The following is a 226,488-nucleotide window of genomic DNA, read 5'->3' on the forward strand; positions in this document are numbered from 1 at the left end:
ATTCGTAAGCTGCAAACCAAGGGTTGGTCGCATAGGTATTACCTGTTGTAAACGGAAGCTCGTACCCGTTTTCTTTCTTCCAAGGTTTTAAATCGTTCACATTGACACTCGTCGGCAGGAACATCGCGTTAAAATTAGCATTACCTGACATATCGGATACCATGGGTCTATTTTTTACTTGCTCCAGGATCATGTTATAACGCGCATCAATGGTCAATCTTTTCAATGGTTCAAAGAGGCCGACCAAATTAAATGATTGTCGGTTTAGGCCCGAATTGGGAACAACAGAATTGTTTTTAACATCTGTACCCGAGAAACGGATTGAACCGCCCTCAAATGTTTTATTCAAAGCCAAGGTATTTGTCCAAGTTGAACCTGTCCGATAAAAACGTCCCAAATTACCCGATTGGTAGGAATATGGTCGCGATACCCCGTCAAACTGAGGCACCTGGCTGCCGTCCAATTTCGCGCCCCAGCTAGATCCCCCAACCTGTGCAGCAGCCTTGCCATCGGCAGGTTTTTCACCGTTTGCCCCCTGGCCGTAGATTTGTTGCCAATTCGTTTGGTCGATAATTCTTTCCGCTACATAATTGCTGTTAAAATCGATGGAATTCCCTTTTCCGGATTTGGTCGTAATTAAAATAACCCCCGCTTTAGCCCGCGAACCGTATAATGCGGAAGCCGCCGCTCCTTTCAATACCGAAATACTTTCGATATCATCAGGATTGATATTGCTGATTGCATCGCCCAGATCCGGTGCATTGTCCCATTGACTTCCCGAGTTTCCCCTAGAATTCGCATTGCCAACACCCACGGGCTTGCTTTCCATTGGAATACCATTGATCACATATAAAGGCTGATTGGACTGCGAAATACTGGAAACCCCACGTATGGTAACATTCGATGCAGCCCCTGCTCCGCCTGAAGTAGCACTGATGTCCAAACCGGCGACTTTTCCGACAAGCGAATTCATCACATTATTTTCACGTGCTGTGGTCAGCGATTCGCCCGCGACTTGTGTCACGGAATAGCCCAAAGAACGTTTTTCCTTTTTCATGCCCAATGCCGTCACCACCACCTCATTTAACATCCTATTGTCTTCAATTAAGATGATTTTCATAACGCCATCCTTCGTCACGGGCACTTCCTGTGATCCATAGCCTGCAAAAGAAACAATCAAGGTATTACCGGTAGCAGCATCGATGGAAAACCGACCATTCGTATCCGTCGCACGCCCTACAGCAGTACCTTTAACACGTACGCTCGCTCCTGCTAAGGGATTTCCCTTATCGTCTGTTACGATACCTGAAACAACGACTTGCTGTTGTTGACTAACCACCACAAGCCCCTCTTTGGAAACCGAGTAAACCAGTCCACTTTTATTGAATAGCTTCGCCAAAACATCCAATACCTTCGTATTATTGACGTTGACAGACACTTCTTTATTTAAATTCTCGTTTGTCGAATTATAGACAAAATAATAATCACTTTGCTCTTCGATCAGTTTAAGCACCTTGCTTAGTTTGGTTTTTTGAACATCCAAGGACACTTTTTGTTGGGAAAATACAGATGCTGAAACATTGATTACAGCACACGTAGTCATAATTAAGGCTAGTTTCATCCGGATAATGAATCTAAAATGCACAATATATCCATTGCGCATTTGCAATAAGCAATTTTTAATCATATTTTAGTGTTGGTTAAAATTAATATTAAGCAGCACGCCCCAATGTTGCTGCTTTTGGTTAATCATTTTTTCAATGAAGGATGGTGTTGGTCCACCATCCTTTTTATTTTTCTGAGATAGTTATTTTTTTCCCATACAATTCAAATTTAAATGGTTCGACTTTCTGTAAAGCACTCAATACCTGAGTAATATTCTCCTTGCTAAAGGTTGCCGTGAAGCGATATTTTTTTAATTGGTCACTTTGAAGCTGAATGTCCACATCATACCAGCGTTCCAATGTTCTTCGTAAAGACTCGAAATCTTGGTCCACGATTTCTAATCTATTTTCCTTCCATGCGATATCGGGGATTTCGGTAGTATTTGACTCCACGACGGGAATATTTTCGATGGCAATTTCCTTAATGGGCAACTTACTTTGGCCTGGCTTATTCCCTTTGCTTACATTGACCGCAAGCTCAGCTTGGTTTTTAAATATGGTAATTTTTTGATTTGGCTTGATGATAACAGAATTCTCCCGCTGCCCTTTGCTTTTCATCTCAATAGATCCCTCCACCAGTACAGCTTCAGCGGTCGGCTCTTCGGGATAACTTTTCACATTGAAGGTCGTACCCAAAACTTTGATATCAAAATCAGAAGCTTGCACCATAAATGGTTTTTCCTTATTCTTTGCGACCTGAAAATACCCTTCGCCAACTAATCGCACCTGACGCAAATCCGCGTTAAAATCCGAGGACAGCTCCAGTTTACTCGCCGAATTGAGGGTAACGGTGCTCCCATCAACAAGCTCAAAGGTCTTCTTTTCACCCTTTTTTGTCTGATAAACCTGGCCAATATGTGTCATTGGCTGTGAAACAGCGTCATCCACAGGCCTCGAATAATACCATAATCCCACGCTCACGAGAGCAACGAACACCGCAGCAATAGCTGCCCACTTTTTCCAGCTCATCTGGCGGATAGGTACAGTTTCTATTGGCGCACGTTGGAGATCTGTCTTCAATCTTTCCAGCTGTTCATGGATAGATTTACGGTTTCCAACTAAAATTTGATAAAGACGTTTTGCTTTTAAGATTGTTTCGGCCTGCTCCGGATGATTTAAGCAGTATTGTTGCCAGTAAAGGACACAGTTTTTATCTTCTCCTGAACAATACTTTTGAAAAGTATCATCTATCAAAAAATCTTCTAACTGTTTATAATCTTTTTGGCTCATTCTAATGGGTATTTATCCTATAGTGCCCAAAAGCTGACCTTTTTCCTAAGAAAAAAATAAAATATTACACAAAAAACTGATATACAGTTATTTATTTTTTTTAAACAAAAATGAAATCGGATATTCCGCAGTTTCCTGGACTGTTCCTCGCAAAATGATTTTGATTTATCCTTCAGTCCTTAAATATCCTTCAGCTCTTCCCGCAATATTTTTAAGGCATCGTAAAGCGTATTATATGCTGTTTTTACCGACATCTGCGTGATTTCTGAGATCTTTTCGTACGAATAACCTTCAAAAAATTTAAGGTTAACCAATTGTTTTTGACGAAACGAAAGTTTCTCCAATGCTTCTTTTAAACGGATCTGAATAATCTCATTGGTTTGCACCTTGATCACAAACTCTTCATAAGGCATTTCAATCCATTCATCCTCCGCTTTTACATTCTGGAGTGCCGTATTGATCTTATGTTGCTTTTCGATTAAGCGTAGCATACGCCTTTTTAGGAAGGTAATGAGGTAGGACTGTACATTTTCAACGCGTTCAAGCTGCGTTCTTTTTTCCCAGATCTTGACAAAAACCTGATCCGTCGCTTCGCTTGCTAGGTCCGTATCCCCGCAGGTACGAATACCAAAATTAACAAGCTCCTGATAAAGTGCTCCGTACAGATCAAAAAATGCGGCCTCGTCTCCCGTACGAATACGCTCCCACAACAAGCGGTACCCCATTTTATTTCTCATAACAAAAGCATATCATCCGTATTAAAGCTAATATAAGTCCCTATTTCCAAAAGTATAAACTTAATCCGTAAAAGGAAAAAGTTTTTATCTTTAGGTATACTTATCTTGTATAGGCTCCTAAATTGTCATTGCCAAAACCATATCGCTCATCTGGGACAATAATCGTAAATTAGTCGCTTCAAAATCTGACAGGGTAAAATTGATATGGGAGTATCAGCAGATTAACAGATTAAATAATCAGGCTCCTTGGAGCCAATTAAAGTATATTCAATGAAAACCATTTTCGCAATCATCGGTAGCGCGAGCGCACATTCATCCAATCATCAGCTCGTACGTCATCTCCAACATAAAGTAAACCCCGGGGCCAATCTGGTCCTCTTTGACCGCTTGAAGGAACTGCCACATTTCGATCCTGAAGAAAGCACCTCGCAACCACCCATCGAGATCGTTGCCTTGCGTCAGGTCATTCAGGACGCAGATCTGGTACTGTTTAGCAGTCCGGAATACATTTTCAGTGTACCCAGCGGTTTGAAAAATCTACTCGAATGGTGTGCCGCAACAACCATTTTTACAGAAAAGCCAGTCAGCATTATTACAGCTTCGGCACAAGGGGAAACGGGACATGCCGAACTACAACGCATTATGCAGGGACTTGGAGCCCAACTTGATCCCGAAAGAAACCTCCTTATTCAGGGCGTCAAAGGAAAACTGGATGCGGCGGGAAATATCTGGGATGACAAACTTGAGCAACAACTTGATCAGCTGGCAAAACAGCTTACAAAATGCTAGCTTAAATACCACAGGATGATATCAAATCGCATAACATTGGAGTAAAAAGCAATTTAAAATAGACAAAGATTGCTAACTTTACAACATGCAAGAACAAGTCAACAATCCCTTACATGGAAAACGGTTGGATACAATCATCGAATATTTAGTGGAATATTATGGATGGGAAGAATTGGGGCAAAGGATATCTATCCGATGCTTTAATGAAAATCCAAGCATAAAATCCTCACTAACTTTCCTAAGAAAAACTCCTTGGGCCCGTGAGAAGGTTGAACAACTGTATCTAAAAACCTTAGGTAAAAAATAATCTTATTTTCAGGATAATGCAAATAATCTGATTATTAAGCATATCTTTGCAGCCATGAAAAAAATTGCCGACTACCGTAAGTTGTTAAATGTGGATAAATCAGTGGATCTCAAAACCCTAAAATCCACCTATCGGACGATTATGAAAGAATGTCATCCGGATAAATTTGTCAATGACGAAGAAGGTCGTTTGGCTGCAGAAGAAAAGAGTGTGGAAATGATTGAAGCCTATCATTTTTTAGTCAGCATCTGTCCAGAGACAATTGAACAACAATTACCCATCTATACTGAGACAATCACAAATTCAGGTATTCAGGATATCGATTGGAAAGCTCAAGTTTTAACGATCACTTTTCACGATGGTAGCCAATATGAGTATTTTGGTGTCCAACGAAACGACTATATAAAATTTGTCAATGCAGATTCATTGGGACGGTTTGCACGTAGACATGTTTTCCATTCCTATCCTTATCGGAATGTGTTGAAGACTGCCACAGTTGTTGCGTAGTTAAAGCGTAATTCCAAATGATCATTATACATACGAGTCTATAGCCTCTGTATGGGTTAACGCATCAGCGCCCTTTGTTGTTTCAACAAAGGGCGCTGATGTAAAATGTTAAATGTTTAAAAGCTACTTATATAACAACGGCACATACCAAATAGTTTTAATTTTATAATTTTAACATTAACCCCGCTGTTCCACCACCATAAAATGTGTTTCTCGCACGGTCTCTTCCCCAGGCCTTCCAACGGGTACCACCACCTGATATAACATCTTCATCCCGCTCAGCATAATTGAAACTGGGCGCCACAAATAGAGACAAGGCATCCGTCAACTTATACGAAGGAATGACACGGAAGGAAGATCGGTGATTGTCCAACAATTTAAAATTGTCCGTTAAATGATTACGTGACGTAATTTCCGTACGAAGTGCGAATTTGGACCTATTCAATAGCACAGCCCCCAGACCTACTTCAAAGAAATATTTCGAAGGTCCATCATCCGATAGAGCCGCACCTACCGATAGGACACTATAGAGCACACGACCTCCGGAACGAAACTGTAGCCCAAGATAACGATCGGCGTCTATGGCCAATGCAAGGCTTTTTTCTCCGTTTTTGATTAAATTTAATAGCCCGATCGGGTAATCACTACTATCGGCAATATTAACTATTCCTGCCAGCTGAAATCCCTTTACTTTTTTTGCCCTATTGACGATACCTGCTATTTGGATCCCCACATCGCCGCTACTATTGTTTATTACCCCCGCTATCTGGGTTGTTCCGCTAGCTTCCCGCACCGTATTGGCAACTCCTGCAAGCTGGACGCCTCTTACCGTATCGGCCTTATTCAATACGCCACCGACCTGAATACCGCTGACAGCACCAAAGACCCGATTGCCCACCCCTGCTAGCTGTACACCGCTTACATGGCCACCTACGGTATTAAACACCCCTGCCACCTGAAAGCCCTGCATATTATACTGGTTGATATTGAAGACCCCGCCAAGTTCAACGCCTTTCACCCCCGCGGTTGCACCGCCTATGATATTTAATGAAAACTTATTGACAATCTGTGACCGTATAAATCCATGTGAGCTTAGCCCCGGTGTCATGGATATCTGATAAGGACTATATAAGAACATTCCACCAAGATTCATGTTCTGTATCTGCTGGGCAGGCGACAGGAATATCCGGCCGAAAAAAGATTTATAAAGGCCATGATCTTCTTCATAGCCTTCAAAATAACCATATTCACGTTTCTTTTTGTCCCCCGTCTGTGCTTCAATAGGAAAAATAACCATCACACTGGTATCCCGAAACATCTCTTTACTCACATTCACCGCGATCAGATTACTTCTTTTCTTGACATCCAGTTCAAAATAACCATTTTTGTCCGTCAATGTAGATAATAAAGCACTACGGTCAAAAATACTTGCATTCGAAATTGGATTATTCGTTCGGATATTTTTGATATATCCGGTAATCACAACCTTATCTTTCCTCGGGGTCTTTACCTCAAAATCAACCGACATCCTTTGCGGTGTATATTGAACGATAATATGTTTGCCTAATTCCTTAAAACTATACTCCTTCCCCAAAATACCATCGAGATAATCATATAGATTTCCCTTATAAGCCCGGGGATAAATAACACTATCCATCTGTAAAATATTCCCATTGAAGGAAAACAATACATCCTGCCGTTCTTTTAATAGCTGAAAGACCTCGCCGACCGTTATTTTTGAGAAAGCGGGCATCTGAACTTCCGCGGCGAGCTTTTGCTGCGCTAGCCCCCAATGAAAGGAGCATAGCAGGGAGAATAGGAGATAAAACCTGATTCGCTTTATAAAAAATAGTATCATGATGCTATCTGTACAATTTTGTCTCGAAAACATGTTATCGCTTTTGGTTATTTGTTAAGTGAATTTCTTTGCCCTGAACCTCGACCTTTAAGTCTAGGCTCTTTGCCATCACCTTGAGTATTTCTGTCAGGCTATTTCTTTCAAATTCGGCTGTATACGGTATTTCTTGAAGGCTAGGATCATCGATGATAACTTTATAGTCATACGCACGGGTAAGCAGCTGAGCGACATCCTTCAGGGGGGTATTTACAAAATTAAACTTACTGTCGACATAGTATTTATAGAATTTATCCTGAACAGGCTTCTTTTGCACTGTTGCGGTATCGGCATCCCTTATCGTAAGCATCTGATCAGGCCGTAGGAAAATCTCTTTGTCGGCATAGGCTACTTTAACCAGTCCAGTCGCGACAATGACTTCCGTTGCTTTGGGAATACGGCGCACATTAAAACTTGTCCCCAGTACCGTAATTTTCGAATTCCCTGTGGCGATCACAAAAGGGTGCTTTTTATCCTTTTTCACCTGAAAAAACACCTCCCCCTTTTTCAATTCCACATTTCTATTTTTATTGCTCCAGGTACTCGCATAAGCCAGCTCCGTATTTCTATTGAGTGTTACTGTAGACCCATCTGGCAATGAATCCCTAAGCACAGCTTCTTGGCTCACAAGATGCATTTCCTCGCGCTGCGAACGGTCAAACACATAGAATCCTACCATACAGACCAGCAGAATGCTCGCCGCAGCCCACCAGTTCCATTGAATCACTTTTGTTTTCATTGTGGGGATTCCAGCCAGTTCCGATGCTCTCCTGTCCCTAACAATTTTAAAATCCATCCAAGCCTTATCCACATCCACTTCTGGAACTTCCAGAGGCTTAGGCAAGCTATCCCATAACTTTTTCATTTGCAAATATGCCTCCCTATTATTAGCGTCTTTTTCCAACCATTCCTCTACGATCCTACATTCGGCTTCATTCGTTTCCCCGACCATATACCTTTCCAGTAATTCCTTGTTCATCGCATATAGATAAGATAGAAATACGTTCTTCACTTTTAAATATTCCGCTCTGTTGGCAGGATCCTGCTCCAACCAGCCTTGCACCAAATTATTCTCCGATTCATTGGTCTTCCCAACGATATATCTTTCCAGTAATTCCTTATTCATAACATATAGATAAGATAGAAAATAATCAATGTTAAATAATCCATAAGTTCAATCCGTAGGTGACGCAATGCTTTGCTCATATGCCCCTCAACTGTTTTTATCGAAAGATCCAACGTAGTCGCAATATCCTTGTATTTCATCTCCTGAAAACGGCTCAGTTCAAAAACCGTCCGACTCTTTTCGGGCAGTTCAGCCAGAGCCACCCTGAGTTTCCTATCCAGATCTTTGCTGCTTTCGTCTACAGCCGGTTCCCATTCCTGTCTGTGCTGTTCATAAGACTGATATTTGAGCTTACGTTGCTCCTTTTTAAGAACATTCATGCTTTCATTATAGATCGCACGATAGAGGTAAGCTTTCAGCGAAGTGTGAACCTGCTCCTCCCAATCCTTCTCCCATAACCGCAGAAATACTTGCTGTACGACCTCCTCGGCTCCATCGCTATCGCCCAGATACCTGAAAGCATAACGATGTAATTCCTTGTAATGCGCCCGAAAAAGCTGCTCGAAATTCTTTTCTTTATTTTCCGACATTGGTTAAATCTACCATTTGATTAAACAATCTACTTTATACTAAGACAACACAAGTAATCTTTACCCTTATTTATTTTTTACTTTTTTTTCTGCCGATAATAATATCCCATCAACTTTCGAATAAACAGCCAGCCCAAGTTCATCCTTCAACTATATACAGCCCGCCGGAATTAAAGTACGACAGTGATCGATCAGCTATCCAAAATCGGAACTAAAGGTAATTATCTAAAAATAGAAAAATGTTTTTTTTCTAAGGGTATACTGATTTTCCGTTGTCATAGTATAAAGCGACACGAAAAACTAGATAATAAAAAATAGTATTAAAGATGAAAACAACACTCAAAGCGGCCTTAGTGGCATTGACATTATTTGGAATAACAGGTACAGGACAAGCACAGGAGGTCACCTATGGTATACAGGTCGGGAGCAACTATCACATGACATCCTTTGGCAACAAGTCCGTTAAAGACAATAACGGTAAAGTAGGGGTTTCTGTTGCCGCATTCGCACGCGTTGGAGATCGCGTCTTCTTTCAACCCGGCATCGGAGCTAGTCTTTTCCGAAAAGAGTATACTTTCGAAGGTGGCCAAAAGACCCCTAAGTTTTATCAGATCAATCTTCCACTCCAGGTTGGCTATACATTTTTACAAAATGGTGATTTCAGTTTTCGTGGTCTATTGGGACCGCAATTAAATTATGATCTGAAGACTGTCAAATCCAGTCCTACTACAGATTATAAGAAGTTCTCCTTTGACGGTAGAGCCGGAATCGGCATTGATGTCAGTAGCTTTACAGTAGATGCCTATTATAGCCATGGGTTCACCAGCGTGGATAAAACACTGGATGCCAAGAATAAAACCGTCGGCATTATGGTTGGTTATAAATTCTAACGGCGGTTTGCAAAAAACAGCTTCAGAGGAAACCATAAAAAATACAAATGTCTCCTGACGATGGAAAATAGCGTACGAAGGTAGACAGGGGTAGAAGTAATAAGAGAATGTCCGAAATTTAGTCCCTCAAAATTTCAGGCATTCTCTTTTTTGCAATTAGATTTTATTTTTTGTCAATAATTACTATTTTAGCGCTACCAAAAATTTTTCCTAAAAAAAAGGGCTTGGGATCATCCGATCTCACGCTATTTGGAACAATTCGGGATGTAGCGTAGCCCGGTATCGCGCCAGCATGGGGTGCTGGAGGTCGTCGGTTCAAATCCGGCCATCCCGACAGAAAAAGAAAGACCACTTCATTTTAAGCATGAAGTGGTCTTTCTTTTTATCGCCTAGGATTCAAACACAAACTCAAGCAAACCCTTCAATACATCAAATTTCGGTCACGATCAGTTTCTGTTCCAACATAAACGTAACTATCCATTTCTTTCCGATTTTAAAGGCGCTTAAATTATTGGGTGTATTGTCGCTGGATTCCGTTTCCAATGGTATATACGAATAAACAAGCTCGGGTTCTCCCGCTTGCTTAAATGTAGAACCATTGATTAAAACCGTCTTTATGCCATGCGTGAACGTGTCTCCATATTCATAAAAGAAACGATAATTATCTCCATCCGGAAGCATGATATACCGATCAAAAAGATGATCCTGTAGTTTGATCGATGGTATGGACTCTTTTTGACTGATCGGATAAAACCATAGTTCATTATCGGTTTTATCAAAATAAAACGCCCGATTATCAGCAGCTAGATAGCTCGGATGCCATGGTAAAGTAGCCGGCAGCTTCACTGTTTCAACAGGTACCAATTTCGCGTTAAGCGATAGGTGATAGGTGACCTCGTTTAATTTAAACAGCAACGGAAAGTCCGGAGAAGTGCCATTCATTATTGCAGTGGGAAGGTATTCGATTTTTCCTTTGGCAATATGGGCTTCTGTCAACAACCTATCTACAGTTTTTTGCGCTATTATCGCCCCTGTCCTACTGTTGATACATAACATTTCATAATTTAAGGTCCGGTCCTTATGATAAAGGATATAACTATGCTCCGGAGTCATATAAGTATGATCGATAATCATATCCCGTACCAACGGCAACAACTTTTTGGAAGCCTGTTCTTTATAAAATGTGGTCTTTTCATTGCTTGGTTCCGCACTGTATTGCCCCCATTGGAATTGCTTATTGATGCTGAATAGCGTTCCATTTTCAACCCTAAAATCAACGAATTCCGCGGCATTTGGTTGTTGTGAAGAAGCAATTTTACCGACCTGTATACTACTGTCAGCAGGATTGATAGACAACAGCTGCTGATCCTTAAAATTCAGGTAATTTGGCTGTGGATGTAAGCGGATGATCTTGCCCTTTGTTTCATCTAAGGCAAATAGCCCCTTTGTGTTTTCTTGAAAGGACTTCGTCCATACTTTTGCACCCGCTTTTGGAAACTGATCTTTAGGATCAAGACTGATAATATGATCTAACCAGGCTTTCCATTCATGCTGTGAAGCCTCGGCCGTCGGTACGCCCAAAGACTCCATCTGATTACTGACATCATTCAACCTTTTTCTCGCAAGATCAGCCACCGTAGTGGGCCTGTAATCATGTATGGCGTACCCCCCATCAGTTGTTTCAGCCCAGCCAACATAGTGAACGATAAGCTGCTGGCTATTGTCTAAGTGATCTATCCACTGTGGTATATGGCGCAGGTCGCGATAATCAGAGAAAATCGACCATTCGATCGTATCTTTTAATGTAGGCTGGTTAAAAATAGTGGCTGCATAACGTTCATTTTCTGAAGCAATCTTGTCTTTATTATGTGCATTGAAAAACCTAACATTCTTTGTATAATAACAGTTTTCCATACCCGGGACCGCAACGATCTCAAACGTAAAATCCCGATCATAGGTAAAAAATAAGTTTTCGCTATCGGGAAAAAGAGGAATCAATAAAATATATGCTGTCCCCAGCCTCTTGGCATCCGCTTGACTTAAATGGAGGTAAAAACCATTTTCAGGAAGATAGATGTCACCTTTATTAAGCACAAAAAGTAAGTTTTCCATTGCATCACTTAACTGAATAACCTGGTTATTCGACTTGAACTGCCCCGTAACAGATTGCACTTTTTCCGATGTATCCACCCTTGACTGAAGTTTTCCCTGATTTTCCATCGTATTGCTATTGCCATGACATTGACAAAATGCTATGATCAACAATACCAAATAGAACTGCCTAAAGATCATTCTTACCATTTATTTCATCTCTTGTATAATTAATTCAATTTACATCTTTTTTATCGAATACAAAATACCATAAAACCAATCTGCTTTTACCGCTGTCAACAACAAAGAGAGTTAAAACATACGTTGGTCTTGCTCAAAATAAATGTGCTGGATCAACGCTGGCCAATATGCTGTTAGGTTATCTTTTTGTATCTGATCAAAAAAAACAGCATCTGACTGATCGATCCCTCGGACAGTTTGCCCGCTACGGACAATAATTCCCTTATTCGTTAATTGTTGTATAGCGGCCTGTTGAAGTAGAAATTCGTATGGATTCTTCGGTTGCTTACGCTGGCTTATCTGCTGTAGAAAGTTGGTTTCCCCACTACTGTTCCCTATTTTCTTTTGTATATAAGCTGCGAGCCAATCTGCCAGAATTTCATTTTTAACTTCCGGATAGGGTTCGCCTACCCCCAGTTGGGCCGGCCAGGCCCTTGATTCTTCGACCTTCAGATTTGCTTCTTTATATTTTTTTTGTTGTAGGTAGTTATAAGCCAGCATTAATTTGGTCTGTACATAGTAGTTATGTCCTTCTGTTGCCCCTTCAAAAGGAAGGATTTCGACCGCTTGCAATTCACGTTCGGCAAGCAGATATTCTTTATTTAACAACAAAGTCCGTACATGGGCTAAGGTTAGGATATAGTTTTTGGGAAATGCCCAATGATACTTTCTGCTAACTTCGAGTGCCTGATCATAATATTTCCCTTTATTTAACAATTCAACCAAACGAAGGCCATAGCGCCATTCATGTGGTTCCGCTTTCATCGCTTGTTTCATCGCTGTAACGGATTGATCGAACTGCTGATCTTCTTCAAGATTAGATTTCAACGCAAAGTAAGCTCCAAAATCCGATGGTTCAGTCCTTACCGCATCCAAAAGCTGCTTCGCTTTCCCCCCCTGATTTCGGAAACGATAAAGTAATGCCTGCAAATAAGCGACTTTCCAATTTTTCAGCTGCTCGCCTGCCCATTCAAACACCGGCCCACTTTCCTCACGAAATGGAAACACAAAGGCTGGATTGCTTGCTACGGCTCTTGCCAGATATTCCTGACTCACTGTAGGATTGGTTTTGGTCAGCCAGGCCAGCCACAATAACATCTCTGTATTTGGCTTATTTTTATTGAGTACAGTGACGGCACGTTTATATTCGTGTAGATCGGCATACCAAATGGCCAGTTCAAAACATTTTTCCGACGCAAATTCCTGCCTGGATAGCACTTCATTTTTCGCTTCAAATTGGATAAAGGCATTGAAGGGATCGTTGCGAACAATCCGCTCATAGGATGTCGTGTCCAAACTTGTTCCTTGCCGCTTTTGGATGAGCAGCCGCAATTGCAATGCGTCTATATTCAGCCCATTCGCCACCAATGCTTTCTCCACATAGGCCAAAGCCGGATCATCCTGTTTGATCCGGTAATGGTACTTGGCAAGCTGTAAATAAGCCGCACTACGCCAGCTAGGATCCAGCGAAGCTACTTCAAAGCCATCCAGTGCATCATGCGTTCTTTCAAGCTTGACTGCGGCCAAACCGTAATAATAATTGGCTGCAGCATCATAGGTATCAATCGCCAATGCCTGACGTGCATAATCGTAACATTGCCTATAATCCATTTTGAACCAGGCAAGTTTGGCCTTCTCCAGCAAGAAATCCAATTGGGGCACTTGCTTTTCGGTCAAGCTGTTTAACAAAGTTTCAGCTACTCCATATTGTCTAAACCGGAGCAAATCCCGTACTTCAAATAGTTTGGTTTGATTGCTATCGATCATCGTACCACGGCTTGATTCAGTAGGTCGATCCAAGGTAGTAGCAATATCATGCTGTCGTAAATCAAAATAATCCCGTCCTAGTTTGAGATAATAGGGGCTGTCATCGCTGTTTAATTCTAAAACAAGCTGTTTTACTTCCCCCACTCGAGCGGTTAGATAACTAGCTCCCAGGGACAAGCCATTCTTATCGAGTGCAAAAATACTATCTTGTAAAGGTCGTTTGGGATCAACGGTCAACAGGAGCTTTTTGCCTTCTAGTTTCACCTGTAGCGCAGCCGACAACTGAAAATCTTTGGGTTGACCTATCCCTGCGAAAGGCATCCAATACTCCGTCCATGAATCGCTCTGATAAGGTGCGAATCCAATTTGCTTGAATGGCGTTAAACTACTTGACGGCACGTTCTGATTGAATAATCGACCGCTTTGGATCTCCACATATTGACCGCTCCGGTCGGTCAGCAACTTCTCCCAGATCTGCCCATCTCCGGCCTGTGACCACAGAAATATTTTCTTACCCAATTTATCTTCACGCAGTGCATATCGGGCCATCCCATGATCGCGTTCCTCATAATATACCCCAAAGGCCTTGCTATGTGCCCCCAGCACATGATACGATTTCGAACTCCCAAATGCATTCTCCCGGTAGTTGGACAGGTCACGGCCTTCGCCATCAATGGGCCATGGATGCGCATCCCCGTCGTGGCCGATATACCGGTTGCCCGGATATAGAAACTTCAAATCCTCGCCGGCCGCGACCCCCAGATTCATCCAGGTATAATAAGGCTGCTCAATGGCATTGCCATTTGACCAGAAAGAACGTGTCGAAAAATAACCCTTGTCTTTTTCCAAGCGAATTTCCAAGGTCCAGTTGCTGCGGCTCAAAAGATCAAAAGCATGGATAAAACAACTTGCACTTCCATCCGCATGTTCCTGCAGTAAATAATCCACCGCTGTAGACGTGTTGGGAGTATGACCAATAATTCCATAATTCGCTTCAATACCACCACTTGTCCAAGGCCCTCGCATTGCGATATCTCTGAATTTCACGACGCCGTTGTTATAGATATAATCCCGCTTTCGTACTTTATCATAAGCAGACCAGATCTTTCCCCCTATTTCCGGCATAATCTGAACCCGGATATAATCGTTCTCTAAGATCACCGTCTTCCACTCCTTTTCAATGGCGGTATTTGTGAAACCATCAAATCGAAAATAAGGATACAATTTCTGTGCTGAAGCGATTGGGTCCGGGTCCGAAAAAGGATAGGTTGTATACCGTTTTTTTACCTCAGCGATCTTTGTGGGGTTCTGCGCCAATACAGTTAATATGGCATGCCCCAATAGCGCTAACACGAGCCATTTTTTCATTGAAATATGTATTTATTCACTAATTAATAATTAACGGGAGCTTTCAGATAAATGCACCAATTCCAACAATACGAGCATTCCACATCTTCTCCAAAGAACCCGGACTAACTCCCTGGGATATATAGGCTACTAGCTATTATTCTATGAGCAAAATGATCCCTTTATTCTTCGCAATAGGAATTTTATCGCCCCTGTTATATGCTGTACCGGATTGGAAATTGGCTATTGCAGGAATCGATAGTTTGGCCTTTTTGGGATCAATCCCTAGTTTGTCCCAATCAATAACTAGCTGTACATCGACATCTGTATCAGCCCAGCTGGCTATCGCAACCATCGCTCTTCCGGGTTTGGTATAAACCGTTGCCAATACTTTCTCGTTATCCGTTTTTACTGGAACGTTTGGTGACCAATAACCGATCATATTGCTTCCTTTGATACCGAAGTTATCCCAGGTCTTCCACAAGTCCTTCGGTGTCAGTTTTTGGTAGGGCATCCGATTGGTCATTCCATAGATCATTCCGCGCCAAGGATTCCCACCATCCTGAAGCATTTCGCCCATCAGTCCAAAGGGGATGCCACTCACTTCTGTTAAAAAGAAGTCAGGCTGGTTATTTTCATAGTCAAAATATTCGCCAAACCATAATCTATTCAGATAAGGAAAATGTTCGAGATAGAGATTCGCACTGTTGTTAAAGCCATCGTTTTTATTATATTGATTCGCTGAATGCAAATCAATCAGGCCCGATTTTCCATTTTTGGTCAACACGCGCTTGATACGCTTCATTGTCACCCGGTCAAAAGCAACATCATCCAGATAAATCCCATCAATACCAATATGGTCAACCAGCCAGTTCATGCCCTCCACATAATAGTTGTGCCATCTGTTCATACCACTGTTGATTATGGCGGCATCTTTAAATTCCGGCACATACCAAGCCGCAATGTAATTTTTCCCCAGATGTTCCTGCAACCAGGAATAACCGCCGCCTTTGCCCGGTGAAAACACTTCAGTACCTAGACTTCTTAGTGGATAAAGTTCATAAACTCTATTGGAGACCTCCCGTACCGTATTGTAAATCTTCACTTTTAGTCCAGCTTGATGCGCCTGATCAATATATTGCTTCATCTCTTTGGTCGCAATAAATGGATAATTGATATAGGGATTGATCACATTGGCATGATGGATATTGATGACGTTTGATCCACTGGCCACGACCGAATCGACTGGTTTATAAGCGTGATAATAGCGTTCGTTCCATTGTGCTTCGGTATTTATCGGATGGAATGGGGTAATTAATAGGTTAAAATTATAATAGAGTACCGCTCCTTTTTTAAGCTGACGTTCACCACTATAGCTATTGACCAAGACCGATTTACCTTTGAGGCCGATATCTATTCCACCTTTATTCTCATTGCCCCAGGAAGTTGGCAGCACCAACGGTTTTTGAAGATAGAAATTTGTGTTCAAGGGTCTTGAATAATGCTCATCGCGTAGTGAGAACTGCAGTCCCGCATTTACAGCACCAATCCAGCCACCATCCTGATTCTTATTCGCTACATCCCATTTCCAGACAAGCTGTTCCGGGCGCTTTCCTCCCTTCTGTCCCAAGCCCATAAAATAGTTTGCCTTGTCGGGCATAACCGGGATATGCATATTGACATCTTTTAAACTGATATCATTTAATGCGGTTAGCTTAACCACATAATGTAAATAACCATCAAATTCCAGTTTCCCTTCCACTTCCATAGTAAGGTCGGTCGATTCATTTTTGGCTATCCAACGGTATTCGCCCTCATTTTTTTCTTTAAATTGTACACCCGCGGTTTTCAAGAGGATCTCCTTACCATCCGAGGCACGATAAAAATGAAAATGCACCGGTTCATACAACAATTCATTTGGCTTTGTCGAGATCGATGTCATTTCAGGCGTAAAAAAAGTACTGATCTGTTTGGGCAGACCACTTGCGCTCAGCTTAACTTCACGCCCCAGGAGCTGTAAGGTCGAATCAGCCGTCAACACAATCGGCGTATATGGTGCAATGACTGTATTTTTTTGCGCCAATGTTGAGTTAAGCCAAGGCAGCCGCGTCATTTTCCAGGGCTGGTCAACACTAGCTAGTCCACTACCATTTTCCGAAACATGAAAGATAAGCTGTACCTTCTTCGCTGTCGCATTCTTTGGTTTGACGGTCACGGTGCCCGTATAAGTCCCCACCGGAATATTTTCCGGTACCTGCATGCCACACCATAGGGCTTGTACCCTATTCGGAGGTACATTCACGGTCAGGTGCATGGGCTCTCCGGTATAGGCCGTACCCTGGGTATTCAAACAGTTCAGGCTATTGGCAGCAATTATTGTCCCATCGCTGGACTTAAAATCCGAAAATGATACCTGAAGCGCTTGAAGATCTTGCTTCGGCGACCAAAGGCCCAATTGAAACGCGTAATACTCACCTTTTTGGGCATTTCCTTCAAGCTGAGCCGGGGCTTTTGTTTTCGTCATCCACAATCGCGGGAGGTTATTTTCCATTTTTATGGGCGACTCCCTTCGTTCAGGGAAAACAAAATAATCTTCTTTAGCATTGCGGTTTAAGAAACTTTTGACTTCCGCTCCGGTAGCCAGCACTTCCATCGGATCATTGCTATTGTACTGATCCACGGCATCAAAGCGTTCGACATGAACTCCTTTGGAGTTTATGTTTCTATTTTTTGCGGCTTGCGTCGGTGCCGATGTTGTATTTTTCAGATAGATTGCATCCGGATAATTGCGGCTCCGCCCGCCCATTTTATACGGTAGATAATAGACATAATATATTCCTCTGCCTGAAGCCGGATGAAAACGCAAGCCTCCCGATTCGGCATTCATCCAGAGATAATCAATCGACCCGATCTGTTTATTGCTGGCGCTGTCCACGATAATTACCTGTTGATTGGCCTCTACCCATCGGTTACGCCAGGGAATAGCTACCTGCACTTCTTTTTGGTCCGTGTTTACTTTCAATACCGCACGGTGGTTACCAAGCTGATCTGCATCCCATTTTTGCTTTTCAGGCGGATAGGCCAGCTGCGCATGGACAGCATTTACTAAAAATGATACGGCAAGGACTGTTGCTAACTTAGGGTTGGCTGTTCTTTTCTTCATCATATAAGCTGTTAGGTGTACACAAAAGCCGGTACACGTCAATATTTATTAATTATCCCAAAAATCATCTTGAGCTAATGCGGCATATGCACTTTCACTCAAGATGACCTTCGTTTTTTTTATGCCTTAGTTTTTTCGATATTTATTCCAAATTTCTTCTGGAACATACAGGGCCCGATAAGGTATAAAATAGGCGTTTAACTCCCAGAGCACCTTACCTTTTCTATCCGTTATCAATACCGATCCCGTCTTGGAACTTGTTTGCAGCAGATGACCATTCGCTAGTTCATAAGCACTTCCCATCCGCGCCGTGAATTGTTTTTTGGGGATGGGGGCCGCATAAGCCAATGTTGCCGTTTTGTTCTTTTGGTCGAGATTGAAAGCAATGGCACGGGATTGTTTGTTGGCCGTTGTACTATCGCGCGGGGAGAAATCACCATTGTCAAACAGCAGGAGTTCGCCCGTTTTCGTGATATGTGGTGCATGCTGAAAATAGAACAGGTCGCTCTCCTTCAATTTAAAGTCACCGTCCTTTCCTAATTTCCAGAGAATATCGCCCGTTTTCGCATCAATTTTCCAGACCTGATTTTCAATTGGCGACGAAGTGATGTAATTGCTGTCCCGATCAAAAGAAATCGTATTAAAGTGGAATCTATCGTGCTTCAGGCTATCCAGTTTTTTGTCCTTGAGAATATCCCATTTTTCCCAGGGGGACCATTTTTTTAAAACATTCCCTTTGGTATCCATGGTTAAGATCGCATCTCCCCACAGTGTATCTTTGGGATGGCCAGGTCGGTCATCTATTCTAAAATCCCTGACGATGCCGACAATATTATTCCGCTTGTCCATCTGTACATCGTGGTGCATCACGATCCCTTTTTTATCCAGGTCAATTCGATTAATTTCCTTCCCTGTCAGATCAATCTCCACCAAGACGGTCCCGCCTACAAAGCCGATCCTTCCGCTGCGAAGATAATAGCTTGCATTCGTGGATTTTTTACTTGGTTGATTGGGCTTATTGAACTCATCTTTGCTTGCAGGAGCCAGTAAGGCTAAAACTGTTCCCCTTGGGGTTAATGAAGCTAGGCGAACACCCAATTTCTCGTCCTGCCAGTACCAACGGATCGTTCCCTTACCATCGACCATGGCCATATAGCCAGGATAGCCACGGTAGCACAATAATACAAGACCATTCCCAAGTGCTTTTTCATCGTGTGGATGGTCGGATTTGATCCAATCATGTACCATCCATGGGGATTGCGGTCTTGTCTTAAAAGACTGTTCACTGGATTTGATCGGAATGGCCCGGTCAATGACCACCCGAAATTTGTAACTGCTATTCGGTTCCAGCGTCAACAAGTGAAAAGTATGATTCTGTACCGATTTTGATGTCACCGTCCGCCGAACATCCCCATTCCCCTCTTTCCAGTACTCAATATACACATCCGCGGGTTGATTGAGACGCACGTGGATGTCTTCATCCAAGGGGAGGTTATTCGGAGAGGTCAGTTCAATTGTGTCGATTTCGACCTGATTTGTATAATAATAGTAACCAGCGAAAACTGCCGCTACAACAGCTAGTACAATAATTGCTTTGAATAATTTCATCTGCATATTTTTTATTCGCTTTCCTTATTATTTCGGTAGTCGTGATGGATTTGCCGCTGTCATTTCCTGATGCAGGCGCGCTTCTTCCAATGGATAAGGGAAATAACGCATTGCTCCGGTCACATTTTCTTTCAATCCACGGCCTTTCAGATAGGCATTGCTTACCTTTTCATATCTGCCCAATCGAATCAGATCCTGACGTCTTTTATATTCAAAGACCAGCTCAAAACCGCGCTCATCGACCAACGCATCGATCATACTTTCTTTGCTCGTCGGAACGGGAAAATCAGGATGCTCTCCATACGCTGGCGCACCGGCCCGTTTACGTATTTCGTTGAGGTAAGGCAATGCGGCCGCAGGTCCATTCAAGGCATTTTCGATTTCCGCTTTGCACAGAATAACATCCGCTAGACGAAATACCTGGATGGTCCGTCCATCAAGATAGGAGTTATTGATCATGCCATAGGAGTATTTTTTTGTAGCGACATTTTGCAAAAATTTGACCGTATCGCTAGGCGGTGTTGTTTGTCCTTTGGCAGGTAACATATAAAAGAACCCATGCTTTGTATTCTTATCCCTCGCTGCCTTGCCCTCATAATTGTAGTAAAAAAACTGCTTACGTGGATCTAGGTCACTATATTTTCTCCAGAAATCGAGTGAAACACCATAATATTGCCAACGGTCAGGCACCTCCCGATTATCGGTTGGTCCAAAGTGATTTGTAATCTCCCCGCCATTGAGTGTTGGTTCATGTAAAACACCAAATATCAGGCCCATATCCATTTTATTGTCATCAGACCATTCGTTTTTGAAGTCAGGATTTAATTTATAGATACCCTTTTTCCGCAGCTCCAGTACCTGATCAATATAAGTCTTTGCCTTATCATAGCTATGCGAACGCATATACATTTTACCCATCAGCGTAAGCGCGGCTCCTTTTGTCGCCCGTCCTAGATCAGCGGACCACCGTTCAGGAAGATTATCGATGGCATATTGACAATCTGCCGCGATCTGCGCGTCGATTTTTTCCACCGCAGCCAAAGGTTCATTATAGCTTTCGGTCGGATTTTTCACAGTCGTAATTAGCGGCACAGGCCCCCAGGCGTCCGTTAGATCCATATACGATAATGCTCTCAGAAATCTTGCCTGTGCAATAATCTCCTTTTTTCGATCCTCCGGGATCGTCACATTGTCAATGCGGTCAATCAGCATATTGGCATTACTGATGACCTGATACATATTTTGGTAGTTAAATTTAAAATATCGGTTATTGTCATCATAGGTAAAATTGCTCATCCGGGTGGGATCTCCGGCCGCAGTCGAAAATCCCATATCGGTCGCATAATCCGTAATCATCACCAGATATCCCGCATAATATAAATAAGCATCACCGGGATAAGGCGATAAACTGGTATAGATACCGGTCAAAGCCGCATTGATATCACTTTCGGTCGAATAGGCATTTTTGGTGGTCAGATCGCTGTACAATTTCGGTTCAAGTTTGGTACAGCTCTGCAAACTTCCGGTAAGAATGGACGCTAGTCCGGCTAGCCCTAGGATATATTTAAAATTACTTTTAATCGTCTTCATGTCATTTAAAATTAAGGTATTACCTGTTAAAATGTGGCACTTACGCCAAAAGTGAAAGAACGCATGGACGGATAGGAATTAAAATCCAGTCCCACACCGGCATTGGCACTTTGGTTGTTTCCAGCTCTATTTTTGACCAAGGCATCATTTTCATAACCCTTTGTGTCAACTTCTGGATCCCAGCCCGAATAATTGCTAATGGTGAACAGGTTTTCAGCCATGCCATAAACACGTATCGATTGAATTGCTTTCGTTTTCAATGGAAATGTATAACCCAAGGTCAAATTCCGCAAACGTAGGAAAGAAGCATTTTCAATAAAGTGATCGTTAATATAGCCGCCATAGTTCATATAATAGAATCCATTTCGTGGAATATCCGTATTGGTATTGTTCGGAGTCCAGCGATTTAATGCCTCAATTCCGCGCTTCCATTCGATGTTCATACGCGTCATGTTGAGCAGGTCATTGCCGATATTTCCGTAGACAAAGGCCGTCAGATCAAAATGTTTATAGGTAAATGAATTGGTCATACCAAAATTCAGTTTCGGATAGCCGCGTCCGATAATTGTGCGGTCGGCTGAGTTGATCGTACCGTCCCCATTGACATCGGCAAATTTCGGATCTCCAGGTTTCGAATTGGGCTGAGGCGCATACTTTTCTCCCTGCTGAATGACACCAAGGTATTTATAACCAAACAAAGAACCCAACGATTCGCCGACACGAATTACAGAGTAGGCCTCTTCGGAGACATTACCCATCGGTTTTGAAGATGTGAGTAGCTGCTCAGGTTCACCACCAAGACTGGACACCTTATTGCGGTTCATGGCAAGATTTAATTTTGTCTCCCAGGTGAATTCCCCGGTCATATTCTTGCTCGTTACGGAAAACTCGAGCCCTTTATTGTTCATAGAACCTAAATTACGCTGTCCGGAAGTATATCCCGTATAGTAAGGTAGAATACTTCTGATCAGCAAATCATTTGTCTTCTTGTAATAGGCATCCAAGGTAAACGCCAATCTATTTTTAAAGAACGAAAAATCAATCCCGGCATTATACTGGGTAGTCGACTCCCATTTCAGTTTGTCATTTTCAGGATAGGTCGGATTTTGCTTTACCCCACCGGCATTATTGATACCGTCAAAAGTATAATGTCCGTTGTCCATTAATCCATAAGAAGCATAATCGGCCACCCTATCATTTCCGGTCTGTCCATACCCCAATCTAAACTTGAGGTCCGAAAACAACTGCTGTCCCTGCATGAAATCCTCGTTGTTTATTTTCCATGCAAAAGCTGCTGAAGGAAAAGTTCCCCAACGATGATTCGGACTAAAACGTGAAGAGCCGTCCCGACGTAAGGTTGCTGTCAACAGGTATTTATCGTCGTAACTGTAATTCACACGACCAAAAAAAGAGATCACCAGGTTTTCCGATTTGGCAGAATTCACTCCGGTAATACTTGAGGCCATTCCAAGATTATTATATTCCAATAAGTCGGTCGAGAAACCTTTGACATTGATGCCCTTGTTGTTACGCACATATTTCTCATAGGAATATCCCCCCATCACATTCAGATTATGCTTTTCATTAAAGACCTTGGCATAGGTAGCATAAAAATCAATCAGATTATGTGTTTCATTATAATCTGCCTGGCTGGCGACCCCGCCATCAATCCCCCCCTGATAAGAATCCCGGGTCAGATAACTACCCAATTGGTCATGGGTAATTTCCGTTCCGGCATTCATACGTAAAGTCAATTCCTTGATCGGGTTGACTTCAACAAAGATATTACCGTTTAACTTATCCCTTTGCACATCGTTGATTCGCGAAATCAGGTTGGCTAAAGGATTGTCTCCCTGTCCGCCCGGAGGTCTTCCAAAACTACCATCCGCATTATAAACCGGAATAGTGGGATCATAAGTCAATATACTATACAATACGTTCGAATTCAATATATTGCCATCATAAAGCTGCATATTGGATTTCTCCCGTTGAGCAGATATGGTTGCACCTGTTCGAATATAATCATTGACCTTTTGATCCACATTGATACGACCGGATATCCGATTAAAATCGGTGGTCTTCAAAATACCTTTTTGATCAAAATAGCCTAAGCTTGTCAATACTTTCGTTTTCTCACCACCGCCCGAGAACTGTAGATTGTGATTTTGCAAAACACTGTTACGCATGGTCTCCTTTACCCAATCGGTATTGACATCCGATTCGAGCTGCGATTTGGTGTACACCGCGTACTCCTGATTTTCCTGTCCTTCGATCTCCTTATATAGCGCGTTTGCCAGGTTCATATATTGCTTACCGTCCAAAAAAGTGAAGGGATTGATCGGGTTTTGTGTCCCTACGTAACCACTATAGGTGATGTTATTCTGATCAGTCTTGCCACGTTTCGTTGTAATAATGATCACACCATTCGCTCCTCTGGATCCATAGATCGCCGTGGCAGAGGCATCTTTAAGAATATCCATGGAAGCGATATCTTCTGGATTAATATTTATCCCGTTATTTGTAGGGAATCCATCGATCACATAGAGAGGATCATTACTGCCACTAATGGAGTTCGTTCCCCGGATCCGAATGGATGTGCTGCCTCCTGGTGCTTTCGAATTCTGCGTGACCACTACCCCGGATGCTTTACCCTGCAATGCCTGCCCGACATTACTGACCGCACCACCTTTTGTCAGCTCATTGCTGGAAAGCGAAGCAATGGCCCCCGTCAGGTCACTTTTTTTCTGTTTACCATATCCAATGACGACTACATCTTCCAATTGATTGACCTGATCTTCTAAGATAATGGATAATGTCGTTGTTCCTGAGGCGGATACCTGCACATTTTTTTCTACATAAGTTTGATAACCAATATAGGAGAAAGTCAATTCGTAGCCTTTGGCATTAGGCACTTCCGCAAAACGGAAACTGCCATCGGCTGCACTGGAACCGCTTGTCGAAAAATTGCTTCCTGCATTTTTCAACATAATGCTGACGCCAGCTAGCCGCTGCCCGGCGGCATTCTTGATGACACCATTGATCGTTCCAGCCAGACCATGAATAGATATCAGTGTCAGAAGCAGCAAAACAAAAAATGGTTTCTTGGTTAAGTTGAATTTTACCATAATTCTATTTTTTAGGTTTGAGTATGTATGTGTTCTGTTGTTTTTCCAGTTTAAAGGGGTTCACTTCAACGATCAATTGTAGGATGGATTCAGCCAACTGGGTTTTATCCTTTAAATCCATCAACCTATTCTTGCGGAAACGTCCTTTTAAACGATAGTTCCTGACCAGCAGCGAGTCATATGACACCGGCATATCTAATTCATGATTGATATATTGAATGATTTCCGAGACGGATGTTTCGTCTAATTGCAACCAGTCATCCGATTGATGCATTGTTGTCGGATAGGTATATACATTCGCATTCTTCACAACGGCGCCGCTACGCTCAATCGTATGAGGAGCACTTGCGTGAGCATACTGGCCAAAATCTGAAAGAATAAATTGTGAAGGTGTGGCAGCATAAACCTGCTGTCCAGGTTTTAAAATTTTGGCTATAGTCTCATCAACAGAGGCCACACGGACCTTCCCTTCGTATAATTGAACAGTGACCTGGGCGGAGCGGCTATTATAGTCTACTGTAAACTGTGTCCCAAGTGCGGTCGTCATCAACTGATTGCTTTGTACAACAAATGGCTTTGATGGATCTTTCGCGACGTGAAAGCGGACCTTTCCTTCCAATACCCGGACCTGTCGGAGATCCAAGTTTGGTTTGATGTAAACTGCAATGAAAGCCCCGGGCTCAAGAAAAATATGGGACTCATCCGCTGTAATGATTTCTTTGGTCCGTAGCGATGGGTTATAATAAATTTCCTTGATTCGATTTGCTGATGTTATCGTCCGTTGGTTAGCGGTATCCTGAAGCAGGTTTGAACAAACAAATAATAGTCCAAATACAAAAAATACGAGCAGGCTCTTTAACAGAAAATCCCCCTGCCGTTTGTTGCTTTTTTCCCGCGCGATATAAGCTGACCAATCATCTTCCGAAATCAGGTCATCCAACAATTTCGGATTCTCGTTGAGCCAGGAGAATACAAGCTTAGCCTCCTCCGCTGAACATTGGTTTGCCAGGAATTTCTTTAATAATTGCTTACGATTCATAACAGTTGTTACCCGATTGCGAACGGGTATTTAACTGTAATACGAACAAAGCCCACTGTATCCCCTAAAGCAATTTGAAAAATTTTTTAATGAATTTTAGACCAATGCTGATGTGGTTTTCTACGGTCTTAGGCGAAATGGATAACTTGACGGCAATTTCTTTGTAGCTCAACTCTTCAAACTTATGTAGATAAAAGACCTGCTGTCGCATAAAAGGCATTTGAGCGATCAAGCCCTTAACATATTCCAGTTCGTTTTTGTAGGCAATCCTACGTTCCATATCTTCGTACTGGCTCAGTACAAAAGGCTTTTCAAAATCAATATACTTTCTGTTCAAAGCCCGGCGCCGAAGCTCATCAATCAATTTGGTACGTGCAATCTGAAAGAGCTGTGTACTAAATAACAATTGTTGATTCGATTCATTTTTACGTTCCCAAACGATCAGAAATGTCTGTTGGACAACATCTTCAGCAAGATCCGAACACTGTGTTTTCTGATATAAAAAATAATATAATTTTCTATACCAATAACGATAAGCTAAAAAAAACTCTTTTTCGTTTGTCGGTGCCCGTTGTAGGATTTCGTTAATCATAATCTACATTTAGATAGTCTTGCTTCCCTGCAATCATTGTTTACAATCATTACATCGGAACTTGGCCCTTGAGAGACGCTTAAGTTTCGCCCATCAAACCACCAATCTTTTTTGGCTAGTTATCCACAACTAAAGTGACTATTTTTTATCAAAAAAACAAGATAATATTTTCATCTTCAAGAAGTCACATCAAAAAGCGTTAAAGAAGGTATTCCATTTGTCTATTTGTACAATCATTTGGAGGTCAGCCGATCGATTTTATATCCAAGAGTAAAAATCGTTATAGATATTCTTTACATAATTATTGATAAAACTAAATAATTTTAATTTATAATATATATATTCCATCTAAACAGACAGAATTAAAAAACATATAGATTATTTTTTAGTACAAATAAATAGCTTATATAAACAGAGTCCGTGTCAAAACGTGTTATTGCAATTCATTCGGGTCCGCTCCGTACCTGCTATGGCCCTTTTTCGGGGCATGGAGGGGGTTTGAGCGAGGTAAGAGCAGTTTCGCTACGTGGTGAATCCGTGTCTAACTCGGACTCACCACGGACTCAGCACGGACTCATGACGCAGGCATAGCGAAGCGATTAAGACGCTAGCCCGAAGGAGTCTTAGTCGTAGTACCAAAGGTTGTCGAGCATTCCGCACTTTAATATACTGATTTAACCAAATGAAAAAAGGTCTTTAGATGAGCAGGAACACCTGCTCATCTAAAGACCTATGATACAAAATCCAAACGGATTAAGCGGCGGTTTTTACCGCAGCTAAAGCAATTTTTTATTAATAACCTGGATTTTGTTTCAAGTTAGGATTTACTGCGATCTGCTGGCTCGGGATAGGATACAGCAATGTTTTCGGATCCGGATCTGCAGCCTTTTCCTGCCAGGCCTGCAAGAACTTACCGAATCGGATCAGATCCTGTCTCCGCCAGCCTTCCCAATACAGTTCACGTGCGCGTTCATCCAATAGATTGTCCAGTGTCAAGCTGGTTAAATTTGTCACACCACGATTTATCCGAATGCTATTGACCAAAGCCAAGGCCTCACCTGCCGCACCGGTACCACCTCTCAAAATCGCTTCTGCTTGCATCAGTAGCACATCCGAATAACGGAACACCACCCAATCGTTGTTGCGCTGTCCTGAAGCAGCATAATCAAATGCATACTTCATTGGACGGATCCCTGCGGTCTCCAGCGTTGCTCCAGAAGTACGGATAGTAACCTCTCGGGTAAATGACAGCGGAGCTGTTGAAGGGTTGCGGGCCATTAACGGTTTGTTCGTACTCCAATTATATTGTTGTCCGGCAAAAAAGCCTACATTCTGACGTGCAAATCCTTTTTTTCGATTGGAGGTTGTGTCCGCTGCATATTCGTAATAAATCCCTCGACGTTCATCGGATGCCGAAAACTTATCATAATAGTCCGAGAGGGTACACCAGCCGTTCCAACCACTTGGATTCATATTATAATGCGCAATAGTATTCCAGGTCCGATCCACATTTCCGCCTCTTTCACCATTCTTGTTTAATAGCGTAAAAATATTTTCGGTCGACTTCACATCATTATCAGGTGCGAAATTGTCAAAGTATTTGCCTTTGCCCGAGACCATATATCTTCCTGTTAACGTAATTTCTTTTGCCAAGGCTATGACCTTATTCATATCCTCTGCCGCAAAAGTTGGGGCTTGCCGATTGACAAAAGCACCTTTATTCAGATAGATCTTCATGAGCAAGGTTTTAGCTGCATTTCTATTTGCTACATAAGCCGCCCCGTCTGCTGGAAGACTGCTTAGAATATCGTTCAGATCTTTGACGATATAATCAATGGCTGCCTGTGGCTGCAAAACCTCTGGAGCGATCCTAAAATCCTCCATTGCTTCACCTTCCCGAATAGGAACGACACCGTAAAGATCGAGCAAATCAAACATTGCCAGTGCCCTAATAAATTTTGCCTCCGCAGTTTGTTGTGCATTAGGCTTGTAACGCAACACATTACTGGCGTTATAAATCGCAGTCCCCAAACTTACAAAGGTATTATTCATGTAAGCGTTATCCGCATTCCAGGTGTGTAAATGAATTGCACGGTGCATTCCATTATCATCCCAGTCTCCCCCTCTTGTAGGCGCCATCGCTGCATCGGTCGAAATTTCTTGCATCACCCAGCGCTGTTCCTGTTGATAAGGGGTATTCAGTGAGATATAGGCGGTCGTCAATAAGCCACCTGGCTCGACTTCAGAAGTTCCCTCCTCCAATTCACCTTTAAACTCTTCTTTCAGTTTGGTGCAAGAAGATGTACTTGCCGCAACCGAAGCCATTAATCCGATATATAATAAAGTTCTTAATTTCATCTGTCTCATATTTTTGTTTATCCAATGACAATATCTCTTAGTCTAAAGTGAAAAATTAACACCCAATAAGATATTCCTCGCAGGCGGGTAAGGTAAATATTCAATACCCAAAGAAGGGATTCCATTCGTAGAACCGTCTGTATTCACTTCGGGATCAAATCCAGTATATTTTGTTATAATAAAAAGATTCTGTCCTGTGAGTGACACATTTAAATTCTTTAATGTTTTGCCTACGTTTCCTACACGATAACTTAATGTCAGATTGGCCAATTTTAAATAATCTCCTTTTTCCAAGAAACGTGAAGACGGCGCTGCCGAATTCGAGGTAGACTCTTTAACCGAGGTATCAAAAAATTTGGATCCAATGTTTCGTGAAGACAGATTGGTCAATCCCAAACCTGTAGCAGCGGTATTGTTAAATAAGTAATGACCAAAAGCACCGTTCATATTGGCCGCTAGTGAAAATTTCTTATAATTTACATTTGTAGAGATACCTAACAAGGTTGTCGGATTCGGGCTATTCATGTAATACTTATTGACGGCCGGATCGTTGTTGGTACTTATGCTACCATCCAATCCCCGGTACATACTCGTTCCTGTTTGTGGATCTATCCCTTGGTAGTCGGCTAAATACCAAACATTCAATGGCTGTCCGTTCACCATGCGTTGTCCCAATACCCCGGAGAAACCCTGTCCTCTTAAAGCACCTGTTTCGTAGTAACCGACAAGTCCACTGACGCTGTTTTTAAGAAAGGTCGCGTTACCGGTCAAATCCCAGGTCCAGTTATCATTTTTGACGATGGTACCCGTCAATGCTATTTCAACGCCCTTATTAACGATTTCACCATCCAAATTTACCCAGATACGGCCTGCTGGCGCTGGTTGAGCGAGTGTCTGCTCAAATAAAGCATCGGTTGTCTTTTTATTAAAATAATCAATAGAACCATATAATCGGTTGCCAAGGATGCCAAAATCGATCCCCGCATTGATGGTGGTCGATGTTTCCCATTTAAGGTCGGGGTTACCGTAATTCGCCTGACTGATACTCTGATTGTTAAAAACAAGTCTATCTAATGAGGCACCAGAAGGGAATTCCTGATTTCCGGTTTTACCCCAGCCAAGCCTCACTTTCAGCTGATCAAAAATGCCACTTGACTTTAAGAAATCTTCCTCTGCCACGTTCCAGGCAACAGCAAGTGAGGGGAACACGGCATATTTATTATTTGAACCAAATTTGGTCGACCCATCCCTTCTTACCGTCGCTGTCAGTAGATAACGGTTCAAATAATTAAATCCTCCACGTAAAAATAGCGACTGCAATTGATTGGTTGGACTTCGATAGGATGCGATTTCCCTATTTGCAGGTTTGGTGTATTGCATATAGTCGAAATAATCCAGTCCCATATATTTGAACCCACGTCCAAACATGATATTATTATTAAAGTTATAGTCCAAATATTCATAGCCCGCAACCGCATTGACGCTCCAGTCTTCGTTGATCTGTTTATTATAGGATAACATATGCGTCATCTGTAGGTTTGTCTCGCCATTATTGGAGATAAATGCTTGCTCATCTTCGCTATTGGACGGCTCGATCAGCCCTGCACGATACATTCCCTGACGATTACCTGTCTGACGCATGGCGCTATAGATAAAACGATATTCCAAATCATCCGTAATCTTATAATATGGGGCCAAATTGATGACGAGCGTATTGGTTGTCGCTAAATCCTTAAAGGCTTCAATACTCGTCAATGGATTTCGGGTGGTTGTACTGACAAAAGTCAGATTACCTTGGGCGTCCCGTAATGGACGGGTTGGATTCCACTGTAAAGCCTGTGAAATAATGTTACCTTCTGAGCCTACCGTCGCATTGATCGGTGCATATTTATTGTCCATCTGTGTCAAAAATAGCCCAAAGTCAAGTCCCAGTCTCTTGTTTTCCAAAAAGCGAAAATTTCCACTGAGATTGGCAGTATATTTTTTCAGCTGCGAACCGCGGATAATACCGTTCTGATTTAAATAACCACCAGAAAGGCGATATTTTCCATGCTCAGTACCACCGGCCACATCGGCATAATAGTTCTGCGTAACCGCTTTTCTCGTGATCGCTTTAAATGCATCTTCATTCCCACCAAAATCTGCGTCGTCGACTTCGTTTGGCGTATAGTATTTCAATGCTTCTCTAAACCGCGAAGCATTCAGTACATCCGGATATTCACGCATTGTCGACACCCCCGTTGATGCACCGATTGAGACTTCCGGCGAACCTTCTTTGCCTTTCTTCGTGGTAATAATCACAACGCCGTTTGCACCCCGCGAACCGTAGATAGCCGTTGCTGAAGCGTCTTTCAAAATATCCATGCTCGCGATATCACCTGGGTTCAAATAGGTCAGTGGATTCCCTCTGTCCGAAGAAAATCCGCCTCTTCCCTCTGGCAATGGCGAGTTGCCGGACATCGGCACCCCATCCAATACAAACAGGGGATTATTGCTCGCCCGGATGGAGGAGTTACCACGAATACGTACCGTGGTCGATCCCCCAGGCTGCCCGGTGTTATTTATGACCATGACACCGGGAGTCTTTCCCTGGATCAATTGATCGGGGCTTGTCATAATACCCTTGTTGAAATTTTTGGCGCCGATAGTAACCATAGATCCCGTCAGGTCTTTTTTCCGGGCAGTACCATAACCAATGACAACCACTTCCTCCAGCCCCTGATTGGAACTCGGTTCAAGTGCAATAGTCATATCATTACCTGCAATAGGCACTTCCTTCAATGCATAACCGATATAGGATACCTCAAGCGATTTGGCATCACTGGTTATATTCAGTGAAAATGCCCCCTCAGCATCGGTGGTTGTTGCTGTGGTACTGCCTTTTACTTTAATTGTCGCGCCAGTCAAGGGACTTTGGTGCTCATCTACAACCTTTCCTTTCAGCACCCTGGTCTGGGCTACCGCAATAAAGGTGGTGAGCAGTAATGCTGGCATCATTACACATTGCGCAAGTAGTTTGTTTTTCATACGCTTTTAAATTGGTGGTTTAATTGATTCTGTATTTCCGAGCAATTTCTCGCTCAAACAAAAATGTTAAGTGATTCAATGTTTTCAGTCCAATAACAGACCGGGATCTCCGCAGTTCTCCATGCAACTATCGATCGGGCTAACTACAGGTCCATTTGCAGAGCCTGAAAACCGTTGCCGCATACGCTTGTATCGCACTATAGACTGATAAGTAACTCGCTTTAAAAAAAATAAGAATACAGCTATCTGCTGTCATAATTTTAGGGCAAGGCATAAGTTTACTTTTTGGTTATTTCGTACTATAAAAATCGCTAAATCCATGTTGCGACCCCAATCATAGCGTCTCAATTTTATATCAAAACGTATCAACAGCGCTCTTTTTTTTCTTTTTTATTGCCTATTTTTAGCAATACATTATCAATTTTGCGCGGAATAACCTTTATACCTATCCTCTATCTCCTACTTGTATGGACCAACCTACAGGCGCAATCCTTCTATTTTAAAAATTATCAACCCCACGATGGTCTCTCCAATAGTTCCGTCAAGTGTATTACGCAAGATACCCAAGGCTTTCTTTGGCTAGGGACAAGGAATGGTTTGAATCGTTTTGATGGCAATCAATTTAAGATATTTAGGCATAATGCCTCAGATTCTACAAGCATCGGAAGCTCATCTATTTTAAGTATCCTTACCGATAGCAAGGGTACGCTATGGGTGGGAACGACAAGGGGGATCTATTGTTACAATCCGGTTAAAGAAAACTTTAAACCATTCCATAACATACCGATCGGCGAGGTAAACGCCATACATGAATACGCCGGTTTTATCTGGCTGCTTTCCAATGGTAAGCTCTATCGGTATAATCCTTATACTACGGAAATCGTTTCTTTTGATCAAAACAAAAATACACTCGTAGCTATTACCAGCAGCAAAAAAGCCGGACTGTGGACAACAGATATTAACAGTACAATCGAAAGGTACCAGGTTCACTCGGGCAAATTTGTTCAAATTGCACTCAAAAAAACCGATCGGAAAGCACTGGCCAACACAAAGACCGTCTACGCTATCAACGACTCCCTGCTCATGGTCGGCACCATCAATTCAGCCTACCTGTTTGATTTTAAAAACGGAACATTAAAAAACTTATTTGCAAGCCATTACCCCAACAAAGTCATCCAGGCAAATTGCATTATCCAACAGACAGAGTCGGTATACTGGATCGGAACAGAGACTGGAATATATACCTATGACATCCATACAGGCCAGAGCCAACACATCAAAAAAGATCTGCTCAATCCATTTGCCATATCGGACAATGCCGTTTTGAATTTCTATCGGGACCGTGAAGATAACATTTGGTTTGGGACATTTTTTGGCGGTTTTAACCAATACAGCAACCAGTTCGACAATTTCAAAAAATACCTATATGGATTTGGAAAATCTGCATTATCCGGGAATATCGTACACGATATAAAAAAAGATAACTATGGAAATTTCTGGATAGGAACAGAAGATGGTGGCCTCAACAAAATAGACGCTCAAACACAACAGATCCAGCATTTCGTTGCCAATGGAAAAAAAGGAAGTATTGCACATAATAATGTCCATGGATTGGCAACCATCGGCGATGAGCTTTGGGTAGGCTCCACAACACATGGACTGGATGTACTCGACGTTAGGACCGGAAAATTAAAAAAGCACTATGACCGCATCGGCAGCGGCCCCTTACAAAGCAGCTTCGCCGTTTGCCTCTTTAAGTCCAGAGACAATAACATGTTTGTGGGGACAGACCGCGCATTATATGTCTACAATAAATATAGCGATAGCTTTAACCTCCTTCCTATCAAAGCCTGGATACAAGGAATTTACGAAGATGACGATGGTATACTTTGGGTCAATACCTATGGCAGCGGAGTTTACCAATACAATCGGGCTACGGGCGAGATAAAACATCTACGCTCCGAGCAAGGTAAACAAAATACGCTCGTCAATAATTACGTCAATGGCTTATTCGAAGACAGCAAAAAAAATCTGTGGTTTTGTACCGAAAGCGGCCTTTCAAAATACCGCCGTGATGGGCATTTCACCAACTATCTGACTGAATCGGGTTTACCTTCCAATCAAGTATTTAAAGTATTGGAAGACGACAACAACAGCATATGGATATCAACAGGTGGTGGCCTGGTCAGACTGGACGGCCATCTTCCCCATAGGGTCATCTATACATCCCGAGACGGGTTACCGGCCGATCAGTTTAATTACAATTCAGCATTTAAAGATACGGACGGTACATTATATTTTGGTACCATAAAAGGGATGGTAAGTTTTAACCCCACAAAATCCATTAAGAATAACTTTATTCCGCCCATATTCATTAGCGACATTCAGATCAACAACGAAAGCATTCCAGTTCGTGAAGATGGTATACTGAAACAATCCATCTCGCTATCAAAAGAGATTCAGCTCTCCTATAATAGTTCCAATATCAGTTTTAATATCGCAGCCTTGAGTTTTGTTTCCCCAAAAAGCAATCCCTATCGCTATATCATGGAAGGTTATGACAAAGGCTGGACAGATATCACCGGCGGTCAAAAAATTTATTACAATAAGCTTCCTCCCGGAACCTACACCTTTAGATTTAAAGGGGCAAACAACAATGGAATCTGGAACCCGGCGGAAAAACAACTACGTATTGTCGTCTCTCCCCCCTGGTGGTCATCCAGCTGGGCGTATACCATTTATTTCATTACCTTTAGTACAGTTGTTTTATTGATTTTGAGGTATTATTTTTTGCTGATCAAAGCAAATAACGCGCAAAAAATGGATAGCTATGAACGTAAAAAAGAACAAGAAGTCTATAATCTTAAACTTGAGTTTTTCACCAATCTCGCCCACGAAATCCGTACACCGCTGACCTTAATCAAAATGCCCCTGGAGAAACTCATCCGGACACATCAATTTGACGCTAATGACACGGTAAATGACCTTGCCTTGATCGAAAAAAACACAACAAGACTGATTAGGTTAACTAATCAACTTTTAGACTTTAGAAAAGCAGAAACAAATAATATGAGCCTTATCTTTACAAAAACGGACATTAACAACTTATTACTTGACGTATTCAATGATCTGAACAGCCTAGCAAAGGAAAAGATGTTGCAATATGATCTTTCCTTGCCCCGGATTACACTCACTGCCCAAGTCGATGAAGAAGCTTTGCGGAAAATATTCACCAACTTGATTCATAATGCCATAAAATATGCCGCTCATCAGGTACATGTCAAATTGCTTCCGTTCAACAGTGATGATATTATGTTCAATATCGAATTTCGAAATGATGGTGATATCATTCCCTTCGATAAAAGGGAAAAAATCTTTGAACCCTTTTATCGGCTAAACGAATCGAACAAAGATACCGGAACGGGTATTGGCCTTCCTCTCTCCCGCTCCCTAGTCGAACTCCATCAGGGTTCATTATCGCTGGCTTATACGGAAGAAAACCGAAACATCTTCCTGCTCTCGCTCCCCATCCTGCAGGAACAGACCTTGGACATCAAACCTATCCTCGAAGAGACGGTCGTTCCACATGAAGATCAACGAAACGCAAAAACAGATCAAAACGCCGAAAGACCTGCCATCCTTATTGTCGAGGACAACAAAGAAATACTGGCCTACCTCAATAAGGAACTGAAAATTGATTATACAATTCTCCGTGCCAGTAACGGAGCTGAAGCGCTTGAAATATTGGATCAGGACAATGTGCAGCTCGTCTTAACAGATATCATGATGCCTATTATGGACGGCATCGCTCTTTGCAAACGTATTAAGAGTGACATCCTGTACAGCCATATTCCGGTCATCTTCCTCACGGCCAAAAATGCACTTGATTCTAAAATTAATGGGCTGAAAATTGGTGCCGATGCCTATATCGAAAAACCCTTTTCACTGGAATTCCTTACTGTACAGATCAGAAATATTCTTAACAACCGTAAGATCATCAAAAATTATTTTACAAATTCTTCCATTTCTAATCTGACGGATATTAATGTATCGGCCCCTGACAAGGATTTTATCAGTCAGCTCAACACCGTGATCTATGATAATATTTCGGATATCGATCTCAATGTGGATGAGCTCGCGCGCTTAATGAATATGAGCCGACCAACACTATACCGTAAAATTAAAGGCTTATCCGACCTGACACCCAATGAACTGATCAATATCTCCCGTTTAAAGAAGGCCGCCGAATTGCTCGTTCAAAAAAAATATAACATTACCCAGATTTCCACGATGGTGGGTTATACCGTACAGTCCAATTTTTCAAGAGATTTCCATAAACATTATGGCATGCCGCCAAGTGTTTACATGACCGAAAACAGCTGATTGTCCTAAGGAAAGTAAAGAAAAATTTCAGAAGTGGTCGTGATCAAGATAGTACAAAGGACCCGGTCAATGAAGAGGCTAACTCAGCCGAACAAATCCAGGAATAACCTGCTCATATTCATGGGCAAGTCGTCATAACGACTGGGGCAGACAAAACTGCATGTGTCCTCTTTGGGCCACATGCAGCTGTCAAATCTATTGCTTGCTTTTGGGAACAAAAAATGCGGCCAAAAACATAAATATGCCAGCAAGCAGTAAGCCATAGATCGATTGGCTCTGGAAGATAAATTTAATAATCATTCCTCCGAAAAACCCACAGACGATCTGCGGCAGCGTGATAAAAAAGTTAAAAAGCCCCATATAGACCCCCATTTTTGTGGGGGGTAAATGATCGCTCAAAATAGCGTAGGGCATAGCTAATATGCTGCCCCAGGCGATACCGATCCCAAGCATGGGTAAAACAAGCATGTTGGCGTCTTTTATGAAGAACAACGATATTAACGAAAGTCCACCGACGATCAAGCCAAAAGCATGGGTTTTACTGCGCCCATACCGTTTAGCGATCCTGGGAATAAATAACGCATAAATAGCCGAAACACCATTGTAGATCCCAAATAGCACACCTACCCAATTCGCGGCTTCCATATAGAGATCCTGACGGTTTCCAACTCTCGAATAAAACACCGATTCCGCAATAGCTGGTGTTGTATATACCCACATCATGAATAGGGCAAACCAGGAGAAAAACTGTACCCAGCCCAATTTCTTCATCACCAGCGGCATGACCTTAATATCCCGTATAATCGTGCTTAAGCCAAAAGCTGCAGCATTATCCACAGGCTCAACGGAATCTTCAGCAAATGATTTTAGTTCCACCGGACTATATTCTTTCGTTTTGAACACAGACCATAATACCGAAAGCAATAAAATAAGTCCACCGATATAGAATGAATAAATCACATTATTAGGCACATGTCCTGGCTCCGCTGTACCGGAAAACCCCAAATAATTGGTCAGGATATAAGGCAATAGTGACCCTACGACCGCTCCTATACCAATGAGAAAGGTCTGTACCGAAAACCCCAGGCTACGTTGGCTACTGGATAAATTATCACCTATCAATGCCCGAAAGGGTTCCATCGTTACATTGATCGAAGCATCCATAAACATCAATAGTCCAGCCCCTATCCACAGCGGCGGAAGCAATGCCACAACCAAGGCCGCATTGGGCATGAGAAACAAGGTCAATGTGGTCAGTAGTGCACCGATGAGGATATACGGGCGACGACGTCCCAGACGGGTCCATGTCCGATCGCTATAATGCCCAATAATGGGTTGAACAATCATGCCAGTGATCGGTGCCGCTAGCCAGAATAACGAAAGATGCTCCACATCGGCACCAAAAGTTTGAAGGATACGTGAAGCATTACCATTCTGTAAAGCAAAGCCCATTTGTATTCCCAAAAATCCAAAACTCATGTTAACGACCTGGCTTATACTCAATTGAGGTTTATTCCCCATAATTAGCTATCAAAATTTAAGACAAAATACAATTTAATTACCAATTCAGCGATGTGCAAGTGCAGAAGCCCTCCACACTTGCGCATGCGAATTTATCTGGCTTGGGAAACCTCTTTTCGGCTTCCTCCGGCCAACACAAATATGTCGGTCGTAGTCGCTATATCAACATTTGTATCGCTGATGTTATCGACCGTATACCCATCGCCATGTACTTCAATCAATAGAATAGCACCGCGAAAGAGAACGCGGAACTTATACCCTTTCCATTCCTTAGGTAACATGGGATTTAAATATAGTTTTCCTTCTTTTACACGCATTCCGGCAAATCCTTCTACAATTGTCATCCAGGTACCTGCCATCGAGGTGATATGCAGACCATCTTCGGTGTCGTTATTATAATCATCCAGATCCAGGCGCGATGTTCGTAAATAGAACTCATAAGCCTTATCGGTTTTTCCAAGCTTAGCTGCTAATATGGCATGTACGCAAGGAGAAAGCGAGCTTTCATGTACCGTAAGCGGTTCGTAAAATTCGAAATGGCGTCGCAGGGTATCGTTATCAAAACATTCCTCAAGAAAATAAAAGCCCTGGAGCACATCCGCCTGTTTAATATAACAGGACCGTAAAATGCGATCCCAGCTCCATTTCTGATTGATAGGACGCTGTGAAGGATCCAGATCCCCTACTGCAATCAGCTCTTTATCCAAGAAACCGTCCTGTTGCAAAAAGATCTGCCGTTTTTCATCATACGGATAGTAAAGGTTATCGATGATATGCTGCCAGCCATTGCGTTCTTCGTCGCTTACACCCAGTCGGTCAAACAGTGCATTAAAAGAGCCCGGTTGAGCACGCTCAGCATCTTTCAGGCAGTTCAGGGTATATTCCAGACTCCAGGATGCAATCCGGTTGGTGTACCAGTTGTTATTCACGTTGTTCTCATATTCGTTAGGTCCGGTTACGCCTAACATCACATATTGCTGTTTATCTGTACTCCAATTAACGCGTTGGGCCCAGAACCTGCTAATGGCCACCAAAACATCCAATCCATGCGACCAGATATAATCCGTATCTCCGGTATAACGAACGTAATTGTAAATGGCAAAAGCGATGGCACCATTGCGGTGTATTTCCTCAAAAGTTATTTCCCATTCGTTGTGGCATTCTTCACCATTGATCGTCACCATCGGGAAGAGGGCTGCGCCATTGCTGAAGCCCAATTTTTCCGCATTTTCAATTGCTTTGCCCAATTGTTGATAGCGATACAGCAAGAGGTTCCGTGCAATCTCTGGCGATTGTGTTGCCAGATAAAAAGGGATGCAATACGCCTCGGTATCCCAGTAGGTTACCCCTCCGTATTTCTCGCCCGTGAAACCTTTTGGCCCAATATTCAGTCGGGCATCCTCACCGGTATACGTTTGGTTCAGCTGAAAGATATTGTAGCGGATGGCCTGCTGAGCAGCCACATCACCAAAGATCTCGATATCACTTTCAGCCCAGATTGCCTGCCAGGCTTTGGCCTGTTTTTCCTTCAATTGGTCAAACTGCAATGGGGCCAACTCCGTCAGGCGCGCTGTCGCAACTGCCTGCAAGTCTGCGGCCGCGTGGTTTTCGGATGTTACGATCGCGACTCTTTTTTCAATGCAGAGTGTTTGTGATCTGGCCACGCTCGAGCGATAACGTTGGCCTATATAACCATTTTCCGAAATGATGTCTCCTGCGCTAATCATGCCATCCGCTCCTGTAACACGCGTTTCGAGCTCCGCACAGGCTTCAAAGCCGGTTTTCTTTGTCCGTGAGCAGACAAACAGGTTGTCTCCCTGCATTCCCTGCGACAAAGGCTCCCAAAACTTCTCATCGTAATTGCTGTCCCTGTTGACGACCTCTGCGTCCAAAAATGAAATAAGCTCGATCGTAACGTCGGCTGTCAGTGCCTGGATAGTATATTGTAAGGATGCTGTTTCAGAAGCAAAAAGATGATACATACGACTGGCCTCTACTTTTACTTCTGCTCCATCGGGCATCACCGCAACAAAACTGCGCTGCAAAATACCCCTTTGCATATCCAAGCGGCGTTCAAATGATTTTACCTTAACCTTTGCCAGATCCAGTGGCTGACCATCGATCATGATGGTCAGTCCGATCCAGTTGAAAGAGTTGATTACCTTGGCAAAATATTCGGGGTAACCGTTTTTCCACCATCCCACTCGGGTTTTATCTGGATAGTAAATGCCTGCCAGATAAGAGCCCTGTAACGTTCTTCCACTAAACTGTTCTTCAAAATTGGCCCGTTGTCCCATGCGTCCATTACCAATGGAAAAAATACTTTCCGAAAATTCGTTATGATCAGGTCTAAACTCATCTTCAATAATTTGCCAAGGGTCATGCTTGATATATGTTTTCATACGTTAATTGCTACTATAATTTAAAATTTATCGACTAATGCAGCTAAATTGGCCACGATGTCATCCGCTCCTTTTAGGTTATCGGCCTCTCCAACACCAATAACCTGCATATTGGCAGCCTTAGCGGCATCAATGCCCGCTTGGGCATCTTCAAGTACCAGACAATACGAAGGTGCCACCCCCAAAGCCGCTGCTCCTTTAAGGAATACTTCAGGATCCGGCTTAGATGCGCTGACGACATTCCCGTCGATCAATGCATCAAAATAATCCACGATCCCAGTTTTCTGAAGGATGTTCAATGCATTTTTGCTGGCCGATCCCAATGCGATCAAAATATGCTTTTCGCGAAGCTTATTGAGCAGGTCGAGGCTGCCCGGAAGCAGCTGCCCAGGGTTGAGCTGTTGGATCAGGGCCAGGTACCACTGATTCTTCTGAATCAGCAACTGCTCTTTTTCCTGTTCGGATTTTTCCAATCCGGCCCATTTCAAAATAAGTTCCAGCGATTCCACCCTGCTCACACCTTTCAGTTGCTCATTATCAGCCACAGAAAAAGAATAGCCCAGACTCGTAGCCAGTCTATGCCAAGCTTGAAAGTGGTAGATTGCCGTATCCACCAACACACCGTCCAAATCAAATATTACGGCTTTTACAGTAGTATAATTAATCATTGAAAAAATGAAATTTAAAATATCGCGTTGTATTAAAATTTTAGGTCAAGTACTTTGGTCTCGTAAGCCGCCAACTTGACTTTATGATCACTTGGTTTCAGTACCTGTTGACTGATGACATCCACATAAGCTGTTGCTTTTGCGTTCCGTTCAGCAAAGCGGTCAAGCTTCACTTCCTTTTCCTGATCGTTGCAGTTCATCATCACCATGACAGTTTGCTGCTCATTGTAGCGGAAATAGACGTAAACGCCATCTTCCGGCACATACTGCATGGTTTTTCCCGATTGCAGGACAGGATGCTGCTTGCGGTAGTTGGCCAGGGTACGTACAAAAGACCACATCTCCTGCTCGGCTTCCGTCCGGCCTGCTACGGTAAATTTGTCCTTCTTGTCGCCATCAAAACCACCCTGAAAATCTTCGCGCAACAGACCATCCGGATTGGAAAAGTTCTTCATCAGGATTTCGGCTCCATAATACAATTGGGGGATCCCCCTTGTCGTCAGCAGCCAGGCCATTGCCGATTTATACTTTTGGATGTTTTCGCCGACCACTGAAAAGAACCGATCTTTATCGTGGTTATCCAGGAACAACACATTTCGTTCCGGTTGCGGATACTGATAGTCGGACGCTAAGGTGGAATACAATTTTGTTGCTCCCGCTGTCCATTCGCTCTTTTGATTGAGCGCATCGCCAATCGCGTAATTCAGCTGAAAATCCGTCACCCCCATCAGCTTCGAATCGACCTCCTGCCCCACACGCTTCCCGCCTAGGAAATAAGCTTGGTTGGCAACACCCTGCACCCAGGTTTCACCAAAAAAAGTAAAGTTTGGATACTCCTTTTGAATGCGGTCGGTCCATTTTCCCATAAAATCCAGATCATTGTAAGGGTAGGTATCAATACGAAATCCGTCAATGGCTGCCGTTTCTATCCACCAGATATGACTTTGTGTCAAATAGTTCTGTACATAAGGATTTTGCTGGTTCATGTCCGGCATCGTCGGCACAAACCAGCCTTTGACCATTTTCTTTTTATCCGCTGCGGAGGCATAAGGATCGAACACAGTCTGATCCTTATAAGAGGTTTGGGTATATTCCGGCCACTCATTGAGCCAATCCGCCATGGGTTTGTCTTTCACCGTCCAATGGTAACTGCCGATATGATTGGGCACGACATCAAAAATCAGTTTCATCCGACGTTTATGCAGCTGCTCCCCCAATTGGACATAAGTATCATTGCTTCCAAAACGCGGGTCAATATGATAAGTCTCGGTATTGGCATAACCATGATAGGAAGCCAGGGGCATATCGTTGGTCAATACGGGTGTCATCCAGAGCGAGGTCACCCCCAGATCCTGGAGATAATCCAGTTTACCGATGATCCCTTCCAGGTCACCTCCATGCCGCAAATACATGGAATCCCGGTTCAAGCTCATATCCAACATCCCCTTTACCTGATCATTTGCCTTATTGCCATTCGCAAAACGGTCGGGCATAATCAGGTAGATCAAGTCCGCGCTGGTTACTCCCTGTGCTTTGACACGTTGATCCCGTTTTTTGAGTTCATAGCGATAGGTCAGTTTCTTCTTTCCCTGACTAAAGGTAAAGGTAGACCAGCCCGGTTGAGCTGCCGCTGTGATCTTAACATCCAAAAACAGGTAATTGGGATTTTCTGTCCGGTTCACCCGAAGGAGTTCGATGCCTTTGTCGTCAACCTGTACCTCACTTTTCCCAATCTGAGGGCCATAGACTACAAGCTGCAAGCTTGGGTTTTCCATTCCTACCCACCAATTCAGAGGTTCTACCCGCTGAATGGATTGCCCCTTTAAGGGGCTCCATCCAAGCGCTGTTAGTGCCACAATTCCTGTGGTAAGTCGTATCGTTGTTTTTAATATGGTCGGCATTATTTCTTGGTTAAAGTGTATGTATTCGCATTGAGATCAAGGACGATATCGTAAGTTCCCGCATTTGCTACTGCGATATCGGCGCCACCGGCGACAAGATTTCCATTGGCACCGCCAAAATTGGTCCCCCAGTCATGATTCTTGCGGAACTTGATCGCGCCGGCTGTTAGGTTGACCCTGAGTTTCCACAATTGGTTGGCATTATCGTATTTCATGTCTGTGTCTGCATCCCATCCTTTAGGTGTAGCACTTCCGATGATACCCCAACTATGGTCTTTGAATGTGATGGTATTCGCTGTTGTATTGACTTCAATTTCGAGGTTGCCTGCGCGCGGTGCTTTGATGTTATCCCCACCGTTGTAGGCAATTTTACCCGTTGCTGTCTGTCCATAGGAATTTGCCCAATTGCGTTCGGTGGTCAGCTTAAACTCCGAATTCGCCTCCGGGAAGGAAATAATGCCCGTGTAGATGCCGTTACTCGTCGGCGAGACAATTAATTCAGCAGTAGCCGGATCCCAGCCTTGGTATGCGCCGGGTACATACAAATAGCTTGTTGATGCATAAGGAACAGCTTTAAGGCTAGCTAAAGCAGAAAACACAGCCGCAATTTTTGTATTGATACTTGACTTAAGCCGAACATCAAATTCAGAAGCCGTTCCTGTAGGAACGCCAAGAGAAAGCAAGTAACTATTCAATTCGTAGCCTGTGAATCCCATTACGCTGCGTCCATTGGGAATAACTACTTCCTTTACCGTTTTAAAGTTGTCCCCTTTAAGGCCAAACTGAAGCACATTGCTCACTGCAGCCTGAAAACCAAAGTCAGGCTGGATCATACGAAGGTGCAATACCGTATCATTCGCATTTGCTTTGGACAAGGTCAGGTTCGTCTTGTCAAGCGTTAAAGTCGCCGGTTTTACAGCGTCAGTACTCGCCAATCTTGCTTGCGTTTCGTCTTTTTTACAACTTTGGAAAGTCGCCAATAGCAGTAGCACCAATCCTATATAATGTATAATTTTCATTTCTAAACATCTATTTATTAATCACTTAAAACAAACTCTCCTACCCAGATTTTAATCCTTCTATCCTAGCGATAGAAGCCCTGGGATCAAAGTTTGATCCGCCGGTTAATTGTAGCCAGGGTTCTGTACTAGATTCGAATTCGCTATAATATCCGAAGCAGGTAACGGAAACAGCGATCTATACCCTGCAACTGCCTGACCGCCAAGCACGCCCCCTTTAAAAGGCCAGAGGTAACTATCCCCGGTAAATTTGCCATAACGGATCAGATCCGAACGTCTAAATCCCTCCCAGTAGAGTTCCTTCACACGCTCGTTGAGAATATCGTCCAACGAAAGGTTCGTCAAGTTGCCCGTATTGTTACCATAGGCACGTACACGTAATTTGTTAATGTAATCCAATGCCTTTACTAAAGTACCACCAGCACCTCCGCGTAGAGTCGCTTCGGCATAGATCAAATTCATTTCTGCCAGACGGATCAATGGGAAATCTACAGATGCAACGAAGCCCTCGGCAGCCGGAGGAGCAGTCTTCCCATCCTTGTTGACATTGCGGAATTTGGTCACTGCCAATCCCTGTTTATAGACAGCGATATCTTCAATTTTAACACTTGAGTTCAGGTGAAACATTGCCCGCTTATCTGTTGCTCCGGAATAGTCGCCAAAAATAGTTGCGATATTATCACGAGTTCTATTACCGGCCCAACCTCCACCCGGTACACCAAAAGATGTCGGGTTCATTGTTGCATCAATCGCTGCATTGATCAGGTAAGTTGTTCCCCCCTTGCTCTGCGTCTTGGTTCCATCGTAAGGCAGATAGAAAATAAACTCGGGGTTGTTCTTATCGTTATCGGCATAGAAAAGCTCGCGATAATTTGCCCCCAGGCGATAAGCCGAATTCAATACTTTTTCCGAATAGGTGATGGCTTCAGTATATTTTTTATTCCCGGCACCTAGGTACACTTCGGCATTGAGGTATAAACGAGCCAGCAATCCCCATGCTGCGACCTGATCCACCCGACCATATACATTCTGCTTAGGTCCCTTTAGCTGTCCTGCTACTTCCAACAACTCTTTCTCCACATAAGCGAAAAGCGCTGGTCTTTTAATCTGAGGAGGAGCCACTTTACCTACAGGCGTTTCTTCGGTCACAAATGGCGGATTTCCGAACAAATCAAGTAATACCCAATAATTGTACGCACGTAAAAATCTTGCTTCGGCGCGGTAATAAGCGATTTCAGCTTTATCGGCATCCGAAATTCCGCGGGCGCTTAATTTGGCATCGGTACTTTCTCTTAAAAACTCATTGACCAAGGTCGCGCTATAGATGCAACGGGTGTAGAGACCACGGAGCATAGGATTGCTATCGTCGAAATTGAGATAGTCCAGACCACTGATGCCCGGGTCGTTAAGCCATGCACATGCTGCCTCATCGGTCGTGAGTTCCTGCGCATTCCAAAAAAGGCGTAAAAAATCCGAGGTTCCGGCATCCAGGCCACCTAGATCCGAATTGTTTGGCCCCGAGGTACTCGTCAGCACCAACGAACCATATAATCTGGCAAAGGATGAAGTATAACCCTTAAAATCCTGGTAGGCAACATCTGCTGTAATATCATTGGTCGGTTTTAAATCCAGATCCTTATGGCAGCTGCTCGATGCAATGGCCAGTAAACAGATGCCTATATATTTATTTAAACTTTTCATTGTTATTCATTTAAAAATTCACATTTACACCCAATACATAGGTACGTGGTCTAGGATAGAAACGGTCGTCTATTCCATTCGAAATCTCGGGGTCAACGCCTTTATATTTGCTGATCGTAAATACATTCTGTACGGTTGCTGAAATCGACATAGACGCCTTGCTGTTCCGTATAAATTTTCCTAGATTGTAGCTTAAATTGATATTATCCATCTTTAAGAAAGAAGCATTCTTGATGTAATAATCACTTTGTAGCTGCTTGAGGAGAAAATTGGTATTTAGAAAGTCCACCGGCGCATTGTTAATAACCAAAACTGCCTGATCATTTATGTTGGCACCACTTCCCAGATTAGAGGAAACATTGTCGTACACATAATTATCCAGATTGGCACGCAACACCGTGGATGCGGACCATTTTTTGTAACTGTAGGCTGCCGTAAAACCTAAAAGATATTTAGGCAATGGAGATTTATATAAATACCGATCATTATCACTAATCACGCCGTCGCCATTACGATCGACGTAAACCCCTTCAACCGGATGCCCCTGCTCATCATACACCTGCTTGAAAACATTGAAGCTATTGGGCATATAATTCACCTTATGTGCCTGAATATTCCCACCTGTTCCGCCACGGATACCTCCTGTCTCCACGATAAAACCAGGATCATCGCTTTGCGTCAGGTTAGTCACCTTGCTTCTGTTGTAGGTAAAATTGAAACCCAGATCCAACGAAGAATGCTCTGATTTTAAAGGAATATAGTGAAGGTTAAACTCCAAGCCCTGATTTTCCATATTACCGATATTGGTCAATAGGAAATTACTAAAATTAGATCCCACCGGAATCGGGATAGTACTTAACAAGTCTTTGGTCTTTTTGGAATAGTAATCTATACTACCATAGAATCTATTATCCTGAAAACCAAAGTCAATACCTGCATTATAGGTTGTGGTACTTTCCCAACGAATATCGCGGTCGTAAACCAAAGGTGAATTCAAGTAATAGTAGGTATCACCGAACCGGTACATGGATTCATTACCACTGATGGAATAATTAGGCATGTAGGAATAATTCGCAATACCATCTTGCTGTCCGGTTTGCCCATAACTCAGGCGAACCTTCAGATCCGATACGGCATCCAGCTGTTTTAAGAAGCTTTCATTTTTAGCACGCCAGGTAAATCCGACAGATGGGAAATATCCCCAGGCATTATTATTTTGACGGTCAAACCGCGAGGAACCATCAATACGTAGGGTTCCGGAAAGGATATAACGGTTGTCAAACGAGTAAATCAAACGGCCATAGTAGGATATCAGCAAATTTTCGGGTTTGTCAAAGGCGCGCGTTGGTTCATTTAAGACCTTATCCCCTTCAGCGTTGGTCCGGTTGAAATTATAGACTTTACTGCTGTTTTTATAATAGCCATATCCCAATGTTGCATCGATATTACTTTTAATTGCAGCAATCTCCTTATCGTATTTTAAGTAAAATTCCAGCGTTTTGTTGTTGATATCGGTTTTATATTCCGTGCGTTCTCCGCCCTCATTAAAATTACGTGCTGCAATGGCCGGTGTAAATGTATTCCCCTTGGATCGCGCGAGATCGTAGCCTACATTTAAGTTAGCATGTAGTTCCGGCAAGAAGTGAAAACTATAATCCAACTTTGCGTTACCGATGCTACGGAACACATCCCCTTTATCTTTACGGAGCTCCAGCAAGGCCAGCGGGTTGCGGGGCGCATTGGGGTTGGGTTTTCCCCCTTGTATCCACTCATAATATCCACCAAAGCTATTTTTATCGTCTACATAGACGGGCTGTGTTGGATCGAACTGTATAGCCGAACCGATGGCATCCTGTGTTGCAAATTTGGACTTTGACCAGGTTCCGCGTACATTCACATCCAATGAAAGGTGATTGTCGAGAAATTTCGGTGTCAAGGCCAGCGCCGCTGTTGTACGTTTGAGGTTATCGTTTTTCAGCACGCCGTCCTGATTCATGTATCCAGCCGAAATACGGTAAGGCATGTTTCCTGCTTTGGAAGCAATATTGATGTTGTTATCCGTGGTAAAAGCATTGCCATAGATCACATCCTGCCAATCGGTATTGGCCGTACCCAGCAGCTTTTTCATGACATCGGTTCCATGTGTATTGACATAGTCCCGGATCTGATCAGCAGTCAGCAGATCTACCTTTTTACCTACGGTGGCCAAGGAGTTTTGTGTCGAAAAATTGATTTGCGTCCCCGAACGACTCCCTTTTTTTGTGGTGATCAGGATAACACCATTGGATGCACGCGAACCGTAAATGGCTGTCGCATTGGCATCTTTCAGGATGGTGAAAGTCTCGATGTCATTGGGGTTGATCAAGCTTAACGGATTGGCCACGCCCGATACCGATCCACCGGCCAAGGGGATACCGTCCACAACGATCAATGGATCATTGCTGGCATTCAGGGAGGCGCCGGTACGGATGCGGATGGTACTACCTGCACCCGGCTGTCCCCCACTTGTGGTGATCTGTACCCCCGGTACCTTACCCGTAATCAATTGTTCGGGCGAGGAAATCTGCCCTTTTTGAAAGTCTTTGGAAGTAACTGTGCTGATCGAACCGGTAAGTTCACTCTTTTTCTGCGTTCCATAACCGATCACAACCACTTCTTCCAATTGGCTTGCATCCGATTTAAGATATAAGTTTAAAGGCTTATTACCCTCTTGCACCTGGATCAGGGTATCGAGTGTAGCATAACCTACCATACTGACTTTCAGACGCAATTTGCCCGCTTTCAGTCTATCCAAGCTAAAATCCCCGTTTGCATTGGTAGACAGCGATCGCTGAATATCCTCGAAGCGCAGCGTTGCACCGCTCAAGGAAGTTCCTTTCTGGTCCATTACTTTCCCCTGAAGCGTGGCCTGCTGTGCGAATGCCGAAGCACTCACCCCGAGTAACATGTTCAAGGCCCAAAATGGACGTAATAGCTGTTTGTTCATAAAATAACTGTTTATTTATTTAGTTTAGTTTTGCTGACCAGTAGATACTCTCCCGGCTGAAGACTGACCTTTGTCTGCTTGGTCCAATCCAGGGTATTCCCTGTAAAATTATTTTGCCAAACGGTACGTATAGCCTGTGGCAGTGCAAAATCAGTGGTTTCCACACCAAAATTGCCAAGCACCCCTACCTGCTGCCCCTCTTTCTCCAACAGAAAATATTTCATGGCCGCTTTCATTCCCGATTCTACAAGCTTTCCATCCCGGAAAATGCTGTTCTTTATTTTGAAACGTATCAGTGCGGCATAGACCTCAAAAAGCTGTTTACGCTTATCCTGTTTCAGGTAATCCCAAAGGATTGGTTTCTCCCCGGTACGTCCATTTTCGTCGATGGAGATATCATAACCGTATTCGCCAAACTGCCAGATCATCTTGGGACCTGGAGCGGTCAATAAAAACAGGGCAGCCTGCTCCATGCGTGCCAAGGCGGTATTTAAATTCTTTACGCTGTAATTTCCTGATGCATTTCCATAATTGAGGCATTTGAACAACAGGCGTTGTTCGTCGTGACTTTCCATATAGGAGACAAATGCCGGCTGTGACATGCCATGACTGCTGGCAAAGAGACGACCGAGGTCAGATCCGTTGTTACTGTTCCAACCCATCGCAGCCTCGTTAAAGACCGCATTCATATTATTCCAGAGCAACATGCCGGACTGCGCCAATTCCATTTCCTCCTGCTCGCCACCCAGATGTTCCAAAATCACATAACAAGTTGGATCTAGGTTGTGGATATGCTGCTGGTACTGCTTTAAAATCGCAATACGCGAGGCATCATAGGCATTCCAGGCCGATAGATCGGTCTCCGATGTACCCGAATTTTTCTGTGTAAAACCTTTCGAGAGATCAAAACGAAAACCATCGATCTTATATTCTTTTAACCAATAGCTCAACATATCTTTGACAAAGGTCTGCGTGTAGGCACTCTCATGATTAAAATCAAAGCCCACGTTAAAAGGATGTCTGGCAATGGTATTAAACCAAGGATTATCACTGGAAACATTCGTGTTTTCGGCATACAGCTGTACCATTGGCGATTGGCCAAAGGCATGGTTAAATACCACGTCCAGGATAACAGCAATGCCATTTTCGTGACAGGCATCAATGTAAGCCTTAAAGTCATTCTTTGATCCATAGTACTTATCCAGTGCCCGATGAAAAGAGGGATTATAGCCCCAGGTCGAATTGCCCTCAGACTCCTGTACAGGCATCAGTTCAACCGCATTGACCCCTAAGCGTTTTAGATAGGACAGCGAATCCTTGAGTGTCGCATACTGATGTTGCTTGACAAAATCACGTACCAGGAGTTCATAGATCAGCAGATCCCCGGCGGCAGGTTTAACAAAAGAGCTGACCTTCCAGGGATAAGGTTTCGCAACAAGGTCTAGTACCGCAACAATTCCGCGCCCCCCCTGTGGATACGCGGGCAGATTGGCGATGTTAGTTCCCAATGCAGCATCGTTTCGCGGATCGAGAACCAGTTCGGCATAGGGATCGGCTATATATTGCTGACCATCGATCAGAAATTGATAGGTATATGGTTTTGTAAAGTCCAGATCCGACAGGGTTATCCACCACGTTTTTCCATCTGCTGTCTGGCTCATCGCATATGCCGACGTTGCCTTATAGCTGTTAAAATCGCCTAGTAGGTATACATTCTTTTTTAAGGGTGCGGTGAGCGCAAAACTCACCTGCTTTTTTGTTCGGTCAATCGTAACCCCATTTGGATTGATTCCGGCCGGCAATGCAGCGATTGCAGGTTTTGCCTGTGCCAGTAACTGCATTTTACTGCTCACAACCTTACCATTACTTTCGAGCCGGGCTTCAATTTCATGCAGGCCATCGATTTGCAGGCTTAGCTTTTTTTCCAGCAAGGACACGTTGTCTTCCAGGGCAATTTGCACACCGTTATCCCATAAGGTCATTGTCCCGGCCTGACTGCCTTGCACTTTGACCGTTAACAGGTCGCCAACACGATAGTTAACTTCTGCCAGCAATGGACTTGTGGGTTGCGCCACCGGAGAAAGAAAGCGGATAGCGCCATGCTCGCCGGCCAGTGGCAGAAATAAATCCGAACCATCACGGTTGCGTTGGACCAACGATCCGTCCGCATTACGCACCAGCAGTGCGATCTGACCAAAACCGGTACCGTTGCTACGCTTAAAAAATGTTGCCGGATTAAAGGTGAACCGGTATTTACCAGTGGATACAAATTGCAGTTTATAGGCATTATCGTTCCTATTCCAATCGGTCGGCACATGTTGCCAGTCTCCTCCGCTATTCGCAATTAATCCGGCATGCAGGTATAGATCGGCTGAACTTCCTTTTAAGGCTCCGTTACCTTTCGAAAAATCAAATTGCAGCCTAATATCCTTATCCCAAAAGATAAAGGACGGAGAAGTATATACTAGACCGGTAGCATCGAGCTCAGTGATCGACGGTTGTTCGGGATCAACGATGTCCTTTTTGTTGGCGCAAGAAGACAACAGGATGAGTATCCAAAAATACCCTAAGTAATAAATGATATGCTTGCCCATCGATAATTAGCTTTGCTTGGCCTGTTTTTGGGAACGTTCCCGAAACTAAGGAAAAAAGAAATCGCCTGTTGCGATTTGCCTATTAATTCCCTTCCAATGTTTTTACAAAATTGATTATTTAAATTCTTCGGGAATGTTCCCGAAGTGAATCAAAGCTAAGTATTGGGTATATTAAAAACAAATATTTTTTTACTTATTTCTGGCTGGATTCTTGAAAAATAAGCTGGGAATCAAGATAAACCGAATTAGCAAACTTTTCGTTATCGGGGTCATCCATCTTCTCCAAGAGTAGTTTTGTCACTAATTCGCCCATTTCGAACGCAGGTTGTTTGACGACACTGAGAGCCGGATCGATCAGGTCCGCAATATCGAGACAAGAAAAACAGATTATTTTCAGCTGTTCCGGAATCCGTATATTTAATTGCTTTGCCACCCGGATACTCGAGATTGCCAAACGTTCGACCGCCGCAAATATAGCATCCGGTTTTTCTGTTTCAATGAGCTTTGCGATATCCTTCATATTCTGTTCGGCATCGTTGACGGTATCAAGTATCAATTTGGGATCAATAGGTAATCCGGCTTCCGTCAGGGCTTTCTCGTAGCCTTCCTTGCGCACTTTACCAATAGATATATGGGGATTTATTGCTAGGTATGCTATTCTTTTACAGTCGTTTTCAATCAGATGTTTCGTCGCCTCGTAAGCCGAATCCTGGTCATTTCCCGTGATATAACCACCCTTCCAATCGTCATAGGTCCGATCAAAAAACATGACCGGAATTCCCCGCTCCTCAAGCAGTTGGATATGGGAATGATCTTTCCCCTCCCCTGATGCCGAGATAATAACCCCATCCACGCGACCATTGACCAAGGAACGGACAATCGATGCTTCATTTTGTACCTGATGATCTGTCACATAGATCAAGGTATGATACCCTTTTGACCTTGCCACGGCTTCGATGCCCTTAATGGCCTGGGAGAAAAACTTATTTCCAAATTCGGGAATGATGATTGCAATTGTCAGGCTTTTATTTGCCTTAAGGCTGCTGGCATACACGTTGGGTGAAAAGCCGATTTCTTCGGCCATTGCCAGGATACGGGCCTTGGTTGCGGGATTGATGTCCACATTGTCCCGAAATGCACGGGAAACGGTTGATTTTGATAAACCTAGTTTTTTGGCCAGATCGACGATTGTTAATTGAGACATAGCGGTTGTTCCCTCTGCTGTTAAGCGCTTAATAATTGCGTTATGCAAATAAAGCAATTATCTTTCCAGAATAACAAATTTTCTTTTTGTTCATGGTCAAATTTCAGTCTCTCTCAGCAGCCCTAGTGCTATGAATGCACTTGATACTGCATTTTGTCTCTGCGATAAACGAATGACCGCATTATCAAAAACAGCCCCAACTTGAAGCAAGTTGGAGCTGCCGAGCCTGTTATAACAGGTATAGATGATAGAAATAAGCGCCGGATGCCCTGGTTAAAACTTCCTGAAATCCCATTCACCACGATAAGGGCGGCTACGCAGGAGATTGGCATACTCATTATCAAATTCTTCTTTTTTAGGATCCCATTTCAGATCTTTCTGGAGCTCATAGGCGATATTGACCGCATTGCAGACCGTACTGGTCCGATGACCAATTTCCACATCACAGATTGGTTTGCTTCTTTTCTTAATGGCATCCACAAAATCCTGGTAATGGTTGTCACTATAATAAAGACGTCGATCAGAAGCAGACAATTTCATATTAGCAAGATTTTCGGGACTGGAACGTATAAATTCGCGGCTCACCTCGATCTTCCCCTTTTCACCTATAAACTGAATCGCATTGTGTACACCCCAAGCGACATGATTGACTTTCACCCCATTGGCATAAATAAACGAGAGCCCGCTACTGCTGTTGGCTTGTTTGGGCGGTAGAAATTGCGTCGGCCCTGAATTATCCATGCCCAATGCCCACTGTACGATATCAAACATATGTGCACCCCAATCGGTGATATATCCCCCTCCAAAATCACGGTAGCCACGCCACCAGGCCCATTTATCATCTTCGATAGGTGGGCTCAAAATTGGATTATAACCGCGGTAAGGTGAAGGCCCCACCCACATATCCCAATCCAGATAATCCGGTGCCGGCATGGAAGGCAAGTCACATTGTTTGACGGGTTCACCGACAGAAACATTAATTTCTTTTATTTTTCCAATATAACCATTCGAAACCAATTCCGCTGCCTGTCTAAAATTGTACGATGAACGTTGCATGCTCCCCGTTTGGAATACCCTTTTGAACTTACGTGTCGCATCCACCATGGCACGTCCTTCGGCAATGGTGAGTGCAAGTGGTTTTTCACAGTAAATATCCTTTCCGGCTTTAGCAGCATCCACAGCAATCTGGGCATGCCAATGATCTGGTGTCGCGATCACCACCGCATCAATATCTTTCCGCTCCAATAGCTCACGGTAATGCCTATAACCCGTCACCGTACTTTGCGTCTTTCCAAGTTCCAGCTGCTTTTTTGTTGTACCTACAATAAATGCCTGCAATTTTTTACGGTCTACATCGCAGGCTGCCAAACTAGCGATTTCCTTGCAACGGTTGAGCCCGTTCATCAGGGTATAGGATTGTTTTCCGACACCAATAAACCCCAGATTAATGCGGTCACTTGGTGCTAAAAATCCATTTCCCCCCAACACAGCGCGCGGAACAATGGTAAAGGCCAGGGAAGAAAGTACACCCTTGGCTATAAATTCTCTTCTTTTCATGTCTTAAACTTTTGGATGGACCTTATCCCTATTTAAAATTCATTCAGCGGAGTCAGCTGGCTATGATTTTAAATAGGGCGGTCCATAAGGTGATTTGTAATTTTTTGTTTAGGTTTTCCTATCCAGCTTTATTCTTTTATCGGAATCAGGGTAATGGATGCAATTTCTGGCAGCGCGTCGCCTTTGATTTCTGTTGCCTGTAAATTCATCCGTGTACTCGGTTCGCCGATTACCTGTTGCGACACCTCGAGTGTTCCCAATTCAGCGTCTTTAAAGCCGCTTCCGTTTTCAACGCCAAAAACAAACGGGAACTTCTGACCAAGTGCCGAAAGCAGTAATGTGCCTGTATGTTTAGCATTTGGCAGGTAATTGATCAATACACGGTATTTGCCCGGTTTTTGGATTTTGATATCCCAATAGATCCGGTCATTAGGATCTTTCCATTGCCCTAAAGCATTTGGACGATTGGGATCATGGGTATTGGCACCGATAATCTTCAGTCCTTTGGCCTCTTGCAGGTTCGCATTATTGGCATTCATAATAATGCGTCCATCGGCTTGGGTCTGTGTCAGGTTTTGTTCCACTAGCGGTTTACCCTGGATCTCGACTACGATCACCTTGGGGCCACTTTCAATAGTAAATGCATCCACCGGAATCTGGGGCTTTCCAGCCTTTGTCTCCACTTTCAGCCTAGTTTTGGGAGCAGCCAATCCGTAGGCTGCTAGGACCTTATTTTTAATGGGCAGATCAATGCTTCCGCCTGCTGGCCGATCAAATACATGCAAGTATAATTTACCTTCCTTTTGTGTACAATACCCCCAGTCCAAAGCTTGAAATGGGCTTGCTGTTGTCCCATAAATGGCCTCGCTATTGATCTGCATCCAATCCCCGATACGCTCCATTATCTCCACGGCCGGTGCAGGAATAGCCCCATCTCCATCAGGTCCCACATTTAACAGGAAATTCCCTCCCTTGCTGACCGTTTCCACAAACAATTGCATGATTTTAGGGAAACTTTTCCAATTTTGATCGTGCGCACTATAACCGTAACTTTCGTTCATGGTATGGCTGACCTCCCAATCCATCCCCGGAAGCCCTGTTGGTGGAATGTATTTTTCAGGTGTTCCGATATCGCCGTTTTTATTTTCCAGCCCCTCCCAAAACCGATTGTTGATAATGATATTCGGCTGCCATTTGATCAAATCTGTCAATATACGCTTTGTTCCCCATGCCTCACCTTGGTGCTGTTTGCTGCTAAAGTCAGGCCATAGCATATCCAGTTGACCGTAATTCTGCGCAAGTTCCTTAATCTGTCCATAGAGGTATTCCTTATAGCGGTTATGGTCAGGCTTGTGGTTATCGGGATTCGGATTTAAATTAAAAGCTTCATAGGAATCCGGATGCTGCCAGTCGAGCAATGAATAATAAGCACCTACTTTCAATCCTTCCTGACGAAATGCACTCATGATTTCTTTATATAAATCCCGGCCTTTTGGCGATAAGTTTGCACTGCCAGTAATGTCATTCTTTACAGCGTACGGCTGCTGGCTATTAAATAGGCTAAAACCTTCATGATGTCTGGACGTCAAGACCATATATTTCATTCCAGCTTTTTTGGCCAGACGTGCCCAGGCTTTGGGTTCAAATGAACGCAAGGTAAATTTTGGTTTCAGCACCGCTGCATACTGCTTGCTGGGGATTTTACCCCAGGTCTGGATCCATTCGGCATAGTGCTGTGGATATTGTTTTCCTTCGAAACTTCCACCAGCCGCACTGTACAATCCCCAGTGGATAAAAAGGCCAAAACGTGCTTCTCTAAACCATTCCATCCGTTTGTCCTGGCTTTCGGTCCATCCGGGCACCCCCTCATAAGGCTGTGATTTTGTCTGGGCAAATGATCCCTCGGTCATACACAGCAGCATTCCCAGTGCCGCTGCACATTTCCATTTTAAAAAGTTAATTTTCATTCTTATTCAGTTTATACATAAAAGTTCAGTTGAGATCGGAGCATAATGCTGCAATTTCCAGTTGCAGCTGTTGATAGATCCGTTGCGCTTCTGCTATAGGGCGACCTTTAACCATACCAGGGCGTTTGTGTCCGATATGAGTCAGCCAGGCATCTTTCATGATCGTCTGCCTTTTGAGTACCAAAGGATATATTTTTTGGAGTTTTGGCAGGCTTTTCAGCTCCTGCTCCCAAGTAGGTGCAAGTGCTGTTCCGGGCAACAGATGTGCAATAATTGTTTTGGCCATCAGCCAATGTCCCAAGGTTTCCGGATGAATACCATCGGATGCTAATTTAAATGTGCTATCCAATTTTAGCTGTTCTTCTAGATAAGCTTTCATCGGAAAATGTAGGTCGACTACTTCCCACTGCTCCTTAGCCGCTTTTGTCTGTAACCACGAGGCGTAGCTATCCAAGACTTGGTTATAACCTTGAAGACGTAACTTTGGATCATCATGTACAGGTGGAGTCAGCCAAATGATACGTTTCACACCTGCATGTTGTAATCGGTCATGCAAGCGCATTATACCAGCTTGATAAGCTTCAAATCGGCTGCTATCAAAAGGGAGGTAGATACCATCATTCATCCCATAACACACAAACACCAATCGAGGCTTAACCTTGTCCAGTAGGGTATCCAGGCGATCGAAAAGGCATGGGCGGGGAAACTTTCCATTGGCGTGATTTGGTTCACTTAATCCGGATACCGTTTCACTGGGCAATCCCAGGTTGATAAACTGGCTTTTGCTTTGGTCTTGCGCCATCAGCAACAAGCTTTCGGTCATCGCTACGTATTGGCCCGCGTAAGTGATGCTATTTCCCAAAAAAATTACCGGTCCGGCATCGCTTCCTATCGGCTGGACGACATTCGTTTGTCCATGCAGCGGAATATTCCCTATACTTAGGCAACAGAGGAAAAGGAAGCAAATTAGTTTTATTCGGTTTAACATGCGTTTATTAAGGTTTTATATTGATTCTTCAATCCTAATTTTAAGTGCATATCCCAACGTATTTTGTGACATGCCCTGTGGAAGGCGCAGATGCAGACCTTCCTGATCTTGTTGGAAAACTACATTGCCGCCGCCAAGAATTTCCACGGAGCGCACCCGAGCGGTATGTTGGTTCAGGCTGCGCAAGCTGACTTTACCATCAGCCGGAGCTACCATGGCCAGCGCATACACGGCATCCTGTTTTTGGGTAAACCAAAAATCAGACGCTGTAAAATTGGCTTTAAAACCTTCCTTTTCCCGCTGTTCGGTATCTGTAATCTGGATTGCTGTAGGTCCTTCATGCTGTACTATCCAGGGCTTGCTGCCGTATATCGCTTCGCCGTTGGTCTCGAGCCAGTCCCCTAATATACTAAGATTTTGTTTAACCTGTTCAGCAAGTTGCCCCTGGGCATCGGGTCCAATATTGAGCATGTAATTGCCTCCTTTGCTGCAGATTTCCAAGAGCCAATACCGCAATTCGTCGATGGATTTCCAATCTTGATCGTAAGATTTATAGCCCCAGGAATGATTAAATGTACCGATCGCTTCCCATGGTTTGTCAAAACGTTCGTTGGCCGCCGGAATACGGTTGTCACCCGGAATAACATAATCACCCATCCCATTGCCGATACGCTCGGATACAATAACTTCTGGATTAAGATCATACACGGTCTTGTAAAAACGGAAGCTCTGTTGTGGGGTCATCAATCCTGGCATATCAAACCAGATATATTTTAACTTTTTATAGCGTTGCAGCAGTTCCACTACCTGTGGAATTGCTTTTTCCTGGAGGTAAGCGGCAAAGGAATTTGGACTAGGGTCCCAGCGGTTGGCCCCAAAGGCATCCGTCTTTCTATTCAGCTGGGCATCATGCGCTTTGGTCAGGGCATACTGTGCATCGCTGCCATCTTTCCAGTCAATGTTATGGGAATAATATAATCCAAAGTCGAGTCCCTGACGCAGACAAGCATCATACAGTTCCTGAATCACATCTCTTTTGAAGGGTGTCGCCTTCACGATGTTAAAAGCACTGACCTTAGAGTCATACATGGCAAAACCATCGTGGTGCTTGCTGGTCACGACCAGGTATTTCATACCGGCCTGTTTAGCCAGTCTCACAATTTCATCGGCATCAAAGGCGGCCGGATTAAATTGCCTGGCCAAATTTTCGTAGCTAGACCGAGGAATTTTAGCCACGAGCTGGATCCACTCCGCTACTCCCGGACTGCCCATCGCTTCAATTTTCTGTCCATTCCAGATTCCGCCAGGGATAGCATAAAGTCCCCAATGGATAAACATGCCAAATTTTTGCTTTTGAAAATCAGCGCAGGCGGCAGCTTTCTTCGCATGCATTGCTTTCCATTCCCGCATGATTTTCTGCTCTGATTCGTTGACCAATTTATTCCAGCGCAACAAGGCTTCCAGATAATAATAATCCGCATAAATTAGGGGCACATCGATTTCACCTTTATGCGGAATACTTCCCACATTATGCTTTAAAAGAAGATAACCATTTTCACCTACCTTGCTGGAGTAATGCTCGGATGCCAGCGACTCAAGAATGGTCTGAGCAAGCTGCGAATAAGTCTGCTGCTGTTGGGGCTGTACATAACCCACGAGCTCAAGCAATGCTGAGGCTGTTACTGCGGCTGCCGAAGCATCACGTGGTACCGATGCAAAATCGGTCTTGCGATAGTCCCAGTTTGGCACAAATCCGGGCTGGTCAACGTCAAAATCCCATAGTGGAACTTTATCGTTAGGAAGCCGCGGGTGTTTGCTGTAAAAATCTGCCATTTTTATAGCGGCCTGCAGATATTTCGGGTCCCTGGTTTCACGGTACATCACCGTAAAACCATAGAGTCCCCAGGCCTGGCCCCTAGCCCAGGCCGAGTTGTCGGAAAAGCCCTGCGCCGTTTCCCTGCTCAGAACCTGGCCCGTCTCAGGATCATAGTTGACCACATGATAGGAACTAAAATCCGGGCGGTACTGATTTTTCAAAGTGGTCTCGGCATGCCGGACAGCGACCTCCCGATAGACAGGATTACCAGAAAGCTTTGAGGCCAGGAAAAGCAGTTCCAGATTCATCATATTATCAATAATGACCGGAAAGCTGTAGCTATGCACGCCATCCCAAGAGGCAAAACTATTCCAGGATTTGATCGCGCCAACCTTTGGATTGAACCGTGTGAGCAAGGACTTTGCGCTCTGAATCAGAATGGCTTTAAAAGTGGTATCTCCGGTCAGGCGATAGGCATTACCATAACTACAGTTCATCACAAAACCGATATCATGGTGATTGGTATTGAACTGGTTCTCACGCAGGGAGTTGGTCCATTTAAGTGCTGCATCACGCCATTTATCTTTAGCAGTATATTCAAAAACATACCAAAGGCATCCCGGCCAGAAACCTCCGGTCCAATCGCTGATGCTTGTAAACGATGTTTTTCCATTCGGATCAGCCGAACGTGGGTACAAGCTGAGATCTTTATGTTCATTAAAAAGCAAATCATACTGTTTTTCCGCAAGCTGAAAGCCTTTTTTCACCAGAGCACTGCTATCAGTGCCTGTCGCCGCTGAGCAGAAAAAAGGTACTATAAGGAGCAGCAACAAATAAGGTATTCGTATCATATAATGTTAGGTTTGTCTGATCAGAAGCCAAAGATCATCCACACGATATGGGATCGCTTTGACTTCTGATAATCTGTAAAACTAATCTATCCAACCCGGATTTTGGGTCAGGTTGACATTCATTTGTCTTTCTGATGTCGGGATGGGCCATACATCGAGGAAGTCACCTTTATAACTGTAATTGCTCACATTTGTTCCCCACACCTGTTTTCGGCCATTGCCCGGTTGAAATACTTTTTCTTTCCAGGTGCCCCAGCGCAGTTCGTCAAAATAATTGATGCCTTCATTGGGAAATTCCACCCGGCGTTCATTTTGGATGCGACGGCGTAAATCCTCTTTGCCGGCCACCGCAGTTGCGGCATTGGAATTGAGCAGTGCCACACCTGCGCGCTGGCGGACTTCATTGACCTTGGCAAGGGCTGCATTGAGCTGACCATCTTCATTCAGGGCCTCAGCCCACATCAGCAATATATCGGCATACCGGAATATCGGGAAATCGATGGGACCATAATTACGGTCTATCAATTCATTGGTTCCTTCGGCCACAAACTTACGGTAGAAGTAAAAGAAATTGATCTGCGTATCGCTTTGGATATCCCCATCCACCTGAGCCTGCCCACGGAAAGGCCAGCGCATCACCTGAGTGCTCTCCACATTTGTAAAGTTGTATGCACCCCGAAAAGTAGCATAAGGTGTCACAATATTGGCCTGCAGGCGTGGGTCTCTATTTTCGTACGCTTTCTTAATTCGTTCTTCATTGCCCTGCGGCAGGTATAAGCTCATCTTAGCGCCCCGCTGAGCCGCTGCAGCCTGTTCTGCTGCTGTCAGATTATTGCGCAGAAAAAATACCTCCCGCTCATTCTCTTTTAAACTTGAATAACCCGGAATGACTTTATCCCATTCAAACTTCGAACCGTCCTTGTTTTCGTATAGATCAACGAGATGTGGGGAGGGCATATAATAGTTCCAGCCACGCGAGTAGACCGACGGCCACCCGCAGAACAGCTGCATATTATTACCATAACCGGATTCACCCCTATGCTGAATGGAAAAGATCATTTCTGGACATTGTTCATTTGCCTCTTTAAACAGGGCTTTATAATCTCCGAAAAGGCTGTGTCCGGCATCTTTTACTTTCTGAAAGTCTGCAGCAGCCTTTGCCCATTCCTTACGGTAAAGAAATACTTTACCACGCAGGGCATAGGCCGCGGCTTTCGTTGCGTGCCCATAGTTCGCATTGCCCGCAGGATAGCGATCTGGAAAATTGGGCTCAGCGATACAGTCATTGAGATCTTTCAGGATCTGATCCCACACTTCAGCTTCCGAATTACGTGCCTTGATGGCTTCGCTTGCCGTAAATGGTTCAAGGTAAATTGGTACGCCTTTGTACAATTGATTGAGCCTGAAGTAAAAGTAGGCGCGCAAAAATTTCGCCTCCGCTAAGTATCTGGCTTTCTTTTCTGCTGTTGAAGGTGACTTGAGCGGTATATTTTTCAAGGCATCGTTGGCCCGCTGGATTCCTTCGTACTGGATCTGCCACACTTTTAAAAATAAAGGATCACCAGCAGTGATGGTTCCCGTTAGTAGCGGTTCGTCAAAACGTCCCTGTCCGGTAAACGAAAAACGGTCAAACTGGTACAGCTCATAGGGTGAAATCAAACCGCTATGCCCCATGAGTAGTCTGAAGGAACCATATATCCCAGCTACCCCCAGGTCAGTCAGATTATCCGTTGTCCACATCGTTGCCGTGGATACGGATGAATAGGGTGAAGTATCCAACAGATCCCGCTTACATCCAAGTAATCCCGAGATCAATAAAATCGCTATAATTTTTTTCATGTTCGTTCAAATTAAAAAGTAAGGTTAAGTCCCAACGAATACTGGCGCATAGTCGGATAATTGACAGTGGAAGCGTTGATTAACGAAGGATCATTGCTAGCAGGTCCGATTTCGGGATCCAGTCCGGGGAATTTTGTCCAGGTCAGCAAGTTTTCACCCGCCAAAAAGATGCGCAGCTTAGCGATTGAAAACCGGCTGGCCAAACGCTCGGGAAGGCTAAACCCTATCTGCAAATTGCGCAACTTGACAAAAGAAGCGTTGTACAGATAGAAATTGCTGGTGCGTCCGTTCTGCGCATCGGTCACTCCCTTCAAGCGCGGATAATAGCCGTCGATCCGATTGTTGGGATCAGCGGGATTGGCGGCATTGTAATAATAGTGATCATTGGCCACCAAAGCTGGAACGGACTTGCCCTGTGCCACAATAGAAGAATTGAGGTACAGTTCATTCCAATAATAAGAAACACCGGAAGAGGCTGACCAAATCATCGCCGCATCGAAGTTTTTATAGGCCAGGTTGACACTTAAGCCATAATTGAATGCCGGCGTTGCACGTTTGCCCATAAATTTTTGGTCATAGACATTACCGTAAATGCCATCCCCGTTCAGGTCCGAATAGATCAGGTCACCATACCAGATTTTCGTTGGATCTATTCCATCTGCTGGCTGAAAGGAGTAGCCGGCGGCTGCCATTGCCTTTAGCCATTCCATATCCTGCTCGGTGCGGATCATCCCATCGCGGGGTCCACCATTTTTATCTACCGAACCATCTGCCAAAAAGTGACTGCCCGAACCACGATAGGTATTATATAAATAATACTCATTGATTTCATGCCCTTCGATCACACGTTGATTGGCGCCGGCGGACACCAGACCAATATTGGACTGGTACACCCGATTGCCGGCAGCGTCAGTCACATAGCCCTCCGAAAGCAGGCCCTTGTATTTCTCCACCCGGTTGGTATTGTAGGCAAAATTTCCAGATAGGCTATATTTGAAATCATTGACACGCCCCTGATAGCCGAGACTGAGCTCCAGCCCCCTCTTGCTCACTTCAGCGATATTCATCGTTGCCGGCTGGGCTGTCCCTACCGTCGCCGGAATATTCGGAACATATAAGATACCATCGGTGTAAGCACGGTAGACATCAAATTCCAGGCTCAACTTACCCTGTAATGCAGTACCGGTAAAACCTAGATTGGTTGTGGTGGTAGTTTCCCAATGCAGGCGGTCATTACCTAATTTGGTTTGGGCCAGACCACGGATAGCCTGATTGTTGAACGAATAATTAACCGAACCATAAGAAGGTAGGTGATCATAGTTGCCCGAGGCATTGTTTCCGGTCTTCCCCCAGGAGGCCCTGATTCGCAAGTCATCCACAACGGGTTTTATAGCTTCCATAAAGGATTCTTCCGAAATGCGCCAGCCTGCTGAAAATGCCGGAAAGAAACCCCAGCGTTTGGCGGCACCGAAACGGGACGAACCATCGTAACGCAATACCGCTTCGGCGAGATATTTATTTGCATAGGCATAATTGGCCCGGCCAAAGAACGAACGCAGTCCATAGTCAAATTCGTCGCCGTTAATCGAACTCATGGTCGTCGCAGAATTAAAGGTTGTCAGATCCGGATGTACGAGCCCCAGTTTGGCTGCCCCTGTATTGTATTGATTGAAGTATTGCTCGTTATAGCCTACAATACCGCCAACATCATGTTTTCCAAAAGAGCCGTTGTAGCGTAGCACATTGTCTACGATGACATTGTAACTCTTGGTCATATTATATTGTGTAGTCAGCTGTCCTGGGGACAAGGCTGCCGTACTTAATTTGTTCGTCGCAAAATTCCATTTTTCATAAGGTACCAGATACCAATTGTTTTCAGAATAAGCCTGATTGTAATTGATCTTGGACTCAAACTCCAGTCCCTTCATCAGGTTTACTTTCGCAAAAATCGTTGTATTGAAGCGGTTCACCTGGTTTTTACCATCCATGCTGTTCAAAAAAGCCAGCGCATTGTTGGCCGTAGCCGATTCTTCGGCAGCAGCCGGGAATCCGTAAACCCCATTGTAATAAGGGTACACGCCGGGGACAGTCTGGGTGAGGTAGGCATAGGCGGTACCGACATCCGCTACACTTAAATTTTGCATGTCCCCAAAGGTCTGTGTTCCCACCGTCAAAAATTTCGCTACTTTGGATTGCAGATTAATGCGCATGCGGATTTTATCGGCTCCTGTTTTTGGCATGGTACCCGGATTATTGAAGTAACCCACGGAGAAAAGGTACTGCGTATTTTCAGTTCCGCCATTGAGTGAGAGGTTATGGTTTTGCAGGAGCTTACGCTGCCCGAACAGCACATCGCCCCAGTCCGTATTCGGATAGGCGACTTTATTGGGTATCCCGAATTCTGTCAATCCTTCTGGATCTTTCTTTGCGTCTTCCCACAGCTTGATTGTCGCATCGGTATATACTGCCGCTTGCCCCAGGTTGGTAAAACCCTCATTGACCAGCTGCATATGTCGCGGGTAATCGGTAATAAACTCGGGCACATTATTGGGTCGCAACATGGAAACCATTCCACTATACGAAAGATTATTTTTTCCCTTGGCACCTTTCTTTGTTGTGATGACAATAACACCGTTTGACCCAAGTGAACCATAGATGGCCGCCGTTGCCGCATCTTTTAACACCGAAACAGACTCCACGTCATTGGGGTTTACGGCATCTATGGATCCAACGATACCATCGATCACGACCAATGGAGCGGTATTATTTAGCGTTCCTTTACCACGGATAAGGATCGTGGCGCCGTCTGCTCCTGGTTTGCCGGTAGTAGTCTGTACATTTACCCCCGCAGCCAGGCCTGCCAAGGAGGAGGACAATGTCGAAGTTGACCTATTTTCCAAAGAACTTCCGTTCACGGTGGACACTGCACCGATCACATTGGCTCGTTTTTGACTGCCATAGCCTACCACGACCACCTCCTCTAGACCACTAACTTCCTCCTGTAGGACAACCTGCAGCTGGTCGTCATCGCTGACTGTCTTTTCGAGTCTTTGATAGCCTACATTTGAAAAAATCAGGGTATTGCTCCCTGCCGGAAGCAGAATGGTAAAACTACCGTCCTGGGCGGAGTTTGTGGAGACGTTGGTTCCCTTTACCGTTACGGTGGTTCCCATGAGCGCTTCGCCCTTGCTATTAACCACACGCCCGCCTATGCTGCGCTGCTGCGGCATCTCGTCGACCGCATGATCCTTTCGTCGCGGTTTTAAGATAATGACCTCATCCTTTTTAATCCAATCCAGCTGGAGCGGTGCGGCAATCGCATTCATGGCATCCTCCAATCTGGCATTGCGTATATTAACCGATAGCCTTGACTGCGCCAGAGCCTTACCATTTAAAAAAAAGTTGAGTCCGCTTTGCTGCTGAATGCTGCGCATGACCTGGTTTAAAGTCACATGTTTTGCGGTAAGATTGATAGTTTGTGCATTTCCTTCAGCAAACACCTGCATTATAGTCAGCAAGGAAATGAGTATAATCAATTTCATAATCAGTATACTGCGTATCGTTAAACTCCACGGATGTAGCCTAACAAATGGATAAAAAATCATATGTTTGTATGGTTTTGTATTTATTTATAAATGGTTATCAACATTTTTGCCCTCGGGCATTTAAGTAGGTACATGCAGCCATTCGAGACAGTGCCCCCCAGCACTGTCTTTTTTATACGGCATGTATCCCTTATTCCTGTTTAAGTAGGTTTCATTAGCCGGTTTGTTTTCATGGTTATTTGGGTTTTTAGTTTAGTTCCTTTTTCAATAGGTGGATCAAGGCTGCGCAGTTACCAATAGCACGCGTTTGTCCCGGGCTTTAACAAGTTCAAAACGTAGTCCCCCCTCGGCAAGTACCTCCAGCACTTCCCCTAGCGGCTTGTCACGCTTTATGCGACCATAAAAATGAGTTTGTGGTACAGAAGAACTGTATTTCACCTCAACATCGTACCAAAGTCCGATTTGCCGCAATGCTTCGGCCAGCGGTGTTTCATCAAAATAAAATAGTCCCTCTTTCCAGGCGGTAAAAGCAGCGGGATCCACCTGTGCGACCCGAATGATACCGGTGGCGTTGGTGCTGGACTGCTGCCCTGGCTGTAGGTAGACCGCCGCGATGGCCGGATTCTCATTGGATAATTTAATCCGTCCGTTGACTAGGGTCGTTTTGATCAGTTTATTATCTGGATAAGCATTGACGTTGAAAGCAGTCCCAAGTACCTGCACTTCCTGTCCCTGACTCAACACCTTAAATGGTCGTGCGGTATCTTTCGTTACCTCAAAGAAAGCTTCACCTTTCAACGTTACTCTGCGCTCATGCTGTGCAAATCGCGCTGGATAGTGCAACGAGGATGCTGCGTTGAGCCAGACCTTCGTTCCATCGGGCAATGTAATCTGGTACATTCCCCCGACTGGCGTGCTCAGTTCCAACATCACCTTGCTCAGGTCATTTGTTTCTTGATTTCGCCCCATCTTTCCGCGCTGCAACGGTTGACCATTGGCATATGTAATTTCATCGCCCATAATGATACCGGATTGCTGATCGTTGAGTTGAACGAGAGAACCGTCCGCCAAACGTAATGTTGCCCGATTACCGCCCGGCGGCAGTTCTTCAGGCAATATCTGTTGCCGTACAGTATGCTTGGTGAGCTGCGGCACGGTATCTGGGTGTTGATTCCGGATCAATAGGGTCAAGAGCGAAAGGAAAAGAATCCCTGCAGCTGCCCAATAGGGCCATCGCATGAGGCGCAGCGAACTTTTTTTCACCTGCTGCCCAGCAATCTGCCTTTTAATATTCTCAAGCGCTTTTTCCAAGTGGGATTCACTTGCATTCAGCTCGTCGACAGGCTGTAGCAGGCTCTCAATGATAGCCTGGTCCACATCGGCTTCGGGATCGGCTTCGGCTAATGCCGTCCGCAGCCAGGTCATTTCCTCGACCGTACAATTTCCCGCTTTATACTTTTGAAGTAATTGGTCTATTTTAGATTTACGATTATCCACCGTGCTGTAATTTTAGGTAAATACACACGAGATAAAATTAAGGTCTGCTCGATCGGTAATTTTTTTTTATTTTCCTGAAAAAAGCAGTAAGGCAAACATGAATGCAGAAAAACCATTGTCCTGTAAGGCAGCATTGCGGATAAATTTGTTGGCTTTGACGATATGGTCACGGACTGTGGAAACCGAAATCCCCATTTCCTGGGCGATCTCCTGATAGCTCTTTCCCTCTAGTTTAGAAAGTCGAAATATTTTTTGCCGCTGCTGCGGTAATTTGTGCAGGAGTTGTTCGACCCATTGCTGCGCTTCCTTTGAATCCAACATTCGGTCGATGGAATTTTCCCCTTCCACTGCCCCCTGCGCCAGCTGAATGGCTGACTCCAGCTCCAATTTTAGCCTTCTCCTAAAATTAAAGGTGATATTGCGCGAACAGGTGTATAAAAAAGCGGCAAATGACTGTTCGGGATCTATTTTTAACCTATTCTCCCATATCCGGACAAACACATCCTGAAGCAGATCTTCGGCAACAGTTTTATCCTTGATGAATTTAAGGATATTGGCGTAAATGGTATGGCTGTAACGATGGTATAAGACATCAAAGGCCTGCATATCCCCACAACGGAGTAGGCGCAAGAGTTCATTCTCAGGCATGCAGTGATAGGTGTCCATAATTGATTATTTCAACATGAAGTTAGCGACTTCAGCGCAATAATTCAAATCATTTTATGAAACGTTTCCTATACACTATTTTCTGAGAGCCTTTCTGATTACGCAGAAAGGCTCATTAGGTTACAACGCTTATTTATCCTTAAATGCCGCGATGTCTATATCCTGGAAGATTAAGTTATCCTCTCCTACAATACGTAGCCGGGTCATTGGCTCCTGCGGAAAAAACAAGCCGGTCATTGCCGTTAATCCACCATCAGCAAAGAGCTCTACAGAACTAACGTCAATATATAGACTTAAGGATAATGATTCATTATTGGATAATCTTTTCGCCGTACTTGTTTTTGGGAAATCGGCATTGAAAGCAATTTCTCCGGATTTTGAGCGGTCAATATAATATGCTTTTTGATCTTTGTCATACCCTACAACAAGCTCATTTCCAATAGTATTTGACAAAATCACCTTAAAATTCTGTTGTTTTAACTTATTGATGTCCAACCGAAAAGCTTGCGGCAACTGTTCCTGTATACTGAGCTCTTTGGATTGATTTGCCCGATATTTTTTTACCGGCCGAAATGCTTTGGCCAACTCCGGTGCCGCTGAGCTGCTCACATAATATTTCTGATCTACTTTTTGCAAAGCTAGATCACGCGGAATTGTGGAAGATGAACGCCAACGTGTCGTCGGCACCACATTGGCATATTGCCAATTACTCATCCAGCCGATCATCAGCTGCCGCGCGCCGAGATTACTCCAGGTTACTCCCGCATAGTTATCAGGTCCCCAATCTAACCATTTAATTGATGTGTCTGCCGGCTGAAATTGATGCCCATCAAAATCACCTACAAAATACTGTGTCACCGAACCACCATTGGGACCTCCCGGATTGATGCTCACCAATAGTACCCATTTCGTCTCCCCTTTGTATTTCATTGGAATCAGGTCAGGACATTCCCAGACTCCGCCATGTGCGCCCACTTCCTTGCCGAATTCGCTCTCCTTTTTCCACTCTTTTAAGTTTTTGGACGAATAAAAGGTAATGCAATCTTTGGTTGCCAGCGTCATAATCCAGCTTTTTGATTTTTCGAACCACATCACCTTGGGATCCCGAAAATCCCAAATCCCGGGATTTGGTAGCACTGGGTTACCTTTGTATTTGGTCCAGGTTGCGCCCTGATCCAGGCTATATGCCAAACTCTGATTTTGGTGCAGACCGGTTTTCCGGTCTTCTTCCTGATGATTGTGGTGCGTAAAAATAGCGACCATCGCCCCCTTTCCAAAACCAGCGGTATTATTTTTATCAATCACCGCACTTCCCGAAAAGATCGTCCCCAAACTATCGGGATACAAAGCAATTTTTTGCTCGTCCCAATGAATCAGATCTTTGCTGATAGCGTGCCCCCAGTGCATAGGCCCCCAAACTGATTTTTCAGGGTTATGCTGAAAAAAGAGGTGATAATTTCCATTGAGATATACCATGCCATTGGGATCATTCATCCAACCCTGTTTGGGTGTAAAATGGTAGCTCGGCCGGTATCTTTCCAGCTGGTCATTGCTGCCCTGCTGTCCTACCTGCGCAAAAGCTGAGCTCAGCATACCCGCAAAAAGCATGACTGTTCCGTATTTCTTTATTCTATTCATAGCTTAATTAGTTTAATATTATTTATCCCATTTCACCTGAGTTCTTAAAATAATGATAATTCTTATGATTTTTCGATTTTCATCGCATTGACTTTAATTGTTCCCTGATCGGCATAAATAGTCCAGGGATTTTGATCCATTTTATAGATCCGATTGGTAAAAGCAACATTATTATTCACATAGACCACACAGATCGATTTCTCTATGACAATTTTCACATCAAAAACCTTATCGGCAGGCACAATCAGCGGGGTAAAATTAAGTTCTGTTTTACCGCCTGTTCCCCCGGCATCACTTTCCCGGTTCATAAAAAGCGAAGGCATGTTCCAACGGTTTGTGGCTGTCAGGTCAAAGGCAATGCTATACTGTTCCGACGGATCGTCGCAGGCGCCAAAGGAAAAACCGAAATGGTTGGATTGAGAAGCATCTATTGTTAGTGATATTTTAACTGCGCTTGTATTTCGGTTGAATCGCGCGTAACTTCTCGCTCCAGACTGTGCCGTTATACTATATTTTTTATTGTTTTCAGCGACGTTTCCGACGGCATTCAGTTTTTCAAAAACCACTTCCTTGTTAAACTTGTCGTTGACTGCCACAGGAATGGCTGGATACAGTCTTCCTGTAGGTCCCTGAACTAACTTATGCGAGATCAAACTGCCTGACCAGGGTAGTTCATTGTTGCTATTCACTGTTTGGCCTGTTGAACACCAACCTGAGAGATAGCGTGTTGTTCCGTCCGTGGCAGTCTTGCCCGCATATAGATATAAGCCGTCGAAAGTTTCATGATGGCCATCTGCATCACGACAGATCTTCCAGGGGCCATCAGGCGAATCCGCGATACGATAAAAAGTCTTTCGGTGCTCATCCCGATTGATCCGTGAAAATGTTAAATACCATTTATCACCTATTTTAAAGATATCAGGACATTCCAGTATTTCAGCATCCGTTTCAATCTCATATTTCCCTACGGTGGGTGCAACTGTAGCCAGCATAGGTGTTATGGCAGACCAGCTGTTGAGATCCGCCGATACATATCGTGCTATTGCCCCTTTACCGTCCTTACGGGTGGTAACGAGCATCACATAACTGCCCCGGCTCTCATCCCAGTATACTTGTGGATCACGAAAATTATGCTGATCATAGCCAGCTACAGCCTGTATTGTCGGTGCTGGCTGCTTCGTCCAGTTCAGCAAATCTGTTGATGTCGCAACCATCACTTTTTCGGCTGGATCCAGATTACCATTATGACCGGTATAAAAACAGTAGTAGGTTTGATCTTTTTTAATAAAACTACCTGTTCCTATCCATTCGTCCTGACTTCCGGTAGTTCCGGCAGACAAAATTCCGGTAAACCCCTCAAATGTAGCATAGTCGCTGGTTTTGGTTACATAAATTGGATGGCGATTGGCATTTTCGTATAGATAAAACAGATAGTACTTTTTGTCATCGGCATTATAATACGGCATGGGATCACCGACAAATCCTTGCTGTGGCTTATAGAAAGTCTGAAACGGGCCACCTTCCTGCACCGAAGTACAGGAGGTAGACCGATCTACTGAAACCGTATCCTCAGGGTTGTCGACAGGTAAAGTCTGCTCCCCGCTCTTACAGCTCGTCAGTAGTACCATAAAGCATAATGCCGGAAATAAATGTAAGTTAGTTTTCATTTGAAATATCTTAATACCCTCGTTAGGTACCTTTTTGCTAAGCTATGGTTCCTACCGCAGCGCCAACCTTAAATGACATGAGATCTACAGCTGCGTTTAGGTCAAGCGAGTTTCCAACATCTTGTTTACAGGCTGCAAACAAGCCTATAAACAGCAGGATAAGCCCCAATCCGATATATTTTAATGTTCCCATTGGTATAAATTGGTTATTGTGTTAGTTAATATCCCGGATTCTGTTTGTAGAGGTACTTACTCAGTCTTATCTGCGCTTCCGGGATAGGCAGATATTCATTCTTATCTGCTGTAAAATGAGCTGATGCGTAATAAGAACGACGTGATTTCTCAGTTTCATAATATGCATTCATATTCTTATCCGCTATTCCCCATCTGACCAGGTCAAAGAAGCGGCCGTTTTCCATCGCCAGCTCCAGGCGACGTTCCCATCGCAAAGCCTTACGGGCGTTTTCCTCGTTCCATATGATGTTCTCCCCATTTTTATAGGTTTCTATCAGCATCTTATCCGTAGCATAACCGGTCATTGAAGCGCTATTTTTTGCACGCAAACGTACCTGGTTGATCAGTGGTAATGCTTCGGCCGACCGGTGCAGTTCAATCAGCGCCTCCGCGCGCATCAATATGACGTCAGCAACACGCAAGACAATACGGTTTTTTGTATTTGCAAAGAATGGAGCCATTGGGACAAAGCAATCGCAATCCGGATCAACATTCTCCTTCAACGAAGCATACACCGAATAATCCGCAGGATTACGGTTCCAGCTCTCCTCATAGATACGTTTGCTGTTATATTTGTAAGGAAGCCCTGGAATTGCCACCGTATGGAATAACCTTGGATCATATTTTTCTGATGCATTGAAGGCATTCAAGCTATTGTAATTATCGAGTGGCACACCCTTTCCTGTTGTGCGGAATGCATTCACGAGGTTCTGGCTGGGTTTGTTGAAATCACAACAGCCCAAGCCCATTGGTACAGAAAGCAGATCCGAGAAATTCACACGTCCGAATTTTGTCCCGTCATCTTTTGAAAACTGGATGGAAAAGAGGGCTTCCGTACCATTCTCATATTTTCCGGGCAGAAAGTTGAATGCAAAATCTGCTTCAAGGGCATGGTTCGAGGCAAGTACGATCTCTGTATTTTGTAAGACTTTTTCGAGATCGCCCGAATTGATCCCGGTTACGGTATGCCGTTCTTCGTTGTCCTGGCGATAGGCTTTGTACAGGTATGTTTTCGCCAGATAGGCTGCTGCGGCAATCCGGTTGGCACGGCCGACTTCAGCTTGTACAGCAGGCAAATGGTCTACTGCATATTGAAAATCGTCAACAATCTTTTGCCAGAGCATGTCATTATTCAATGCCCTGTTCGATACGGTTTCATAACTATCTACTGGTACAGTTTCATCGATATAAGGGACATACTTAAAAAGCGTTTTGAGCATGAAATAAAAATGGCCTCTCAGGAATTTTGCCTCGGCCAATTTGCCTTCTTTACCCTCGAAATTGTCCATTTCCTGAATTGTTTTTATTGTCGTATTGGCACGCGAAATCGCTACGTACAACTGAAACCACAACTTATCTATTTCTGCGAAATTGGTCATCATATTGCTGGACACTTCCAAAAAATGAAATGTCTGGATATCCTGTGGTCCCGAACCGCCTTTATAGGCGTCATCGGACCGTACCGTACTATAGGGCCATAAGCTAAAAGGCACATCATAATGGTCATTGCCTAAAGCTGCATAGGTGGCTGTGAGTAATCGTTCCGGTTCCTTGACCTGATCGGAGCTCAGAACGCCATTCGGTGTCTGGTCCAAGAACTTGGTACATCCGGACAGCATACCGGCAAGTACCATCATTATCGCTATTTTATTGGTTATTTTTTTCATTGGAATTCTATTTTTTAATAGTCTATATTTCCATGGATTTATTGTTTTGGTTCCGCTTCTTATCCTTTAAGGTTTTCGATCCCTTCTATTCGATCCCACTATTAAAAGCCGATATTTACACCTGCAGTCCATGTCGTCGGAATCGGGTATCCCCAGCCTACATTCTCGGGATCCACACCTGTGAAATTCTTCGATTTTGCCGTAAACAGGTTCTGTCCGGTCACATACACGCGTAAGCGGCTCATCCGCAAACGGGAAGCTGTAGCCGTTGGCAAAGTATAGCCAAGAGACAGGTTGCGAAGTTTCATATATGATCCATTTTCTATAAAGTAATTGGATAGACGTCCTTCATCATTATTGTTTGTTGTCTGCAAAGCTGGGATGGTCGAAGTGGGATTCTGTGGTGTCCAGGCATTGAGCAGACGTACACCTTTATTGGAATTTACATCATCGACACTCCAGAAATCAGTCTGCTTTTTCAGCCAGTTTTCAACATCTATCCCCTGCACCCCCTGAAAATAGGCCGACAGATCAAATCGGCTGTATTTCAAGGCAATATTCAAACTATAAGAAAAATCAGGATGCGGGTTGCCGATCCAAGTGCGGTCCATGTCCGTGATCTGCTGATCAGCAGCATACACGTTGACATAACGCAAACGGCCAATACCTTTACCGGCCTGATTGACGTGATCGTCAACTTCCTTTTGATTCTGAAAGATGCCATCTGTTACATAACCATAAAATGAACCCAATGGTCGGCCGATAATATTATCACCCTGACGGCCTCCGTAAGAGTTTTCCACGGCTTCAGGCAGGTGGGTTACCTTATTTTTATACGACGAAAGGACAGCAGTTATATCATAATCCAGCCCAAAAGAAGTCTTATTGCGGTAACCCGCGGTAACATCCAGACCCTTATTTTCCATGGAAGCTCCATTGGCCCAGCGGTAACCACCCTCACCTAACACGCCGATATAAGCCGGATTGATCAGCATATCTTTTGTCGCTTTAATATACCAGTCTACGGATCCGTAAAGGCTTTGGCCAAATAGCGTAAAGTCCAGACCGATATTGGTCTGTGTCGTTGTTTCCCACTTTAGGTCGTTATTTTCAGTTTGGATTTTTCGGTATCCTGAAGGAAGCGTCCCTGTTCCTGCGCCCGAAAGATCATAAGCGGTACCATCCACAATATTCCATGTAGGATCGCCGACGCCATATTCAGGAACGTAAAGAGCATAGGTTGCCAGATTGCCGATCCCCTGGTTACCGGTCTGCCCCCAGCCTGCACGCAGTTTAAGATCAGTGATAAAGTCTTTAGTACCGGCCATAAAACCTTCGGATGAAATCCGCCATCCAGCCGTTACCGCCGGAAAAGTGGCAAAGCGATTGTTTTTCCCAAAACGGGAAGAACCATCATGTCTCACGGTGAAGGAGGCCAGGTAGCGTTCATCGTAGGCGTAGTTAGCCTTTCCAAAATAGGAAAGGAGTGAAAATCCGGTAGAGCCACCGCCCACAGCAGCCGTCCCCGTACTTACCCCGGGCCACATATATTCCGGTGTTTCAATGGAAAATGCACCATCCCCGGCTGTATATGCGTTAAAATTGATGTCGTTCTGACGATTCATTTCTATACCAGCCAGTAGATCTATGGTATGTTTTTCAATCTCTTTTCTATACGTCGCAGTATTCGACCAGGTCCACTTTAATCCTTGGGTCTGTTCCATATTCACAGCGCTTCTACTGCTGCTCATAAAACCCGAACGATAGGAAACTTCGAGGTTGCGTTTGTAGAAATTGCTGTAATCTATACCGTAACTCGTGCGCAGGTGCAGGTCTTTGATCAGCTGCAAATCAGCGTAAGCATTTCCAAATAAGCGCCAGTAATTGTATTTATTATTTCTGTTATCATGCAACAGGCGCATTGGATTATGACGGTCATTCATTCCTAGGGCAGGTCCGCCCCAGCCTATTCCGTCTACGGTATGTACCGGTATGATCGGTAATGCCTTCAACGATAGATCGAGCACATCTCCGGGCACCTGTACCTCGCCCGTGTTGTTTACCGTAAAATTCTCGCCGACGATGAGTTTCCCGTCAAACAGTTTATAATCGGCATTCATCCGGGCCGATATACGTCGGAAATCGGTATACCGCAGTGTTCCACTATTGTCCAGATAACCCAAAGAAAAATAAGAGCTTGACTTTTCTGTCGCCGAACTCAAGGTTGCATTGTACGATTGAAGCAAGCCCGGTTTAGATACTTCATCAAACCAATCGGTATCCGCTGCATACATGGTATGTTCGCGATCAATATATTTCGATACAGACACATTGTTAAGCTGTGGCAGACCATTGGCATCATTATTCCATTCAAATTGATAGCCGATATTATTGCTGTTCGGATTACCGCCACTATTGATTGTCGCCCGCCATAGTGCCTGACCATATTGCTGTGCATTGAGCACTTTCATGCGATTATTAAAATGCGTGCTGGTCACATAGGCATCTACCGTAAGTTTTGGAGCACCAAGTTTTCCTCTTTTTGTTGTAATCACAATAACGCCATTTGCCGCACGCGAACCATATATACTTGCTGAAGAGGCGTCTTTTAGCACCTGAATACTTTCGATATCATTGGAATTGAGCTCATGCATGCCCCCTTGTGTAGGTATACCATCGATGACATAGAGCGGATCCTGGCTGCTGTTGATCGAACTGATACCGCGCATGCGTACTGTGGCCGCACCGCTTGGGCTACCATCGGAAGTCACCGTCATGCCCGCTACGCGGCCCTGAAGGGCTTTCATCGGATTATTTTCCGGAGCTTTCATCATTTCGGTTACATTCACGACGCTGACGGCACCGGTCAGATCCTTCTTACGCTCGCGCTGATAACCCGTGACAACCACCTCATCAAGTCCTTTTTCGGTACTGACCAGCCGGATATCCAAAAACTTTCTGTTCCCCAAAAGTATCGTTTGGGATTCGTAGCCAACATTGGAGATTTCCAAGGTACCGTTACTGCCGGATAACTGCAGCACAAATTCCCCTTTTTCATTTGTCTTTGTTGCCTGGCTGGTTCCCTTGACCATCAACGATGCCCCCACAACTGGGGTTGCTGTCGCACTGTCCGTGATCCGCCCCCGGATTTCTGTCTGCTGCGCAAAAGCAACAACCGAAAAGAGAGCCAAAGACGGAAGCAACATAGCTTGCTGTCTTGTAAACATAATTGGTTATTATAAGTAGATTATTAATTAGATTATTTTTCCTCTTTTTGCCTATACCGCATTTTCCCTCTTTGCGGTACAGGCAGCTATAGCTTCATCTTCTGTTCGTTATCGCGGAAGATGGGGTTCAGCCAATGGAAGCGGTTGATATCCGCTTCATTATAAGCGGGACATGCCCCCCTGCTCTGTGTCACAAAACCACTTAAGGTAGCCGCAAACTCAAGCACCTCCTCCAAGGCGATCCCTTCTGCCATCTGAAAGCGTTTGGTCAAAAAAGCCGCTAAAAACGAATCACCACTTCCGATGGTATCTTCCACCTGTACTTTCAATGCAGGAAAATGATAACTGATATTTGCTTTTTTATGATGGTACACTGCTCCAGCCGCGCCATAGGTAACAATAGCTTCCTGAATAACAAAGCAATCCAACAGCAGATCCACCCGCTGCTGGTCGGTATAGGTTGCCGGCGCACCGCTCCATTCGGCAATGATATGCAATTCCTCCGCATTCATTTTAACGAGATCCGCATAACGCAATAATTCATGCAAGCGATGCGGATCGAAAAAAGGAGCGCGCAAATTAACGTCCATCACCCGAAAGGAGGCTACCTTTAACAAGGTCAACAGACTTTGGAAGCTCACATCATCGCGACAGGCCAGACTGCCATACACCAAAAAATCCGCTTTGGAAACCGCTTCCAGTACGGCTGGTCCTACTTCAATTTTGTCCCATGCCACAGGATATACAATGTCGTATTGCACATTACGGTCTGCATCAATCGACACTTCAACCGTGGAGGTTGGTAAGCTGTCATCATACTGAAAAAATGTGGTCGGAACTCCCAACTGTTGACATACTGCCAGCAATTCTTTACCATTTTCATCTCTTCCGATACGGGTCAGCATCTGTATAACAACACCCAGCTTATTGAGATGATAAGCAACATTTAGCGGAGCACCGCCCAATTTCTTTCCGGTTGGCAGATTATCCCAAAGAACTTCTCCGAAACAAACTCCCTGTATTGATTTATTCAGATTTTTCATTGTCATCTTTATTTGTTCACCGAAGTGATTAGATCTATAATAGCAGTATTTTAATGCAGATTGATTGTCTGCCCCATATCCTCCAGTGAGCGCCCTTTCGTTTCAGGCATAAATTTCAGGACATAAATAAGCTGCAATACCATAAATAGCGCAAAGATCAGAAAGGTACCGCCGCCGCCGACCATCTCTGTCAGTGCGGGAAAGCAAAAAGTAATAATTGCAGCCATTACCCAATGAGTCAAGCTGCCAAATGTCTGCCCTTTGGCACGCACATCATTGGGAAAAATTTCGGAAATAAATACCCAGATCACTGCCCCTTGAGAGAATGCGAAGAAGGCGATAAAACTCATCAGATAGATCGTAATGGCAAAGCCTGTTGTCTGCCCTGTATAGAAAGCCTGTGAAACCAGTGCGAGCGATACGATCAAACCGATCGAACCTACGAGCATTAGTTTTTTGCGGCCTATTTTATCTATAAAATTAATGGCCACCAGCGTGAAAATAAAATTGATCACACCGATCCCCACTGTCGAAAGCAGGGAGCTCTGTGAACCTAGGCCGGCCATTTCAAAAACACGCGGTGCGTAATAGATAATCGCATTAATACCCGAAAGCTGATTGAACAGCGCAAAACAGAGGGCCAGTAAAATTGGCCGGGCATTTTCCCGAATAAATAATTTACCCTCACCCGCCAACTTATCTTTTGATTCTTGAATTTTCTGGATTTCAAGTTCGTAGCCTTCCGAATTGATTCGCTGCATGATCTTTGTCGCTTCAGGTAGGTTATTCTTGTGCAATAACAACCATCTGGGACTTTCTGGAATAAAGAAAATCAGCACAAAAAACAGCAAAGACGGAAAGCACTGCACTCCCAGCATCCAGCGCCAGGATTCCTCTCCGCCCTGTCCGATAAAGTAATTGGATAAATAAGCGATCAGAATGCCCAATACCACATTAAACTGAAAGAGGCCCACCAGCTTGCCGCGTGAAGCTGCGGGTGAAATCTCCGAAATATAGATAGGTGCTGTCACGGATGATACACCGACGCCAATACCACCCAAAAAACGAAATAGAATAAATACTGTCCAGTCACTGGCCAACGCACTTCCGATCGCTGAAATAAAATATAGGGCTGCGACAACGAATAATGTGTTCTTTCGGCCCAGTTTATCGGATGGCCAAGCGCCCAATGCTGCACCAACGACCGTACCAATTAATGCAATGGCCATCGTAAGCCCATGCTGAAACTCGCTCAAATGCCAATGCTCCTGCACGGCTTTTTCAGCGCCTGAAATAACAGCTGTATCAAAGCCAAATAAAAATCCGCCTAATGCTACTACAAAAGACCAAGCTAATACTGTGTTTTTGTTCATCTTATGATCTACAATTGATTAACTCAAATTTAACCCTAGCTTCACGGTTACTTAAATTTGGAGAGCGCAAAAACATTTATTTATGTAACATTTTTAGAAATAGCACAAATACTTACCTACCAATCACTTACGCTAAATCAAAATTTTCAAACTTTCAGTTTTTAGACATATCTTATAGAAAATGATACATATTTCATCGATCTGTTTTTAGTGTAAAGAATACACTAACAGGGTGCTTATTATCTAAAAAAAACGAAATAATGTATATTCGGAATGTAAAGGGGAAAAAAACATGGGAAAATATACCGTTTATGGCATGTTGGTCCTGCTGCTTTTATGGGGTTGTCAATCGGCAAGCCAGAAAAAGAAGCGGGTCATTGCTTTTTCACAGTGCATCGGAAATGACGCATGGCGGCAAACTATGCTCGAGGAAATGAAACGGGAACTCTCCTTTAATCCTGATATTGAGTTCTTGTACCGCGATGCCCAGGGCAATAATGCGAAACAGATTGATCAAATACGCGAACTGACTAAAGAGGGTATCGACCTGTTGATAGTTTCACCCAATGAAGCCGAACCGCTTACACCGATTGTTGACTCTGTATTCCAGCGCAAAATACCAGTAATTGTTACCGATCGTAAAACCTCTTCAGGCCAATACAACGCTTATGTTGGGGCCGACAACCTGGCCATTGGAAAACTTGCTGGTCAATATAGCCAGACTATCCTCCAAGGTAAAGGAAAGATCGGATTAGTGACCGGATTATCGGGCACCTCTGCGTCAATCGAACGTGAAAAGGGATTTATGCAAAGTATAGCAGCCGTAAGCGGTATGCAGGTCAACGCCATTATCCATGGTGGATGGGAAAAGAATACAGCATACACTGAAATGCGCAAACATATCGCTCAAATGGCACAAAGTGATGTTATCTTTACCTTCAATGATCAGATGGCCATGGGCGTAAAAAAGGCCCTGGACGAGGTGCAACTTCAAAAAGAGATTAAAATCATCGGAGTAGATGCGCTTCCCGGACCGGGTAATGGTCTTGAGCAGATTATGCAAGGTCATATGTACGCCTCTATGCTCTATCCTACCGGTGGAACTGAAGCCATCCGAACCGCACTGGCAATTATTAACAATCAGCATTATAAACGCGAAAACATTCTCGCTACCGCCGTTATCGACCGGACAAATGCCGAACTATTGGCCCTACAGTCACAAAAGATCCAACAGCAACAGGCGGATATAGACAAAAGGCAGGAATTTATCACCGAGCAGAACCGGATTTACCAAAATCAAAAATCCATCCTCAATGTGCTCGTTGTCAGTTTGGTGCTCGCCGTGGTATTTGGGGGCATTTCCATTATCGTTATTAAAAGCAACTGGGAGAAAAACAAACATCTCGAAATCCAGAACGGAGAGATCTTATCCCAGCAAAAGCAGATCGTGGAGATGAACAGCCAGATTCAGCAGGCTGCAGAGATCAAAAACAATTTTTTCACCAATATCTCCCACGAGTTTAAAACCCCGTTAACGCTTATCCTAGCCCCCATCGAGGAGCTCGAAGTACGGAAAGATCTATCCGAAGATGTCCGAGAGCAGTTGTCGCGTGTCAAAAGAAGTGCGAAAAAATTGCAGCGGCTTGTCAGCGACCTGATCGATATCCATCGGATCAGCAAATCGAAAATCAAGCTCCAGGTATCGGCGGTACAGATCGATCCTTTTATACAGCAGGTCATCAACAGCTTTAAACCCTTGCTCAAAAAAAGTAGGATATCAATCAGCTACATCAATAAAAGTATGCTCAAAGAGGTCTGGATCGACGAATACCTGATGGAACAGGTCCTCTCCAATCTTCTTTCCAATGCCATAAAGCACACCGCAACCAGTGGCCGGATTGAAATTTCACTCGAAGAAAATAGTTTCAAAGATTATTTCTATTTGCGCGTACTGGACAATGGGCTGGGGATAGCACCGATTGATATCGAGCATATATTTGATCCTTTCTATCAGGGAACAGGCAGCCGTAATGGATCCGGGATTGGCCTGGCCTATGTCAAACAGATTGTTGAACTGCACCATGGACAGATCACGGCCAGCAGTAAATTGGGCCATGGTTCGATCTTCACCCTAAGGATGCCTATCGGTAATACCCATTATGAACAGGAGGAGATCCTAACGGCTATATCCGATGTAAAACCTGTGTTCCGGCAACACGAGTTATTGGATACTGAAGTAAAATCTCCTGATAGGAATCTCTCTTTTCATTCCAATAAATCGAAGAGCATTATGATTGTTGAAGATGACGATGAAATCAGAGATTACCTCAGATCCATTCTGGAAAACGATTATAATCTCTTCTTAGCAAGAGATTCGGGGCAGGCCAGCGCTTTGATGAAAACACATTTTCCGGATCTGGTTCTCACCGACATCATGCTCCCTGACGGCAGTGGTCTGGATATACTCAAGGACATCAAGACATTTTACCAAACAGCCCATATTCCAGTCATTCTCTTGAGTGCATTAGCGAACGAAGAGACCATCCTTGAAGGAAATCTACTGAAAGCAGATGACTACATGACCAAACCATTCAATGCCGCAGTCCTTCGGGCAAGGATTGCCAATATTCTACAATCACGGCATCAGCTTAAAGAAAAATATAGTAGTAATGTCGAGCAATTTGAAGCACAGCAATCGGATTCCATCAATGAGAGCAACAGAAGGTTTCTCAATAGCTTTTCGGCTATCGTCGAATCGAAGCTGTCCGATCAGCGGCTGAGCGTGGACGATATCGCCGGTGAACTCAACTTATCGCGCGTACAGCTGTATCGCAAAGTCAAACAGTTGCTCGATTGCAGCATCAGTGAGTATATTGTTGAGAGAAGACTCAAAAAGGCAAAAAGCCTGATGGCTGACGGACTCCATATCAATGAGATCTACAGCCATGTCGGTTTCTCTTCGGCCTCCTATTTTGCCTCAGCATTTAAAAAGAAATACGGCCAGTCACCGAGCGCATATAAGAAAGAACTGGACCGAAAATAATAGCAGTGCTATTTCAAAAAAAACGGTTAAGCTGTAAATGCTTAACCGTTTTTAACGAGCGTTGTTATAATGCGCTATGTCTGCATTGTGCTTATTGCGCGATTAGTAACCAGGATTTTGTTTCAGGGTTCCTTTGCTGTTGTCGATAACAGCTTGTGGAATTGGCCATAATTCATTTTTTCCGGCTTTGAATGTTCTGTTCTCGGAGAAAAAGCGGTCAGTCAAAGACGTGTAGGTTACTTTTCCTGTTTTGGGATCGACCGTTCCTTTTGACAAAGCACCATTTACCGGACCGTTCATCACATCTTTGGCAATCCCCCACCGGATGATGTCAAAACGACGGCGTCCTTCACCAGCTAGTTCCACACGCAGTTCGCGGCGTACCAGTTCGCGTAATTTACTTTGTGTAGCATAAACAGCTTTATCCACTTTTGGCATTTTTGCACGCTGGCGTACCTGATCGATATTTTCATATACGCTATTATCAACCTTGCCCAGCTCAATTTTTGCTTCAGTATTTAATAACAAGATCTCCGCATAACGCATCACAATAATATTGGTTCCTACATTCCATATATTCGTGTAACTGCTCGGGTCTTGGATGTACTTTTTATAATTGTACGCTGTACTGGAAGCATTATCAGCAGCAGAAGGGTAATCTTTTGAATCTGGATTTAGTGGATCAAAATACTTTCCTTTATATAATGCTCCCGGATAAACGATCGTTGCTGCTAGACGTGGGTCCCTATTTTCATAAGGATTTGCCGGATTATAATTTGTCGACTCTCCGATTGTTTTCCCATCAGCCGTTTCGTAAGCATCAACTAAACTTTGGGTAGGCACAATTGATCCCCAGCCTCCCATAGAATTTGGTATCATGATGCCCAACATCGTATATGGCTGATCATTCGCTAGATATTCGATGTTCATCATTACTTCACTATTATTTTCATTTGCCTCTTCAAATAAAGTCGCATAGTCCTTAAAAAGCTTATAAGTTCCTGAAGAAATAATTTCCTGTGTCGTATTAATAACGTCCTGATGTCTCTTTTGGAAGGCATAACAGCGCGCCAATAAACCCAAGGCAGCCCCCTTGGACATTCTAGTTCCCCCAGTTACAAAGCTTAAATCAGCAGCAGCTTCCTTTAGTTCTTTTTCAACAAAATCCAACACCTCTTTTTGAGTATTTGCCGGAACATAAGCATCCTCTTTCGCCAATGTTTTAGTAATAATTGGCACTCCGCCAAATAAGGTTGCCATATCAAAGTATCGATAAGCGCGAATCACACGAACCTCAGCAATCAATTTCTTTCTTTTCTCCGTCGCCATAGGAGCTTTGTCAATATTCTCTAGTATATAGTTCGCCCGACGAATATGTTCATAAGTATACCTTGCTTCCGCATTTCCAGAATTTGTTGGCGTTGCTGTACCATTTCCTAAGGCCTGGAAACCCTCCCATGGAAAATCGCTGTTGGAGTTATCCGAGATGCAATCCATATAAAAAATCTGTGTTCCATCTTCCCAGGCGGATCCCTCGTTAATCTTTCCATCCGAATTGCTTGTACCACTATACAGACCAGTTACAGCGAAATCTGCTTCCGCTTCTGTTTTCCAAAAATTATCGGCATTAAAAGCATCTAAAGGTTCCTGATCAAGTTTTTGACAGGAAGCCATGAATGCAACTACAGCCAATGCGATTGTTATATTTCTAAGTTTCATGATTTACAATTAAAAGTTTACGTTAAGACCAAAGACATTTGTTTTTACCTGCGGATAGTAATTACCACGCGAATCTGCCGGCGCTTCCGGATCAAATCCTTTTGCAAAGCCCGTAAACGTCAGTAGGTTTTGGCCACTGTAATATAGTTTTGCGCCCTTGATTCCGATTCTATCTGTAAACGTTTTTGGTAGCGTATAGCCAAAAGTGATATTTTTTAAACGTACGTAACTCGCATTTTGAATCCAGAAGTCCGAAGGGGTACCCGATGGGCTGTTTTGTGCCCAGCTGGTCAGTGCACGTGGCATAGATCCGTTTGGATTTGTTTCGGCATTAAAGCGATCCGCATAGATGGTTGTTGGCTTATCTGACCCAGAGATGCCACCGATAGCTTCGCCCCATAGGTAGCCACTCACTTTGGCTGCACCTTGGAAAAATAGGCTTAGATCAAAATTTTTATAACTCATATTTGACGTCAAGCCAAAGATGAATTTTGGATCTGGCGAACCTAAATACACCCGATCATTACCGTCAATTTTCTTATCACCATTTTGATCTTTGTAAATAATATCCCCGGCACCTATTTCCTCATTTACACCCTTTATTCCACTATTTTTATACTCTTCATTTGAACGATAGATTCCAGCAGATTCATAACCATAAAACGAACGGATCGGTCTCCCTTGTTCATAGACATAAAATGTTCCATTCACCTGTGGTTCATCGCTTGCCCATTTTTTAATCTGGTTATTGATGTAGGAACCATTGGCAGCAATACTGTATTTAAAGTCACCAACGCTATTTTGATAATTGATCTGTAATTCAACCCCATTATTTTGTACTTTACCTGCATTTTGGTATGGAGATGGAAGGCCGTATAGTTCTGATACAGGTAGTTTTAGCAATACACCGTCTGTACGACGGTCAAAATATTCAAAGACAAAACCTAAGTTATTCTTTAAGTTCAGATCCAAACCGATATTTGTGCTTGTGGTCGCTTCCCAGCGCAATAACGGATTGGCAGATTGTACGGTTGCCCCACCAGAAACAGGTTTGGTCCCAAACGGATAATTAAATCCAGGAGAAATGGTGAATATGCCTGGATAGAAAGCATCGCCCGTCGGGTATAAATTGTCCGAGGTTGCAGACAACTGCTGATTACCCAATTTACCCCAGCCCCCTCTTAATTTCAATTCTGATATTCCATCAGCTAACGCAGATTCTTTGAAAAAATCTTCCTGTGAAATACGCCATCCTGCCGAAAACGAAGGGAAGGTACTCCAGCGATTATTTCCCAGGAAACGCGAGGTTCCGTCACGTCTTACATTGGCTTCCAGAAGATATTTATCCGCAAAAGCATAATTGATCCGCCCAAAGAAAGAACGCAAAATTAATTTCTTTGCACCGCCATCCACCTTCATGCCGTCTCTGCTTCCTAAATTAAGTTCTGGAAATTCTTGATTCAAAAAACCTTGCGCGTAGGCACTGGAATAGTCAGCCTTGAACGTCTCATCCATAAATCCACCTAAGACATTAAATTGATGATCAGCAATTTTTTTATCATAAGTCAGCAAAGTCTGAAAAGTTAACCGCTCCGATTGGAAATTATAGACTGTTAAGTTATTCATTCCTTGTTTAGGCCCTAGACCACCATTTTGATCCTGGTATTGAATTTCTTTAACAAATTTGGAAGACATATTATCGATGGGTTGAAATCCAATGACTTGTTTAATTTTCAAACCTTCCAAGATTTTAAATTCCCCCGAAAAATTGACCTGCGTATGCTTATAGATCATATTGTCTTTCGATTCCATATCCATCCAGGCGATAGGGTTACCATCACTACCGCGACCGTACACACCATTGCTATATTTGTATGGAATAAAGCTTGGAATCCGATTGACCTGTCTAAAGATCTGCGCCATATCACCTGTATATGGATTTACCGGTTCGGTGATCCGTTGGTAATTATAGGCCAATCCCAGATCAAAGCGCAATCTTTCTGATACTTTAGCACCTACATTAGTCCGTAAGTTATACCGATCAGAGCTCGCTACTTTAATCACACCTTTCTGGCCCAAGTATCCACCGGAAGCCATATATTGTACATCCTCCGTTCCGCCTGTTACCTGCATGTTATGGGACTGTTGAAATCCCGAACCTTTATACAACAAACCTAACCAATCTGTATTGGGATGCCCATCCGGATCGGAGCCATTTTTGAAAAGCTCAAGATCTTGAGCTGAAAAACGAATATCTTTTCCTTCGTTCTTTAGCGCTTCATTTAAGATTACAGCATGATCATAGGAATTCATATATTCCGGCAGACGCGTTGGATCCTGAATACCGGCGTATCCTGTATAATTTAATTGCGGTTTGCCACTACCGCCTTTTTTTGTTGTAATTAAAATCACGCCATTGGCTGCCTTCGAGCCATAGATTGCAGCACTCGGACCATCTTTCAATACGGATACACTTTCAATATCATTTGGATTGATATTATTCATCGAACTTTCGATCCCATCCACAATCACCAAAGGATTGGCGTTGTTGATAGTCCCTAGACCACGAATGCGTATAGTACCATTGTCTTTACCCGGCTGACCGGAATTCTGCGTGATGGTTACACCTGAAAATTTACCTTGAATAGCTGATGATACGTTCGTCACGGGACGATCTTGTAAGTCTTTTGAACTAATTGCTTGTACCGCACCCGTTAGATTCACTTTCTTTTGCTTGGCGAATCCGACCACGACGACCTCTTCCAACGCCGAATTGTCACTTTCCAATTGAATGAAAACCGTATTCCCGCTGACGGTCACTTCTTTGGATTTATAGCCCACACTGCTTACGACCAAAATATCACCGGTTTTTGCCTTGATTGAAAATGCACCTTTCGCATCAGTTGATGTTGATACCGAGCTACCCTTCACCGAAACCGTCGCTCCTACCAATGGCCCTTCCGCTGCCGTGACCTTACCTGCAATCGGATTTTGTTCAACGACAAGCCCGGCATTTATCAATACAGCTGGCCGATCTGCCGCAAATGTCTGTTGCGAAGACGCCACAAGAAGAGCAATAGCAAGTAGGCTTACCTTTTGGCTACTTGTAAATTTTGAAATCATAATTAAATAGTTAGTTATTATTGTGTCAATCAGTTTTTCAGTTTACGATTGACAGGTTTAGTCCCTTAAATTAGAGGGATAATCTTTGGGAACAAAGTATTGGATAAACGAAATCGATTGCGTTATTCACGCAATCGATTGTCTAATACCTATAAAATGGAATTTTTGTCACTTGTCTTTATCAAAATCTTTTCTAAAAGATTTTGATGGTTTCTTCGTCCGCCTTCGATGTGCTTTGGATGCCAAAGGCCGGATACCGGCATACAGATTTTTATAATTCACGATAGACTGTTCAACCTGTCGTATCGTACGGAGTACTTCTCCAAATGCATTTTCCAGTTCCGCTTTGCGTTTGAGCCACTCTTGTGGGTCAGCTTCACTTTCAAGCAGTCTATCTATACACTCCATCAGCAGTTTATGCTGTTTTCTATCTATTCCGGTAGCCAAATTTTCTGTCTATTTAAGCAAGATGGACATCTGGAGCGAGAATTCCCCAGATGCCGCATCCTGTGTCCTGATCTAAAATGAATAGCGCAAGCCGAGCTGTACCTGAGCTCTTGAATTAAAATAATCAATACTATAAGGTGTCCCAGGATTACTGAACACAAAGACCGGCCAGTTGCCCTCGTTCTGCTGTGGCGGAAACAAGCTCGGCGTCAGGCCCACGGAACTTGTCGAATTGAACGTGTTTGGCGAGAAATACTGGATGCCCCATTTCCCGTACAGCAGGTTCGTCAAGTTCATCACATCCGCAGAAATGGTTAGCAGATGTCCCTTTTTGTTGACTGGAAGTTCATGCGCCAGCCGCAGGTCCGCCTGCACATTCCAGGGGGTACGGGCTTGGTTGCGTTCGGTAAAATCACCACGGCGCCCGCTTAAATAAGCATTGGCATCTATAAAAGCATTGAAAGCAGCCGCCTGCTGTGCAGCGGTCTGCCCACCGGCAATATCCTTAAAATATCGAATTGCCTCCGATGCTGTAGGTATATAGACCAGCGATACCTGCTGTGGTAAGCCCTGTATGCTATTGTTTACGATACCATAAGTAAATGGCGAACCGGACTGCGCGGAAAAGAACAGTGTGGCGTTTGTCCGGCCGGCACGATGCCATCGTTTATCATAACCGACACTGCCTACGATCCGATGCCGGATATCAAAATTACTATAAGCCAGGCCCGGATTGTTCGGGATCAGCGACTGATTGAGCTGCCAGTTCGACTCCATCGAATTGCGCACTCCGTTGGACAGGTCTTTGGACATACCATAGGTGTAGCTCATGGTAGCATTGAACACCTTATATTTCTTCGCTATCGTTCCTGTTACACTGTATTTATAGCCCTGGTTCGTATTGCTCAGCAGGTAGATATTCGAAAAACGGCTATCTACGGTCCCGCTGTATACCGGCTGTCGGTGTTCGCGGTCATAACCGTACCAGCGCGGGTTGTCAGCCGTATTGAGCTGCTGAAATAACACATCGCTGATATTTTTGGTATAGATCCCCTCCAGAGTAAACTTCCAGTCGCCCGAGGCCTCATAATCAAGTCCTAAACTTCCACGAAAGACCTGCGGCAGCGTAAAACCATTATCCACCAGATCTACCTGCGTTTTTCCACTGTTCGGATCGTTCACAACAGCGCCGTTCTGGGCAATAAAATCGGCCAGGCCAGTTTCACTTGGGCGGATCGCATCGCTGCCCGGTGCAAAGGGTTTCTGATCTGCCCGCTGGTCGAAAGCACCGTAACTATTGCCCGTATTGTAATAAGCGTAGGCCAGCCAGGCAAAGGGAATTCTACCCGTAAATAGCCCAGCTCCGCCACGCAGCACCAGCTTCCGGTCTTCCGTGATCTCCCAGCGGAAGCCCACACGCGGCGACAATTGTATCCGGTTCATAAAATCATTGTGCAACCGGCTCAGCGGTGTATACTGATAGGTTGTACCAAAATTGGGATCCGGAAGGATATGCTTGACTTTTTCACCAAGCTCAGGCATCTCTGGCAGGCTGGCCAGGTCAGCACGAAGCCCAGGGGTAATTCGCAACCGCTCATGAATGCGGATTTCATCCTGCATGTAGAGGCTGTACATATTTACTCCAAAGTCTGCTGCCGGATGCGCCAAAATATAATCCCGGGTATTGTTGCTATAATTATAGCTTCCCCGCACCCGATATGGTTTGTTGCTAACAAAATCTTCGATGCTGTTGTAGTCAACGCGCCCGTTCCAGCTGTTGACAAAACCATAACGGATTTTGTAAAGTTCATTGTGCGTACCGAACAACAGCTTATGGCGTCCCGTATTCCAGGTCAGGTTGCCCGTAAATTCCCAGGTGCGCTGCTGCATATCGAAGATGCTCGCTTCACGGTCCGTGCCGATGTAGATTGTTGTTCCCGGTGTGCGCCCCTGGATCTGTACCTGCGGCAGTGTCGGATCCGACAGCGGATCACGGCGGTCGTTGACCACTGTATAACCGACCACTATATTTGCGGACAGACTGTTGGAGAATCTGCTTTTCAGTTCGGCCACCGTGCTACTCTGGTTATTGGTCTGTTTGAAAGCCATGCTCGAAAAACGAAAATCCTGCTGGTCGCGATCCATGTGCGTGGCCGAACTGCGGATGGTATTGTTCCGCACCGCCAGCTGATGACGGGCATTGATATTCCAGTCCACACGGTTGAAGAACTTGATCGATTTGCTCCAGTTTGTATACAATCCAGCAGTTCCAGCATCAAACACCTCGCCATAGCGGCCTTTAACTGTAGTGCTTATTTTTTCGGCGTCCGCAGCGCTCAAAATTTGGGCCGTTTCAGCGGTACCGACAAAAAGCTGCGTCGGATCCTGCCGGCGCGCGATCTCTTCGTTACTGAAAAAGAACAGTTTATTTTTAATAATCGGGAAACCGATCCTGAAACCGGACTGGTAATCGTAGAAGTCACTGTTCATCTTGCCCAGTGTCCCTACACGGTCTTTTCCGGTCAGTGCCACATTGCGTCCGAAACCATATACCGAACCTTCGATTTTGTTGGTTCCCGAACGCGTCACCGCATTCACGGAACCACCCGTAAAGTTACCGATCTTGACGTCATAGGGGGCAAGATATACCTGCACATCCTGGATCGCATCAATGGAGATCGGGTTAGTGCGGGTCGAGCTCCCGGCCATGCCCGAGGTACCGGTCTGCCCACCCAGAGAAGGCGAAAAGCCGATTGCATCGTTATTGATTGCGCCATCCACGGTGACGTTATTGTAACGGAAGTTGGTGCCGCCAAAACTATTGTCGCGGCTCCCCTGTGGTGTCAGGCGGGTCACATCCGTGATCGAACGTGATACGGTGGGCATATTGCGGATCTGCTCAGCCGAAATATTTTTACCTGCACCGAAGCTGTCCGCCCGCTGCCCCCTTGCCCGACCGCTGACAATCACCTCTGCCATCCGTTGGTTGGCTACTTCAAGCAGCAGTTCAATTTCCTGTGCTCCGCCCAAACGGACATAAATATCTTCGCGAATATCTGCCTGTAGCCCTACAGCAGTAGCGCTAACGCGATAAGGTCCGCCGATGCGCATATTATTGATCGTAAAACGGCCGTCTTTGTCTGCTGACAGTGTATATTTTGTACCCGAAGGGATATGCAGCGCTTCGATGGAGGCGCCCCCTATTGGCGCTTTCGATCCGTCCAGTACCCGGCCTGTCAGGGCACCCGAGGTCTCCTGGGCTAAAGTCCTTGTTGGCTGTAACTGCAGCATAAACAATGCAATAAGCATTCCTAGCCAACGATATATTGTATGATTGATTGTTCTCATGTAAACATTTTTTATAAATCTGAGTGTATAACACAGAGTCTGTCACCTTATTGTTGGAGCACCTGTCCCATTACATGGATGACCCCATTCCCGGCAAGCACATCCATACGCACCGGTGTCAGTGCCCAAGAATTACCGGTGCCTTGAACTGTTATCCCCGTAAAACTATTAGGTACATTGTATTGCCCCAGCAAATTAATGGTCACAGTCTTTTTATTCAGCATCGTTTCGGTATAACTCGTTGTTCCATCGGGTGTCAGCAGGAAATAATCCTGTGCAAACTTGCGTTCCCTGGCAATATGGTAGTTCAAGAGCTTTTTTAATACAGCAGGATCAGCCTTTTCGATGGCCTCTAGATCGGGATAGCCAAGTTGTTTGATCGCTACATTGTTGAGCGCAAATACCGTATAATTCGCTGTACCCGCCAGTGATTCCAATAAGCCCGAAACCTTTAAAGCCTGATAAAACAAACTGAGATCAGCATCTGCCGCCAGCGCTTGTTTGAGGTTGCTATGCACATTAGGGACCAATAAACGGTCAAGCACCTGCATGACTCCATTGGCGGCTTTGGTATCCGCCTGCAGCAGTCGGCCGCCATTGATCGTTGTCAGTGTATCTTTGCCGCGCTTCACCCGGCTCCAATACACTTTAGTACCCAATACCGTTTGCTCCTCCTGATTCATTTTTAAATCCTTTCCTGTAAATAGTACAACATTTTTGAGGATATGATAATTCCCCTGTTCAGCGAGTTTACCCGCTGGTTCGGCATATACCGCAGCCGGATTCCGATAACCAGCGACCTTGTAAGCATCATCCGATGGAGCCAGCAAGGTATACGAACCATCCTGCATCAATATTTTATTCAGCCCGCTTTTATACAGCGCAGTGGCTAGATAGGTCAGTCCAAAATTGTCCCGTACCAGGTCGTTTAAGGTATTCTTTTCGATCTCCGCATTTGGTTCTATCGCATCCTTGGAACAGTTCACAAGGGATAACATCATTAAAATGAGGTATAGATAGTTGATTGATTTCATGTCTTTTTGTCTAATCGTTTACACGTTGTCTACTATTTTTTCTTATGCCACATGCTAAAATCATCCGGTACGATAATCCGGTCGACAACGTGAACGGGCCCCTGAATGGTATTGATATTTTCCTCGATAATGTTCACAGGCTGTTCTTTGCTTTTTAAATGTCCAACCTGAATATGGTTGCCTGAACGGTAAAATCGATGGTAGATATTCTTAAATTCAGCCAGCTTTTTGTTGTCCAACATTTGCGAAAAAATAGTTGAATTATTCAGAAAACGATCCATTTGCACGTCGACCGTAACCATGGAATAATCTTCATTATACCCTGTCTCCAATCTCGCGCCACCGATATACTGGTACTTGAGCAAGCTATCCACCGGAGTCAATTGGTTCGTTTCATAATACCATGGGGTTTCTATCCGACCATTCAACGCCCTCAGATCAGCCTCGGTATAAATGCCCATCCGGTTGAAAGCAGCATCGGTTGGCGCAAACAGGGTGCAATGGATAACATTTCTAGGCCGCTCAGCACTATAATGAAAAGTCCCTTCGAAATAATAGTTCCAATCAAGCATAAAACGAACTGGCAAACCAAAACCTGGAAACATATTCATCATAAAATCATTGGCATATTCGATATTGTTAAGCTCCATAGCCTTTAAATACAAGGAAAAACGCCCATCCTTTACCAGAAAATCGTACATCTGCTGTCGGGGTGCTTTAAGCACCTGTTCGATAACAAAAACATGTCCCTGTGCAATGGCGAGTTCCGACCCGATTTTTAATTTCTTTCCATCAATAATCAGATTGCCTTGCTCCACACTCAGCTGTTGCCGATAAAAATAAGGTACCGTCCGAACCAATGTACCCGCCCGGGGCTCACCATCCAAAAATTTAGGATGCTTCAATAGGGTAAAAAAAGTCAAATCCCGCCCTATCGTCGCCAGCTGATCGGAACTGATTGCACCGTTGAGTACATGATAACGCAATATGGTCTGCAAGGAGTCTTTTGTCAGCTGCTGTATTTTTGCAGCACTATAACCAGCGGTTTCCATGGCATTATTGCCCGGTACCAAAAAGGTTAGCTTGGCCTGCGCCTGTTCGGTTGCAAGGACCTTATCCATTTCGGCCTTTTGCCACATCGCTTTAAACAAACCCGTATTGTCCGGCAGTCCTTCCAGCAATGAAGGATAGGTTGGAGCCGGAATCTCTTCGCCTACTGCATCAGGCATAAACTCTGTTTTTTTGCAGGCGGAAAATAAGAGCAGGACAGCAAATACTGCAAACGTAATATATTGATTTAAAATACTTTTCATCATTTATTGGTCTTAGTTGATTCCTTAATCAGTGCTTCTTCGGGTAATACCAACAGGCTGTTGATTCCATGAACAACACCATTGTCCGCTTTATAATCCGTTTGATAACCCGGCTGAAAATTGCTGATCCGAAGCGGAGTATTGGCTTCAGGAGCCTGACTGTGAATAATAAAGGGCTCCATTGGCGTATTGGCGGAAATGCCAAAATAATATAATTCATCCCCCACGATGCGCGCACGATAATAAGGGCTGCCGTAATAGCCTGAACCCGGTAACTGCCCATAGATCGCCATATCGGAAAGAAAGAAGTGGTTATACAACAGGTAAACACGCGACAATCGCTTGCCATACTTGCCGGGATCCAAATGAACGATGTCATCGGCTGTTAATCCGGCCTTCTCAAAAGCCTTGTTATCGGGTGCAAAAACAGTTGTATTGACGGGCTCTCCCAGACGCTTCCAATCACCCGTACGTTTGAGCAGTGCAACAAATAAACTGTACTCAGGTTTGGAATTCAAGACATCCTGTACAGTGGGATTATATTTTAGCACTTTGTCGACGACATGCAACACACCATTCGCCAATACAATATTCTGTGTCGCAGAAACAGATTTAGAACCGTTGACATATAAATCCGAAATCAAATTACATTCCGCACACACTTTCTGTGTTTTATAACCGATAAACAGTTCTTTTTCCATCATGTTAACATATTTGTTGTCGATGGTATTTGGTGGTACATCACTGGTATACAACCTTCGGGGCAAAATATGATAAAGCAATAACTGGCGCAGGCTATCTCGCTTCATGCTCGTGAAATCACTGGCACGAACAATCCCAAGATCATTGAAGGCTTTATTCGTGGGCGCGAACAAGGTATATGGCCCCTCCTCTTTGAGCAGATTCAATAAGTCGGCCTGCTTCAATGCAGCATACAACAAAGTCAGATTATAGTTGTTACCAATGAAATCGGCAGCATTGCTGTACTTGTCATTTTCGACATATACGTCCAGATCCTTATTATTACAGGCGCAAAAAAAGAGAAGATTGAAAAATAAGGCGAGTGGAACGAATATATTACATCTCATAGCTAAAATATCAGATCTCATAATTAATAAATAGGTTGCGGATATTTACGTTGTACTGTGGTCAGAAAGGCATGGCCATTGACGATTTCAATACTATTGACTACACCAAAAGTTCGCGGATTAGCTGTTCCCGAATGAACATTGACAGTTAGACCAGGGAAAAAAGTATTTAGGTAATAACTGGGCGAGTACTGTGCATGATCCATCAGCATATAGCCAAAACTACCGTCTTTGACAGCAGGTTCGGTAAGCCCTCCCGGGACCGATGGCGGTTCGAGATAAGATCCTGCGGTACGTGGGTCAATGGCAGGTGCAAAAAACTGGATATACTGCCAGGTATTGGAATACACCTTATTTTTATCCTGCAAGAAGATCGGGAAGCCATAATAGGGGGTCACTTTAGGCAGGTCAATGTTCCGTAGCAGGCGGCCAGCATATTGATAACTGAAATTTGGAATACGCTGTTGCTCTGTCGCCCCAGCAGCATTCACACTTGGCTGAATATGCGTGATAAAAATATTCATCGTATCAAGTAAACCGTAGCGCAAAGACGCTGTTGTTCCCGGTACGGGCAATTTCAATGCAGGCTCGGCCTGTTGAAAACCTTTGGCACTCAGGTTATAAAAATTGACATATGTCAACGTATCCGAAAAAGCCTGTTTATGGAAAGTCTCCTGACGTACGTAGAGTCCGTTTTCCTTTGTCCTAAAATCCTTCTGCAAAATATGTAATGTGTATACTTCACGCGATGAGAGATCAATAGTAGTATCTAGAAATACCTTGCGCTGCTGCTCGTCCGGCAATTTTGCAAAAGGTACATTGCTGATCGGCCGTGCCATAAAAAGAAAACGGCGTTTGCCCGCAGGTACCTGCGCCCAATTTGTCAGATCAAAACCATTCAAGATCGGTGCTGTGGGTACCAGTTCCTTACCTGGATATTCCGGGTTGTATTTAGAGGTACTCAATCCGGCATGTGCGGCATTGGGTGCAGCATAAATATTCCGTTTATCCAAAAAATCACCTATCACCAGTCCACCAATAGGTTTGCCTGAAGCATCAAACGCTGGATCAACGAACATGCAAAAAAAAGGCTGCGCTTCTTCTTTATTATCCAAGGTGAGTGTATAGGTCAAATTATTGAATACCCGGATATAGGCAGGGTCTTCAACGGTTCTATATTCGGTTTTTGTGCAGCTCGCTATGCTAAAAACAAATAATAACGCGATACCTGCAAAAAGGGGACAATTTAAAATCTTGTGTTTCATAAAAATGGTTATTTCGTATGTTTTACTACCATAAATTTCGCTTTGTCAGCTTCCGTGGTGCCTTTTAGATCACCAATGACAGCAATGGAATATACGCCGGGTTCATGCAATGGAACTTTACGTCCTACAGCCGTATACAGCTTGGGGTTTGCAACAAGTTGCGTACTGGACAAAGGCTTGATTTGTTCCAGCCAATCGCCAGGAATGCGTGTCGGTAGCGAGCTGTAAACCATAAACTGATACGGACCACCCGTATCATTGGCGGCGCTATAGAGCAGTGATGTATAAGGTTGCAGGATATTTAAAACTCCGGGAGCCATATTTACACCACTATCCATTGCTCCTGTACCAAAAGGACGTCCTTCAGCATTGGTGAATGTGGCATAAGGCAAAGCTGCACAGAAATTCAGGAAACGGAAATTAAACATATAGCTGGACCGGATCCGGTCTATTGTTGCATTATTTCCTCCACCTTCTTTCCCGGTATAGACCGTTCCCGCCAGGTTATTGGCCGCAACTAAGACCCTCATTTTTTTATCCTGATCCCTATACAGCCAAGCGGTGTAATTTTGTCCGGGCTGTAGTTCAGCATCGACGGTGGCCAAAGCCTGTCCTGAAGTTGTTTCAATAGCAATAGACTGCTGACCAGCGACCACACGGATATAATCCGATGCTTTGCCATAGGCTGCAGCAGCCGTTGTCTGTCCTTTGGCTTTGAGTACCGTCTGCTGTCCGATGATGGTATTGGCAAGTTGTATCTGCGCATAGGTCCGATTGAGCGGCTCGCTGATATCGGCTATAATCTGGAAACCATTTTGCAGTTCACGGATATCGTCCGTACCCGTGGTCCAGGTAAATTCTTTCGGGTGCACGACAATTGTATAGATACCGCCGGGTTGGAAGGTCTGAACCGGTGCATAGGTCTGACCAGAAGACATTCGGCTGATTGCCCCCCCTCCCATTTCCATGGTTGAATTGAAACGGTCAATAGTATTATAATAGGTATGGCCAACAGCCGGGATCTGCCTACCATCAGCTGTCAATAGTTTAAACTGATATGTACCATAAGGCAGTTCCACATAATCTGACCAGGCATCGCTTGCAATCCTTGTTGTGCTGTTGCTGACGGGAGTTCCATCGGCATAAGTTAGTGTAATCGGCCCCGTAATGTCTTCCATGGAGCTGGTAGGCATCAATTTCTTGGTGAAATTAATAATCCGGATTTTAAAATGATCCGGACGCGCCGGAGCTGTCACACTGCGCGGTACCTCCACCAGCCTATCCGGTTTCTGCACCCTACTTTCGTGATTGATCAGCAGGTAATAGTCCTTCGGAGCATGGTAAGAATCGCGGACCGTAAATTCAACATCATGAGAGGCAATCGGCTTATTTGGTATTGGTACAAAGGTGGTCCTAAAACGTACCGTGCCATCAGGCTGGAAAAGATCCTGCGGTACGGCCCAGCTCTGCCCCAAGCGTCCATCTTTGGGAAAATAACGCGTTCCCGGAGGCGTCAGTTCTTCCGGTGGAATATAACCTGAACGCTGTGGTGGTACAAAGAAATTCGTCAGGCTGTCGCCATTTGCAATCAGCTGTGCATTCTCGGATAAATTGACCAAACGTACATTCGAAGCTTTTTCGGCATCGGTGTTAGGTCTATAGTCAAAGGTATAATCTAAATTTTCCCGTTTACAGGAGAAGGCAACAACACTGATCAAAAGCAGTATCATCTGTTGCAGGGATAGCCCGGGTATCACATTCAACTGCAACCCATTCTTTCCTTTTTTTTGCTGTTTCATACTTATAAAATGTTATAGGTAAAACCAACCATAATTTCAGTCCCGCGTTTGTAACTGCGGTTGAGGTATTCGCGTCCATACCATTTGCCACCTGTGTTTGGATTGGCATATACGGTTTTGACGGCTGGATTCAGGATATTCTTTGCATACCCTTTAAACAGCAGCCTCTTATTCAACTTTTGGCTGAATACCAGATCCAACATGGAAAATGGCCGTGTATAAAGATCCGGTTCGCCCGTTAGATTAATTTGCACCAGTCTTTCACCTACTGTATTGTACGTCGCGGTGATATCTGTACCCCAGTTTTTATTGTTATAATTCAACCAGGCATTGATACTATAGGGAGCCTGCTCAAAGAGCGGACTATTTGTAGGCGCATTCCGGTCGACAGACCAGTTAGCAGCAAGGCGCTCTGGCGTTTTCTTAATATTGCTCTGTGCAAGCAACAGATTCGAGCCCAGGAACAAATCCCGCGCTGGTTCCCAAAGGAAGCCTAAGTTTTTTACCAGCTCCAGCTCGATCCCATACACCCGGCCCCGGTTGGGATCATTCTGGAATTGGATGATCGGAAATTCCGGAAAAGTTGCAGCCAGTCCCTGGGTCTGTAGGCTGAATACCTTCACCAGCTGCTCGTTGATTTCCTTCCCAAAGGCCGAAACAGCAATGACTTCACCGCTATTGGGAAACCATTCCCAACGAAAATCCAGGTTTTTCGTCGACTGATTTTTCAGGTTACGATTTCCGACAACCAAGCCCATCTGGAAAGCATCAAATTCATAGACATTGGTAATTTCCCGTAATTCAGGTCGTGCCAATGTTGTATTGAAGGCTACCCGAAAGTTCATGTTCTCGTTGAGTGTATATGTTGCATTGACCGAATAGTACGGTTTGTAGCCCTGCTTATAGGCCGAATTGGGATTCTGCGGATTCAGGTTAACGGTTCCATTGGCATTTGCTGCTGTCAGCGATGGATCCAGATACACGTTCGCTGTATCCACTGCAGATTGTATATTGGTATTTTCAAAGCGCAAGCCCCCGGCAATACGGAACTCATCTGTCAGCTTCAGGTCCAGCATGCCATAGAAGGCATTGGTTTCATAAAATCCGGTATAATTGTTTGGCGATTTTTGGATATTGTACAAGAAGCCCCCCACGGGAAAATCACCTTCTCCTACCCCGCCTGTGGGCACACGTACGCCAACCACCTCATTGCTGACCAGACGATCCAGGTTTCCTTCCACATCGTAAAGCGGAATTGAAGAAAATTTACCGGGACCATAGGCACCATAACTTGTAAAATTAGATCCAGGTAAAAACAGTACGTTTTCTCCAAATTTCCGCTCGCGGTTGAGGTAATTGAATCCCGTCTTAAATTCCTGTTTATGGCCCAATAATTTAAATGGTATGGCCAAATCAGCTTTGTAATTATAATTCGTTTCGTCCAGATTACGCCAGCGCCGCCCATTTGGATCAGCCTGGAGAATACCGAAAGGGCCGAACCCATTGACATAACCCGAGCTTAACGCATAATAGCGTTCGGTATAGACATAATCTACATTTCCTGTATTTGGAAGATGTGCAATACTTGGCCTTTCAATGGCACCGCCATAGCGCGGTTTGTAGTCTACCATATTGACAAAACGATAATCAGGATCATTCTGGTTGGATTTGGATGACGCCATATTGTAGCTCAGCCTTGGTGAATAGGCACTTTTTAAAAATTTATGTTCTCCCTGTAGATTAAAGGTATGCAGTGTACGGAAGGTTTGTTTCAGCGCGTAGGTGGTACTGTTTACTTCGCCGGGCAAACCCGCATAATCATATCCACCACGCAGATTTGTTGCCGTACTCTCACCGCCCCAACTGCCCAGGTACTGAAAACTGATTTCATGTCGAGGATTAAAACGATAGGTTAAACCACCCAACAGGCCATAATTGAGCGTTTCCACCCCTGTATTTTCCTTGTAAGTCTGGTATTTCCCCATCACAATATTATTGGTGGTGGTAAAATTTGGGATCTTGCGCTGACTGTAGATATAAGGGCTACCTGTGACCACGCCTTGGTAGATACTGTATTGAGTCAGATCTCCGTCGTAAATGTTGCTCGTGCGCCGGTAATAGTTTCCGCCGAGGATCAGGCCCAATTTATGTTTATCAAAAAGGCTGTAACTGTTACCAAAGGTAGCGGAGTACAATTGATTGAGCGGTGCTCGTTTGGTCTGTGAGGTCAGAACGGGATCGAATCCCTGCATAATGCCATTGATACGATTGACTTCCTGGCGTGCTTCGGGACTATAATTGCTCGAAGCAATCAACTGCTGAATCGAACTTAAGCCATCCGGGTATTGTCTGGACAGATTCAGGAAGTCTTTGGAGAGATCTTTCTTATTGATTGCCGTACCTAATACGCCCATATCGCTATTCCAGAAGCTATTGTACTTTCCGCCAAACCCGATATTGGAATTGAAGCCTGTCTGTGCAATCAGGTCAAATGTCATTTTTTCCGGTACCGATTTGGTCTTCAGTTCCACAATACCCGAAGCTGCGTCGGCAGGTTTATCCGGGGTAACGGTCTTATAGACCGTAATATTATCCAATAAGGAAGCTGGTACCAGATCCAAGGGGATGGCACTGCGGTCAGGGTCCGAAGAGGCCAACCGTACGCCATTCAGCTGACCAATCACCGAGCGGTCGCCCAGCCCACGTACAGCGACATATTTATCGTCCGTTATGGTCACTCCGGTCACACGCTGTAAAGCCTGTGTTGTGGTGATACTTCCGGTGCGTTCGATCAATTGCGCCGAAATCGCATCCTGTACGACGGATGCTTTACGGCGTTCTTCAAGCACGGAGGCTTCCGTATTCGCTCGTTTTCGGGCTTGTACGGTGACCTCAACCTCCTGCAATGCCGTCAATAGGGACTGCAAACGTACGGTTAGATCAGCCTGCTGTGCAGTGATACTAATTTCTTTACGCTGGTAGCCCAATGAGGTAAAGACAAGCACCGCCGGCTGCCCCGGGATCACGATGGAGAAATTCCCATTTGCATCCGTTGAAGTCGAGTTTTTGGTATTTTTGACGTTAATGGAAATCCCAGCCAGCGGCTGTCCAGTATTTCCGTCCACTACCCGTCCGCGAACTGTAGCTGTCTGGGACAAGCGGGCTGTCTTTTTCCCGTCAACCGGATCTTCCGGCCCTGTACGTCGAATCGTTACAATGCTGTTTTTGACCGTATAGGCAAAAGGAAGTTTTTCAAAACAACGTTCCAGCACCTGCTCCAGCGGCGCATTTACCACATTGATCGTGATGCGCGGTGCATGATCAAAGATCTCCGCATCATAAAAAAAATCATAGCCCGTCTGCACGCTGATCTGTTCCATCAGATCAGCCAAAAGGACCTTTTGCTTATTAATAGTTAGGCGCTGACCATATGTAGCTGCACTTAAATGTGCTAATACACAGGTTAATAATACCATGGTGATTTTCATAACACGCATGACTTGATGAAAATTCATACTTTTGTCTTGTAGTTATAGTAAATGTTAAAAATTGACGACACATCTTTTTTAATGACTTTAGCTATTTTGGGCGGTGATGTTGGTAGCATCGCCGCTTATTTTTTATCCAATGCCATTGGTAATGGGTAACTATTTCTTCACGATAATCCTCCTTTCTTTGATCTCCAGTTTCACTTTATTGACGGAAGCGATCATGTCCGCTACTGCCGATAGCGATTGGCTCCGAGATACCTTTCCCGTAAATTTCATTGTACTTAATTCCGGTGGACATTCTACCGTAACATCATACCATCGGGCGATCTTACGCAGGATACTTCCCAATTCCTCCCGACGGAATATAAAATACCCGTTTACCCAGGCCAGGTTCTGTTGCATATCTGCTGCTGTGAGCTGCATGTTTTTGCCCACCAGCGCCTGTTGTCCGGGTTTGAGCAATTCCGATTGTCCATTACCTTTGACAAGCAGGCGCACGCTACCTTCTACAAGTGTGGTACAGTCCTGCGGTTCGTTGGTATATGCGTTGACATTGAAAGTTGTTCCCAATACCTGAATCAGCTGTTTATCGGTCTCTACAAAAAATGGGATACGTTCTTTTTTTTCGTTGCTGACTTTAGCAATTTCAAAATACACTTCACCGGTCATTTTTACACGGCGTTCATTTTGATCAAATTCAGTGGGATAAGTCAAGGAAGAAGCAGCGTTGAGCCAAGCCTTGCTTCCATCCGGCAGGGTGACACGATATTGTCCACCATTGGGCGTGCTGATGCTATTAAATGCTTTTGAAGCCGCAGCCTTTCCCGCTGCTGTATAGACAATTTCACCGGCTGCTGTTTTCAGCACATTGACACCGGCCTGATCCACCAATTTACCATTGGCAGCATCGGAAAGTGAGATCATCGAACCATCCGACAGTTTCAAAATAGCCTTCTCACTGCCCGGAGTGATATCTTTTTTTTGATGGGCAAGCTGTTCGCCCGGCTCGGCTCCCCGTGGAATCCAAAACCAAAGCAATGCGCCCATTCCAACAACCAATAGTATGGCTGCGGCAAACCACTGTATCCGTTTTCGGATTGGGATAATGCGTCTATGATATAAATTTGGTGAGATTTTATCGGCTGGGATCAATTGCTCCGCTGCTATTCTTTCATGCAGACGTCGTTGCCAATCTGCTATTTGCCCAGAATCATGCTGTGGAATATCCTCTGGAGAGTCCCAAAGGCTGTCTGTCTGTTCGGCCATGATCTGGTGCAGCAGGATCAAATTGTTCGGATCGTCCAGAAAATCTGCGATAAGCTGCTGTTCAGCAACAGTACATTTTCCCTGCAGGTATCGTTTCAACAGCTCATTGGTGATTATTTGTTCGTCCATGTTCTTTTGCTTCTTCACTCTTAGAGGCGCAACAAGAGGACGCTACCACCTATGGCAAAATAAAAAAAATAAAAAACTGATAATGAACTGAAAAAAATTAAAAAAACAGGATTAAAAACAGCAGCAAGAGGGATAGGATACCCTTACGAAAATGCTTCAGGGCGGCGACCATATAATTTTCTACGGTGTTGAGGGATAGGTTGGTTTTCTGGGCGATTTCCTTGTAACTGAATCCCTGTTCGCGGCTGAGCACAAAGACCTCTTTGCGTTGGGAGCTGAGTCCCGAGAGTAACTGTTGATACTGTTCTTCTTCTTCCTGACAGCTCACTGCGTAGTCGGCCATGCGGTATTCAACCGCAGCAGTTTCGGTATAATCCGCGACAGTTTCGACAATATTGCGACGTTGTTTGCGCAATTGGCTGATGACGGCATTGCGCGCTGCCCGATGGAGGTAGGCACTTAGGTTGTCAGGAATAGTCAGCTCATGCCGCTTTTTCCAGAGCCAGAACAAGATATCGAGCGCAATTTCTTCAGCTAAAAAGGCGTCATTCAGATATAGCTGACAAGTGGCATACAATCTGGGTGAATAACGGGCCACAAGCTCATTATAAGCTTTCAGGTCGTCATGCTGACAACAGCTTTCCAATAATTCGCGGTCTGATAAGTTTGTATAATTCACCCCTGGTCAAAATTTTCGATCCTAGCTATTTTTCTCTGTATGACCGGCAAGGGAATATTCCTCGCATCGGTTACAATGGCAGGGTAGCATTTTGAGGCCAATTGCAGGACACCATGCTTCCGGTACTAAATTCCTAAAGAAATGTGTGGGCAGTGTGTGTTTAGTATTATGTTTCTGTTAAGTGCATTATTCCCCGAATCCTGTTGTCTTCCTATTGTTTCTTCGATTTTTGATCGCACATCTTTGGTCAACAGAGGGCTGTCAACAAATTATTCTGCTACGAAGCTATGACCTGTTTGGTTCGCAACGAATAGAAAAATAAAGGCCGTTGGAAGAGGTTCCAACGGCCTTTATCAGTTTTTTATTTACAGCGATGTATTTTCCGCCTTTTATTCAATGCTAGTTCCCCAATTTTTATTGGCCTTATCTCCCATCACAAACTCAAGCGTACCGCCCTTTAGGATATCGGCATGATTTAGTTGTGTGCTATTTAACGGTTTTCCATTAAGGGTAGCCGACTGAATATATTTATTTTTGGACGAAGCGTTCTTTCCGATAATTACAAAAGATTTTGCATTTGGCAGGCTTAACGTTGTTTTCTCGAAAAATGGAGATCCGATACTATAGGAAGCCAGTCCCGGAGTGACCGGATAGAAACCCATCTGAGAGAAAACGACAAAGGCCGACATACCACCGCCATCCTCATCACCGGGTACCCCCATCAGGTCATTTCTGAACCATTCCCCAATCAGCTTATGGATACGTTTTTGCGTCATCCAGGGTTGTCCCGCGTAGTTGTATAGGTAAGGAATATGCAGCGCCGGCTCGTTTGCCATTGAAAACTGGCCTACATTGCCTGTATGATCTGGTAGCTGCGCATAGAAATCAAATTTAGAACGACCGAGTGACTGCTGGAACATTTCATCCAGATACTGTACAAACAGCTGCTTACCCCCCATTAATTTGATCAGATCCGGAATATTGTGCTGTACATCCCAACGGTATATCCAGGCATTATTTTCACCATAATATTCGCGGGCACCCTGTCCGCCGGAAAAAACATAATCAAAAGGCATGATAAAATTACCTTTGTCATCTTTCGGGTGGAAAAATTTGGTCTGCTCATTGAATAGATTCCTATAATTGAATGACTGCTTCATAAACAGGTCATAATCTGCTTTTATGCCCAATTCATTGGCCAGTTGTGCCAGACACCAGAGGTCATAGGATGTCCCCAGTGTAACAGCTACCGGTTGGCGTCTTTCAAAGCCATGTACTTCGGGATACGTTTCCTTTTCGCCCGGATGCAAGGCCGGAATATAGCCCTTTTCTTTGAAAAAATCATCCATTTTCCCAGCAGGTTTATCCGACCATGGCGCCAAAGTCTTCTCGGTGATTGCTCCTTTTGCCGCTAGATAGGCCTTCTGAATATCAAAGCCACGGATGCCCTTACGATAGGCATCCAGCAAAGTGGCAACCCCGTGGTTGGAATTCATCCTTCTGCTATCTCCCGTAATTTCTGGAAAGGTCGGCAACCAAGGTTTGTCCATCTGCTCTGACATCCGTACAAAGGAATTGAGGATATTGGATTCTGTACCAGGTTCCAACAATACACGTAAGGGATGGTGCGCACGGTAAGAGTCCCAGATCCAGTCATCTGTAAAAAATGGCTTTCCATCATCCGAATGGACCTTGCCATCAAATGCGCTAAAATAACGTCCGCCTTCGGAAATGTTTACCGGACGCTCATAAGTTCTGTATAAGGAAGTATAAAACACATTTTTGTCGGTTTCATTGCCACCTTCAACAGTGATTTTTCCCAAGGCCTGATTCCAGATTTCACGTCCGTTTTCCGCTAGTTTCTTTTGATCGAAATCAGCAATCTCACGGTTCAGGTTTGCTTTGGCCTGCGCAGCATCGATAAATGAAACTCCATATTTCATTTTTAAATGAGCTCCCGGCTGGTCAAACTGTAGTACCAGGCAAGCATTTCTTCCTTTGGCAGCTGTTCCTTTTTCCAGCTGTTGTCCCTGCAATTTGCTTACTGCACTAGGCTTGATCTCAGGAACCGCATAGATATATACACGTGTTCCATTGCCAATTTCCTGTATTCCCGACAGCGCCTGACCATCCCATTGCAGTTCCCCTTCACGTGAATTAAACTGCAGATATTTTGTGGACGTATTCGGGAAAGTGAAAGTATACATACCCGACTGGTGCGATAGTGCATAATCCACTTTAATATCTTCCTGATCCAAAACAACGGAATAACGATAAGGCTTGATCTCCTCCTGATCATAACTATACAATTGTACCGGACTGAGTTGATTTGGCAAATGCAACATTGGACTCAGGTTGAAGGCCGACGAGCCACGGTGGCTCGTTACGATAAGCGGCAGACCATACAAACGGTCCGAGGTAAAATCCCCTCTTTCGGGGTACACCCGTAATATACTGTTGGGTAGGTGGACCGTCGGATAAGTCGGTACCAGTAAATGACTGATATTTCCCATGTATGGATTGACATAATCCACAAGGTCTTTTGCGTTTTTGGCCTGGGAAAAACCTTTTAGCACAAAAATCGAAAAAAAAGTACAGCAACAGATCGTGCGTACAATTGCCTTAGATTTCAATTTGAGATTCTTATTTAGCATTATAATTAATTAAGTAATCAATGGTTTATGAGGAAACTGAAGTTTCGCCTCTAAAGTTAGTTTTTTTTGATGAAATACAAGGATGGAAATTTGCATGTTAAGCGATAATACTTATATTCGGCAAGCAGTCATCCAATTGGCGACAATAGCGCATAAACCAACAATCAAAATGAAAATACTTATCTGCCGGATCCGATCAATACTGATCATCTTACTGACAACCTGCTTTTACCTGAACAGCATCGCTTCACAAGTCCCCAAGGTCGTTTACCTATCCGATTATGGTATCCTTCCCAATACCGGGACCAACAGTTCTGTAGCAATCAACAAAGTCCTTCAGGCAATTCTCGGAAAGATCGATAAAAAACAAGCTCTTGTTCTAAAATTCAAAAAAGGACGCTACGACTTTTATCCCGAGGGTGCATTATCAAGGACATACTATATTTCCAATCACGATCAGGACAATCCCAAAGTAGTAGGCATTGCATTAGAGCAGTGCAACAACCTTACAATCGATGGCCAAGGCTCCGACTTCATCTACCATGGTCGGATGTTACCGATTGCCTTGATCGAGAATAAAAACCTGACCCTTAAAAATATCCACATCGATTTTGAACGTCCACAGATCTGTCAGGTACAGATCCTAAAGAATGACACGATCAATGGTACAATCGTTTACAAAACAGCTCCCTGGGTGAGCTATACAATCAAAGACAGTATATTTTACAATACTGGAGAAGGTTGGGCCATGCGCCCAACATCAGGCATCGCCTTTGAAGAGAAAACCAAACGCATTGTTTACAATACCAGTGATATTGGGGTAGGAACTAAAAAAGTAAGCGAGCTTTCGCCAGGTATTATCCAAGCCGAGCAATGGAAAAATCCCAAGCTTATTCCGGGTACCGTTGTGGCTATGCGTGCTGGACATCGCCCTAGCCCCGGTGTTTTTGTCCATAAAGGAAAAGATATTCGACTTGAAAATATCAGCGTGCATTATGCAGAAGGCATGGGTTTATTGGCTCAGCTCACAGAAAATATCAGCCTCGACAGATTTCAAGTCGCCCTGCGGGGTGATCAAGATCCCCGATATTTTACTGCACAAGCTGATGCAACCCATTTTTCAGGATGTAAAGGTATCATCGTCTCCAAAAATGGGCTGTATGAAAATATGATGGACGACGCGATCAATATCCATGGTACTTACCTGAAAATCACCGAGCGACTGGATGATAAAACACTGGTCGGCCGTTATATGCACGATCAATCCTACGGATTCGACTGGGGGAATACGGGCGATACTGTACAGTTTGTCCGGTCAGGCACCATGGAACTTTGGGATCAGAAAAACCAGATTCAGTCCATTCACGTTTTGCGGGATAAAGCCGATGATCCGATCCGCGAATTTAAGATTACGTTTAAACAGGCCCTTGATCCAGCGATTGACCCAGCGAAAACATCCATTGGTATTGAAAACCTCAGCTGGACACCACGAGTTGTTTTCAGTGGAAATACCATTCGTCACAATCGTGCTCGCGGTGCATTGTTCAGCACGCCTAGAAAAACCCTTGTCGAAAAAAACCTCTTTGACCATACTTCCGGCACCGCTATCCTGCTCTGTGGCGACGCCAATGGCTGGTATGAAACAGGCAGCTGTCATGACATAGTGATCAGACAGAATACATTTATCAATGCCCTAACCAATATGTTCCAGTTTACCAATGCGATTATCTCAATCTATCCTGAAATTCCGGATCTTAAAAATCAACGGCAATATTTTCATAGCGGCATCCTCATTGAAGACAATCTTTTTGAGACCTTTGATAAGCCGATACTGTATGCAAAGTCTGTTGACGGTCTTGTTTTTCGCGGCAATCGAATCAGGACAAATAAGGCCTATCCAGCCTTTCATTGGAATAAAAAAAGGGTATTCTTCGAACGTGTGATTCACAGTGAAATATCGAACAATACCATTGATGGGAAGAAAAGTGACTTAACAAATTAGATCAGTAGCAAAACATTTGTCTCTATGTTATCCTTCAAAAACTATAGATTACTCATCTTATCGCTGCTATGCAGCAGCATCGGGTCGGCGGTCCATGCCCAGAACGTCGGCAAGGCGCAGCAGCTCAGCCCGAACGATCGGCCCAATATCGTCGTATTTTTTGTTGACGACCTAGGTTGGCAGGACATGTCTGAACCCTTTTATAAAGTCAAAACAGCAATTAACAAAAAGTTTCATACGCCCCATCTGGAACTACTGGCCAAAGATGCGACCAAATTCACGAATGCTTATGCGACTCCGGTGTGCACACCTTCTCGGGTGAGCTTTCTAACAGGGCTGAATGCAGCACATCACCGGGTCACCAACTGGACAAACCCCAAAGCCAATACCGCTACGGATAGTAAGGATGAACTGCTCAATCCACCGGACTGGAATATCAATGGCTTGAGTCCCGTACCTAATATTCCCCATACGATCTATGCTACGCCATTTCCAAGCATACTCAAGGACAATGGGTATTACACCATTCATATTGGTAAAGCGCACTGGGGATCTGCTGGCACTCGAGGGGCCAGTCCACTCAATCTGGGCTTTATGGTCAATGTCGCCGGGCATTCCGCCGGACATCCGCAAAACTACTATGGGGAACAAAACTATGGCAACCTGCCCGGCAAGGCAAGCTACCAAGCCGTTCCAGATTTAATGGAGTATCATGGTACATCCACTTTTCTGACCGAAGCACTGACGCAGGAAGCATTGAAAGCGCTTGAGGAGCCCATCCGCCGCAAGGAACCTTTCTTCCTTCATTTCTCCAATTATGCCGTGCATGTACCTATTCAGCCTGATCCCCGATTTGTACAAAAATACCTCGACCGTGGCCTGGACTCAACAGAAGCGGCCTATGCCTCGCTGGTTGAAGGCTATGACAAAAGTATGGGCGATATCGTTCAGTTCCTAAAAGACAAAAAACTCTACGACAACACCGTCATTATCTTTTTGAGTGATAATGGTGGGCTCAGTCTCAGTCCCCCACGGTCGGGCGAGCCCCATACACAGAATCTCCCACTCAAGGCAGGCAAAGGCTCCCTCTATGAAGGGGGCATCCGCATTCCATTATTGATTAAACAGGCTAACATCCACCAAGCAAGCTGCAACCCCGTTCCGGTCATCGTCGAAGACCTGTTCCCGACCATACTCCAGATGGCCAAAGTAACAGATTATCAGCTCGTGCAGCAACAGCCTGATGGCAAAGATCTAACGCCCCTGATGGCGCACAAAGCAGACAACAGCTGGAACCAACGTCCTCTTGTCTGGCATGTTCCCAACAAATGGACCGTTCCCGATGGTCCGGGTATCAATTTCTTTTCGGCCATACGCCAAGGTGACTATAAACTGCTTTACGATATGAAACAGGGGAAACTGGAACTCTATAACCTTCAGGATGATATCGGTGAACTAAATAACCTGGCTCCTAAAATGAAAGAAAAAACCAGCGAGCTCAGCAAGCTCCTTTCCGATCAGCTGCGGACATGGAAAGCCCAGTTGCCGACCTACAAGACCAATGGACAACAGATCCCCTATCCCGATCAGATTACACCTGTTGGCCAATAGCTTTTGTTTGCAGCGAAATAGTTTTAAAGTTGATGTCAACTTGTATAGAAAGCCTTTGTGATTTGACCGCAAAGGCTTTCTATTTTAAGCCTTATAAAACGGATACCCCATTAACGCGGATAACGATACTGGACAGTCAGAAAAACCTATTACCTTTAGTCAGTCAACTTCTGTAACCAGCTGAATAGGTATACGGCGACCTTATATCGAACACAAACCTGCCCCCAGATATAGGGACGTGAGCCGTACAGAACATAAAAATTGAGCTTTACACAAAAACAATAGGTAGCTGAGCGAGCTATTTTTGTATTGTAAAACAAGTAAGATGAAAACAAAACACCAAGCCAGAAGCTTCTTCCGATTTTTGAAATGGTCAGCCCTAACGCTTGTTGTTCTCATCGGATTAATCACAAGCTTTATGATGCATCCCCAATTTGGCAAGAGGCCCTCAGGAGAAAGACTTAAACGTATCGAGCAATCGAAGCACTTCAAGGACGGAAAATTTCGCAACAGCAGCCCAACACCACAGCTAACGCAAAGCTGGACGGTAGCCCTTTCCGATTATCTTTTCAAAAAATCAACCGAAACCAGCCCCAAGCACAAGATACCTTCGGTACCTGTCGATTGGAACAGTCTCTTTACCACATCCCATGGTTTGGTCTGGTTGGGCCACTCCTCCTATCTGTTGCGTACAGATGGTAAAACTATCCTTGTCGATCCCGTACTGAGCGGCAGCATATCGCCCATACCGGGCAGCGGCAAAGCCTTTGCGGGCGCTGATGTAACAACAGCGGATGCGCTTCCAGCCATCGATTACCTATTTATTTCCCATGATCATTACGATCATATGGATTACAAAACGCTCAAAGCATTGCAAGCCCGAGTTGGCAAAGTCATCGTTGGACTTGGTGTGGGTGAACATTTGGAATATTGGGGCTACCGCAACGATCAGATTATAGAAAAAGATTGGTGGGATGAAGTAGATCTAGGCAATGGATTTCATGTAACAGTCACACCGGCACGACACTTTTCAGGTCGCAGCATGTGGTCGGCCAATACACTCTGGGCCTCCTATGTCCTGGAGACGCCAAGCCGGAAGCTGTACCTGGGCGGTGACAGTGGTTATGACAGCCATTTTAAAGAAATCGGCGATAAGCTTGGTCCATTTGATTTGGCTATACTCGAAAACGGACAATATGACCTGAGCTGGAAATACATCCACATGATGCCCGAAGAAGTGCTGCAGGCCGCAAAAGATTTACGGGCAGCAAAATTATTACCCGTACACTCTTCGAAATTTGTTCTTGCTAATCATGCCTGGTACGAACCCTTGGAGCGTATATCCCAAGAGGCATCCCTACAGCAACAAGCCTTGCTTACCCCACGCATCGGTGAAGTAGTTGATCTGGATGCTGTCCACAACGGCCCCAGCTACTGGTGGAAAAACTGATTAGGCGATTGAATTAATTGTCGCCGGAGTTATGCCAAACTTCTCCTTGAAAGAAGCATAGAAATGAGAGAGGTTTTCAAAGCCAAGGTCAAGGTAAATGTCCACGGGTCTTTTCCGCTTGTTTTCAATCAGGTAGTAGGCCTCGGAAAGACGCTTCTCCTGCAGCCATTTCCGGGGCGAGGTGTGGAAGATTTTTTCAAAATCACGTTTAAAGCTCGCCAGGCTGCGACCGGATAATTTGGCAAAATTCTCCAAAGGAACATTATACTTATAATTTTTCAGCATAAACTCCTCTAGGTCAATCTTAAATGGTTCGGAGAAATCAAACAGCAAATTTTTTAAATCAGGGTATCTCTCCAATAATAAAGTGATCAGTTCGTATATTTTGATGGTCTCCATCTGCGGGCTGACCCGCTCCGAAGCCTCAGCATAAGGTGTGAGCGACTCAAAATAACTTTTGATAAAGGCATCACCTTCCAAAATGATATTGGTATCGGCAGACTGTTTTTTATCCGAAGAGAGCTGATGATCCAACGCATACTTCTTAAGTCGATCCGTGTGCAGCAAGATGGAGATCGACTGATAGTCCGCATTTTTTGAGGGGTATTTGAATGCCTTTGCCAATTGATTTCTTCGGGCAACCAGTAGCTGCCCTTCCTTTGTCACCAGTTTTCCCTTTTCATGGTCAAAGTGTGTTTCACCGGACAACTGGAACATGACTACATGTTCGGGAATAAATTGTTCATGACCAAAAGCCTTATCAACGTAACAGGAATACAAAAAGGCCTTTCCAAAATCTTTTTCATCGATACTCATAAAAATTTTCTTTAACAGTGTTGACAACTATTTTTTTGCCGCGAGCCGCTTGCGGATGATGCTGACAAATTCAGGCGAAACACCGAGGTAAGACGCGATATAATATTGCGGTACCCGTTGTGATATGGTTGGGTACAATTCAATAAATTCAAGATAGCGATCAGCAGCTGGTTTGGCCATGGTATGGATCAGCCTATTTTGCAGTACCGCAAGCCTACGTTGTACCAACATACGAAACACGCGTTCAAACTTCGGCACCGTCTCCAGCAATTTTTCTTTCGTCTCCGGTGTCAGCATCAGGAATTCACATTCTTCCAAGGTTTCCATATACAGGCTGGAGGGTGAATGATAATGAAAGGAAGCGATATCACTGATCCACCAGTCTTCGACCGCAAAGGCCAAAGTCACCTCAAAACCGTTTTCGTCAAGATAATAAATACGTACACAGCCTTTCTGAAGGTATCCTTCAAACTGACAGACTTCTCCTTCCTGCAGGAGCATCGTTTTCTTGGGTTCCTTCCTCATGGTCAGCAGGCTAGTGAAGCGTTCGATTTCTTCATCCGTCAGCGTGATGCACTTTGATACATTCTTGAGGATATTTTCGTATAGCATATTATTGCGTTAAATCTAATTATTTTCGTGTAAAATATAACCCAAATGAGCTATGATTTGAGCTGAAGAAAACAGCATCCTGATATCAGCATGATATTAGGTACTGCATTCGCTATTTTCACAGCAGCAAGTTAACGATAAATGTAAATATAAAGCATACAGTCCACAAGCGCCAGCATGAAATTCTCCTCGTCCTATTTATCATACTTTTATTCCAGTACAGGTTCTACAACATAAAAAAGCACCTCATTACGAGATGCTTTTTATGGTAACCAAAAAGACGCTTATTTTGTCCAACCTGGGTTTTGAGCAAGATTGGGATTCTTGACAATCGCAGTAGCAGGTATTGGATAAAGGTATTGTTTATCTTCCCAGCTTCTTGGCACAGCCTTATACCATTCGAGGTGATTATCCGTTGTCATCGTCTGGAAATTTTTGCTCCCGCCGCCGATCGCAACTTTAGCTACCCCACTTGGTGCTGTAATGGACGAAGCCGGCTTACTACCATCATAGAAAATTACATCCGGTTTGCCATCGTGATCCAAGTCCATCAGTTTTTCCAGTGTTGGTACATAGATCCCGGTCCAGGAAAGGTTCGCCATCAGAGAGCCCAGTTTCCACCTTTTCAAATCATTGAAACGGAAACCCTCCAATGCCAGCTCAACCTGCCTTTCACGGCGTATTTCCAATAACACAGGATCATTGATATCAGGGAAGAATGTATTTTTCAAATAGCTGTCCACCTTGGTCGGCAGGCTATTGTTTCCTGAAGTAATTCCTGCTCTTGCGCGCAAGGCACCAATGGTCTTGGTCCAATCCGTTAGGTCCAACAGGCCAAGTTCCTGTCTTGCCTCTGCGTAGTTCAGTAAAATTTCAGCATACCGCATCAGGGGAACTGCATTGGTGTTATAAGCGCCATTGTCGTAGTAAGGGTCATCCAAGGTGTATTTGATCGGTTGATAACCCGTATAGGTATAACTGGCAAAATTTGGAGGGGCAGCCTCACCCGCGCGTTTATATCCTGGTGTACGGATCAGTTGCGCTAACCGATAGTCACGGTTTTGACATTCTTCATAAAATTCTTCCGTCTGATAACCTGGACGATCCGTATAAGGTGTTCCGTCAAGGTTCAGAATACTGTTAATAAAGGGTCTTACCAGACTCAGTCGAGGCCCATAGGTCGCCGAAGTCCACCACCAGTTGGCATCGTTCATCAGGGCCTGATCTTTACTGAAAGCAAGCCCCAGCATGACCTCCTGCTTCACCGGTTGGTTGCTCACAAATAATTGACGCTGCGACATCTTGGGATCGTTCGCTACATACAGACTATATGGGCCTGTTTCCATCAGGATTTTTCCGGCGTCAGCGGCCATTTTAAAGAAATCTGCCGCTGTTGTCGCCAGGTTCAATTTGTGGTATTTTCTAAATGTACCTTCAAATAATGCTACACGTGTCTTTAGCCCCAATGCCGTCCATTTATTGATCAGGGTGCCATCAGCGCCATCACCGGTAATGTTTGCATAGGCAAAATCCAAATCTTCCATAATATGTTTCATTACGAGCTCACGCGAATCCCTCGGTGCGAGGAGGATATCCTTCTCATCGACGGTCAAGGGATGATCTACCCAGGGTACATCACCAAAGCGGACCACCTTATCGTAATAAAACCAAGCCCTAAAGAAACGGGCTATACCGATATAATTGTTTTTGACTGCATCGCTCAATTGCGGACTTGTGCATTTGGCAATCATCTGATTGATATTGCGTAAAGCTGTCCAGCTCCAGCCAGTACTGATTTCGGCAGAGTATGCACCTTTTACCATGAAGTCGTTCAAGCTGTTTACCGCAGCATAATCAGCCATAGCGTCCCCCTTAAAGGCATCACTTCTAGAGGTAATATCGCGGTAAAAGGAATTGCTATAATTTTTCAGGCCATTCTCCGTTCCGAAAATATCCTCTTCGGTTGCCGATGCTTTAGGCAGCTCGTTCAATTCACATGAACTGAATAAGAGCGCTATGATAGGTATAAATAAGATCTTTTTCATTTTGAATACAATTATAATCCAATCGATAAATTAAAACTGATGCTCTTCATCACGGGATAGTTAAACCCGTCACCACTATTGGAATCACTTATATCCGGGTCAGACTTCATAAGGTTGCCCACGTCGAGATCCTTTGTTTTTTTGTATAAAGGTGACCAGGTCCATAAATTCTCACCGGACAATCCCGCACGCAGGCTACTGATTTTAAGCTTAGTCGTGACAGATTTTGGGAAATTATAGCCAATCTGGATATTTTTCATGCGGATATAGGCAATATTTTGCAGGTATCGTGTCTGCGGTGTTGCCTTAATGGATTCATTGTAACCTGCATAACGCGGAAAATAGCCATTGGGATTATCCTCTGTCCAATAGTTATTGAGGTGCCATTCGGGCAGATTATTGTACGGCCTATTGTACTGTCCCCAAAAGATGGACTCGTTGCTCGGATACCAGTTCTGCTTTCCTACACCCTGGAAAAAGGTAGAGAAATAGACATTTTTCCAGTCCATATTGATATTGAAACTGTAGATATAACGTGGTTCGTAGTTGCCAATAATGGTTTTGTCACCATGGTTATTGATTGTATTGGTTCCATAGTCGATAACGCCATCGCCATTGAGATCCGCGAAGCGCACATCACCAGGGTAGATAATTCCGGAATTGGAGGATTTGATGACTTTTTGTGTTGGCGCAGCATCGATTTCCGCCTGATTTTGGAAAAGCCCCTGAGTGACATACCCCCAGATCTCACCGAGCCGCTGCCCTTCATAGTAGCGATCCGTTTGATAGCGGTCAGTCTGTAGCAGACCAGCCTTATTTTCATAGCGGTCTATGTCCGATCGATAGTCTGCCAAAGTCGCTTTTACCGACCAGTTAAATGGGCTATTGTTCCAGTCGAAACGGTCTTTATAGGCAATACTCAGTTCATAGCCTTTTGTTGTCATATCCGCATAGTTACCTTTTGGCGACTGTGCCCCGAAGATATCCGGCAGCTCCACGCTGAAGGTATACATATTCAAAGTCTTGCGCTGGTAAAGATCGCCTGTAAAGGTCAACTTTCCGTTTAGTGATGAAAAATCCACTCCAAAATTGGCGGTGCGGGCAGTTTCCCAGGTTAAGTTATCAGGGATAACCTTAGGTACCGAGGTATAGGAAGGTTTCTGTCCGTTCAAAAGGCGGTCCATGATCCTGATCTCATAGAGATCCATATAGGTATAAGGATCCACATTACCATTTCCCAGTGAACCGTAAGAAGCCCGGAATTTCAGGTCAGAAATAATCCTTTTGTCAACGGTAAAGAAGGGTTCCTCAGAAATGCGCCAGCCCGCAGAAGCAGAAGGGAAAAATGCCCATTGCTGGTTGGTTGGAAATTTGGAAGAACCATCGTAGCGCCCATTGAATTCAAATAAATACCGATCCTTGAAAATATAATTGGCGCGCATAAATACACCAACATTGCGATACTTATTATAACCAGCGGTAGCGGTTGTATTTTGCCCGAGAGCCAGATTGATATTATCCACATTTTCGGTCAATAAGCCCGTTTTCGTGATATAGGAAGAATTATAGACACGTTGTTCGTAATTATAGCCCAGCAAACCTTTGACATAGTGATCACCTATTGTTTTTTCGTATTCGCCGTACAGATTTCCAAACAGATATTTCCAGTTTTGGTCCACCTGGTAAATATTATTGTTCATATCTGTTTCCAGCTTCAGCATCTTACCCTCCTGCGTACTATAAGGGACGGGTACGCGTACACGGATCGAGTTAAAATCGCGGTTTCTAAAAGTCAGATCCCCTTTGATGCGCAAGCTGTTGTTCAGGAATTTGGTTTCAAAAGAGGTGGTATTACGAAGATCCCGGTTTTCAGTTTCCGTTCTATTTTTACCATAAATAAAATCCCCAACGGAATAGGCTGCCGAAAAACTCAATGATCCATCGGGATTGAATATCGGTGAAGATGGGTGGCCCTCATCTGCAATATTACGCCAGATATTTCCCCCCTCACCGGCTGTAGTCGGGTCGCGGTATTTCGCATAGTTATAGTCAATGTTATTGGCGATACGCAACCAATCATTTACCTGCAGACCGGCTTTTGCCCTTGTGTTGTAAGTTTTGTATTTATCACTATTATAACGGTACATACCATTGTAGCCATAGGCACGTCCGGAAAGGTAGTAATCCAGTTTTTCGGTATTGCCACTGACAGACAGGTTATGATCCTGCACAAAGGTGTTGTCCTTGATCAGGACATCGTAATAGTCCTCATTACCATAATAAACGTAATTTCCTTTATCATCCACCGTCACTTCATCCGTAATTCCCTGCTCTTTGCGACGTTTGAACTCGTTGAGCCAATCCGTTGTAAAGATCTGCGTTTTGTTCAGTTTACTTGGGATAGACGAATAGTTATTCCAGGCATTATAGGCCGTAAAGAAATGTGATGCATACTCGTAGCCATCCGTTACGAATTTGGGTCTTGCAATCGGCTTTTGAAATGATCCGCTTCCGGAATAATTGATGGAAGATTTTCCGGACTTAGCTCTTTTGGTCGTTATCAGTACCACCCCGAAAGTTCCCCTTGCGCCATAAATTGCTGCGGAGGAAGCATCTTTCAATACGGAGACATTTTCGATATCGTTTGGATTGAGTGAAGCGGGGTCCCCTTCGACACCATCGATCAAAATCAGGGCACTTCCCCCCTGTCCGATCGAAGTGGCACCACGGATGTTAAAACTCGGTGCGCGATTGGGTTTACCATCCGCTGGGACAATGTTTAAGTTAGGCACAACACCCTGTAACATCTGACTGGCATTTGCAAGTACGCGGCCCTCAAATACTTCCGACCCTACCTGATCGACTGCGCCCGTCAGGTTAGCTTTCTTCTGGGTACCATAACCTACAACGACTACCTCTTCCAATTCGGTATCCTTGGACTCCATTACAATTTGTAACTGATCGGAATTGATGGTCAGCACCAGTTCATTGTACCCCACTTGGGTCAGCTTAAGTTTTTGGCCGATAGCAGCCTCCAGGTTAAACTTTCCTGCGGCATCAGTAGATGTTGTTTTCTGGGTGGATAAATTGGTGATGGTCACTCCGGGCATAGCTGCACCGTTTTTGTCTTTTACCACACCTTTTACGGTAGACTGGACTGCAATAGCTTGCGTCTCTCTGTTCAATTTGGCATAATTACGCTCTACATTTGCCCAGGTGGGATATGAGAGACCCAACGCCATACTGATTAGTAATGTTTTCTGCATTTTTAGTCTGGTTTAGAATTCAGCTCCAAAGTTGGCGCTTTCACTTGGTTTATAATTTACCTTAATATTAAGAAATATTTAATTAATAACCATACCCTTCCGAACTAAACAGGTTTAGCAGACCTATACTTAATAGAAATTTAACTTATAAACAATACAAATCACATAAGCAATCAAAGAGCTTCCCTCGACTTCGAAGGTCAAATGCCTTTGCTACCAAAACAACGATATTTCGTTATTTGCTTACCAGTTTGTAGCTTTATGGTTCTCCAATGGGCAGGATTATACCAATCAATTTTCATGTAGCATCTGAACAAGACCTTCCGCGCCGCCGTCAAATTTTTGACCATTAACAAAAAATGTAGGCGTTCCATTGACACCGCTCATCATGCCGCTTTCAAAATCTCCTTCCACTTTTTCCTCCAGACTTTCTTTTTGCATATCGCTCTTAAATTGATCGACATCCAAATTTAGCCGTTCGGCAAGGTCCATAAAGAAACGTGTGCTTAGGCTCTGCTGGTTATCATAGATCGCATCGTGCATCTCCCAAAATTTCCCTTGTAGTGCTGCAGCTTCCGCGGCAAGCGCCGCCGGACGTGCATATTCATGCATTTCTGAAAGCGGAAAATTGCGGAATACAAATCTGATCTGGGATCCCAATTCAGCCATCATCTCTTTCAATATCGGATGTGCAGCCCCGCAATGTGGGCATTGATAATCGCCATATTCGACGATCGTTAAATCCGCACTGCTATTTCCTTGGATATGATCCCTAGCGCTAACTTTTGGTTTTAATGACATAATTTCGCTATTTAAGATTTTCTAATGCTTCTATGATACCATCCGCGCCTGGATTTACTGCTGTTGGCGACAAGTAGCTCCATTGGATAACACCCTCTTTATCAATCACGAAAAGTGCGCGCTTACATTCGCCTTCATCCTCATCATATACCCCGTATTTTCTGGCTACCTCACCCTTCGCTTCAAAATCCGCAAGCAGCGGAAAATGTAATTTTCTGGACTGTGCAAAGGCCATATGGCACCATTTGCTATCTACCGATATACCCATAATCTCGGCATCATATTTCTTAAAATATTTTAGCATTTCATTATAAAGGGCCATCTGGTCACTGCATACTGGGCTCCAGTCAGCAGGATAAAAAGCAAGGATCACATTATACCCTTTAAATTCGGACAATTTGATTTTCTGATCGGGCGTCGCATACAAAGTAAAATCCGGTGCAACATCGTTTTTCTGTAACATACAAACGTATTTAAATTTAACCATTATCCAGAGCCTCAATTCGGTTTAACCGATTCTCACCAAAGACTCTTCCTATAAAACAAAGTATTGTAATGGAAAAATTGTTTTATTTACTTCACGAACGATTAAAATTGCCTTCTTTAGTGCCTTATCAGCTCTCTCTAAGTTGTCAACCGAACAGTTGATTATTTATTTAACCATTTGCGAATGAGTTTGGTATAATTAGGCATTACCAGATAAACCATTAGAAAAACGATACAACCTGAGATCAGCAATCCATCGGACATACGATTTTGAGAAATATGAAAATACCGGAGAACAGGTAGCAGGATCATAGGCATAACCAATGATAAGGGGTAAATGGCAGACCATGTAACAAGATATTGCTTCCAGCGTCGGGGTATCTTATTTACCTGCTCTGGCGTTTCAAAAAGAAACTCTAGACCTGACTTGATCTGATAACGGTCCTGCTTTCGAAATAAGGGGCTGGCCTGTTCAATCATTCTTTTGCGCGTATCGGACTCCATCCAGATTTTTAGGTTGTCCACTGTATCAAACCTGATAATTACAGTATAGACAAATGTTAAATTGGGGATAGGTCGAATGACCTGGAGATCAATAAACCCTTTCGCATGTTTCGTGAGCGGCACAATTTCCGCTAGCCACTGGTCGTATTCGAGTTGCTTGTCATCCAAAATGTGATGTGTTATTACGACAGACGCGCCCTGGTTTTCCATAATTATCGTTTGTTTAAATTGCACATTCTTATCAAGTGGTCATCCACTTCCTGGCTTTCTTTTTTCTCCACTCGTTGATAAGGTGAAATAAGGATTACACTTCGAAAATACAATTATCGTTAAAAACATCAAAACCACGATTTGACTACAAGATGCGTCGATCTGCCTACATCCAAAACACCGCAATTCATCACTTTTGTAACATCAATTTATTTTAAACTAAAAACACAATGAAATCACAAAAAGTATGGTTTGTTACCGGTGCTTCAAAAGGACTTGGTTTAAACTTGGTAAAGGAACTGTTGGCACAAGGTTATCATGTTGTCGCAACTTCACGAACAAAACGCGCACTGGAAGATAAAATCGGTGAGAACGAAAATTTTCTTCCACTCGAAGTAGACATCACCGACAATGCAGATGTCAGCCGGGCAGTACTGTCGGCGATTGATTATTTCGGGCGTATCGATGTCCTCGTCAACAACGCAGGATACGGGCAAACAGGCGCTATTGAGGAACTCAGCGATTCAGAAACACGGCGCAATTTTGACGTGAATGTCTTTGGCTCACTCAATGCTATCCGACATATCGCGCCTCATATGCGTCATCAACAATCGGGTCATATTTTCAATATTGCGTCCATTGGTGGTCTTGCAGGTAATTTCCCAGGTTTTGGGATCTATTGCTCCACAAAATTTGCCGTAGCAGGATTTACTGAAGCGCTTGCAGTCGAAATGCAACCCTTCGGTGTACACACAACCTTGGTTTACCCGGGCTATTTCAGGACGGATTTTTTATCCGACGGATCTATACAAACTGCAGCCAATCCTATCCCGGCTTACGTCACTGCGAGGGAAAATGAGACCGCACATCTTCAGCAAATCCATGGCAATCAGGCAAACGATCCGAAGAAAGCTGCTACTTTACTGATTGAGCTAAGTACATTGGAGCATCCACCAGTACATTTTTTAATGGGTGAAGATGCCTATACGCTCGCCAAAAATAAAATCGATACCTTGACTGCCGAGATTGAAAAATGGAAAAGTTATACCGTATCCACAGGATTTGAACAGCCCGTTAAATAGCTGGAAAAAAGTAAATGGTATAAAAAGAACAGGCAACATAAAAAAAGAAAATAAGTAAATTTACATCTATGGAGAATACATTTCGCTTTCATTCCCTTTCGGAATTTCATCGCTTTTGTGGACTGCCCCAGCCAGAACATCCATTGATTAGTCTGGTCGACTATAGTCAGGTGCATTACCCTGTCATTGATACCAAGTTAAATTGGATCCAGCATTTTTACTCCATCGGGTTAAAGCGAAATGTAAACGCCAAATTTAATTATGGGCAGCAACAATATGATTTTGATTCGGGGGTGCTCACCTTTGTGTCCCCCTTACAGTTTCTAAAAGTGGAGATCAATCAGGAGGTCCAAACTGAACCCAGTGGCTGGCTCCTCCTGATACATCCTGATTTTTTGTGGAACAGCGAACTGGCAAAGCATATCCATACCTACGATTTCTTTCAATATGAAGTCAACGAAGCCCTTTTTCTTTCAGATAAAGAGGAAGCAATTATTGTGGATATTCTTCAGAACATCGAAAAAGAGTATCAGTCCAATATCGATAAATTCAGCCGCGAACTGATCCTCAAGCAGATCGAACGTTTGCTTATCTATGCTGAGCGATTTTATGAGCGTCAATTTATCACGCGAAAAAAATCCACTCAGGAACTTGTAACCCGATTTGAACAGCTCCTTTCAGCACAGTTTGACCGGGACAAACTGCTGGATAAAGGCGTCCCGACGGTCAGTTTTCTAGCGCAACAGCTCAACCTATCCCCCAATTATCTGGGCAGCGTTCTCCGCGTTTACACGCAACAAAATACCCAGCAGCATATCCAGCATAAAATGATTGAATATGCCAAAGTACGCCTAAGCACCAGCTCCCTTTCTATCAGCGAAATTGCTTATGAACTTGGTTTTGAACATCCACAATCTTTCAGTAAGGTATTTAAGAAAACCACCCAACAGAGTCCTCTTGAATTCAGGCAACTATTTCAATAAACTCCCGCTTTCAAAGGCACGAATTTTATTATTTTGCCCCTCAACAATATTAGTCCGCTGTGTAATACCCCTTCACGCCGATACCGATTGTCCAGAAGAATTTGGACTTTTCCAGATCTTCGAGTAGCATATCCACATTATCTTCGTACTCGCCCTCAGCCTTTATGGCTTCGATATCTTCCTGGATATCCTCTTCGGTCATCTGTCGCCAAACCCCGACTGAGCTATTCAGAAAAGCGTAACAGTACCCCGCTTCGGAATCGTCTACAGGGCCATTGTTCTTTTCACTTAGGATATTGAGCAGTTCCTCAGCCTCTACTTTAAATGGGTTAAGTCCATAGATACTGATCTCGGTTTTTTCTGGTGTGGGGCCATTGATGCTTTCGATAAATTCAAGTTGCCCAAAATCATCGAAATCTAGCCGCAATTCAAGCTCATCGTAATAATATTGGCCATCCAACGCATCTGAAGGTGGCCCGAGGATAGTTTGTACCTCCGCCTGTGCCATGCCCAAAGACACCGATCCTATATCTTCAATGTGTATTCCGACGAGCGGAATAAGTTCGATCTTTTTCATAAATACCAAGCTCGTTTGTGTTTATATTATACAGAACAAGAACTGTTACACTAAAGTTAGGTAAAAATTATAAAGCAAACCAAGTGAGGGAATATCATCCCCACTTCCACACTTGCTGCCATTTTTCAAATTCGGATGGTCTGACACGAAAACGGGCAAAATTCCCTTCGTGCAGCGACAGCAATTCCATATCCACTACAGCTACAAATTTCTCCCGGTCGCTTTCGGCAATGCGCTCAGCATACCGGGCAATAGCGCTAACAGCCTGTGGATGTGCCATAGCAGCAAGAATGACTTCTCTGATCAGTTCCCGGATATCATCGCGATAACGCATCCGCCATAAATCGGGCTCCCCAAGAGATTGTTTGATGGCGGCATAACGCAGAGCCGAACGCTCATAGGACCAAATAAAAACATCTCTTAACAGGTCAATACGATTGAGTTCGTAGACTCCGAGCAATCCCTTAACATACAATTCTTCGGGTACATCCACAAAGGCCAATGGCGACAGATTATGTTTGTTGAAAGGGATGTTTGCTGCCAGACGGGAGACGCGTTTATTGACGTCATCAAAAGGCTGCAGATACGGCAGATGTACCATGATAAAGAAGGCCTGCTCGAATGGATCATCAATGGCCAGGGCTTTACTTAGTAGTGTTCTGAACAAATCATCAAGGAGCTGAGGTATAGCCAATGGCGTAAAAACTGATCTTGTGATACCAACTCCAAATGTACGCAGCCGACCGGCAGCAGCGGGATCCGGCAGCAGATTATCGGCTAATAGCGCGTGTAGATTGGTAATCGTGTAAATATTGAAATCGATCTCCTCCCCCCCCTGTACAAGAAATTCAATGGCCTCCTTGTGATTTAGAATCATCTGTGCATCCGCATCATTCTTCTGCTCAGCCTTTTTACCTAAAGAAATCAGATACTGGGTATCCAATAGACTATAGGTATTTCCTTCTAGCCGGCTGGAATTCCACGAAAGATCGATCAGCAGCCGTTCAAGTACCGATCTCGCATATGTTCCTGCTGGTTGATTGGGGGTATTTGTCTGGCCGATCGCAGCAAGCTTCCGTTTTTCGTCCTCAGTTAGATAACTATCAATATTGGGCCGGTAGTTCAGCAGAAAATCAGCCTTATAGCCGACCGGCATCCGTTCGGCCAACGGCCGACCAACAAATTTCTCAATTTCCTTTCCTTTAAAAGACAGTGAAATCTCCGTTGACTTTTCAAATGGAAATGCGGATTCTTCAAGAACAGCATTTTCTTCCATTGGGGATGAAAGATGATAAAGCGTGGAACGCATGTTGCCGGAAAGATATACAGCGCCCTCCACTTTCAATTTCTCCAGCCGCCTTTGCAATGATCTCGTCTCAATAAGCAATCCGGATGCTTCCTTGATCTCCTTCAATGAAGCTCCATCCTTAAATTTGCCTAAAGTTTGTAAAATCCTATTGATCTGCTGTTCGATTTCCCGTTGTTTTCCCATGACACAGTTTCGTTATTTGCGACAGTTATTACGACAAAAATATTTAAAAAATGTCGCAATTCGGAACAATAATGACATTTACCACTAATTTTTGTCGCAATAAAAATGTATTGCGACAAAAAAAGCCTCCATCGGGAGGCTCTCTTATATATTATTTGGTGGTTTTTCTAACGGTCATCATGGGATATCGCTTCCTTGTTACCGTTAAGTCGATACACTTCGCTATTGTAACAGATATTATGCCAAATATTCATATTACAGTTATAATTAACATATTAATCCATTATTTTATAAAAAATAGCGATCAGCCAAGCTAATCTTATACACTTTTGTGTAAGATTCTTCTCAAAACAAAATACATGATACATTTTTCGTATCTTATGGGTTGATGAGGTTGGGACAATTTTCCACCTTTTCGATTTCCCATATTAAATTAATCTTATGACATTGCGCTTTATTCGGTTAGAACCTATATTCCTATTATTGATCAGTCTTGTCGGGATCAGTTCCTGTTCGAAATCTGTAGATCCTCCCCCGATAGAAAAAAGCATTTCTCTTTCCGGAACTGCTGAGAAAGGTCCATTTGGTAAAGGAGGAAGTTTAACCATACTGGAATTAGACAATCAGTTAAAGCCTACTGGAGCTACCTTTACAACAGAAATAATCGATGATAAAGGCAGTTTTGAGCTTCAGAATATCCCGTTGAAAAGTGACTTTATTCAGGTCATTATAGACGGAAGTTATTTTGACGAAATCACAGGGCGTCAGTCTACCGCTCCGATAAAGCTAAGTTCCTTTGTCAATATCCGGGATAAAAAACAGTTCAATTTAAATCTATTAGGCCAGTTGGAGCAGAAACGCGTACAATACCTGGTTCAAGCCCAAAAACTCGATTTCAATACCGCTAAAAAGCAGGCCATTGCCGAAGTATACAAAGCCCTTTTTGTCGGGACTGCGCCACAGCAAGTTGCTGAAAGTATCAGCCTGAGTGACGGTAGCGATCATGCCGCTGTACTGCTAGGTGTATCAGCAGCACTTTTAAAAGCCAGTGAATCAGATCATGTCAAGCTGGCCGCACTGATCCAAACAATTGCTGATGATCTGAAAGTGGACGGTAAACTATCCGAACCGTTAAGCAATATTTTCAAAAATAACCTCAGTCGCTTAAATACCGATCTCCTTATTTTTAACATCAGAAAACATTATATGGATAACGGTCTCGAGCTAAAAGATTTTAAGATTCAGGAGCAATTCGCTGTAAGAATAGTGGGTGAAATTATCGAAAATAGCTATTTCAAAACACTTGAAGATTTTCAGGCTTTCAACAATACTATCCGTTTGGATATGGTCAGGCTTTCTGAACAATATTTTATACTCGAGGGCCTCTATGCAGGAACACTTTCCAACACGACTTCGGAGAACTACATGCAATTTTATCGTCATCGGGTATCAACTTCCAATCCGCTCAATTCGGATCTTTATGACAGTTACTACAGACTGATCCGCAAGATAAACCTCCTTATTGATGAATCCCGCAAAACCAAGGTAATGGAGGCACAACAGTTTCAGTATACCGGTTATACCTATCTTGCCCTACTTTACGATCAGATGATCAACCTATGGGGAGACCCGATTTTTGTACATCCTGACAACTATAAAGAAGTAGAGAAAAATCCGGCGATAGCACGGAGCAAAACTGAAGATGTCAGGACTGAGCTGATCAATGTACTAAAAACAGCAGTCCCCAAATTGACACAAGCAGACTACGGGCTTGGAGCTACTGTGCTAGCCCGGCTTCTCCGTGATCAGGGCCTATATGCTGAGGCAAGAGTCCAGTTGGACCATCTTATACAATCCGGCTTATACAGCTTGGCTGCTCCCTTTAAAGTTCATAGTTCGCTGATTCCCGAGGGGATATTGAGCTGGGATTTTGAGGCTGTGGGCAGCATTCCCCGGAATGAGAACGCGGCCTGGTATTCCAAAGGTCGCATTCATCATATCGTTCGTTATTCGGAGGTGATATTAATAAGCAGTGAAGTAGATTACCATCTCGGAAATACGTTGAACTCGCTGCAGCAGTTTAATCAAATCCGCAAAAGAAATGGTTCTACGGAACTGATGACATCTGGTTTTTCGGTATGGCTTGCTATCGCGGATGTTTACGGCCAGGACATGAAAAATGAAGGCCAGTATTTTGCTGCACTCAAACGCGTACAGCGAGCGGAACTTGAGCTTTCTATCGATAAAAATAGATTATTACTACCGATTCCGGAAAGACAATTGGCTCAAAACTCGATGTTGGCTCAAAACCCTGGTTATTAGTTCATCGAACCCATATCGCGGCTGCAGCAGGCACTCGAACAATGCCCCAAAGAATACAGCATTTACAATTCGTTTTTTACCTGACGTATTGTAAATGGCAGCCCTGACGGGCGGAGCCATGCAACGATCTAGGTTTTTATTTTGGGATCGATCCAGAACATCGTAGCCTCTGTATGGCTAAAAAACTCCATGGGTGTCAGGTGGCAATCCATGGTATCCTGCAATCCTCCATCCGTGTAGCTAACCACTTCTTCGGAGGGAATCACCATTCCGGTCAGGATCGCATCCTCGTCAAGACAATTTAAATCGGACAACAGCACATTAATATGGTTAGCTACTACCCATTGCTCCAGTTCCTCTTTGTTTACCTGCCGTACACGTCCGGCAAGAAATTTCGCTTCCTCCACTTCTTTTTCGACGCTATTCGGGTAAAATAAGCGTAAAAAGGCTTCGTATTTATCAAATGACTTCAACCGGATGGCCTCATTGCGCAGAAACTGTTTCTCACCCAATTGCCCGTATTCCTGAGCATATTTGCGCAATTCGATCTGCTGCAATTCATGATCGCTACATTTCGCCAGTTCGGATAAAGCATAGACGTCTGTTCCGTGCCCATCGTGGTTATTCAAATATTCCCAGATATCGCCCGGAACGACTTTAGGTCTCTTATGTTCCAGGACATTATATCCTTCTGCAATCCATTGTTCTATTTGTTCCCTTCTCATCGCATTACCTTTTTTTAAAATCTTCAAAAATCTATACGCTTTCCAGGCTCGACTCGATTTAAATTCAATAGCAGCGTTGCCCTGTGCTAATTGAACAAGTGCACAAGGAGGAAAGTTTTCCAAATAAACGTTCTATTTTAATTATCTACACGCTTAGGCATACTTTCAGGCATCATCTTCACATCTTTCTGTTCTTTAAAATCCTGTGTCTTCAATTCCATTACCCCACCATCAATGTGGTAAAGACAGCGATAGGATTTTGAAAAAATAAATCGGAAGTACCTTGCCGACCCCGCAGCTCGGGCAAAATTCTTGGGGTCACCGAAGAAAGAATCTGATCCCGCATATTTCTCTGGCATGGTTTCGAGTGCCCTGCCCATATTATCTTTGTCCGCCCATTCAAAACTATTCGCATAAAAGTTGATTTCGGATTTATAATTATTGTACCTGCTCTGATAAATATGCGCCTTTTTCTTTGGATCAGTATAGGTCACTTTAAAATGTATGTCATCCACGAATTCAATCTTGTAGGCGGTCTTTTCCCTACTAAGTATCAGTCGCATATCATTGTACTCCGAACTTGATGATGACCGCTCATATTTAGCCGAAAAATACCAGGTCGTATTTTGGAACGGATAGGTAGCCGTAATCGGAAAGGCGCAATTGTCCGAAGAAAATGAAAATTTCTGCCCTTTATCATAGCGCAGTAGGAATTTAATGTCACGAAACCGCTTATTGTTTATGACCGTATCCTCCATGATTATAAACTGGATCAATGGATTTTTAAACGTGGCTTGGTAAGTATGAGCGTCGGTCTGTTCTAGCTTAGGCTGATACTCCTGCAATCGCTCCTTAAAAATTTTTAGGTCAGCAACCGTACGATAGGTTAATAACACTTCATTCTTGTCGTCATCCTTTCGGGTGGACAACATAACCTGTTCTTTATTCTGCTTATTTATATAAAGCGTATCATTTATCCGCTCAAATCCAGCAGCGGGTAGATAGATCGGATTTAATATGGCAACCTCATTTTTTGATATACCCTCGTCGGTATAGAGATGGACGAAATTCATCGGGTAGAATTTTTGTGCAAATAAACGATTGCCCATACAAGATATAAATACCAGGAGGCACAGCAACGTAACTATTTTTCTGTTCATTTTCTTTTATGATCTATTTGAGCATAAAGGTAGGAATAGTTAGTATATCGGTAAGACGGCTTTAATATCCGTACAGGATCGCTTACAATTCGCTATCCCCCACAAAATATTGTCAACGGTAGATTTAAACTCGCAAAAGGGCCGCGAGCAAACCAGGGGACCTAATGATCAATGTCAAGAACCACCTGAATGTAATCTGGCAATACTGTCAATTTATCAGTAAAAATTGACAGTCTATGTGCAAAAAATTCAGTTTTTTAAGCTCGGTATTTTTTTTGCGGGATATTTTATACAGTCGGCCGACTGATAGATTGAATTTATTGTTATACTTCATTAAAAGGAGGTTACTATGAAACTTGCAAAAAGAAATTGGAACAATTTTTCACTTTTTTCGCCCATGTTTGATAATTTTAACCGTGAACTTTTAAACTGGGACAACAGAAATTATTCATCCACAAGCACCACGGTGCCTGCGGTCAATATCAAGGAAAACGGTGATACTTTTGAAGTTGAAGTTGCAGCACCGGGCATGGCCAAAGAGGACTTCAAGGTTTCGCTCGACGGCAACCTATTGACCATATCCTCTGCCAAAGAGGAAAAAAACGAAGAACAAACAGATAACTATACCCGTCGCGAGTTCAGCTACCAGTCCTTCCAGCGTAGCTTTGAACTTCAAAAAGATGTGGTCGATCAGGACAATATCCAGGCGCGCTACGAAAACGGTATGCTGCGATTGACGATACCAAAAAAAGAGGAAGCCAAACAAAAAGAACCGCGGCTTATCGAAATATCCTAAAGATCCAAATAGCAACTTTAACCTGGTTAGTCTCCCCGGGGAGGCTAACCTATTTTTATTTAAGCAGGATATGGAACGCTCAAATTATTATATCGAATTACAGATGTACTGCCGTGGACGCTATATGACCATCGCCAGTTTTGACCGGAACAGCTGCGAGAAGATTGTTCATGAACTATTTGATGAACTGCGCGGGGATCAACAGGCCTCTGACCTCCGAAGGCTGCGTATCAATCTTCTCTTAAATGATACCGAAAATTCAAAAACACAGCTGCGGTCAATCCACTGTACATTGGATGAATTGGCAGAAAACACCAAGATCATCATCAAGAAGACGTTCAGGGCGGTGAACTTCGAATGATGCCTTAGGGGCTGATCGTTTTTTATTTTTACCCTTGACATTTATCAAATTGATTTTTAATTTGGACGCGGTTTTCGAAAAGGTAACCGATACCAAAACCGACATTTTTTAAAAGCTAATATTCTATTTAAATATAAATTTTAGTTATTGGATCATGTTAACAGAATTACTAATTACAAACACAAACCGACGTTTTTCTTTCCGGCCATTTTTCACTGCACTTCTCGTGCTGGCAACCTCGCTCTCACTTCCGGCACAGACCGTGAAACCGCTCAAATCCAATTTTGAAGCGCGGCTAATGAATATTGAATCGCCCAGTAATGAACCCTTTCGGTATACCGCTACCCTCAGTAATGGGTCTGCACAACCGGTCAATTACAACTTTAACGCACAGCTGCCAGACGGCTGGCAGATCAGCTACCGCGTAGAAGGTTCACAGGTGACCTCGCTGATGATGCAAGCAAATAAATCACAGGAAATCAGCATTGAAATCAGCTGCCCGATTTCCGCCAAACCCAATAAATATAAAATCCCTGTGAAGGCCATATCTGCGCAGGACACGCTGACACTGGATCTGGAAGCCGTGGTCAAAGGCTCCTATGCACTCGAACTGACTACACCAAGCGGCAGGCTTAGCGACGAAGTCGTCTCGGGAAGCAGCAAAGAAATCCTGCTCAAAGTCAAAAATACCGGTACACTCCCACTCAATGCATTGGAACTTAGTTCCCAGTTGCCCAGCCGATGGGAGGCCACCTTTGATCCTGCGAATATTAAACAGCTTGAAGCAGGAAAATCCCTCGATGTCAAGGTTAATCTAAAAGTTCCCGACAAGACCATCGCCGGAGACTATGCGAGCAAATTTGAGATCAAATCCGCCAACAGCAATGCCGATATTTCATTCCGTATGATTGTCAAAACCTCTTTGCTTTCAGGCTGGGTCGGCCTATTGGTCATCGTACTGGCTATTGGACTAGTGTATTATCTCATCCGCAAATACGGACGCAGATAAAAGTAGGACAAAAAAAAGATAATTACGATGAAGGATCCTATCATTCAATTGACGGGTCTGACCAAAACCTATGGCAAATTTACCGCCGTAGACAAGTTGGACCTGCATATTTATCCCGGCGAAATCTTTGGCCTGCTGGGCCCCAATGGTGCCGGAAAGACAACCAGCATCCTGATGATGCTCGGCCTGACCGAACCAAGTGCCGGCACAGCCTATGTTTGTGGCCATAATGCCACCCGTAACCCCATAGCCGTGAAACGCAAAGTCGGTTACCTGCCCGACAATGTAGGCTTCTATCCGGATATGACGGCACTGGAAAATCTATGTTTCATAGCCGAACTCAATGGACTGAGCAAATCCCTGGCACAGACTTCCGCCAGAGATATGTTGCATGTCGTGGGCCTGGAGCAGGAAATGCATAAAAAAACCGGCTCTTTTTCCCGCGGGATGAAACAGCGCCTGGGGCTGGCCGAAGTGCTGATCAAAGCACCTGAAGTTGCTATCCTTGATGAGCCGACACTGGGCATAGATCCCAAAGGTGTTGACGAATTTCTGGAGCTAATCAAGCAGCTCAGCAGGGAGCATAACCTCACCGTACTGCTTTCTTCGCACCATCTCCATCAGGTCCAGCGCGTCTGTGACCGCGTCGGCATTTTTGTCGGCGGTAAGCTGCTGACCCAAGGCTCAATCGAAAGCCTGGCTCAGAACCTGCAACAACAGGAAGGTGTCAGCACCGTCATTACGCTTGAACGGCCAGCGGAAACCCAGCAGTTTGAAGAGGCCTTAAAAGCTCTGCCGGGACTTCGCAAGGTAAGCATAAATGGACTTTCGGTCGAGTTGAAAACCGACAGCGATGTTACCGCTGCAGCTGTCCGTATTTTGGTCAACAATGGGGCAGACATTGTCGCCGTAAGCCGTAATGACTACCAGCTCGACGATATTTACAATACATATTTTGAGAATAGCATAACAACAGATACTGTCTATGAAAAATCCAGGGGTTTCTTCAAAAGATTTCAATAGCAAGCTCTCCACGCCCATGCAGGTGCTGGTCCGCAAAGAAATCGCCGCACATATCCGCAGCTGGCGGTTTATTATACTGATCCTGCTTATCGTGCTGACATTCGGTGCCGCACTTTATGTTTCATCCATGGGGCTGAAAGATGCTGTCAGCAATATGCGTGATCCCGACCAGTCATTTTTGTACCTCAAGCTGTTGACTACGACGGATAATTCCATTCCGCCGTTTCATGTTTTTTTAAACTTTCTGGCCCCATTATTGGGCATTGCGCTGGGCTTTGACGCGGTCAATGCAGAGTACAACAATGGTACACTTACGCGGTTGCTGGCGCAGCCAATTTACCGCGACAATCTACTGTTTGCCAAATTTCTGGCACCATTGATCGTTGTGGGAACATTGTTTGTTGCATTGGTCATGCTGATGATCGGTGGCGGACTGATGGGCACGGGAGTACGGATAGAACCGCAGGAATTGCTACGCATTCTCGGATTCACCTTGATCAGTGTGCTGTATGTGGCTTTTTGGCTGAGCCTCGCTATCCTATTGTCAATCCGCTTTCGTCAGCCGGCGACCTCAGCACTTACCGCGATCGGTATCTGGTTATTTTTTACCGTGTTCTTCCCGATTTTGGTAAACCTGGCCATCCGCCCCTTTCTGCCCAATCCCAATTACATCTCGGAGCAAGAGTACATAGGCTACAATGAGCTGATCCTAAACCTGCTCCGCTTGTCACCGAGCCAGCTCTACACCGACGCCACCACCACACTGCTGATGCCTTCGGTACGCAGCCTCGGCCCGATCACCATGGAACAGATGGTGGGCGCTATTCCTTCGCCCCTCTCCTTTCGTGAAAGTTTTCTGATGGTCTGGCCACAGATCAGTGGGCTCACCGCCGCCATGATGATCTGTTTTGCCTGGTCCTACTATATCTTTATGCGGCGGGAGATACGGAGTTAAATAGCGCCGCGGGATCCGACTGATTGCATAACATGCATAAGCCAACCATGCTAGGATCCTGCTCTAAGAAAAAATAACAGAGGTCGCCTGTCCGATCGGACAGGCGACCTCTGTTAAGTGTATAATGAATAAAAAATGGCTGCTTAATCGCTATTTTCCTTTTTGTAAGCATAGTAAAAAACAATTCCGTCGATTGTGGCGACAGCAAAGCGGATAATAAAACACAGGGATACAAACCCACCGATAAATGCAAAAGCAAGCGTCAGGGAAGAGATACTCGGGCAGCACTGATCTGGGATCAATTTCTAGCTGAGATCTTAACAGGAATAGAAATCCAAAGTGGATCAGGTCGTAGCCAAACCTTTATTTCAGACAACGGGCGGTGACCAGCAGCTGGCCGACATGACGCTGTGCATGCTCAGCCGCATGAAATAAGAGACCGATCAGGGTCGTTGGAATCCGCTTTCTCCCCAGGAAACGTTCATCAGTCAAGGTTGCGGGATCAGTCATCGACAAGACTTCTAAAGCCTGTCGGATCTGCAGCTGTAGGTTTCCGATTAGTGTAGCGACGCTGTGGTTCAAATCCACGATACCTTCTTTCTGGAGATAATTAAACTGCTCGGCAGACAAGGATTTACCTGCTGCATAGGTAAACATGCGATCAATCACTCCTCGGATATGCAGCAGATGAAATCCAATGCTAGCGTTGCCACAGGGGCGTGCCCAGAGCTGCTCCGGCGACAGCTGGGCTGTATATTTTGTGCTATCCTCTACCACTTGCAGCAGCGCATGTGCTACCGGCTGCAAAAGAGCTGGAATCCCCTTGATTGGTCCCCGCATCCATACTTCTAAATTGTCCATACCTGATTTAATAAGCTATATTCGTTTACTCGTACTCTTTAATGCCCATAGCACCAGTATCGGTTGAAAAAATAAACGAGCAAGCCTTTTCCCATCGCTGTCCAGTCCGAAACCATCCCGATGTTCTTTATATTGGGCGATATTGCCCGGGAACACCGCAATGAAAAACAGCGCTGCAATTTTTCCGACAGTAGCACGCTGTTTGCCCCTGACCAATAAGAGCGCAGTGCCCAGTGCAATTTCAGCAAATCCCGAATACAGGACCGTATCATCTTTAGGGATCGGTACCCAATCAGGTACCTGTGCCTGAAATTCCTTTCGGGCAAAGGTCAGATGTCCGATTCCCGCTACCGTTAAAAAAGCACCTAAGCTATAGCGTGCAATCTTTTGAAGGCTAGATTTTTCCATACTATTTTTTAATAGAAGACAGTATACAGCGAAAATAGTTTACTGAGGACAGATAAGATCTGATAAATAATCCCGATAGGGTATAAAAACAGTAAAAACAAATTATTTATACCACTTCGGGTATAAATAATTTGTTTCTTTCCCAAATGTTTCCAGAATCTATATAGAATTTTATCTTATGGTATTTTCTATTTCCCAGCTAAAGGTGGCTTTAAAAACAGCCCCCGATAAGATGAGTAATAGAATTAAAAAAATAGCGCGTATGAAGAAATTAACTTGGTTTGCAGCTGCATTGATAACAGGCAGTGCATTGACATTTATGGCTTGTGACAAAGATGATCCGATCGAAAGCGACATCACTTATGCTGAACTCCCCCAGTTGGGCAAAACGATGATTGAAACTCATTTTGAAGCAAACACGGTAGTCAGTGTTACACGAAAAAACAATTCAGATACAGACGGCGGCCTCTATGAAGTCAGATTGAACAATGGTATAGAGATCGATTTAGACAAAGATGGCAATTGGACCGACATTGAAGGGAATCGTCAAAAACTACCCGACACCTTAATTCCGTCACCTATATTGAGTTATGTCGTTAAACAATATCCAGCGCCTTTATTTATCGAAGGTATTGACAAAGAACCTTACGGTTACCAGATAGATCTGTCTAATGATCTGGATCTAAAATTTAATGCTGATGGCAGCTTCATCGGTCTTGATGATTAATAACCAACAATTCTTAGGACCTGCCAGATAAAGCCCTGAGGCCAAAAGTAGGCCTCAGGGCTTTATTTGAAAGTCAATCTATTGCCCTACCTGGCACAGCGACAAAACCAATGCAGAAAGCAGGGGGCGTACCTATTCGACTCCAGTGGATCAGTATCCAAATGTCACCCGCTGTTGTTCTTACTTTTTGTCAACAAAGTATACTTCCATTCTGCCATCTTCGGATTTTAGATTAATCAGATAACCCGCCTGTTCCGTAATTTTCAACGGAATACCTTCGGTTTCAAAACTGTTGCTATCCATTTGCTCTTTGGGTTTACTGGTTTTGCTCATGCTGATTGATTTAGCGATAAAGTACGTATCGCCTTCCACTTTGACTACACGAAACCAGCCAAACCCCAAGCGGTCGCCCATTCCTTGACCAAGCTCAAAATGTCCGAAATAAGTATCTCCGACGATCGGCTTTTGCTCCATAGCGACAGTTACAGCCGATTTTGGAAGCGGGGGCTTTACCGCATCATAGCCAATCATACCGAAAACAGCAATTACCAGTGCTGCGACGATCCAACCCAAGATCGTCATTTTAAACACAAATGGTGGCCTAGGTACTTCGGCCTTCTTTTTATTATAAAAAGTCCTCATTTCAGCTGTCCATAGGCTACGCCTAATGGTTTTTCCAGAGCTGACATCCCTAAATTCCCCAGCCGCTTTCCTGGAATTTACAGTGCACACAGCCATGCGCATCTCAGTACGCAGAAAAACAAGGTCCATGCCTTGCCCGGGTGTTTGCGGATTTTGCAGTTCAGACGCTGAAAAGCGAGCCGCCTGGTATTGTTGAATTAAGAAAAACATATTGTCAAGATTTTTTATTCCTTCATACGATTAACTATCGAAACATTTTCGGAGAAACGCTTCAATCTTGTCCTTTTTTATAAAAGTTTTCAGATACCTCCCGCAAATAACGATTTGCTTCTTCGAGAATCTTCGGCGCTATCTGTGCATGTGTTGTAATAGGCTCAAGCCATGCCTGTCCCGCGCGGAATTCGACAAAAGCCATAACCGCTTCATCCCCCCACATCCAGTCATAGATCAGGGCATAACCGCTTTCGGTATACATGCCCAGCTGTTTTAAAAAAGCTAGCATTGGTAATATTTCGTAATAGTTTTCACTGAAGTTGAGCGAAGTAAAGCCCCACTGTTGTTTTTTTTCATCATATTGCTCTGTCGAGCAGAAAAAACTATCACGCAGCAAATCATCTACTACATTGCGGTTGTTTTCTTTTGTATAAGTAGGAATATGTTTCAGTTCTGTTTTATTGTACATCTCGCAGCTGTCCCACCATTGTTTCCAGTTGTCATCAATTCCAGTCGTCATCGGCTTTGCGACAAAAAACTCATTCAATCTCCCCTTTTCGATCTGAATGTTAATGTAGAGTGTATTTAGTTCCATCCGTTGTTCTTTTAAATAATTCCCGCTTTAAACAAAAAGTAACCACCACCGATCAACAACATCGGCAGGGCCATGGCCAATAAAATATTGCTGGCCAAATACATGCCCCAATAGGAGCGGATGCGTATATCATTGCCATTATCCGGATCATAGATCAGGCTTACTTTTTCGCCGATGGCATAGGCCGGCGGATTGGACTTTGCTGTAGGCGAAAAGCTTCTGACGCTGCCATCAATCGTATACTCCATCAACGGTGTATACATGGTGCCACCTTCTCTGTCCCGAGAAGGAATATTCTCGACGACTGTAGCCTGAACGGGCAAACCATTGGTCATCAGTCTTCGTGCCTGGCTAAAAGACACAACACCAAGTATGAGGAGTGCCAGCCCGATAAGGAGTAAGATCATATGTATTGTTGTTGCCATTTTCATGTTTTGGGGTTGAAGTTTAAAAAATCGGCTGCGCCTTTTCACAGGCAGATTGTTGCGCGCAGATTATTAACTTTTCTACAGCGAACTAGCCCGCCTTTATTTTTTAAAGACCAGCATATGCAGGTAGTCCTTCGTATCCTCGTCGAGTTTAATAGGCCCGACATTCCACCACATTTCCGCTTCGTTAACCTTGAATACCTGAAAGATTTCGGTCTCATTGGGATAGGTAATGGCCAGCTCTTTTGTGTCCGCATCAAAGGTATACGTCCCTGTTCGGGTTGTTCTGACCACACAATCCGAGCCCGATTTCCGGTAGGAAACAAAGCTGTGCTTAACGTCCGCAGCAAAGGTCCAGGTCTGCATGGCAGCGCATCCTTCTACCGGCGGATTGGCCGATTCAATAGTATCCCCCCCTTGATGGAATATCAAGGATTGCGAAAATTTCCAGCTGCCCACCAGCAGTTCTTTCTCTGGAACAGCGATATCCTCTTCCTTTTTACTGCACGAGGCACTAAGCAGCAAAGCTGTAATGGCCATCATGAAATACGTAATTTTTTTTAAGTTCATATCATGTTGATTAAATTGTGATTGTCCGGTATTACCACCATTTCGCTTCGGGCAGCGCATAAAATGCGGTGTCTCTTGCCGACTGCCAAGGAGCCTGGGGAAACTGCCAGCAGGCTTTTACTTTGTCCAAATACTTCGCGATATCCATTGTTCCCCATTTATAAGCGACATTGTAATTTTCGCCCTTATAACTGATCGTACCGAAAACAAAGGGGGTAGAATAACCCGATACCCCCCCGGTAAACTGCACAGCCTTCCCCATATGAAATTTTGTCCCCGCCGGGAACTTTTTTTCCAGGCTATAATCGCCCAGCTGTATACGTTCTTCGATATAAGGCCATTCCGGATGCAGGCTATCCAGCAGCAGGTAGGGATAGCTTTTATCAGCATGGAGACTCAATTTTTCCTTCAGCAAAACCGTCTCCAGCTCCAGTGTCAGCGTTTTGCCCGTCCATTCGCTAAAGGGACTAAGCCGGCTGATATCGGTAGATTTTGTTTTGATGCTGAAATACAGAAAAAAGCCAAAGATCAGCATGCCTGCTATGCCGACTAATACGATTATTCCCATTGTTTTTTTCACGGACATACACGTTATATAATTCTTATTAATGCCTTTTCAACCTGCCGGAACTCCTATTGCTTTCCAGAGATATTCAATAGTTCCCCTCCTTCCAGACGGTGTCTTTTACCAAAACGATAGCAATAATCAGCATCCAGCGCATAGCCCAGTCCATCATGCACTTCAAAACGAAATTTTTCCAGACTTTTTGTTCTGAGGGGCTTGACAGCTCTCGCGATCGTATCGATATAAAATGCCTGCTGTTTATCCACTGCGTAAAAAGTATGGTCAGCCTCCCGGTAATAGGTTCCGGCAACACATTCCGCTAAAACCCTAAAACTCTTTGCATCGGCTTCCTTCACAACTTGCTGTCGAAAATAAACATGATTTTTATCCCTTGACAGATTGCCGATACGTTCAGCATGGAGCACCTCGAATGTTGCGGCATCGGCAGCTTCCACCTGTTGGAAATATGCGCAGTAAATGGCATCGCCCACCTGCTGGTATACTCCCCCAAGTTCCTTTACATCTGCCAGGCGATAGACGAGCTTTTGATCAAAAACATAATCATTGCCCCTTGATGTTGCCATGCCTTTTTCAAAATCAAGGATCCGGAAATCCGCAGGATCGGCATCAGGAAGTATAGCGAACCTATTCATGTAGCTCTCCAGGTAAACATGCTTTTTATCCTTAAAGTAATGATAAGTAGAACCGTTACTCTGGATGATCTCAAAGCTTGGGAAATCAATGTAAGGATATAACTTTCCATAGACTACCTTATCAAAATGCAAGAGCAATTGGTGGTCGATTACCACAAAACCATTCCCCAGATTCTTCTTGGCCATGATCAGTTCGTTTTAGTTCGAGCGCTGTTCCTTATCCAAAAAAGGAAATTGTTTATCAAATAGTTCGCCTACCAAGGGCAAGGGCTTTTTGACATCATTGGCAGCATTAATGATACCTATGACCATCACGATAAAAAACACTACGCCTACATAAGCCAATATTCCTGCAATAGACGCGGACAGGATAGCGACAAGATTCATGATCACACCAAAAAGAAAAGAAAAAAGCAATAGCCCCAAGCCCTGCTTGAGGTGATAGGTACTGAAATCATTTCGTTGCGATTTTCCACCGAAATAAGCGATTAGCCATAAGATACCGATATAGCTAAGAATGGACTGTACTTTTGGGTTCATAGCGTTATATTTTTGTTCCTGCAAATATGCCGTAATCCGTTTCGAAAATCGCTACCACAACCATAACAAAACATCTACAAGCCTAAAAATCGGTATATACAATATATATACAAATCCGACATACCACTGAAAATCAACACGTTTTAAAAACTACATATTTCAGCACCGGATAAAATGGTTACGGATTTAAATCTTAAATTTGAACTTTGGACCAGTTAATTGTATATCAGCGATGTATTTAAAAAACTTCCTTACAGTGATTTTGATCCTGTCACTTGGCGGTATCGCCAGGGCCCAATTGCGGCCGGCAATGCAGGAGATGCTGGCATCGCTGGAAAATCTACGGATCAGCAATCGACCAACGGAAGCGCTTCACCTGATCAATAAAAACCTGGAAAGCAAAGAAAATACAGCCGATGAGCTTACCTATCTATATGCTCATCAGAGCCTGATCTATGGCAGCATAGACAGTCTGCTCTTAAGTAAAAGAAGCCTGGACAACAGTCAACGATGCGCCCAACAAGCCAGCAGCAACGAAGCCAAAGCCATCGCCTGTCGTGCTGAGGCCGCGTTGAACCGTCAGCTCGGTCTGCCCGATGAAGTCACCAAAAGTGCGCTGAAAGGATTGCAGCTATTGAAAAAAAGCGAGAAAGACCTCTCCAATCAATATGCGCTCAACTATCTGCTCTATGGCGTATACAGCCGCTGGGGAGATGATGAAAAAATGAACCGATATATCCGCAACTGCGCATATTATGCACTGAAAGACAAAAATTACAACGCGCTGGTCAATGTCAACAACGGTATTTCGAGTATGTATCAGGCCAGGTACGAAAAACAGCAAGAACGTGCCCTACTTGACAGCAGCTTCCGATATCTGCAAAAATCATTTGACCTCCGTCAACAACATCCCAAACAGATCAGCGCAAACAGCTTTGTGATTACCTGCATCAATCTGGCCAACTTCTTCGTTGAGTTCTCGGAAGCTCCGTTAGCTGAGCGCAAGAAGCAAGCATTCCATTACCTCAAGTTCGCCGAAGAGGCCCTTCAAACAAAACATGCCGCCGCCGATTATTGGGTCAATGTATTTGGGATCAAAAGTGGATTTGCATTACAGGAAAATAACCTTTCCCTCGCCGAACAATACCTGCTGCAGTGCATCAGCCAGATCAAGCAGGATGGAAACACTTTTTATAAGTCAGAATATACGGTATTCAAGCAGCTTGCAGCTATTGCCGACAAGAAGGGCGATCTGCCGGCGGCACTCCGCTATCAGAACACCGCCGAACAACTGTTAAAGAAAACCTTTGACCAACAACAGATTTTCAATGCCCAAAAACTCGAAGTACAGTATGAAAGCGAAAAGAAAAACCAACAGTTGAAATTGCTCAGCCAACAGGCTGCATTTCGTAAAAAACAAAATTACCTGTACGGCGGCATTGCATTAGCTTTGCTTGGCGGACTATGTTTTATGTTCCGCTCCTATCACTTCAAACTGCGCTTATCCATCGAGCGTGAACGAAAACTGCAACAGGAGAAAGAAGAAACCGAAAAAAGGACAGCCATGCAACTGCAGTTGGAGCAGGAGGAGCAAGCGCGGCTCCGGGCCGAACAGGAACTGCTGGAGCTCAAACGCAAACAGCTGGAAAAAGAAGCCCTTGCCAACTCGCTCATTATCGAGCATAAAAACGAGATGCTGCAACAGATCAAAAATCAACTGCATACCGAGGATGCCATCCCAATAAAAAAACTGCTGAAAGAGGAAATGCTCCTGAGTGCCGATTTTGAAGATACCACCAAACAGATCCAGCAGCTGCATCCCGACTTTTTCAAGCAGCTTTCAGCCAAAGCCATCAAAAAACTGACCCCGCTGGACTTAAAATACTGTGCCTATCTACATCTACAAATGAATACCACACAGATTGCGCAGGCCCTTCACGTAGCGCCCCATAGCGTGCGTATGTTTAAATACCGGCTAAAGCAAAAATTCGGGCTGGATAGGGATGTTGATCTGGAAGAATTTTTAAGGTGTCTCTCCCCATGATTTTTGAGGATTAGCCTAACTTAGCTTTACATCGAAAGATTGAGGTCGGCGATGTCCTCCAACACCTGAGCATCATTTAGATCAGCATTTTTTGCCCTACGCGACAGCTGATGTAGGCCAGCGATAGGTAAAACAACCGTAAAATCTTTTGTGTCCCCTTGTTTAAAGTTGAGTACGCCGGTTACCTTGATCAGCACATCTTTTAGATCATCAATCTTTGCAGCTTTCTTTGCGACCTTAAAACGAACAGATACATTTTTTGCTGCAGCAGCCCCCTCCAATGAGATCAGTAGCATATGATCGAGATTGACATTCAGTGCCGAATGTAAAGGATTCACCTTTTTTATGACGACACTTCTCAATGTATCGTTTGCACGTTCAGTATTGAATATAAAGACACCACTTTTGGCATTCCGGTCACCACTATATTGTCCGGGATGTTCCTGAACCATATAATCCAACGCAATCCTGACATTATCGTTAAAACGTCGTGCCAATTGTTTTTTTCTCCCAATAAAAGCTCCAATAAAAATCAACAGAATAAGTAAAATACCCGTAACCATAAAAAATGTTTTTAATATTAAAATAGATAGATGGCACAAAAGTAGCGGCTTTTTTCCTCTTAAAAAAAATATAGACTGTTCTTAGCTAGGTTTTTACAACAAAAAAAATAGAATTGTAATCAATCAACTACAACTCATCCGCAAAACTGCATATCCAAAAAAATGTCTCCATAAACAGGCATAAACCAGCGGCCATTTTCTGTGGAAATTAAATAAAACTGACTGCGGAATTATTGAGTACAGATATCACATCAACCAATACGAATCGTAAACAAAATCTCACGGATATAAATAGACAAAAAAACACTCATTTTGAATGCACATATTTGCATCCATACAATACACAAAAAGTTCAACGTGAAAACATATAGTATCATTTTCAGCTTCATCCTGCTCACTCTTACGGCTGCCGCCCAGAGGAAAAAGAAAGAAAAATTTCCAGAGCCTAAGCACGTGGAGTTTGTCCCAGTGGTCGAAGCAAAGCCAGTTAATGAAGGTGCCGAATCCCCTGCCGTCTTTGCGGCACCCATGCCCACAACCAGTCCTGTTCCGATTCTTGCTACGACCATCGATGGCAAGGAAATGCGATTTAAGAACATTGAAGAATTGACAGATACCGACCTTTCAAAACTGAAAGAACTGTCATTCAAATCAATAGTTCCAGCTATGCGTATCGAAAGCAGTATGCTGAAAAAAATTATTGACACCGCAACTCAGCTGGAAATCCTGGGAATTGAGGATTTCGAGTTAGATGCCTTTCCTGATATCAAAACACCCAATCATCACTTAAAAACACTGTCCTTAGAGGGCAACAGGCTGCAATCACTGCCAGAAAGTATTTTCAAGCTTACCGCACTGGAAAATTTTAACTGCAGTAACCCTTTGACGGAACTGCCCCAATCCTTTGCACAGCTCAAAAATCTAAAGCAGCTCGCGCTGGACAAACATATGTTTACGGCCTTTCCAAAGGAAATCTTCAGTCTAAATAGACTATCTATGCTATATCTATCGGGCAAAATCGATAATCAGCCCGGACTGAAAGAACTGCCCGATTTATTTCAGCAATTGCCCGAACTGGTCGAACTCAGTGTACAAAATGGCGCACTGTCTTCGCTGCCCAAATCTATGGCAACACTCCGAAAACTTGAACACGCCAATTTTTCCCACAATCAATTTACGTCCTTTCCCTATGTATTGGCATCAAACCCCAACCTAAACTATGTCCCTTTTGACAATAATCCATTACAATGGGAGCCATTTCTGGCATCCATCAAAAAAATCAAATGGCAAGGGCTATTCTTTTTGTACAATACAGGGTTTACAAAAAAGCAATACCAACAGATTCAGGATCTCCTGACCAATACAGATGTGTATTACGACGGGATGAACGATTAAAATTCATAAGATCTGTCAACGATATATTTAGGCAGTCCGCTCAAAAGCCAGACTGCCGTCATTGTCATACAATTTATATAGATGAATAAGCACAACGAGCGTTACTTAAATGAAGCCAGGAAATTTAGCGACAAAATCGCGACTAAATTTCTGATGCCCCTTTTATTCCTCATCTTCTTTATGACAAGTCCGTTGGTCACCATTATTCTTACCCTGGTCTTATCCCCGCTGTTGTTCATCCTCATTTATGACCGTAAGATCTTTAGCAGAAAATTCCTCAATTTTTCCTTTGCAGTCTACCTGACAATGTCTTTTGTCTACTCCTGTCTACCGAGGTACCAATATCAGAGCTTCCGTCTTTTTCATCCCGGATGGACCGAGGTAGCTGGCAAAATTGTTGACTATAAAATCAGCTGGACGCCAGCAACAAAGCAAAGTGCAGCTTCATCCTATGCATCCATTACCTACACGTACCAGGTTGGAGGTAAAGAGCAGCGTGTTGTTGCACCGGAAGCCATTACCCGATATTCGGGCAATGTATGGAATACGGATGCCGATATCGCAGGCCACAATTTAGCGTTAAAGCAGCAAGTAGAAGCTTATATGAGCAACAAAAACTTTAAGATACTGGTCAATGAACAGGCAGATTCCAAACTATTTATTCCTTTGGATTATGTTACCTTTTGGGGTTCCTTTTATCTACAGCTCATCGTCATTATTCTAAAAGTTGGACTTACCATAGGCATTGTTATTTCGCTGCCTTTTGCCTATACCTACATCCTTGAACGCGTAAAGGAAAACCGAAGGAGAAATTGGCGCTGATCAAATAAAAGTTCTCAAGTAATCCTGAATCAGATACAAAAAAGCCATATCTCACGACATGGCCTAAACTAAATAAACATAAACAGTCCTTATGACGAATGTTTTGGGGATTAAAACAATGACTCATAGAATTGTCTAAGATCTTTCCATCGATAATATACCCCATCCACAGTTTTGACGGGCGGAACAGTAATTTCATTTTCATGGAGTAAAATTTTCACTAGGATATCGTCTGGGTGCCCTTCCTTCTTTCTAAAAAAGACGAACTGTATATTTCCGGCCATCGGGGCAACTTTAAAATCACTCCAGGCCTCATACACCTTGTCAGGGTTCCCAACACTGCTATAACAGCCTTTAAGGTGCAGCAACATCGCCAATGGAATGATATTCCCATCGTGGGCAAATCGAAAATCAGCACCTCTCCCTCCACGCGAAATGATCTGCTCGGCACTATCCAGGATGCTGCGCAGCAAAGGTTTTGCATTCTCCATCATCATGCCCTTGCTCAATGCCGAATTGCCATCATTGAGGTAAGTTTTCAGGTTTTTGCACTTCCAGAGGTCAACGAGTTCATCTTTGGTAAAGACATCAAAGAAGCTCAACTTGGTCTCTACATTCTGTATACCTTCAGCAATGGCAAACAATCCCCACATAATCTTTTCAGCCGACATTAGCTTTTCAACAGACTTGCTACTGGTAAAGAGACCCACCATCATGCGTTGTGGCTTGACATGGGCTTTCTCAAACTTATTATATCCCGGTTTCCAAGTGTCCGCTGCCGACCGGTAGGCAACAGCCTCCTTGGTATGGTGATTGAGAAAACGCTGCCATTTCTCACCCGAATTTCGGTCAATATGTGTTTCCGGGCTAAACTCTTTGATGCGTTCGCAAAATGCATCCATACTCAGTACACAACGGACAACGGTGGTGGCACAGGCTGTTACTTTGCTGGCTTTACCAAATAGTTGGGGGTAGCTGCCATAGAGACGTGAAGCAATGCCCCGCTGCTCCCGTACACCGCGTGGCGACAGGTCGCCGCCACGCCATTGCACTTCCTTCCAAAGGATATTGAGCCGTTCTAGGACTTTCCTTCCCAAGGGGGTCAGCTCATTTTTCCGCGCCGCCGTTTCAAAAATATCGATGATGCTTTTATAATCTTCATCACTGATGAGATAACGCGAGCCGTGGCGGCCCAAATGGCTCACATAAAAAGCGCTATAACCATCCGGAACTGGGCTCTGCGGGCCTATTTCATGTTCGGGATAGGCAAAATGGACACCTCCAGCCTTTTCAATTTGGCTGAACAGTTCGGCCTTACTTGTCTGTGCTGTCGTCTGCTTTACTAAAATAAAGAGTACAAGGAAATAAAAATATCTGATCATGCTATAAAATTGTATCTGTCGTATCAACTACCGTATAAATATGCATTGGGCAACCTAATTAAAATCCGGATTCTGCTTGAGGTTAGGATTTACGGTAAACTCATCCTGAGGGATGGGAAACAACTTAAATTTATCATCCACATCCTTGCCCACATAATTTCCTGCGGCACCGTTACTTCCCTTCCAGTCCCAATTGTAGCCTTTTGTAAATTTGCCAAAGCGGATCAGGTCGGTCCGTCGCACAGATTCGGTGTATAGTTCACGCGCGCGTTCATCCAGGATAAAATCCAGATTAAGTTCTGCATCACTGATTCTCCCACTGGCTGAAGAACCATAGTTTCCAGCCAGGTAAGCTCGGTCCCGCAGTAGATTTACATAGCCCAAGGCTTCAGTTCTGGTACCCGCGGCTCCGCGCAAAATAGCCTCAGCAGCCATCAGGTAGGCATCCGCCGTCCGGAACATGGGATAGTCTACGCTGCTATACGTCGTCCCACCTTCTGCAAGATCTTTGCGATCCTTGGTTACATTGCGCCATTTGATGATAGCGTAGCCATTATTGAAATCATTTTGGAACGCTTTACCCGCTACCCAGGTTTCTTTGGTATGACCGGGCGAAAAGAACTGTGCACGCTTATCGTTTTTGCTATCTCCCCAAGTATCGGTCATATTAAAGGTCTGGTCAGCCGCTGCAAATTTGTCCAGCAGCTGCGTTTTAGCACGCGCATTACCCCAACCACGCGCCCCGATACCGGTCAGGTAATAATTGCTCATTGTACCATTGATCAATGCCTTGATCAGAAAATTAGTGCCCGCGCTATTGATTGTATTATCCTGATCCTGTACCAATGGCCAAATGATCTCCTTACATTTATCATTGTCGGCCAAAAAGATATGTCGGTAATCGGCAGCTAAGGGGTAAGTACCATCATTAATGATTTTCTTGGCGTAGGTATACGCTTTGCCATATTCCTTATTTCCAGACCATACTTCGGCATTCAGATATACCCGGGACAATAGAAACCAAGATGCCACCTGATCGACCCGTCCATATTCATTCGTACCGGGAGATTTCAATTTGGCCTGTACATCTTCAAGTTCGGCTACCACATAGTCGTAGATTTCCTTGCGTGTTTTCTGCTGTGGAATCGTTCCCACAGCCATGGTTTCATCGATAAAGGGCCCCGAGCCATACAGGTCACAAAGCATGCTATAGCAGTAGGCACGCAGAAAACGGATTTCGGCTCGGTATGCATCGATATCATCCTTGACTGCATCGTATACTGCACGCTCTTTCAATTTGCTTTCTGTTGCTTCGCGGAGGAACTCATTGCAATAGCCAATGGTCATATACAGTCTATAATAAGCATACTTGCTGATCATTGTCGAAGGATTCCAATTGACAAAGAGCAGATCCCGCGATCCCTGTGAACTACCTGAATGCAAGGCCACTTCGTCTGTTGTACATTCCTGCAGATAAAATAATGCCCGTGTATAGCCACTGTAGCCCACGTCCAGGCCACCAAGATCCCCATTGGCATCCGGCCCCTCCTGTCCATTCAGGATGAGCGAACCATAACATTTGGCCAGTACGCCTTTATAGCCAGCGGCCGTTTTATAAACATCTTCATTGATCAACTGCCGGTCGTTGAGTGGCATGGTATCGAGATCTTTCAGGCAAGAACTCAGTATTCCTGATAGCATCAAAAGGCTACCTACATATATCATTATCCTATGTTTCATGGTTTTCATTCTTAAGGAGATTAAAAGCTAAGATTTAATGAAAGGGTATAGATCCGCGGACGCTGGTAAACATTGTTGTCTAGCCCGTTGAAAAGTTCGGGATCCACTCCTGAATAGTTGGTAAAGAGCTTCACGTTCTGCGCACTCAGTGCAACCCGTAGGGCGCTGTTGTCCCTCCAAAGACGACGGAATGAGTACCCCAGGGTGATATTGTCGATCCGGAAGAATGCACCGCTCTCCAAAAACAAATCGGAGAAATAACGTTCCTGTGTAAAACCCCTTTCTAGGGCTTTCGGCGAAATATTGCTCGATACACGTTCCGAACTGAACAGATCCATCAGCGATTGACTCGCCTGTTGGTAGTTGAGCACATAATTGCCAAAACTTCCATGACCATTCATCCCCAAATCCCAGTTTTTATAATTCAAACGGGTGGATAAGCCATAGTAATAGGGAACCCGCGAACTTTTGCCCGTGACATATTTGTTGGCATCCTGCTCGCTGGTCGTGACCGAACCATCCTTGCCAATATAACTGCCTTCGATGGCTTTGCCATGATCGTCATAAGCCTGTTGGAGCAAGAAAAAGGTATTTGGTGTTTCGCCTACTTTCTGTATCTGGAAATCATTGCGGCTGATGGTCCCCGTCTTGACATAATTGTCATCCGTATCGATGGTATTGAGTTTTTTTATTGTCGCATTGCCATAGGTAAAGTTGGCGTTGACGGTCCATTCAAAATCCTCTTTCTTAACCGGACTGCCGCCCAGCGCAAGTTCTATCCCCCTACTTTCCATATCACCGATGTTAGTTTCGATAATATTGGTGAAGTTGCTTCCGGCAGGAACCACAATTTTATTCAACAGGTCCTTGGTATAACGCTGATAGATATCAAAACTGCCGTACAAGCGATTTTTAAAGAAGCCAAAATCCAGCCCAAGGTTATAGGTGTCGGTAGTCTCCCATCGGATATTCGGATCATATCCATTCGGGCGATACATATTTAGCCAATTGCTACCAAAGAGGTATCTGGCCGCATTATTGGATACCGAGTAGGTTGACAGATAGGGATGATAACCACCGATCTCCTGCTGACCGGTACGGCCATAGCTCAATCTTAATTTCAGGTCGGAGATCTTGCCCATGTCTTTGATAAAACCTTCCTCCGACAGACGGTAGGCTAATGCTGCCGACGGAAAATAACCCCATCTATTTTCCTGCGAGAAACGCGAAGACGCATCCGCCCGCAATGTTCCTGTCAATAAGAGCTTATCGGCAAAAGAATAATTGACCCTACCGAAAAACGAGATTAAATACAGAATATCTTCATCCGGAATAGAGGTATCCACCACATCTTTGACCACACTTTTAGGGTCCGTACTGTACCAGAAACGTTGCCATTCGTAGCCTGCGGTCGCATCAATCTGGTGCTTGTCCGCAATTTTTTTCACATAATTGGCATAGGCCGTGAGCATGTAGTTCGTATTCTTGTCGTTTTGCGTACGGAAAATTCCTCTTCCATCGTTACGGTTTGACGTGTACATCGATGGCGCTTTGTCCGGAACCGTCTCTTCATATTCCCGCTTGCGGACATCATACCCCAGGTTGAGGTTTAACCTGAGTTCTTTAAAACCATGTATTTTATAGTCCAAAGCAATATTACCGATCGATCGTTTGATCCGGTCGAGCTTTTCGGAAAGAAAGAGTTCGGCGACAGGATTACCTGGTGCCAACGTGATCGGCGTACCAGCATTCCGCCAGAGGTAATAGCCCAATCCCACCTGATCGGGATACTCCTCAAAAACTGGCCGTGTAGGATCAAATGAGATCGCACTGCCGATCACGCCAGTCGAAATGGGACGCTCACGCTCGATGCTCCCTTTCAGATTGAGGTCAACAGCGAGGTGCTTATTCAAGAACTTAGGGGAAATGCCGAAGCCTAAGTTTGTGCGCTGATAATTGTTTTCTTTAATGATACCATTCTGGTTGGTGTATCCACCTGATACCCGGTAAGGTGTGCCCGCGGTGTTACCTGTTAAAGAAAGATTATGATCATGGCCAAAGGCCGTGCGATAAATCTGCTTTTGCCAATCAGTATTTGCTGTCCCTAGCTGAAAATCCGTCGGTGCATTGGCTTTCTCCGCAAAGGCTTGACGGTATTCATCCGCGGACAGCACATCATAATAGTCTGCCACCCGATTGAGCGTAAAGTTGCTGCTGTAATTGAACTGGGGTTTTGACTGCCCCGAGGCGCCTTTTTTGGTTGTAATGATCACCACACCATTGGAAGCGCGCGAGCCATAGATCGCCGTTGCTGACGCATCTTTCAAGACCGTGAATGTCTCGATATCGCTTGGATTAATGGATCGCAAAGCTGAGCCGCTGCTGATGGGCACACCGTCGATCACGATCAGCGGATCATTGGAGGCCGACAGCGAAGCTCCCATACGAATACGTATCGTTCCTTCGCTACCCGGAGCCCCACTGCCGGGAACGATATTGACACCCGCGATTTTTCCGACGAGTGCATCCTGTGGCGTCACCTGCACCCCCTTATTCAATTGATCCGGCTTTAGGCTGGCGACTGCACCTGTGGCGTCCGTTTTCTTGACCTGGCCATAGCCGATCACGACCACCTCTTCCAATTCCTGGTCCGCTGGGTCGAGAAAGATATCATTTTGTACAGCACCGTTAAGTTGTATCTCCTGTTTTTGAAAACCCACATAGGAGATCACAAGGGTAACTTTCTCCCCCGCCTTAAGCTGATAATTTCCGTTGGCATCGGTGAGGATGGTACGGTCCTGCCCCTTCACTTTGATATTGGCACCGACGATTGCCTTGCCCGTCGCGCGGTTGAAAACGGTCCCCTTGACCGTGGTCATTTCCTGTCCTATCGCCTCTTGTAAAACGAGAAAATAACCGACAAGAAAAATTAGAAAAGTAAGCAGATTTTTCCGCTGTTTCAACTGTATCATAATAGTCTATAATTGGTAAAAGAAAAAGCAACAGGATATCCATTGCTTGACTATTCAAAGTTAGACCTAGACAGCTGCAATTAAAATAGAAGTAGATTCAGAAAGTAGATCAATACAGGTACAAAAGAAATACAACAAACTAAAAAACAATAAATTACTAAAAAACAGTCCTAAAAATAAAGTAGACAAAATACAGGCTTAGAGTAGGGCATCAGCGCAAAATCAACGTCCGATCTGTTCCATTTTCAGCCTAAACTCCTCCTTGTTGACCTCCAGCTTGTTCATAATTTTACGCTTGTAGTTATAGACCGTCTGTGGTGAATAATGCAGAAAATTGGCGATGCGGCTACTGTCTGGAATCCCCATCCGCATCAGCGCAAAAACGCGCAGTTCGGGTGTAAGACAATCGTCGGACTTGGGCTGAATCTGCTCCCCGGGTTTGAGCAGTTGATTGAAGTCCGCTATAAACCGTGGATATATGCTGAGGAATACCGCATCAAAATTCTGAAAAAAATCCCGTACCTCATTGGAGACCAAGTTCGTCTCGCCAGTTATTGACAGAGCCTCCTGAACCTGGCCCGCTCGCAGTTTCTTGTGCAGGTTGACCCGATAGCTTTCCAGTTTATTGATATACGACGAGCATAAGTTGAATACATAACCGATATAGGTTTCCTTGACATGGTCAGATTCAGAAAGTTTGGTATTCAGGTCACGTAGTGTAATATTGATCTCGGTCAGTTCATCGTTTTTGCTCTTGACAAGTTTCTTGGTTGATGAAATCCGTTTGAGCTGCTGGTAGATCAATATACTACTCGCCAATAAGATCAGCGACAATACCGAAATCAATATCAAATAGTTGAACAGGTTATTCCTCTCCTCTTCCATTTTTTTGTCATAGGAGGCAACAATGATCGGAAGAGCTTCCGAAATTTCGATCATCCGGAAACGGGCACGGGCAAAGGAGGCATCCTCCATGGCACAGCGGATATAGGAATAGGCCCTATCCACCTGCCCTTCCTTATACAGCAATACAGCCAGTTCACGTAGAGCGACATAGCTCTTGGCTGCCCTTCGGATGTCCGTCAGGGCCGCAAGGGTCAGATATCTTTTTTGTTCCTCTATATTGCCCAGCTTTTCGTAGGTCTTGGCAAAACGATACGCTATACTGGCTTTCTGCGCATTTTCCTCACCCGGCAGTTTATCGAGTTGTTTTAAGGCCAAAAGAGCTCCTTGACCATCTCCTTTTTCCAGTAATTTATCATTATAGGTCAAGCGATAGGCGACACTCTGGGGGTCATAAAATTGCAGCAGCGAATCCTTATAATGGCCAATGAGGGTATTATATTGTTTTTTTTCATCATCCAACAGGGCATTATTTAGCAATAAGGTATAAATAGAATGGTAGAGGTGATAGTAGTAGCCCCATTGCTCTTTGCGCAATTGAGCTTTGTCGATTTTAGCCATGATATCGAAGGTCTCTTTATAGATTCCCATTTTTCCCATGATCTCGGCAATGTTCATCTGGGATTGTAGTTCCAGCTGTCGGTCGTGCAACTCCTGTGCAAGCGATAACTTTGCCCGGGCTGCTGTAATGGCCGAGTCCAGGTTGTAGTGTTTATATGCCTCAAATAGTTTATCCGCGTAGCTGAATTTACCCGCTAAGCCGCGGTTATGATGGAATGCCTGTTTAAGTTCCTTTAAATGCTGTTCTTTTTTATTCGAAAATTCCGTCCTCTGCGCGACTGCTCTGTCGAGCTTCTGCAATAGTGAATCCACCTTTGCTTGCGCAAGGACCGGAAATAGTGTTATGGATAACAGGATCAGAAAGATAATTTTTTTCATCATACAGGCTTAAAAAAGGTAGACAAATGGTTGCGATATTCCGCGATTAATTCAAAACTACGGTTATTGTATTAAAAAAAGAACAATAAAACCAGCTTTTCCTATCCAACTCCCCAAGCTCATGCCACCGCCTTTCAGGTAACAAGTCCTGAGTACGAAGAAATTGTCCAGAGCTTTTTCGCCGGCCTCTGTGAGGGGCGGAATACCTTGCCCGAAGATGAAAGTGCGCGCAAGGCTTATCTTTTTATTGCCGTCCGAAACAACTGCCTCAAACAGATCCGAAGCGAAAAAGTAAAAAATAAGTACTTCGATCAACTCGATATGGACATGATCGAAGAACAGACGATCATGGATGCCATGATTCAGGAGGAGGTGATCAGCCAGCTGATGGAAGCGATCAACCAGTTACCACAGGGCTGTAAGCAGGTGCTGCACATGGCCATTTTTGAAAAGCGCTCCAATGATGAAATTGCCACTAACCTGACCATTTCCTATACCTATTCCAATGCCTCCTATGCCGGTGTGAAAGGCAGCTTTGGTAAAGGGCAGTATACCACATCGGACTTATTGGCAAAAGGCGTGACCGACAATAGTATCTCTTCGATTAAAGTAGGCGCAAATGTTAAAGTCACTTTATACAATGGGAATAATTTTACCGGCGACAGCCTCGTCGTGACCTCGTCATCTTCCTATCTCTCTACGTTCAACGATAAAGTATCCTCCATGAAAGTACAAAACCGTTAGCGAGGATCGAAAGTTTACGTATATAAAATTGAATCCAATCTGCGCTAATCAAAATCCCCAACAAGCCTATTGTTGGGGATTATTGTTTACACACGATTCGTCCTATATTTTGATTGATTCATACCAAATTTTCACAATTAAGTCCTATAAAAAGAACCATTCCATCGGTTAATTTTGTACCTATACGCCGAAGCAGCTGTCTATCGCCAGATTGACCGGATGCACAGCAGTAGACAGGCAATACAATTATCTTCCACGGATGGAGCAAGATTATAAACTACGTTTTTCAGAGCCCTTATTAAAGGTTACAGATATCAGTGGCAGACTGCCCGATTTTTGTCGTTACCCAGTAGCGATGGCCGGAAAGGCCAGGCGATTTGATTTCGAAGGTGCTACCCTGCTGCAACAGACGATCCATTGTGATTCTTTCACGATTGATATCTTTCAACTCGATTCGGCGGGTCCATTTGTTGTGCACTATAGCCTTGATCAGCAGCGGATCTTTTTCAATTTTGTTCTTGGCAATCCGATTGCCTTTACGACGGGGAGTGGCGAACATGTTACCTGTCCGGCCAGCTGCAGCTTCTATCTATCGGCCGAGCAGGCCGGTCTTTATCGGGCTGAGTGTTTTTCGGACGCAACAGATCTCGTCGTCGTGTCCCTAAATCCACAGTGGCTCAGCGAAGTGGTCAAGCAGTATCCGATATTCCGGGAAGCGGTATCCTTTCTGAGCGAATCGACCAATCCTTTTGATGTGCTGCCCCATTTTCGGATCGATCATGAAATCCGTAAATGGCTTCTCGGCGTGCTGGCCTTTGACCATGAGAATCCTTTTGCCGGGCTGGCCGAGCTCCAAAAATACCTGATCATGGGACTAGGTCATTACGAGAAGCTGCTGGCCAGCTCCAGTCGCACCCAGCTCTATCTGATCAAACTGCATATTGACCGAAATTATGCCGATCCCAATCTGGATATCGATACCCTACTGCGGGGCTTGCCTCAGTCTGGGACCACCGTGGTGCGGCTCTTTAAAAACGAATATGGGCATACCATCCGCAACTACTGCATCCAGATCCGTCTGCAGCATGCCCATCGGCTGCTGACAGCCGGACAGCTGAGCTTTGCGGAGGTTTATTCCCGGGTCGGCTATAGCAATGAAAACTCCCTGCGCAAAGCCTACAAGAACTACCTTGCCCAGCTTGGCGGCAACCAACGATGTTAGGCCAAGATATCCCTTTCACCATCCCTTTGGATCAGATGGACAAAATGCACCCAAGATGCCTTTGATTTGCGCGTATTTTGTTCGTTCAGTCCTTTCCTATTTTTCTTGTCCTTGCGAAATTTATGACCCAATAGTTATAAATTTAATCCACTATAGATAATGAAAAATATCTTCGTCCTCCGGACTAATTCTCCTGAAGAAGCCAGCAGCATTCTCTTATGCTTTCGGATCAACAGCCATTTATTCAATCCACATTCCAAGCCAACCATCGCGTATGAGTGCTAAGCATCACTTCAATAAAGGCCTCAAGCTCTTTTTTGCTTTCTGGGAAAAATATCATGAGCTGGACAATTTCCATTACCAATGGGCCAAAGACCACCTGAAAGTGCTTGTTGTCAAGCGCGGGGACGTACTCGAGCCGCCGGGGCATAGGACCGAGATCAGCTATTTTGTCGCTACAGGTATGCTCGCCCGTGCTGAGGATAATTCCAATACAAGCAAACGCAAGATTACCAGCCTGGCCCTCCCGAATATGGCCTTGATGAGCACGGTCCATCTGCACAGCCACAGCATCCGCCCCGGCGAAATTATCGCCCTAAGGCCCGGAATTATTATTGCTCTCCCGCATCACGTCCTGCGGCGTTTTCAGGAATACGAGAAATCAGTGGATACCCTGGTGGACGTCTTTTGCAATAAAGAGAAGCGACAGCTCATCCTGTTGCAACAGCTGCTGCGTGAATATTCATCCTTTGACCGGTACCTCAGTTTTGTTGAGCTTATGCCCGAGATCAGAGCCGTCACCTCACAAACCGAGCAGGCCGCGTTACTGGATATTTCGCGCAATACCATACAGCGGGCAAGCTATTTCCTGGCAACCCGAAAAATACGCCGAAAATAGCACGGCTATATGGAGCCAAAATCAAGGTATTTCAGTGCGCAACTTTGTGATATGGCCAGTGTACCAGGCTGGCCAGTACTTGATATAAAGCATACGAGTAAGTAGATGCTGATGCTTAGGCAGGCCGCCCAGCCAAGTCTGTACCGCGAGGTTGGGCCGCTCTGTCTTAAAAGAATTCAGGCGATCTAACGCTTTCAGGTCAAGTGGCAAGAAATATCGGCGTATACGTAAAAACAAAAACGATGAACCGCAAACAAACATACTACATTACCTATAAACTGCTCCGTGGGGCCATGCTACTTTTTTGGTTGTATGCGGGGCTGGACAAGATCTGGCAGCTGGCGGCATTTCGGATTGCATTGCAACAGCAGCCGGTGATCGGCTTCCTTGCCCCCATACTCTTTTGGCTGTTGCCAGTGATCGAGATCGGAACAGGTGTGCTGCTGGCCTTACCGGTAGGCCGGCTACAGCGCTGGGGCTGGCGATCCTGTACCCTGCTTATCCTGGTCTTTACGATCTATATCGGACTGGGGGTATTGGATGTCTATGCCCAGAAACCCTGCATGTGCACCAGTTTTCTGAGCCAGATTTCCTGGGGCACACATCTGCTTATCAATGTGGGGCTGTTGGCTTTGTCCCTTATTGGATTGCTTTTGCATCGCTCCTTGGCCGCTGCCGACTCCAGCACAAGCGGAGATCGTGCAAGCATGCTCCCGATCATATGGATCATCCTGCTTGCTAGCGCTGCATTTGGGCATATACGTAGTTGCCACAATAAAAATCAAAATCTATGGTACATCTCAGACAGTTTATCCATTCCAGCATATGACAGCGTCAGTAGGCCTATAGTAGGCAGCCTGGCATACAGATACGATCGGTACATAGGTCGGTACCGACAATTATTTACCAACGGTGTGCAGGCCAGCACCTTTACGCATCAATTGCTGGCTTGCATGACAGAAAGGAGGATAGCTATATGTTAGCTAAATTCTTAAACAATTATGGCTACATGATATTAGGCGGAGCCATGATTATTGGATTCTCAGCATTTAAAGGTGCTGAGATGTATGCAGGAGAAAGCTTAGCTCCTGTGACACTTTATTTCCACGGAAGCACCAGTTCTTCTACAGATGTGAAAAATCAATCACTTTGGACTGAGGAGACAAATGATGAGGACTGTGGCTCTGGAAATAATGCAGCCTGTGCAATGGAGGCAGACCCCTCCGATCTAACAGGCACAGTTGGATCTCGCTCTTTAAATCCGAGCAGGATCACGCTGAATGCGAACCCAGTTGGTTCGCAATTCATTCCGTCGAAAAATACAGCGGCGAGTGATCCGAGTAGTCAGCCTATATCTCCAATCAATAAGTTATAGGCTAGGAGATGCAGTATAAAAATATTTATGCTGCATGAATGCCCCGGCATCAGTTTTTGCTGGGGCATTCGACTAAAGCTTACAATGGATTTTGTTCCATTCCAGTCAGCAGAATAATATCTGTAGGCAATGGTAAAGCATACCTATTTGAATTGGGTTCCAACTCATACTTGGTTCCATTTATATACCGCATCAACTTAATGTTATCGCCATCATATTTATTATAACGTTTGATATCCATCCATCGCAATCCGCGCATAAGTAACTCTTTCCGTCGTTCTCTTTTTATCAATCGAAGAGCATCCTCCTTATTCAATCCTTTGTATGGAATAAATTCGTCCTTTTTTATTCTCTTCACCAGTAATGCATTCAGGTCATCCAAACCACTTTCCACTCTTCCAAGACGGATATTAGTCTCAGCACGTATCAAGAGTAGCTCATCGATAGCCATTCCCCCAAATAAATTAAAAGCGGACGTATAATTACCCCTAAAACTATGGAATCCATTTCTTGCTTTAAAGAACAACACTTTCCGGATATCATTATCCGCATAACTTGCATACAGCGCTGAATCCACCAGTCCATAGCTGGGATGGAGGTTTGGGTACGATGTTGTCAGCTGGGCATAAAAAATCGTCTCATTGTTCAAACGAGATATCGGATAAGGTTTCAATAGATCTGTGGAAGAAAAGTCGTTATAATCGATCAAATCTTTCTTTACCTTCAAGACCTTATCTGCATAATAAAAAGCACTATCGTACTTCGCAATCGAGAGATAAGTCCTGCTCAATGCTCCATAGCAGACTATTTTTGATGGGCGCATAGGCGATTCAGCGAGTTCAGGCAGTAATCCTGACGCCGTTACTAAATCTCCGATTATCTGGCGGTAACAGGCTGACACGGTACTACGTTTCGAGGGTACTGATTGATCAGAAGTCTGCCGCAATACAATTCCCAAATCTGCATCTGAGGTTTTTGCATCCCAAGGTTTGGCATAGATCCACATTCCTTGAAGATATTGGTAAGCACGATAAAACAGTGCTGCTCCTTTAATTTTATCTTTTTCACTTTTTATACCTTCAACCTTGGGCAGTGCATCCAGCACAACGTTAACCTGATATACTGGGACGTACATCAACGCCCAATCATCTGGATAATTGTACGGGAAACCTGTCCATGTATAAAATCCTCGGGACTGATCATCCACAGCATTAAATTCCTTTTCGGTAAAGAAATAATCATCCGAATGGATATCTCCAAATACGGGAACATTCATGTTCATATCAGTCGAATTATCTAATAACCCTTGAAGACTTTCTACCGTATTCGGGCTTTGGAGCGCAAAATTTGATTTTTCTTCCAAAAACTTATTACACGACAGCAAAGAAAACAAGAGCAGCCAAACTGCCAGCATCCTGATTAGGTTATCATTTATTTTCATGATTTATTTATTTAAAAATTGACATTCAGCCCCAAAGCATAAGTAGGATTGGGTGTTAACCGTCCAGGAAAATCGGGATCAACACCTTGTTTATTGCTTTTCCAGATCAGCCCCAGATTACTGGCATTGAAAAACACACGGGTATTTAACTTTTTGCCGCCCAGCTGCCACAGAGTCCGCCAAGAGAGATTAACATATTCCAGGCGGACATGATCCCCTTTCAGGACATTGATCGCACTTGCCTGATAAAAAGAATCGCGATTGGTATCAATTGGGTATTTTATCCGAGGTACTTGCGTGTAGTTTTCATCCCCCGGGGACTGCCATCTTCTGTCGTAGTCTGAATATGCTTTACCATATTTATAAAAGTTACCACTAGCGGTTACTTCCTTACGGAAATAATAGTCCGCTTTAAAAGAAAGATTAATTGCGAGATCGAAATTTCGATATGTAAACGTGTTTACTAAATTCCCAAACAGCTGTGGAACAGACGATCCCACATAAGCAATAGTTCGATTATTACCTGTTTCTCCAATGGTTGAATTTCTAATCTTTTCATAATCCGTGGACAGTTCTCCATTTAAGTATCCCTGCGGATCACCATGCTCATCCAAACCACCCCAATTAAATACTGCGATCGAATTAAGCGGTCTACCGATTATTGTTGAAACACTAGCACCACCTCCTACCAAATTGATGAGCCCAAACTGCCTATTGTAATATTCCAGCACCTTATTTTTGTTCAAGCTTAGAAGCACTGCAGGCCGCCAGCTAAAGCTCGCAATCCTAATGGCTTCGGCAGTCAAGTTCAACTCCGCTCCCTGACTTCTTATCGATGCATTATTTTTCACGGTGGTATTGGCTTTTCCAAAGACTGTATAATCAATCAATGAATTGCCATAGAGGTCTATGCTCTTTTTCACATAATAGTCAAAGCTTCCCGTGATTCTACTTTTGAGCAGACCAAACTGTACACCCAAATTTAACGTTCGTACCTTTTCCCATCTCAACGACGGATCGTTCAAGGTGCTGATCACAAAAGCAGGCAAATTGGTATATCGTCCGCTGGTTGTTTCAGCAACTGGAAGGGGCGTTCGCGAAGGATCGATATTGCCGCTAAAGCCATAGGTAGCTCTGAACTGCAGATCATTCACCGCTTTCCAGTCAGCAAACTTTTCCTTGCTCAGCTGCCAGCTCGCACCAATTGACCAGAACGGATTATACTTATCATTGGTATTTACACCAAACACATTCGCTCCATCTTTACGTATGCTGGCCGAGAGCCCATAGCGTTGCTTAAACAGGTAGGCAACATTTGCATAGTGAGACACAAAACGATTCAAGGACTTCATCAGGGAAACATTTCCCTGAATGGCAGAATATCCGCCCGTAGGCAGTGTCGGATAAAAGTTGGCGTAATCTACTACTTTTGTACGTATTGGATCAGCACTATAACCATAGGAAATACTAGTGAAACCTTTTGATAATACCTCCCTTATTTCCGCCCCTAAAATCGCATTGATATGGTGAACGCCAAACGATCTGTTAAAATTGAGCTGCCCCCTCCAGGTATAGGAACTAACATCTCCATTGTTAAGGTCATAGATTCCTCCTATTGGAATCGGATGTACGACCAAGCCCGACTGCGGGTCAATACTAGAAAAAATATTGATCATATTACGTGCGTAATAACTATCTACCTGTGCGATCCTTTCCGTTGCTTTCTGCTGGGTCTGATATTGGTAAGATAGGTTCGCTGTTAGATAAGGCTTAATATTATATTTAGCCTGCACGATGGTATACAATTCATTTTTCCGTGTTGTCGCACGATCAAGCTCATAGTCATGCAATGGATAATAATTCCAGTCCAGCAGTTTGTCCCCGTAGAGTTCATTGAGATAATTACCCCGATAGCCCGTGTTAAAAGACACTGCCTTACCTTGCGAATCCATAAATTCAAAAAACGGCACATATTTTCCACCATAATTAAATAGATCAAATACAGGTGTACCACTGCGTTGTTTCTCGGTAAGGAAATTCACATTGAGATTCAGCTCAAATTTGTCATTCCAGTGAAATGAATTGTTTAAATAAAGATTGATCTTATTGTCCTTTGCCTTATTTTCGGAAAGATCCATCGTATTACCGACACCAAAATTATAGCGAATTACCGAAGCGGCACCCGAGATATTGGCAAAAGACTGCTGCAATAATGGCCTGTTGAGAAAAGCATTCCTATAGGCAGCTTTACCGTCCATTGCTAATAATTTGGCCATCATAGCTGTAGAATCCTGCGCAGAAATCAGCCCCTTACGCCGTGCCAGGAAAATTTCAGCCGTAGGCGTTAAGGATAGGTAAGGACTCTGTTCAATCTTTCCATCATAATAACCTGCATTGAATAGCTCCTGTTCGGATAGAATATAATCTAAGTTAGCTGGCTGATACAACTGGCTATAATCCGTTATCCGTCTGGTGGTGATAGTGTGCGAAATATTGACGCTTGTCCTTTGCGATTTATTGGTACTGTTGATACTCGTAAGCACTATTACCCCGTTACCTGCACGAGCACCCCATATGGACGTAGCGGCAGCATCCTTGAGCACCGTAACCGAAGCAATACTATTGGGATCGATATTATCGATATCGCCTTCATAAATAAAGCCGTCGAGTACAATTAAAGGATCTTTAGAAGCATCAATGGTGCTAAGCCCACGAATTGAAATATTGAGCTTTTCATTGCGGTTGGGTCGAAATTCGAAAGTTCCTTTTCGGAATCCCGGTGTCAGATTGTTCAGTCGATCTAAAATATTGGTACCCACCTGTTGGTCAAGCGTTTTTTTATCCAGAATCTGAAAGGAACCTGTCATTTCGTTGGGGCGGAGCTGCTGATAACCTGAACTTACTAATACCTCATCCAATACTTTATTGACGGGTACCAACATTATCGTCAAACTTGAAGTTCCGGATTTGCATAAAATTGTCTCACTGTGGTAACCTACATGGCTAACCAATAAGCTGTCACCATGATTTGCATTGATCGCAAACCGGCCCTCGTGATCAGACTTGGTTTTGTTATTCCCACGCAATATGACAACGGAGGCACCTTCAATAGGTTTCTTGCTTTCGCTACTTTTTATTTTACCCTGTATTTCAGCCGTAAGATTTTGTCCAATAGCAAAATTTGCTATCCCCGAAATGATCAGGGATAACACCACCAATAACAATACTTTCATCCCTATCTCCCCCTATCTGCTGAGAAATACACATACTCCACCTCCTGCGGTACGATGGTGATTCTCGCGCCTAGCTGTTCCAAGAGCAGCAAAAGCTGTGCATCCGTATAATCCAATAAATCTGATGGCAGATCGAAGTCCACATGTATGTTTTCAATATCGCCTAATAGCACAGGCTTATTCAGGAAATAAGACAGTACATTGAAACTATTTAGGAGCGGTAGATTTTGAATAAACTTCTTATTATTTTGGGTACCAAGCGCCTCAATTGGTATATTGCCCTTCGTTCTATATTTTGCAACCTTGGGTGTAGAATCAATACGCCACACATCAATTACCGCTTTTCTGATTTCCCACCTGACCCCAAAATTATCCTGTATATCATGGATCATCTTTCGGTATGGATCAAAATCGGTTTGGTCTTTCGGATAGCGCAAAAAATAGCAATATTCATCCGTGTACCGTTGGGGAGTCTTGAGTTTCCTACGGAGTTCTTTACTCACATTGTTATCAAACACCCAGAGATTGCGATCTATCCGATGTCCCAATTCGCTCAAATACTCAAAAATGCGTATAGCCAATGATGAATTAAGAAATGTAAATTCTTTTTCGCTTCCCCTTTCTTTTATCTGCACACCCATTTCACGGATCCCTTCCCGACGTTTACTCAGATAAGAGGAGAATAATTTGAGCGAATCCGTGGATACGCTATCTAGTACTTTATACTTAAAATCATCCTTTATGTAAAAAGTCGTTTTTTGTCCGGCTAAGATCTGACGAACATTATCTTCCTGAAGTTCGGTGGTATAGGTAATCGCTTTGACCACACGGTCGTTTCCGATCCATACGACATGCGGTATTCCACGATGCGGGAATAAGGCATTGAATACAGTATCTCCGATGAGATAAGGAAACTGAACATTTAGCTGATAAGTATCCTTATACTTTTTGAGCATCTTATCAATTCGTGCCTGATCGTCGCGCGTTCGTTTGCAATTGACCAGCAGCACGTCAAAATCTTTTTTAAAAGTGGACTTTAGATGATCCAGCTTTGGAAAACTCTCTAGGCAATTGGTACACCAAGTCGCCCAAAAGTCCAATATGATCAATTTACTGTCTTTATAATCATTCAGGGAAATTGATGCTCTACCTTTGCTATCGTTATAGACCGGCATTTTAAGATTCCATAAGCGTTCGGAAATGGTATCCCCTATTCCAAGTGCCTTAATCTCAGATAGCCCATCGGCCCCGCTATCCTTGCGGGGCGTCTGAGCTGACAAACTAAACATAGAAACGAATACGGTACAGCATAGCAAGAATTTTATAATCCCACTTCTGTTTATCTTCAATACCCGACCAATACCTAACCAACTTCTACCTTTTTCCCAAGGTTGTATGATATTTCTTCGGGTCAACTTCGGGTCAACTTCGGGAAAAACCAAAGGAAGACCCACGGAAGACTGATGGCCGAATGCATGAAAGGCAGAAGTTGGGGCGAAGTTGGTCAGGAAAAAGGCTAAAGAAAATGTCTTTGATTTTATAGGCTTCTGTACCGGCTTTTCAACTGTTATGCTACTTCCACTAATCAAGTAAGTATATAGCAGTTGACAAGCACTTTGATAACAGGTTTTTCCTTTTTCTAAGCGTTTACGCAACTGTTGCGTAAATAGTACTATATCTGTGCTTAGGGAGTGCTTCACGAGTGCTTTATCTATGCTGGTAAAATATAGTCTGCAAAGCGCTACTAATTTAAGGGTCAAGAGACCTAATTTTTTAGATTTAATTTGGTTTGAGCAAGAGGAACCTTTCACAGTAGGCAGTTCACTCCCACCCTCGTAAAAACTGTTCATTTTTAAAGGTGTTGAGGGCTGTGCGATTGTGCTAGATCCTGAGAAAAAAGAATAAAAAAATCCCTTATAGCGTCAAAAGATCTAACATATCACACTTTCAAAATTTAATTAATTGAGCCTCCAGATGCCGTTTTACTCTTTTCGTATTTGGTTAATAATGGTTCGTTACGGGCATCCATAATAATAGGAAGAACCGACCCTTTGTTGTGTTTCAATAATATTTTGGATAGAAATTTGTCTTCAACGAAAAGTTTGCGTAAATTTATGCTACGAAACAATTATTTAAACAAGCCATCTTCATTGCCTTCAATCTCCATTTAATGTATTGATGTGTAGGGTCGGTGGCAGACACGCAAAGGGGAACGTTACTATTCCTGTGAATAATCAATATTGAACCATTTTTATTGGCTCCTCTCCTTTTACGTGCTGTTTACGATAATAAACGTTTAATCCGGCGCTCGGATTAAGTTTTTGAAATGCTGTTCGGCGGAATACCAAGTGAGTCGATCCTCGATCTGGTACTGGTGGGTTAGAATTTTAACTGGTGTCGTTCTCATAATTCTTATTTAGTTATGATGAACGATGAACTTTAGCTAAGAGATTAGTTACCTCCTTACTTTAATCGGTAAGCAAGGAACGGCCTCACACTTTGAACCCCAGGAGAGCTAATCCTGTCGTCTTCTTACAATCTACAAGAGATTTTCAGAAGACTACCAAAGTTGACGTGAAGCCGCTCACATGCTACCTCATATGTCAAAAGTATAAAACTTTTATCGCATATCAGTGCACGGAGCGATCAACACGGTTCTCTCGGTAAAAATTTAGCTCTTTTTTGGGTTCGAGAAGAACATCGTTAGTCAAGGCAAAATGCCATGATTTTCAAATCGCTTAACAAATATAAGAATACAATTCCATTTAAACAAATGATTTTAAATGGAAACACAAAATATCTATTATATATGGAGGAAAATGAATTACTAGCAATTGAAATAGAAAATTTTGGAGATTACGTTTTATCGAGAAAAATCATTTTAGGTCTATCAAATGAAGCTTTTGCTAAATTAACCGACGTATCAGGAGGTGATATTAGCAAGATAATTAATAAAAAAAAGAAAAGCGTTTCCCTCCATTCTTTCTATAAGATTTCTGTACTCTCCGGTGACACTATAGAAAACGTCCGTGACGCCGTTTATACAAAAAGAAACCTTGAATTAGTAACCGATTATAAGCTTGAAGAAAGAACCAACTTTGGTACATTCATGCGTGACGAAGTTGAAGGCGATAATACTTTTGATAATATTATGTGCAAAACAGGTATAGAAAAACAAAGGCTAATCGACCTATATTACAATACCGGCGCACCTGAACCATATGAACTTTTACTCATTGAAAAAGCTACAGGAAGACAGCCAGGTGAGTTAATGAAAAAATATATAACTAAGTATCCAATTAAGAAGAAGGGGGAATGAGGACAGTAGACCTTAAAACACTCTACTTATTACTAAAAAGTAACAAAAGAAGCTATAATAAAGTTTACAAGCCAAATTATACATTCATATTTTCACGCTAAGTGAATTCATTGAACCTATTAACATATTATGAAAATAACGAATTTATCCATAACCAATTTTAGGTTATTGGAAAATATTACATTAAATATTGAGGATGATATTACATTAATAGTTGGAAAAAACAATTCCGGCAAGACTTCATTATTTGAAATCATAAATCTATTTTTTGATAACAAAAACAGAATTTCTTTCCATGACTTTTCTTTAAATAGCTACCCTAAATTTGAGGAATGCTATCGAATTTATACAGAAGAGTTTCTTTCGGAAACCATTCAAGATAAAATTGATGGAATCGAAAAGACAATAGTTAATTCCATCCCTAGAATTACATTAAGTATAAATATTGAATATGATAAATTAAACGACTCACTCATTAATATTAGTGATTTTATTTCTGATCTAGACGATAGTAAAACAGATGCCACTTTGTTATTTAAATATGAACCGAAAGAGACATTTAACATATTTAAATCATTTAATAATCGCCCTATAAAAGATGTTAGTCTGATTGAATGGCTAAATGAAAACATTTCAAACTATTATTCAATTCGAGTTTTCGGTGGTGATAATCTAATAGAGGAAAATGTATATAACAAGATAAAATCAATAATAACCTTTGAAACAATTCAAGCATCAAGAAAACTAGACGATACAAAAACAGATAATAATAGATCTTTAGCTACAGGGTTTTCTGATTATTATAGAAACATTAATTCCGATTCCAATACGGATGTTGAAAACTTAAAAAACACTCTTGCTGGTACAGCTAAAGAATTGGATCAGAAATATGAAAAGGTCTTAGAAACCATTCTGGATAAATTAAAATCATTTGGAGTAGATAAAGAGATTAATATTCCAGAGATAATTTTAAGATCTAAATTTGATTCAGAAACAATCATTAAGAATAACATTAAATATTTTTATAAAAGTGGTGGAATCGAACTACCTGAAAATTATAATGGACTAGGTTATAGCAATTTGATTTATTTGGTTTTGAAAGTTGTCTCATTTATTGAGGATTTCAAGAAGAAGAAAGCTAATAATACTAGTGAAATTCTAACAATTATGATTGAGGAACCGGAAGCTCATCTTCATCCACAAATGCAACAGGTTTTTGTAGAACAAATTCGTGAAACTATAAATAACACACGCATTAATGATCAAATTCTAGTTCAGATAATTATGAGTACACATTCGTCTCATATGATTGCAGAAGCGGGATTAAACGTTAATAGAAGCTTTGAAAGAATTCGTTATTTTAATAAGTTTCAAATTAACGGTGAAACTATAGTCGAAGTAAAAGATTTTAATGACTTTAAACATAAGGAAAAAGACAAAGATACCTTCAGATTTTTAAAGCAATATATGAACCTGCAAAAATGCGATTTATTCTTCGCAGACAAAGTAATCATGGTTGAGGGCATAACTGAAAAATTATTAATGCCTTTATTTATTAAAAAAGTCGCAAATAAAATTGAAAATGAATTTGTATCCGTCATCGAAGTTGGTGGTGCATATACTCATAAGTTTAAAGAATTTTTCAAATTCTTAAATACTAAAGTTTTGGTTATTACCGACATTGATTCTGTAGACGAAATAGATGGAACTAGTTGCCATGTTTTAAAACCAAATGCAAAAACTAGTAATGCAACACTCTCTAAATGGTTACCTAATAAACAAAAAATTGAAGATTTGTTAGCAGTAAAATTTGAGGAAAAATTAGATGAATCTAAAATTATTCGAGTCGCATATCAAATAGCAGAAGAGGGAGACCAATTCGTTGCAAGAAGCTTGGAAAATGCTATAGTCAATTGTAATCAAGCTTTTTTCAAGGCTAAATATAAATATTTGGATGAAAACAATGAAGAACAAGAAAACGATGTCCACAGTTGCTTTGGATATAAAAAGTTAAAAAATTTAGATGATCTGATATATTTAGATACAAATCGTAACCAATCAGAAGTAGACCTATCTTCTGTTCAAAAAACAAATTTCACATTTGATTTAATGACATTTGATGAAAACGATACAGGGCTATCATGGAACGTCCCAAAATACATTAAAGAAGGATTGGAGTGGTTGGCAGACAATGAACATCTAAAATCTAATCTATAGTTATGGGAGCAATTGAAGAAATAATTACTTGCATAGAAGAAAAACAAAGTTATGTAGTAGAGGCTGGCGCTGGATCAGGTAAGACGTACGCACTTATTCAAACTCTTAGGCACTTGATAGAAAATCAAGGTGAAAAATTAACAAATAAAAATCAGAAAATCATTTGTATTACATATACCAATGTTGCAAAGAATGAAATTATAAAACGAATTGAATATAATGAACTTGTAAATGTTTTTACAATTCACGAGTTTCTATGGCAATGCATAAAACAATTTCAAAAACAACTAAAAATACAATTATGTCAGCTTAATGAAATTAGATTAAGAAAAGATATGCTAAAAGGCAAAGACTCTTATTATATCCCCAATTTAAAAGAACGTGCTGATGCTATAAACTCAGTATTTTATAATGATTCTTCCTTTCGTGACTTTGAGCGCGGAGAATTACACCATGATGATGTTATTGAATTGTCAAAAATGATTTTTGAGAATTATTCGCTAATTTCCTCAATTGTAGCTCAGAAATATCCCTTTATATTGATCGATGAGTATCAGGACACTTCAACAGAAACAATCACTCTATTAAATGATTACCTACTGAAAAACAATAAAGGGAAAATTCTCTTGGGATATTATGGTGACTCCCATCAAAAAATTTACGATAGCGGCATAGGTGACCTTGAATCATATTATCAAGGGAATATCGCAATTCTTCGGTTGATAAAAAAGGAGGAAAATTTTAGGTCATCAAAAGCAGTGGTAAAGTTGCTAAATAATTTCCGATCCAATATCCGACAAATACCTCAAAGAGAAAATCAAGGGGCGATTAAATTTATTTATTGGAAGAACCATCCAGAAAGAGGGAAAAAGGAAAAAGTTAAAGAATTTGAAGATTCAATAAAACCAGCCAAAAATAATTTCTATGATAAAGTTCTAGAAAGACTGGAGCAAAAAGGGTGGAATTTTAATCCAAAAAGTAAAGATAAAATATTGGTACTAGCAAATAGTAGAATCGCTGAAAGAGCGGGTTTTTCTGGTTTATATACTATTTTTTCACGAAGAAATAGTTTAACAGTAAAAGATAACTTATTAGATAGAAATCATGTTTTGATTAAACTCTTTTGTGGCTATGTCGATAAAAAGACATCACAGGAGAGAAAAATTGGATTAGAGCATCTATTAGATTTTTGGACATCTAAGAACCATAATGAAGCTATAAGATTTATTAGAAAAAATGGTACTTTTTTGAATGATTTTAAACATTATAAGAAGAAAGAAATTTCCACTTTTCTAGACGATTTAACTATCAATCGAGAAAATAGTAAGATCAAAGATGTACTAAGTTCAGTTTTAGAAATGGAAATATTATTTCCGAAGAATTATTATGAATTCATTGAAAGAATCAACCAAGATTTATCAGGTCTAGACCAAAGAAAAATAGATAGAATTGAAAAAGATAAAAATCTATATAATTCTTTTTTAGAATTACCATACAGAGAAATACTAAATTTTTGGAAACATACTCAAGATGAAACAGTATTTTCAACAAAACACGGCACCAAGGGTGACGAATACAGAAATGTTCTAACTGTTATAGACGATACGGAATGGAAAAGCGAGTATAATTTTAATAATTTTTTTAATAATACAGATGACAATGAAGAAAGAATGCTTAAAACACGAAATCTGTTTTATGTGGAATGCTCTAGAGCTAAAGATCAATTAGTAGTATTAATGTTATCTAAAATAGATGACTATGCTCTTAGAGTAGTGACAACTTGGTTTGGGAGAGAGAATCTAATTGAGATTGAAACCTTTATTAAAGAATAAAACTTTATCATGAAAATAGCAATATTAGGCTGGGGGTCACTAATTTGGCAACCGAAAAATTTAGATTTTGATAAAGAACTGGATTGGAACAGCGGAGGGCCTTACCTACCCCTTGAGTTTTCCAGAATATCTGAAGATGGTAGGTTAACTCTTGTTATTGACTCAAAGGCAAAAGAAGTTCAAACTTTATTCGCCATTTCGACACATTCAATCCTAAAAGATGCTATTTCAAACCTAGCTGTCAGGGAAGGCAGTAACGTAAATAGAATTGGTTATTACGAGAAATCGAATGATACTTTCTCCCCTACTAATTTCACTTGGCAAAAACAAATTAAACAATGGATAGACCAAACCGACATCGACGGAGTAATATGGACTAATCTTTCCAAAAAATTTAAAGATAAAATCAATTTGTCACACAGTGAAGAAAATGTAATCAAGTACCTGGAATCGCTACATAAAGATAAAAAGATGATAGCACAGGAATATATACGAAAAGCGCCACGTCAGATCCAAACAACAATGAGACAGGAGATAGAAAAAAGGTTAGGATGGACAGCAATATAAACTAAAGATCAATAAAAAGTTCCAATAAACAATATTTACGTTTCTTTTGCGTAGCAATTGGAAAAGAATATCAAGGATTCAAAGATGATAAAAAAAGGTTTAGAGTTTGAATTAATAGCTTTAGAATTCTTAGAAAGAATTTTTAGAGAACTTGGATATACAGTTACGAGGAGGAGAAACCAGAAAACTGGAACACAAGACGGATATGATTTACTGTTGGAAATTGTAACAAGCAAATACAAAAGCTACACTATCTATGCTGAATGTAAAGACTACAATAGCAATTTAAACTATACACAAGCTATTGAAAAGATCCCTCACATCATGTCCACCCATAAGGCAATAGATCTTCTATTATTCGTTTCACCTTATGAAGATTTTAAAAACCCGAACGAACCTTCCAAACTTGAAAACTTTTATGATAAGTTAGCAACTGGGTGTCCAGTTCAATTCCTTACCCCCGAATACCATATAAAAGAATTTTTTAGCTTGTATCCAGATTTGTTTAAAAAAGTTTACGAAGGAGATACAGAACAAGTTGTCGAAGAAGGACGGCAATCATTATTAAATGAATTTGATAAACTTATATTTTCTGATAGGAATCTCGCTAAAATAATAATCGAAGAAGCGGATAGGCATATTTATATAAGTTCACTTCAACAGCAACCTTTTCATATGGAAAGGTCTTTTAGAACAACTCCTCTACGGGAGCCATATTTCTGGAGTAATCCAGAGAATACTGTAAAATTGGATAAATTAATATCAAATAGTCAGAATGGTGTTGTAATATTAGGAAATCCCGGCTCAGGGAAAACAACGGTGCTAAAAGCTATCGCTGTCTCATTGTGGGACGAACGTAATAGCAACGAAATCGTGCCGTATTTTAAATCACTAAAAAACTTTAATTCTAGTTCTACAATCGCGGACATATTACCAAGTCAGTATGAGAAAATCCCCTTCCTAGTTGTGATTTTGGACGGACTCGACGAAGTCTATGACATTACAGATTTTAGCAATAAGTTGAGATCATTTATCGAAAGCACGAAAGTTTCGCAGAGAAAAAACAATATTAAATTTATCATCAGCTGCCGAACTTCTATTTACAATAAAATTGTCAAAAACTTAGATGGATTTACCGAAGCATATCTTAATCCTGTTGTAGATGGACAAGCGATAAGATTTTTAAGCGATAAATTTGGGATAGACTTTATTAACGAGCATCGAAAATTCAATTTTTGGAAATATGTAGATCTCTTAGAGACACCATTCTATCTTGAACTTATAGGTAAAAACTATTTAAAAACTAAGCGTATAGAAATATCTCGATCTAAATTGATCTCACAATACGTAAATAACAGACTCTATCATGATGAGAAAGACAAATTCAGAAATACAAACTACAGCGAAGGTCTTCATCTAGAACAAGCAAGAAAGCTTGCTTTTGCCATGGAGACCATGCAAATAACATCTATTGAGGATTCTAAAGCTCGAGCTATATTGGGAGAAACAGATACGCTTGCTAAAAATCCATTTATAGAACAATCTACGGATAAGAAATGGAGCTTTGAACTGAAAAGCGTACAAGAATATTTCGTAGCAGAGATATTAGCCCAAATGGATATTGATCAGCTTCTCGATTTAATAAAAATAGATGATAAAATCTGCAAAGTGCATCCTTCATGGTATAATGTAGTGACACTTTTATTAAATATGGAGTTTGAGCAAGCAAACGCTTATAAAGATCTTATTAATTGGCTTGTCAAAAACGATATCGAAATGGTATTCCATGCAGATACTGAATTAGTCTCCGATGAAATTCGAAATACAGTATTGCAACATTATTTTCAGGATCACTGTATAAAAAAAACATTATGGCTTAAAGATGATAGTACAGTTGGCAAATTTGGCAATACCTTATCAAATATTAAGTATTTATTTGATAAGGCAATGAACAAAGAGCTGAATTTAAGAGCACGTCAATCAGCTATAATTTTACTTAACCATATGTCATTGTCTAGTAAAGATAATGCGATGAGAGTAGAATCTCTTTTCTGTCAAATAGTGAATGAGTTTAAAGAAAATGAAATCGATTTTCTCCAGATCATGGAAAGAACAATTGCTCTTATAAAACCACTTGATAACGATAAAAAAGAGAAGCTATTGGACCAGATAAAAAACTTTGTTTCTACTTATGATTATAAGGAATTTGTCAATCAGGTAATAAATCTGATTAATGAAAACAACTTTGATTGCCATCGAGATTTTATTCTTCTTATTCTAAAAAAATCCGTCAATGAAGTACCATGGAACAAAAAATCAAAATATGGGTCTGTAATATCCACAAAAGAAAAGATATTTAATTTATTCAATCAAATTACGGATACAAGAATACTCTTAGATTTATTTGGATTTGTGTGTCAGAGATTGAACAACGACAAGTTAAGAGAAAAATATGTAGTTCAGTTCATTGAATATTGCGGAAAGGTCCTTCGTCTAACGGCGGAAAAATATCGAGAAAAATTAATTGAAATAATTTTTGATGCTATAGTCAAAGATAAAATATATTTCAGGGATGAGCATCTTTTGGCTTCACTGGCAAATGAATGTTTGATCGACGAAGAATTATTCAAAAAACTATTAGCTATCGAGACAGAAAAAAATAGCAATATTTACTTCATAGAACTGATTTTAAAAGAAAAATATTACGCTTATATCGTTCACGCTTTCAACATTGGTAATGTAAGTGAAAATTTTATAATTAATGTCCGCAACAGAATGCAGTATGATAACTTGGAAAAAGCAATACGGTTTCAAGAGTACATAGAAGATAATACAATATATAAATTTTCGGACCGCATCGAACAATCGAACGCCTTGGAAGAAGTAGCATTTAATAAGAATTCAGCTCAAAGAGAGTTTGATGTAAAATTTGATTTTCCATTATTAAAAAAACAAATAGAGAACATCTTTCAATATTATAAAGTTAGCGAGCTTTCCTATAATGAAGTGGATAAATTTTGGAATGTTTATTACAAAAACTTTGAATTACAAAAAAAAATAAGTAGATACGCTAAACAGCTCCTTTGGAAAATTTTAAAAGAGAATTATAAAGAAGGGAAAAAGCTAAAAATTCAAGATATTGATCAAATTCTTTTGAAAAAGGAGTTAGATCGTTTAAAAGATATTTATCAAAGTCTACCAAAAAAAGATGATTTATCCGTTGTTGTTAAAGATTTTCAAATAGAATTTCTTGAATCTTGGATAATCAAAAGCCAGTCAGCTGTAGAACGTTGCCTGAATGTCCCTAGAACTAAAGCAGCCACTGATGATTCAAAAACTATCACGTTATTTCTCAATTTTATCCAATATCTCAAATTTTCAAAATTCGAGGAGAGTTTTTTGCTTCGATTAATTGAGTTTGCTAAATTTAGATTCTTCGATTTTGATTTTATTGATGAAATATTAGGAACAGAGAAAGTTTCATTAAAAGTATTAGAAGAGTTGAAATCAATCTCTGATCCTGAGGTAAAGCTACCCTTTCTCGCCTACTTAAAGTCCAAAGAAATATCTTTTGATAAAAATAAATATGGAATTGAAGAAGATCTAAAAAAAAGTATTCTAGGAAAGAATTACGATTGTGCAAGGGAAGTCGTTGAGCTTTGTTATATGGATAATGCACCTATCTTAAAATTGGTAGCCAACTTATATCTTGAGAAGGATGAAGATTATTACTTTCTCCCCTTTATCTTAAATACATTATCAGATCTACAAGAATATGATTTTATTAGAAATTTTATAACAGATAACTATCAATTACTAGTTGACAAAAAACTGCTGGATGAGGCTACCGCTATAAGACATCTTGTGGAAGCTAATGGAGAATTTGCTTTTGTAAAATTGAAAGAACACATTATAGCAACTACAGAAAACGCAGGCGATACATATTACGATTTAGCCTATAAAAACTATTACAATCCGAATTCTATAGATACTTTATTAGAAATTATCGAACATTGCCTCTCATTGCCAAACTTCGACACTATATTCAACGGCTGGTTTAACCCAATCACAAAAATTTCCGAAGTATTAGTATCTATAGGAGAAAAAAATGGGCTGGAAACCAGCAAATCTATTCTCAAAGGTCTTGAGAATATAGTACCTTTTGATGATCCAAAGAATAACAACCGGTTTTATCATGAACGATTGAAAAATGATATCACGGACGTTATTTATAAACTTAATTCTACTCCATATACGTTTCAACAGGCCTTGCAGTTTAATAGGGAGCATGAATATATTTTTTTCAACTGATAATATTTAAATCAATAAAAACCGTGAAACCTGAAATTACGGAGATCATTATCTTGTGATAGCCGAACTCCGTAATTTTTAATCTAAGAATGGAAAAGTCATTTCTTATCTGTCTTTGGCCTCACTGGATATTCTTCAGATTTTTCTCTTCGCACCGGCGGCGGCGGTGGTAAACTTGGTTTTGGATTTTTACTCATATTAATTGACTTTTAAATAGAATACTAAAAACATCAATAAAACTCCTAAAATTATTATGATTGAAAATAACATTTTAAAAGTGTGGAACGCGTTAGCTCGTCTGTCATTCGTACGCGTATTATTCTCATTGCAGTCTGAATACCATTTAATTGTGTCTTTTTTCAAAGAAGAAGTTATAAAAGAATCATCTTCTTTATGTTTTTCAGAGTATACCTTAATCTCTTCATATCTCTCTAGGATTGCTTTACTTTCTGGAAATGTACAATATTCCCTTTTAAAACCAAAAAAGACATACACAAGTGATAAAATCGCACCTATAATAATTATTAACATTAATCCGATCATGCCTATAAAAATCGCTTTTGAGCAGGAAGATAACGTGTCTGAATAAACTTCATTGATTACATAAAATAACCCAGCGATAATTAAGCCTAATACCGTGACCGGCAATGATAAATTATCCTCAAATTTATCCCTTCTACTAAGCTCGTAATGATACTTCTCCTTTAATAATTCTATCAAATATTCCTTACTTTCCATTAACGTATGATATTATCGCATATTCCGATTTCCTTCCCTAATCTTTCTACTAGTTCTTCTACTTATCTTTCTACTAGTTCTTCTACTTATCTTTCTACTAGTTCTTCTACTTATCTTCTACTAGTTCTTCTACTTATCTTCTACTAGTTCTTCTACTTATCTTTCTACTAGTTCTTCTACTTATCTTTCTACTAGTTCTTCTACTTATCTTTCTACTCCAATCAATTCGCTAACTCCCACATAGAATATTTGAAAGATCCTTTATTAACAATTTTATTATTATTTTTAAGTTTCGTTATTAAATTATTGACTTTCTTTTTTTTCTGCTCATCCGTCATCCAGTCCTGCAACTTATTCCATAACAACGCATCTATATCCGCACGTGACATAGTACTATGCTGAGATAACGCTTTTAAAATGAGGTCAAGATAATACTGATTATCAAAAGCCTTATTTTTTGTATAGCTTGCTTTGTCTCCCGCTTTCTGAGCGACATTTAATCCAATAAAATAATTCGGTTTTCGACCCTCAATCAGTTTCTTACGTCTTAATGCACTTTCCTCGTGATTACTTAAAGGCTTTTTCTTCTGCACTTTATCAAGCGCCATAATATCTTCAAGGGAGAGATCCTTATTTTGAGCTAATAAGCGAGCATAATCCAAATTCAGAACTTTACCTGAGATAGTGACCTTAACTTTACCATCCGATAGATCATAGTCTGGCATCGGAAAAAATCGGGCACGTTGATAATTGAAGATTTTCTTAATACCGCCACCAGCAGTTTCAACCATTTTCAAATTGAACATAGCCGTCGCTAAGAATTTATTCCGATAGAATTCTTCGGGAGCATCCTCAATAACAACTTTCTCTACACTACCGGGAATAAAAGAACCATAATTTGTAAAAACAAGCTGATCTTCCATTTCGACAATATTGATACGCGCTCCCTTTGAATAATCTTGATGCGCTATACAATTGTTGATAGCCTCGCGGATAGAAAATGGTTCATACTTTGATATTTCTTCTGGAAAAATCGTTCCCTCTTTCATATAGCGGTATTTGACATTTCTAATTTTGGCAAATACTTTCTCGACTGAAAGGATTAATGGGATTCCATAAATCTCATGATCTATATCATTATTCTCACCATCAACCAACTTCCAGCGAATCTTTATTTCAGCGGGACTCAATAGATGATCGGCTTCCTCTTTTCCAAGTAAAATTAATGCCGTGCGTGTAATCCTTCCTTTGATCGTGAGCTTAGCTTTGTTGAGAAAAGTAAGGGTATCCCATGTGTCAACCTCCTCCGCTATATCGGAAAATTTACTTTTGAAATTTTTTCTTGCGACCGCAATAGCCTCTTCATCCAGATCGTCTAATGAAGCTTCTTGTACAATTTTTATACTCCAATCGTCTTGAGTAGCCTGTGCTCTGATCCGTTCAATCTTCTCAAGATTAAGAGGAACCAATTCCTCGCCATCCCTAGCATAATAATGTCCATCAAAACTTACGGGAATACCACGTGGCGCGGCTGGTATCTGAAACATCAACACACGTCCTTCTTCTTTTATAACCTCATGTATCTCAATAAAGGTAATCCGATTGGTGGTTTTATTGGCTATTTCTCCCTTAAGTCTATCGAGATCAGCACGGTTTGTCCGGTAATTGGTACCAACTACAGTATGCTGCTTATCCTCAACACCAAAAACTAACCATCCATAGGGTCTACCACAGAGGTTAGCCTCATTGCTGATTGCGGAGAAGTATTTTCCCAGTTTGGTAAAGTCATAGTTATTTTTGGCTTCCTTAAACTCAACGACCTCATTCTCCGAGGATAAACTTAAAAGTGTTTCAAGTACTTCGGTATTCATTAAAGTGAATTATTTACAATTGGCATGAACCGATAAGTTGCTATCGATTAATGATACAAAGCTAAGGAAATACTTTCAATTGTCATTGACTAACGAAGCAACTCTAAAAATTGGCCTTTGTCCAAATATCCGAAAAATAAAGCAAAGATCACAATACTGCATTATACAAGAGTGAAACCTGCTTTCCAGCTGTCTGTATCAACTTCATATTCTGAAATCTCAAAACCTTCTATTTGATCGCTAAAACCTCTAAATTTTGAAGTTCTCGCTAAAGCCGCCTCGGCAAATTCCCTGGTACTATATACTCCGATCAGCATAACGTCCTCGCCCCCATCCAATGTCTCATCAAGATAAGTGTACCATAATAAATAAACATGTTTCATACTGTCAACTGTTTTAGAATTCAACTATCACCAATGTTCAAATCTCAACTCTCTTTGATACTATGGTAAATAATCATTCTAACTAACCGGCTTAATTAGTCCTTAAAATAAATAATTATTTGTAGATATACGGAGCTTTTTGAAAGCTACTTTTCATTGAAAAAGAACTTTCAGCATTGTGTGAGTCGATTATATTAATTGAAATAGGGTTATTTAAAGGCGCCTACTCTTCAATTTTCTTTCATCCCTGTAAAGAAACTTAAAATCTGTCTTTGGATATAAATAATGCAGAGATCTATTTAACAAGCTTTTTTCGTCTATATTTTCCAGCAATGAATACTCTTCAATCCAGGTATATATTTTATTTTCTTTCTCACTATTAAGAGCTTTATCACTTAGTGAATTACAAAATATTAAACCAAGTTCGTCGTTCGAAAGTTGAGCCTGAATTAGTTGAATATATTTTTTTGCATCAAGATATGGATCAATCCCTCTATTATCAACAGTAAACTTGATTAAGTTATACAAGTACCTAAAATAGTGTCCGAGCTGTGGATAATACAAATTGTAAAATGATAGATATAAAACATTTAAATCATCTTTCACCATCTGAGTTTCAGATTTGCCAGGTCCTTTGTTGTTAGATATGCTCTGAATAACAGCCTGAATATCATCGAGCTGCGTTACATGGTTTTCATAACTTTCTTTTAATTCTTTTAAAATTGCACTCAGAAATTCCTGCCCTACAAACGAAATATCTCTAACATTACCTTTTATGGAGTTTTTTATATTAAAAAGCTGATTAAGCATGTTGAAAAATGTAGTCTCAAATTGCTGAGTGACAACCTGTCTCTGTGCTTTATCGAATTGCTCTTGCTGCTTACTTAAAGTTATAAAAATGGCAAAGGTACCCGCTCCTGTAAATAGAAAGCCCAATATACCTGAAACTTTATTTAAATTTTCAGCATACCCCCAATCTAATACGCCGATTTTGAATTTACCATCCTTAAAGACCGACCAAATGACCAAACAGGATAATAACAATCCTACCAAGATAAACACCCAGGCTAAGAAATTTGTTATCTTTTTTATCATGACTCTTTGTTAAGCTGATCTAATATTTTAAAACACTCTTGTTTTAAAGCTCCCACTAAAGGGTGTCCTGTCTTATAATCATAGTCTAATTTATGAGTAATATCAATATCTTTACTAAAAGTGTCCCACTTTGACAAATCAAGTACTTTTTGCTCTTTTCCCAACTTTAAGTATATTTTCAATCTTTCATAAGGTATATCACTATCCGTGAGTTTAATCTTTGCTTCCTTTCCATTATTTAGTAAATTTATGACAGTATTTTTCAAAGCTACCATCTTATTCTTTTTTGCACTAATTGTAATTTCCGCTTTAACATCTTTATATTCGAATTGATCATTAGGATTATTATTAGTGAACAAACTGGCTATGTTTTCTGAATCAAATATTGTAAAGGAAGCCTTGCTAATTTTTCCTTCCTCTAAAAATGCCATTGCTTCAGAATTGTCTATCCCAACAGGTTGAATTGCTAATGTATACTTGGAGAATTTCTTTGCAAAAACTTGTTTAAGCATTCTAGAAAGAATCGTATAAACCCCAAAATTCTCAAACCTTTGAATTAACAAGTAACCGGTGGTTTCGTCTTTAGGCAAATTAAAAAAGAAAAAGAAAGGTCGCATAGCGGAATCTTCCTTTGATACGTTATATACTTGATCTCCTTTTGCATTGATAATCGGTGTTTCAAATCCATAATCCCCAGACTTGACATATCCTGAAATATTCCTTCCAGAAACTTCCAGATCTTGATCTGGAATTACGGTTCTTCTATTTGTTCCTCCTTCTTCAACCACATTGTTTTCTGAATTTATTTTTCTAAATTGCGCCGGTAGGGTTTTTACAAGATCCAACAAGTCGTTGCCTGAGTCATAATCATTAAGATGTTCCAACTCCTCTGTATTCCCCTTTTTATATACAGTAATTTTATAAATGGATATAGCAATTTTACTCATATTAATATAATTTGAATTATTAAAAATTTTCAATCAAATGTAATTTCGTTGGATAACAATAAGATACGGGAAACCGTATTACAGTAAAACTCAATTATTTTACTTCAATAACGATTTATTCCCCAGGTTTTCTTACGACGAGGATTGAATCCATGCCTGCATTGAAATAAAAAATATTATCGGAAAGCACTTTTGCACCAAATGCATTACTAGCCCTATATCGATGAATCATTTGAAAACCCTGTCGATCCTTTAATAACTTATGTTGCTTAATCATAATTCTTTTTCTTTCCTCCATGTCAGTACTTTTTGAAAATTCATTTTGCAGATTAAAATACTCAGCACCGGTCCCAATCATATCGATTGATTGCAGTGAATCCAAAGATCCAAATTCAATAGCCTCATAACTCTTAGGATCATTTGCATACTTAAGCATATATTCTTTGATTAAAACTTTAGCCTTATCTTCATTAGAAGGCTTTACACATGCTACCATTAATAAAGAAAGTGTTGCGAGAAAAATTGTTCTTTTCATAATTGCCAGGCGATAAAATAATTTTTAAAATATATTTAGTTTCTTAAGGTTTCCACGTAATCATCATAGGGATAATTAGTAGTTAATGACCGTATCGACAATCTGCTCCGAATATTTGTAGATATCATCCAATGAGTCCAAATCATATTTGGCTTCCTTCTTATCTTTGTCAAACAAACCTATACGCAGGCGATTGGGCGTAAAATAGAATCGACAGATCGGTTTGCGGTTGTTATCATCGAGTAGGATGCCGCAATAGGACTGATTATCCCGCATAAAAACTCGCCCCACTTCAATATCCTTCCGTAAAATCGATTTAATGACCAAGTACCCTTCAATCTCCTCTTCTGTAGTAACGATCACCGATTCTGGTTCAACAGGAGCTATTGCAGCATTCTTTTCCTCTGCCTCAGTTTCCTTCTTTAGCGCACTTTTAAGGCGCTCAGCGATTTGGTCATTGACGATCTGTGTAAAAACGCGTTTGACCAAAGGTGTAAACTGCTCCAGCACCTTTGCTGTAACTACACTTGGATAGGCTTGCTTCGCAAAAAAACGAACGAAATCGTCACTCGGATTCTGCATTTCAGCCATTGCCAAGATCGTCAGCTCATTAAAGTATTTTAATTCACTCGCCACGCTGGAAATGCTTTCGAGATCAAATTCGGTCTTATGAAATTTTCGCAATTCGGATACTTCATTGTCTTTGATATCCATAATTTTGAACTCGAAAAATGGCTTTTCGTCCATCTTATTCGGTGTAACCAGATCAGTATAAAAGCGGTATTCTACGCCATTGGTCAGCAAACCAAACTTGGCTTCTGTCGTATGAAAATAACGGAACAGTTGCGAATTATGCGGATCGAGCCCATCTGCATAATGTTTGCATTCTATTAAGATAACAGGTTTATCTTCACGTAAGATCGCATAATCAACCTTCTCCCCTTTTTTGATACCGATATCAGCGATAAATTCAGGTTGCACCTCAAAAGGATCAAAAACATCATAGCCTAATATCTTCAAAAATGGCATCACCAAGGATGTCTTTGTAGCTTCTTCTGTTTTGATCTGTGGTAAAAGTCGGTCAACACGCTTGGCAAATTGACGAATCTCATCTTTAAAATCCATAGTTTTCAATTTTTAATAATGGCTTATTTGATTTTACTATAAAGCGGTTATGTTATTTACTTTTTTCTGATAATTCAAAAGTAGAAACTAACGACCAGAGCTTTTTACGGGAAACCATAAATCCGGGAAAATGTAAATCCTAATTTTGAACCATATTATTCACCCACAAACAATTACAACATGTATAACCAATATGGATGGCGTAACAAAGAAATCTAACTAGAAAGTTGCCTCAACCTGACCGAGGAAAGAAAAGGGAAAAAATAGTAAAAAACAGATCGCCAAATGAAAAGTATCAATCAAAAATGGAACATGCTGGTCAGCTCACTTATGCTGATTTCAACATCGCTGATCAGCTGTAACCAAAAAAAAGAAGCTCAGGTCAATCAGTTCGCAGCCTTCGCCAGCAGCAACGCTGACCATACAAAAATAACAACAACCAAGAGCTATAAAATCTCCAAAGTCTCCGATGGGGATACTTTTTGGTGCAAGGATGAAAATGGCAAACGGTTCAAAATTCGATTGATCGGTATCGATGCACCCGAACCCCGTAATTACTTTCACAAGAAAGAGCAACCTTTTGGAAAAGAAGCATCAAAATATGCGCAAAAATTACTACTGAATAAATCCGTGAAATTGGAACTTGATGTTAATCCCTTGGATCAATACGGGCGCACGTTGGCCTATGCATACTTTGCAGATGGCACCCTCATCAATGAAAAAATCATCAAAGAGGGATATGCTGTACTAATGACCATTCCTCCAAATGTAAAATATCAGCAACGCTTATCTGATGCCCAGCAGTATGCCAGAGATCATCAACTTGGACTATGGAACAAAGAATAAAAGAATATTATTATGATAAAAATTATTAACATTCTGCTGGCAACAACATTATCAGCACAGCTTGGATTCAGCCAGACCACAGCCAATACTTATGCTGCAGTAGATCATGAGCATGCTTTCGGAAGATGCACGGGCTCCGCATACTGTACCGCCTGTCGCAATTGCAGTAAATGTGCACACTGTTCGCGTGGTGGATCCTGTGGTGTATGTAATCTTGATATGAAAAAGAAATCTACGCCTAAAATCAAGAAACAAAAAGATCCAGTGAAAGCAACAGCAAAACCAAGTGACAACACATCATCGGGAAATAAAGACTACCACCTAAAAAAAGTGGAGTTAAAAATTGAAAAAGCAGACTTGAGAAAGGGGCCTGCGCTAGACTTTCCAATTATTACGACTATCTATCGGAGTCAAAAACTAACCTGCCTTTCAAATATCGGCAACTGGGCAAAGGTACAGACTGACAAGGGGCTTGTCGGCTTTGTAAGCAGCGACGCCATCAAAATAAGTAGTAACGAATAAAACAGTGGGGCAAAAAACGGGAAGGGCGTTCTATCTCTTAGAACGTCCTTCCCGTTTTCCGTTGTTATTTAATAGGGATAAAAAGCAGTGACCGCTCCGTACGTGGTACCATAAGCATTGCTTGCATATGCCCGGACATAATAGGTGGTATATCGAGTTAGTCCTGTCACACTTTTAGAAAAATACCCCGTCGCACTGCCACTTATGGTTGTTTTGGATCCTGTGGACAGCGTTGGCGCGGTATTATAAGTGCTATAGACAAATCCCTTTTCGGTTATTGTACTTCCGCCATCTGTTGCGACATAACCATTGAAGGTAGCATAGGAACTGCCAATTCCATTAACCGATGAGGTGGTCACTCCGGCAGGTGCCGTATAAGGTGAAGACGTGGTAAAATAAATTATATTTCCATAAGCGGTACCGGCCTCATTGGTTGCATATACTCGGGCATAGTAAGTCGTACCTGCAGCCAAGCCTGTCAGCGTTAAGTTTAAACTTCCAGTACCGGTTCCTGAACTAACGACAGTACTGTTGCCGATTGTCGGCCACGAATTTGTATTGCTATATACAATACCTCTTGAAGTAATAGTCCCTCCTCCCGCTGTCCCCACATAACCAGACATATAGACAGAATTTTGCTGAATACTCGAAGCACTGTAAGTGTTCAGATTGGAAGGTAAGCTGGGTAACAAGGTCTTAAAAGTATAGGTATTTCCATAGGTCGTACCAGCCTCATTGGTTGCATATGATCTAACATAATAGGTGGTGTTATACTGTAAGCCGGAAAGTGTCATGTAGAAATTATCGGTACCCGACCCACCCGAAATAGCTGTCCCACTGTTCAATGTTGGCGCGGCATTACTGCTGCTATAGACTACACCTTTCGAACTGATCTTTCCGCCACCGGTACTTCCAATATAACCGCCTGTATAGGCAGAAGTCATCGTTACACTCGTAGGATTCATTGTAGAAACACTGGGCAAATCTGGCAGTAAGGTTTTAAAATTTACAACTGGCCCATAAGCTGTACCTGCACTATTGGTAGCAAAAGCACGTACATAATAGGTTGTATTTACTGTCAATCCTGTCAGTTGGCCAGAGAACGATCCCGTACCCGAACCAATATTCACGACGGATCCATTGGCAATACTGGGCATGCTATTGGAGGCACTATAACATAAGCCCCGTACAGTAATCGAAGCCCCATTGTCTTCCTGAACAGCGCCTCCTACCGCAGCAGAAGAATAGGTAACTGAACTGACTGCTGCTGTCGATATCCCTGAGGCTACAATGGGTGATGCCGTCGTAAAACTTATAATCTGACCGTAGCCTGTTCCCACTGACGAAGTTGCGTAAGCACGTGCATAATAGGTTGTACCGGCCCTTAATTTAGTTAGGCTGGCTTTGTACGATGTGCTTTGTGAATCCACCGCGAGCTTATCATTGGAAATTGTTGGATAAGGTGTGATGTAACTATAGCAGATGCCTTTACTAGTGACCGGATATCCCCCATCATCGGTAATCTTTCCGCCCAGCTGCGCTGACACGCGCGTAATAGCTGTCGCAGCTTCTGTTTCCAGCTTGGAGACATAACCGCTTTGGGTGGTAAAGCTCAACGGATCCCCATAGGCAGTTCCTGAGGCATTGGTTGCAAATGCCCTATAATAATAGGTCGTTGAAGGTTTAAGACTTTGAATGTGCAAGGTAAACGCTCCTGTATCCAAATCACTGGTCAGGATCACTTTTTCACTGGAAATTGTTGGTTTAGATTGTGTAGAATAACAAATACCTATCTCTGTTAGCGCCTCTCCATTTTTGGTATTCACCCTTCCGTTTAATGTAGCATCATTTTTGGTTACTCCCATTGCTTGCAGTGTTGTCACAGCAACTTTATTATGTTGATTAAAATCAAACTGGTCTTTGTCATCACAGGATACCCATGGAACGGTCAAAATAAACAGCAAATAAAGGTTTCGTAGTATAAAATTAGTAGGTTTCATTATTATCGGATATTAAATGTTATGCCGCCAGTAAATTCAGGTTGCGTAAATTTTTTAGATGAAAATTGTTTGTCGATAGCCATCAAGGAGGCACCGCCAATGAGATTGACGTTAGTACCGAGGCGAAGGGTCAACCCTCCATAACCGGCAAAATAACCTGTTCTGCCATAACCTTCACGTTGTGCATAGTCATTGCGATATAGATGTGAATAAACTCCATAGCCGCCACCGATATTCAACAGCAACCAGTCAGCCACCTTAAAATTGGGTCCCACAATAAGTTCGGTTTTATTAGGCTGGGAGCGGTTGGTATTGTAATAATACTCGTCGAGCTGACGGTCTGTTTTTAACCCATAACGTATCGTCGTGAAAAATCCCACAAAACCGCCACCGGTTTCAAACCGTACACTAATAGGTGCTAATTTTCCATACTCGTAGCCGATACTGGTGAACATTTTTCGATTAGCCTTACGAAGGGCTTTAAGTTCCTCTTTCTCCCGCTTTTTCAAAAGCGCATCATAAGCATATTGAGAGGTAGGATAATTTTTGTTCAGATCATCCATTGCCATCATCACATCATTCTTATAAGTCTGATTATCACCGGCATATTTGTCAAGATAGGTTTGCAAATTGGATCGCACAGTCAATACCTCTGAAAACTCATACTCAAATTGGCTTTTCAGCTGCCGATATCGACTCATTGCCTGAAAATAGCTTACTTTTAGGTACTCAAGGGACTTTTCAGGAAAATCGTTTTTAACTGATATTACTTTGTAATACTCCTGTGCATCATAGTCGGCTGATATAGCTGCAAATTTATTTTGCCTTTGCAGGGCCAAAGCTGCTGCACGCTTATCCTCTTCGTTTTTTCTGAACTCGTCCAAGGATTTTGGTAATCCGCCTACTATATTTTTGATCTGCTGCGTTTCGACCATACTTAACTTCGCTAATGAATTATCATCACTGCTTAAAATATTATTTCCAAGTGCAACTATAGATTCTACTTCATGGTATGTTTGCGAAGTACTCTGATCATATAATTTGTACTTCACCATAAAATCATAATACTGAACGGGACTCTCATCATATCCGGATTCTTTGGCGACCTTAATGGTGGCTAAACTCTGGGCATAATCTTGCGCCTCATAGGATTTCCTGATCGCTGTCAACAAAACATGCTGTCTTTCGATCTTTTTTTCCTGCAAGATTCGATTCTTGGTATCATCATAGCCTAGCTGTGTCTTTGGATAATCATCCATTTTGTTGAGTATCCTTTTTACATTACCGAAGTTGCTTGATTTAGGGTAATTTTTCAAAAACAGGTCGCCTTGGCTACGTACCTTATTGATAAGTTCAAAGGGTGGATAGTCGCCATTATCCAGTAATTTGTAATAATTTACGGTCATTAAGTAGTCAACGAATTCTTTTGTCCTTGCCTTTCCGTGAATTTTATTTAAGGTATTTATGGACTCTTCATAAAAACCGTCGTCCATTTGTGTTTTGGCCTGGGCCAATAATTCATCGTTGGTCGCTTGAGCAAGGCAAAAAGTGACCAACCCCATTAAAAAAAGGGTTAATAAATATTTCATATTGCTAGATTAATCTATGTAGGTTTTATCTGATACAACCACTAGTTAGCGGAAGGATCCTGTGTTATAAATTCATGTTCAAATTCCAGTTTTCGTAATTCCGATGAAATTGCTGCAGTTTGCTTACGCCAGCATTTCTAACAGCAAGAACAGATTTCTTTCTTTTGAGATTTCCATCTAGATTTGGCATCCGCTCCAGTTCGTTCATTAAAGCCCTATACTGCCCTTCATCAAACTCCGCGAAACCTTGGCTAATCAGTGAGTTTACACGTTGTGGCAGAACTTTCGTATAATGATTCAAAGCTTTGACTTTATTTTTGATTGCAGCAACCTCCGCTGTCGGACCAAAAGTACTTTCGAGATGAGCGACCAGGATATTAAGTTCTGCCTGTTTAACAGGATCTGAACGAAGCAATTTATTAATGCGGTCCATGCTCAGTTGAGTATATCTGTCATTGAGTTGCTGGAGCAGCATATCCTGAATCGCTTTATTAAATAGCTCCTGCGAAGCCGCATTATTGATCTCGATCAGCAAGTTGTTGTACTGTGCCGGACTAACATTGTCTTCGGAAAGCTCCTTAATCTTATTTTCCAACACTTTATGCCCACTTGCTGTTGTGATAGCCGATTGCTTCGTAGAGCCCTGCTGGACTGGGGATGAACTCATCAGCTTCATCGAACCAACAATAAGTAAACCAACCCCTAGGGTAGCTCCCAAAAAATAAAGTCCTCTATACTTTTGATTCATGGCCTTTAGTCCCTCCCTTTGCTGGCTGGCTAGATTGTTTTTCAGGCCGCTCCGGCTGTGATTTATTATTTTTATCGGCGGTAATCTCCCCGCTATCTATCGGTCTTGAATTGGTACTAGCAGGCTTATCTTCAGGAATATCGCTTGGTATTTGTGAGGTCAGCTGATCACAAAAATGAAGGATACGATCCTCATTGTGTAAAATAGATCGTAATTCGGTTTTGGTCAAAACCTTTGTATTCTTATCTTCACCTTTTTTGTAGAACTTCCAGCCTTCAGTTTTTCCCTTATAGCTGAAAACATAATTTTGCAAGGTAGAATCGGTAAACTCGAGGTAAAGTGCCTTACTCTTGGCAGTATCTATTTTGAAGCTAAAATTCTCAACCGGTTTAACAGATTCTACAGCTACATTTACTTCAGTTTTTTGTCCTATTCCTACTAAATTCATAACAAATTCAATCCCCCAGTAACCGATGGCAATTCCGAGAATTGGGCCAATAATCCAGGCCCATACCAATCCATTCGAACTACGTTCAGGCTCTTGGTTTGAAGGTTTCAGCGGTTTGGGTTCCTCGGGACGCACTTCTACCTCACCCTCGAAAATGGATACTTCTTTATAACGTGTATCGAAAGTAAGCTTGTATTGAATACGGTCACTTTTCATACAGATCAAGAATTGATCTTTTAATAAACTGCGTTCCTCTTCCTCGTTGATCTTGACGCGCAATCCATATGTCGAGGTATTGTTAAACGTAATCTTACGAACCTGAGCAAATAGATCCGCTACGGAATGAAAACCAAACTGTTTCGCAACGGCCTCACTATGTAGTGACTGTTCGTCCAGAAAGTAGACTTTTGTGGCGTAAACCAGTTTTGGATTGTTGAATGCCTCACTTTGATCTAGACCGAGATTTAAAAACTGATAAAAAATAGTCTTGTTTGGTGTAATCTTCGGATTAATGCTATTGTTCTGTTTAATACTCTTTGCAGCTTCTTCCAAAATGAGATCATAGTCCTGATTGTTTAAAGTGCTATCTTTTATATGATTTATATATTGTGTTGTAATCTGCAATAAATATTGCATGACACCGGTAATATGCTCATTATGCTTAACGATCAGACGAACCGCAAGAAAGCCATTGCGCTTAGCGTTATCTTTCATACTGGTATTGATAACAGAATAAATCAAATGCTGGGCTGTCCGCTTGACAGAATAACAATACCCCTCATTAAACTGACCTACTTGATTTCTCTCATCAAATGACAATTGCAGCCTCTCTAACTCATTTTGATTCAACCCGGATGAAATATAATCATAATCCAACCCATTCAGAGTACGCTCGATCAGAAGATGTACCCTGCTTCTATAGTGTATAGTATCCATAAATATTTCTTAAAAAAATCTTTTCCAAAATGCGCCGCCTTTCACGACAAAACTATCCTCCAGCATATTCTTGACCAGTTCTTGTGGATATTTATCCTCAATGGCGGTGACAATCTTATCATAAACTATTTCACCAATGGAGAAGGGTAATATTTTGATCTTAAATTGGTTTCTGGAATTCTCTCGTGCGGTTTTGCAATTTTCAATAAGGGAAAGAAATTCCTGATTCATATAATCCAATGCCAATTCGCTATCGGCACGCTCATCATGCAGATACCTGGCCTGTTTGATATAGTCGAACTTGTTGACTACAAAATAAACCGCATCGGTATTTTCTAGTACTTTGGAATCCTTAAAAATGGAAATGATATTGGTATAGGCGATGCTTTGATCTAACGCTCCAAAGAATTGTTCATCATCAAAACGTTTGTCATGTGACATGGCATCAATAATAAAAACCAGGATTTTTTTATTGTTGCTTTTGACATAGTTGATAAATTGCGGAATCTCCGAATTTTCAAAGCCCTGGTTAAAGATCTTCACATAATTCTCACCCGGAACCTCCACAATATTAAATGGGTGAGTGGTACCATTTGGGTCTTTAAGTGAGGTAGCAATATAATTGTAGCTTGCCTTGTCCGTCGCTATAGGAAGTATCCCATAGTCTAAATTTCTCTTCAGCGTCTCTAGGTACTTATTACCATCGGGATTATAGCTATCGTGCATTAATATGCCCTGCTTATTGGAATGTTTGATGAGACTTGCCAAAATCGTTGATTTACCCGAAAAGGGCATGCCGACCATATAAAGATCTGTCCGTCCGCTTTCCATGGGTGGTAGATCCTCAATTTTCTTGAAAATTGTAAAGGCCGAAGCACTGCTATAGAATTTCAATGCCTGAACCACTCTCTTTTCGATACCAATACTTTCAAGATAGTCAAACGTTAGTTTCTTCTCCGTAATAAGTTTTTTGATATCATCGGCAGAAATTTCATTGTTTTTGATTTGTTCCAGCAATGTTTCACTGGTCTGAATCGGAGCACTTGGACTGGTCATTGTAGGTAATGTCGGCATTCCTGGTATTGGCGGCATCAGCGGCAGCTCGACATCAATAGTTGGTAAACCAGGGATCGGTGGTGGCAAAACAATTTTGCCATTCCTGCTATCATCCAAAAGCTGCAACTCTTTCAGTTTATCCCTGGTCAAACCATGCTGCTCCAATTCATCAAATGCGATAAATCCCCCTACTATAGCTTGATCCAAAGCAGGCAATGGAACCATATTACAGTTCGATAAAATATTTTGTTTTTTATGCTTATCCATCTTTTTAGGTATTAAAGTTCTATTGTTCCACCTCGATTAATAATTTCCGCTTCAGGATCTTTTACACGAGGGCTATTATATTTGCGCACCCGGTATGTGAAATAAGGAATCAAAATAAAGGCATGCATAATCAGTATAATAATCAGTGGGAGGAGATAATCGGGCGAATAGATCTTCGCTAATGCAATCGGGCTGTCCAAGGGCAAATTCCGTTCACTGATCGTAACTTTGATAGGTTCATTGTCAACGGGTAGCTCCTTGATTTTTTCATTCACAAGCGTTGCGCTACTTTTAACAAAATCGTTCAGGGCAATGTAGTTTGTTGCCAAACTAAGCCTATCCCATTGCTGAAAGATCTGATTATAACTATCTGCTTTTTTGAATACCAAACTGTCCAACAACTTGTGGTTGGTGTTATATTTAACTTGATAAGCATTCAATATGGCATTGGTACTCGCCGACACGTCAATACTTGCTGAAGGACTGTTCAATATGGCTTCAGGCAGGTTAAAAGGTGGATTTCCCAATTCATTGCGCAGTACATTTGTTCGCTGATTTTTATAGGTCTGTAACTTACCTTTAAACAGCGCCTCAAAAGTCTGCATCGATTCATTTGCGCGCTTATCGTATTGTGTGGCTAAATCTTTCACAAGCAACACTTTTTCATCCGCTTCTTTCTTAATTGCCTTTCTGCTGTTTTTCTCAATATTGACCAAATGGATCATAAAGACATAGCTGATCAGGCCAAAAACAACGAATACAATAAAAAACAAACTGGCGGTACTCTTCAGATACCCTTGATTGAGCATACGCTCTTTATTCCGTTTCAGCAGCTGCAACACAAAATAATAACAGACTACAATAATGAGGCTGACGGCTAGGCTCAACAACATGTTACCCTCTGTCATATAGAGCAGTCCAAAGAAATTACAGAGTAACAGGATGAGTAGGAAAATGGATGAAACCACATCCACAAACAAAAAATTCTCTTGTTTCATATAGGCTAAATTTTCTTTACTTCTAAATTCAAATATTAATCGTGATATTAAGTCAGCGGTAGCGGATCTAGGTACACGATGGACGTTATTTCCAATTTGGTAACAGTTGTAGGCTTATGTTCAATGGGGGCAAGTTGTACACGCCCTCGTCTTACAACATTTCCTGCTGTAAGGAAAAAAATCCAAAAAAGCACGCTCAGCAATACAAAAGCCACCAAGCACAAGTAGTAATAAGATGGGTATTTTGACTGTTTCATAGATCTTTATTAAAGTGGACAATTAACGATGTACTCCCAAACGGTACGGGGTGTTGGTGCCGAAACTTCCACATAGCAATATTTGGGTTTGCCAGGAGCAACTTCATAAATCCATTCCAACTGGCCGGCTCCAGAAACAAGTCCATCTGTATGAGCAATAGGTTTACCATCGTAATACACTTTGATCTCATCTGGAATTGTTTTTGTATCGTACTGCAAGATGACACGTCCAGATTGACCGCCTAGGATATGCTTTGTCTTGGTGACTCCCTGACCGCCAGACTCCACCTTTGCATCACAGTTAACAATTGTATTTTCGGCTTTCTTTTCTTCCTTTGGCTGTGCCTGATTTTTCTCTATTTCCCTAAGTTGCAATGAATCTATGTTGTCAGGCATAGTATTGCCGCCACCATCAACCTGTCTTTTAGGCGAAGCAGCGTGCCTATCTCGGCAGTCGTTCAATTCCTGTCTTAGCACCTCAATCGTATTCTCAGGATTCCAAAGCAAGGCATAAACGAGTAAACCGATAAGCAGAAACAATAAGGGATAAAATAGCCACCAGTTGTTCACAAAAGATTTGTTTTTCACATGTTCCATTACGATCTGTGGATTAAAGATTTAAAAAAGAAGATCAAACAGGTCAATACCAAGAGTACGATCAACACCCACCAATAAGTCACCGCTATATATTTTAAAAAGGCTAAAAAGCCTTCTTTCCTGCCTATTTCTACACCAACATTTTCTTCTTTGACATCGACCATAAAATACTCTTCGGAGACAACTGACGAGGAAATAGGGGTTTCAATTGCAGCTTCAGACTCCAGGTTTTCAGGTTGTTTTGGTGCACTGATATCAGCGATTGGGGGATCCATATCCGGAATCTGTGGTGGCAATAGGGCATCCTGTGGATTAATTGTTTCCTGAAAGCTATCACCAAGAAGGTGCGGTTTCCGATTTTGGTTATTCTCAAACTTCCACCCCCAGATGATGCAGATTTCCTGTCCGTTGGTGAAAATAAGATTGTCCTCTGGATTAAAAACTGTTTGAAGAATTGCCCCCCAATACTGTACATTGGAATCTTTATTCCGCACAAGATCTTCTATACGTTTTTGAAGTTCCTCCATTACCAGCCAATATTGTTTGAGACCATATTCCCGGTAAGACGAATGCTCTACCGGTTGAAGGCCCATATGTACACTGTACCAATCAATATCATAGTTGTTTTTGACCGGTTTAGCCAAAAAATTCCGATACTTTTTATCCAAGTTAAAGACCAAAAAATTACTGATTCTATCATACTGATTAAACAGGTAAGCATTGTCAAAAGATAATGGAATGTACCTATCCGTTTCTATTGAGTGAAATTTTTGCATTTTTAAACCAGTTGAAAAGGTGAATACTGTTCGACCAATAATTTTAATTCCTGATTGGCCTGCTCATCGTAATCGATATATCCTGCATTGACAAGGAGTGAAAGGCGTAAATATTCAATCCATTTGTTGTACTTCTGTAGTGCTATTGCACGTACATCAATATTTTCGGCGTCGAATAAAGCGGATATCGCGCTGGCGGATGTATCAAGTTTTCGCTCAAAAAATCGATTGGGATTAGAAACCAAGATGTTTCTGGCTTCCTCTTTTTCTTCTTCTGTAAAGTAGCTGACATCGAAATTGAAAATCAATTCATTGATCACCAGGGAGAAGGTTTCGGTCAGAAATATTTCATAACCATGGTTGACATCTATCTCAGAAATAATATCATTTAACAACCTAACTATTTTGCTGCCAACATTTCGCTTTTTAAGCAGTTCCTTAAAGTAGCTCACAACGAAAATCAAACTGTTTCTATTCAAACCATGTGCGATGAAATCCCTATACTGATCCAAGTTATTGATCTTCGTTAACCAAGATTCGAGAATCAATTGAACGTAATACTCAGACTTTGATGAATTGACCTCTTCCTGCTGGAATAAATCAGTGATTTCGATACCGCTGTCTTTTAAAAAGTCTTCAACGGCTTCATGTGATGAAAGCCAAAGATGCTTTTGCAGAATGGTCAGCATTTCTGCTTTCGACTTTGCCTGTTTTAGCTCTGGATATTGAACCAATAGAATGGACTCCTCTGTGGTTTCATCCAATATGCGGCGACTGGTATCAACCACCATATGTTTATTCAGCAATTGAAAAATATCGGCTGGATTAATCGAAAGACAGTCAATAAAGACGTTAAACAGTCCAATATCTTTTACTAAGGCACTATTAAACGCCAACTGAAACTGATTTACCTGACGCATCTGCGTTTCGCGCATGACAGTGACATCGTCTTTGTGAATAAAACGTTCGAGATCCCGCTGTATCTTGGTCAGGATTGTGTTTAACTTTTGAAGGTTATGATTGATTTTGGTTTTATTACCCGACACCTTCGCCAGGGATTCAATAATCAACGCCGAGCCATCATGATTGATGGAAGCAACTTGTTGCCATGTTCTTTCGGCATCCTGGAAATGATTTTGGACAAAACCATAGCGTGTAAAGGACTGCTCCATGACTTTCAAAAAATTTTCCCTTTCTGGATGGATTGCGATCTCTTCCCCTTCCTGTTCAAATCCTATAAACGTATCGTTCGAATACTTGTAATCACGCAACAGATAGAAATTTTTAAACAGATTTTCCTGGGTTGTCCATTTTGTATGCCAGTTACGTGATTGCGTAACGATCTCCTGCTCAAAGAAACGCTCGAAACGTGTGTGCCATTTATAGTTTAATTTTTCAGCAGATTCGAGGTATTCGCCATCGTTTGTAGTGTCAAACTTGATCTGATTATTGAAAAAGGTAAAAATGACAAACAGTGGTGGCAAGCTTGCTTCCTGAAGTGATTTTGATCGCTCTTCGACACTACCCCCAACATTGTTTTCGATCCAGTTGTATAGCAGGGATGAAATCTCGTTGACTTCTAGCTGCTTGTCATTGGTACAGAACAAGAGATTATTGATATTAAAATCAAGGGAGTATTTATTAAAAAGATAAGAGACCTTACCCCGCAGTAACATGGCATCAATATTCTTTGCCGAGATATCCGATTGATCCAATGCCAGACGACTGCGGGCTCCCGGAAAGTCCAATAAATCATTGTATTTTAAAAATTCTTTTGATTTGACAAGTCCTTCGGGAATCGAAAAAACAAGTTCGGCAATCAAAGCTGACAATGCAGGTATTTCGATCTGAATCTCAGAACCATTACTCAATTTAAAAGTTGTACTACTCCTTTCAGAGTCAGCACTAAGTTCACCCAAACGTTTGACATCGAGAATAGCTCCCCCCTCACGCAGAACATTATCAAACTTGATATATCCATTACGTGCAAACTGTACCAATTTCAGCTTATTGATCAAGTTGATAAAAAGATCTGTTAATAAAATTTCTTTATTCCAAAGGATATCAAATATGCGCGACCAATCTGCAGCCCCATAATGATGGATAATACGACCTATCCGTTCGAAAAACCTTGTCTCATAAAGACCTTCAAACAAGATGGTATGCTGCGAAAGATTTTTTTCAAAGTACTCCTTAATCTCAAGCACATCAAATTCGGTTAAAAAATCCTGCTGAATTTCAGCTTTCTCAAGCTCCAGCTTTTTAAGATGTGCTTCAAAATCTCCTTTTGAGGGAAAGGAAGTAATTTTCTTAAGATCCAGAAAAAAAGCATCAAGTAACACCAATAATATATCTTTTGCCGCTAGCAAGTTCACCTTTATTGGAAAATCTGGGAACGAGGGATCTTGATCAATCGTAAATCGAGTGACCAAACCTGTACTTTCGGCACCAGTTCCAGGCGGATTTATTTGCTTTAGGAAATCATATTGTTTACCGTCATTTTCAATCTCAAAGGGTCTGTTTGTATTGCTCAACAAATTTTTTATTAGATAGGATTTCCCTACCTGGCTTGCCCCGAAGACAGCGATGACCGGTTTATTACCGATATTGCCCTGAACCTTTTTTATGGTATTCAGACTGTTCTTTAAGGTGAGGAGCACTTTATTGCGTTCTTCATACCTTAGGTTCTTTTCAGCCCATTGAATCGATCCATGTATAAGATCGATCTTACCGGAAATAAATTCCTTGATAAGCTTGATTTCTAATTCAGAATAATTATTCGACATTTCTTTACTATAAAACGAATTCACAAGTATCTAACCAATATCCCTGAACACTGTCCAACGTCTGATAATGGAGCTGGAAAAAACGTCCAGGCTTCTCATTCCCTTCATTATCTTCGATATGTTCGATCTTCAATATTTCCTTACTTTCATCCCAATCTCTGGCGATGGTCACCTTTAACGGTAGATGACGTAATATTTCACCCCTCTCTTTATCAACCTGCTCTTCATAAAATGAGGCATCCCGACCGACAAAACGGCTCTTGATAACCTCTTCCATCTGCCTGTGATCTATACTTAATCTATAGAGACCTGAATAGGTATAGTTTCGCGATATATATTTCGAATAGCCAAACTCAAAAGGAAGTGATTTAAGCAAAAATGTTTGTTCATTTTTTTGCGGACTCAATATGACTTCTTTTCTATTCTCTACTTTGGAAATAATATAGTCGGCCGTGGAATTCAGATTTTTGGTCAGCTCCGTTGTATTTAAATTGAAGTCCTGGATCTTCTTCAATTTGGCTGCCATCAAAGCGATGATTGCACCCACTGCAACAATCGTCTTCGGATCTTCAACATTCCCTAAATTGTCTGCAAATGGATACCATTTTCCGATCCAATAATTATTGAGATTGATCACATTGGTCGGCGAAACAAACAAGAATTTTTTGAAGAGCTCCTCATAGCTAAGCAGGGATGCAGGCTTTCCGGACAAGACCACAAAATCACACTCAAATTGATTGATCACCAGACACATTTGACGAACCAGTCCCTCAAATACACTAGAAACGATCTCATTGACGTCCTTAGCCGATATTGTCCATCGGATTTCCAAAAAATTGAAACCAATTACCCGCTCAAAATAGTTGACAAGTGCACTATTTTCAAATTTGTGTCCTATGATTTCTTCGAAAGACATCTCCAAAGATTCTTGCTGGTTGGCCTGTTGCAGGTACTTAAGTACGATAGGCTGTGCCACCTGATGGACGAATGATTTGCGCATCATCTTTGCGAGATAGCCCATATTATTGGAGTTCTCCCCAAAAAATCCATTGATCCGGCTTTGGATGTCTATAATCCCTTTTGATCTCCCATAATTTTCTAACCCTTCGAAGGCTGAATCATCAATTTTTAAGGGACTTCGAATAATCAGCTTTTGGATCAACTCCTTCATCAGATCATCTCCTGCCAATTTAAAACTATCCCAAAATAGCGGTTGGGGAATCAATTCCTGAATCTTATTTGAGGTCTTAAGCTGATATTGATTGATGATTATATCAGTTGTCCCCGCACCGATATCAATTGAAGCAATCTTTAACGCATTCTTATTATTGAATAAAAAATGGTCAATCACATAATTGTTGCTTCTCAATTTTTTCGAAAAGAGGCTGTAAACAAAAACAAGCTGGCTACAGGTCGCCTCATCATACATCCAATCTTTTTTATCTTCCAGCTGACTGAGGGTTTTGGATATATCCTGAATAGATGGAATAATCTCCGGCTTTTTAAACCAGTTTGTATTTTCATCCTGATCAAAGTAGAACCGTTGATAACCATCCAGCAATTCACACGCTTCTGCTGCCGCTTGCCTTAGCGCGATCTGCTCGTGCTGGATCATACCTGTAGGGCATGATATTGTAATCCGTTTGATCGTTCGAGGCATGGTCATTTCGCCATGTTCTTCTCTAAACTTATAGGAATTGATCTGTACATGGGCATGCATCAATACTTCCAGGAAAACAAACTTCATCAGCGAAGCTCTAGAAAACATAGATTTTGCGCCAAATACCTCACGCGAACTCTTTAAACTACCATCTAGACTAAGCTGCTCTGATATGCCATTCAGATAGACCTTCTTTACCCGATTAGAATTAACCGGTTGAAATTCCCATTCACGATCGCTTATTTGATCGTCCCATAGATATCGTTTCGGACTCGAGTTGTAGGTTTTTAGTTCGTAACCAAGATCTAGATTTGTGCTTGCAGAATTAATTAATTTCTCAGCTTCAAAACCGATGCGGGTCAGACTGGGAACAATAAATTTATTGTTATGATAATTATCTTTATCAATGTTCCCAAAACTCGATTCACTAAACAACATATTCATCGGAAATGAGTTGTTGTATTCCAGATGCGGATTGGTATAGTCTTGAATGATAAGTTTCTTCACACTATCAAAATCGAAGCTATTGTCATCTTTATTTTCAAATAATAATGCACAGGTGGCTGAATTACCGATATCAATGACTAGATCGACTGTTTTCTTTCTGATGTTGTCCGTAAAAAGCTGAATTTCTGGGGACTCGGTCTGAGCTGCCAACCATTTGACCAAAAGGATATATTTGGCTATATATTTCTTGATAGGGTGCGTATACCGTTCTTCTTCGTTTTTATCATAAAATAAATCGGCTAAATACCGATCTATCCATCCGATCGAATTGTCTTGGGTGAACAAAAAATTACTGAGATTGATTTCATCGGACTGAATCCTGAAAATATTCTCGTCGGGATTATTACTTAGTTGAGGCCCCGTTTTATCGCTTTCATTTCTGGCAAGGGATGTATCCACAGCAATTACAATTTTTGCCGTTGAAAACTCCTCGTCACAGGTAAAAAATACGCGTACCCAATCTGTAGGATACAGCAAATCCTTGTTAATTGCGTTCTCCTTAAAAAATGGTAATGGAATCCATTTATTTTGGTACTGTTTGAGTGTCTGCTTCAGATTACTTTCTTCGTAAACTTCCGTCACCGCATCACTGCAGGTACTTAAATCGGCTTCATCCTTTAGACGTTTATTGATCACAAAACCTTTATCAATCAGTTCCTGCAACCGATAATAGTATTCGCTTCCATCCTTCATAATTTTAAAAACCGGATCAAGGATAAAATCAAAAAAGTTAGTATCAAATGGTTGGTGGTAGTAAAATCTGTTTTCTTTGCCAAACTCGAGATCAATATTTACTTCATACTTGTAATATTGAATGCTGGAATTAGCAATCAAAGAAATCCTTTTCATGTATTTAAAATAATATCGTTAAAATCTTGTCTATAGGTTGTCCCCTTTAGGATTGGGCCCATATTCGTTCACAAATCTATCACTGTCACCGAAAGCCATCCAAAGGCCGTAGAATGGAATAATTTGGAACCATCCAGAATTCCCCCGATCATGGCAGCGTTTGGTATTCTGGGCAAGAAGAAACCAGTAAAAAGGGATTAAAAACAAGAAGCCTACGGAGCCCAAGTTATTCGAACCTTTACTGTATCCTACTAATCCTATAACAAAAAATAGATATACGTAGCCAATAACAATACTGAGCCAGTATTCTGTTCGTCTGATTCTTCCGTTAAAACTAAAAGGAGCCGAAAACATAGCTTGCTTTGGATAAATCAAATGTTCCTTTCCATCACTGAATGGATCGTCACTACCATGGTATTGATTCAAAGAAGAGGAATAGGTATTAAGTTGGGTTTCTACACTATTGCTCTGAACGATGGGGCTACTTATTCCAACTGAATCCGGATGATCTCCACCAGTAGCAGGATGAATTGAAATTGCCTCTTCCTGAACGGGGATAGTGACTTGCTCTATAGATGCAGCGTCATCATCAATCAGCGTTTCAATCTCGTCTGTGGGTTCAGAAAAATACCGAAACTCTTCGAGCTCTCCTGCGGGTTGCCAATTTTTCAATCCTTCATACCAGATTAATGTTTCTGCTGAAATATTAGCTGCTTTGATTTCATCAAAGGATAACGGTCCTATCCTTCTTCCGTCAAGTATGTAAAAATATCTTTTCATTGAAATATTCAATTAATAATCGTTAACTCGTAATGGTTGATACAAATCTAGGGGATGATTATGGGCTAATTCTACGGTTTCCCGTAAAGGCACGATTAAAAATTGGTTGATTTGATCTTTGCGTAAAACTTAACACAAAAACAATACTTGAAAGAAAGACTTCTCTACAGTTTCAGTATATTTAACATGTCATTACAACCGAAATTAGATCTTGATAAAATGAGTTCAAATGTTCCTACAGTTCAGTCAATATCCTGGCCTTCGTTTTTAATTGTATTCGCTATTGTGATCGCTTTTCTTTTTGGTTATGAGTATATCGCCAAAACAGATGATATATTTAATGGCGTAATGATCTTCTGCGTTATAGCGCTAGTGTTGCGAATGACTATACCCAGAAGTCATCGAAAAGGAATGAAAGCGCTCAAACAAAACGACTTTGAATCGGCGATAGGATATTTTAAAGACAGTGTTGATTATTTCATAAGAAACAGATGGGTGGACAAGTACCGTGTCATTACGGTATTGAGTTCTTCAAAAATGAGCTTTAGAGAAATGGGACTCTGTAATATCGCATTTTGTTATTCACAGACCGGGCAAGCCGAAAAAGCTAAGGCACTTTATGAACAGGTCTTGGAAGAATATCCAGACAATGGAATCGCTTATTACGCTTTGAATTCAATCAACACGTTTTCGAATAAGGCTGATTAAACATATTTAAGTGCTAGACTTGGATTCATCTGGAGTCTAAAACCTCAAACGGTAATAAAAAAGAAAGGCTATCCTCCGATAACCTTTTCTCTTCATAAACTTGTTAATATATAGCAATAAGTATCTTGAATCCATAAAATACTTCAGTCTACAAACCTGTAACTGCCTGTCTTCACAAAATTAATGTCCTAAAACGGTCCTTTCATACGGTTTCCCGTAAAAATAGATTTATATCAACTCCATTTCCTTGCAATAAGCAACTAACTGCTCATTTTTGGTGAAGCCCAATATATCTTTCATCAGATTGAGCCGTTTCTCGATGCTACTCAGACTGGATGGTTTGATATCTCTTTGCTGCAGATACTGGGGCATATCTTTTTGAGCAATCCCCTCATATAATAGCTTAATGATATGCAAATCCAGTTGGGTAAACTCATGTGAATTCTGCTCCTGGATAATTTTTTTTGTATTCGGAGACTGATAGATCCTATTCTGATAAACTGCTTGGATCGCTTCGCGAAGATGCTGTCCACCACGGCGAGCTTTAATAACATGGCCATCGATCTGACTGGACTTAAACATTTCGTTGATCGCAATTGATCTATCCTTACCAGTGAAGATAATGGTTTTGATATCTGGCTGTATCTCTTTAACAGCTTTGATCAAAGCTAGACCGTCCTTGATCTCCTGAAAATTACCATCATCCTCAAATTCGATATCCGTAATAAGCAAATCATAAGGGTCGCCATCACGGATGGCATTCTTGATCCAGGTGAGCGCATGGTCGCAATAATAAACATACTTTGGATTGTGCACACCGAGATCGCGAAGTGTTATTTGCACCGCAACATTTTCTGTATCATGGTCTTCGGCAATGAGTACTTTTTTAAACATACATTATTATCTTTTATACTAGTGGGATATTGGTCGTAACGCTGAGTCCTTTTCCCAGTTCACTGACAAAGATAATTTCACCGCCGAGGCTTTCAATACGGGAAACCGTATTGGACAATCCTTTTCCCTGAGTTTTTTCCTGTGGCATGCCAATGCCGTTATCTTTATACACGATTTTCAGTTGCTGTCCTGATGTTTCGAACCGTACCACGACCTGATCGGCCTGGCTATGTTTCTTCATATTGACCATCAATTCCTGAAGCACATGCTTGATCTCGTCTTTGACTCGCCTGCTAACGTTAGTCCATAGCTCGGTCTCGTTTCCGGCAATGAATACACGGCGGTGGTCGGCTGCGAATGATTTGAGCAATTCGGCAATCTGTTCACTATAGGGAATTTCGGTAATGGTCTTCTGTTCGACATCATGGGAAATATCGCGTGACTGATTGTACATATGCTCCAGCTTATCGAGCATTCCTTCCCGATCGATATCCTCTTTATATTCGATTTCGGTCATTACGCGATAGATACCATTGGCCACAACATCATGTATCTTCTTGGAAAGGTGAAGTTGGGTTTCTTTGACCTTATTCTCTGCTTCTAGTTCAAGCCGTTGCTTGCGGCGCTTGTACCAGAGGGTGCCACCTCCCACTGCCAACAAGAGTAAAAAGATGCTTGCTCCTGTAATGGCACGTTGACGGATAAGCCTGTTTTGCTTTTCTGTATTTTCTTTTTCTAGCCTTAGGTTTTCGGCTTTGTTTTTTTCGACTTCATAGCGGATCAGGGCAAATTGATTTTTGGCGGCGGCGCGGGCTTGTTGAACACTATCAGCCATGTGCTGGTAAATACTAAAATATTTTTTGGCCAGATTTGAGGGAGCTAGCTCAACGAGTTTACCTAAGGCATAAATTTGATCATCAGCACTTTTTAATTCCTTAGCAACCTCATACATTTTCTCTGCATATAATAGTGCAGTATTAGGACTATTTTTAGTATAAAAATCGGTTAAGTGTACGTAACTTGCATTTAATCCCCAAAGATCTTTTTCTTTCTCCCTAATAGTCATAGCTTTTAACATCTCGTTTTCTGCGGGATACCTTGAATTCTGGAGCCATTTAGTTCTTGCCAAATTAGATAATATTCTCGCATAGCGTTTTGGGTTGTTTTTTGTTTTTCCAAGTAGACTATTATATATTTCAATAGCTTTATTGTACTGATTAAGATTTTGATAACAAATCCCTATGTTATTTTGATAACTGAATGTATTGGACGAATCATTCGAAAATTTGAGCGCTAACTCATAAAAAGATAATGCTGTTTTATACTGACCAAGTTTACTACTGGCAACCCCTAAATTGTTGTAATTTGTGCTTAAGTAAATATAATGCTTGGGATCATTGGTATTCATATAGGAAACTGCCTGAAGTGCAGTTTCTTGGGCACCAAAAAAATCATTTTGATCTTTTAATGTAATTGCCATATTAACAAGGCATTTGGCTACTCCAAGACTATCCTTATTATCTAAGAACACCTGCCTCGCTTTATCGAAAAAGAAAAAGGAACTATCCGTTTTTCCTGCATCAATGTACTCATAAGCTTTGTTATAGTCTAGGCTAGTTACCGTATTTTCTTGCCTCTCTTCATGGCTAACACAAGAAAGCAGAAAGATGCTAATACAATATAAATATAGATATTTCAAATCTGGCTAATTTCTATCTAAGATATTGACAATTTTGAGCTAATAAAATAATAAATAAAAAAAGGTAGCCAAAGGCTACCTTTTCAATAAAAATATTGCTTAATTATCTATCCTTTAGGAGGACGAGGAGTTTCGGTTTCTCCACCATGATCTCCATAAGGTGTCACTGTAGTTTGACCACTTTGATTACCTTGCTGTCCGTTGGAAGGTTGACCGATTCCAAACAAAAAATATAATATTAAACTCCACATGATTCAAAAAATTTAAAAGTCAAAAACTTGGTAGGTCCGCGTGCTCCGTGCACGGGATTGCTACAACGTTTTCAGAAGGCCTTCTGAATTTTTTGGGAAGTAAGAGCGCCCATCGCGGGAGGCAGAAGCTGCTTCCCAAACCGGCCAATGACTACCGCGAGATCTTCTCATTGTGAAATCAGTTTAGTATCTTAGTTGTATCTTTTAACAGATCTATCATCTGACTTCGAGAACAAAGTTATAGCCGTTAAAACCCTTTTTATCATGGATTTCCGTCATTTCCCAGCTTAACCCACGACTACCGTACTGTGCCGCCATCCACCTTGATTTCCGATGAATTTCCGTTCTTTTTTATCCTCTGCATCGATACGGTTTCCCGTATTTTCCGGAATGCATATTGATTTAATTTTGTGATGATGTTTGAAATTGACCTATATAATGAAGAAGTACTGAGCGCTTTTCACGAGAAGAAAGGCCAAGGAACACTTATACATCTTCAGCGAGCCACCCGAGCTGATCTGATGAAGGAATGCTTAATGCGTTTAGAAAATGGGGAACTAAAGAATGATATACCTGTTTTAGCTAAGATATTTAATTGTGAAGGAAACGTGGAAAGCCTTAAAACAGCAATAAAAAAGGCTACTGCAGATAAATTCCGACCCATCCAGGATTTTATTCGCGAAAAAACCAACAAACCAACGGACAATATTATTGCACTGTTAGCTATATTTATTGATTATAAGCCGAGACCATTCGAACGATGGCGTGAAATCCATCGGACTAAAAGTGGCGGTGAAGAAGTGGCGATCCCAGAGGAAATTGGAATTGTAGAAGTGATAGAGGAAAACGGGGATTCTCAAGAAAGTAAAACCAAAATAGAACATTTTGAGGAAACTAATTTTCCAGGGTCTGCTCCAAATATTTCTATTAATAATCCACAAAACGTTTCTTGGCCAAAAAAGAAAAAAGGGAAGCTACTGCTTGGAGGAATTAGTGTAGTTACTATTGTTTTATTGATAACGTGGTATATTGTAGCTTTCCCAGAAGAATGCATGTGCTGGAATGGTGAAAACTATATTCAGGTTGATTGTCAAGATAAAACTCAACCCTACCCCATTATTGGATTAAATAACGATAAGCTAGAACATTTCCGTAAAATTACAAAGCCCGATACGCTGGGGATAAAAGACATTGGAAATATCTGGTATTCTAAAATCGATAATGAAGTTGAATTTTTTACAGGTCCTGGACGCCACCCTGTCATGCAGCATAAATCATTGAAAGCGGTGACCAAACATATCTGGGATACTTATGTCAATAAAAAACCAGACAGCAATCAACAAATTCAATTTGGGATAATACATAGACCAAAAGAGAAAAGTCGTTAACATAAAAAAGCCACATCTCACGACGTGGCCTTAAATAAACATATGATTCAACTAGTGATCTGCCTTGTACCGATCTCGGCAGATCACTAGTTAGTTAGATACTATTTATATGAATTGATTGATTTGGACACTTTCCATTCATTCCCCACACGCTCCAAAGTAACTAGATCAGTTTTGGTAAAATCTTCAAATTTCAACGTTACTTTAGCCACCATATAATCTGCGGACTCTTCGATGATATCGGTGCTTACTGCACAGTTCAACTTCTCTCCTTTTTGTTTTTTCAGAGATTTAACCACTGCTTCACGACTATGAGATTGTGCATTGGAAGATTGGATCTTTTGGTTGAAATCAGCAGCGAACAATTGCTCTATACCTGCTGATTCGCCTTCGGTTGTGACCGCAACATAATGCTCAAGAGCGAAGTCTGCGGTTGAAAGGTTAACGTTTGCTTTTACTGATTTGGAACCTGGTCCTTCAGCGGCCATAGCGAATGTGGATACTGCGATTAAGGCTGCTGCTGCGAATGTTTTTACTAGCGTTTTCATAATGTCTTTATTTTATTGTGTTAGTATTCTTGTTCTTATTTGTTGACTCAAAACTACAACACAATAGGCCCCTAGCCTACGGGCTTTAGACTAACGGACCGGAAAACTCGGTGAATGGCAGGTATGGGCAGGCGAAAAGGCCAGATGGGAGTATTTTTCACATCCGAACAAAAAACAAGAGTAATTTTTTCGCTATTTCTACATCAGGACATCAACAGTTTCATTCTTCAACTTATCGGTATTGACATCTTTATTGCTTTCCCACACGAAAAGCTCAAAAAGTTCTGAAGCTTCAATGCGTTGTGCTCGAACAATAATTGTACAATAACCTTGTCATTAACCACACACTTAGTTAATGCAAATTCTAAAACTTTATTTTATGGTTCTCTGCAATTTGCTGTGGTGCAAGTGCCAAAATTGCAAAAAGGAGTGTATCTACTTTTTTTTTTTATTTTTGCAGGTCAGACTTACCTTTTATAGAAGATTTCTATTATAAACAAGTTTTAGACAACCTAATAATTCCATCTATTTTGTAACGTGGCTCAGGTTCGAGATTTAAGAAGACGATTTCATCGACTTCTAATTTCTCACGAAAGAAGCATAATTTTTCATAAATAAATGAAGAACAGCCCACAACTGGATTATAAATTACCAAATCTAATTTATTTTCCAATAATGCCCACCTTTTATTTGCTGCGGAAATTGAATATTCGCAGATCCCAGCGACTGAAAAATTTATCTTTGGTGTCACTCCCCATCTTTTACTATAAATCTCTCTGTACTTACAAATATTTTCATTAATTATTGACAATGAATCATTTACATCCTTCTTGAAAGGAGCATGGAATAATGATATGGAACAATTAAATTTCCTTTCGGCAAAGTTCTCAAAATTATTTCTACCTGATGTAAGCCCCCATAGTTCTGGCAAAATCAAGGATGCCGGAGGAAGACGTAGCACAAGACTCTCGTCATTTAAGATTTTATTCAGTTTTGTTATGTTATCCTCATATTGCGCCGGATGGTTATTGAGCTCAATTTCAAGACTTTCAGCGATAGTAGAGTGAATTCCTCCTTTAGCAAAGCCTAGATCGATTCTTTTAGGGAAGAGATTTGCTAGCATTTTATATTGTAATGCAATTTCAAACGGTCTATGGATTGACATGAGTACACCCGCACATCCCACTTTTAGTTCATCTGTCATCCCTGCAATGAGAGCAATTAAGATTTCAGGACTATGCCAGGAGGCATTTAAAAAGTAGTGTTCACCTAACCATAATCTACTAAATCCAAGTTCTTCTGCCTTTTTTGCGTAATCAAATATGTAGTTGATAAAATTATTAGGAATTTTATACCCCACACCAAATTCTAAGAGGCCTATTTTCATGATTAGATAGTATCAGTTGCTCTAGAATATTAGCTTCCTAGACACAAACAGAAAGGATTATATAAAAAGTACTTACCAATTTGTGAAGAAATAAAATGATTCTAATTTCGACGCTTTCTTCTTAATATTTTCCAATAGTTATATTTACAGTTAACCTATTAGCATATTTATGGCAGTTAAAGCAGATTCTGAAAGGGATATTCAAAATCAATATGCAAATAACATCACACAAAATATTATATCTATTGACAATGCCTTCCTTTCTAAAATTATTAATTGTTTTATGCGCAAGAGTCCGCAAATAAAGCCGCTGTCGCATCTTCTTCTTCCCTTTTTGTGGTTATCTTGATATTTGTACATTGAGCACAGCCTCCACAAGAAACTACAGAACATAAACAAGTTAAGGTACCACCGCCTTGAATATTCTCCAAACTTCCATTAGTGAGCATAGCAATTGCCATCTTGTTTAGATTCAATTTTCTTTGTTTCATAATTTTTTAAATTTATTTATAAACTATAATTAAGATTACACGCAAATTTAATATACTGATAACTTAGACACGTTGCTATCTATACCTATTTGAGCCCCCCCGCTCGCTTTTAATGCTTTATTTTGCTTCTCTTCACTTTCTATTTCACTTAGAAAGAATTCTATTACCTTGCTACAGAGGTCTGCTCCAATTTCTCTTTCTATAGCAAATTTATAAGGATTGCGCGCTATAAGTTCGCCAGCCGACTGATAGATATCACTTGATTTGGTGAGGTCATATTTGCGTTGATAAATTTTAGCAAGATTTAGCTTTTGTTGCACTATAGAAACCCAAAAAACATACATCTTTTCTTTTTCGACAATATGATATAAGGAGTTTATAATAATATTTGTACGACGTATTGATTCTCGATAGTTACCTGTTTTATAAAAAAAATACGAGCTCTTTTGCCAACCGAGCATTATTATCCAATTAAATAACTCGAATGGGGCAGATTTCATAAGATAATCCCCGTGTCTGTTATATAATTTAGCTGATCGCACTTCGCCTTTTTTACTTAATATAAAAGCATTGAAATAACATCTTTCTATATTCCTCAATATTCTTATTTCATCTTTAGTATATATTGAATACAGGTGATTTGTTAGATATTTAAGTATAATATTATTTATTAAATCAACCATAACAGAATATTAATCGTTTTTTTTAAAAAAAGCATTTCTACTGATTCTAATTTCTTTTTTACTGAAAAGCAAGTCACTTAGTGCATTTAAGTACAGTTCCTCCCATTCCGGATCTTTTTTCTCATAACACAAATAGTTCTGTATATGGTAATTTAAAATTTGTTCTGATGCATAGCTTATTTTTTCAGAATATTCATCATCATTTGGCCACTCTTCTAATATTTTGAAATGATAATCTTTAACAAGTCTACAGAATCCAAAGCGTGCTAGCCGCTTCTTTCTAGTGTCCATTTCACCTGCCCAATAAATACTATCATATGGTTTATCTGAAAAATAAAGTCTAGGTTGGTTTAATAGAGCACGTATATTCAATTCTACATCCTGCAAACGTTCAAAATTGATATTCCACCCGTTAATATTTCTCAAAAATTTGCTATCCCAAACCAATGACATAGTATGCCAAGGAATATGGTGTATATATAACATATATACTAATTTAGATATATCGGCTGTTTTACATGTAAACTCCCCATTAATCTCGCCCTTATCGTTAGCAATTGCGGTCTTGAAAACATAAAAGTCCCTAAGTGGGTTTTCTAAGATTTCTCTCCTTCGGTTAGCTAAACAGTTCGAAGTCAACGTATCATCCGCGTCAATAAAAATAATCCAATTATAATCAGAATAACTAATTCCAATATTTCTGCAACTATTGGCACCTGCGATATTAGTATACTCCTTTCGCTCTAACAAAATGAACCTATTGTCTCCAGAAATATAATTCTTAACTATGCTAATTGATCCATCATTAGATGAGTCGTCAATTAAAATACATTCCCATCCTTGATAAGTTTGGACTTTTATACTTTTTAATGTACGAATTATTGTCTCCTCATTATTATAAACAGGAATAACTAATGAAAAAAAACTCATAATATTTATGGCGCGTTATTTATTAACTGTTTTGACCTCACAATATTGGTTAAATCCTTTTCATGTACTGCAGACCAAATTAAATTAAAGGGATGTAAGTCAGTAAGAAATCTCTTCTTCTCTAATCTTATATATCTAATAGATTTTTCCCATTGGTTATTTTCAATAGTTTCTATCATAAGCTCTACTGACTCCCTAGGTTTATTCAAATCAAGACATGTAAAAGCTCTAGGATCTATATATTCTTTAATGTCCGGGCATCCGGAATAAAAGCAAAATGTTTCCGATATAATGGGATCTATAAGTTTCTCGGTAAAATAGCCTTTTTCAAATGAGTTTTCACAAGCAAAATGATATAAATAAGGCCATAAGCCATCATATTTATCCTCCAGTTCACCTTTATAATTGTTTAAATTCTTAAAAAAAGTACCATTTTCAGATCTTCCATATACATCAAAATTTTTCAAAAATATTTTATCAAGAGCACTTATAAAATTGAGGCGTATCCTATGCCCTTTTAAACCAGATAATTCACTTGTTACTGTTGACAAGATTTCACTCTTAACGATATTTCTCCCGCTCCCGCCATTGTCTATGGAACCGAGAATTTCCTTAGGAAGAAAAGGAAAATATAGATGAACGTCTAGCAATTTACCTGTCTCATGTGGTTTAGCAAATGGAGAGACTGATGGCTCAGTCATAAATGTTATGGATTTTCTTGAATCATACCCTTCGTCTAAAGTTAATGCATGGGGGTAAGTCAAAATTATCAACTTATCATACGAAGAACCAGTAACAAACTGTAAGTCTTTCCATTTGGAAGTATTATTAAGATACTTTTGATTAAAAATATTCAACAGACTCTTATCGTTTCTTGCAAAGGTGGTTAATCGTACTTTCATTAGAGATCCTAAAATTTTCAATCAATGGAATTTACCAAGCAAATAATTTTTATCAGCAATCAACACCTGAACGCTATTTACGTAGAAAACAGATGTAAAGCTTTGTAATTTCCAAGCTTTTACATCTGTTTATCTAAAATTTAGATTTTACTACGTACAAGATGCCGCAGCTAATGCAGCGGTAGCATCCTCTTCTGTTTTTTTCGTAGTTGTGTTAACGTTAGTACAATTGTTATTGCAGTTAGCAACACTACAAATACAGCTACTAGTCCAACCTTCGGCACCACCTTGGATGTTTTCCAAACTCTCATTTGAGAGCCTAGCAATTGCTCTCTTGTCAAGATTCAATTTTCTCTTTTTCATGATTTTTAAATTTATAATCAATAATTCCGATTTAGAATACAACAAATTTAACCTGAAAAAAGTATATAACTATCGTTTTATATAACCATTTATTATTAAAAATATAGTCTTTTTTAACCATAGAAATAATACAAGTTATATTTATCTTGAAAAATAAAACTTAATGTATGAATTATCGATTCTCGGACTCATTTATAGTGCGTCAGCCGATGCTATATCGGAAAAAAAAATTCTCTCAAGATGATGTGTATAAATTATTTAATTCCTCCGCAATCATTAAAGAGGCTATTTATTTAGCTTCGCCGGAATTGTTCCGCCAACTGGAAAAAGTGTATAGCACGAATACTCTTTTAGATGATAAATTATTCAACTCTCTTCTGAAATATCTTAACAGAATGAGCTGGAGGAGCACACCTTTCGGATTATTTGCAACATGTGGCTCGGGTAAATGGGGAGAATCAACAATGTTTAAATACTGCGATTCAATTCAGAGAAAATCACGATTAGATATGCTTTATCTTTCTGATCTTTATATACACATCATAGGAAATAAAAATGTTAGAAAAGCTTCAAACTTCCTTATAAACACTTCGCTCTATAAACTAGGCAAAAATTATAGGTATATTGAATATTCTTCGAAAGATGGCAATAGAAGATACCAAATAACACAGGTTTCAGCATCTGAAGAGTTAGAAAAAATTCTAGCGTTAGCAAAAGTTGGAGTTTCGTATAGCGACCTGGTATCCGAGCTAGTTTCAATGGGATATGATCAGGATGAAAGCGAAGATTTTATGGATGATTGTATCGTATCGCAACTGCTTGTTACAGATTTCGAACCAGGTGTTACATGTAAAGATAATTTTTCAAAAATTCTGAATGCTTTATCTGAAGTAGACGACACTCACATCCAAGAATTAGTTGTCCAACTCAAAGAAGCTAAGGTCATGTTGGGTCGTTTAGATGAAAAAATAAATTTAGAGGAAGAGTACCAAACTCTAATAGATAAGCTAAACGTATCCGGCGCATTTCCAACGAATGAAAAATTTGCAATTCAGGTAGATTCATATAAATTAACAAATGAATTTGTCTTAAATAAATACTATCAAGATAACATATCAAAAGCAATAGAAGTTTTATCTCTATTGGCTGAAGAGAACCAAAATGCTGATCTCAACAGATTTAAAATTGAATTTTATAACCGTTATGGCGATCAATTTGTCCCGCTAGTAGAAGTATTGGATACAGAGTTCGGATTAGGTTATCCCACAAAAAACGAAATCGGTTTTTCGGATTTATTGGATAATATCCCAATTAAAAGTTACTCAAAGAATGATTTCAAAAACAAAATAGAAATCAATAAAAGAACAAGAGTATTCTATGATTTACTTAAGGAAGCAAAAGACAAAAATTCACAAACAATATCAATCACAAAAGAGGAGCTTGAAAAACGTGAAATTACGTCAGATCCAAATGACGAACCATTAAGTATGTCTGTATTGGCTAAAATATTAAAAAATAACAAGATATCTATTGAAGGTGTTTCGGGGACAAGTGCCGTCAATATTTTATCGCGATTTGGTAGTGGATCAAAGGAAATTAGAAATCTAGTAAGAGAAATTGTAAAGGGAGAAGAAGGTCTTACTGATCATCTTATATTATCAGAAATCCTACATTTACCTGAAGGTCGAGTAGGTAATATCATTTTGCATCCTAAATATAGAAATAGCGCCATAAACTTTCTTTCAGGAATAAGTGACGAAGAGGATATTATTCCGATTACGGATTTAGAAATCGGAGTCAGAAAGAACCTCGTAGTATTAAAATCTAGATCGAAAAACAAAGTTGTTATTCCTAGGCTTAGCAATTCCCATAATTATCCCATGCATTCTCTGCCTATATATCACTTTTTGGGCGATCTTCAAGCGCAAATAAATAAAAAAACTATTTCTTTTAAATGGCCAGATTTTGGCTTTATACCAGATTTTTTTCCGCAAGTTGTAGTCGATAAGGTCGTCATTTCCCCTTCAATCTGGAATATCCCTTTGACGATCCTAACAGATCTCCACCAAGAAAAGATCACTTTTGAAGATTTCGCAAAGGAATATAAAATAGTTCGTTATGTTATTTTCGCCTCAGGAGATAATTCACTGTTCATTGATTTAAAAGACTTATCGGCATTGAAAATGCTTATTGATGAGAATAGAAAAAATGAAAGAGTGTTTCTAAGCGAATATTTAGAAGAAGCCCCGCTAATTAGCGATAAAGAACATAATCCCTATTCTCACCAATTTATATTCCCTCTCATACGCCTCAAACCTAATAACGAGATAAATATTTTAAAGGACATCAATTCAACCTTATCCCAACACCGGGAAACTACGGTGAAACGTAAGTTTTTACCTGGCGATGAATGGATTTACTTTAAAATCTACGGTGGTAAAAACGCTGTAGAATATATTTTAGCAAATGAATTACAATATTTAATAGATGAACTCAATAATGAGAACTTAATAAATGAATGGTTTTTTATCCGATTTGAAGATACCGGATACCATTTTAGACTCCGTCTGCATCTCAAAAATTCGAAGGATACAGGAACCGTATTAAGAATCGTACATAGCTACCTCAATTTATGGATTGAGAATAAACTTATTTACAATATAATCTTAGATGGTTACGACCGCGAGACTGAACGGTATTTAGATTATGCAATCATAGATTGCGAACAGATATTCTGGCATGACAGTAAAAGTATTGTCAGGTACTTATCGTTTGTAGGAAAGGAAGATGATGACAAATTAAGATGGTTATTTGCCATTAAGTCTATTGATGCACTATTAAATGACTTTGGAATGAAACTAAAAGAAAAGATAGACTTTATATCGAATGTCTCACATAGTTTCAAACAAGAATTTAACGTAAACAAATTAATATTAAAAAAAATCAACAAAAAATTCAATTTAACAAAAAAAGAAATAGACCACTTTATAAAATTTGATATCTATTCAGAAACTTTGTTGAATGAGAGATCCAAGGATTGTGAAGTATCGATAAATAAAATTCTCAGAATGTACGAAAATGAATTTCCAAAAAAACCGTTAAACTGGCTCATCGCTGACTTTACTCACATGCTGTTAAATCGATTGTACAAATTTAATCCACGGTATCATGAAATGGTTACCTATGAAATGCTTCTAAACTATTATTTATTCGTCAAGAATACAAAAAACATAACACGCACAAATCTTGTGAAACAATAAAAACTATAAAACCAAAATATAAAAACAATAACAAAAAAAAGAACATACAATTAACGCAAACGATTGTTTAAAAATTTTAATAAAATATATTTACATAATTCATTGTATTTATTTATATTCAAATTAGTAATCATTTAACAAACCAAAAAAAGGCCAATATCTATATAATATAACAGATATTAGTATCAATAATAGACACCATCTATAATAATGTAATAACCATTTTTATCAAAAGTTATAACCAGTTTAAAATGAAAGATACTATTTGTGTTGCTGCTGACTCGCTATTTATTGGTGAGGCAATTTGTAGTCAGATTGAAGAGAAAAATAGAAATGATGTTAATCTGTTCTTCTACGAAAAGGAATTATTAGAATATATAAATAATAATAAAGATGTATTAATCATCATTTTCCCTAGATTAAAAGATGTCTCGACATTTACGCTGCTGAATAAAATTAAAGATCAATCAGGTCAAGTTAAAATCGTTTTAATTGATAACGATATAGATAGATTGAAATATTTACTGTACAAATTTAGCAAATTATGCAAAGGAGCACTATTTTATGATATTGGAAAAGGAGAGCTATTACATTGTCTTTCAGAAGTTTTAAATTCCCGGGAATATATTTCCGCACAAATTCAAAGATCCAAATCAAAAAACGAAGAATTCATAGATATTTATGAATATAAGAATTTCACAAAAAGGGAAAAAGAGGTTTTTGAGTTGATAGCAAATGGTTATACGTCACTTCAAATCGCAGATAAATTATTTATTAGCATCGCTACAGTAAATAATCACAAAGCCAATCTCTCCACCAAATTAAACACATCAAGAAGAAGTCTTTATAAAATCGCAGCAGGATTTAAAGAACATTCCTACAAAATAATTAATTAAAAAGTATAATTACACTTCTCATTTTATTAATATCTATCAACGTAAAATTTGACAGAAACCAGCTATTAATTAACAATTACCAATATTTAACACATTTTAATCGCCAAATGGAAAGAATAAAAAAATTCATTGAAGATTTAGATAATCACATTTTAGCCCATAAAGAAAAGCAATATCCTATCAGTCTAATTGGTGGTTCAAGTGGTATAATCTATTATTGTTTTAATTCCGCCAACAAAAAATTAAAAAGAAAAGGTTTTAAGATTCTAGAATCCTTAATTGAGCAAATAACCAATGAACCTATAAACAACACGCCTTATGTAAATGGTATATGCGGTGTAATGTATTTGCTAAATCATCTACGGATAAATGGAGAAATTGAAGATGATATTGATGATTTTTTGTTACCGATAGAAGATCTAATAATTAATAAGGCAATTCCTCAAGACTATAAATTAGATAATAAAGATTTTTTCTATGGGATTTTCGGCTACTTACATTATTTTGTAAGCAAACCGCAATCTATCAAAACAGAACGGATTATAGTATCTATTGTAAATGACCTAATAAGTTCTCTATCAAAAGAAAATAATGGTTTCTTTCTTACAAACAATCATTACAATAAAAACAAAGTAAATATAACTAGTGAAAATGGAAATATATCTGATATAAAAGCTATTAATTTTGGTCTTGCCCATGGAAATTTGGCGTTTGGGTTAATATTAGTAGATATTTTAAATAAATACCCAAACAACAATGAGTTAACAAATATATTACAAGGGATAATAAACCTATATCTAGACAATATCTATTTTGATAACGTTGAAAAAGGATTAACGATCTTTCCAAATCTAAAATTTCAAGGTGGAAGGAACATTTTTAATGCCATCCCTATGTCTTGGTGTTATGGAGACCTCTCTGTGGCCATATTTTTTTATAAGTGTGGTATCCTCCTAAAAAATGCAACATACAAAGAACTTTCAATCAAAATTGCAAATATGCAAATTGAATATGCTTCAAAGCATTTAAGTACACTGGATCCTTATTTTTGCCATGGTTTTACAGGTGCATCATCACAATTCCAGACGTTATATAACCTTACAAAAGTGACAAAGTTTCTAGAGCAATCACTTACACTTCAACAAACTGCTTTTTTTGAGATAAACAAAAAAATTGAAGATTTTGATGGATCATTAACTCAATTTTTTGATAGCAACTTAGATTTATTGAATGGATTTTTAGGTTTTGGACTTCTCTGTAATGGAAGATCAGAAGAATGGAAGCAGATATTTTTAAATTAAACAAAATGTATAAAAAGAAAATCTTCTTACTGTTCATTAAGTGTTACTTTATAATTGGAGCATTATCTGCTCAAACGGTTTCCGGTATAATTTATTCAAAAAAAGATAATTCTCCGGTCGCTTTCGCCACAGTAAGAATAATTGACAACCTTAATAATCTAAAAAACTATTCAATAACTTCAGAAACTGGATTCTTCATTATTAATTCAAAAGCAGCCCCAGGTGACAGTGTGAATATTACAGCTGTTGGATTTAAACCTTATAAATTTTCACTTGATGCTAATGACAAATCCTCAGAAATTAAAATATATTTAGATCCATCTTCTCAGTCTATTTTAAAAGAAGTTGTAGTAGCTAGAGATAAGCCAATTATCGAGTCAAAAATTGGCAAGCTCATTTTCAATGTAGAAAATAGCCCTCAAATCCAGACAAGTTCAGTAATCGAACTTCTGGGAAGGGCGCCAGGGGTATGGGTAGATCCAATGTCCCAGAATATTTCCCTCAATGGCAAGCAAAATGTGTTAATGTTAATTGACAACAGAAGGATCTATCTATCTGGACAGCAAGCTTTTCAATATTTGAACAATATTTCAGCAAGCTCAATTCAGAAAGTTGAATTAATAAATACGCCATCAGCAAAGTATAATGCAGAAGCTGTTATAAATATCCTTACAAAACGTGATAAAAAACTCGGATGGAATGGCTCCTTCTCTACCTCTAGCGGATATCGTAAAGTACCTGACTTAAGTGGAAGCAGCATCGTTAACTATAGAAGTAAGAAATTAGCAGTAACAGCGAGCTTTGGAGTCAATTATGACAAAGGGCCAAGTAAAGGCATTAACATTCAGGAAAACAATAGTTTTTCTCGTCGACAAGACTATTATTCTCTATTAAAGAGCAGTGGTGGCTATGGAAAAATTGGCATCGATTATTATGCAGATTCTATCAATACTTTCGGATTTACCTACACGTATAATCTATCCAATTCCAATAAAAAATTTCACAGTGTTACAGAACTTCAAGATTTTGGAAATTCGACTCTTCAATTGGAAGACAACAACATTTTAAAATCCGATTTTAATAGAAACTTATTGAGCTTTAACTATACCAGACAATATAATCAAAAGAAAAGGATAATGTTAAATGCTGACTATTCATTTCGGAATGTTAATGGAGACAATACCTTTTCGACCGTTAAGAATCAAGCACCTTTTCGCAATCGATTAAACGACTTGACAACTAATTCTTCACTTCTAACAACTGAAATTGATTTCACAAATATGTGGAAAGAAAAATATGAGATAGAAATGGGAACTCGAGTGACCAATGTCAAAACAAAAAACATCAATATATTTAATAACGAAAATGGGGTAGAAAGTAATTTACCTTTAAAGGAAGACGATAGGTTTAATTATCTTGAAAACGTTTTTGCTGGTTATATCAATGTTACTGCTCAATTTAATAAAAAATCGGGGATGCAATTGGGGATGCGGGGAGAGTATACCAGAACTTCAGGTGAGTCTATTAGTTTAAACGAAAAAAATGTAAGCGACTATGTTACTCTACTCCCCAACATTGCATTTAACTTTGTCCCAAACCCAAATCACAATTTCACACTGGCTTATAATAAAGCCATCAATAGGCCCAATTTTAAAAATTTAAACCCTTTCAGATATTACAACGACATATATTCAGCAACAGAAGGTAATCCAATGTTAAAACCCAGTGTCAGTCATAATATTTCTTTTCAATACTTCGCCAAACAGAAGTATGTATTTTCCGCATTTTATGGAATATATTTAGATCAGAACGAAATCTTCCTGAGACAGGATACACTTAACGATGTATTGGTATCTAGAATGGAAAATTACGGTAAATCAAATGCCTTAGGATTACAAGCCCAAATACCCTTTAAATTATTTAAATGGTGGACAAATGCTGTTAAATTTCAAACGGGCTATTTAACAACTAAAAAAGAAGGATTTAGTCGAGAGGGAACATTTATATTTTCAAATTTAACTTCAACCTTTGTACTTCCCAAGCAGTACAACATCGAACTGAATAGTACCTTCAATTACACGCCGGTTCAGGGAATTTATAAACTGGATCCAAGTTATTATTTCAATCTCTCAGCGTCAAAGGCTTTCTTAAATAATAAGCTGGCTGCTAAGATTCATGCGCTGGATTTTTTGAGCACATTCAGATACAGATCTAGAACCACCCAAAATGGACAATATTATGATACAAGAAACAGAGGACGAGGTGCGATGTTTATGTTATCAGCCAATTATAGGTTTGGGAAAACGAGTGTTAAAGGGGCAAATGCCAAAAGTAAATCATTAGGCGAAGAAGCTAATCGTTAGAAAGGAAAGATAATGAAAATAGGAATTTTAGAATTTGGAGACATTGAAGGGAATTCGACTATTGCAAAGTTGGCAGATGGCGTAATTTCTTATGCTAAAAAAGCGGAAAGGCTAGGATTTAATAGATTTTGGCTTTCAGAGCATCATCCTAGGAGCCTCATTTGGTCAAATCCATTGTTGTTTATTGCACTGCTATGTTCACAAACAGATCATATCTTGATGGGACCAGGGGGAATTCTTTCTGCATTCCATTCGCCATATGCTGTATTTGATTACATTCGTCAATTGTCAATACTTTTCCCAGGGCGCATAGACCTAGGGTTTGCAAAAGGAAATCCTGCTTTAAATATTCAGAAACTACTATTAAATCAAGACGTCATTCTAAATGGAAAAGCCGAAGACTTATATGAGAGAAATATAAAAAAGGTGTGCGAACTCATAAGAGAAGAGTCAACAATCGAAAATATCATCCCAATAAAATTTGAAGTACCTGAGACTTGGATATTAACATCTTCTACTAAAAGATTAGAATTAGCTTTAGAGACAGGGTGCAACATATGTCTTTCAACTTTCCATTCTCATTTTGAAAATGAAAGTATTAAGGAGGATATCAAGCTATTTAAGACAAAATTTTATGAAAAACATAGAAAAAAGCCAAAGGTTGCGCTTGCAATTGCTGGAATAGTAAATTCATCTGAAGATCGAGCTTTAACAAGATTCGAAAAAATTACAAATAACAAGCACATAGAATCATCGCCCTTATTTGTTGGTAATAATTCCATGCTTGAATCTGTTTTGAAAAAATGGAATAGTGAGCTTGATATCGACGAATTCCTGTTTAAGGATATGGAATTTGACAATAACAAAAGATTAAAAACATTGTCCCTCATAAGTGAAATTTTATGATCAGTATAAGAGAGTTAAAAAAATTTCCGCATTATAAACAACTGGATTTCATGGATTGTGGTGCAGCCTGCTTAAAGATTATAAGTAAATACCATGGTAAATATTTCAGTATTGATACACTTAGGTCTCTATGCAATATAACTAAATCTGGGACTAGTTTTCGTAAATTATCTATCGCTGCTGAAAAACTTGGTTTTAAAACATATGGAGCAAAAGTAGACATCAAAACTTTAAAAAATGATGTCGAATTACCTTGCATAGCACATTGGAATCAAAACCACTTTATAGTTATTTATAAGATAACTGAAAAAGATGTTTTTGTGTCCGATCCTGCTTCAAGCTTAATAAGATATTCAATCAAAGAGTTTTTAAGAGGATGGTCTGGCCAGGATGGCAATGGGGCTGTCTTAATCTTAGAAACAACTTCAGCTTTTTTTACACAAGAAGAAGAAGACAGTTCCATAACAAATGGGCTGCAATATGTCTTACCATTATTCAAAAAATACACGAAATATATTAAGCATATCTTAATTTCGTTAATAGCCGTAGGAGTAATCCAACTCTCTTTTCCATTTCTAACCCAATATTTGATCGATTATGGTGTTAATTTCAAAAGATTAGATATCATCTATCTTATATTAATAGCCCAACTATTCCTTTTTATAGGAAAAACAAGCATCGACATTATACGCAGCTGGTTTATAGTCCATATTAGCTCTAGGATCAATATTTCAATGATCTCAGTTTTCTTTATTAAGCTTATGAATCTGCCATTATCATTTTTTGACAGAAAAATGAATGGGGACATTTTGCAACGACTCAACGATCACAAAAGAGTTGAACAAATCTTTACTTCTAATAGTGTCAATATTCTTCTCTCTCTCTTTAACCTTCTTTTATTCGGAGCCGTTCTATGTTACTACAATATTTATATTTTTCTCATATTTTTTCTAACCAGTATAGTAAGCTTTATTTGGATCTATTTCTTTATAAAAAGAAGAAAAATTATTGATTATAAAAGATTCACTCTTTCCAGTATTTACCAAAGTAAAACTATTGAGCTTATAAATGGAATGCAAGAAATTAAGCTTAATAATGCTGAAAAGGAAAAAAGATGGGAATGGGAAAAAAATCAAGTTAAATTATTTAAAAACAATATTAAGGGACTAACATTGGACCAAATCCAGGGGATTGGAGCTTCATTTATTAATGAAATTAAAAATATTCTTATTACAATTATTGCTGCGAAACTGGTAATAAAAGGTGAAATAACCGTTGGAATGATGATGTCAATTAGCTATATAATTGGACAATTAAACGGTCCGATTAATCAACTCGTAGGCTTTGTACAATCATTTCAGGATGCGAAAATAAGCTTGGAAAGAATCGCTGAAATACATAATAAAGAAGAAGAAGACCATCCAAGGAAAAAAAATGAAATTGTTAATAACGAAGATATAGAGATTACACTTCAAGATTTATCTTTTTCTTATAACAACTCAATAGAAAATAGCGTCCTGAAAAATATTACTTTAGTAATACCAGCAAATAAAGTCACAGCTATAGTTGGCGCAAGTGGGAGTGGAAAAACTACTCTTTCAAAAATCCTTTTAGGCTTCTATCAGCCTACATATGGGAGTATCTATATAAATAAAACCAAACTTTCCACAATAAAGGATAGTACTTGGCGGGCTCTCTGTGGTACAGTATTGCAAGAGGGCTATATATTCTCAGATACCATCGAGAAAAACATCGTTATTGGTTCGGATATTATTGACCCAAAAAGACTTTTAAATGCCATTAAAATGGCTAATATATCAGACATGATAGAAACACTACCATTAGGCTTAGAAACCAAAATTGGAGCTGAGGGTATGGGATTAAGTTCAGGACAAAAGCAACGTTTGTTAATTGCCAGAGCGATATATAAAGACCCACAGGTGTTATTTTTTGACGAGGCAACAAGTGCTCTAGACAGTAAAAACGAAAAGGAGATTGTCCAGAATTTGGATAAGTTTTTTAATGGCCGAACTGTGGTAATCGTCGCACATAGGCTAAGTACTATTCAGTATGCAGATCAAATTGTCGTGTTAGATGAGGGCGAAATCAAAGAAATCGGATCTCATACGCAATTGGTCGCTAATAAATCTTATTATTATCGTTTAATCCAAAACCAGATGGAATTAGAAGGGAGGGAAACATGCCTTTAACAGACCAAAAAATCGAATTTAAACACTCTGAAGAAGCAGAAGACGTATTGAGTAAAATGCCATCTTGGTTATCAAAATATATTGTCATTGCCTCAATACTGACTATTATCGTTGGTTTATGTTTTTATCTTTTTTTTCAATCCTTGAGCAATAAATCTGAAACAGTTGTTTCGGTAAAATTATATCCTGAAGTGTCAAGGATTAGGACAAATGATGCATGTAAAATCATAAAAATATTAAAAAAAGATACAGATTTTGTTAATGCAGGGGATAGTATAATCCAAGTATTAGATATAAAATCGAATGCAGTCTTTTATCTTTTGGCTCCCATCAAAGGACATCTAGTACTGTCTGAAGACATTCAAGAGGGGGTATTTTTGGACAAAGGTTACAATATTGGAATAATAAATAAAAACTTGGTTAAATATTATATCATTGGGTCATTTAAATCTAATCATAAATTTCAAATTGGGGATACCTTGCAAACGAAGTACTTTGACTCTGAACAAAGAGCTGTTATTACGGGAAATTTACATAATAGAAATCAATTAATGGTAACCAATCCCGAAAAGTATATGAGATACTTTATTTCAAAAGATACTTTACATATTACATTTCATAAAAAGATATGAAACAATTAGAAAATAACAAAGCCAATATTTCCTATCAACTTTCAACTGCATTTGATCTTTGCTACGCAACAGTTAGTGAAGGACTCTGTACATCACAAGGTTCGACGGCATTGTATCTGTTATCATTTGCCGCATGGAAAAATTCGGAAGTTTATTTTGATAGGAGTATGGAGGCAATAACCGATTTGCTGAGCAGTATAAAAAAGCATCAACTTATTCTCTATTGGGAAGGTTTACCAGGGTTGTTAAGAGCCATAAATATATTAGTCAATGAAAATATTATCCATACTTCAATCATCAAAACACTGTTACCACTCGAAGAAGAATTCGTTATGAATATAGCTTTTTTTCATGCAAAAAACTGTAAAATGGATGAGATCCCATATATCGGTAGTTTGTTGTTAGAAATTTATAATCGTAGACGATTAAAAAACATCGTTAGAACTGACGTTTTACTATCATTAGTTCAGCTAATTAACAGACTAGATGACAAGCAATTAGTAAAAAACATAAATAAACAAGCTTTGAGTCTATTTCTAAATCAATGTATTCGAGAAAAAGTTTGCCCCGCTCTAGTTGCAAGGATAAGAAATTGGGAAGTTTCTGATGATAAAGAAATAGAAAATTTATCAACAAACCGTTCCTTATCTATCGATAACATTAGCTCAATACACGCAATGGGGATTGATGGGGACCTCAGTGAACAGGAAACGAAAAATTTAAAAGATTTAATTTTACTAGAACGATTAACTGGGATACATCCTGGACATCAGCGTTATTACCTATTTATTTGATATGATTTATTTATCCGCTCAACCAGATGACACCTATTTTGTGTGGCAATTAGAGATACAAATTGCTAATTTGCTTTCTATCGGAGTTAAAAGTAGTAATATCCATGTTTTGATAGCTACTAAACCCAATATAGGACTCAATCCAGACTTTTTGTCTTTGATAGATGCGAACCAAGCTAACTTCTTTGTTTATGAAGATACGCGCTTATCAAAGAAGTATCTTTCATCAATTCGACCAAATATTTTAGCCCAACATTTTATAAAAAACCCCTGGCTCAAAAACGAAACCATATTCTATATCGATAGTGATGTTTTTTTTAGAGAACAGATAAATACCACAGTATTCGAAACTGACACGTGGTACTTTTCGGACACTACGTCCTATCTAAGCTCAAGCAACATAAGAAAATATAGCAAATCACTTTTTGATAATATCTGCAAAAAAGTAGGTATCGATCCTTCGTTAGTCATCAAAAATGATTTAAACGCTGGGGGCGCGCAATCTATAATCAGAAATGTCGATAGCTTATTTTGGCAGAATGTCGAAAAAGACTGCGAAACAATATACGAATATTTAGAAAATTATAACAAAAGAGTACACAAAAGTGGTCTTGTACAGTCATGGTGTGCAGATATGTGGGCGCTACTATGGAATGCGTTAAAAATAAATAGGAAAATACAAATTCATAAAGAATTGGATTTTTGCTGGCCCAAGGACCATATAAGCTTATGGTATAAAAAGAAAATTTTGCATAACGCAGGTGTCTTCCATGCTGAACGAGAGTCGTTTTTTTGTAAAACGCTATATAAAAAGGAAACACCATACCTAGTTAATTTCTCCAATCTAAAAAAAGGTTATTGTTCTCAAATCGTTCAAAATTTTATCAAAAAAAATGAGCACACACTAAAAAAGCTTAATTTAGAAGATTTCGCACTGATAATCCCTTTTTACTCCATAAATCTAGCGCAAAAAGAGATTTTAGACACATTGATACGCTATTGGCGAAAGAATTTCGACATCCATATAGTTGTGGTCGAAATGGGAGAAATCCAAATATTAAATGCAGAAAAATTTTATGGAAGCGTAGAATATCATTTTTTTAAAGAGTATAAAGATATTGGCATTAAAACTTGTTTGGAAAGAATAGTTCAAAATATTAAAGAACAATATATCATCTTTTCAGATTATAACATTTTTATTAAAATACCCATATTAAAAAAAGCACTTAATGAGGTTGTGAACAGTAGTGACGACAAAGTAATAAGACCATACAATCGCGTTGAGACCATGAGCGATAATGAGGGAAAAATGCTTCAATTAACTTTATCGATAGACGCAGCGCACACCTCTTCCAAATCAATTTCAAGTAATAATCCCTTAAGTGGTTCGGATATCTTTCTAGTAAAAAGATCATCTTACCTAGCAGAATTCGGTGTCGGCGATTTCGTGTATTTTGATAAAGAAGGAATAAATTTAGAATGCGAAATCCGATGGAAGATTTTAAACGCTAATTTCATATATTATAACGAAATAGCTTATAGATATCGTAATTATAGCGATAATTATACCGCAAATAATATTGAAATGGTAAAGAATCAGCTTTTGAGATTATCATCATTCACCAAAGAGGATTTTACGAATAATGCACTTCGGCATCTTAAACGCAATAAAACGGGTAAAAACAGCTTTACACTATCCCCTATTCCCACCTTTGTAATTGATACTTCTTCTTTAAAAAATAAGACCCTCAAACAATTTAATAATAATGATGAATTTATCGTGGAGAGTTTGATTATTTCAAACCCGAAAAATTTATGGGGGAAAATTTTAAAATGTGTAAAACACGCAATTAAGAGGGATTTCAATTTAATTGCCATCTGTAGTTCAGATAATAACTTCACGGAAGTGTATTCAAAAAAAATGGTAGAATGCGTTATTCATGACATGAATTATTTTAATATTGATGTGTTACTTTTAGGTTCTGTTCAAAAATTAGGTGAGTATAACATTCTTTCAAAAAATCTAGTTTCTGCAAATGAAGTAACAGGGACTCCATCACTTATTATCTTAGCAAAAAATATATTCTTGAAGTTATTAGATCATAAATACCTAGATGTTTGCTCTTTAGCATTTAATCTAAGTCAATTAAGCAACAATATGGGAGTATCCTACCCATTTCTATCAGAAAATTTAGATTTGAGTTCTACGAAAAAGACGGACGTTAACGATATTGAGACAATTCTTGAATGGGAAATTAATTCCAAGAAAGTTGACATTTGATATCTAATTTCAATATCAAATGTCAATTTTTAAACATTAGACATAAGACTTCTCAAGAAACAGGCTACAAATACTAAAATCCATCTCTTTTTTCGAGTATTTCGACCGCCTTTTCCAAATAAACTGGCTTGTTTTTATTAATAGCTTCTAGTAGCTGATTGGTGGTCTTAATATTCGACATGTCGAAGGGGATAATAATATCCGGAGTAACTCCCTCGTTGATCTGGTATATTTCCCCATTTCTTTCTTTTAAAAGGCTCACAGTCAATTCGAGAGAGAAATTCTTTCCAATTTCATAATATTGATTGGAAGAAGTGCGTCCAGCTGTCTTTTGCCCTATTATAGTGACATTTTTCTGTCCTTTAAAATGTAGCAGAAAAGCCTCAGCTGCACTAGCGGTATAATAACTAGCTAAAATTACGATAGGAATATTATTATTTTTCAATTTAACAGGCGGGTGTTTTGAGGCACTTAATCCAAGAATATCATAAACTTGTTGAGCTTCTTTTCCTATAGGTTGTAATACAACCGATATCTTCTTTTCCTCACCGTCATTAAAAACTTCTGAATAACTGTAATCAACGTCAATTAAAGATGCAAAATGCCATATCATGGGGTAATTAGCCCCACCACTGTTCTCAGTCAGATCTATAATCCAAGCCTTGGGATTTTTAGCATCCAACTCTTCCAGCTGCTGCCCTATAGTGTCAATATATTTTACCTGCTCAAACTGTACCGGAGGAATATTTATATAAGCGTATTTTTTATCAATTATATACGATTGAAAGTTTTTTGGCGGCAGCCCCGCTTCTGCATCAGAGGTCTCGGCCATCTGATGCAACTGAACCATAAAACTTTCTGTCATACTGGTATCAATCTCATGATATTCGACCGATGAATGCTCATCATGTAGAAGCTCTAAGACACTCTTAAACAATGGGAGCAAATCTTTTACCTCTTTTACTTTTTTGCTCTTCTCCATAAAAATAGGAGTTATAGAATCCCAGTTTACTAATAACCCTGTATAAGAATTAGATTTAACTGTGTCAATAAAAGTAGAAGCTAAACTCATCACTTTATTATCCTGAGCAGAAGTATTAGACGAGATTGACATCAATAATACAATTAAAACCACATAAAATTTCCTCATTATCAAACATACAAATTTCAAAAAGTAAATTTACTATTTTCTTTATACTAACTCAAATAAGGATCATAATAACACACTCAAGGATAAATAATTAAATCAAAAACCACTTAATAGACAAATTAAAATCTCTAAATCATTTTTAATATTTCCGAGCTAAAAAAACAATTTCACTTATATTCCTTTTACTTAACCTTCAATTATTGGAATAATTACATTTTTTCGATCTGCACGATACCAATGGTAAACGTATAGGCCTGTCATTAGGAGAACTTCAAGGTTACGATTTGAACACTCCTCGTGGAAATTGTTGTCTACACGCAAAAATCCATCACAAAATTTTATACTATTCCACGTTTCCTTCTTAACCATCATAACGACTCCACTGATCAGCAAATCATTATTCAAGGCTTCTACGCTTGAACCATTGAGTTCATATAAAGTATGGCCTAGCTGTCTATGGAACTCTATATCATGATTATTGAGTAAATCATTTATTGATTCTCCTCTAAGTGTATATCTATTAAATATTATTTGTTTGGGATTATAAATTCTATTTGTTAAACATGTTATCAAACCAGCATTTGGATGACTTTTTATTACATCACTTATTTGATGATACCAAAAATTGGTCGTGAACATCGCGTCATGGTCAATAAAAACAGCCCAATCATCGTCATTCGGCAGCATATTCATGCATCTATTGTAGGAAGAACCTAGATTTTCTTCTGCATCGTAAGGAAGAAATGTATATATCATAATTTTAGTTATCAATTAATTTCACACTTAAAAATCAATAAAAAATGTAATTTATAAAAATCTAAAGTTGGCGGCTGTAATTACTAATATAAGCGGCTACAAGCAACTCTTTTAATGGAAATGGTAAAGCTATTTTAGGACAGGACAAGCCACTTTATAATTATAATAATGTTAAGATTCCAATTTCTTTTTTCCTCATTTCATTAAATAATGATATTATTAAAATATGTTTTTTTTTTAATCAAAACACACTGTTTTTTAACAAAATTTAGTCATAAGAGATGATAATTAAGAACCTTTTTTACGTTAAATTCATTCTACAATTTTAATTTGAATTTTAGAAATAAATTTTGATGCATTATGAAAAAAATAAAACTAAATTTGAACAAAAAAGCAATAGTAATGCTTACAAAAGGGAGCATGGAGAACATTCAAGGAGGAGGATTGACAGCAACTTGTGTGTGTACTGTAGCTAGTTGCCAGGACTGCACAAACAACCCTAACTGCACATACATTAATACAACGACAAAGAAGGAAGAAGAAGATGCTAGAGGGTCTTTATTTGCAGAATCCTGTCGATAAAATAATTAAGTTTTTCAAAAAAAAGGATATTAAGCCTGAGGATTTGAAGTCGTCATCATTTAAATCAATTTTTCAGTTTGTTATTATATTGCAACTGTCAGATTGAGTGTTAACTACTTTAAACAAACGCCTTAAATAAACATATTATTCACCGCTGGTTTGCCTTTTTATGACTGGCAAACCAGCAGTGATAAGGTCCTATTTATACGAATTGATAGATTTAGATACTTTCCAGTCACCTCCCACACGCTCCAACGTAACTAAGTCAGTCTTGGTGAAGCTCTCAAATTTCAACGTTACTTTAGCCACCATATAGTCTGCTGACTCCTCAATGATATCTGTGCTTACTGCACAGTTCAGACGCTCACCTTTTTGTTTTTTCAGAGATTTAACCACTGCTTCACGGCTATGAGATTGTGCATTGGAAGATTGGATCTTTTGGTTGAAATCAGCAGCGAACAATTGCTCTACACCTGCAGATTCGCCTTCGGTTGTGACCGCAACATAATGCTCAAGGACGAAGTCTGCGGTTGAAAGGTTAACGTTTGCTTTTGCTGATTTGGAACCTGGTCCTTCAGCCGCCATTGCGAAAGTGGATACTGCGATTAAAGCTGCTGCTGCGAATGTTTTTACTAGCGTTTTCATAATGTCTTTATTTTATTGTGTTAGTTATATTGTTCTTATTTGTTGACTCAAAACTACGACACAATATGCCCCTAGCCTATGGGCTTTAGACTAAAAGACAGGAAAACTCGGTGAATGGTGGGAATAGGGAGGTGAAATTTCTATCTTTGTCTTACTATTTATTAATACTAATGGAAAGGCCGTTAACACCAATAGAAAAACCATATAATAAAATCTTAGAAAAGGGGATATTTACTGTCACGTTAGTGGCGATAGTGGGTTCACTCCTATCCAGATGGTTCAAAATTGATTATGGTTGGTTTTCCATCGTATCGATAATTATTTATATCGGCCTAGCGTATTTAATTGGATTGAAGCAAAATCTGAAAACAACCTTGTGGTCTGTTATAAAGCTAGGGCTTTATGATAGTATAGTAGGATTATTCCTTTCATTATGGCTGGAAGCAAATTTCAGCGGATTTGAAAAAGAATTATACCAATATGGCATTATCGGATGGATATTTATCATCATTTTACAGATTGCATTTTCAATTATATTGGGTCTCATCGGTTATGGAATAGCTATGAAAAAAAAGAGCAATAAAAGTACAACTATTGATTTGAATTAATAACACACACTAACGTTCAACATGATCTGAGGAACCGAAACTGATGTATAAATGTTCCATAATTTTGCCCCAATTCATATAAATATGATAAATACGGCAATTGGGTACCAGCAACACTGTTTCAAAAAAAAGGTAAAGAACAAAAATCATTGGAAAAGAGAAAATAACATATTCCAAATATATAACAAAACTATTTCAAACCGACTATTGTTCTTACTATACAAAACGGCTACAAGCTTCCTTTCGAAAGAAAGGTTCAACATAAAAATTGGCGTCGTACAGTGAAAATCCAATTGTCTTTAAAAACATTGGATGACGAAACACAAAAGAGGAAACGATAGGAAACATAAAAATTACTGTACAAATAAACGCTAAGAGAAAGGGTCTTATGAGAATCAGGCCCTTTTGACTTAAAAAAGCCACATCTCATGATGTGGCTCTTGGTGTATTTACTCCTTTTATTTCGTTAATTTATTTTCTTTACAACAGCTTCGTTTACTATTGTTAACGTTCCGTTAGCACCTGTAATCACTGGTGCAGTGGTAACTAAATACAAATCTCGATTATTGTCTATAAGGATATCATTCAACTGCGTTCCAATCGGTGACTGAGTGGAACTAGAAACAATAATATACCCCTTCGTATCTTTAATGAGCATTTGCCGGCGGGCTAGATTACCTACAATAGTATCTTGTTCAATATAGAGAATATTTTTTGTAACAGTACTCTGCTTCGATATATTGTTTTTATCTACATAGATGTGATTATTATATTGGCTGGAGTTATACTCAAACTTCAAAAATAGCATTCCTAAAAATGGTATTGTATTCATATCAACTCCATTATCTCCACATTGGACAAGTACGCCGTATTATTGGCAATCTGGTTATTATATGTACCAAGTCTTAGCAAGATACATTGCCCATAACTAGCTGTGGCAAGATTGACACCTATATTGACAAATGTATTTTCAAATATATTCATGTTTGTTTTACCGGAAATCCCAATATTAACGCCCTTTATGATATTACCTTTGACAAGCATAGCATTGGCATCATTGCCTTTGGAAATAGCTGTATCAGCATTATAGATCTTATTATTCAGAATTTCATTTTCAGTCGAATTGATAAATAAAGCGATACTATTTGGTGCTTGGATTTCATTATTAACCACCCTCAATAGTCGGCATCGTGAGTTGCCACTGACACCCCTATTTAATTTATTGTTAGCAAACGTTATACTTTTAGTTTCTACCGTTTCACCGTCGGCTTCTTCATTGATGATCACATAAGAGTACATAATATTATTCGTAAACATCAGATTGGCACCGCCTCTAATAGAGAGAGCCCGAGCCAAATCACTTGCGAAGGTACAATCTGAAACAATAACTTCAGAGGGACTTAATTCGGTCGTGATACCTGAATATCCTTTGGCAAACGAGCATTTACTCACCTTAACATCTTTAATGTTATTATTTTTCGAATGTATAAATAACCCAGCATTGGTATTACCGCTAAATGTACAGTTTTCAATAATCACTCTCTCTACTGGAATTTCTCCATTTTTGGGTTCTACATCAATGCCCGATTGTGGAGGAATGCCATCGGTATTGAGAAATCTACTATTAAGAACTTTAACATCGATTCCACTTTCAATTGACAATCCTTGCCGCTTGTTACTATCACATACACAATTGTTTATTGTGATATTTTCACAAGAGGTCAGTACTGGGACCGGAAAGCTATTGGGTGCGAGTACCTGAAGATTAAAACCATCTCCCCACATCCATTTTGAATGTGTATTTTCTATTGTAATATTTCGGCTCCCCATAATAGCAATACCGTAGCCCCATTCACCAGTTGTAGAGGTTCTTGTCATAGAATCCCCCTCTAAAAATAAATCGGTTACAATGATATTGTCTTTATTGACAATCCGAATGATATTGTACGCATTGTGATTTGCGGTAATGGCTTTTAATGTTGCTCCATTACCATTTACTACCGAGTTTGACGGAATAGATATCCCTCCCGCATTTGTCAGATGATCAGTCACATACGGCGCTCCGTTCGGGTTGTATGATTTAATTCTATAGGTTTTGCCTTTTCTAAAACTAATCCCTAGTCCTAAGTCAAGTGCGGCTTGAATAGGTAGGGTGTCATCTGTGCTATCATCACCTTTAGCACCGAAATAGGTAACATCTACAGCTTCGCTGAACTGATGGATCAATTTGAGCCCTCCCGTCGCTATAATACTTCCACCATTATCCGCATCATTCGTAGTAGAAAGAAAATAGACAATAGGATTAGGTGTGTCCCCAACCTGATAATAACCCAAAAGCTGTACGCCATTATAAGTACCGTTGGATAATTCCGTGACTTCAGTCGCAGATAGCGCACGCATTTCTGCCATGGTGTTTTTAATAAGAAATTGATTTGCCATAATGTTGTTGTTTTTAAATCTGATACAAACTTAGGCGTCATCAAGAGTCTAAATGAGTGAAACTAGGGTTATGTTGTCGGTAAAGAGTGACTGCCGAAAAGTCTTCGCGGAATTTCAAAAAAGAAAAAGCCACATCTCCCGACGTGGCCTTAAATAAACATATGATTCACTAGTGGTTTGCCTTTTTATGACTGGCAAGCCACCAGTGATAGGTACTATTTATACGAATTGATCGATTTGGAGACTTTCCAATTGTTGCCTTCGCGCTCCAAGGTAACTAGGTCAGTCTTGGTGAAGCTCTCAAATTTCAAGGTCACTTTAGCCACCATATAGTCTGCAGACTCCTCGATGATATCGGTGCTTACTGCACAGTTCAAACGCTCACCTTTTTGTTTTTTCAGAGATTTAACGACTGCTTCACGGCTATGAGATTGTGCATTGGAAGATTGGATCTTTTGGCTGAAATCAGCAGCGAACAATTGCTCCACGCCTGCTGACTCGCCCTCGGTAGTGACCGCAACATAATGCTCAAGAGCGAAGTCTGCTGTGGAAAGATTAATGTTTGCTTTTGCTGATTTGGAACCTTGTCCTTCAGTGGCCATAGCGAATGTGGATACTGCGATTAAGGCTGCTGCTGCGAATGTTTTTACTAGCGTTTTCATAATGTCTTTATTTTATTGTGTTAGTATTCTTGTTCTTATTTGTTGACTCAAAACTACAACA

Annotated in this window: 162 protein-coding genes and 1 tRNA gene (1 of these 163 cut by a window edge); 47 read left to right on the forward strand and 116 right to left on the reverse strand. The window is 41.4% G+C overall.

Features of this window, described 5'->3' with window-relative positions; translation table 11 throughout:
* The 3 genes from ABDW32_RS15315 to ABDW32_RS15325 all read right to left on the reverse strand — a co-directional run.
* Positions 1–1,603, reverse strand: the 5' portion of a protein-coding gene (locus ABDW32_RS15315; protein WP_343563878.1) for a SusC/RagA family TonB-linked outer membrane protein. The gene continues 1,655 nt to the left of window position 1, outside the view; 1,603 of the gene's 3,258 nt are visible here — the first part of the coding sequence; it begins with the start codon at positions 1,601–1,603; its stop codon lies off the left edge, out of view.
* 187 nt (positions 1,604–1,790) lie between these two features.
* Positions 1,791–2,894: a FecR domain-containing protein gene (locus ABDW32_RS15320; protein WP_343563880.1), complete on the reverse strand. Its 1,104-nt coding sequence runs from the start codon at positions 2,892–2,894 to the stop codon at positions 1,791–1,793.
* Between the two features lie 179 nt (positions 2,895–3,073).
* Positions 3,074–3,631, reverse strand: a complete 558-nt coding sequence (locus tag ABDW32_RS15325) for a sigma-70 family RNA polymerase sigma factor (protein WP_343563882.1) — start codon at positions 3,629–3,631, stop codon at positions 3,074–3,076.
* 270 nt (positions 3,632–3,901) lie between these two features.
* Between ABDW32_RS15325 and ABDW32_RS15330 the strand changes: the two genes are divergently transcribed.
* The 3 genes from ABDW32_RS15330 to ABDW32_RS15340 all read left to right on the forward strand — a co-directional run bounded on the left by ABDW32_RS15330 (position 3,902) and on the right by ABDW32_RS15340 (position 5,234).
* On the forward strand, positions 3,902–4,420 hold the full coding sequence (locus ABDW32_RS15330) for an NADPH-dependent FMN reductase (protein WP_343563884.1): 519 nt from the start codon (positions 3,902–3,904) through the stop codon (positions 4,418–4,420).
* A gap of 85 nt (positions 4,421–4,505) precedes the next feature.
* The gene (locus ABDW32_RS15335; RefSeq protein ID WP_343563886.1) at positions 4,506–4,727 is read left to right on the forward strand and encodes a VF530 family protein; all 222 of its coding nucleotides are present in this window, start codon (positions 4,506–4,508) and stop codon (positions 4,725–4,727) included.
* A 54-nt stretch (positions 4,728–4,781) separates the two neighbouring features.
* The gene (locus ABDW32_RS15340; RefSeq protein ID WP_343563888.1) at positions 4,782–5,234 is read left to right on the forward strand and encodes a KTSC domain-containing protein; all 453 of its coding nucleotides are present in this window, start codon (positions 4,782–4,784) and stop codon (positions 5,232–5,234) included.
* Positions 5,235–5,397: 163 nt separating this feature from the next.
* On the opposite strand, the gene ABDW32_RS15345 is transcribed toward ABDW32_RS15340, so the two are convergent.
* The 3 genes from ABDW32_RS15345 to ABDW32_RS15355 are packed head-to-tail and all read right to left on the reverse strand — an operon-like array spanning position 5,398 to position 8,784.
* Positions 5,398–7,092: a hypothetical protein gene (locus tag ABDW32_RS15345; RefSeq protein ID WP_343563890.1), complete on the reverse strand. Its 1,695-nt coding sequence runs from the start codon at positions 7,090–7,092 to the stop codon at positions 5,398–5,400.
* Positions 7,093–7,126: 34 nt separating this feature from the next.
* A complete protein-coding gene (locus tag ABDW32_RS15350) occupies positions 7,127–8,254 on the reverse strand; it encodes a FecR domain-containing protein (protein ID WP_343563892.1) in 1,128 nt (375 codons plus the stop codon).
* A complete protein-coding gene (locus ABDW32_RS15355; protein WP_343563894.1) occupies positions 8,251–8,784 on the reverse strand; it encodes an RNA polymerase sigma-70 factor in 534 nt (177 codons plus the stop codon). Before ABDW32_RS15355 ends, ABDW32_RS15350 begins: the two co-directional genes overlap by 4 nt.
* A 326-nt stretch (positions 8,785–9,110) precedes the next feature.
* On the opposite strand from ABDW32_RS15355, the gene ABDW32_RS15360 reads away from it, so the two are divergent.
* Both ABDW32_RS15360 and ABDW32_RS15365 read left to right on the forward strand, forming a co-directional pair.
* Positions 9,111–9,674, forward strand: a complete 564-nt coding sequence (locus ABDW32_RS15360) for a porin family protein (protein WP_343563896.1) — start codon at positions 9,111–9,113, stop codon at positions 9,672–9,674.
* 260 nt (positions 9,675–9,934) lie between these two features.
* Positions 9,935–10,008, forward strand: a tRNA-Pro gene (locus tag ABDW32_RS15365).
* A gap of 95 nt (positions 10,009–10,103) precedes the next feature.
* Here ABDW32_RS15365 and ABDW32_RS15370 read toward each other — a convergent pair.
* The 8 genes from ABDW32_RS15370 to ABDW32_RS15405 all read right to left on the reverse strand — a co-directional run bounded on the left by ABDW32_RS15370 (position 10,104) and on the right by ABDW32_RS15405 (position 26,236).
* On the reverse strand, positions 10,104–11,975 hold the full coding sequence (locus ABDW32_RS15370; protein ID WP_343563898.1) for a hypothetical protein: 1,872 nt from the start codon (positions 11,973–11,975) through the stop codon (positions 10,104–10,106).
* A gap of 102 nt (positions 11,976–12,077) precedes the next feature.
* Entirely contained in the window at positions 12,078–15,140 is a 3,063-nt protein-coding gene (locus tag ABDW32_RS15375; protein ID WP_343563899.1) for a DUF5107 domain-containing protein, read from the reverse strand.
* Between the two features lie 136 nt (positions 15,141–15,276).
* Entirely contained in the window at positions 15,277–18,285 is a 3,009-nt protein-coding gene (locus tag ABDW32_RS15380; RefSeq protein WP_343563901.1) for a glycoside hydrolase domain-containing protein, read from the reverse strand.
* Positions 18,286–18,408: 123 nt separating this feature from the next.
* Positions 18,409–19,890, reverse strand: a complete 1,482-nt coding sequence (locus tag ABDW32_RS15385; RefSeq protein WP_343563903.1) for an aryl-sulfate sulfotransferase — start codon at positions 19,888–19,890, stop codon at positions 18,409–18,411.
* A gap of 27 nt (positions 19,891–19,917) precedes the next feature.
* Positions 19,918–21,480: a RagB/SusD family nutrient uptake outer membrane protein gene (locus ABDW32_RS15390; RefSeq protein WP_343563905.1), complete on the reverse strand. Its 1,563-nt coding sequence runs from the start codon at positions 21,478–21,480 to the stop codon at positions 19,918–19,920.
* 26 nt (positions 21,481–21,506) lie between these two features.
* Positions 21,507–24,605: a TonB-dependent receptor gene (locus ABDW32_RS15395; RefSeq protein ID WP_343563907.1), complete on the reverse strand. Its 3,099-nt coding sequence runs from the start codon at positions 24,603–24,605 to the stop codon at positions 21,507–21,509.
* Positions 24,606–24,609: 4 nt separating this feature from the next.
* Positions 24,610–25,644, reverse strand: coding sequence for a FecR domain-containing protein (locus tag ABDW32_RS15400; RefSeq protein WP_343563908.1), 1,035 nt, complete (start codon positions 25,642–25,644; stop codon positions 24,610–24,612).
* A 64-nt stretch (positions 25,645–25,708) separates the two neighbouring features.
* Complete coding sequence (locus tag ABDW32_RS15405; protein ID WP_077438411.1) at positions 25,709–26,236, reverse strand: sigma-70 family RNA polymerase sigma factor; 528 nt, start codon at positions 26,234–26,236, stop codon at positions 25,709–25,711.
* Between the two features lie 420 nt (positions 26,237–26,656).
* On the opposite strand from ABDW32_RS15405, the gene ABDW32_RS15410 reads away from it, so the two are divergent.
* Positions 26,657–26,827, forward strand: a complete 171-nt coding sequence (locus ABDW32_RS15410) for a hypothetical protein (RefSeq protein ID WP_343563910.1) — start codon at positions 26,657–26,659, stop codon at positions 26,825–26,827.
* Between the two features lie 201 nt (positions 26,828–27,028).
* Here the strand turns inward: ABDW32_RS15410 and ABDW32_RS15415 are convergent, their stop codons facing one another.
* Entirely contained in the window at positions 27,029–28,594 is a 1,566-nt protein-coding gene (locus tag ABDW32_RS15415; protein WP_343563912.1) for a RagB/SusD family nutrient uptake outer membrane protein, read from the reverse strand.
* Between the two features lie 42 nt (positions 28,595–28,636).
* On the reverse strand, positions 28,637–31,621 hold the full coding sequence (locus tag ABDW32_RS15420) for a SusC/RagA family TonB-linked outer membrane protein (protein ID WP_343563914.1): 2,985 nt from the start codon (positions 31,619–31,621) through the stop codon (positions 28,637–28,639).
* Positions 31,622–32,044: 423 nt separating this feature from the next.
* Here ABDW32_RS15420 and ABDW32_RS15425 point away from each other — a divergent pair, with 423 nt between their 5' ends.
* Positions 32,045–36,004, forward strand: a complete 3,960-nt coding sequence (locus ABDW32_RS15425) for a two-component regulator propeller domain-containing protein (protein ID WP_343563916.1) — start codon at positions 32,045–32,047, stop codon at positions 36,002–36,004.
* A gap of 195 nt (positions 36,005–36,199) precedes the next feature.
* On the opposite strand, the gene ABDW32_RS15430 is transcribed toward ABDW32_RS15425, so the two are convergent.
* The 24 genes from ABDW32_RS15430 to ABDW32_RS15545 all read right to left on the reverse strand — a co-directional run bounded on the left by ABDW32_RS15430 (position 36,200) and on the right by ABDW32_RS15545 (position 77,575).
* The gene (locus ABDW32_RS15430) at positions 36,200–37,525 is read right to left on the reverse strand and encodes an MFS transporter (protein WP_343563918.1); all 1,326 of its coding nucleotides are present in this window, start codon (positions 37,523–37,525) and stop codon (positions 36,200–36,202) included.
* Positions 37,526–37,617: 92 nt separating this feature from the next.
* Positions 37,618–39,927, reverse strand: a complete 2,310-nt coding sequence (locus tag ABDW32_RS15435; RefSeq protein WP_343563920.1) for a family 65 glycosyl hydrolase domain-containing protein — start codon at positions 39,925–39,927, stop codon at positions 37,618–37,620.
* Between the two features lie 20 nt (positions 39,928–39,947).
* Complete coding sequence (gene pgmB / locus ABDW32_RS15440; RefSeq protein ID WP_343563922.1) at positions 39,948–40,595, reverse strand: beta-phosphoglucomutase; 648 nt, start codon at positions 40,593–40,595, stop codon at positions 39,948–39,950.
* A gap of 32 nt (positions 40,596–40,627) precedes the next feature.
* Positions 40,628–42,496 carry a glycoside hydrolase family 13 protein gene (locus ABDW32_RS15445; RefSeq protein ID WP_343563924.1) on the reverse strand — a complete coding sequence of 623 codons (1,869 nt, stop codon included), beginning with the start codon at positions 42,494–42,496 and terminating at the stop codon, positions 40,628–40,630.
* A complete protein-coding gene (locus ABDW32_RS15450; RefSeq protein ID WP_343563925.1) occupies positions 42,496–43,515 on the reverse strand; it encodes a SusE domain-containing protein in 1,020 nt (339 codons plus the stop codon). Before ABDW32_RS15450 ends, ABDW32_RS15445 begins: the two co-directional genes overlap by 1 nt.
* A 105-nt stretch (positions 43,516–43,620) precedes the next feature.
* Entirely contained in the window at positions 43,621–45,216 is a 1,596-nt protein-coding gene (locus ABDW32_RS15455; RefSeq protein ID WP_343563927.1) for a RagB/SusD family nutrient uptake outer membrane protein, read from the reverse strand.
* Between the two features lie 10 nt (positions 45,217–45,226).
* Complete coding sequence (locus ABDW32_RS15460; protein ID WP_343563929.1) at positions 45,227–48,202, reverse strand: SusC/RagA family TonB-linked outer membrane protein; 2,976 nt, start codon at positions 48,200–48,202, stop codon at positions 45,227–45,229.
* 11 nt (positions 48,203–48,213) lie between these two features.
* Entirely contained in the window at positions 48,214–50,796 is a 2,583-nt protein-coding gene (locus ABDW32_RS15465) for an alpha-amylase family glycosyl hydrolase (RefSeq protein WP_343563932.1), read from the reverse strand.
* A 193-nt stretch (positions 50,797–50,989) separates the two neighbouring features.
* Positions 50,990–52,000 carry a LacI family DNA-binding transcriptional regulator gene (locus ABDW32_RS15470; protein ID WP_077438421.1) on the reverse strand — a complete coding sequence of 337 codons (1,011 nt, stop codon included), beginning with the start codon at positions 51,998–52,000 and terminating at the stop codon, positions 50,990–50,992.
* A gap of 273 nt (positions 52,001–52,273) precedes the next feature.
* Complete coding sequence (locus tag ABDW32_RS15475; RefSeq protein ID WP_077438422.1) at positions 52,274–53,557, reverse strand: Gfo/Idh/MocA family oxidoreductase; 1,284 nt, start codon at positions 53,555–53,557, stop codon at positions 52,274–52,276.
* Positions 53,558–53,685: 128 nt separating this feature from the next.
* Positions 53,686–55,524, reverse strand: a complete 1,839-nt coding sequence (locus tag ABDW32_RS15480) for an alpha-L-fucosidase (protein ID WP_343563935.1) — start codon at positions 55,522–55,524, stop codon at positions 53,686–53,688.
* Positions 55,525–55,549: 25 nt separating this feature from the next.
* Complete coding sequence (locus ABDW32_RS15485) at positions 55,550–56,512, reverse strand: SGNH/GDSL hydrolase family protein (protein ID WP_343563937.1); 963 nt, start codon at positions 56,510–56,512, stop codon at positions 55,550–55,552.
* 15 nt (positions 56,513–56,527) lie between these two features.
* Complete coding sequence (locus ABDW32_RS15490; protein WP_343563939.1) at positions 56,528–59,179, reverse strand: alpha-L-fucosidase; 2,652 nt, start codon at positions 59,177–59,179, stop codon at positions 56,528–56,530.
* A gap of 81 nt (positions 59,180–59,260) precedes the next feature.
* Entirely contained in the window at positions 59,261–61,018 is a 1,758-nt protein-coding gene (locus ABDW32_RS15495; RefSeq protein ID WP_343563941.1) for a RagB/SusD family nutrient uptake outer membrane protein, read from the reverse strand.
* 11 nt (positions 61,019–61,029) lie between these two features.
* Complete coding sequence (locus ABDW32_RS15500; protein WP_343563943.1) at positions 61,030–64,560, reverse strand: SusC/RagA family TonB-linked outer membrane protein; 3,531 nt, start codon at positions 64,558–64,560, stop codon at positions 61,030–61,032.
* Between the two features lie 279 nt (positions 64,561–64,839).
* The gene (locus tag ABDW32_RS15505; protein ID WP_343563945.1) at positions 64,840–66,060 is read right to left on the reverse strand and encodes a FecR domain-containing protein; all 1,221 of its coding nucleotides are present in this window, start codon (positions 66,058–66,060) and stop codon (positions 64,840–64,842) included.
* 66 nt (positions 66,061–66,126) lie between these two features.
* Positions 66,127–66,726, reverse strand: a complete 600-nt coding sequence (locus ABDW32_RS15510; protein WP_343563947.1) for an RNA polymerase sigma-70 factor — start codon at positions 66,724–66,726, stop codon at positions 66,127–66,129.
* Positions 66,727–66,855: 129 nt separating this feature from the next.
* The gene (locus ABDW32_RS15515) at positions 66,856–68,364 is read right to left on the reverse strand and encodes a glycoside hydrolase family 32 protein (RefSeq protein ID WP_343563949.1); all 1,509 of its coding nucleotides are present in this window, start codon (positions 68,362–68,364) and stop codon (positions 66,856–66,858) included.
* Between the two features lie 62 nt (positions 68,365–68,426).
* Complete coding sequence (locus ABDW32_RS15520; RefSeq protein WP_343563950.1) at positions 68,427–70,031, reverse strand: glycoside hydrolase family 32 protein; 1,605 nt, start codon at positions 70,029–70,031, stop codon at positions 68,427–68,429.
* 37 nt (positions 70,032–70,068) lie between these two features.
* On the reverse strand, positions 70,069–70,224 hold the full coding sequence (locus ABDW32_RS15525) for a hypothetical protein (protein WP_343563952.1): 156 nt from the start codon (positions 70,222–70,224) through the stop codon (positions 70,069–70,071).
* A 25-nt stretch (positions 70,225–70,249) separates the two neighbouring features.
* Positions 70,250–71,932 (reverse strand): RagB/SusD family nutrient uptake outer membrane protein, encoded by a 1,683-nt coding sequence (locus ABDW32_RS15530; RefSeq protein WP_343563954.1) that lies wholly within the window; start codon positions 71,930–71,932, stop codon positions 70,250–70,252.
* 101 nt (positions 71,933–72,033) lie between these two features.
* On the reverse strand, positions 72,034–75,159 hold the full coding sequence (locus ABDW32_RS15535; RefSeq protein ID WP_343563955.1) for a TonB-dependent receptor: 3,126 nt from the start codon (positions 75,157–75,159) through the stop codon (positions 72,034–72,036).
* A gap of 86 nt (positions 75,160–75,245) precedes the next feature.
* Positions 75,246–76,202: a carbohydrate kinase gene (locus ABDW32_RS15540; protein ID WP_343563957.1), complete on the reverse strand. Its 957-nt coding sequence runs from the start codon at positions 76,200–76,202 to the stop codon at positions 75,246–75,248.
* 50 nt (positions 76,203–76,252) lie between these two features.
* Positions 76,253–77,575: a sugar porter family MFS transporter gene (locus tag ABDW32_RS15545; protein ID WP_077438434.1), complete on the reverse strand. Its 1,323-nt coding sequence runs from the start codon at positions 77,573–77,575 to the stop codon at positions 76,253–76,255.
* 292 nt (positions 77,576–77,867) lie between these two features.
* Here ABDW32_RS15545 and ABDW32_RS15550 point away from each other — a divergent pair, with 292 nt between their 5' ends.
* Positions 77,868–80,618 (forward strand): substrate-binding domain-containing protein, encoded by a 2,751-nt coding sequence (locus tag ABDW32_RS15550; RefSeq protein ID WP_343563961.1) that lies wholly within the window; start codon positions 77,868–77,870, stop codon positions 80,616–80,618.
* Between the two features lie 102 nt (positions 80,619–80,720).
* Here the strand turns inward: ABDW32_RS15550 and ABDW32_RS15555 are convergent, their stop codons facing one another.
* The 13 genes from ABDW32_RS15555 to ABDW32_RS15615 all read right to left on the reverse strand — a co-directional run bounded on the left by ABDW32_RS15555 (position 80,721) and on the right by ABDW32_RS15615 (position 103,973).
* A complete protein-coding gene (locus ABDW32_RS15555) occupies positions 80,721–82,337 on the reverse strand; it encodes a RagB/SusD family nutrient uptake outer membrane protein (protein ID WP_343563963.1) in 1,617 nt (538 codons plus the stop codon).
* Between the two features lie 9 nt (positions 82,338–82,346).
* Complete coding sequence (locus ABDW32_RS15560; protein WP_343563965.1) at positions 82,347–85,460, reverse strand: TonB-dependent receptor; 3,114 nt, start codon at positions 85,458–85,460, stop codon at positions 82,347–82,349.
* Between the two features lie 168 nt (positions 85,461–85,628).
* On the reverse strand, positions 85,629–85,907 hold the full coding sequence (locus ABDW32_RS15565; protein WP_343563967.1) for a hypothetical protein: 279 nt from the start codon (positions 85,905–85,907) through the stop codon (positions 85,629–85,631).
* Between the two features lie 72 nt (positions 85,908–85,979).
* On the reverse strand, positions 85,980–89,255 hold the full coding sequence (locus tag ABDW32_RS15570; protein WP_343563969.1) for a carboxypeptidase regulatory-like domain-containing protein: 3,276 nt from the start codon (positions 89,253–89,255) through the stop codon (positions 85,980–85,982).
* A gap of 47 nt (positions 89,256–89,302) precedes the next feature.
* Positions 89,303–90,289: a fasciclin domain-containing protein gene (locus tag ABDW32_RS15575; RefSeq protein ID WP_343563971.1), complete on the reverse strand. Its 987-nt coding sequence runs from the start codon at positions 90,287–90,289 to the stop codon at positions 89,303–89,305.
* Between the two features lie 32 nt (positions 90,290–90,321).
* Positions 90,322–91,605 (reverse strand): fasciclin domain-containing protein, encoded by a 1,284-nt coding sequence (locus ABDW32_RS15580; RefSeq protein WP_343563973.1) that lies wholly within the window; start codon positions 91,603–91,605, stop codon positions 90,322–90,324.
* Positions 91,602–92,690, reverse strand: a complete 1,089-nt coding sequence (locus tag ABDW32_RS15585; protein ID WP_343563975.1) for a fasciclin domain-containing protein — start codon at positions 92,688–92,690, stop codon at positions 91,602–91,604. The genes ABDW32_RS15580 and ABDW32_RS15585 overlap by 4 nt, the downstream gene beginning before the upstream one ends.
* 23 nt (positions 92,691–92,713) lie before the next feature.
* A complete protein-coding gene (locus tag ABDW32_RS15590; protein ID WP_343563977.1) occupies positions 92,714–93,955 on the reverse strand; it encodes a hypothetical protein in 1,242 nt (413 codons plus the stop codon).
* Positions 93,956–93,963: 8 nt separating this feature from the next.
* On the reverse strand, positions 93,964–95,754 hold the full coding sequence (locus tag ABDW32_RS15595) for a hypothetical protein (RefSeq protein ID WP_343563979.1): 1,791 nt from the start codon (positions 95,752–95,754) through the stop codon (positions 93,964–93,966).
* 2 nt (positions 95,755–95,756) lie between these two features.
* Entirely contained in the window at positions 95,757–99,269 is a 3,513-nt protein-coding gene (locus tag ABDW32_RS15600) for a TonB-dependent receptor (RefSeq protein ID WP_343563981.1), read from the reverse strand.
* A gap of 132 nt (positions 99,270–99,401) precedes the next feature.
* A complete protein-coding gene (locus ABDW32_RS15605) occupies positions 99,402–100,640 on the reverse strand; it encodes a FecR domain-containing protein (RefSeq protein WP_343563983.1) in 1,239 nt (412 codons plus the stop codon).
* A 97-nt stretch (positions 100,641–100,737) separates the two neighbouring features.
* Entirely contained in the window at positions 100,738–101,319 is a 582-nt protein-coding gene (locus ABDW32_RS15610) for an RNA polymerase sigma-70 factor (RefSeq protein WP_343563985.1), read from the reverse strand.
* Between the two features lie 389 nt (positions 101,320–101,708).
* Positions 101,709–103,973, reverse strand: coding sequence for a GH92 family glycosyl hydrolase (locus ABDW32_RS15615; RefSeq protein WP_343563987.1), 2,265 nt, complete (start codon positions 103,971–103,973; stop codon positions 101,709–101,711).
* 169 nt (positions 103,974–104,142) lie between these two features.
* Here ABDW32_RS15615 and ABDW32_RS15620 point away from each other — a divergent pair, with 169 nt between their 5' ends.
* The 3 genes from ABDW32_RS15620 to ABDW32_RS15630 all read left to right on the forward strand — a co-directional run bounded on the left by ABDW32_RS15620 (position 104,143) and on the right by ABDW32_RS15630 (position 109,036).
* Positions 104,143–105,975, forward strand: coding sequence for a hypothetical protein (locus ABDW32_RS15620; protein WP_343563989.1), 1,833 nt, complete (start codon positions 104,143–104,145; stop codon positions 105,973–105,975).
* A gap of 24 nt (positions 105,976–105,999) precedes the next feature.
* Entirely contained in the window at positions 106,000–107,586 is a 1,587-nt protein-coding gene (locus tag ABDW32_RS15625) for a sulfatase (protein ID WP_343563991.1), read from the forward strand.
* A 325-nt stretch (positions 107,587–107,911) separates the two neighbouring features.
* Positions 107,912–109,036: an MBL fold metallo-hydrolase gene (locus ABDW32_RS15630; RefSeq protein WP_343563992.1), complete on the forward strand. Its 1,125-nt coding sequence runs from the start codon at positions 107,912–107,914 to the stop codon at positions 109,034–109,036.
* On the opposite strand, the gene ABDW32_RS15635 is transcribed toward ABDW32_RS15630, so the two are convergent.
* The 7 genes from ABDW32_RS15635 to ABDW32_RS15665 all read right to left on the reverse strand — a co-directional run bounded on the left by ABDW32_RS15635 (position 109,037) and on the right by ABDW32_RS15665 (position 117,776).
* Positions 109,037–109,852 (reverse strand): AraC family transcriptional regulator, encoded by an 816-nt coding sequence (locus ABDW32_RS15635; RefSeq protein ID WP_343563994.1) that lies wholly within the window; start codon positions 109,850–109,852, stop codon positions 109,037–109,039. It abuts the gene before it with no gap.
* Positions 109,853–109,879: 27 nt separating this feature from the next.
* Positions 109,880–110,464 carry a Crp/Fnr family transcriptional regulator gene (locus ABDW32_RS15640; RefSeq protein WP_343563996.1) on the reverse strand — a complete coding sequence of 195 codons (585 nt, stop codon included), beginning with the start codon at positions 110,462–110,464 and terminating at the stop codon, positions 109,880–109,882.
* 284 nt (positions 110,465–110,748) lie between these two features.
* Positions 110,749–112,509, reverse strand: coding sequence for a RagB/SusD family nutrient uptake outer membrane protein (locus ABDW32_RS15645; RefSeq protein WP_343563998.1), 1,761 nt, complete (start codon positions 112,507–112,509; stop codon positions 110,749–110,751).
* A gap of 11 nt (positions 112,510–112,520) precedes the next feature.
* The gene (locus ABDW32_RS15650) at positions 112,521–115,775 is read right to left on the reverse strand and encodes a TonB-dependent receptor (RefSeq protein WP_343564000.1); all 3,255 of its coding nucleotides are present in this window, start codon (positions 115,773–115,775) and stop codon (positions 112,521–112,523) included.
* A gap of 291 nt (positions 115,776–116,066) precedes the next feature.
* On the reverse strand, positions 116,067–116,576 hold the full coding sequence (locus ABDW32_RS15655; RefSeq protein WP_343564002.1) for a thioredoxin domain-containing protein: 510 nt from the start codon (positions 116,574–116,576) through the stop codon (positions 116,067–116,069).
* Between the two features lie 7 nt (positions 116,577–116,583).
* Positions 116,584–117,039, reverse strand: coding sequence for a redoxin domain-containing protein (locus tag ABDW32_RS15660; protein WP_077438449.1), 456 nt, complete (start codon positions 117,037–117,039; stop codon positions 116,584–116,586).
* Positions 117,040–117,224: 185 nt separating this feature from the next.
* Positions 117,225–117,776 (reverse strand): antibiotic biosynthesis monooxygenase, encoded by a 552-nt coding sequence (locus ABDW32_RS15665; protein ID WP_175992117.1) that lies wholly within the window; start codon positions 117,774–117,776, stop codon positions 117,225–117,227.
* Positions 117,777–118,006: 230 nt separating this feature from the next.
* On the opposite strand from ABDW32_RS15665, the gene ABDW32_RS15670 reads away from it, so the two are divergent.
* Complete coding sequence (locus ABDW32_RS15670; RefSeq protein WP_343564006.1) at positions 118,007–118,858, forward strand: SDR family NAD(P)-dependent oxidoreductase; 852 nt, start codon at positions 118,007–118,009, stop codon at positions 118,856–118,858.
* Positions 118,859–118,926: 68 nt separating this feature from the next.
* Positions 118,927–119,841 carry a helix-turn-helix transcriptional regulator gene (locus ABDW32_RS15675; protein ID WP_343564008.1) on the forward strand — a complete coding sequence of 305 codons (915 nt, stop codon included), beginning with the start codon at positions 118,927–118,929 and terminating at the stop codon, positions 119,839–119,841.
* A 49-nt stretch (positions 119,842–119,890) separates the two neighbouring features.
* Here ABDW32_RS15675 and ABDW32_RS15680 read toward each other — a convergent pair whose 3' ends face one another.
* Together ABDW32_RS15680 and ABDW32_RS15685 are read right to left on the reverse strand one after the other, a co-directional pair.
* Complete coding sequence (locus tag ABDW32_RS15680; protein WP_343564010.1) at positions 119,891–120,418, reverse strand: hypothetical protein; 528 nt, start codon at positions 120,416–120,418, stop codon at positions 119,891–119,893.
* Positions 120,419–120,512: 94 nt separating this feature from the next.
* Positions 120,513–121,910: a Fic family protein gene (locus ABDW32_RS15685; protein ID WP_343564012.1), complete on the reverse strand. Its 1,398-nt coding sequence runs from the start codon at positions 121,908–121,910 to the stop codon at positions 120,513–120,515.
* A gap of 441 nt (positions 121,911–122,351) precedes the next feature.
* Here ABDW32_RS15685 and ABDW32_RS15690 point away from each other — a divergent pair, with 441 nt between their 5' ends.
* Complete coding sequence (locus tag ABDW32_RS15690) at positions 122,352–124,232, forward strand: RagB/SusD family nutrient uptake outer membrane protein (protein WP_343564014.1); 1,881 nt, start codon at positions 122,352–122,354, stop codon at positions 124,230–124,232.
* 128 nt (positions 124,233–124,360) lie between these two features.
* Here ABDW32_RS15690 and ABDW32_RS15695 read toward each other — a convergent pair whose 3' ends face one another.
* Positions 124,361–124,957 carry a hypothetical protein gene (locus ABDW32_RS15695; protein ID WP_343564016.1) on the reverse strand — a complete coding sequence of 199 codons (597 nt, stop codon included), beginning with the start codon at positions 124,955–124,957 and terminating at the stop codon, positions 124,361–124,363.
* A gap of 137 nt (positions 124,958–125,094) precedes the next feature.
* The gene (locus ABDW32_RS15700) at positions 125,095–126,117 is read right to left on the reverse strand and encodes a hypothetical protein (protein WP_343564018.1); all 1,023 of its coding nucleotides are present in this window, start codon (positions 126,115–126,117) and stop codon (positions 125,095–125,097) included.
* 349 nt (positions 126,118–126,466) lie between these two features.
* Between ABDW32_RS15700 and ABDW32_RS15705 the strand changes: the two genes are divergently transcribed.
* The 3 genes from ABDW32_RS15705 (at position 126,467) to ABDW32_RS15715 (ending at position 128,283) form a co-directional block, all read left to right on the forward strand.
* On the forward strand, positions 126,467–126,913 hold the full coding sequence (locus ABDW32_RS15705) for an Hsp20/alpha crystallin family protein (protein ID WP_343564020.1): 447 nt from the start codon (positions 126,467–126,469) through the stop codon (positions 126,911–126,913).
* 70 nt (positions 126,914–126,983) lie between these two features.
* Entirely contained in the window at positions 126,984–127,274 is a 291-nt protein-coding gene (locus ABDW32_RS15710) for a hypothetical protein (RefSeq protein ID WP_343564022.1), read from the forward strand.
* Between the two features lie 154 nt (positions 127,275–127,428).
* A complete protein-coding gene (locus tag ABDW32_RS15715; protein ID WP_343564024.1) occupies positions 127,429–128,283 on the forward strand; it encodes an NEW3 domain-containing protein in 855 nt (284 codons plus the stop codon).
* Here ABDW32_RS15715 and ABDW32_RS15720 read toward each other — a convergent pair.
* Positions 128,245–128,511, reverse strand: a complete 267-nt coding sequence (locus tag ABDW32_RS15720) for a hypothetical protein (protein WP_343564185.1) — start codon at positions 128,509–128,511, stop codon at positions 128,245–128,247. The genes ABDW32_RS15715 and ABDW32_RS15720 overlap by 39 nt on opposite strands.
* On the opposite strand from ABDW32_RS15720, the gene ABDW32_RS15725 reads away from it, so the two are divergent.
* Positions 128,419–129,306 carry an ABC transporter ATP-binding protein gene (locus ABDW32_RS15725; protein WP_343564183.1) on the forward strand — a complete coding sequence of 296 codons (888 nt, stop codon included), beginning with the start codon at positions 128,419–128,421 and terminating at the stop codon, positions 129,304–129,306. The genes ABDW32_RS15720 and ABDW32_RS15725 overlap by 93 nt on opposite strands.
* Complete coding sequence (locus ABDW32_RS15730) at positions 129,269–130,261, forward strand: ABC transporter permease subunit (protein ID WP_343564026.1); 993 nt, start codon at positions 129,269–129,271, stop codon at positions 130,259–130,261. The genes ABDW32_RS15725 and ABDW32_RS15730 overlap by 38 nt, the downstream gene beginning before the upstream one ends.
* Positions 130,262–130,624: 363 nt before the next feature.
* Here the strand turns inward: ABDW32_RS15730 and ABDW32_RS15735 are convergent, their stop codons facing one another.
* Positions 130,625–131,038, reverse strand: coding sequence for a DinB family protein (locus ABDW32_RS15735; protein ID WP_343564028.1), 414 nt, complete (start codon positions 131,036–131,038; stop codon positions 130,625–130,627).
* Positions 131,039–131,137: 99 nt separating this feature from the next.
* Positions 131,138–131,530: a hypothetical protein gene (locus tag ABDW32_RS15740; RefSeq protein ID WP_343564030.1), complete on the reverse strand. Its 393-nt coding sequence runs from the start codon at positions 131,528–131,530 to the stop codon at positions 131,138–131,140.
* 262 nt (positions 131,531–131,792) lie between these two features.
* On the opposite strand from ABDW32_RS15740, the gene ABDW32_RS15745 reads away from it, so the two are divergent.
* Complete coding sequence (locus tag ABDW32_RS15745; RefSeq protein ID WP_343564032.1) at positions 131,793–132,257, forward strand: PepSY-like domain-containing protein; 465 nt, start codon at positions 131,793–131,795, stop codon at positions 132,255–132,257.
* Between the two features lie 180 nt (positions 132,258–132,437).
* On the opposite strand, the gene ABDW32_RS15750 is transcribed toward ABDW32_RS15745, so the two are convergent.
* From ABDW32_RS15750 to ABDW32_RS15780, 7 genes are all read right to left on the reverse strand, one after another.
* Complete coding sequence (locus tag ABDW32_RS15750; protein WP_343564034.1) at positions 132,438–133,109, reverse strand: hypothetical protein; 672 nt, start codon at positions 133,107–133,109, stop codon at positions 132,438–132,440.
* Between the two features lie 61 nt (positions 133,110–133,170).
* Entirely contained in the window at positions 133,171–133,707 is a 537-nt protein-coding gene (locus ABDW32_RS15755) for a hypothetical protein (RefSeq protein WP_343564036.1), read from the reverse strand.
* Between the two features lie 11 nt (positions 133,708–133,718).
* Positions 133,719–134,132 carry a DUF3592 domain-containing protein gene (locus tag ABDW32_RS15760; RefSeq protein ID WP_343564038.1) on the reverse strand — a complete coding sequence of 138 codons (414 nt, stop codon included), beginning with the start codon at positions 134,130–134,132 and terminating at the stop codon, positions 133,719–133,721.
* 102 nt (positions 134,133–134,234) lie between these two features.
* Positions 134,235–134,705, reverse strand: a complete 471-nt coding sequence (locus ABDW32_RS15765; RefSeq protein ID WP_343564039.1) for a lipocalin family protein — start codon at positions 134,703–134,705, stop codon at positions 134,235–134,237.
* A 31-nt stretch (positions 134,706–134,736) separates the two neighbouring features.
* Positions 134,737–135,273: a hypothetical protein gene (locus ABDW32_RS15770; protein WP_343564041.1), complete on the reverse strand. Its 537-nt coding sequence runs from the start codon at positions 135,271–135,273 to the stop codon at positions 134,737–134,739.
* A gap of 65 nt (positions 135,274–135,338) precedes the next feature.
* Positions 135,339–136,109, reverse strand: a complete 771-nt coding sequence (locus ABDW32_RS15775; RefSeq protein WP_343564043.1) for a DKNYY domain-containing protein — start codon at positions 136,107–136,109, stop codon at positions 135,339–135,341.
* A gap of 12 nt (positions 136,110–136,121) precedes the next feature.
* Positions 136,122–136,463 carry a DUF4870 domain-containing protein gene (locus tag ABDW32_RS15780; protein WP_343564045.1) on the reverse strand — a complete coding sequence of 114 codons (342 nt, stop codon included), beginning with the start codon at positions 136,461–136,463 and terminating at the stop codon, positions 136,122–136,124.
* A gap of 232 nt (positions 136,464–136,695) precedes the next feature.
* Between ABDW32_RS15780 and ABDW32_RS15785 the strand changes: the two genes are divergently transcribed.
* A complete protein-coding gene (locus ABDW32_RS15785) occupies positions 136,696–138,507 on the forward strand; it encodes a hypothetical protein (RefSeq protein WP_343564047.1) in 1,812 nt (603 codons plus the stop codon).
* A gap of 26 nt (positions 138,508–138,533) precedes the next feature.
* Here ABDW32_RS15785 and ABDW32_RS15790 read toward each other — a convergent pair whose 3' ends face one another.
* A complete protein-coding gene (locus ABDW32_RS15790; protein WP_343564049.1) occupies positions 138,534–139,070 on the reverse strand; it encodes a hypothetical protein in 537 nt (178 codons plus the stop codon).
* A 357-nt stretch (positions 139,071–139,427) separates the two neighbouring features.
* Between ABDW32_RS15790 and ABDW32_RS15795 the strand changes: the two genes are divergently transcribed.
* Positions 139,428–140,465: a hypothetical protein gene (locus ABDW32_RS15795; protein WP_343564051.1), complete on the forward strand. Its 1,038-nt coding sequence runs from the start codon at positions 139,428–139,430 to the stop codon at positions 140,463–140,465.
* Between the two features lie 81 nt (positions 140,466–140,546).
* Complete coding sequence (locus ABDW32_RS15800) at positions 140,547–141,287, forward strand: hypothetical protein (protein ID WP_343564054.1); 741 nt, start codon at positions 140,547–140,549, stop codon at positions 141,285–141,287.
* Between the two features lie 110 nt (positions 141,288–141,397).
* Here the strand turns inward: ABDW32_RS15800 and ABDW32_RS15805 are convergent, their stop codons facing one another.
* From ABDW32_RS15805 to ABDW32_RS15820, 4 genes are all read right to left on the reverse strand, one after another.
* Positions 141,398–142,669 (reverse strand): histidine-type phosphatase, encoded by a 1,272-nt coding sequence (locus ABDW32_RS15805; protein WP_343564056.1) that lies wholly within the window; start codon positions 142,667–142,669, stop codon positions 141,398–141,400.
* A 54-nt stretch (positions 142,670–142,723) separates the two neighbouring features.
* Positions 142,724–144,409 (reverse strand): RagB/SusD family nutrient uptake outer membrane protein, encoded by a 1,686-nt coding sequence (locus ABDW32_RS15810; protein ID WP_343564058.1) that lies wholly within the window; start codon positions 144,407–144,409, stop codon positions 142,724–142,726.
* A gap of 20 nt (positions 144,410–144,429) precedes the next feature.
* Entirely contained in the window at positions 144,430–147,381 is a 2,952-nt protein-coding gene (locus ABDW32_RS15815) for a TonB-dependent receptor (protein WP_343564060.1), read from the reverse strand.
* Positions 147,382–147,603: 222 nt separating this feature from the next.
* Positions 147,604–149,226: a DUF6377 domain-containing protein gene (locus tag ABDW32_RS15820; protein WP_343564062.1), complete on the reverse strand. Its 1,623-nt coding sequence runs from the start codon at positions 149,224–149,226 to the stop codon at positions 147,604–147,606.
* Between the two features lie 204 nt (positions 149,227–149,430).
* On the opposite strand from ABDW32_RS15820, the gene ABDW32_RS15825 reads away from it, so the two are divergent.
* The 5 genes from ABDW32_RS15825 (at position 149,431) to ABDW32_RS15845 (ending at position 153,462) form a co-directional block, all read left to right on the forward strand.
* Positions 149,431–149,967, forward strand: a complete 537-nt coding sequence (locus tag ABDW32_RS15825) for a hypothetical protein (protein WP_343564064.1) — start codon at positions 149,431–149,433, stop codon at positions 149,965–149,967.
* Positions 149,968–150,226: 259 nt separating this feature from the next.
* Positions 150,227–151,189, forward strand: coding sequence for an AraC family transcriptional regulator (locus tag ABDW32_RS15830; RefSeq protein ID WP_343564066.1), 963 nt, complete (start codon positions 150,227–150,229; stop codon positions 151,187–151,189).
* Between the two features lie 274 nt (positions 151,190–151,463).
* Positions 151,464–152,087: a hypothetical protein gene (locus ABDW32_RS15835; protein WP_343564067.1), complete on the forward strand. Its 624-nt coding sequence runs from the start codon at positions 151,464–151,466 to the stop codon at positions 152,085–152,087.
* Between the two features lie 242 nt (positions 152,088–152,329).
* Positions 152,330–153,070 carry a MauE/DoxX family redox-associated membrane protein gene (locus ABDW32_RS15840; protein ID WP_343564069.1) on the forward strand — a complete coding sequence of 247 codons (741 nt, stop codon included), beginning with the start codon at positions 152,330–152,332 and terminating at the stop codon, positions 153,068–153,070.
* Complete coding sequence (locus ABDW32_RS15845) at positions 153,064–153,462, forward strand: hypothetical protein (RefSeq protein ID WP_343564071.1); 399 nt, start codon at positions 153,064–153,066, stop codon at positions 153,460–153,462. Before ABDW32_RS15840 ends, ABDW32_RS15845 begins: the two co-directional genes overlap by 7 nt.
* Before the next feature lie 79 nt (positions 153,463–153,541).
* Here ABDW32_RS15845 and ABDW32_RS15850 read toward each other — a convergent pair whose 3' ends face one another.
* From ABDW32_RS15850 to ABDW32_RS15860, 3 genes are read right to left on the reverse strand one after another with little or no spacing between them, the layout of a single operon-like run.
* Positions 153,542–154,903: a RagB/SusD family nutrient uptake outer membrane protein gene (locus tag ABDW32_RS15850; RefSeq protein ID WP_343564073.1), complete on the reverse strand. Its 1,362-nt coding sequence runs from the start codon at positions 154,901–154,903 to the stop codon at positions 153,542–153,544.
* Positions 154,904–154,914: 11 nt separating this feature from the next.
* Positions 154,915–158,136, reverse strand: coding sequence for a SusC/RagA family TonB-linked outer membrane protein (locus tag ABDW32_RS15855; protein ID WP_343564075.1), 3,222 nt, complete (start codon positions 158,134–158,136; stop codon positions 154,915–154,917).
* Between the two features lie 2 nt (positions 158,137–158,138).
* The gene (locus ABDW32_RS15860) at positions 158,139–159,986 is read right to left on the reverse strand and encodes a TlpA disulfide reductase family protein (protein ID WP_343564077.1); all 1,848 of its coding nucleotides are present in this window, start codon (positions 159,984–159,986) and stop codon (positions 158,139–158,141) included.
* 959 nt (positions 159,987–160,945) lie between these two features.
* Here ABDW32_RS15860 and ABDW32_RS15865 point away from each other — a divergent pair.
* The 5 genes from ABDW32_RS15865 (at position 160,946) to ABDW32_RS15885 (ending at position 170,382) form a co-directional block, all read left to right on the forward strand.
* The gene (locus ABDW32_RS15865; RefSeq protein ID WP_343564079.1) at positions 160,946–161,455 is read left to right on the forward strand and encodes a hypothetical protein; all 510 of its coding nucleotides are present in this window, start codon (positions 160,946–160,948) and stop codon (positions 161,453–161,455) included.
* A gap of 129 nt (positions 161,456–161,584) precedes the next feature.
* A complete protein-coding gene (locus ABDW32_RS15870) occupies positions 161,585–163,672 on the forward strand; it encodes an ATP-dependent endonuclease (protein WP_343564081.1) in 2,088 nt (695 codons plus the stop codon).
* Between the two features lie 2 nt (positions 163,673–163,674).
* Positions 163,675–165,504 carry a UvrD-helicase domain-containing protein gene (locus tag ABDW32_RS15875; RefSeq protein ID WP_343564083.1) on the forward strand — a complete coding sequence of 610 codons (1,830 nt, stop codon included), beginning with the start codon at positions 163,675–163,677 and terminating at the stop codon, positions 165,502–165,504.
* A 9-nt stretch (positions 165,505–165,513) separates the two neighbouring features.
* On the forward strand, positions 165,514–166,071 hold the full coding sequence (locus tag ABDW32_RS15880) for a hypothetical protein (protein WP_343564085.1): 558 nt from the start codon (positions 165,514–165,516) through the stop codon (positions 166,069–166,071).
* An 84-nt stretch (positions 166,072–166,155) separates the two neighbouring features.
* A complete protein-coding gene (locus ABDW32_RS15885) occupies positions 166,156–170,382 on the forward strand; it encodes a hypothetical protein (protein ID WP_343564086.1) in 4,227 nt (1,408 codons plus the stop codon).
* A 198-nt stretch (positions 170,383–170,580) separates the two neighbouring features.
* Here the strand turns inward: ABDW32_RS15885 and ABDW32_RS15890 are convergent, their stop codons facing one another.
* The 7 genes from ABDW32_RS15890 to ABDW32_RS15920 all read right to left on the reverse strand — a co-directional run bounded on the left by ABDW32_RS15890 (position 170,581) and on the right by ABDW32_RS15920 (position 177,076).
* The gene (locus ABDW32_RS15890) at positions 170,581–171,120 is read right to left on the reverse strand and encodes a hypothetical protein (RefSeq protein ID WP_343564088.1); all 540 of its coding nucleotides are present in this window, start codon (positions 171,118–171,120) and stop codon (positions 170,581–170,583) included.
* Between the two features lie 221 nt (positions 171,121–171,341).
* Positions 171,342–172,991 (reverse strand): RNA-binding domain-containing protein, encoded by a 1,650-nt coding sequence (locus ABDW32_RS15895; protein WP_343564090.1) that lies wholly within the window; start codon positions 172,989–172,991, stop codon positions 171,342–171,344.
* Positions 172,992–173,152: 161 nt separating this feature from the next.
* Positions 173,153–173,374, reverse strand: a complete 222-nt coding sequence (locus ABDW32_RS15900) for a hypothetical protein (protein ID WP_343564092.1) — start codon at positions 173,372–173,374, stop codon at positions 173,153–173,155.
* A 213-nt stretch (positions 173,375–173,587) separates the two neighbouring features.
* The gene (locus ABDW32_RS15905; protein ID WP_343564094.1) at positions 173,588–174,469 is read right to left on the reverse strand and encodes a putative phage abortive infection protein; all 882 of its coding nucleotides are present in this window, start codon (positions 174,467–174,469) and stop codon (positions 173,588–173,590) included.
* Entirely contained in the window at positions 174,466–175,416 is a 951-nt protein-coding gene (locus ABDW32_RS15910) for a hypothetical protein (protein ID WP_343564095.1), read from the reverse strand. Before ABDW32_RS15910 ends, ABDW32_RS15905 begins: the two co-directional genes overlap by 4 nt.
* 115 nt (positions 175,417–175,531) lie before the next feature.
* On the reverse strand, positions 175,532–175,951 hold the full coding sequence (locus ABDW32_RS15915; RefSeq protein WP_343564097.1) for a hypothetical protein: 420 nt from the start codon (positions 175,949–175,951) through the stop codon (positions 175,532–175,534).
* Between the two features lie 75 nt (positions 175,952–176,026).
* On the reverse strand, positions 176,027–177,076 hold the full coding sequence (locus ABDW32_RS15920) for a type I restriction endonuclease (RefSeq protein ID WP_343564099.1): 1,050 nt from the start codon (positions 177,074–177,076) through the stop codon (positions 176,027–176,029).
* A 285-nt stretch (positions 177,077–177,361) separates the two neighbouring features.
* Between ABDW32_RS15920 and ABDW32_RS15925 the strand changes: the two genes are divergently transcribed.
* A complete protein-coding gene (locus tag ABDW32_RS15925; RefSeq protein WP_343564101.1) occupies positions 177,362–177,922 on the forward strand; it encodes a thermonuclease family protein in 561 nt (186 codons plus the stop codon).
* Positions 177,923–177,934: 12 nt separating this feature from the next.
* A complete protein-coding gene (locus ABDW32_RS15930; protein ID WP_343564103.1) occupies positions 177,935–178,444 on the forward strand; it encodes an SH3 domain-containing protein in 510 nt (169 codons plus the stop codon).
* A 68-nt stretch (positions 178,445–178,512) separates the two neighbouring features.
* Here the strand turns inward: ABDW32_RS15930 and ABDW32_RS15935 are convergent, their stop codons facing one another.
* From ABDW32_RS15935 to ABDW32_RS15985, 11 genes are all read right to left on the reverse strand, one after another.
* Positions 178,513–180,444, reverse strand: a complete 1,932-nt coding sequence (locus ABDW32_RS15935; RefSeq protein WP_343564105.1) for a hypothetical protein — start codon at positions 180,442–180,444, stop codon at positions 178,513–178,515.
* 2 nt (positions 180,445–180,446) lie between these two features.
* A complete protein-coding gene (locus tag ABDW32_RS15940; protein ID WP_343564107.1) occupies positions 180,447–182,033 on the reverse strand; it encodes a hypothetical protein in 1,587 nt (528 codons plus the stop codon).
* 64 nt (positions 182,034–182,097) lie between these two features.
* Entirely contained in the window at positions 182,098–182,781 is a 684-nt protein-coding gene (locus ABDW32_RS15945; protein ID WP_343564109.1) for a hypothetical protein, read from the reverse strand.
* Positions 182,765–184,165 (reverse strand): hypothetical protein, encoded by a 1,401-nt coding sequence (locus ABDW32_RS15950; RefSeq protein ID WP_343564111.1) that lies wholly within the window; start codon positions 184,163–184,165, stop codon positions 182,765–182,767. Before ABDW32_RS15950 ends, ABDW32_RS15945 begins: the two co-directional genes overlap by 17 nt.
* A gap of 9 nt (positions 184,166–184,174) precedes the next feature.
* Positions 184,175–185,488, reverse strand: coding sequence for a hypothetical protein (locus ABDW32_RS15955; protein ID WP_343564113.1), 1,314 nt, complete (start codon positions 185,486–185,488; stop codon positions 184,175–184,177).
* An 11-nt stretch (positions 185,489–185,499) separates the two neighbouring features.
* The gene (locus ABDW32_RS15960; RefSeq protein WP_343564115.1) at positions 185,500–186,486 is read right to left on the reverse strand and encodes a hypothetical protein; all 987 of its coding nucleotides are present in this window, start codon (positions 186,484–186,486) and stop codon (positions 185,500–185,502) included.
* Positions 186,487–186,752: 266 nt separating this feature from the next.
* A complete protein-coding gene (locus tag ABDW32_RS15965; RefSeq protein WP_343564118.1) occupies positions 186,753–187,340 on the reverse strand; it encodes a hypothetical protein in 588 nt (195 codons plus the stop codon).
* A complete protein-coding gene (locus ABDW32_RS15970) occupies positions 187,340–188,116 on the reverse strand; it encodes a hypothetical protein (protein ID WP_343564119.1) in 777 nt (258 codons plus the stop codon). The genes ABDW32_RS15965 and ABDW32_RS15970 overlap by 1 nt, the downstream gene beginning before the upstream one ends.
* 2 nt (positions 188,117–188,118) lie before the next feature.
* Positions 188,119–190,902: a virulence factor SrfC family protein gene (locus ABDW32_RS15975; RefSeq protein WP_343564121.1), complete on the reverse strand. Its 2,784-nt coding sequence runs from the start codon at positions 190,900–190,902 to the stop codon at positions 188,119–188,121.
* 7 nt (positions 190,903–190,909) lie between these two features.
* On the reverse strand, positions 190,910–193,918 hold the full coding sequence (locus ABDW32_RS15980; RefSeq protein ID WP_343564123.1) for a virulence factor SrfB: 3,009 nt from the start codon (positions 193,916–193,918) through the stop codon (positions 190,910–190,912).
* Positions 193,919–193,948: 30 nt separating this feature from the next.
* Complete coding sequence (locus ABDW32_RS15985; RefSeq protein ID WP_343564125.1) at positions 193,949–194,698, reverse strand: DUF805 domain-containing protein; 750 nt, start codon at positions 194,696–194,698, stop codon at positions 193,949–193,951.
* Between the two features lie 186 nt (positions 194,699–194,884).
* Here ABDW32_RS15985 and ABDW32_RS15990 point away from each other — a divergent pair, with 186 nt between their 5' ends.
* On the forward strand, positions 194,885–195,406 hold the full coding sequence (locus tag ABDW32_RS15990) for a tetratricopeptide repeat protein (protein ID WP_343564127.1): 522 nt from the start codon (positions 194,885–194,887) through the stop codon (positions 195,404–195,406).
* Positions 195,407–195,634: 228 nt separating this feature from the next.
* On the opposite strand, the gene ABDW32_RS15995 is transcribed toward ABDW32_RS15990, so the two are convergent.
* The 3 genes from ABDW32_RS15995 to ABDW32_RS16005 form a co-directional block, all read right to left on the reverse strand.
* Positions 195,635–196,300 carry a response regulator gene (locus tag ABDW32_RS15995; protein ID WP_343564129.1) on the reverse strand — a complete coding sequence of 222 codons (666 nt, stop codon included), beginning with the start codon at positions 196,298–196,300 and terminating at the stop codon, positions 195,635–195,637.
* Positions 196,301–196,313: 13 nt separating this feature from the next.
* Entirely contained in the window at positions 196,314–197,780 is a 1,467-nt protein-coding gene (locus ABDW32_RS16000) for a tetratricopeptide repeat protein (protein ID WP_343564131.1), read from the reverse strand.
* A 326-nt stretch (positions 197,781–198,106) separates the two neighbouring features.
* Positions 198,107–198,250 carry a hypothetical protein gene (locus ABDW32_RS16005; RefSeq protein ID WP_343564133.1) on the reverse strand — a complete coding sequence of 48 codons (144 nt, stop codon included), beginning with the start codon at positions 198,248–198,250 and terminating at the stop codon, positions 198,107–198,109.
* Positions 198,251–198,663: 413 nt separating this feature from the next.
* Here ABDW32_RS16005 and ABDW32_RS16010 point away from each other — a divergent pair, with 413 nt between their 5' ends.
* On the forward strand, positions 198,664–199,638 hold the full coding sequence (locus ABDW32_RS16010; protein ID WP_343564135.1) for a hypothetical protein: 975 nt from the start codon (positions 198,664–198,666) through the stop codon (positions 199,636–199,638).
* 101 nt (positions 199,639–199,739) lie between these two features.
* On the opposite strand, the gene ABDW32_RS16015 is transcribed toward ABDW32_RS16010, so the two are convergent.
* From ABDW32_RS16015 to ABDW32_RS16045, 7 genes are all read right to left on the reverse strand, one after another.
* Positions 199,740–200,186, reverse strand: coding sequence for a nuclear transport factor 2 family protein (locus ABDW32_RS16015; protein ID WP_343564137.1), 447 nt, complete (start codon positions 200,184–200,186; stop codon positions 199,740–199,742).
* A gap of 490 nt (positions 200,187–200,676) precedes the next feature.
* The gene (locus ABDW32_RS16020; protein WP_343564139.1) at positions 200,677–201,573 is read right to left on the reverse strand and encodes an LLM class flavin-dependent oxidoreductase; all 897 of its coding nucleotides are present in this window, start codon (positions 201,571–201,573) and stop codon (positions 200,677–200,679) included.
* Positions 201,574–201,854: 281 nt separating this feature from the next.
* On the reverse strand, positions 201,855–202,064 hold the full coding sequence (locus ABDW32_RS16025) for a hypothetical protein (protein ID WP_343564141.1): 210 nt from the start codon (positions 202,062–202,064) through the stop codon (positions 201,855–201,857).
* 47 nt (positions 202,065–202,111) lie between these two features.
* Positions 202,112–202,747 carry a hypothetical protein gene (locus tag ABDW32_RS16030; RefSeq protein WP_343564143.1) on the reverse strand — a complete coding sequence of 212 codons (636 nt, stop codon included), beginning with the start codon at positions 202,745–202,747 and terminating at the stop codon, positions 202,112–202,114.
* Positions 202,748–202,756: 9 nt separating this feature from the next.
* Positions 202,757–203,677 (reverse strand): glycosyltransferase family A protein, encoded by a 921-nt coding sequence (locus ABDW32_RS16035; protein WP_343564145.1) that lies wholly within the window; start codon positions 203,675–203,677, stop codon positions 202,757–202,759.
* Between the two features lie 5 nt (positions 203,678–203,682).
* Positions 203,683–204,579 (reverse strand): hypothetical protein, encoded by an 897-nt coding sequence (locus tag ABDW32_RS16040; protein ID WP_343564147.1) that lies wholly within the window; start codon positions 204,577–204,579, stop codon positions 203,683–203,685.
* A 150-nt stretch (positions 204,580–204,729) separates the two neighbouring features.
* Positions 204,730–204,942, reverse strand: a complete 213-nt coding sequence (locus ABDW32_RS16045; RefSeq protein WP_343564149.1) for a class I lanthipeptide — start codon at positions 204,940–204,942, stop codon at positions 204,730–204,732.
* A 167-nt stretch (positions 204,943–205,109) separates the two neighbouring features.
* On the opposite strand from ABDW32_RS16045, the gene ABDW32_RS16050 reads away from it, so the two are divergent.
* The 9 genes from ABDW32_RS16050 to ABDW32_RS16090 all read left to right on the forward strand — a co-directional run bounded on the left by ABDW32_RS16050 (position 205,110) and on the right by ABDW32_RS16090 (position 219,585).
* The gene (locus ABDW32_RS16050; protein ID WP_343564151.1) at positions 205,110–208,202 is read left to right on the forward strand and encodes a lantibiotic dehydratase; all 3,093 of its coding nucleotides are present in this window, start codon (positions 205,110–205,112) and stop codon (positions 208,200–208,202) included.
* Between the two features lie 251 nt (positions 208,203–208,453).
* The gene (locus ABDW32_RS16055; protein ID WP_343564153.1) at positions 208,454–209,098 is read left to right on the forward strand and encodes a response regulator transcription factor; all 645 of its coding nucleotides are present in this window, start codon (positions 208,454–208,456) and stop codon (positions 209,096–209,098) included.
* Positions 209,099–209,205: 107 nt separating this feature from the next.
* Positions 209,206–210,399: a lanthionine synthetase LanC family protein gene (locus ABDW32_RS16060; protein WP_343564155.1), complete on the forward strand. Its 1,194-nt coding sequence runs from the start codon at positions 209,206–209,208 to the stop codon at positions 210,397–210,399.
* Positions 210,375–212,762, forward strand: a complete 2,388-nt coding sequence (locus ABDW32_RS16065) for a TonB-dependent receptor family protein (RefSeq protein ID WP_343564157.1) — start codon at positions 210,375–210,377, stop codon at positions 212,760–212,762. Before ABDW32_RS16060 ends, ABDW32_RS16065 begins: the two co-directional genes overlap by 25 nt.
* 12 nt (positions 212,763–212,774) lie before the next feature.
* Positions 212,775–213,668 (forward strand): LLM class flavin-dependent oxidoreductase, encoded by an 894-nt coding sequence (locus tag ABDW32_RS16070; RefSeq protein ID WP_343564159.1) that lies wholly within the window; start codon positions 212,775–212,777, stop codon positions 213,666–213,668.
* A complete protein-coding gene (locus ABDW32_RS16075; protein ID WP_343564161.1) occupies positions 213,665–215,878 on the forward strand; it encodes a peptidase domain-containing ABC transporter in 2,214 nt (737 codons plus the stop codon). The genes ABDW32_RS16070 and ABDW32_RS16075 overlap by 4 nt, the downstream gene beginning before the upstream one ends.
* A complete protein-coding gene (locus ABDW32_RS16080) occupies positions 215,869–216,510 on the forward strand; it encodes a hypothetical protein (protein ID WP_343564163.1) in 642 nt (213 codons plus the stop codon). Before ABDW32_RS16075 ends, ABDW32_RS16080 begins: the two co-directional genes overlap by 10 nt.
* Positions 216,507–217,304: a hypothetical protein gene (locus tag ABDW32_RS16085; RefSeq protein WP_343564165.1), complete on the forward strand. Its 798-nt coding sequence runs from the start codon at positions 216,507–216,509 to the stop codon at positions 217,302–217,304. The genes ABDW32_RS16080 and ABDW32_RS16085 overlap by 4 nt, the downstream gene beginning before the upstream one ends.
* Position 217,305: 1 nt before the next feature.
* Positions 217,306–219,585: a hypothetical protein gene (locus tag ABDW32_RS16090; RefSeq protein WP_343564167.1), complete on the forward strand. Its 2,280-nt coding sequence runs from the start codon at positions 217,306–217,308 to the stop codon at positions 219,583–219,585.
* A gap of 73 nt (positions 219,586–219,658) precedes the next feature.
* Here the strand turns inward: ABDW32_RS16090 and ABDW32_RS16095 are convergent, their stop codons facing one another.
* The 3 genes from ABDW32_RS16095 to ABDW32_RS16105 all read right to left on the reverse strand — a co-directional run bounded on the left by ABDW32_RS16095 (position 219,659) and on the right by ABDW32_RS16105 (position 222,718).
* Positions 219,659–220,735 (reverse strand): S41 family peptidase, encoded by a 1,077-nt coding sequence (locus ABDW32_RS16095; RefSeq protein ID WP_343564168.1) that lies wholly within the window; start codon positions 220,733–220,735, stop codon positions 219,659–219,661.
* Positions 220,736–220,921: 186 nt separating this feature from the next.
* Complete coding sequence (locus tag ABDW32_RS16100) at positions 220,922–221,491, reverse strand: hypothetical protein (RefSeq protein ID WP_343564170.1); 570 nt, start codon at positions 221,489–221,491, stop codon at positions 220,922–220,924.
* A 780-nt stretch (positions 221,492–222,271) separates the two neighbouring features.
* Positions 222,272–222,718, reverse strand: a complete 447-nt coding sequence (locus ABDW32_RS16105; RefSeq protein WP_343564172.1) for a nuclear transport factor 2 family protein — start codon at positions 222,716–222,718, stop codon at positions 222,272–222,274.
* A 170-nt stretch (positions 222,719–222,888) separates the two neighbouring features.
* On the opposite strand from ABDW32_RS16105, the gene ABDW32_RS16110 reads away from it, so the two are divergent.
* Complete coding sequence (locus ABDW32_RS16110; RefSeq protein ID WP_343564174.1) at positions 222,889–223,326, forward strand: hypothetical protein; 438 nt, start codon at positions 222,889–222,891, stop codon at positions 223,324–223,326.
* Between the two features lie 466 nt (positions 223,327–223,792).
* Here ABDW32_RS16110 and ABDW32_RS16115 read toward each other — a convergent pair whose 3' ends face one another.
* The 3 genes from ABDW32_RS16115 to ABDW32_RS16125 all read right to left on the reverse strand — a co-directional run bounded on the left by ABDW32_RS16115 (position 223,793) and on the right by ABDW32_RS16125 (position 226,427).
* The gene (locus tag ABDW32_RS16115; protein ID WP_343564176.1) at positions 223,793–224,158 is read right to left on the reverse strand and encodes a hypothetical protein; all 366 of its coding nucleotides are present in this window, start codon (positions 224,156–224,158) and stop codon (positions 223,793–223,795) included.
* Positions 224,155–225,765 (reverse strand): right-handed parallel beta-helix repeat-containing protein, encoded by a 1,611-nt coding sequence (locus ABDW32_RS16120; protein WP_343564177.1) that lies wholly within the window; start codon positions 225,763–225,765, stop codon positions 224,155–224,157. Before ABDW32_RS16120 ends, ABDW32_RS16115 begins: the two co-directional genes overlap by 4 nt.
* 215 nt (positions 225,766–225,980) lie before the next feature.
* Positions 225,981–226,427: a nuclear transport factor 2 family protein gene (locus ABDW32_RS16125; RefSeq protein WP_343564179.1), complete on the reverse strand. Its 447-nt coding sequence runs from the start codon at positions 226,425–226,427 to the stop codon at positions 225,981–225,983.
* Between the last annotated feature and the right edge of the window lie 61 nt (positions 226,428–226,488).

It is taken from the genome of Sphingobacterium sp. (assembly GCF_039596235.1).
GTDB lineage: Bacteria > Bacteroidota > Bacteroidia > Sphingobacteriales > Sphingobacteriaceae > Sphingobacterium.

Excerpts from the sequence above, each read along its gene's own strand:
- ABDW32_RS15320 (WP_343563880.1), bottom strand. The coding sequence starts at position 2,894 with ATGAGCCAAAAAGATTATAAACAGTTAGAAGATTTTTTGATAGATGAT.
- ABDW32_RS15325 (WP_343563882.1), bottom strand. The coding sequence starts at position 3,631 with ATGAGAAATAAAATGGGGTACCGCTTGTTGTGGGAGCGTATTCGTACG.
- ABDW32_RS15330 (WP_343563884.1), top strand. The coding sequence starts at position 3,902 with ATGAAAACCATTTTCGCAATCATCGGTAGCGCGAGCGCACATTCATCC.
- ABDW32_RS15335 (WP_343563886.1), top strand. The coding sequence starts at position 4,506 with ATGCAAGAACAAGTCAACAATCCCTTACATGGAAAACGGTTGGATACA.
- ABDW32_RS15340 (WP_343563888.1), top strand. The coding sequence starts at position 4,782 with ATGAAAAAAATTGCCGACTACCGTAAGTTGTTAAATGTGGATAAATCA.
- ABDW32_RS15345 (WP_343563890.1), bottom strand. The coding sequence starts at position 7,092 with ATGATACTATTTTTTATAAAGCGAATCAGGTTTTATCTCCTATTCTCC.
- ABDW32_RS15350 (WP_343563892.1), bottom strand. The coding sequence starts at position 8,254 with ATGAATAAGGAATTACTGGAAAGATATATCGTTGGGAAGACCAATGAA.
- ABDW32_RS15355 (WP_343563894.1), bottom strand. The coding sequence starts at position 8,784 with ATGTCGGAAAATAAAGAAAAGAATTTCGAGCAGCTTTTTCGGGCGCAT.
- ABDW32_RS15360 (WP_343563896.1), top strand. The coding sequence starts at position 9,111 with ATGAAAACAACACTCAAAGCGGCCTTAGTGGCATTGACATTATTTGGA.
- ABDW32_RS15370 (WP_343563898.1), bottom strand. The coding sequence starts at position 11,975 with ATGGTAAGAATGATCTTTAGGCAGTTCTATTTGGTATTGTTGATCATA.
- ABDW32_RS15375 (WP_343563899.1), bottom strand. The coding sequence starts at position 15,140 with ATGAAAAAATGGCTCGTGTTAGCGCTATTGGGGCATGCCATATTAACT.
- ABDW32_RS15380 (WP_343563901.1), bottom strand. The coding sequence starts at position 18,285 with ATGATGAAGAAAAGAACAGCCAACCCTAAGTTAGCAACAGTCCTTGCC.
- ABDW32_RS15385 (WP_343563903.1), bottom strand. The coding sequence starts at position 19,890 with ATGAAATTATTCAAAGCAATTATTGTACTAGCTGTTGTAGCGGCAGTT.
- ABDW32_RS15390 (WP_343563905.1), bottom strand. The coding sequence starts at position 21,480 with ATGAAGACGATTAAAAGTAATTTTAAATATATCCTAGGGCTAGCCGGA.
- ABDW32_RS15395 (WP_343563907.1), bottom strand. The coding sequence starts at position 24,605 with ATGGTAAAATTCAACTTAACCAAGAAACCATTTTTTGTTTTGCTGCTT.
- ABDW32_RS15400 (WP_343563908.1), bottom strand. The coding sequence starts at position 25,644 with ATGAATCGTAAGCAATTATTAAAGAAATTCCTGGCAAACCAATGTTCA.
- ABDW32_RS15405 (WP_077438411.1), bottom strand. The coding sequence starts at position 26,236 with ATGATTAACGAAATCCTACAACGGGCACCGACAAACGAAAAAGAGTTT.
- ABDW32_RS15415 (WP_343563912.1), bottom strand. The coding sequence starts at position 28,594 with ATGAAATTAAGAACTTTATTATATATCGGATTAATGGCTTCGGTTGCG.
- ABDW32_RS15420 (WP_343563914.1), bottom strand. The coding sequence starts at position 31,621 with ATGAAAAACAAACTACTTGCGCAATGTGTAATGATGCCAGCATTACTG.
- ABDW32_RS15430 (WP_343563918.1), bottom strand. The coding sequence starts at position 37,525 with ATGGGGAATAAACCTCAATTGAGTATAAGCCAGGTCGTTAACATGAGT.
- ABDW32_RS15435 (WP_343563920.1), bottom strand. The coding sequence starts at position 39,927 with ATGAAAACATATATCAAGCATGACCCTTGGCAAATTATTGAAGATGAG.
- pgmB (WP_343563922.1), bottom strand. The coding sequence starts at position 40,595 with ATGATTAATTATACTACTGTAAAAGCCGTAATATTTGATTTGGACGGT.
- ABDW32_RS15445 (WP_343563924.1), bottom strand. The coding sequence starts at position 42,496 with ATGCCGACCATATTAAAAACAACGATACGACTTACCACAGGAATTGTG.
- ABDW32_RS15450 (WP_343563925.1), bottom strand. The coding sequence starts at position 43,515 with ATGAAAATTATACATTATATAGGATTGGTGCTACTGCTATTGGCGACT.
- ABDW32_RS15455 (WP_343563927.1), bottom strand. The coding sequence starts at position 45,216 with ATGAAAAGTTTAAATAAATATATAGGCATCTGTTTACTGGCCATTGCA.
- ABDW32_RS15460 (WP_343563929.1), bottom strand. The coding sequence starts at position 48,202 with ATGAACAAACAGCTATTACGTCCATTTTGGGCCTTGAACATGTTACTC.
- ABDW32_RS15465 (WP_343563932.1), bottom strand. The coding sequence starts at position 50,796 with ATGGGCAAGCATATCATTTATTACTTAGGGTATTTTTGGATACTCATC.
- ABDW32_RS15470 (WP_077438421.1), bottom strand. The coding sequence starts at position 52,000 with ATGTCTCAATTAACAATCGTCGATCTGGCCAAAAAACTAGGTTTATCA.
- ABDW32_RS15475 (WP_077438422.1), bottom strand. The coding sequence starts at position 53,557 with ATGAAAAGAAGAGAATTTATAGCCAAGGGTGTACTTTCTTCCCTGGCC.
- ABDW32_RS15480 (WP_343563935.1), bottom strand. The coding sequence starts at position 55,524 with ATGAAAATTAACTTTTTAAAATGGAAATGTGCAGCGGCACTGGGAATG.
- ABDW32_RS15485 (WP_343563937.1), bottom strand. The coding sequence starts at position 56,512 with ATGTTAAACCGAATAAAACTAATTTGCTTCCTTTTCCTCTGTTGCCTA.
- ABDW32_RS15490 (WP_343563939.1), bottom strand. The coding sequence starts at position 59,179 with ATGATACGAATACCTTATTTGTTGCTGCTCCTTATAGTACCTTTTTTC.
- ABDW32_RS15495 (WP_343563941.1), bottom strand. The coding sequence starts at position 61,018 with ATGAAAAAAATTATAGCGATTTTATTGATCTCGGGATTACTTGGATGT.
- ABDW32_RS15500 (WP_343563943.1), bottom strand. The coding sequence starts at position 64,560 with ATGAAATTGATTATACTCATTTCCTTGCTGACTATAATGCAGGTGTTT.
- ABDW32_RS15510 (WP_343563947.1), bottom strand. The coding sequence starts at position 66,726 with ATGGACACCTATCACTGCATGCCTGAGAATGAACTCTTGCGCCTACTC.
- ABDW32_RS15515 (WP_343563949.1), bottom strand. The coding sequence starts at position 68,364 with ATGAATAGAATAAAGAAATACGGAACAGTCATGCTTTTTGCGGGTATG.
- ABDW32_RS15520 (WP_343563950.1), bottom strand. The coding sequence starts at position 70,031 with ATGAAAACTAACTTACATTTATTTCCGGCATTATGCTTTATGGTACTA.
- ABDW32_RS15525 (WP_343563952.1), bottom strand. The coding sequence starts at position 70,224 with ATGGGAACATTAAAATATATCGGATTGGGGCTTATCCTGCTGTTTATA.
- ABDW32_RS15530 (WP_343563954.1), bottom strand. The coding sequence starts at position 71,932 with ATGAAAAAAATAACCAATAAAATAGCGATAATGATGGTACTTGCCGGT.
- ABDW32_RS15535 (WP_343563955.1), bottom strand. The coding sequence starts at position 75,159 with ATGTTTACAAGACAGCAAGCTATGTTGCTTCCGTCTTTGGCTCTCTTT.
- ABDW32_RS15540 (WP_343563957.1), bottom strand. The coding sequence starts at position 76,202 with ATGAAAAATCTGAATAAATCAATACAGGGAGTTTGTTTCGGAGAAGTT.
- ABDW32_RS15545 (WP_077438434.1), bottom strand. The coding sequence starts at position 77,575 with ATGAACAAAAACACAGTATTAGCTTGGTCTTTTGTAGTAGCATTAGGC.
- ABDW32_RS15550 (WP_343563961.1), top strand. The coding sequence starts at position 77,868 with ATGGGAAAATATACCGTTTATGGCATGTTGGTCCTGCTGCTTTTATGG.
- ABDW32_RS15555 (WP_343563963.1), bottom strand. The coding sequence starts at position 82,337 with ATGAAACTTAGAAATATAACAATCGCATTGGCTGTAGTTGCATTCATG.
- ABDW32_RS15560 (WP_343563965.1), bottom strand. The coding sequence starts at position 85,460 with ATGATTTCAAAATTTACAAGTAGCCAAAAGGTAAGCCTACTTGCTATT.
- ABDW32_RS15570 (WP_343563969.1), bottom strand. The coding sequence starts at position 89,255 with ATGAGAACAATCAATCATACAATATATCGTTGGCTAGGAATGCTTATT.
- ABDW32_RS15575 (WP_343563971.1), bottom strand. The coding sequence starts at position 90,289 with ATGAAATCAATCAACTATCTATACCTCATTTTAATGATGTTATCCCTT.
- ABDW32_RS15580 (WP_343563973.1), bottom strand. The coding sequence starts at position 91,605 with ATGATGAAAAGTATTTTAAATCAATATATTACGTTTGCAGTATTTGCT.
- ABDW32_RS15585 (WP_343563975.1), bottom strand. The coding sequence starts at position 92,690 with ATGAGATGTAATATATTCGTTCCACTCGCCTTATTTTTCAATCTTCTC.
- ABDW32_RS15590 (WP_343563977.1), bottom strand. The coding sequence starts at position 93,955 with ATGAAACACAAGATTTTAAATTGTCCCCTTTTTGCAGGTATCGCGTTA.
- ABDW32_RS15595 (WP_343563979.1), bottom strand. The coding sequence starts at position 95,754 with ATGAAACAGCAAAAAAAAGGAAAGAATGGGTTGCAGTTGAATGTGATA.
- ABDW32_RS15600 (WP_343563981.1), bottom strand. The coding sequence starts at position 99,269 with ATGAATTTTCATCAAGTCATGCGTGTTATGAAAATCACCATGGTATTA.
- ABDW32_RS15605 (WP_343563983.1), bottom strand. The coding sequence starts at position 100,640 with ATGGACGAACAAATAATCACCAATGAGCTGTTGAAACGATACCTGCAG.
- ABDW32_RS15615 (WP_343563987.1), bottom strand. The coding sequence starts at position 103,973 with ATGCTAAATAAGAATCTCAAATTGAAATCTAAGGCAATTGTACGCACG.
- ABDW32_RS15620 (WP_343563989.1), top strand. The coding sequence starts at position 104,143 with ATGAAAATACTTATCTGCCGGATCCGATCAATACTGATCATCTTACTG.
- ABDW32_RS15625 (WP_343563991.1), top strand. The coding sequence starts at position 106,000 with ATGTTATCCTTCAAAAACTATAGATTACTCATCTTATCGCTGCTATGC.
- ABDW32_RS15630 (WP_343563992.1), top strand. The coding sequence starts at position 107,912 with ATGAAAACAAAACACCAAGCCAGAAGCTTCTTCCGATTTTTGAAATGG.
- ABDW32_RS15635 (WP_343563994.1), bottom strand. The coding sequence starts at position 109,852 with ATGAGTATCGATGAAAAAGATTTTGGAAAGGCCTTTTTGTATTCCTGT.
- ABDW32_RS15640 (WP_343563996.1), bottom strand. The coding sequence starts at position 110,464 with ATGCTATACGAAAATATCCTCAAGAATGTATCAAAGTGCATCACGCTG.
- ABDW32_RS15645 (WP_343563998.1), bottom strand. The coding sequence starts at position 112,509 with ATGAAAAAGATCTTATTTATACCTATCATAGCGCTCTTATTCAGTTCA.
- ABDW32_RS15650 (WP_343564000.1), bottom strand. The coding sequence starts at position 115,775 with ATGCAGAAAACATTACTAATCAGTATGGCGTTGGGTCTCTCATATCCC.
- ABDW32_RS15655 (WP_343564002.1), bottom strand. The coding sequence starts at position 116,576 with ATGTCATTAAAACCAAAAGTTAGCGCTAGGGATCATATCCAAGGAAAT.
- ABDW32_RS15660 (WP_077438449.1), bottom strand. The coding sequence starts at position 117,039 with ATGTTACAGAAAAACGATGTTGCACCGGATTTTACTTTGTATGCGACG.
- ABDW32_RS15665 (WP_175992117.1), bottom strand. The coding sequence starts at position 117,776 with ATGGAAAACCAGGGCGCGTCTGTCGTAATAACACATCACATTTTGGAT.
- ABDW32_RS15670 (WP_343564006.1), top strand. The coding sequence starts at position 118,007 with ATGAAATCACAAAAAGTATGGTTTGTTACCGGTGCTTCAAAAGGACTT.
- ABDW32_RS15675 (WP_343564008.1), top strand. The coding sequence starts at position 118,927 with ATGGAGAATACATTTCGCTTTCATTCCCTTTCGGAATTTCATCGCTTT.
- ABDW32_RS15680 (WP_343564010.1), bottom strand. The coding sequence starts at position 120,418 with ATGAAAAAGATCGAACTTATTCCGCTCGTCGGAATACACATTGAAGAT.
- ABDW32_RS15685 (WP_343564012.1), bottom strand. The coding sequence starts at position 121,910 with ATGGGAAAACAACGGGAAATCGAACAGCAGATCAATAGGATTTTACAA.
- ABDW32_RS15690 (WP_343564014.1), top strand. The coding sequence starts at position 122,352 with ATGACATTGCGCTTTATTCGGTTAGAACCTATATTCCTATTATTGATC.
- ABDW32_RS15695 (WP_343564016.1), bottom strand. The coding sequence starts at position 124,957 with ATGAGAAGGGAACAAATAGAACAATGGATTGCAGAAGGATATAATGTC.
- ABDW32_RS15700 (WP_343564018.1), bottom strand. The coding sequence starts at position 126,117 with ATGAACAGAAAAATAGTTACGTTGCTGTGCCTCCTGGTATTTATATCT.
- ABDW32_RS15705 (WP_343564020.1), top strand. The coding sequence starts at position 126,467 with ATGAAACTTGCAAAAAGAAATTGGAACAATTTTTCACTTTTTTCGCCC.
- ABDW32_RS15710 (WP_343564022.1), top strand. The coding sequence starts at position 126,984 with ATGGAACGCTCAAATTATTATATCGAATTACAGATGTACTGCCGTGGA.
- ABDW32_RS15715 (WP_343564024.1), top strand. The coding sequence starts at position 127,429 with ATGTTAACAGAATTACTAATTACAAACACAAACCGACGTTTTTCTTTC.
- ABDW32_RS15720 (WP_343564185.1), bottom strand. The coding sequence starts at position 128,511 with ATGGCCACAAACATAGGCTGTGCCGGCACTTGGTTCGGTCAGGCCGAG.
- ABDW32_RS15730 (WP_343564026.1), top strand. The coding sequence starts at position 129,269 with ATGAAAAATCCAGGGGTTTCTTCAAAAGATTTCAATAGCAAGCTCTCC.
- ABDW32_RS15740 (WP_343564030.1), bottom strand. The coding sequence starts at position 131,530 with ATGGAAAAATCTAGCCTTCAAAAGATTGCACGCTATAGCTTAGGTGCT.
- ABDW32_RS15745 (WP_343564032.1), top strand. The coding sequence starts at position 131,793 with ATGAAGAAATTAACTTGGTTTGCAGCTGCATTGATAACAGGCAGTGCA.
- ABDW32_RS15750 (WP_343564034.1), bottom strand. The coding sequence starts at position 133,109 with ATGTTTTTCTTAATTCAACAATACCAGGCGGCTCGCTTTTCAGCGTCT.
- ABDW32_RS15755 (WP_343564036.1), bottom strand. The coding sequence starts at position 133,707 with ATGGAACTAAATACACTCTACATTAACATTCAGATCGAAAAGGGGAGA.
- ABDW32_RS15760 (WP_343564038.1), bottom strand. The coding sequence starts at position 134,132 with ATGGCAACAACAATACATATGATCTTACTCCTTATCGGGCTGGCACTC.
- ABDW32_RS15765 (WP_343564039.1), bottom strand. The coding sequence starts at position 134,705 with ATGAACTTAAAAAAAATTACGTATTTCATGATGGCCATTACAGCTTTG.
- ABDW32_RS15770 (WP_343564041.1), bottom strand. The coding sequence starts at position 135,273 with ATGGGAATAATCGTATTAGTCGGCATAGCAGGCATGCTGATCTTTGGC.
- ABDW32_RS15775 (WP_343564043.1), bottom strand. The coding sequence starts at position 136,109 with ATGGCCAAGAAGAATCTGGGGAATGGTTTTGTGGTAATCGACCACCAA.
- ABDW32_RS15780 (WP_343564045.1), bottom strand. The coding sequence starts at position 136,463 with ATGAACCCAAAAGTACAGTCCATTCTTAGCTATATCGGTATCTTATGG.
- ABDW32_RS15785 (WP_343564047.1), top strand. The coding sequence starts at position 136,696 with ATGTATTTAAAAAACTTCCTTACAGTGATTTTGATCCTGTCACTTGGC.
- ABDW32_RS15790 (WP_343564049.1), bottom strand. The coding sequence starts at position 139,070 with ATGGTTACGGGTATTTTACTTATTCTGTTGATTTTTATTGGAGCTTTT.
- ABDW32_RS15800 (WP_343564054.1), top strand. The coding sequence starts at position 140,547 with ATGAATAAGCACAACGAGCGTTACTTAAATGAAGCCAGGAAATTTAGC.
- ABDW32_RS15805 (WP_343564056.1), bottom strand. The coding sequence starts at position 142,669 with ATGATCAGATATTTTTATTTCCTTGTACTCTTTATTTTAGTAAAGCAG.
- ABDW32_RS15810 (WP_343564058.1), bottom strand. The coding sequence starts at position 144,409 with ATGAAACATAGGATAATGATATATGTAGGTAGCCTTTTGATGCTATCA.
- ABDW32_RS15815 (WP_343564060.1), bottom strand. The coding sequence starts at position 147,381 with ATGATACAGTTGAAACAGCGGAAAAATCTGCTTACTTTTCTAATTTTT.
- ABDW32_RS15820 (WP_343564062.1), bottom strand. The coding sequence starts at position 149,226 with ATGATGAAAAAAATTATCTTTCTGATCCTGTTATCCATAACACTATTT.
- ABDW32_RS15830 (WP_343564066.1), top strand. The coding sequence starts at position 150,227 with ATGGAGCAAGATTATAAACTACGTTTTTCAGAGCCCTTATTAAAGGTT.
- ABDW32_RS15835 (WP_343564067.1), top strand. The coding sequence starts at position 151,464 with ATGAGTGCTAAGCATCACTTCAATAAAGGCCTCAAGCTCTTTTTTGCT.
- ABDW32_RS15840 (WP_343564069.1), top strand. The coding sequence starts at position 152,330 with ATGAACCGCAAACAAACATACTACATTACCTATAAACTGCTCCGTGGG.
- ABDW32_RS15845 (WP_343564071.1), top strand. The coding sequence starts at position 153,064 with ATGTTAGCTAAATTCTTAAACAATTATGGCTACATGATATTAGGCGGA.
- ABDW32_RS15850 (WP_343564073.1), bottom strand. The coding sequence starts at position 154,903 with ATGAAAATAAATGATAACCTAATCAGGATGCTGGCAGTTTGGCTGCTC.
- ABDW32_RS15855 (WP_343564075.1), bottom strand. The coding sequence starts at position 158,136 with ATGAAAGTATTGTTATTGGTGGTGTTATCCCTGATCATTTCGGGGATA.
- ABDW32_RS15860 (WP_343564077.1), bottom strand. The coding sequence starts at position 159,986 with ATGAACAGTTTTTACGAGGGTGGGAGTGAACTGCCTACTGTGAAAGGT.
- ABDW32_RS15865 (WP_343564079.1), top strand. The coding sequence starts at position 160,946 with ATGGAGGAAAATGAATTACTAGCAATTGAAATAGAAAATTTTGGAGAT.
- ABDW32_RS15870 (WP_343564081.1), top strand. The coding sequence starts at position 161,585 with ATGAAAATAACGAATTTATCCATAACCAATTTTAGGTTATTGGAAAAT.
- ABDW32_RS15875 (WP_343564083.1), top strand. The coding sequence starts at position 163,675 with ATGGGAGCAATTGAAGAAATAATTACTTGCATAGAAGAAAAACAAAGT.
- ABDW32_RS15880 (WP_343564085.1), top strand. The coding sequence starts at position 165,514 with ATGAAAATAGCAATATTAGGCTGGGGGTCACTAATTTGGCAACCGAAA.
- ABDW32_RS15885 (WP_343564086.1), top strand. The coding sequence starts at position 166,156 with ATGATAAAAAAAGGTTTAGAGTTTGAATTAATAGCTTTAGAATTCTTA.
- ABDW32_RS15890 (WP_343564088.1), bottom strand. The coding sequence starts at position 171,120 with ATGGAAAGTAAGGAATATTTGATAGAATTATTAAAGGAGAAGTATCAT.
- ABDW32_RS15895 (WP_343564090.1), bottom strand. The coding sequence starts at position 172,991 with ATGAATACCGAAGTACTTGAAACACTTTTAAGTTTATCCTCGGAGAAT.
- ABDW32_RS15900 (WP_343564092.1), bottom strand. The coding sequence starts at position 173,374 with ATGAAACATGTTTATTTATTATGGTACACTTATCTTGATGAGACATTG.
- ABDW32_RS15905 (WP_343564094.1), bottom strand. The coding sequence starts at position 174,469 with ATGATAAAAAAGATAACAAATTTCTTAGCCTGGGTGTTTATCTTGGTA.
- ABDW32_RS15910 (WP_343564095.1), bottom strand. The coding sequence starts at position 175,416 with ATGAGTAAAATTGCTATATCCATTTATAAAATTACTGTATATAAAAAG.
- ABDW32_RS15915 (WP_343564097.1), bottom strand. The coding sequence starts at position 175,951 with ATGAAAAGAACAATTTTTCTCGCAACACTTTCTTTATTAATGGTAGCA.
- ABDW32_RS15920 (WP_343564099.1), bottom strand. The coding sequence starts at position 177,076 with ATGGATTTTAAAGATGAGATTCGTCAATTTGCCAAGCGTGTTGACCGA.
- ABDW32_RS15925 (WP_343564101.1), top strand. The coding sequence starts at position 177,362 with ATGAAAAGTATCAATCAAAAATGGAACATGCTGGTCAGCTCACTTATG.
- ABDW32_RS15930 (WP_343564103.1), top strand. The coding sequence starts at position 177,935 with ATGATAAAAATTATTAACATTCTGCTGGCAACAACATTATCAGCACAG.
- ABDW32_RS15935 (WP_343564105.1), bottom strand. The coding sequence starts at position 180,444 with ATGAAACCTACTAATTTTATACTACGAAACCTTTATTTGCTGTTTATT.
- ABDW32_RS15940 (WP_343564107.1), bottom strand. The coding sequence starts at position 182,033 with ATGAAATATTTATTAACCCTTTTTTTAATGGGGTTGGTCACTTTTTGC.
- ABDW32_RS15945 (WP_343564109.1), bottom strand. The coding sequence starts at position 182,781 with ATGAATCAAAAGTATAGAGGACTTTATTTTTTGGGAGCTACCCTAGGG.
- ABDW32_RS15950 (WP_343564111.1), bottom strand. The coding sequence starts at position 184,165 with ATGGATACTATACACTATAGAAGCAGGGTACATCTTCTGATCGAGCGT.
- ABDW32_RS15955 (WP_343564113.1), bottom strand. The coding sequence starts at position 185,488 with ATGGATAAGCATAAAAAACAAAATATTTTATCGAACTGTAATATGGTT.
- ABDW32_RS15960 (WP_343564115.1), bottom strand. The coding sequence starts at position 186,486 with ATGAAACAAGAGAATTTTTTGTTTGTGGATGTGGTTTCATCCATTTTC.
- ABDW32_RS15965 (WP_343564118.1), bottom strand. The coding sequence starts at position 187,340 with ATGGAACATGTGAAAAACAAATCTTTTGTGAACAACTGGTGGCTATTT.
- ABDW32_RS15970 (WP_343564119.1), bottom strand. The coding sequence starts at position 188,116 with ATGCAAAAATTTCACTCAATAGAAACGGATAGGTACATTCCATTATCT.
- ABDW32_RS15975 (WP_343564121.1), bottom strand. The coding sequence starts at position 190,902 with ATGTCGAATAATTATTCTGAATTAGAAATCAAGCTTATCAAGGAATTT.
- ABDW32_RS15980 (WP_343564123.1), bottom strand. The coding sequence starts at position 193,918 with ATGAAAAGGATTTCTTTGATTGCTAATTCCAGCATTCAATATTACAAG.
- ABDW32_RS15985 (WP_343564125.1), bottom strand. The coding sequence starts at position 194,698 with ATGAAAAGATATTTTTACATACTTGACGGAAGAAGGATAGGACCGTTA.
- ABDW32_RS15990 (WP_343564127.1), top strand. The coding sequence starts at position 194,885 with ATGTCATTACAACCGAAATTAGATCTTGATAAAATGAGTTCAAATGTT.
- ABDW32_RS15995 (WP_343564129.1), bottom strand. The coding sequence starts at position 196,300 with ATGTTTAAAAAAGTACTCATTGCCGAAGACCATGATACAGAAAATGTT.
- ABDW32_RS16000 (WP_343564131.1), bottom strand. The coding sequence starts at position 197,780 with ATGGCAATTACATTAAAAGATCAAAATGATTTTTTTGGTGCCCAAGAA.
- ABDW32_RS16005 (WP_343564133.1), bottom strand. The coding sequence starts at position 198,250 with ATGTGGAGTTTAATATTATATTTTTTGTTTGGAATCGGTCAACCTTCC.
- ABDW32_RS16010 (WP_343564135.1), top strand. The coding sequence starts at position 198,664 with ATGATGTTTGAAATTGACCTATATAATGAAGAAGTACTGAGCGCTTTT.
- ABDW32_RS16015 (WP_343564137.1), bottom strand. The coding sequence starts at position 200,186 with ATGAAAACGCTAGTAAAAACATTCGCAGCAGCAGCCTTAATCGCAGTA.
- ABDW32_RS16020 (WP_343564139.1), bottom strand. The coding sequence starts at position 201,573 with ATGAAAATAGGCCTCTTAGAATTTGGTGTGGGGTATAAAATTCCTAAT.
- ABDW32_RS16025 (WP_343564141.1), bottom strand. The coding sequence starts at position 202,064 with ATGAAACAAAGAAAATTGAATCTAAACAAGATGGCAATTGCTATGCTC.
- ABDW32_RS16030 (WP_343564143.1), bottom strand. The coding sequence starts at position 202,747 with ATGGTTGATTTAATAAATAATATTATACTTAAATATCTAACAAATCAC.
- ABDW32_RS16035 (WP_343564145.1), bottom strand. The coding sequence starts at position 203,677 with ATGAGTTTTTTTTCATTAGTTATTCCTGTTTATAATAATGAGGAGACA.
- ABDW32_RS16040 (WP_343564147.1), bottom strand. The coding sequence starts at position 204,579 with ATGAAAGTACGATTAACCACCTTTGCAAGAAACGATAAGAGTCTGTTG.
- ABDW32_RS16045 (WP_343564149.1), bottom strand. The coding sequence starts at position 204,942 with ATGAAAAAGAGAAAATTGAATCTTGACAAGAGAGCAATTGCTAGGCTC.
- ABDW32_RS16050 (WP_343564151.1), top strand. The coding sequence starts at position 205,110 with ATGAATTATCGATTCTCGGACTCATTTATAGTGCGTCAGCCGATGCTA.
- ABDW32_RS16055 (WP_343564153.1), top strand. The coding sequence starts at position 208,454 with ATGAAAGATACTATTTGTGTTGCTGCTGACTCGCTATTTATTGGTGAG.
- ABDW32_RS16060 (WP_343564155.1), top strand. The coding sequence starts at position 209,206 with ATGGAAAGAATAAAAAAATTCATTGAAGATTTAGATAATCACATTTTA.
- ABDW32_RS16065 (WP_343564157.1), top strand. The coding sequence starts at position 210,375 with ATGGAAGCAGATATTTTTAAATTAAACAAAATGTATAAAAAGAAAATC.
- ABDW32_RS16070 (WP_343564159.1), top strand. The coding sequence starts at position 212,775 with ATGAAAATAGGAATTTTAGAATTTGGAGACATTGAAGGGAATTCGACT.
- ABDW32_RS16075 (WP_343564161.1), top strand. The coding sequence starts at position 213,665 with ATGATCAGTATAAGAGAGTTAAAAAAATTTCCGCATTATAAACAACTG.
- ABDW32_RS16080 (WP_343564163.1), top strand. The coding sequence starts at position 215,869 with ATGCCTTTAACAGACCAAAAAATCGAATTTAAACACTCTGAAGAAGCA.
- ABDW32_RS16085 (WP_343564165.1), top strand. The coding sequence starts at position 216,507 with ATGAAACAATTAGAAAATAACAAAGCCAATATTTCCTATCAACTTTCA.
- ABDW32_RS16090 (WP_343564167.1), top strand. The coding sequence starts at position 217,306 with ATGATTTATTTATCCGCTCAACCAGATGACACCTATTTTGTGTGGCAA.
- ABDW32_RS16095 (WP_343564168.1), bottom strand. The coding sequence starts at position 220,735 with ATGAGGAAATTTTATGTGGTTTTAATTGTATTATTGATGTCAATCTCG.
- ABDW32_RS16100 (WP_343564170.1), bottom strand. The coding sequence starts at position 221,491 with ATGATATATACATTTCTTCCTTACGATGCAGAAGAAAATCTAGGTTCT.
- ABDW32_RS16105 (WP_343564172.1), bottom strand. The coding sequence starts at position 222,718 with ATGAAAACGCTAGTAAAAACATTCGCAGCAGCAGCTTTAATCGCAGTA.
- ABDW32_RS16110 (WP_343564174.1), top strand. The coding sequence starts at position 222,889 with ATGGAAAGGCCGTTAACACCAATAGAAAAACCATATAATAAAATCTTA.
- ABDW32_RS16115 (WP_343564176.1), bottom strand. The coding sequence starts at position 224,158 with ATGAATACAATACCATTTTTAGGAATGCTATTTTTGAAGTTTGAGTAT.
- ABDW32_RS16120 (WP_343564177.1), bottom strand. The coding sequence starts at position 225,765 with ATGGCAAATCAATTTCTTATTAAAAACACCATGGCAGAAATGCGTGCG.
- ABDW32_RS16125 (WP_343564179.1), bottom strand. The coding sequence starts at position 226,427 with ATGAAAACGCTAGTAAAAACATTCGCAGCAGCAGCCTTAATCGCAGTA.